The organism is Frigoribacterium sp. CG_9.8 (assembly GCF_015751965.1).
GTDB lineage: Bacteria > Actinomycetota > Actinomycetes > Actinomycetales > Microbacteriaceae > Lacisediminihabitans.
The window spans coordinates 57,672-288,357 of record NZ_JADOVH010000003.1; the positions used below are offsets into that span (position 1 = coordinate 57,672).

The following is a 230,686-nucleotide window of genomic DNA, read 5'->3' on the forward strand; positions in this document are numbered from 1 at the left end:
GCTTCGAGTTCGGTGTTGTTCGACGACCGTGGTGCGCCAGTACTCGCGCGGTTTGGTGCCGCCTCCCTCATCGGCGACTTCCCCATCGACGGCAGTGGGCCAAGCCTCACCCCAGCCGAGCTCGATGCAGAACCGCGTGCGATCGCCGATCGCACCGCACTGCAGGGCCTGCTGATGACCGTGCTCGACCGGCTGGAGCCAGGATCGCCCCGCACGCTGGATGCTCTGCGGCAGGTATTTTCCGATTCCGCGTTCGGGATGGCACGGCTCTTAGACATCATCGATCTCCTATTCGCACTCGCGCCGGCATTACCGATTCGGTTCGATGAGGCACCACTCGACTCATTGACATCGCTGTCGCTTATCCGCCCGGGCCCCGATCCGGTGTCGCCGCTGGCTGTATTCGGCCCGGGTTCCCCAACCCCGATGTCTGAGTTCTCCAGTTCAAAGTCACCCACCTCAGAGATGCGTGTGGGAACTGCCATCCGACACTTCACTCGCCTTCTGTCCACGGCTCGCATCGTTGGGGTGGCGGACACGCATCCCTTTGCGCGTTTTCGTCAACGTGTTTTCGGTTTCCTCGCACCGGTGCGGATGCCGGTATGGATCGCCGGCGGCGCCGGAATTGCCGCACTCGTCATCGCGCTCACCGTGATTCCCGCCGCACGATCCGAGACTCCAGCTGGCAGTCCGGGGGCGACGCCGACCAGCACCGCCTCGGCTCCGACGCAGGGCGCACCGTCGGGTTCACCCCGATCGTCGGGTGCCGGTGCACCCGCGCCCGGTGCGGCCCAGAATCCGGAGGCTCCGAAAGCAACCAGGGAAAGCGATGATCCGGTCGCCGCCGCCCGCGCTCTTCTTTCGATACGGTCGAAGTGTTTTTCGGCAAAGTCCACGACCTGTTTCGACTCGGTCGACCAGGTCGGTTCCGCCATGATCGAAGCTGACCGCGATTTGTTCCGCCGTCTGGTCAGCGGGGCACCGCTGCCGATCGAGGCGACACTCGACGGGTTCACGCCGCAGCTCATCCAGCAATGGGGGGACTCGGCGATCCTCCAGCTGGTGGCTGCCGACGGCAGTGCCGCGAGCATGACGAATCCGGCCCCGCTTCTCTTAGTGAGAGGCGAGACCGGATGGAGGATCAGAGACCTCTCGCTCGGCTAGGCCGAGCGGGCGGTCATGCTGTCATTTCGGATCGAGGCAGGTGCCTAATAGCCGATATTGCCGGCGAAATCGCCACCTTCGAGGCGGGTCTTCACTGCCACGAGGAATCGAGCAGCGTCAGCACCGTCAACGATGCGGTGATCGTAAGACAGGGCGAGGTAGACGGTAGAGCGGATCGCGATCGCATCCAATCCGCCGCTGGAGACGACCACCGGCTTCTTCGCAACGATTCCCGTGCCGAGAATCGCCGACTGTGGCAGGAAGACAATCGGGGTATCGAACAGGGCACCGCGGGAACCGGTATTGGTCAATGTGAAGGTGCCTCCGGCAAGCTCGTCGGGCTTCAACTTGTTGTCGCGCGTGCGTGCCGCGAGGTCAGCGATCTGAGTAGCAAGACCAGCGAGGTCTAGCGAACCGGCATCCCGGATCACCGGCGTCAGTAGCCCACGTTCGGTGTCTACCGCGATAGCCATGTTCTCTTGAGGCGGGTACACGATCGTGTCGCCGTCGATCGTCGCGTTGATGATCGGGAAGGCCTTCAGCGCCTCGGCTGCGGCGAGCGCAAAGAACGGTAGGAACGATAGCTTTTGACCGGTCTTCGAGAGGAACTTCGCTTTGACCGAGTTGCGGAAATTCGCAACCAAGGTCACATCCACTTCGACTACCGAGGTGAGCTGGGCGGATGACTGCATGGAGATGACGGCTCGTTCGGCAATCACCTTGCGGAGCCGGGACATCGGAACGCTCGTGCCGCGCAAAGGCGAGGTTTCGAGGACCGCTGCCGTGACAACAGGCACAGCGGCTGGACCGGATGCGGTGGCACTCTGGTCCGCCGCCGCGATCACGTCCTCTTTGCGGATGCGCCCGCCGACCCCGGATCCGACGATCGTGGAGAGATCGATGCCCTTCTCATTAGCGAGTTTGCGCACGAGGGGGGTGACGTAACCCGGGTTTGCATCGATCGCGTGCGTTGGCACAGTGGCGTCGACGGGAACAATGGCATCGACTGGGGCTGGGGCAGGGGCATTGGTGGGAGCGGGGGCATCGACGGAAGCAGCCGCCACCGGCGCGGGAGGCGTGACCGGCACTGCGGCCGCGGCGGGCGCATGCTCCGGAGAAGGAATCGGCGCGGGAACTTCTACCGGCGAGGGAACTGCGACCGGTGCTATGACCGGTGCAGGGGCTGCGACCGGTGCTGAAACAGGGGCGGGTGCCTGGGTGTGCACCTCGACTGCGGGTGCGGGTGCGGGTTCGGGCGCCGCCACTTCTGCGGGTTCGGGCTGCACTGCGGCTGCAGGCTGCGCGGCTTCCACCGGAACCTCGGGCGCGGCCTCGGGGGAGCTGGTGCCGTCACCGATGGTAACCAGAGGCGTGCCGACTTCAACGGTCTCGTCCTCGGCCACCAGAATAGCCTCGATTATGCCGGCAATGGGGGATGGGATTTCGGTGTCGACCTTGTCGGTGGAGACTTCGAGCAGTGGCTCATCCACCTCGACGCGGTCGCCCACGTTCTTCAACCAGCGGGTCACCGTGCCCTCGGTGACACTCTCTCCGAGTGCCGGGAGGTTGACGGATTCGCTCATCAGTGATGCTCCTTTAGACCAGTTTTGCGTAGTTAGCTTAGTTCGATGATGGCGGTGCTCCAGGGAGCTCCGCTTACATCGCGTGGAGCGGTTTTCCGGCGAGTGCCAGGAAGGCTTCGCCGAGTGCTTCGTCTTGTGTGGGATGCGCGTGCAGCAGCGGCGCGAGATCTTCCGGGTACGCTTCCCAGTTCACAATGAGCTGAGCTTCTCCGATGAGTTCCCCAACGCGCGCACCGATCATGTGCATACCGACAATCGGGCCGTCGTTCACCCGGACGACCTTGATCGATCCCGCGGTGCCGATGATATGACTCTTGCCGTTGCCGGCGAGGTTGTAGTCGTAGGTCGTGACCTTGTCGGCACCGTAGATTTCGTGTGCTTTGTTTTCTGACAGCCCGACCGACGCGACCTCAGGGTCGGAGTACGTGACCTTGGGGATGTTGAGGTCCTCGATCGCGACCGGGTTCAATCCCGCAATCTCCTCGGCGACGAAAATGCCGTGCTGGAAACCACGGTGCGCGAGCTGCAGTCCGGGCACGATATCGCCGACGGCGTAGAGATTCGGGATATTGGTGAGCAACCGTTCATTGGTGATGACGAAACCGCGATCCATCGTCACCCCGACCTCTTCGTAACCGAGGTTCGCGGTCGATGGCCCGCGGCCGACCGCCACGAGCATCAGGTCGGCCTCGAATGTCTGGCCGTCCTCGAGAGTTACGACAACACCCGTCTCGCTCTGGGTGACGCTCTGGAAGCGTGTGCCGAGGCTGAACTTGATGCCGCGCTTGCGGAATGCCCGCTCGAATTGCTTGCTGATCGACTCGTCCTCGTTGGGAACAAGGTGCGGCAGCGCTTCGATGATCTGCACGTCGGTTCCCCATGACTTCCAGATGCTGGAGAACTCGACACCGATGACTCCGCCGCCGAGCACGATGACGCTCTTGGGCTGGAAATCGAGCTCGATCGCGTGCTCGGAGGTGATGACTCGCCCGCCGATCTCGAGGCCGGGCAGCGAGCGGGAGTACGAACCCGTTGCCAGGATCACGTTCTTGCCGACGAGTGTGTGCTCCCCGACGGTGACGGTGTTGGCTGCCGTTAGATGCCCCTCACCCTCGACCATGGTGATACCGCGCGCCTTGATCAAGCCCTGCAGGCCCTTGTACTTGCTTGCCACGATTCCCGCGCGGTAGGCGTTGACCGCCGCGATATCGATGCCCTCGAAGTGGGAGGTAACACCGTATTTTGCAGATTCGCGGGTGACATCCGCTACCTCGGCGGAGTGCAACAGCGCCTTGGTCGGGATACACCCGACGTGCAGGCAGGTCCCGCCGACCTTTCCTTTTTCGACGAGGGCTACGGATAACCCCAACTGGCTTGCTCGCAGAGCAGCGGCATATCCGCCGCTTCCTGCTCCGAGGATGACGATGTCGAAATTCTGCTCAGGCACCCGGTGGCTCCCTTGGGTTTCTTTATGAAGTGTGCGTGAATCCCGCCCACGGTTGGGCTTTGGATCGCGTCGCCCGATAGTTTTCGGGCCACAAAAAGCTTACTACGCGAGCGAAATCTCCTCAGCCAGCGCGATCAGAGTCCGCACAGCGACGCCGCTTGGACCCGTACCGATGTAGCCGTAACCGCCGCCAGCGTTATGAGCCGGCCCCGCGATGTCGATGTGCGCCCAGGGGATGCGCCCGGCTGAGGCATCCACCTGATTGCCGACAAATTCCTGCAGGAAGACTCCGGCCAGAAGCATTCCCGCGGCGGTGTTACCGATCTTCGCGTTGGCAATGTCCGCGACATCCGATTTCAGCAGCACGCGAAGCTCACCGGGCAACGGCATCCCCCAGAATTGCTCTCCAACGATCCGCGCCTGCGCTGTGACTTTGCCGACGAGGGCGTCATCGCCCATGACGCCGGAATAGCGATCGCCGAGAGCCACACGCTGCGCCCCGGTGAGGGTTGCGACATCAATGATCGCGTCGGGGAACTCCTCGCTCGCGGCGACGAGTCCGTCGGCCATGACGAGTCTGCCTTCGGCATCCGTATTTAGTACCTCCACGGTCGTTCCACCGCGCATCCGGAGCACGTCGTTCGGACGCACGGCGGAACCCGACGGCATATTTTCCGCAAGGCACAACCATGCGGTCAGACGCACGTTGAGGCCGAGACGCGCCGCAGCGAAGACCACGGCCATCACGGTCGCCGCACCGGTCATGTCGTATTTCATCCCCACCATGCCTGCCGGTGGCTTGAGCGACAGCCCACCGGTGTCGAACGTGATGCCCTTGCCAACGAACGCCAGGTGCTGCGTTGCCGCCGCTGGGGAGTAGCTGAGCTTGACGAGCCGTGGCCCGCGAGCGGATCCCTGACCGACACCGAGAATTCCGCCAAAATCTCCCGCGAGTAGTTCGTCTTCCGCCATCACCTCCACCTGGACGGGAAGATCCGAGGCGAAGTCGAGAACGGCGTCGGCAAAACTCTCTGGATACAGGTCTGCGGGCGGAGCGTTGACCAGGTCGCGCACTGAATGAATGGCTGAAGCAACAATCGCTGCGCGAGAGAGGAGTTCATTTGCGGCCTCGATCCCGTTCAGATCTACAGATGTTGTGACAGTGATCTCCGTCGCGGGAACCTTTATTTTTTCCAGTGACGATGACCGATACGCGGTGTACGAGTAGGCGCCGATGGCTGCACCTTCCAGAACAGCGAGTACCTCAGCAGCCGACAGCGTCGGGAGGGCGATCACCAGCGAAGCCACACCGGTGAGGCGACGGGCGGCGGTTCCGGCGGCGTAACGCAAGGAATCCGCGCTTGGGCTGGAGCTACCGAGCCCAACCAGGGCGATGCTGCGAGCGCTGCCCGCCGATGCCGGCACGCGCACCAACTCGTCCACGCCGCCGGTCACGCCGATCATGGCAAGGTCCGCCGCGAGGTCGGAGAATGCCGAGTCTTCCGTGACCAAGCGCGGGCCGTCATCCGTCGTCCTCACCCCGAGAACCAGCACGTCGGCAGCAAGCGAGGAAGGAGATTCGGCAGAGAGCACAAGGGCGGGAACAGTCATGACGCCATCGTATCCGCGCCACGGGATCCTGCTCGCAAGCCAACCAGGGCGGGCCTGTTCGCTCTCGGCACCAACCCCAGGGCGGGCCTATGGCTGAGCTCGACCTAGACTTAATCAATGCAAAACCCCGAAGGTCTCTACGAGTTGAACCCGGGCGTCATCGACGTGCCAGAGGGACTTCACCTCGTGGCCGGCCTCACCGGCTTCGCTGACGCAGGCGCGGCCGTTACCCAGTTGAGTGAATACCTTCTCGACACGGTCACTCACCGGGAGGTCGCGACTTTCGACGCCGATATTTTGCTCGACTATCGGGCGCGCCGTCCCACCATCTACTTCGATCAGGATCACCTGGCCGACTACCGCCCGCCACGCCTCGCGCTCTCCATCGCAACCGACGAGATCGGCCAACCCTTCCTGTTTCTCACCGGCTTCGAGCCCGACTTCCAGTGGGAGCGGTTCAGCGAAGCGGTGATGCAGCTCATCGCCCGGTTCAAAGTGAAGACGACAACCTGGGTGCATGCGATCCCGATGCCGGTGCCCCACACCCGCCCAATCGGGGTCACGGTGAGTGGCAACCGTCCGGAACTCATCGAGTCGATGTCCATTTGGAAGCCGCGCACGCAGGTGCCAGCCAATGCTCTTCACCTGGTCGAGTACCGGCTACAGCAGCAGTCTCACCCCACCGCGGGATTCGTTCTGCTGATCCCGCACTACCTCGCCGACACCGAGTTTCCGGATGCTGCCGTGAAGGCGCTCGAATCGATCAGTGCGGCCACCGGGCTGATTTTTCCGACCGACGCCCTGCGCGAAGAGGGACGGGACTTCCTCACGAAGATCGATAGCCAGGTCGAGACCAACTCGGAACTCGCGCGACTGGTCGGCACTCTCGAAGAGCGTCACGACTCCTATATGGAGGGAAACCCATTGCGTTCGCCGCTCACCGACATGGACGGCGAGCTGCCAACTGCCGATGAGATCGCCGCAGAGCTGGAGAACTTTCTTGCAGCTCGCCGCACCGGCGAAGAGACCGACCCCTTCTTGCCCTGAGCTGGGTCCGCCAAGGCCCAAACGACCCCGGGCTACAGTGGAACGGTGAATTCGCGGCGATCCTGGCTCATTTGGGGAGTCGCCCTCTTCGCCTATCTCGTCGCCGTACTGCAGCGCACCTCGCTCGGTGTTTCCGGCATCGAAGCTGCCCACCGATTCGGAGTATCGGCTTCGGCCCTCTCCAGCCTCGCGGTCGTGCAGTTGGTCGTCTATGCCGCCCTGCAAATCCCGACCGGCGTACTGCTCGATCGAGTCGGACCGAAGGTGCTGATCGGGACAGGAGCCGTCCTGATGTTAGCCGGGCAAATAACTCTTGCCCTCGCGCCGTCGATCGGTATTGCGGTTCTCGGGCGCATTCTCGTCGGAGCAGGTGATGCACTGACCTTCATCTCGGTCATCCGGTTACTCGCTCTGTGGTTTCGCGGACGGATTCTGCCGCAGGTGTCGCAGTGGACTGGCAACATCGGTCAACTCGGGCAGGTCGTGTCTGCCATTCCGCTGTCACTGACCCTGCACCGCTACGGCTGGACGCCCGCTTTCCTTTCCGCTGCGGCGCTCTCGCTTGTGGCAGCGGTGCTCGTTGTCGTGTTGCTGTCCGATGGTCACCCGACGACACGACCGGGCGGTACCCCGTCAACTGACCGCCTCATCAACTGGCCGACGGCGCTGCGGCAGCTGCGAGAATCTCTCGCCCGTCCGGGCACACAGCTGGGATTCTGGTCGCATTTCGTCACCCAGTCTTCGGGCACCGTCTTCTCCTTGCTGTGGGGTTTCCCCTTGCTCACGGCCGGACTTGGCTACTCGCCAGGCACGGCATCGGGTCTACTCGCCCTGATCGTGCTCGCCGGAGTTCTGAGCGGACCGATCCTCGGCATTCTCACCGCGCGCTTCCCGATGCGGCGATCCAACCTGGTGATCGGAATAGTGGCAATGATCGGAGTCACCTGGACTGCAGTACTGATCTGGCCGGACCGTCCGCCATTCTGGCTTGTCGTTGCGCTGGTTGTGGTGTTAGGAATCGGCGGTCCCGGCTCGCTCATCGGGTTCGATTTCGCTCGAACCTTTAATCCCATGCGCAGCCTTGGCTCCGCAACCGGGGTCGTCAACGTCGGTGGTTTTCTCGCGAGTTTCGTAATGATGTACCTCATCGGGCTCATTCTCGACATCGAGAACACTGTTCGAGTGGCCGGGGGAGCGGCCAGTGATATCTACGGCTGGAATTCGTTCAGAGTCGCCTTGCTCACTCAATACGTTGTGATCGGCACAGGAGTGCTGTTCCTGATGCGGGCACGCACGAGAACTCGCCAGCTGTTGCACTCTGACGAGGGAATACAAGTGGCCCCGCTGTGGGTTTCACTAGTGAGGTTCTGGAGGCGCCGTAACGGCCGGTAACCCCCTACAGCTATCCGGTCGCATTGGCAAGGGTCATTCTGAATCCGTGCAATAATCAATCCAAGGCCCTTTCAGGTTTGCTTCATTCGAACGCAGCACCACTGCGCAAGAGTGTGGAACTTGACATGGGTCTTAGTGCTGCCCGAAAAAACCCGGCTATGCGTCGGACAAGGTCAGTGCTCCCAGTGATGGGCGTGTAACGCCTGACGATCTACTAGTGAAAGGTGACCCAATGGCCACCCGATCCAAAACCACTGCCGTCGCAGAACCGGACGCCGCTACCGAGGTCACTGTCGATCTCGCTGACGCCGTTGATCTGAAGACAGCACCAGCCAAGACAACTCCAGCCAAGACAACGGCAGCCAAGACAGCGGCGGCTGCGAAGGCAGCGCCTGCAAAAAAGGCACCACTGAAAAAGCCTGTTGTCAAGCGTGCCTCGAAGGCTGCAACCTCAGGGGATGAGCAAGGCGGCCCCTCGGATGAAGCAGAGGTCGTTGTCACAAGCCGGAAAAACGGCGTCGCCAAGGATGCTGATGGCAAGAATGCCGATGCGAAAGATGCCGACGCCAAAGACGCTGACGCTAAGGATGAGTCGTCCGAGGATTCGGACGAGGACAAGGACGAGAAAACCGCGGAGATACTGCCCTCGGGTGCGCTCGTACTGTCTCTTGTTGACGATGAGGATGAAGTCCCGGTCTACTCCTCCGCAATCACCGGCGCGACGGCCGATCCGGTCAAGGACTACCTCAAACAGATCGGGAAGGTCGCTCTTCTCAACGCTGCCGAGGAAGTCGAACTCGCCATGCGAATCGAGGCCGGTCTGTTCGCGGAGGACAAGCTGGCAGACATGACGCCCGCCGAACTCAAGTCACAGCTCGGTCGCGAGCTCAACTGGGTCGCCAAGGATGGACAGCGCGCGAAAAGCCATCTGCTCGGGGCGAACCTCCGCCTGGTCGTATCGCTCGCCAAGCGCTATACCGGGCGTGGAATGCAGTTTCTCGATCTCATTCAGGAGGGTAACCTCGGCCTTATCCGCGCTGTAGAAAAATTCGACTACACCAAAGGCTTCAAGTTCTCGACCTACGCCACGTGGTGGATCCGTCAAGCTATTACGCGCGCCATGGCCGACCAGGCCCGCACGATCCGAATCCCCGTGCATATGGTCGAGGTCATCAACAAGCTCGCGCGCGTGCAGCGACAGATGCTCCAGGACCTGGGGCGCGAACCCACGCCGGAGGAGTTGAGCCGCGAGCTCGATATGACCCCGGAAAAGGTCATCGAGGTGCAGAAGTACGGGCGCGAACCGATCTCGCTTCACACCCCGCTCGGTGAAGACGGCGACAGCGAGTTCGGTGACCTCATCGAGGACACCGAAGCTGTCGTGCCGGCTGATGCTGTGGGCTTCACGATGCTCCAGAAGCAACTGGAGTCACTGCTCGACTCGCTGTCCGAGCGAGAGGCCGGGGTAATTCGCATGCGTTTTGGCCTCGGTGATGGCATGCCGAAGACCCTCGATCAGATCGGTGACACCTTCGGTGTCACACGCGAGCGAATCCGGCAGATTGAGTCGAAGACGATGGCGAAGTTGCGTCATCCGTCGCGGTCGCAGTCGCTGCGGGACTACCTCGAGTAGACCCGGAACGACATGGTGATGGGTTCTGAAGCAAATGAAGGCAAGGCTCTCGAAACGGAGCTTGATGGTGTGCGCTACGAGCGCATCCCGATCAAGACCCGGCTCGTCGGCCCAACCGACGACATCGTGGAAATCGTGACAACATTCGCGCACTCCGTCGTGCGGCCGGGCGACATTCTGTTCGTCACCGAGAAGATTGTGGCCATCACTCAGGGCCGCGCTTATCCGGTTGACGAGATCACACCGCGACCGCTCGCGACCCGGCTGTCTCGCTACGTCACTCGCACACCCTCCGGTATCGGTCTTGGGCTGCCGGAGACCATGGAGATGGCCCTGCGCGAATGCGGCACTCCGCGCATCCTTTTCGCCGCTGCCGTTGCCGTAGTAACGAAGCCGTTTGGTCGGCGTGGCGACTTCTATCGGGTAGCGGGCCCCAAGGCACGCGGCATCGACGGCCCGACAAGTGGAACGATCCCGCCCTACAACTCACAGGTGGTGCTCGCGCCGGAACGGCCGTCAGAGGTCGCTGCTGTTCTGCGCGCCGCGCTGGGCACTCCGGTCGACGTGCTCATCGTCGACATCAATGATTTCGGTGGCAACGTGCTCGGTTCAACGCTTGACCGCACAGCAAATCGACTGATGGAACGAATCCTGGGGGATAATCCTCTCGGCCAGGGGCACCAATCGACGCCGCTCGGTGTGATCCGCCGCGTCGTCTAGGCCGGCACGCGAACGAGCATGCGGGTGCGGGTTCGCCTCTCAGAAACCAACGTACTGCTGGTAGCGCGCCCGGTTCCCAGTGCGGATCCCCGTGGCGCTTGGCTTGTTTTCGTAGACTCCGGCAGCCCAGTTGCCCTCCACGAGCACCGGTCCGTTCTCGCCGATGACCACGTCCCAGCCCACGTACTGCACCTGTGGTACGACACGGCATGCCAAATCGATGAAGATGAACAACTCGGGGGTCATTGGCAGCTGGAAGTCGACGATTGATACGCCGGATTCCGGATGGGTCGAATACACGTTCTCGTGCGAGTCGTACCCGGGACCGCGAGAATGGCCCTGCATATCGAGCATCGAGAAGAATCCCCCGTAGGTCTGCTGGTCACTCGCCTGGCCGCGGCCGAACTTCTGCGCCATTGCGAGCACGTGGGTGTTCTGACCGTCGAAGAATGTGGTGACGCGGGTGGTGTTTGCGGTGCCAGGGCACAGAGCGGCGAGTGTCGGGTGCTGCGTGATGTACTCCTCGAGGAGGTTTTGCCCCTTCGCGAGCATCGAACTGCGAAGTCCGTCCCAGTCGGTGATGAGAGCCGCCTCATAGCGTTCGACGCCGTGTCCCGAGTCGCTGAACGGAACTTTCCCCATGACGCGTTCGTGTTTTTCGACGAACGCGCGCAGCTGGGCATCCGTCGTTTCGCGCACGTCGAGCCACTCGCGGCCCAACAGGTCAGCGAAGCGGCGATTGAACTCGAGCTTGTCGTGGAACAGCCCGCGGTACTCGGGCTGGTCGTACTTCATGGCGATGTGGTTGGAGAGCGAATTAGTCATGTAGGTGACTCGCTCCCGGCGGGTCAGAATGGCGAAATCGCAGTCGACATAGTCCTGAAATGCCGTGTTGCGAAATCCCGCCGACCACAGCATGTCAACCACAATCAGAGCTACCGGCTTGTTGAACTGCACAGCTACGCCGCGGGCCCGGATCAGGACGGATGCCGCATCAAATCCACGAACCCGACGTGCGAGATACTGAATGCGATTTTTCAGGCCGAGGCTCTGTGAATTGGCGGTGGCTCTGGTGTTAGCGATTGTTCCACTCCCGTCGATGACCGATGACCGGTATACAGTCAGATCGACAATCCTAACCGGCGAGCTGCCCAGCGCCCGGCGAGCAGCGCGATGAGGCGGTATTCTCGAGGTCGTGCCAGCGTGCGCTGGTGGAGAGGGACGCATCGATGCAGGCCAATAGCTGGCGAGCCACAGCTCGAATTGATCTGGCGGCCATCCGACAAAATCTTGTCGTTCTTACTTCGCGCTACGGCACCAAAAAGTACGTTGCGGATATCGCCGCCGATGCCTACGGGCACGGTACGTCCGAGGTCGGCCGGCTTGCTCGCAAAGCGGCGGTGACAGTGTCGGAAAGCTCTAACCCGCTTGGAGGAGAGCTGTACGGACTCACCCGCGACCCGCTCTTGCATGCTGCCATGCGTGTGAGCGCCCTGGTGATCGCTACGAAAACCATCGATGCGGGAGAGGGAGTCTCCTACGGGTATACCTGGCATGCCCCGACGCGCACCAACCTTGCACTCGTCGGGATCGGTTATGCCGATGGTCTTGATCGGAGCGCAAGCAACGTGGGATCCCTTCTTCTCGGTGGGGTAGAGCATCGCATCGTGGGGCGTGTGGCGATGAATGCCCTCGTGCTCGACCTGGGTCAGCATTCCGCCGCCATCGGTGACGAGGCTGTGGTCTTCGGTGATCCGGCTGTTGGCGAGCCAGCCGTCGGGGACTGGGCCGGGCAGCTCGAGCGCCCGTGCGCAGAAATCGTCGCTGTTTTCGGTAGCCACCTGCCGCGGGAGTACCGATGGTAGTGGACCTGCCGCAGACCGCACCGACGGCTACGATCGACCTCTCCGCCTATCGTCGCAACCTCGCACGGCTGGCCGCGCGGGTTGCTCCGTGTGCGCTGATGGCTGTCGTCAAGGCGGATGCTTACGGACACGGCCTGGTCCCGGTCGCGCGCGCGGCAGTAGCGGCCGGGGTCGAGTGGATCGGCACGATCGACGTCGAAACGGGCCTCGAGCTGCGGCGAAACGGCATCCCTCGCGATGTGGCGGTGCTCACTTGGCAGCTCGCCCCGAACGAGGACTATGCCGCGGCAATCGAGGCCGAGCTGGATTTCGGGGTCTCGACCATTGGCCAGCTGGAGGAAATCGTGGCTGTCTGCGCCTCCCGCCGCGCGCGGGTACACCTCAAAATCGACACTGGCCTCCATCGCAACGGCGCGAGTGTCGAGGAGTGGCCGGCTCTCGTGGCACGCGCGCTTGCGCTGTCGCGCAGCATGGAGATCGTTGGAGTATGGACACACATCGCGGAGGCGTCGGAGAGCGAGGACTCTGCCGCGATCGATCGCTTCTCCGCTGCCCTCGCGGTCGCTGAAGAATTGGGTGCGTCACCGACTGTCCGACATCTCGGAGCCAGCGCCGCCGCATTCACCCGCGCCGATGCGCGGTTCGATCTGGTGCGGATTGGTGCGTTTTCCTACGGAATTTCCCCCGGGGACGGGGTTTCGCCCTCATCGCTCGGACTTGAGCCCGTAATGACACTGACGGCTCCGGTGACAGCCGTGAATCTCGGCATGGCGACGATTGCAATCGGCTACGGCGATGGGATCCCTAGCGCCGCGGCCGGGCGTGTACGGGTCGTGATCGACGGCCGCCCGTACATGATCGTCTCAGTGCAACTCGATCGCCTCACGATAGATATCGGAGATGCCACCGTGCGCCCGGGCGACACCGCTGCACTGTTTGGCGCCGGCGCACACGGCGAGCTGACTCTCCAGGACTGGGCCGACGCGCTCGGCACGATTGGCGAAGAAATTGTCACCCGGCTCAGTCCGCGCATCCGGCGTCGCTTTTTTTCTGAGGGTGTCGAACTTAACCGGTGACAGCAGAACAGCGCCCCGGCCGAAGCCGGAAGCGCTGTGTCAGATCGAGGACCGGGCGAGTCAGGCGCGGTTGTTTTGAAGCAGTCGGTCGGACTCGTCGTGCCAGTCGCTTGCGATGGTCGCAAGCTTTTCCTGGTACTTCTTGCCGTGGTGCGCGCAAAAGAGCAACTCACTAGTACCAATGGCCACACGAATGTAGGCCTGCGCGCCGCAGCTATCGCAGCGATCCGATGCGGTGAGCTGGTGGCTCGAGTCAATTTCGTCCGGTGCAGTCGTGTCCGGTGCAATCTGAGCCATGAGTTGCTCCTTTCAGTTTTCTATCAACAATTCGTTATTTACATACAAGCATGCGAGGGTGACATTACGGCGACAAAACCTGTGCATTTCGCTGAACGCGTACGCGCCCGGTGAAGGGGTGTCGTAGGTCGGTGGTGTGACTCCCGGTCGTTAGTGTTGAACACGGCCCCGAGAGGATCCATTCCTTGCATCAGCGATGTTGGCGGCGCCGCGAAGGAGATATGCGTGGCGAGCTCGGACTACTCCGCACGACACCTCTCGGTGCTCGAGGGGCTGGAGGCGGTGCGAAAGCGCCCGGGTATGTATATCGGCTCGACCGATTCGCGTGGGCTGATGCACTGCCTGTGGGAGATCATCGATAATTCTGTCGACGAGGCGCTCGGAGGCCACGGCGATGAGATCAGCGTTGTACTACACGCCGATAACAGCATCGAAGTTCGCGACCGCGCGCGGGGGATCCCCGTTGATATCGAGCCGAAGACCGGCCTCTCCGGAGTCGAGGTTGTCTTCACCAAGCTCCACGCTGGAGGCAAGTTCGGCAGCGGGTCCTACGCCGCCTCCGGTGGACTGCACGGCGTGGGAGCATCCGTTGTCAATGCACTGTCAGAACGTCTTGACGTCGAAGTCGATCGTGACGGCAAGACCTGGGCGATGTCATTCCACCGCGGTGAGCCCGGCAGCTTCGCTGACATTTCCGGTGGCCCGAGGGCGGATGCGGTGTTCACCCCGTTCGAGAACACGAGCGAGTTGAGGGTGACTGGCACGGTCGCTCGCGGCGTCACTGGCACCCGTATCCGTTACTGGGCAGACCCACAGATCTTTTCTCGCGGTACGACCTTCCAGAGCGATGAACTTGCGACCCGTGCGCGCCAGACTGCATTCCTCGTGCGCGGCCTCGGTATTGAAATCACCGACCAGCGAGGCGCGGATCCAACCTCTGAGCTGTACCGTTTCGACGGCGGGATCGGCGAATATGTCGACTTCCTCGCTCCCGATACCGCCCTCACCGAGACCTGGCGGATGACCGGGACTGGCACATTCTCCGAGACTGTTCCCGTGCTCGACGATTCGGGCCACATGGTGGCCACCGAGCTCGAACGGGAGTGTGAGGTCGATATCGCACTGCGCTGGGGTACCGGGTACGAGACGGTGTTCCGCAGCTTCGTGAATATCATCGCCACCCCAAAGGGCGGTACCCACCAGTCCGGCTTCGAAGCCGGAATGCTCAAGTTCCTGCGGTCGCAAGTGGAGCAGAACGCGCGCCGGCTCAAGGTTGGCACGGGGGCGAACAGCACCGAGAGGATCGAGAGGGACGACATCCTCGCCGGTCTCACGGCGGTGCTGACCGTGCGGCTGCCTGAGCCTCAGTTCGAGGGCCAGACGAAGGAGATCCTGGGGACTCCCGCCGTGCGCAACATCGTCGCTGCGGTAGTTGCGAAGACAATGGGGGAGAAGTTCGGCTCACCCAAGCGCGACGACAAGACCCAGTCGGCGCTCGTGCTCGACAAAATCGTCGCGGAGATGAAGTCTCGGGTCTCGGCCCGTGCGCACAAGGAGACACAGCGACGCAAAAATGCCCTGGAAAACTCCTCATTGCCGGCGAAGCTGGTGGACTGCCGCAGCTCTGATGTCGCCAACAGTGAACTCTTCATCGTCGAGGGTGACTCCGCGCTTGGAACAGCGAAGCTCGCACGCGACAGCGAATACCAGGCGCTTCTGCCCATCCGTGGCAAGATCCTTAACGTGCAGAAGGCGTCAGTGTCTGACATGCTCGCAAATAGCGAATGTGCCTCGATCATCCAGGTGATCGGTGCCGGCTCCGGGCGCAGCTTCGATCTCACGGCCGCGCGCTACGGCAAGGTGATTATCATGAGCGACGCCGATGTCGACGGTGCGCACATTCGCACCCTCCTGCTCACGCTTTTCTTCCGCTACATGCCCGACATGATCCGTGACGGACGCGTGTACGCCGCGGTGCCACCGCTGCACCGGGTGATCGTGATGAACCCCGGCACCAAACCCAATGAGACGATTTACACCTATTCCGAGCAGGAACTGAACGCCGTACTCACCGGTCTCAAGAGGACGAACAAGCGGTATCAGGATCCCATCCAGCGATACAAGGGACTCGGCGAGATGGATGCCGATCAGCTGGCAAACACGACGATGGATCGGCAGCACCGCACCCTGAGGCGTGTGCAGATCACGGATGCCGTGAATGCTGAACGCGTCTTCGAACTGCTCATGGGCAATGATGTTGCGCCGCGTAAGGACTTCATCATCGCGGGCTCGGATGGACTCTCCCGCGACCGCATCGACGTGTAGTCGGTCGCCGATCTGAGGATTGCGCTCAGCTGATCGGGCTGCCGATCGATCCGATGAGGCCGTCGAGTGGTGTACCGGATGCGTCGCGCCGAGCACCGGCGTCGGGAAGGGACCGCACCGCACCATCGAGGCCGACCGCGAGCGCAGGACCGATGCCTGCCCACGCCATGGTCAGCTGGTCTTCACCCCTGAGGAACGAGTGAGCACGCACCCCCGAAGTCGCGCGACCCTTGCCGGGAAACTCCGACATGGCTGACACCTTCGCGCGTCCCGTTTCCATGCCTGCAATGGTTGCGCTGCTGCTGGACACCGTTGCCACCACGACCTCGGACCCCGAATCGACCGCGCCAAAAAAGATGACCGTGGCTTTAGCGCCGAGGTTGATGCCCGCCATTCCGGCTGCAGACCGCCCCTGAGGTCGCACACTGGAGGCGGGGAAGTGCAGGAGCTGCGCGTGAGAAGTGACGAACAGCAGTTCATCGGTCTCGCTCGACTGCCGCACTCCCACAACCGAGTCTCCCGGCTTGAGGGAGATGATCTCGAACTCGGGTCGGTTCGCCCAATCCCCGGGGGTCAGCCGCTTCACTACGCCCTGTCTGGTGCCGATGGCGATTGCTTCGGCTGAGGTGAGCGACACCAGCGCGAGCACTCTCTCCTTCGTGGCATCGATTGCCAGGTAATCGGTTATCCGCACCCCGGCGGCGAGCTGGATCGAGTTCTCTGGAACGACCGGAAGATCGACGGGAGTGAGGCGGATCAGCCGCCCGAGCGAGGTTATCGCTCCGATCTCCGACCGGCGTGTTGTGACGATGGATGACAGGATCGCATCGTGCTTGGTTCGCCGGGCGGCGCGCTCTGGAAGCTCCGAAGCAGCGATAGACAGGTCGACACGGATGGAGCGTCCGGTCGTGGACAGGAACACCCGGCATGGCGTATCCGCGATCTCGAGCACGGCTGCGGCCGCCCGCGCTGCGACAGTCGTCCCGACCGGCGCACGTGCCTCGGTCAGCAGTGTGCGACGTGGTGTGCCGAAGCGCTCCGCCACCTCCTCGAGTTCGTCAGAGACCAGCTGGCGCACTCGCTCTGGCCCGGTCAGCAGTTGCTCGAGGGCGTCGATCTCGGACAGCAGTTGGTCACGTTCCGCCTCGAGTTCGATCCGGGAGAATTTGGTGAGGCGGCGCAGTCGCAACTCCAGGATGTACTCGGCCTGGATCTGGCTGAGGTCGAAGACATCCATCAACTTCGCGCGCGCCTGCTCGGTGTCATCGCTCGCCCTGATGACCTGGATCACCTCGTCGATGTCGAGAATTGCCACGAGCAATCCCTCGACGAGGTGCAGCCGCTCTTTTTTACGCGCAAGGCGGTACTGGCTGCGACGGGTGACGACAGAGATCCGGTGGTCGACGTAGACCTGCAACAGTTCCCGGAGACCCAGGGTTTTGGGCCCACCCTCGACCAGCGCGACACTGTTGATGTTGAAGGAATCCTCGAGCGGCGTGAACCGGTAGAGCTGCTCGAGCACCGCTTCCGGGCTGAAGCCGGTCTTGATTCCCACCACAAGGCGTAGGCCATGTTTGCGGTCGGTGAGATCCGTGACATCCGAGATCCCGTTGAGCTTCTTGGAGTTGACGCCATCCTTGATCTTCTCGATCACTCTCTCCGCGCCCACCATGTAGGGCAGCTCGGTGATGACGAGCCCAGCCTTACGCGCGGTGATGTTCTCGACCGAAACCCGCGCCCGAGTGCGGAAACTGCCGCGTCCTGTCTCGTACGCATCGCGGATGCCGGCGAGGCCGATGATGGTGCCGCCGGTCGGCAGGTCAGGCCCGGGGACGAACGACATGAGGTCATCGAGGGAGGCATCCGGATGCGCTATCAGATGTCGTGCCGCCCCGACGACCTCGATGAGGTTGTGCGGCGCCATATTGGTTGCCATGCCGACGGCGATGCCGGAGGCGCCATTGACCAGGAGGTTGGGAAAAGCCGAGGGCAGAACTTCCGGCTGGGTCAGCTGGTTGTCGTAGTTGGGCACGAAGTTCACGACGTCTTCGTCGAGATCCTCGGTCATCGCCATCGCGGCAGCGGTGAGGCGAGCTTCGGTGTAGCGCGGTGCTGCCGGCCCGTCATCCAGAGTGCCGAAGTTGCCATGGCCATCGATCAGGGGCACCCGAAGAATGAAACTCTGGGCGAGTCGCACCATCGCATCGTAGATCGATGCGTCGCCATGCGGATGCAGCTTGCCCATCACCTCACCGGTGACGCGGGCGGACTTCACATGCCCTCGATCGGGGCGAAGTCCCATCTCGGTCATCTGGTACAGGATGCGGCGTTGAACCGGCTTCAGTCCGTCACGGGCATCCGGCAGGGCACGGGAGTAAATCACGGAATACGCGTATTCGAGAAACGACCCCTCCATCTCGGTGGAGACGTCGACGGTATCGATGCGTTCCCCGTTGGGCTGTGACAGGGGGATTTCGGGAGTAGTCATAGGATTATCCCCATGCTACCGGCCACAAAAACGCACCGGTTTAGCCTTGCCGATGTCATGCCAAGTTGCCTCAAGGCGATTGTTCATGCTCCGAATCGGTTGTCGCTGCCGCCGGTGGAGAAGGCGATCGTGCTGCTGGTAGATGGGCTCGGGGCATCCGCGCTCAGCGCCCGGGCCGGTCACGCTCGCACTCTCGCGCCGTTGCTCAGTTCGGGATCCACAATCGGCGCGCGGTTTCCGTCGACCACGGCATCCGCGATTGCCACTCTCACCACCGGAGTGCCCCCCGGAGTTCATGGACTCGTCGGCTACAGCGTTCTCGACGCGGCTAACGACCGCGTCGTCAACCAGCTGAGCGGATGGGACGCTCGTCTCGATCCTGCGACCTGGCAGAGGGTACCGACACTGTTCGAAGAGGCACGGGATGCCGACATCCCGAGTTTCGCGATTGGGACCGAGCGTTATCGCTCCTCGGGCTACACCAGCGCGGTACTGCGCGGGGCGGAATATCGCAGTGGAGCGTCGTTGACTGAGCGCTTCGAGCAGGCGCGTTCCACACTCGATGAAATCGACAGCGGGCTGATTTATCTTTATGTGCCGGAGTTGGACCAGGCTGGTCACTCCGCTGGCTGGCAGTCTGCTGCCTGGATCAACGCGCTTGAGGAACTCGACCGGTCAGTGCGACTGTTCGCAGCGACCCTCGGCACGGGTGAGGGCATGCTGTTGACTGCCGATCATGGGATGCTCGACGTGCCCCTGCATTCCCAGGTGCTGTTCGATTCGGATTCGCGGCTCATCGACGGCATCCGATTCGTGGCGGGGGAGCCGCGCGCGCTTCAGCTGCATTTCGAGACCGACGCGTCGCCAGCGCTTCGGCAGTCAGTGTTGGCAGCGTGGCACGAAATCGAGGGGTCACGGTCGTGGATCGTGTCTCGCGCGGAAGCGATCGAATCCGGGTGGTTCGGTGCGACAGTCGACCCCGAGGTGATTCCCCGAATCGGAGACATCATCGTCGCGGCGCGTAAGGAGATCGCCTACTACGACTCGAGGGTCACCCGCAATACCGGTAGAAATATGGTGGGGCAGCACGGTTCGTGGTCATCAGAGGAGCTCGCCATCCCACTGTTGCGATTCGGAGCTTTCGCACGCTGACCGGCAGCCGGTGGTCGTGCCGTTCGCCGAGCGACCGAATCGGGACTTGCTGAGCAGGTCCTACAGGTCGTCGTCCGAACGAGCACCGAAGACGATCTCGTCCCAGCTCGGCATGGATGCTCGACCCTTGCGGGACGACGCGCGCGGCCGAAACACATTCGGCTGGGGCGCGGTATTGCCCGGTCGGTCGTCGGTGTCATCGTTGAACACGTCCAGTGGCACGTCGACGATGCGAATTCCGCCGGTAGAGGGATGTGTGGCACGGGAGTCGGAAGCCGCGGCGTCGTCCCCGAAACCCGCCCCTTCCCGCTCGCCACGCCGGCGCCGCAGCGCCTCGAGCAGGTCGGCTGTCTGGTTCGACTCGGATTCGTCGGCGGCTGGGGCGCGGTTTATCGCGGCGTCCGACACTGCGAGCGGTGCATCATCGAGCCGTCCGTAGGGCACCGCCTCGAGGCGAGCCCGTGCCGCAGCCGTTCCGGGCTCGTGCGTTGCGAGATCCTGGCTGGTGAAGGCTCCACTGTCGAACCGGGACTGGTCGGGTTGGCGTTCTACATCCCCAACGGCCCGCAAGCGGGGAACCAGCGCGCCTGTGGCCTCCCCCTGCTGCGAGAGGGTGATGGCTTCGTTATTAAGCGGGGAAAGTGCCGCCTTCTTCGGGTCGAAGCGCCAGCGGGCATCGCGCTCGATCTGTTCGGCGCTGAAGGAGAGCTTGACAATCCAGCCTCCACCGATCTCTTTCCAACTCGCCCAGCGCTCATCGATGGCGCCGAGATCGTAGAGACGCTCGCGGATGACGGTGCCAAAGGTCGAGCCACCACCGAGTGGGTCGGTCTCCATCGCGGTATGCACGGGCACTGCAAGCGCAGAGTTGACGACGAATTCGCGCTCGGCAAGCACCGGACCCTCGAACTTTTGGATGTACTCGAGCGGAACGCCGGTGATGGCCGCAACATCAAGAGCCGACATTCCGGATCTAATGTGGGCCTGGATTTCACGGGGCGCCAGTTTGCGGCCCGACCCCGGATCCGGGATTGCCTGGCGCAGTTTCGACTGCAGCACCTCGTCGATGGCGATGCGGTACTTGGTACCCTCGTCGGAAACAACGAGAAGTGCGCCGTTCTCCACTCCGATGACTCTCAGGTCTTGCATACTGAACGCCTTTCGCAACTGCCTCGTGATGACAGAGTGGCACGTCGTCTTCTTAAATAACGGGAATATCCCGGGCGTGCCGCAAGTTGCTCCGATATCGGATCCACGGTCTTTGGCCAATGGTTTGCTATTCGCAAACTAATGGTGCAAGCTATGGCCGCCGATTGAGACCAATCGATATATTCAAGAACTGGATGGGCATGGCAACCGACTACGACGCACCTCGTAAGACCGACGACGACTCCGAGTCGATCGAGGCTCTTAAAGAGCGCGTTCCGGACAAAATGTCTGGCGTCGTCGACGTGGATGATTCTGACAATCCTGGCGGCTTCGACCTGCCGGGCGCGGATCTCTCAGAGCTCGACCTCGACGTCGTCGTGCTACCCCCGCAGGCCGACGAGTTCACCTGTGTCAATTGTTTTCTCGTCAAACATCGCTCGCAGCTCGATCACGAGGAGAAGCTCGGATTGATCTGCCAGGAGTGCGCGGCCTGAGCCGGTTCGTGCGCCTTTAGCCGGCGCGCGCTGCCTCGATCGCGGCGGCCAGGGCATCCGGTGTTCGAGTCGACACGATCCAATACGGGGTCGGGTCGGTCTCGTCGGTCACTTCGATTTTGGCGACCGGCGACACCCAGCCGCGGATCAGCAGCCACGCGCGTGCGTCGAGGAGGCGGCCCCGCTGAAGGGTGGCCTCTTCGCCCCGGAACACGGTCACCGTGCCGATGAGGTGAACCGAGACCCGCGCGCGCCCGGCGATGAGTTCGCCCCGGGATACTTCAATCACGGGAGAGGTCGCAACCAAAACCAGCACAACCATCGCATAGAGAACGAGCGCAACGATCGCCCCGGCCAGAAGATTGATCGGAAGAAATACCAGCAAGCTCGCAGGCACCACCAGTGCCGTTGCCAAAAAAACCCAGTGTGATGGCCAGATGCGTTCATGGTAGAGCGTCGAAAGGATCGTCGGACCACCGGGAGGGTTCTGCGTCATTTCTCTATTCGACCAGATTTTCCTCTGCTCCGACGGCACCGTCGTTCTGCACTACCCTCGTGACGTGTCTGAAAGCGTTGAAGTCCTTATCGTGGCCGACCGGGTGCCCAGCTATTCTCATCCCGGTGACGCGGGTGCTGACCTCGCCGCCGCCGTGGCGATAACACTTGCTCCCGGCCAGCGTGCGACAGTGGCAACCGGGGTGTCGATCGCGCTTCCCGACGGTTATGTCGGGTTTGTCGTTCCTCGGAGCGGGCTCGCGGCCACGCACGGCATCACGATCGTGAACAGTCCGGGCACGGTGGATGCCGGCTACCGTGGCGAGATCAGCGTCACCCTGTTGAATACAGACAACTCAATGCCGTACTCTGTCGCGGTCGGTGATCGAATTGCCCAGCTCGTGGTGATGCCAGTGACTCGGGCGCGATTCATCCCGGTGCAAATCCTCCCGGGCAGCCAGCGTGGAGAATCCGGATTCGGGTCGACCGGCCACACGACCAACGACACTGAACCGCCCAGTACCGAAGAACAAGGAGAGTTTCTGTGAGCGACACCGCTTCGCCATCCGGCGAGCCTCAGCCGAACGAGAATGCCGACACGAGCGCCACAGACGAGCCCCTGAAATCTGCCCCGGCCGACCGGGAGACCGAGGGGCCGCTTGACGAGTCTGAGGCGAACCCGGTGCGCCCGTATGTCGATCTTGGGGGAGTCAAGATCCTCCCGCGCGAGGGCCTCCAACTGCGACTCGAGGTGGAAGAGGGCAGCCAGCGAGTCGTCGCTGTCGGCCTGGACTACGCCGGTTCCACTCTGCAGGTGCAACCATTCGCTGCGCCGCGCACCTCGGGCCTCTGGCACGAGATCCGGGAGCAGATAGCCGAACAGATCGCGAAGCAGGGCGGCACGACCCGCCTGACCGAAGGCCCATTCGGTCCAGAGCTTTTCGCGGAGATCCCGGCAACGACTCCCGGGCAGCCGGATTCGACCCGCTTAGCCCGGTTCATCGGCGTCGACGGTCCGCGATGGTTCCTGCGAGGTGTGATCGCCGGCGACGGAGCAGTCGACACCGCCGCTGCTCTCCAGATCGAAGATTTGTTCCGCAGCGTCGTCGTGGTGCGTGGCAAGACTCCCATGCCGCCGCGCGACCTTATCCCCCTCCATATGCCCAAAACCGCGGCTGCACCTGACCCGACGACACCGGGCGCCTGAGCCGGGTGACTGACGAAAGAGAGCCCGAACCAGGCTTTCGGGAAGCGTTCGCCGATGCGATGCGCAAGACCGGGCTTGGCCAGGTGGCTCCGGGCGAAGTTCCGACTGGACGGTCGTTACTGAAGGCGGTCGGCGGCCTTCGCGGCTTGGTTGAGTCCATCCTGCCCGCGCTGGCATTTCTTGTGCTCTACGCGACCACCAAGAATTTGCCGCTTTCGGTGCTGGTACCGGTGGCACTCGCGGTGGTGTTCGTGGTGGTCAGACTCGTCACCCGCACCCCGATCACTCAGGCGTTTGCGGGCATCGTTGGCATCGCTATCTCTGCGATTCTCGCCCTGGTCTCCGGTCGTCCGGAAGCGAATTTCCTTCCGGGGATCGTGGTCAACAGTGTGAGTCTGGCTGTGTTGCTTGTCAGCATTCTTGCGCGCTGGCCGCTCATCGGAGTGATCGTCGGATTCCTCACCAACGAGACAACTCAATGGCGCGAGCAGAAAGCGAAGCGGCGGGTGCTCTACCTCACCACCTGGCTCTGGGCCGGACTCTTCGCCCTTCGTCTCGCCGTCGAGGTGCCGCTCTACCTCGCTCAACAAGCCGAGTGGCTCGCCGGGGCGAAACTCCTTCTTGGCATTCCCCTTTACGCGGGAATGCTCTGGGTGACGTGGTTGCTCGTGCGTGCCGTCTATTCGGGGATCCCGCGGCCGATCAGCGAGTGATCCGCGTGCTAAAGTATCTTGATATCGAGATACTTTTACGCCGGTGTCGGCTGAACCAGTCTTAGAATTATCGTGCTGGCATTACGGCCAGTGGCGGTCGAATATGGCACCGGGTGTCTCGCCACAGATCACACCCAGCCCAGCAAGGGAGTCGCGCAATGTCGCAGGTCAACAGTTTCGGTTCGAGGGACACGCTGACGGTGGGTTCTACTGACTACGAAATCTTCCGGATCGACCACGTTCCCGGCTCTGAGAAGTTGCCGTACAGTCTCAAAGTGCTGCTCGAGAACCTGCTGCGGACCGAAGACAACGCAAACGTCACCCGATCGCAGATCGAAGCCCTCGGGTCGTGGGTCCCTACCGCCGAACCAGACACCGAGATCCAGTTCACCCCCGCCCGGGTCATCATGCAGGACTTCACCGGGGTCCCCTGCATCGTCGACCTCGCCACCATGCGGGAGGCGGTGTCCGCCCTCGGAGGCGATCCAAAGAAGATCAACCCGCTCGCTCCGGCCGAACTCGTGATCGACCACTCCGTGATCGCCGACCTTTTCGGCTCCGAGAACGCCCTCGAGCGCAACGTCGAGATCGAGTACCAGCGCAATGGTGAGCGCTACCAATTTTTGCGCTGGGGACAGACGGCTTTCGACGACTTCAAGGTCGTGCCGCCCGGAACCGGCATCGTGCACCAGGTCAACATCGAATACCTGGCACGGGTCACGACGACTCGCACGGTGAACGGTGTGCTGCAGGCCTACCCCGACACCTGCGTTGGCACCGATTCACACACCACAATGGTCAACGGCCTCGGTGTGCTGGGCTGGGGCGTCGGTGGCATCGAGGCCGAAGCGGCAATGCTCGGCCAGCCCGTCTCCATGCTCATACCAAAGGTGGTCGGTTTCAAACTCACCGGGGTCATTCCGACCGGGGTGACCGCAACAGATGTCGTCCTCACCATCACCGAGCAGTTGCGAAAGCACGGGGTCGTCGGCAAATTCGTCGAATTCTATGGGGCTGGTGTCGCAGCTGTGCCTCTGGCCAACCGCGCCACTATCGGAAACATGAGCCCCGAGTTCGGTTCCACAGCGGCGATGTTCCCGATCGATGACGTCACGCTCGACTACCTGCGCCTCACCGGTCGAAGCGACGAGCAGGTCGCACTTGTCGAGGCCTACGCGAAGCTTCAGGGGCTCTGGCACACCGCAGATTCCGAGCCTAGTTTCAGCGAATACCTCGAGCTCGACCTGTCAACGGTCGTGCCATCGATCGCCGGGCCGAAGCGGCCGCAGGATCGGGTCATCCTCTCCTCGGCCAAGGCCCAGTTTGCGAAGGATCTCACGAGTTATGCCAGTGTCGAGGACGGACTCATCGAGCACGACCTTGTCGATCTGGGTATCTCTGAGTCGTTCCCCGCATCCGATCCGCCAAGCAATCAGCCGGAGGATGAGCACAGTCACCACCGCCACACGCATGTCAGCCATGCGCCCTCCTCGGTGTCCCGGCCCACTGCGGTAACCACGAAATCCGGCGAGAGTTACACCCTCGATCACGGAGCCGTGGCCGTCGCGGCAATCACGTCCTGCACCAACACCTCGAATCCTTCGGTCATGCTCGCTGCGGGGCTCCTGGCCCGCAACGCGGTCAGGAAGGGCCTCACATCCAAGCCCTGGGTCAAGACGACCCTCGCGCCCGGCTCCAAGGTGGTCACCGATTACTACGCAAAGGCTGGCCTCACTGACGACCTCGAGGCACTCGGTTTCTACACGGTCGGCTACGGCTGCACCGTCTGCATCGGCAACACCGGACCTTTGATCGAGGAGGTCACCGACGCGATCAACAAGAACGATCTCGCCGTGACCGCCGTGCTCTCCGGCAATCGAAACTTCGAGGGCCGCATCAGCCCCGATGTGAAAATGAACTATCTGGCGAGCCCCCCGCTTGTCATCGCCTACGCCCTCGCCGGTTCGATGAACTTCGATTTCGAGACCGATTCCCTCGGCACCGGCAACGACGGCGCCGAGGTCTATCTCAAAGACATCTGGCCGGACGCTGCCGAGGTGCAGTCGACGATCGATTCGTCTATCGACACCGCAATGTTTACCAAGGAGTACGGAGAGGTCTTCGACGGTGACGAGCGCTGGCGCTCGCTTCCGACACCGGACAGTGAGGTCTTCGAGTGGGATTCTGAATCAACCTATGTGCGTAAGCCCCCGTACTTCGAAGGAATGACCCTGGAGGCCTCTCCGGTCAGCAACATCTCGGGTGCTCGAGTGCTGGCGAAGCTCGGCGATTCAGTCACTACCGACCACATCAGCCCGGCCGGCAATATCAAGGCCGACAGCCCCGCTGGGAAATACCTTGCCGACCACGGTGTGGACCGCGCTGACTTCAACTCCTACGGATCGCGGCGCGGTAACCATGAGGTGATGATTCGCGGCACCTTCGCGAACATCCGTCTTCGCAACCAGCTCCTCGACAACGTGGAGGGCGGATTCACCCGCGACTTCACTCAGGCGGATGCACCGCAGTCGTTCATCTACGATGCAAGCCAGAACTACCAGGCCGCCGGGACGCCACTCGTGATCTTCGGCGGCAAGGAGTACGGCTCCGGATCCTCCCGTGACTGGGCCGCGAAAGGCACGAGTCTTCTCGGTGTCAGAGCGGTCATTGTGGAGAGTTTCGAGCGTATCCATCGTTCAAACCTGATCGGGATGGGAGTGGTACCACTGCAATTCCCCGCCGGAGAGACTTGGGCAACCCTCGGCCTCGATGGCACCGAAGTCGTGAGCATCACTGGCCTTGAGGAGTTGAACGACGGGACCACACCGAAGACCGTGCGGGTCTCGGCAGCCCCGACGGAGCACTCCGCAGCAGGCAAGCAGAACGTCGAGTTCGACGCGGTCGTGCGCATCGACACTCCCGGTGAGGCCGACTATTACCGCAACGGGGGGATCCTCCAGTACGTTCTGAGATCGCTGGTTTAGGCTGTCGTGGTGAACCTTCTGCAAAGTATCCACGGACCACGTGATCTGGATCGGCTCACCAAGGATCAGCTCGTCGAGCTCGCCTCCGAAATCAGGGGATTCCTTGTCAGCGAGGTGTCCAAGACCGGCGGTCACCTTGGACCGAATCTCGGGGTCGTTGAGCTCACGATGGCTGTTCATCGCGTCTTCGATTCCCCGTTCGACGCGATCGTTTTCGACACCGGCCATCAGTCCTATGTGCACAAGCTGCTGACGGGGCGGCAGGATTTCAGTCGCCTTCGTGAGCGTGGCGGGCTGGCCGGTTATCCGCAGCGTTCGGAATCCGAACACGATATTGTCGAGTCCTCCCACGCCTCCAGTTCCCTGAGTTGGGCTGACGGCATCTCGCGTGCGTTCCAGATGACCGGCCAGAAGGATCGCCATGTGGTCGCGATTGTCGGTGATGGCGCTCTCACCGGGGGGATGACCTGGGAGGCGCTGAACAACATCAGCGATGACAATTCGCGCAATCTCGTCATCATCGTCAACGACAACGGGCGCTCCTACGCCCCGACCATCGGCGGTATGGCACGTTTCCTCAACGACGTACGCACCCGGCGTTCCTACCGCAGTCTCAATGTCTCGAGCCGCCGTTTCTTCGACCTCTTCGGATCTCCGGGGCAGGCTCTGTACCGCGGCATCCGTGGAGGTACGCACGGCTTCCTGAGCCGCTTCACCAACAATGAAGCGCTGTACTCGAACCTCGACATCAAGTACATCGGTCCAATTGACGGACATGACCTGCGGGCTATGGAGGAAGCCCTTACTCAGGCCAAGAACTATGGAGCCCCGGTCATCGTTCACGCGATCACCCAGAAGGGGAAGGGGTTCGAGCCAGCGGTGCTGGATGCGGCGGACCAGTTTCATGCCGTCGGTCACATTGATCCGGAGACCGGCGAGCCCATCGATCCCTCTGACAAACAGTCATGGACCTCGGTTTTCGCCGAAGAACTCGTGGTTCTCGCCGACAGCAACCCGGCCATTGTGGGCATCACCGCCGCGATGCTCCGCCCCACCGGTCTGCAGCCCCTCGCCTCCAAGTACCCAGAGCGGGTCTTCGACGTTGGAATCGCCGAGCAACACGCTGTCACCTCCGCGGCCGGGCTCGCGTTCGGCGGACTGCATCCGGTTGTTGCGCTGTACGCGACCTTCATTAACCGGGCATTCGACCAGGTGCTGATGGATGTCGCGCTACACCGGGCTGGCGTGACTTTCGTGCTCGATCGGGCCGGTGTCACTGGCCCTGATGGGCCAAGTCATCACGGAATCTGGGACCTCGCCATTTTGCAAGTCGTCCCGCACATCCGCCTCAGCGCGCCGCGCGACGCCATTCGCCTGCGTGAAGAACTGGGTGAGGCGGTAGCTGTGGCGGACGCCCCGACGGTGGTGCGATTCTCCAAGGGTAATGTCGGCAACGAGATCCCCGCAGTGCGCCGCCTCCCCGACGGCGTGGATATCCTCAGCGAAGCATCCCGTAAGGATGTTCTCATCATCACAGTCGGACCGATGGCCGAGATTGGGCTCGCGGTGGCGGCACGTCTGGCGGACCAGGGCATCGGTGCGACCGTCATCGATCCGCGCTGGGTGGTGCCGGTGCCCACAAGCGTCATCGCACTTGCGGCGGAACATCGTCTCGTCGTGACCATCGAGGACGGAATCCGGGTCGGGGGTATCGGTACGCGGATTCGTCAGGATCTGCGCGCGGCTGGTGTCGACACAGCACTGAACGAACTCGGACTGCCCGATGAGTTTCTCCAGCACGGGTCGCGCGCAGAGATCCTCGAAGAGGCTGGCCTCACCCCACAGCAGATCGCCCGCGATGTCGTCGAGCAAGTGCTCGGCAGCAAGATCCCGGTGGCGCGCCCGCTCACCGGTGAGGCCCATGAACAGAGCGCACTGGGGTCAGATCGCTCCTAGCTTCAACACCCCGAGCGCCGACAACTGCGGACGCATGCTGTCGTCGCTGCTCAGCAGTCGGGGCACGGATAGTGCGGCCCGGAACACCGACCCGCACTGCCCCTGCCCGCTATGCCCCTACTGCCCCACCACAGTGTTCGAGCTGCACGCAGCGCGCGAGGTGCCGCTAGCTGACACCGCGCAGCGCCGGGTGGTGGAAGGTGTCATTGAAGACCCGCTCCGAGGCACCGACCCGGTCGAGGTACGGCGTCACCCCGCCCATTTGGAACGGATATCCTGCGCCAAGAATGAGGCTGAGGTCGATGTCTTCCGCTGCCTCGACGACTGCCTCATCGAGCATGCGATGAACCTCATCGGCCAAGCCATCCTCGATGCGGGTTCGGAGCTCATCGGCAGTCATCGGCGTTGTGCCCCCGGCGACGATGGCACGGGCCTTCTTGTCGATGCCGGTCACCTTTCCCTTGGAGTCACGCTCGAAGATGTGACCGAGCTCGGCTAGCTTGTGCAGGTTCGCACTCTGGAAGAACCGCTCTGGGAAAGCGGCATGGTGCGTATCGAGTACATGGGCTCCGACCGTCAGGCCAACGAGTTCGAGCAGCTCGAATGGAGTCATCGGGAGACCGAAGGGCTTCGTCGATTCCTCGACGACCTCGAACGCAGTGCCGGTGTCGACCGCGTGCATCGCCTCGCCCAAGACCTTCGCAAGAATACGGTTGACCACAAATCCGGGGGTGTCGGTCGTGATCACAGCGTTCTTGAACAGCTTCGCGGCCGTGACCATTGCAGTCGAGAGCGTCGCGTCATCCGTCTGCGGAGTCTTGACCACCTCGACAAGGGGCATGACGGCCACCGGGTTGAAGAAATGAAAACCTACAAGGCGCTCCGGATGCTTCAGCTTGGCACCGATTTGCTCGACCGACAGCGACGAGGTATTCGTCGCGAGCACGGCGGTGTCGGAGAGGTACTGCTCCACGTCGGCAAAGACGTCCTGCTTGACCCCGAGCTCCTCGTACACGGCCTCGATCACCCAGTCACAGGCAGCGAAATCGGCCTTGTCGGTTGTTCCTGTGACGAGGGCCGTGAGTCGGTTTGCCTCATCCGGTGAGATGCGCTTTTTGGTGAGTAGCGCGTCGATCTCCTCGTGGATATAACTCACGCCCTTGTCGACGCGGGCCTGGTCGAGGTCGGTGATGACCACCGGCACCTTGAGTCGACGCACGAAGAGCAGCGCGAACTGGCTTGCCATCAGGCCGGCCCCGATCACGCCGACCTTGGTAACCGGTCTTGCGATGCTCTTATCCGGGGCGCCTGCCGGGTGCTTGGTGCGTTTTTGCACCAAGTTGAATGCGTAGATGCTCGCCTTGAACTGGTCACCGGAAATGAGGTCGGCGAGTGCATCGTCCTCGGCCGCAAAACCGGTCTCGCGATCGGTATTCTTGGCAGCTTTGAGCAGACCGAGGGCCGTGTAGGGGGATTGTGCCACGGTTCCGATTCGACTCTCGAGCATCTTGGTTGCGACCCCGATCGCGATGTCCCATTTGATGGCGCGCTCGATCTTGCCTGGGGCGTTGGCGCGCTTCACCGTGGTGGTGCCCGCGATCACGCCGTCTGCCCATGCGATGGAGTGCTCGAGGAACGAGACGGAATCGAAGATGGCGTCGGCGATCCCGAGGTCGAATACTTCCTGCCCGGTCAGCATCCGGTTGTTTTTCAGCGGGTTCTCGATGACGACCTTCAGCGCGTTTTCGATACCGATCAGGTTCGGTAGCAGCCACGTTCCACCCCAGCCGGGAATGATTCCGAGAAACACCTCTGGCAGTGCGACGCCGGGGGTGTTGCGATCGACCGTGCGGTAGTCGGCGTTGAGTCCGATCTCGAGTCCGCCGCCGAGCGCGAGACCGTTGATGAACACAAAGGACGGCACGCCAAGATCGCTCAGCTTACCGAGGGCATAGTGACCGAGTTGGGCCATCTGTTTGCCGATGGCCCGGCTGGAGATCGAGCCGACCTTGGAGAGGTCTGCGCCGGCGGCAAGGAAGAACGGCTTACCGGTAATGGCGACTCCGACAATCTCTCCGCGAGAAGCTCGCTCCTTCAGCGTGTCGAGGGTCACGGCAAATTCGACAAGGGTGACCGGGCCGAGCGTTGTGGGACGGGTGTGGTCCCGGCCATTGTCGAGCGTCACGAGTGCAAGTGTGCGACCTCCCGAGATTGGCAGGTCCCGCACATACGAGTGGGTGACGACCTCATCTTCGGATGCTGCAATGAGTTCCGCAAACCGGGTCTGTGTTGCGACGTCAGTCATTTCTTCTTCTTTCCGTCGAAGTACGGGTTCTCCCAGATGACAGAGCCGCCCTGGCCAAGGCCAACGCACATTGCGGTTAGGCCGTAGCGCACATGCGGCTGCTCCTTGAACTGCGCAGCAAGCTGGATCATCAGGCGAACGCCAGAGGAAGCAAGCGGATGGCCGATCGCGATTGCTCCACCCCATTGGTTGACGCGAGGGTCTTCGTCGGCGATGCCAAAATGGTCGAGAAGCGAGAGCACCTGCACGGCAAAGGCTTCGTTGAGTTCGAACAGGCCGATGTCGGTGATCGACAGGCCAGCCTTACGCAGTGCTTTTTCGGTCGAGGGCACTGGCCCAAGACCCATGATCTCGGGTTCGACACCGGCGAAAGCGAAGCTCACGAGTGTCATCTTGGCGCTGAGCCCCAATTCTTTGGCGACGGTCTCGCTTGCGAGAAGGCTGATCGTTGCACCGTCATTGAGGCCGGACGCGTTTCCTGCGGTAACCCGGCCGTGTGCACGAAACGGCGTCTTCAGCGCGGCCAGGCCCTCAAGAGTGGTCTCGGGCCGAAGAGCCTCATCGCGGGTGGCGAGGCCCCACCCGGATTCGGACCGGATCGAGACCGGAATCAGGTCGGGTTGAAGCTTGCCGTTGTCGTAGGCTGCGGCGGCTTTCTGCTGGCTTGCGAGGGCGTACCGGTCCGACCGCTCCTTGGTCAGAAGCGGGAAACGGTCGTGAATGCGCTCGGCGGTAGAGCCCATGTTGAGTGCCTCGCCGCTCACCAGCTTTTCGGAGAGGAATCGCGGGTTCGGATCCGCGCCGAAGCCCATCGGATGACGGCCCATGTGCTCGACGCCGCCCGCAAGGGCGAGATCATAAGCTCCGAATGCGATGCCTCCGGCCAGCGTGGTGACCGAGGTCATCGCTCCGGCGCACATGCGGTCGATGGCGAATCCGGGTACCGACTTCGGCAGGCCCGCGAGAAGCGCGGCGGTGCGCCCGAGGGTCAGGCCCTGGTCGCCCTGTTGGGTGGTCGCGGCAATTGCGACCTCATCAACCCGGTCCCTGGGAACATCCGGATTGCGCTCGAGCAAGCCGACCATAGCCTTGACGACCAGATCATCCGCCCGGGTGTTCCAGTACATTCCTTTTTCACCCGCGCGTCCGAAGGGAGTACGAACCCCATCGACGAACACGACTTCATGTCTCTCGGCCACAATGCCTCTTCTCATTCTTAGGTAAAAACAAGCCTAAACCGCCAAAAATCAGGGTGAGAATCGTTTGACTGTTCCTACGAGACCTGCTCGACGTCCGGTTCGATCGTTTGGCTGGCATCCACAAAGGCATCGAGGATCACCTGTGCGATAGCGTCAATTTGCCAGGGGCGTGCCCCGAGGCCGAGGAGGTCGGTGCGGATGCTCTCGACGTCGAGCGGGTGCAGGGGAGTCCACGCGAGGCGACGCAGCAAATCGGGCGTCAGGACATTTTCGGCGGGAATGTCGATCTCGGTGGAGACGACGGCGATCGCGGCGCGGGCAGCCTTGAGGCGTTTGTCTGCCTCCGGATTACGGTCGCTCCAGACCCTCGGAGGGGGAATCGCCTCACTCGCGACCCTCAGCGCCGGGAGATCATCCGTGGTGCGTCCAACCTCGATCGCAGCCCACCAGCGCGGGAGTTCCGAGCGGCTTGCGCGTCCGTTGAACTCACGGAGGGAGGCAAGCTCGTGGCGGGATTCGGGCATCGCTTTAGCGGCAGCAACGAGCGACGCATCGGGAACCAGACGTCCGGGAGCCGTGTCGATTTGGCGGGCGTAAGAATCACGCGCCTCCCACAGCTCGCGAGCTACCGCAAGATTTCGGGCGCCGCGCACGGTATGGAGGCCGGACAGCCGACGCCAGGCATCCCCGGTGGCAACTTTTGCTTCGCGCGTGAGTACGGCAGAGAATTCTTGGTTGGCGATCTGGGTCTTGCCGGCGGCCTGGAGCAGAATGACCATCGCATCTCGCAGGTCGGGGAGCAACTCGACGTCGAGTGCCGCGTACACCAACCACGCCTGGGGAAGTGGACGAGTCGACCAGTCGGCAGCAGAGTGCTCTTTGGCCAGATGAATGCCGAGCAGGTTTTCCACGACGGTGCCGAGTCCGACGCGGGGAAGACCGGCAAGCCGTGCACCGAGCTCGGTGTCGAAGATGCGGGTGGGGTCAAGTCCGACCTCCCGCAGGCAAGCGAGGTCCTGGCTGGCGGCGTGCAGGATCCATTCCTCATCTCGGATCACCGCGTCGAGCTCCGCAAATGAGCCGATAGCCGGCGGGTCGAACAGAAAGACACCTGAGCCTCTGCGGTAAATCTGAATCAGGTAAGCCCGCTGGGAAAAGCGGAAGCCGGAGGCACGCTCGGCGTCGATTGCAATCGGACCGTGTCCGGCCGCGATGGCCGCGACGGCGTCAAGATACTCTTCTCGGGTCTCGATGACATGCACCTCAACATGAGGAGCCTGTTGCTGCCCCACATCGGGTACTGGCTGCGGCGCACTTGCGGTGACGGGCTCTGCCTCGGACGGGGACTCACTTGCGAAAGCGTCACCGTGACCGTCGAATTGGGTACCGTCAAGAAACACCGGTTCGCGTCCGGTGTCGTTCACGTCCGTTCTCTGCGGGCCGCTAGCACACTCACTCCTTCGAAAGCTGGCGGCAGTCCCGCCAGCATGCACAGCAATTCACCCCAGCCTTCCACATGTGCGGTGATGTTGTGGGCGTCGAGCGGAGTCCATGAAGCGCGAAGCTCTATTTGTGCCCCATCACCCTGCGCGGCTAGCTCGCCGAACCCGGTGGAGATGATGCGGGTGGCCGTGCCCGATTCTGCGGTGTAACGGGCGCCACGTGCCCTCAAAGCGTCGACGAGCCACGACCAGGAGACACCTGCAAGATAAGAATCGAGACCGATGTCGGTTTCAATCGGAGCCTGCGCGTAGCAGACGACACGGAAAACACCGCCCCAGGATTCAGGGGAGGACGGATCGTAGAGCAGGATGAACCGACCGGTCGCAAGTTCCGAATCCGAGTCGTGCCGCGCCGGGGTGACATCCGCGGCCAGTGCCACACTAAATGGAGCGAGGTCCCTACCCGGCGAGGGAATCTCGGAGAACACGAGTTCTGAACGCAGCGACGCACTGCGGATGGCATCGAGGGCAGCGCGGAATGCGGCCGGCTCCGGTTGTCCTGCGGCATTTTCGGGCACGAGTGAAGACTAAAGTTCCTCTGTGGCAGATTCCCGACGGCACGCCGTCAAAGCAATTCCCTCGGCTCCCGCCATCCTCGCCACGATTGCGGCTGTTGCGGCTGTTACTGCGATCACCGTCGCGGCAGTAACGCTTCAGGTTGCTCGCTCGGTTGTGACGCCGCCGAAGCGTCGCCCGGAGGACACGCGAATCCTCGCCGTCGACGGTGCGGGAGAGACGATAACGCTGATCGCGACCGCCGACGCTCGGCTCCCCGGAGAGTACGGCTTCTTTTTCGGTGAGGGAAGCGGCCATGCGCGGGTCGGTGGAATCGTCGCGCAGACCCAGCACACCGTCATCCGCCGGCTCCTCGGTGTTGACCGCGGAGTACTCACCCGAGCTCGTCGCGGCCGGTTCAGCGGATGGTTTTATACCGGCCCGGCTGACCTCGGTTTTCCATTCGAGAACGTAGAGATCGCAACAGAACTCGGACCCGCACCCGCCTGGCTCGTGCCGCCGGAAGAACCGAGCACTCGGTGGGTCATTGAGGTGCATGGCCGCGCGGTGCGCCGCGAAGAAACTGTGCGGGCGGTCCCTGTATTTCGGGCCGCCGGCTATTGCTCGCTGCTGATTTCCTATCGCAACGACGAGGATGCCCCGGCGAGTCTCGACGGGCGGTACGGGCTCGGTGATACCGAATGGCATGACGTGGATGCCGCGATTCGCTATGCCGTGGAACACGGTGCGACGGATATCGTGCTGATGGGCTGGTCGATGGGGGGAGCGACGGTACTGCAGGCCGCCACCCGCGCTGAATTCGCGGGAGTTGTGCGGGGCATCGTGCTGGATTCACCGGTGATCGACTGGGTAACCGCCCTGCGATTTCACGGAAAGCGACTGGGGCTGCCGAACCTGATTTGCTCCGCAGCGATCGCGCTCCTCAGTATGAAATGGGCTGGTTCGCTCACCGGTCAGCGTGCGCCGATCGACCTGGCACAGCTCGACTTCGTGCGTCGTTCCGCCGACTTGCAGCTGCCCATCCTGCTCATGCACAGCGACGATGACGGATTCATCCCCGCGACAGCCTCGCTCGCACTCTCCGCGGCGCGCCCCGACATCGTCACCTATGTGAAGTTCACCGTCGCTGGCCACACCAAGCTCTGGAATTACGACCGCGAACGATGGAACGATGCCATATCGTGCTGGCTTGCCACGGAGCTCGCGTAGTGGCCTCCCGAAGCTCCCCAGCCGAGAAGACCCAATCGAGAAGACCCAGCCGAGAAGTCCCGGCAGGGGAGTTCTCAGTCGAGAACTCGCCAGCGTGCGTAGAGCGTGTTGCCGTCATCCGCAAGCAACTGTGCCAGCTCAAGACGATGCGCCGAGATCGGCGAGCTTCCGAACATCGGCAGGGTCACTCCTCCGACGACGGGGCTCGTAGTCAGACAGAGCTCGTCGACGAGGCCGGCATCCAGCATTTGAGCCGCGAGCGATGGCCCGCCTTCGCAGACGATTCGACGGAGTCCTCGCGCCCGCAGCGTTTCCACGATGTCGGTGGCAGACATGCGACCCGCGGTGTCAGGTACGACGACGATTTCCGCAGACGGTAGGCCTGCGCTGGCGGTTTCGACGACCGCTGACGGACACAGAATGAGTGGGCTGAATCGACCGGGTTCGACGGTAAGGCGGTGCCCGCCGAGATCCCCGGTGCTTGTGACAATCGCGAGCGGAGCAGTACGAGGCAGCTGGTAGCCCTCAGCGCGAACGCTCGCCGCACCGACGAGCACCACGTCGCTGTCACGTCGGATCACACCGAGAATCTTGCGATCCGCACGATTGGTGAGGGTGTGTGAGGTGTCGTCCCCGCCAGCGGCACTGCCACTGAGGCTCGCGACCAGGTTGATGCGAAGGGTGTCGGCGCCAGCAAGTACGTACAACCGGCCGAGTTGATCGCGCGCATCTGCTGCCTCAAGGTCGATCGGTTGACCGGCTTCGGGAAACAGGGCTCGGACGATCACGCGGGGACTCTCTCGCGCACCTGTCGTTTGGTGCGCGCCAGCATTGCGCTCATCCCGCGGATGCGCAGCAGACTCACCGCCTGGGTCAGTCCGATGGTGTTTGGGAAATCATCGGGCACATCGAGTACCTGTTGTGCGGTGAGGCCCGAGAGGCCCTGGGCGAGGATCGATGCGAAGCCGCGGGTCGTCGGCGCCTCTCTCGGAGCGGTGGCGTGGAGATGCACGATGTGATCGTCGTCCACCTCAGTGAAGATAAACACCGGTGACTGGCACTCCACGACACGTTCGAAGAGATCAGGATGTTCCGCATAGCGCGGTGGAAGCTCGGGGAGATCATTGGCGAACTCGAGAAGGAGGATGAGCCGATCACCCTGTTCGAGTTCGAGAAACTCCTCGCGGATCTGGGCGAGGGACTCGGGAAGAGCGCTAGTGGTCATAGATCCCAATCATTCCATCCGGAGGAGCGGGGTTGGCTGTGTGAGTGTGGACAGCCGGCAGGCCACGGCCTCGAGTTTGCCTGCTCTCAGCGGATCGGTATCGCTCCCGGCTCGGCCCCCATGGCGATGGGCACCCTCACCGCGGAGCCCCACTCCGTCCAGGATCCGTCGTAGTTGCGCACGCCCTCGAAACCGAGCAGGTGAGTCAGCACGAACCAGGTGTGCGCCGAACGTTCGCCAATGCGGCAGTAGGCAATCACATCGTCGCCGGTGGTGAGGCCAGCGCCAATCCGGTAAATGGACTCGAGTTCCGGAAGGGTTCGGAACGTGCCATCCTCAGCCACGGCCTTACCCCACGGCACACTCTGTGCGCTCGGGATGTGACCGGCGCGAAGCGATCCTTCCTCGGGGTAGGCGGGCGCTGTGGTGCGTTCGCCGCTGTACTCCTCGGGGGAACGCACGTCGATGAGCGGTTTGCCGAAGTGCGCGAGCACATCATCTTTGAAGGCGCGGATCGCGGAATCATTGCGTTCAACGACCGGATAGTCGACTGCGGCCGGCCGCGATGTCGGGGTGACGTACTCTCCACCTTCGGCCTCCCACTTGGCGCGGCCACCGTCCAGCAGTCTCACGTCAGCGTGTCCGAAGAGAGTGAAGACCCACAGAGCGTAGGCCGCCCACCAGTTGTTCTTATCGCCGTAGATCACGACGGTGGTGTCACGGCTGATGCCCTTGGAACCGACCAGGGCGGCGAATCGAGCCCCGTCGATGTAATCGCGTTCGACTGGATCGTTGAGATCGGTATGCCAGTCGACCTTCACCGCCCCGGGGATGTGACCGGTCTCGTACAGGAGCACATCCTCATCGGATTCGACGACAACCAGACCGGGTGCACCGAGGTTGGCACGCAACCAGTCGGTGCTCACGAGACGGCTGGGGTGGGCGAACGCGGTGAACGAGGCTGATGGGTCGACCTCTACGGTCATGTGATACCTCCGGTTTGCGCCCGTATGGGCGGCGGTTTGCCTGCGGGCAGAGAGCTAGGCTCGAAGCTGTCGATAGTGAATCTACTCAGTCGACCTGTGCGTGACATCGATTCTGTAAGACTCCGACACATCTCCCCACAAGCGTAAGGGCCTCGAGACACGTGAGCTTCGAACAGGCGATCTCCCGAGGCAGTCTCGTCGACCGCGACTGCTCCATCACGGCTGAAGAGATGGTGCAGCATCTGGTGCCACCGCGTCAGTTCGAGACGGCAACGCTGGATTCATACCGGCCGGATCGGGACTATCCGTCGCAGGGTGGTGCCGTCGCGGCCATCCGGAACTTCGCCCGCGGGTTTTCAGCGAAAACCAACCATCTGTTTTCCCGTCGCAAGACTCCAGTGGAAATGCCAGGGGTATATTTCGACGGAGGTTTCGGCGTCGGCAAGACCCACCTTCTCGCAGCCCTCTGGCATCTTGCCCCCGGTCGCAAATACTTCGGCACCTTCATCGAGTACACGGCGCTCGTCGGGGCCCTCGGTTATGTCGGTGCAGTGGCGCAATTGCAGGGCGCAACCCTGGTCTGCATCGATGAGTTCGAACTCGACGATCCGGGGGACACCAGGCTTATGTCCCGGCTGCTCTCGGAGCTCGTCGCCTCTGGATCCCGTATTGCCGCGACGTCGAACACCCCGCCCAATGCACTCGGTGAGGGCAGGTTCGCCGCGCAGGATTTCCTCCGCGAGATTGACGCGCTGGCCGCTCGTTTCACCACTCTTCGCATTGACGGGCTTGACTACCGGCGCCGCGCGATGCAGGGTCACGCTTCGACGTCCGCCGAATCCGAGTTCGACGCCAGGCTGACAGACCTCTCGGGGGTCATCACGGTAGACAGTTTCGATACCGTGATCCAGCACCTGTCCACGGTGCATCCCTCCCGCTATGTGCGGATGATCGACGGTTTGGACGGGATCGCCCTGACCGGCGTTCATCCGCTGTCGAACCAGACCGATGCCCTGCGTCTCGTTGCCTTCGTCGATCGTCTCTACGATGCCCAGGTGCACATACTCGCTACCGGCACCCCACTGGACCGGGTTTTCGATGACGACATGCTCGCGGGCGGTTACCGCAAGAAATATCTTCGAGCGGCGTCGCGGCTGATCGCACTCACCGCCGACCGCGCCTGAACCGGCACGACCCCACCTCTCTGCAGCGAATGAGTCGGCTGTGACCGCCCGGGAGTGCGGTGTGTTCAGGCCGCGTCGATTGACCGGTAGTGACGTGCGCGGATCGCCGTGAGCGTGACGCCGATCACTGCGGCGAGCACTGACGCGATCAGAATCGCGAGTGTGCCCTCGACGGCAACCTCTTCTTGGTTCTCATAGGCAAGCTCGTTCATCAGCAGGGACACGGTGAATCCGATTCCGCCGAGGGCGGCAACGGCGAGGATGTCACCGAGCGGAAAGCGGTGTCGCTTTGAGGCAAGCCGATTGGCCACCAGTGCCCCACCGGTGATGCCGATCAGCTTTCCGATCGGCAGAGCGACGATGATCGCCCAAAACACCGGGCTGAGCTCGCTGATACCCACCGCGGGGAGCACGACAAGCGCCGCAACGAAGGCGAATACGGGCAGGATGATTCCGTTGCTCCATGGTTCGAGAGCATGCCGGGTGCGCCCAGCGCTCTTACCGACCATGATCAGCCCGAGGGCGACGCCGGCGATGGTCGCGTGGATTCCGGAAAGGTATACCAGCACCCAGGCGGTGAGGCCGAGCACGATCAGTATCACCACGGTCGGCGCCGACCGCACGCGCCTGCTCAGCCAGCCGAAAAGCAGCACGACCGGCACAGCGGCGAGCAGTGGAAGCGGTCGGAGATCGTCGGTGAAGAAGAAGGCAATGATGAGGATCGCAATGAGGTCGTCGATCACCGCGAGGGCCAGGAGTAATGCGCGGATTCGCGTGGGAAGAGCTCGGCCGACGAGAGCCAGCGCACCGAGCGCAAAAGCGATGTCTGTTGCCGTGGGAATCGGCCAACCATTGGCAAGTTCGGGGTCGGGCACCATCAGCAGGAAGATCGCGGCAGGCACGATGACGCCTCCCACCGCGGCGATGGTCGGCACGAGTGCTTTTCTCGCGCTGTTGAGCTCGCCGCTGGTGAGTTCGTGCTTCAGCTCGATTGCAGCAAGAAAGAAAAAAATGGCGAGCAAACCGTCGGTGACCCAGTGGCCGATCGAGAGATTCAACCCGAGCCAGGGCACAGGAAGTCGCTGATCCCTCAGGCCCTGGAGCGCCGGCCCGAGTGCAGAATTCGCGAGGGCAACTCCGAGAATTGCCGCCCCCAAAAGGAGAAAGGCGGCGTAGCGCTCGCTGCGGAGGAATTTCACGGTGTACTCGTTCGCATTTTGCTAAGTCTACAAGAGTGCCTCGCACGAGAGGCCTGCGCTCACCGTCCTCGCCAGCGCGGTCGTGGAAACACGATGTTTACCTGACGGCCCCGCATGTAACAACGAAGAAACACTTCAACACGCTTGCCGAAATATCCGCCGTTCAAACTACTGCCATCCCGAGACGCGGCTGCGATCCGGCGCCTGCTGCCGGGTGTCGGGCGAACCGCAACGCGGCACTCCCTTGGTTACAGAGAGGCACCCCCACCCATGGTCGAATTATCGGTCCTTGCCGACGCCACAACTGACGGCATCACGTCAAACCTGAACTCGCTCTGGCTGCTCGTAGCCGCGGCTCTCGTGCTCATCATGACCCCCGGAGTCGCGTTCTTCTATGGCGGAATGGTGCGCGCGAAGAGCGTCATCAGCATGATGATGATGAGCTTCGGCGCAATGGGCCTCATCGGCGTGCTGTGGGTGCTCTACGGGTACGGGCTAGCGTTTGGGCCGCCGCTGATCGGCGGCTGGCTCGGTAACCCCTCCGGGCTCTTTGGACTGGGCAAGCTCGTCGGAATCGGCAAAGGTGGGGCAATGACTCCAGACCTTCCCGGTCTCGCCTTCGCCGGCTTCCAAGCCACCTTCGCGATCATCACTGTTGCGCTAATTTCTGGTGCCATCGCGGACCGCGCCAAATTCGGTGCCTGGATGGTCTTCGCCGGTGTGTGGGCGACCATCGTCTACTTCCCAGTCGCATATTGGGTGTTCAACCTGGGCGACGGCTGGGCTGCGTTCGGACTCAAGGTCAACGATTTCGCCGGCGGGACGGCGGTTCACATCAACGCCGGCGCGGCCGGCCTCGCCCTCGCGCTTGTCTTGGGTAAACGGGTCGGCTTCCGCAAGGGCATATCGAAGCCACACAACGTGCCGCTGACCCTGCTCGGCGCGGCGCTGCTCTGGTTCGGCTGGTTCGGATTCAACGCCGGCTCCGAGGCTGCAGTCGACGGCGTCGCCGCCATCGCCTGGATCAACACATTGGTGGCTCCGTCCGCCGCTATTCTCGGCTGGTTGATCGTTGAACGGATCAAGGACGGTAAGCCGACTTCCATCGGTGCCGCGTCCGGGGCCGTGGCGGGACTGGTCGCGATCACCCCGGCCTGCAACATTCTGACCCCGGGTTGGGCCATTGTGCTCGGTATCCTTGCCGGCGCAGTCTGTGCCCTCGCCATTGATCTCAAGTTCAAGCTCGGCTTCGATGACTCGCTGGATGTTGTCGGCATCCACCTGGTCGGTGGTTTGCTCGGCACTCTCTACGTCGGTATTTTCGGCAGCGGAATCGGCTTCATCGACACCGGAAGCTTGAAGCAGCTGAGCGTGCAGGCGATCGCCGGATTCGGTATCGGGATCTACTCGTTCGTTCTTGCCTGGATCATCGGTATGGTCATTCAAAAGACCATGGGCTTCCGCATTACCAACGAGGATGAGGTCGCTGGTGTCGACACCATCGTGCACGGTGAAGAGGGGTACGCGCTCGAGACCGTTTAGTCTGCCGCACAGTGAGCACCACGACTTGAGATGGGGCGTCGACCTTCGGGTCAGCGCCCCATCTCTGCATCCCCCTAGTCTTGGCTGCGAAGCGTCGCAGTGGCGGCCGGAGAGGCAGGTGTGCCATGGATGCTGTGGGCCTGGGGTTCAGCGCACTGGCTACCGTGTCGATCCTTGCCGTCTCCGGCCTTCTCGCTGTCTCCGGCCTTCTCGACTCTGTGGAGAAGCATCGCCCTGCAGGAGGCTCCACCCGCGCCATTCTTACCGCCGTCCTCGGCGGGTCTGTGGTTGTGCTGGCCTACCTCCTGCGGCTGCTGGCTCTACCTGTGCTCCTTATGGGACCGGTCGTGGCTCTTGCGGCGTTATTAGCGATCCTCGCCAGCTCTGTGTCAGGCCACGAATCCACCCCACGAAGACTTGCCATCGCTGCAGCCTCGACAATTTTTGTGTTTTTGCCCGTTGCCGCAGCTGTTTTCTCCACCTCGTTCGACCCCTTCGGGACGCGAATTGGCGTGATTGATTTCGGAGGAGCAGTTCCTACCCTGGTCGTCGGTGGGGGGCTCGCGCTCGGTCTGAGCCTGATCCGCGCCCCTTCCACGGGCCCCGCCCGAAAACTTCCCGACGCACGGAGGATGCTCATCCTCGCGATCCTGGCCTGGATTGCCTGCGTGGGCTGGATGGTCGGACTCGAATTGGCCGCGGACGATATGGTGCCAATCATCGTGGCCAGCGCAGTCGTGACGCCCCCGATGGCCGCTGTCGCAGCATCTGTCGTCGAGCGCCTCCGCTTCAGCCGTACGACGGCCTCGGGGATGGTCACGGGTCTCGTCACAGGCATAGCTGCTGCAGTACCTGCCTGTGCGTTCGTCACCGCACCACTCGCCGCCGTGATCGGGCTCATCGTCGGAGCAGTCGGCGGCGTTCTCCCGCGCGGGATGCGTCGTTCGCTAGCCGGATTCATTGTGGTCGGCGCCGCCATCGGTACCGTGCTGGTAGGCGTCTTCGGCACGAACATCGGGTATCTCTACACGGGGCAGCCTGAGTTGGTCGTGAGCCAGCTGTCGATCACGCTCGTGGCTGCCGCCGGCGGGATTTCGCTTGGCGTGGCGATCGGTTGGCTGTTTCGGCGGTGGCCCCAGAAAGCCGAGGTGACCCGGTGATCGCTGGGCCTGATCGTTCAGCGCCCCGGCGGAAGCACACGATTGGGGGATAGCCCGGGTGGCTCCGAGCTAACGTTCCATCATGCTGCGGGCTATGAGAGCCCGCGCCGCAGTGCCCTCGGGAATCGGCAGGATCGGGAACACGTGGATCATCCCCGGCATCTCGTGATAATCGATCGTGAGGCCGGCGGCTCTGGCGAGACCCATGAATTTCGTCGCATCCGCGTTCAGGATGTCCCTGGTCCCGCTGAACATTGTGAGGGGGCCGAGCCCGCGGAGGTCGCCATAGAGCGGACTGACCAGGGAATTTGTTTCCGAAAGTGGGCCGCGATAGACGCCACCGGCAAAATGCGAACCGGGCACGGCGAGCCAGGGGTCACGGGGTGCGATAACCGCGAGTTGGGGATCGGTGCCGGTGATGTCGAGCCAGGGGGAAATCAGTACGGTGCGGTGCGGGGCCGCACTGCCTCGGTCGCGCAGCTGCATTGCCACGGCAAGTGCCATCCCACCTCCGGCTGAATCTCCGAGAAGACTGGTGTTTTCCGCACCGACTTCCGCGATAAGCCCGGCGGCAAGATCAGTCGCTTTCGGCACGATGGTCTCGGCCGTCTCGGCTGGGGCCAGCGGATAAATCGGTACGAGGAATCGCGTGTTTGTTTCTATGGCGAGCCTCGCCACGAACAGCCAGTGCTGCAGTGCGATCTCGAAGACGTAGCATCCGCCGTGGAGGTACAGGGCACGGCGGGCGGGGGCGGAACCCTTCGGGCTGATCTCGTAGACAGTCCAGCCCGCGATCGTGTGTTCTCGCACGTCGACCAGCCGTGAAAGCCGTGCCGGGGGGCGTGATTTCGGAGCTCGGCCGGCGGCCTGCCGTGCCAGTGTCTGCCGCATCGCCTCGGCGGAAGAGAACACGTGCTTGGATCCGCGAATGGTCATGACCGCTGGCATGAGACGGCTGGCGAGACTCTGCATCCGGCAAGCATAGGCTGGCGCTGTGGAGTCAATCTCGCAGATCGCACCAATTCTTCCCGGGCGCCCGGTTCTCCAGCAGTTTTGGGCCGATTTGACCTTTGTGCACTGGAGAGTGGATGCGTCGGTCATCGCTCCGCTTCTGCCGTCCGGAATCGTCCCCGACGTCTTCGACGGCAGCTCCTGGGTGGGACTCATTCCGTTCCGGATGGTCGGATCCGCGTTCTTCGGTGGACCAGCTGTGCCCTACTTCGGTACCTTCACCGAGGTTAATGTGCGGCTCTACGGAGTAGACGAGTTCGGTCGGCGCGGGGTCGTGTTCGCTTCCCTCGAGGCCTCGCGGCTCGCCGCGGTGATTGCGGCACGCACGGTCTTCGGGCTCCCGTACTTCTGGGCAGCCGCCGATTTCAGCCATGACGGTCTCGATTATCGCTACGTGAGTAAGCGCATCGGCGGCGGTGGACCGACCACGAAGATCGTGAGTCGGGCATCCGCAGTTGCGGTGGTCGACGACCCGCTAGCCGACTTCCTCACCGCCCGATGGAGGTTGTTCGTCGGACGCGGCGGCAAGACTGCTGTGCAGGCGAATCAGCATGGCGCGTGGCCACTGGTCACCGCCGAGCTCCTCGAACTCGACGATGAACTCCTCGCCGCAGCCGGACTACCCGGAATCGCGGATCGAGCACCGGATTCCGTGCTCTTCTCACCGGGGGTTCTCACGCAGTTCAGCGGCGCCCAGCCACTGGTTATGCCGACGAGCCGGCGACTATCGGCCCCGGGACCTGCGGCGACCTCCAGCAGTCCCTGAGCCTCTCATCAGTGCCAGGAAGTTGTGTGGGCGATACCGGACTCGAACCGATGACCTCTTCGGTGTGAACGAAGCGCGCTACCAACTGCGCCAATCGCCCTGACTCGCCAATACTGCCATATCTGGCGAGGGTCCACGTCGCCACGCCGGACCGTCATATGGTTTGGTGAGACCTCGAGCATCGGATAGAGTCAGGGACGCACACAGAAATGTGAGCAGTTGCGGATGTGGCGCAGTGGTAGCGCATCACCTTGCCAAGGTGAGGGTCGCGAGTTCGAATCTCGTCATCCGCTCGAGTGGAATTGTTTGCACTGTATTTGACACGAAAGTGTCAGGCGCGGTGGCGTGGCCGAGAGGCGAGGCAGCGGCCTGCAAAGCCGTCCACACGGGTTCAAATCCCGTCGCCACCTCAAGTAATAAAATAATTTCATACCGATTTGAGCGATTGGCGCAGCGGTAGCGCGCTTCCCTGACACGGAAGAGGTCGCTGGTTCGATCCCAGTATCGCTCACAAGAAAAGCCCCGGTCAGCCGGGGTTTTTTCTGCTCAAAAACATCGTGCGAGAGCCGAGCCACATCCATTGCCCGGTCACGCAGTCTCCGCGAAGACAGCGCTGTTGTTTGCGGGAGCCGCTGGATGCGGATCAGCGCGATCCCAATTCAGTCGCCGAGGGACGGTGCGCTGTGCTCACTTCGTTTGTCGAAACTGGGGAATTGAATGTTTGCGCTCACGGATAACCAGTAACGCCGGATGGTCGGTTGCACTTCGGGTGCCAAGAGTAAATTCGGAATCAGCTGCCACGAACCAGCAGAATCCGGCACTTCCTGAAGAACCGTTCCGCTGGTGTGGATCTCTATCGACTCCGTAGCCTCGGCGTCGTTTGGACCGCGGTGCCAGAGTCCAAATATGTGGGGCTTAGCCGATTCGCCGTTCGTGGGCGCCTGTGCCAGTTCGACCCACTTCGCAACGGTGTGCGAAATCTGATAGCTCACCGAGATGTCGTTCCCCGGCAACAGTGCGTACCGCGTTCGTGAGACCCCGGCGACGGAAAACGCCTCGTCGTTGTAGGCGTGTAAATCCGCCATGCCCGGACCGTCGCTATGGACGGAAAAGCTGACGGTCGCCGCAATGCAGTGGTTGGCGTCTCTGGGAAGCTGAAAGCTCGCCTCCGGCCAGATTTGCTCAGTATTCCGGCCAGTGAGTCGGTCAACACGTGGATTTTGAGGTTCAGCGATCACCAGTAGCCGCGGGATTGCAGAATCGATCCGAGCAAGCTGAGTCTCTTGAAGAATCGCCTGGGAGATCCCGACCGCTGCCGCCGCTGCTTCCGCACCTTGCTTGGCCGCACCGACTGACTTCTTCGTCTGAATCGACTGATAGGCAATGACGATCGCCGACGCCGTAGTGGCGACTGCGCCGAGTACCGCCCAACTGTCTGTGGTCATGAGCCGACACTACCGGCTGCATACTTTTCGGAGATCAGTTTCCAGGCCCAGGCCCACTTCTCGGCGGCCCACTTCGCCCCGCCCGCTCGACACGAATGAGCGCACGCCCGGCGACGCTAAAGTTGACACACCGCCCGGCGAGTCACGCTCTCCGGGGTCCGCCCGACCCAAGGAGCACATCCGTCGTGTCAGATCCGTCCGCCGACAACGATTCCATTCTCGAGTCGATGACCGCGACGGAAACGGCCACCGGGTTCGAGCTCTTCACCGACCGCCGCATCGTCGCAATGAGAGTCGGGGGAGAACTGCGTGACCTTGCCGCATCGGTCGCGGTCGGGCAGATCGTGGAGCCGGTGCTCATCTCCTCGCCCGACGGCCTCAGCATCCTGCGCCATTCTGCTGCCCACGTTGCAGCGCAGGCGATGCAATCGATCAACCCGCTGGCGAAGCTCGGTATCGGGCCGCCGATCACCGACGGTTTCTACTACGACTTCGACGTCGAGACCCCGCTGACGCCGGAAGATCTCAAGGCCATCGACAAATCCATGGAGCGCATTATCAAAGCCGGCCAGCGGTTCGTGCGCCGAGTCGTCACCGAGGACCAAGCCCGCGCGGAGCTTGCGGACGAACCGTACAAACTCGAACTCATCGGCCTCAAAGGTCACTCGACCGAGGTATCTGGCGGCACCGACGACAACGAATCAGTCGAGGTCGGCGGCACTGAGCTCACCATTTACGACAATGTGGATCCGCGAAGCGGTGAGACGGTCTGGAAAGACCTGTGTCGCGGACCGCACCTGCCGAACACCCGCATGATCGGAAACGGGTATTCACTCACGAGAAGTGCCGCCGCCTACTGGCGCGGCTCAGAGAAGAACACGCAGCTTCAGCGCGTATATGGCACTGCATGGTCCACCAAGGATGACCTGCGCGCCTACATCACGCGCCAAGAGGAGGCGGCCAAGCGCGACCATCGCAAGCTCGGCGCCGAACTGGACCTCTTCTCCTTCCCCGATGAGATCGGATCAGGGCTTGCCGTATTCCATCCGAAGGGCGGAATCATCCGGGCGGAGATCGAGAACTACATGCGCGAGCGGCTAGTCGCCAATGGTTACGAACAGGTCTACTCACCGCACATCACCAAGGGCGTGCTGTTCGAGACCAGCGGGCACCTGGAGTGGTACAAAGACGGCATGTTCCCGGCGATGCACCTCGACGAGGAGGTGGATGACGATGGCCATGTCACCCGCCAGGGCCAGGACTACTACCTCAAGCCCATGAACTGCCCGTTCCACAACCTGATCTTCCGGGCGAGAGGACGCAGCTATCGTGAACTCCCGCTTCGCCTGGCCGAATTCGGCACGGTGTACCGCTACGAGAAAAGTGGCACACTGTCCGGGCTCACCCGAGTGCGCGGTCTCACCCAGGACGACGCCCACATCTACGTGACACCCGAGCAGGTGAAAGCAGAGATCGCCAGCCAGCTCGACTTCGTATTCGAGACGCTGCGCGGATACGGTCTGGATGATTTCTACCTCGAGCTCTCCACGCGAAACCCGGAGAAGTCTGTCGGCACCGATGAGGCGTGGGATGAGGCCACGGAAACTCTCCGCCAGGTGGCGACCGAGTCGGGACTCGAATTCGTACTCGACGCTGGCGGCGCGGCCTTTTACGGCCCAAAGATATCGGTACAGGCGCGCGATGCAATCGGCCGAACCTGGCAGCTCTCGACCGTGCAACTCGACTTCAACCAGCCAGAGCGCTTCTCACTGGAGTACACCGCCGCAGATGGCACCCGTCAGCAGCCGGTCATGATCCACCGGGCCCTTCTCGGGTCGGTGGAACGATTCTTCGCTATTTTGCTCGAACACTACGCCGGGGCCTTCCCGGTCTGGTTGTCGCCAGTGCAGGTGGTCGGCATCCCGGTGGCGGAGCAGTACGAGGAATACCTCGGCGGCATCATTCAGCAATTGCGCGCACTCGGGGTACGAGCGGAGCTCGACGATTCGAACGACCGGATGCCGAAGAAGATCCGGAATCACACGAAGCTCAGGGTGCCGTTTCAACTCATTGCGGGCGAGGAGGACCGCGCCGCTGGCGCTGTCAGCTTTCGCTATCGTGACGGGAGCCAGGACAACGGGGTGCCGATCGCGGACGCGATCGAGCGGATCACCACAGCGATCGCCACACGGACTCAGGTATAGGAGTGCCAGACACTTACGGCCCCGATGATTTCGATGGTGTTGAGATTGAATCTTCGGTTGACTTTGCGGCAGTTCCCGATGCCTTTCAGCGGCTGTGGACTCCGCATCGCCTCGTTTACATCACCGCGGGGCCGCAGCCGCACGCCGACGAATGCCCATTCTGCGTCGCACCGTCGCTGAGTGACGAGAAGGCCCTCATCGTCGCGCGCGGCGAGACGTGCTTCGTGCTGCTAAATCTTTTTCCATACAACGCCGGTCACTTGCTGGTCTGCCCCTATCGCCACGTGGCGAGCTATGACGATGCAACGGGTGAAGAGGTGGCCGAAATGGGCGCGCTCACCCAAACGGCGATGCGGGTGTTGCGTGCGACGGCAAATTGTGACGGCTTCAATCTCGGCATGAACCAGGGCGGGATAGCCGGTGCGGGGATCGCCGAGCATCTCCACCAGCACATCGTTCCGCGTTGGGCGCAGGATTCCAACTTCTTTCCAATAATTGCGGGAACGAAGGCGATGCCGCGCCTTCTCGGCGACGTGCGCGCCGAGGTCGCGGAGAGCTGGCCGCACCCGTAACCGACCGTAATTCTCAGTCTCACCTGCTTAGAATGAATCAGCAACGCGGCACCTGCGGGGCATCAGAGAGGCGAGAAGTGAACGACATCACCACCATCGAGAACAGCAGCAGCACCGAAAACTTTGGGTCAAGCCGCGTCAAACGTGGCTTCGCCGACATGCTCAAGGGAGGCGTCATCATGGACGTCGTCACCGCGAAGCAAGCACGGATCGCCGAGGATTCCGGGGCCGTCGCGGTAATGGCTCTTGAGCGGGTTCCTGCGGACATCCGGGCACAGGGCGGTGTTGCTCGCATGAGTGACCTCGACCTGATCGAGTCGATCATCGCCGAGGTCTCGATCCCCGTGATGGCCAAGACCCGCATCGGTCACTTTGTGGAGGCGCAGATTCTGCAGACCCTCAAGGTGGACTACATCGACGAATCCGAGGTGCTGTCGCCAGCGGATTACGCGAACCACATCGACAAGTGGCCCTTTACGGTTCCCTTCATCTGTGGTGCGACGAACTTGGGTGAGGCTCTCCGCCGAATCAACGAAGGCGCAGCGATGATTCGCTCGAAGGGTGAGGCCGGCACGGGCGATGTCTCAGAGGCGACCAAGCACATCCGTACGATCACCTCGGAGATCCGCGCGCTCGCGGCCAAGTCGCACGACGAGCTGTATGTCTCGGCCAAGGAACTGCAGGCGCCCTACGAACTGGTCCTCGAGATTGCACGCACCGGCAAACTCCCGGTTGTGCTCTTCACCGCCGGGGGAGTTGCCACTCCTGCAGATGCCGCCATGCTCATGCAGCTTGGCGCGGATGGAGTCTTTGTGGGATCTGGAGTCTTCAAGTCGGGAAACCCAGAGGCCCGTGCCGCGGCCATCGTGAAGGCGACCACCTTCTACGATGACCCCTTTGTGGTCGCCTCCGCATGCCGTGGTCTCGGCGAAGCGATGGTCGGGATTAACGTGTCCGACCTGCCCGCACCGCACCGCCTGTCCGAACGTGGCTGGTAGTTCGGCACCGATAGTCGGTGTTCTTGCGCTCCAGGGCGATTTTCGCGAACACATCGCGATGCTCAAATCTTTGGGAGCGGACGCTCGTGCGGTTCGCCGTCCGGAAGAGCTCGCCCTGGTCGGCGGCCTCGTAATTCCGGGCGGCGAATCAAGTGTTATCGACAAGCTGTCTCGCATTTTCGGGTTAGCCGAACCCTTGAAGAGCGCCATTCGCGCTGGCCTTCCGGTTTATGGAACCTGCGCCGGGCTCATCATGCTCGCCGACAGAGTGCTCGATGCCATTGCCGGGCAGCAGAGCCTCGGCGGTCTCGACATCTCTGTGCGTCGAAATGCCTTCGGATCTCAGCTGGACTCCTTCGAGACCAATCTGGATATCCCCGCGGTCGGTGTGACGCCGATGCACGCGGTATTCATTCGCGCGCCTGTGGTCGAGCAAATCGGAGCGGGAGTCACCCCGCTCGCAACGCTCGCGGACGGTCGTGTTGTGGCCGTTGAACAGGGAAACCTTCTCGGGACAGCATTTCACCCCGAGATGACGGGTGATACCCGCTTCCACCAGTACTTTCTCGATCGGGTGCGCTCGATGGCCTGAGCCCGGCAGCACGTAGGTCGGGTGCGCTGCGGCATCCGACCGAGTGCCGCCGCTGTGCTGGCTAGAATGTTGAGCATGTCAGGCCACTCCAAATGGGCAACCACCAAGCACCAAAAGGCGATCAAAGATTCACGCCGTGCCAAGTCGTTCGCCAAACTCATCAAGAACATCGAAGTCGCGGCAAAGTTGGGTGGTGCGGACCTCGCGGGTAACCCGACGCTCGTCGACGCTATCCAAAAAGCCAAGAAGACCTCGGTGCCGAACTCGAACATCGACTCGGCGGTCAAGCGTGGATCCGGCCAACTCGGCGAAGCGGTCGACTACCAGACGATCATTTACGAGGGCTACGCCGCGGGCGGCGTCGCGCTGCTGATCGAATGCCTCACCGACAATAAGAACCGCGCCGCGGCGGACGTGCGCACCGTAATGACCCGCAACGGCGGCACCATGGGGGATCCGGGCAGCGTCGCCTACAACTTCAGCCGCAAGGGCGTGGTCTCGGTGACCAAGACCGACGGTCTCACAGAAGACGACATCCTCGGTGCAGTGCTTGATGCCGGTGCGGAAGAGGTCAATGACCGCGGCGCCGGTTACGAGATCATCACCGAACCGCACGACATGGTGGCGGCCCGCGCCGCTCTGCAGAGTGCAGGCATTGAATACGACTCGGCGGATGTCGAGTTCGTGCCCGGTGTGACGATCGAGGTTGACGCGGAGACCGCGCGCAAGATCTATCTACTCATCGATGCGCTGGATGACAACGACGACGTGCAAAACGTATACGGCAACTTCGATGTGCCCGCCGACGTGCAGGCCGAGCTCGACGACGAGGAGTAATACCCCGGTGGTCGCACCATTAGGGACCATCATCCGGGTGCTCGGCATTGATCCGGGGCTCACCCGGTGTGGCGTGGGAATCGTGGATGTCACCCCAACGCGCAGGGCAACGCTCGTGGACGTTGTCGTGATCCGCAGCGGCACAGAGTTGCCACTCGAACAGCGGCTTCTGCTTGTCGGGAACGAGATTGAACGTCTTCTCGACCTGCACAATCCCCACGCGGTGGCGATCGAACGTGTTTTTGCGCAGCAGAACCTCAGGACGGTGATGGGTGTGGCCCAGATCAGCGGAGTTGCGCTCCACCTCGCAGCCAAACGGGGTCTCCCCGTCGGGCTGCACACGCCGAGTGAGGTGAAATCTGCGATCACCGGGTACGGTTCCGCCGACAAGAGGCAGGTCGCGACGATGGTGGCGAAAGTGCTCGGCCTGGCCGAATTGCCGAAACCAGCGGATGCTTCGGACGCTCTTGCCATCGCGATCTGCCACGCCTGGAAGCGCGGCGCAACCGTCGCAGCTCCCGGGGCTGCTCGCACGACGGCACAGGAGACATGGCTCGCCGCGGAGCGGTCCGCTGCGAAGTCGTCCCCCAAACGTAGGCTGGGGTCATGATCTCCTCGGTGCGCGGAATAGTGCTCGGCGTCGCTGGCACCAGCGCCGTGATTGAGGTCGGAGGCGTGGGTCTCGCGATAACCGTGACTCCGCAACACGCACGCGCACTGCGCATCGGTGCGGAAGCGACAGTGAGAACAGCCCTCATCGTGCGCGAGGATGACCTTGCACTGTTCGGCTTTGTCGATTCTGACGAACTCGCGGTGTTTGATTTACTTCGCGGGGTCACCGGTGTCGGGCCGAAGTCCGCCATGGGAGTGCTCGCGGCGCTGACACCCGGACAGGTGGCATCGGCCGTAGCCACCGAGGATGATGCGGTCTTTCGCAAGGTCACGGGCATCGGTCCGAAGACGGCCAAGCTCATCGTTCTTTCGCTGGCCGGCAAGATGCAGGTGACGTCGATACCGGCCAACACGCGTGTCGTCGCGACTGTGTCGACCAGCGAGAGTGTGCTGGTTGCCCTTGTGGGGCTCGGCTGGTCGGAGCGCGCCGCAGCCCTTGCAGTGGAAGACGCCCTTTCCGGCGCATCAGCACCAGAATCGCTGACCGTGGCCTCACTCCTGCGGCTCGCGCTGACGCAGCTCGGTCCGCAGCAGGTGAGTACTCGGTGACGGATGACCCCTACGTGTCGTCGCACGGTGCGGCAGCCATCGTGAGGCCGGCGCCGGAATCGGATGCCGAGCTCGCGTTCGAGGGAGCATTGCGCCCCAAGACCCTCGCGGAGTTCGTTGGCCAAGCTAAAGTGCGGGCACAACTGCAGCTGCTGCTGCAGGCGGCAAAGCTGCAAAAGCGCACCCCCGACCACATCCTGCTTGCCGGCCCCCCAGGTCTCGGCAAGACGACTCTCGCGATGATCGTGGCAGAGGAAAGTGGTCGTCCATTACGAATGTCGAGCGGGCCAGCCATCCAGCACGCCGGTGACCTCGCTGCTGTGCTCTCCTCGCTTGTGCCGGGAGAGATCCTCTTCATCGACGAGATCCATCGCATGGCTCGCTCGGCGGAGGAGATGCTATACCTCGCAATGGAGGATTTCCGCATCGACATCATGGTGGGCAAGGGAGCGGGTGCCACATCCATTCCCCTCGATCTTGCGCCATTCACTCTCGTCGGTGCGACGACGAGATCGGGGATGCTCCCGAACCCGTTGCGTGATCGGTTCGGGTTCACCGCTCATCTCGAGTTCTACTCCGATGCCGAGCTCGAGCAGGTTCTCGTGCGCGCTGCCTCTCTTCTCGGGCTCGATATGCACCGCGGTGCCCTTGCCGAAATCGCGGGGCGATGCCGGGGCACCCCGAGAATTGCGAACAGGTTGCTTCGCCGGGTGCGGGACTACTCACTTGTGCACGAGACCGACGGTCTCGAGGCCGTGCACGCCGCACTCGACCTCTACGAAGTCGACGCGCTCGGTCTTGATCGGCTCGACCGCGCGGTGATGGATATTCTCCTTACCCGCTTCGACGGCGGACCGGTGGGGCTCAACACGCTCGCTGTCTCGGTGGGGGAGGAGGCGGAGACCATCGAATCGGTGGTCGAACCGTTCCTCGTGCGCATTGGGCTGGTGATCCGCACCCCCCGCGGACGCGTCGCGACAAAGCAGGCATGGACCCACTTCGGCATCCCGAGGGCGGAGTCTGCGCTCTGTGCGGATGGCCTATAATTCAAGCTGGTCACAGTGCGCGGGGTGAGACTCCCGGTGTTCTTTACACGTCCCTGAAAGGCTTTTTCTCCATGGATCCCACACTTATTCTCATCGCTGTTGCACTCGCGGTGTTCGTCTTCTTCCAGTTCCGTTCGTCGCGCAAGCGCAACAAAGAGACCGCGGCGCGTCAGGCTGCGATTGCACCCGGCGTCGAAATCATGACCAACTTCGGCCTGTACGGTACCGTGCTGTCGATCGACGAAGACACGAACATGGCGCTCGTCGAAACCACACCGGGAACCGTGATCAGGATCCACCGCCAGACGATCCTCAAGGCAGTCGAGGATGAGGTGCCGGAGGTTTCAGCCACTGAAGACGACGAGTCAGTCGCCCCGGTCGCCGAGCTCAATCAGGACAGCGCTATCGAGGCTGGGGATCCCCAATTCGGTGAGCGGATCGAGCCGACCTCCAGCAAGCCGGCGCGCAAGGCCGCACCGAAGACCGCGCCCAAGAAAACTGACGACTGACCATTAGCCCGGTGCAGGTCGCGCTCCAGTGTGCGATCTTCCTGTGTGCCCGCCTCCAGTGCGCTTCGGTCGATGACCAGAGAGCACGCGTAGAAAGCTGAGTCCCTGTGGCAAGAACGACCTCGGTCAAGAAGGCCCTGAGGTCGCTGACCTGGCTGCTGATCATCGTGGCAGGACTTGCGGGACTCAATGGGTACGCAGCCGCTTTCGCGGGAGGCTCCTGGCTTCCGAAACTGGCACTCGACCTCGAGGGTGGAACGCAGATCATCCTGACTCCCCAAGTGGCGAGCGGCGCGGCAAACCCCACCGCTGAGCAACTCGACCAGGCGGTTGCGATCATCCGCCAGCGCATCGACGCGAGTGGAGTGTCAGAGGCGGAGATCAACACGCAGGGAGCGTCCAATGTCGTGGTCTCGATTCCGGGCACCCCTGACCGGGCCACCATCAACCGCATCGAGTCCTCGGCCAAGCTCGAGTTCCGTGCGGTGCTCGTATCCGATGCCGCCGCCACGAGCGCGGTAGGTAGCGCGAGTCCAACGCCGAGCCCGAGCGCCTCGGATGCTCCGCTCCAGTCGACGCCGAGCACCACGCCGACGGACGGAAGTGACCAGGCGTACGTCACCCCCGCACTGCAGAAACAGTTCGCCGATTTCAGCTGCGACCAGGTCGAGGCCGCGAAGACCAACGTGGCCCCGGCCGACCAGCCGCTCATCACCTGCGACGTCAAGGAACAAGGTCGGCAGCAGTTCAAGTACATTCTTGGCCCGGTCGAGGTTGCTGGCGAGACCATTGCGGACGCCACTAGCGGCCAAAACGCGAACAGCCAGGGAATCAGCACCGGAGTGTGGGCGGTCAACATCGTCTTCAACGCCAAGGGTTCGGACGAGTTCGGCAAGGTGACGACCCGGCTGAATGCACTCACCGGCGTGCGTAACCAGTTTGCGATCGTGCTGGACGGTCGAATCATCTCCGCTCCGACCACCAACACCGTGATCACCAACGGCAAACCGCAGATCACCGGGTCATTCACCCAGGCATCGTCCAAGGCACTCGCAGACCAGCTGAAGTTCGGTGCCCTTCCCATCGGATTCAAGGTACAGAGCAACGACAGTATCTCGGCGACACTCGGTGCGAGCCAGCTGCAGAGCGGGTTGCTTGCCGGTCTCATCGGACTGGTTCTTGTCGTTTTGTATTCTCTGGTGCAGTACCGAACCCTCGGGCTGGTAACGGTCGCCTCCCTTGTCGTCGCGGCGACGATTACCTTCCTCATCGTCAATCTGCTCTCCTGGCGGCAGGGCTACCGGCTTTCCCTCGCCGGTGTTGCCGGTCTGATCGTCGCGATCGGTATCACCGCAGATTCGTTCATCGTCTACTTCGAACGGATACGCGACGAGCTGCGAGACGGGCGGGCGCTCGAGTCGGCGGTCGAAGCGGGCTGGAAACGTGCAGTGCGCACAATCATCGCCTCGGATACCGTCAACTTCCTCGCGGCCGCAATCCTCTTCATTCTCGCGGTGGGAAACGTAAAGGGCTTCGCGCTCACACTGGGGCTGACAACACTCGTTGACCTGGTGGTGGTCGCCCTATTCACGCACCCGGTGTTGCAGCTGATCTCGCGGCATAAGTACTTCAGAGAGGGCCACCGCTTCAGTGGACTCGATCCGCGCGCGCTCGGTGCGGTCTATCGCGGACGCGCCACCTTCCGGGAGCCGTCGGCAGTGTCCGGCACTAAGCGCGCGCCGGCGCACAACGAGGCCAAGAAGCGCCAGACTATCGCCGAGCGCAAAGCAGCAGAGCTCGAGGCGACCACACCGGGAAATAAGAAGCTCGCGTCCTCTACGAAAACCGACGGGAAGGACTCCTGATGGCCAGCTTCGCACAATTCGGCAACGATCTGTATACGGGCAAACGCTCGTACGATATCGTCGGCAAGCGCAAGGTCTGGTACGGCATCTCCGCTCTGCTGATCCTCATTGTGATCGTGGTGCCGATCCTGCGTGGTGGGTTCCTCTTTGGGATCGAGTTTCTCGGCGGTTCCCAATTTCAGATCGCAAGCACAGCCGGCCTCGACTCGACGAGAGCTCAGACCCTCGCCCAGGAAACCGTTCTTGCGGTGGAGCCAGGGTCGAACCCTCGCGTGACACTGGTAGGCACTGACTCCTCGGTACGGGTGCAGACCGACCAGCTGACCAGTGAGCAGAGTGTCGCCATCCAGCAGGCACTGGCGGAGGCATACAAGATAAAAGATTCGGATGTCACGACGTCTTTCATCGGTGCAACCTGGGGTCAGGACATCACGAAACAGGCGCTCACCGGGCTGATCGTGTTCGTGATTCTCGCGTCGATTGTGATGGCACTCTACTTCCGCACGTGGAAGATGTCTCTTGCGGCCATCACGGCGCTGATGCACGACCTCATCATCACAGCCGGGGTATACGGGGTGTTCCGCATCGAGGTCACCCCCGCGGCTGTCATCGGCTTCCTGACCATCCTCGGCTACTCGCTGTATGACACCGTCGTGGTCTTCGACAAGATCCGTGAAAACACCGACGAGGACGGCGGAGCATCACGGCGCACCTTCGGGGAGTCAGTGAACCTCGCGGTGAACCAGACACTCGTTCGGTCGATCAACACATCGGTGGTTGCCATTTTGCCGGTTGGGTCGATCCTCTTTATTGGGGCATTTGCGCTCGGTGCCGGCACCCTGAGAGACATTTCGCTCGCACTCTTTATCGGCATTATCGTGGGAACCTACTCGACGATCTTCATCGCTGCCCCCTTCTATGCCCAGTTGCGTAGCACCGAGGATGTGAATAAGAAGCGCGATAAGCGTGCCCGTGCTGTGCGCGAGGCCAGCTTTGTCGCATCCGTCGAATAGTCACCCTCCGGGAAAGGACCGACCATGGCCGTGTCATCCATCACTGCCCGCGAAGCAATAACCCTCACTGGCAACGGCACCTGGTTACTCGACGTGCGAGACCAGGATGAATGGGACCGTGGCCACGCGCCATCCGCCCACCTGGTGCCACTATCAGAACTCCCGGCACGGCTCGCCGAGATCCCGACCGACCAGCAAGTGCTTGTGGTCTGCCTTGCAGGCAGCCGATCGCTGCGCGCTGCCACCGCGCTTGCCGAATCCGGAGTGGATGCGGTAACGGTTTCCGGGGGGATGCTCGCCTGGTCCACGGCCAACGGTCCATTGGTTTCTGCTGGAGCGGACGCAGCCCGCATCGAGTGAGGTCGCTGGTGCGAGACGCTCATCCAGCCATCAGCGAACGGGCGAAGAGCACCACTCGCGCAGTGATAGTTTTGCACGAGGAGGAATGCTGATGGTTGATACGACGACGTCCAAGCCAAGTCTGCCCTCCGCCGGGCCACCGGCCCAGGGTACGAATGCCCCCACGACCGGATCTCTGCGCACGCTTCTGCCACGAATCTTCTCAAAGGCCCAGCCCGTCGGCGCGGTCGATCGCCTCATCAAGACGGCGCGGATGCATCATCCGAAGGCCGATGTCAGCATCATCGAGCGCGCCTATTCGACCGCAGAAATCGCCCATCGCAGCCAGAAACGCCGCAGTGGTGAGCCCTACATCACCCATCCAGTGGCAGTGGCGCAAATCTTGGCCGACCTGGGGATCGGACCGAAGACTCTCGCCGCTGCGCTGCTCCACGACACGGTTGAAGACACCGAATACTCGCTGGATCTTCTGCGCCGTGACTTCGGTGACGAAATCGCGATGCTGGTCGACGGTGTCACCAAACTCGACAAGCTCAAGTACGGGGACAGCGCGCAGGCCGAGACGGTACGCAAAATGGTCGTCGCGATGTCTAAGGACATCCGGGTGCTGGTGATCAAACTGGCCGATCGTCTGCACAACGCGCGCACCTGGGGATTCGTGCCGGCCGAGACGGCTACCCGCAAAGCGCAGGAAACGCTTGAGATCTACGCCCCGCTCGCGCACCGGCTCGGAATCCAGACCATCAAGTGGGAGCTCGAAGACCTCTCATTCGCGGTGCTCTACCCGAAGCTCTATATCGAGATCGAAAACCTGGTCAAGCAGCGCACGCCCCAGCGTGAAGAATTTGTGCAGCAGGTCATCGACTCGGTAAAGGACGACCTCAAGGCATCCAAGATCAAGGGCAAGGTTGTCGGGCGCCCCAAGCAGTACTACTCGATATACCAAAAAATGATCCTGCGAGGGCGGGAATTCGACGAGATCTACGATCTGGTTGGAATCCGGGTGCTGGTCGGATCGGTGCGAGACTGTTACGCCGTTCTCGGGTCTATCCACGCGCGCTGGAACCCGATCCCCGGTCGTTTTAAGGACTACATCGCCACCCCCAAGTTCAACCTGTACCAGTCGCTGCACACCACAGTGATAGGTCCAAAGGGGCGTGCGGTGGAGCTCCAGATCCGCACCGACGAGATGCATCAGCGCGCCGAATTCGGGGTGGCGGCGCACTGGAAGTACAAGGACCGGGTCAACGGAAAAGGGTCGTCGAGCGAGGCGGGCGACGGCGATATGGCCTGGCTTGCTCACATCACCGACTGGCAGGCCGAGACAGCCGACCCCAACGAGTTTCTCGACTCATTGCGGTTCGAGATCGGCGCAAAAGAGGTTTACGTCTTCACCCCTCAGGGCAAGGTCATCGGCCTACCAGCGGGAGCGACACCGGTCGACTTCGCGTATGCGGTGCACACCGAGGTTGGTCACCGCACCATGGGCTCCAAGGTCAACGGGCGACTGGTGCCGCTGGAGAGTGGATTGAACTCCGGCGACGTCGTCGAGATATTCACATCGAAGAATCCGGACGCCGGGCCGAGCCAGGGCTGGCTCAACTTCGTCAAAAGCCCCCGGGCCCGCAACAAGATCAAGCAATGGTTCACGAAGGAACGGCGCGACGAGGCGATCGAGCAGGGTAAGGATGCTATCGCGCGGGCCATGCGCAAGCAGAATCTCCCGCTGCAGAAGCTGATGAACCAGGATTCCTTCAACGAGGTCGCAGCTCAGATGCGATACGAGGATATCTCCTCTCTCTATGCCGCAGTGGGGGAAGGTCACGTTTCCACCCAGTCGGTGATCGAGAAGGTGCTTGGCACCCTGCACGCCGAGGCGGAAGCGGAAGACGCCGAGGTTTCTTTCCCCACCAAGGGGCGCAGTAAGCAGTTGCGCAACAGCGACTCCGGTGTGCTCGTGCGTGGCGCTCCGGACATCCTGGTGAAGCTGGCAAAGTGTTGCACACCCGTGCCCGGCGATGAGATCATCGGATTTGTCACCCGCGGTTCGGGTGTCTCGGTGCACAAGAGTGATTGCAACAATGTTGTGTCACTGCTGAACGAGCCAGAGCGAATGGTGGACGTCGAGTGGGCACCGACCTCATCGAGTATTTTCCTGGTGCAGATCCAGGTCGAAGCGCTTGACCGTGCCGGCCTGCTCTCGGATGTGACGAGGGTGCTCTCCGAGAGCCATGTCAACATCCTGTCGGCCTCCGTCTCCACCTCGAGTGATCGACTTGCACTCAGCCGCTTCGTCTTCGAGATGGGTGACACCACGCACCTCGACGCTGTGCTCAACGCCGTGCGGCGCATCGATGCTGTCTACGACGTCTATCGGGTCAACGGCGGTTGATCGGTTGATCGGTTGGCCCGTGCAGGTGCCGCGCACGGGGGTCTGAATCACGGGTGGGTTGGTGCACCACTTCGATTCGCCGAATGGCTTCTTCAATCCGTCTGAGGGCCAGAGCCTTATGGGGCAGGTTACGGTGGCGATCGAGTACGGCGCGACAATCAGCGAATCCCAACCCGCCAATCCGGAGGAGTCCGCCGACCATCCGGAACTCGTCATCTTCGAAAACGGGGCTATGGCGAGCCAGATCCACCACGGTACGAAGTGGTGTGGTCACCGATAGCCCAGCAATGCTGACCTGGTCACCGGCGGCAATCACGACCTCGCGAACCTTCAGTTTGACGAGAGTCGCAGTTGCCGCGCGTGCGCGGATAGCGGTACAGAACTGGTGAGTGCTCGGCAGCGTGGTCGCACCGTAGATCCATGCCGCGCTGCGCTGTTCCACGATGAGCCGGGAGGGAATCGTGAGCAGGAGGGCGCGGGCGCGCAATTCAGAGGTTTCGATCTCATCCACTGGACTGAAGCACTGGTCGACCCGGTACAGCTCACCGTCCAGTTTCGCAGCGTGCAGCTCCGCCTCAGGCAGATCCGGATGGGACAGCACTGACGGAAGGCGGGACATACCAGCAATCGTCGTGGAGGCCATCGGCAACCATCGGGTAGTGAGCGCAATCTGTGGAGAACACTCCAGACCGAACAGCGGGGAAGGACCTGTTGCTAGCCGATCGCCTTGAGCCAGGCCTGGCGAGCTTCGAGCGCCTCCGTCGCATCCGCGACCCGCTGGGCATTGCCCCCAGCTTTTGCCTCGGCGAGCTCTGTCTCGAGCTTGGCAATAGCGTCCTGCAGCTGACCGGCTAGTCCCTCGGCGCGCGCGATCCGTTCCGGATTCACCGTGTGCCAATGGTCCTCATCGAGCTTGCGCACTGCGGTCTCGACTGCGCGGAGGCGGTCTTCGACCGGCTTCACCCGTTCACGCGGCACTTTTCCGATCGCATCCCATCGACCCTGGATGGACAGCAGGGCCACCTTTGCTTTTGCTCGATCGGTCTCGGTGACGAGAGGTTCAGCTTCGGTGAGGAGGGCGAGTTTAAGCTCGAGGTTAGCGGTGAATTCCTCATTGTCTTTCGCGTCCACTTCGGACTTCGCCGAGTACAGTGCGTCTCCAGCCGACTTGAATCTCAGCCAGAGAGCATCATCAAATTTTTTGCCGGCACGGCCAGCCGACTTCCAGTCGTCAAGAAGAGTGCGGTAGACCGAAATGCCGCCCAGTCCCTGGGAAATAAGGGCTTCCGCCTTTTCCGCAAGCTCCTGCTTCTTATGACGGGCGTCCTTGTGGGTGGAGTCGAGCTCGGCAAAAAACGCTTTGCGATGCGTTTCGATAGTGGTGCGAGCAGCGCGGAATCGCTTCCACAGTTCGTTGCTCTCGTTCTTGGGAAGTCGGGGTCCGTCGGCCTGGTGCTTTTGCCAGCGCGCAAAAATGTCGTCGAGGGTCGCGCTGACTTGCTTCCACTGGGCTTTTGCCGGGTCCTGTGCCGCAAGCTTCTCGGCTTCGAGCACGAATGTTTCCCGTTCGGCAAGGGCTGCGGTTGTCGCAGCCTTCGTTTCGGCTGTCTGCTTCTGGGTGAGTTCGCCAACCACTTCATCGAGGGAACCGAGTCGTTTGGCGAGGGAGGGCAGATCTCCGACGGCGTTAGCCGAGGCGACGGTCACCTTGAGTGCCGAGATGGTCTTCGCGACATCCGCAGCCGCCGTGCCGCGCTTGATCCGCTGCTCAAGCAGGGTGACCTGGCCGGCCAATTCGACGTACTTACGCTGGAAGTAGCCCAAAGCCTCTTCGGCCGTGCCATCGGGATACTGCCCGACCGCGCGTTCACCTTCGCCGTCACGCACGAAAACAGTGCCCGTCTCGTCCACACGGCCCCATGGAGCCTGTTCGTCTGTCGCCAAAAGTCTCACCTTTGCTTGTCGGCCATGCTGTGGAATGGCCGACCTTCAGCCTATTGCACGGTCAGTTGCGTGATCTTCGTCGGTATGACCGGCGCGCCATCACCCGCACTGGTGGTGGACGGTGTGACACCGCCATCGGCGATCTTGCTCACAAAGTCCGCGAGGCCGCTTGTGATTGTGCCGAAGACGGTGTAGCCGCCTGTTGAGGGGTCCAATTTCGTCTCGGCGTAGGTGATGAAGAACTGACTGCTCTGCGAGTACGGGTTGGCGCCGCGGGCCATGGCAATGGTTCCCGCGGGGTAGACGCCGTCGGCGGGCACGTTTTCGAGTGGGCCGAAGCTGAAGCCAATATCCCCTGATCCTTTTCCATCGACGGAACCGCATTGGATGAGCTTGGCTGTGGCGCTGGTAGTCAGTCGATGACAGGTGCTGCCCGTGCTGGTATAAAAATTTTTCTCGGCGAGATCAATGAAGACCGACGTTGCCTGGGGTGCCTTTGCGCCGTCGAGCGAGATTCCCAACTTGACCGCGTTGAGCGTGAGCTCTCCGGTCCAGGTGCGGCCGCCGGCAATGGTCTTGGCCGGAACGGCACCGACATTTTTCCCCGCAGCAACGCTGTTGGAGGGGGAAGGCGAGGCCGAAGCGGCGGGCATCCCGGGACCGGCAGCAAAATAGAAAATCTGGGTGAGCGTTGCGAGAGTGGCGATCACGATTACTCCAGCGACGGCAACCAGGTTGTCGCGGCGGCGACGGGTCACCTGCAGGCTGTGTACCGACTGTCTTGCGTTGAAGCGGCGCAGTCGGTCACGGGCTTCTCGCGCATCTCGCTCGGTGTTCTTGCTTGCTGCCACGGCTAGTCCCTTAGAGCTCAGTGCCGCGCTGACGGCAGGGGATGTCCCACTGCACTGTATCTGACCGGCGCATGCTGACCGGCGCACGCTGACCGGCGCGCGGCGGCGGATCTCTCCTGTCAGTGGCGCGAACTACCATTGTGTTCATGGTGGATGCCCAGATCGGACTGCGAGCCGGAGCAACACCGCTGGCCGTGCGGATGCGACCGCGCAGCCTCGACGAGGTCGCGGGGCAGCGGCATCTGCTCGCCCCCGGCTCACCGCTGGTGAGTCTTGCATCGGACAAGACGGGCGAGCAAGGGGCGACCTCGGTTATCCTGTGGGGGCCTCCCGGCACGGGAAAGACCACGCTCGCCCAGGCCATTGCGCATTCTTCCGGTCGTAAGTTCGTAGAACTCTCGGCCGTCAACGCAGGCGTCAAAGACGTGCGCGAGGTGATGGAGCAGGCGATGTCCTCGCGGGATCTCTACGGCGTCTCGACGGTGCTCTTTCTCGATGAAATACATCGGTTCAGCAAAGCCCAGCAGGATGCATTGCTGCCGGGGGTAGAAAACGGCTGGATCATCCTGGTGGCAGCCACCACCGAGAACCCATCCTTCTCGGTGATCTCGCCGCTGCTGTCCCGGTCGCTTCTGCTGACCCTCGAGGTGCTTGGTGACGAAGACCTCGGAACGCTCGTCGACCGGGCCGTGGTGGACCCGCGTGGTCTCGCCGACAAAGTCGTACTGGAGCAAGACGCTCGGGCTCTCATCATCCGACTCGCTTCCGGTGACGCCCGGCGTGCACTCACAGCCCTCGAGGCCGCGGCGCTGTCGGCGACTTCCACGACTGAGGCGGATGAGAAGCCGGTCGTCACCGCAGATATCGTCGCGATGGCCGTTGACCGGGCACTGCTGCGCTACGACCGCAACGGCGATGAGCACTACGACGTGATCAGCGCGTTCATCAAGTCGATCCGTGGCTCCGATGTGGATGCCGCACTCCACTATCTCGCCCGCATGATCGAGGCGGGTGAAGATCCGCGTTTCATCTCGCGTCGGGTGATGATCAGCGCGGCAGAAGACATCGGCATCGCTGATCCGCAGGCGCTCCTGATCGCCGTCGCCGCAGCTGACGCCGTGCAGTACGTCGGACTGCCGGAGGGGCGCATCCCGCTGGCCGAGGCGGTGGTCTACCTCGCGACGGCGCCCAAGTCCAACGCCGCGTACCTGGCACTGGATGCCGCGATAGCGGATGTGCGCTCTGGCAAAATCGGGCGGGTCCCGAAGCACCTGCGAGACGCCCATTACGCCGGGGCCAAGAAGCTGGGACACGGCAAGGGCTATCGCTACTCCCACGATTCTGAGCTCGGGGTGGTGCCACAGCAATACCTGCCCGACGAGTTGCGCGACACTCGCTACTACCTGCCAACCGAGCACGGCAACGAGCGCGATGTGAAGGCGCGGCTGGAAAAATTGCGGAAGATCATTCGCGGGGAATAGCAGGAGTTGGCAGGAAGTGGGTTTCACCACCGTCGCGAGCGCAAGCTGCTCGACCACCGGGTCTTCTGTTAGAATTCACGACGGTCCTGTGGAACGCTCTCAGGCCGACACCCTCTTCCCAATCTGTCTGCGCTCGCGCGCGGGCCTCCGCGGCGCACATCCGTTTCGTGGGGGCGAAGAGAATCGAAAGGAAACTCGTGTCTACCCAGTCACGTACCCGTAGCAAGACGCGCCTGTCGCGTGCGTTGGGCATTCCGCTCACGCCGAAGGCCGCCAAATACCTCGAGAAGCGCCCGTACCCCCCGGGGGAGCATGGACGCACCAAGCGCAAGACCGACAGCGACTACGCCGTGCGTCTTCGCGAGAAGCAGCGACTGCGCGCCCAGTACGGCATCCGCGAGGCTCAGCTGAAGATCCAGTTCGAAGAGGCACGTCGTGCCGCTGGTCTGACCGGTGAAAACCTGGTCGAGCAGCTCGAGATGCGTCTCGATGCGCTGATCGTTCGTGCCGCCATCGCGCGCACCACGGCGCAGGCTCGCCAGATGATCGTGCACCGTCATATCCTCGTCGATGGGCAGCGTGTCGACCGACCCTCTTTCCGCGTGAAGCCGGGCCAGCTCATCCACGTGCACCCCAAGAGTGAGGGCATGGAGCCATTCCAGGTTGCCGCCGCTGGCGGTCACGTGGATGTTCTTCCGAAACTCCCGCCCTACCTCGAGGTCGAGATCGACAAGCTGCAGGCCCGCCTCGTGCGGCGCCCGAAGCGGGCCGAGGTTCCCGTGACCTGTGAAGTACAGCTCGTCGTCGAGTACTACGCGGCTCGCTAGTTCCGATCTGGGCGCTGGGCGCCCTGCTTGACCACCGGTATTGTGGGAGCGGATCATCTTCGGATGGTCCGCTCCTTCTGGTTAGGACCGATCGATTGGTGGAGATCATGAGCGGTGCCGATATTGCCGGACTGATTGCTGCGGGTGTATTTGCGGTGCTAGTGGGGCTTCTGGCGATTCCCCTGATCAAGCTCGGCCGCGTCTTCGATGAGGCGAGCGCGGCGATCCGTGACCTCGGCACGAACGTCACCCCACTGCTCGAGGAGGCGACCAACACGATCTCCGAAACGAACAAGCAGATCGCCCGGGTGGACACCATCACGAGGGGAGTCGCCGATGCGACCGGCAATGTCTCCTCCCTCATCGCACTCACCGCTGCCACGGTCGGCGGTCCGTTGATCAAACTCGCCGGCTTCTCGGCCGCGGTCAAGGTGGCGCTCGGAGCACTGAAGCCGAAACCGCGCACAAAGTAAGCTTGATACACCCGAAGCGCCCGAAGCATCCGCAATTCATCTAGGGAGCAACCATGAAGAACATCCTCTGGCTCATCGTCGGTGTGGGGTTGGGATTCGTCGCCGCCCACCAGATCAACAAGACCCCCGAGGGCAAGCGTTTCTTCGAGGACGTGGATAGTCGCGCCCACGAGTTCTCGAACGCTGTCGTAGACGGCTATAAGGAGCGCGAAGCCGAGCTCCGGGCGGCGGTGGCTGATTCGCCGGACGTGCTCTCCAACATCTCCGCACGCTGATCACTATCCCCGTACCATCCGGCTGCCCTCACGGGCATGCCCTGACCTCAGGACACCATGCAGACCGCTGATATCCGGGGCCGCTGGCTCGACTTCTTTGCCGAGCGCGGTCACACCGTAGTTCCCTCCGCTTCACTGGTGAGCGACGATCCGACCCTCCTGTTCACGGTTGCCGGCATGGTGCCGTTCGTGCCGTACCTCGCTGGGCTGGTACCGGCGCCGTACCCGCGTGCCACGAGTGTGCAGAAGTGTATCCGTACCCTCGATATCGAAGAGGTCGGCAAAACTCCGCGGCACGGCACCTTTTTTCAGATGAACGGTAATTTTTCCTTTGGCGACTACTTCAAGGAACAGGCGATCACTTATGCCTGGGATCTGTTGACCACGTCGGAAGCCGACGGCGGGTACGGCTTCGCCGAGAAAGATCTCTGGGTCACGGTCTACAAAGACGACGACGAAGCGTTCGACCTGTGGAAGAAGATTGCAGGTCTCCCGGAAGAGCGGATCCAGCGACTGGATATGGACACCAATTACTGGTCGACCGGTCAACCCGGCCCAGCCGGTCCGTGTTCCGAGATTTTCTTTGACCGGGGTCCTGCCTATGGAATCGACGGCGGACCGGCGACCGATGATGACCGCTATGTGGAGATCTGGAACCTGGTCTTCATGCAGTACCTTCGTGGCCCGGGATCGGGAAAAAATTTCCAGATCCTTGGCGACCTGCCGAAGAAAAATATCGACACCGGTATGGGCCTCGAGCGAGTCGCTTTCTTGAAGCAGGGGGTCGAGAACATGTACGAGATCGACCAGGTGCGCCCGGTACTCGATCTCGCATCCGCACTGTCGGGTCGTCAGTATGGTGCCAGCCACGACGACGACGTGCGCATGCGCATCGTTGCTGATCATGTGCGCTCAGCGCTCATGCTCATGTCTGATGGCATCACGCCATCGAACGAGGGACGCGGCTACATCCTGCGCCGCCTGATGCGTCGCACGATACGCTCCATGCGCCTGCTCGGCGTAGACACTCCGACTTTCACGGAGCTTTTTGCCGCATCGAAGGACGCCATGAAGGCGGCGTACCCCGAGGTCGATAGCGACTATGACCGCATCCGCAATCTTGCGACGGCGGAAGAAGAGACCTTCCTCCGCACCCTGGCGAGCGGCACGAACATCCTCGATCTGGCGGTGACGAAGACAAAGGGCGTTGGAGTAAAGCAACTCGCCGGTGACACCGCCTTCCTGCTGCATGACACTTTTGGGTTTCCGATCGACTTGACGCTCGAGATGGCTGGGGAGGCGGGCCTCAGCGTCGACCGCGACGCCTTTGATGCACTGATGCTTGAGCAGCGAACCATGGCGAAGGCCGATGCCAAGGCGAAGAAGACGCTGCTGGCCGATCTCTCCGTCTACAGTGCATTCCGCGCTGTGGGCGAGACCGTGTTCACGGGGTACGACCACCTCGATACCGACACCACCGTCCTCGGCCTGATCGTCGATGGCGTGTCGGTGTCGAAGGCAGTTGCGGGGGATATCGCCGAGGTGATCCTGGCTGAGACGTCCCTTTATGCCGAGTCCGGTGGTCAGGAGGCGGATTCCGGGAGCATTGTCGGAAGCGGGTTCGACCTCGAGGTGCTCGATGTGCAGCGGCCGGTGAAGGGCCTCGTGAGTCACCGCGTGCAGGTGCGTACCGGAGAAGTGGGAGTGGGGGATTCGGCCACGAGCGAAGTCGACCGCGATTATCGGCGAGGTGCCACCCAGGCGCACTCGGCGACCCATCTCATCCACGCGGCACTCCGCGAGGTGCTCGGACCGGATGCACACCAGGCCGGTTCCGATAATCGGGCCGGCTATATGCGCCTTGACTTCAACTGGAGCAAGCCCCTTTCGCTCGAGACACGCAGTGAGATCGAAGACATCGCGAATAACGCCGTGCGAGAGAATCTGGAGGTCTCGACACGGATCATGCCCCTCGATGCGGCCCGCGCCCTCGGCGCCATGGCCTTGTTCGGCGAAAAGTATGGCGAGGAGGTGCGTGTGGTCGAGATCGGTGGACCCTGGTCACTCGAGCTGTGCGCTGGTATCCACGTGGGTCGGAGTTCGGAAATCGGGCTGATCAACGTGATCAGCGAGGCCTCAATCGGGTCGAGTAATCGACGAATCGAGTCCCTGGTCGGGCGAGAGGCGTTCCGCGATCTTGCGACTGAACGCTCGATCGTCAACGAGTTGACATCGACGCTAAAGACGCCGCGAGACCAGGTGACGAGTCGCATTGCCGAGTTGCTTGTCAACCTGAAGAACGCCGAGAGGCGCATCACCGAGTTCGAGCAGGCCCAACTCACCGAACGTGTTCCCGCCATTCTTGCCGAGGCGAGCCGGATAGGAAAGATGACTGCCGTCATCGCCAATGTCGGAGTGCTGTCATCGTCCGATGACCTGCGCCTGCTCGCCATCACTGTGCGCACCCGACTCGGCAGCGACGCGGCCGTCGTGGCTCTCGCTGCGGATGTTGCTGGCAAGCCCGCGGTCATCGTCGCGACCAACGAGGCTGCACGCACCGTCGGGGCGAAGGCTGGCACGTTAGCGAAGGTGGCCGCGGGCATCCTCGGAGGAGGGGGTGGCGGCAAAGACGACCTGGCACAGGGTGGCGGTTCGAACCTCGCAGCAATCCCGACCGCCCTCGAGGCCATCGCCGCCGGGCTCCCGAGGTAACGGTGCGATCGGGTTCCCGACTCGGCATCGATGTCGGTACGGTGCGGATCGGTGTTGCTTCAAGCGACCCGCACGGAATGCTTGCATTTCCGGTGAGTACGGTGAACCGTGGTGACGGGGATGTCGCGGCCATATTGCTCGAAGTACACGAGCGAGACGTGGTGGAAATTGTGATAGGGCTGCCCCTTTCGCTCTCGGGCCGCGATTCCGCCTCCACCCAGGACGCCCGCGACTTCGCACAGCGAGTGGCGCAGGCTTCAGCGATCCCCGTGCGAATGGTGGACGAGCGGCTGTCCACTGTCTCGGCGACGCGTGCTCTGCAGGCGTCGGGACGCAACGCGCGCTCGTCGCGGTCTGTGGTCGACCAGGTTGCCGCCGTGATAATTTTGCAACATGCCCTCGACGCCGAGCGCACCGGTGGACATCTGCCGGGAGCGGTCGTCGTCCCGCTCGAAGGACGATAAACGTGGCCGATGAGCCAAGCTGGGATGACATCTTCACGACTCAACCTCCACCAGCGGGAGGGGCCGGCTCGCGAGCCGCCGGCGATTCACCAGGCGCCGGTGATTCACGAGGCGCAAGTGGTTTACCGCACGCAGGGGCTCCACAGAGCCGCAGGGAAGCCCGCCGACTCACCTGGCTCTGGGTTCTCCTGTCCATCGTGGTGGTGCTCGGGGTCGTGTCGACCGCGGTGTGGGTCAATTTCAGACCTCAGATTCAGCGGGTATTCGGGATCGAGGCTCCGATCGACTACACCGGCAACGGCACTGGCACAGTCGTGGTGACCATCGAAAATAAACAGATCGGTGAGGATGTCGCACGGACCCTTGCTGCCAGGGGTGTGGTTAAGACCTCGACCGCGTTCTACAAACTCCTGCTCGTGCAAAACCCGCAGGTCACTTTCCACCCGGGCAGCTACCAACTGAAGAGTCGGATGAGCGCCAAGGCGGCACTCGCCGCGCTCCAGGATCCGGCCAACCAGGTGTCGACCCGGGTCTCATTTCCCGAGGGCAGCACGCTCAAGAGCATCATCGCCAAGCTCGCGAATCTGAGCGAGAGCACGGGAGTAAGCCAGGCGCAACTCGAAGCTGCGGCAGCCGATCACGCCTCATTCGGACTTCCGGCGGAAGCTCCGAGTCTTGAGGGCTATCTATTTCCGGCCACTTATTCGCTGGAACCCGGCCGAACGGCCCACCAGATCCTGCAGGTCTTCGTGACCGAGATGTTCTCCCGACTGGATGCTGCCGGCGTCGCCCCGGCAGAGAGACACCGCGTGCTCACCCTCGCTGCGCTCACGCAGAAAGAAGGCGGACCTGTCGCCGACTATCCAAAGGTGGCGCGGGTGTGGGATAACCGAATCGCGAAGGGCATGAACCTGCAGTCCGATGCCACGGTCGCCTACGGTGCGGGGTCGACTCGCATCGAGACCACACCAGCGCAGCGCGCCGATACAGGTAACCGCTACAACACCTATGCAAACCCCGGACTGCCCATCGGACCGATCTCGAACCCGGGCGACAAGGCGATCACGGCCACGCTGAATCCCACAGCGGGCACCTGGCTGTATTTCGTTGTGGTGAATTGCTCAACCGGCGAAACGGCGTTTTCCGACACTTTCACCCAGCAGCAGGCTGCGAATGCGCAACTCGGAGCCTGGCTGAAGGCAAATCCGGGCGGTTGCGATTGACACAACTCGGCGTTCTTGGATCCCCGATCGGGCATTCCCAATCTCCGGCTCTTCACCGCGCCGCCTATCGGGTGCTCCGTCTCGACTGGCAGTATGAGGCGATCGAAGTGGATGCGGCCGGGCTTGCCGGATTCATCGGCAGTCGCGGCCCGGACTGGCGCGGACTGTCTCTCACCATGCCGCTCAAACATGAGGTGATGGCGCTCTTGGATGTCGCAGACCCGTTGGCGAAACTGACCGGGGCTGCGAACACCCTGCTTTTTCACCACGAGAAGGGCGACTGGAGCCTTCGAGGTTTCAACACCGATGTTCCCGGGATCGTCGAGGCGTTCCGTGGCGCGGGCATCTCGCACCTCGGCACGGTGCGGATACTCGGCGCCGGCGCGACCGCCGCATCCGCTCTCGTTGCTGTCGCTGAGCTCGGGGCCCGTCTCGCTGTTGTCTCTGCCCGCTCGGCACACGCGCTTAGTGCGCTGCTCGAGCTTGGTAATCGTCTTGGTATCGACGTGCAGGCCAGTAGAGACGACGACTCTGTCGACGCTCGTGTGCCAGACGCGGTGATCAGCACCCTTCCGGGCGGGGCGGATCACCACTACCATTTCGACTCCGCCACGCGGGCTTCAGCAGTACTTTTCGACGTGGCCTACGATCCATGGCCTTCGCCTCTCGCAGCACGCTGGCTCGACGCTGGCGGTCGGGTTATTCCTGGCATCGAGATGCTTGTGAACCAGGCGCTTTTCCAGGTGCGGATCTTCGTGGGTGGCGGGCTGGATCGCATCCTCCCGCGCGAATCGGCTGTGCTCGCGGCGATGCGGGAGTCAGTCGGACTCTGACCGAAGGGCCGTCCCGCCTGTGGAATAATTCTCTTATGCTTCGATGGTTGACCGCAGGGGAATCGCACGGACCCGAATTGATCGCGATCCTCGAGGGCCTCCCGGCCGGAGTCCCGGTCTCTTTGGGCGCCATCCAGGAAGATTTGCATCGTCGTACGCTCGGGTACGGCCGCGGAGCGCGCCAGAAATTCGAGCAGGATGCACTGACGATCAGTGGCGGAATTCGCTTCGGATACTCCATGGGAAGCCCGGTAGCGCTGCGGATTGGCAACACTGAGTGGCCCCGCTGGGTTGACGTGATGAGCGCGGAGCCAGTCGATCTCGATTCTCTGCCCAAGGGTCGCGGAGCGCCGCTCACCCGCCCGAGACCCGGTCATGCGGATCTGGTCGGCATGCAAAAGTACGGCTTCGACGAGTCCCGCAATGTACTCGAACGGGCAAGCGCCCGCGAGACGGCAGCCCGGGTGGCGCTCGGAGCTGTGGCCAGGTCCTTTCTCGGTGAGCTCGGAATCCACTTGCTCTCCCACACGCTCTCTATCGGTCCGGTGCGGGTCCCAGAAGGCTCCGCCCTTCCCGGCAGTACGGATGTCGCGGCCCTCGACGCCGATCCACTGCGCTGTTTCGATGCGGCGACCTCCGCGCTCATGGTGGCAGAGGTCGATGCGGCACACGAAGACGGCGACACCCTCGGTGGTGTTGTGGAGGTGCTCGCCTACGGGCTCCCACCCGGGCTGGGTTCCTACACGCACTGGGATCGACGGCTCGATTCGCAACTCGCGGCTGCCCTCATGGGAATTCAGGCGATCAAGGGCGTCGAACTCGGTGACGGATTCCTCACGGCAGCGCGTCGCGGGTCCGAAGCGCATGACGAACTGTTCCAGACCGCGGAGGGGATCACCCGGTCGAGTGATCGTGCTGGCGGCACCGAGGGCGGGATGAGCACGGGGACTGTCCTGCGAGTTCGGGCGGCGATGAAACCGATCTCGACTGTTCCGCACGCGCTACGCACGGTCGATATCGTCACCTCGGTTGCGGGCGAAGCGCATCACCAGCGCTCGGATGTCTGCGCAGTACCCGCCGCTGGCGTTATCGCTGAGGCGATGGTGGCCCTCGTGCTGGCGAACGCGGTGCTGGAGAAGTTCGGCGGTGACTCGGTGGTCGAGACGAAGCGCAACCTCGATGGTTATCTCGCGGCGATTCCCGCGAATCTTGCCACCGCCTCCGAATCTGATCTGCTGCTCGGCTCGTGATCGATCGCACGCCTGAGGCGGGTCGGCCACACCTGGTTTTGATCGGACCCCCGGCGGCAGGCAAGACTCGGCTCGGTAAACGAATCGCCCGTATTCTTGGCGCACCATTCGTCGATACTGACCGACGGATCGTTGCCGGACACGGGCCGATTGCACAGATTTTCAGCGAATACGGCGAAAAGTATTACCGTGCGCTCGAACGTGCAGAGGTGATGCAGGCACTGGGTGAACGGGCTGTTGTCGCCCTCGGTGGGGGTGCAATCATCGATCCGGGGACCCAGGGTGATCTCCTCGCCCACCGGGTCGCGCTCATCACCGTGAGTCCGGATGCGGTCGCTGCCCGGATCCTCGGCACCGATCGTCCGCTGATCAGCGGAATCGACACCTGGTCAGAGCTGGTTGCCTCACGCCGCGAGATCTACGAACGGCTCGCCACCCGAAGCTGGGACACGTCCCATCGACCAATCGACCAGATTGCGGCCGAAATTGCGACCTGGATCATTGACGGCGCCCCCAATGGCACCGAAGGCGGCACCCCGAATAGCGTCACGGAAGAGAAGGCACCATGAGCTCCACCACCATCACCGTTCCCGGTGTCGACCCGTACGACATCGTCATCGGCCGAGACATCCTCTCGACTCTCCCAGCGCTGATCGGCTCCAATGCACGCAAGGTGCTCATCGTGCATCCGGCCACCCTCGGTGCACGGGCCGAGCGCATGCGTGAGGCGCTGAGCGCAGATTTCGAGGTGCTGCTTGCGGAGATTCCGGATGCCGAGACCGGAAAGCGCGTAGAGGTCGCGGCCTTCTGCTGGCAGGTAATGGGGCAGTCCGACTTCACCCGCACCGACGTGGTAATCGGATTCGGCGGGGGAGCGGCCACCGATCTCGCCGGGTTCGTCGCGGCGACCTGGCTTCGCGGCATCCGCCTGATCAATGTGCCAACGACTCTGCTCGGAATGGTGGATGCCTCGATCGGCGGGAAGACCGGCATCAACACCAACGAGGGCAAGAACCTGGTGGGGGTGTTCCATGCGCCAGCCGGAGTCATCGTGGACCTTGACACTCTCGATGGTCTCAGCCAGATGGAGATACTGGCCGGCTTCGGCGAAGTGGTGAAGTGCGGCTTCATTGGTGAGCCCGAGATTCTCGACATCATCGAACGGGACGTGGATGTCGCGACGAACTCCTCCTCGGATGAGTTCCGCAGAATGGTGGAGCTCTCGGTCGGGCTCAAGGCCCGTGTCGTCGGGCAGGACTTCACGGAGACCGGTCTGCGCGAGATCCTCAACTACGGTCACACTCTGGGCCACGCGGTGGAATATGCGGAGCGATTCCAGTGGCGCCACGGGGCGGCCGTCGCAATCGGCATGGTCTATGCCGCAGAGCTTGCCAGGCTCACCGGACCGCTGCCGGATGCCGTGGTCGACCGGCACCGGAGCATCCTCACCTCACTGCAACTCCCGATTTCCTACCCTGCGGGACGCTGGCAAACACTACTTGCGGTGATGAAGCGCGACAAGAAGGCTCGGGGTTCGCTGCTGCGCTTCATCGTGCTCGACGACATCGCCAAGCCGACAGTTCTGACCGGGCCCGACGAGAGCCTGCTGTTTGCGGCGTACCAGGAGATCGGGTCGTAGGTGCTCCCGCCCCAATCCGGGCCAATGCGGACATACCAGGTCGGCGTGCCGGCCCGAGTTGACCGCACTGGCCCGCCTGTGGCCGATGTGTGGAACGGCTCGTGGCTGAGGGCAACTCCCGAACGCTAGGCTCGCTGCATGGTCAGTATCCTCGTGCTCAACGGTCCGAATCTCGGCCGTCTCGGTAGTCGAGAACCGGATGTCTATGGCAGCGGCACCCTCGACGACCTGCGCATCGCGCTGGAGGGAGAAGCTCCCGCCGGTCGAGCGATCGATCTGCGGCAGACCAACGACGAAGCCGAGCTGATTGGCTGGCTTTACGAGGCCGTGGACACGGCGAGCCCGGTGATCCTCAATCCGGCTGCCTTCACCCACTACTCCTATGCGCTGCGGGACGCTGCTGCCCTGGTAACGCAGGCTGGACTGATCCTCGTGGAGGTGCACATCTCCAACCCTCACGCGCGGGAGCAATTCCGACACACCAGCGTTATCTCAGCGGTGGCAACCGGAGTGATCGCCGGATTCGGATTCGACTCCTACCTGCTCGCACTCGACGCCATCAACCGCAAACTCGGCTGAACCGGTAGACTCAGCAGCCGGTTTCCCCTCGCGGAATCGCTAATACTCTTCATCCACAGATCGAACGGATTTACCGTCATGGCCTCAACCGCTGACATCAGGAACGGTGTCGTTCTCAACATGGACGGCCAGCTCTGGACTGTGATCGACTTCCAGCATGTGAAGCCGGGCAAGGGTGGAGCTTTCGTGCGCACCAAGGTGAAGAACGTGATGAGCGGCAAGGTCGTCGATCGCACGTTCAACGCCGGTGCAAAGATCGAGACCGAAACGGTGGATCGCTCCGAGTTCCAGTACCTCTACGCCGATGGCGAGCTTTACGTGTTCATGGATGTCGGCAACTACGACCAGATCACGCTCACCGCCGCGCAGGTTGGTGACGCTTCGAACTTCATGCTCGAGAACCAGAACGTGACGATCGCGCTCCACAATGGTGATCCGCTCTATGTCGAACTTCCGGCATCCGTCACGCTGGAAATCACCTACACGGAGCCGGGGCTGCAGGGCGACCGCTCAACCGGGGGCACCAAGCCGGCGACGGTCGAGACCGGATATCAGATTCAGGTTCCGCTGTTTCTGGAACAGGGCACCAAGGTGAAAGTCGACACCCGCGACGGCAGCTACCTCGGTCGCGTCAACTAGTGGGTGCGCGAACAAAAGCACGCAAGCGCGCGATCGACCTGTTGTATGGCGCCGACCTGCGGGAGATCTCGCTGAATGCGGCAATCGCTCTCGAGGCCGATCGGGCGAAGAGCGAACCCGACCGCTGGAACTCCTGGGTCTACGCCCGCACAATCGTCGAGGGAATCGGCGAGCATGGCGATGAGATCGACGAGCTCATCGAGACCTACGCGCAGGGCTGGACCATCAACCGGATGCCCGTCACAGACCGCGCGATCGTGCGTATCGGCATTTGGGAGTTGCTCTTCAACGACGAGATCCCCGACGGGGTGGCGATCTCCGAGGCAGTCGAAGCCGCGAAGCTGCTCAGCACCGAGGACTCCGCCGGCTTTGTGAACGGCCTGCTTGGACGGATCGCACAAACTCGCGCCTGACATTCAGGTTTCCCGTGATGGGTCCGGCGTCCGCGCGGTCACGGGCGTGTCTTTCAATGTTTCGCTTCGTTACTACTCGATTCGATTCGTCATGATCGGAGCCGTACGTTCATTGGGTGCCGCCTTCATCCTTCGCCCCGTCAGCGCTCCTGCGCTATCGGTGTCGCTGCGCGGAGTTAGTCGGTCTTTTGCGGCATCCGAACGCGGTGTTCCTGCTCGGCGGGTTCTCAGCGATGTGACGCTCGAAATCTCTCCCGGCGAGATTGTGGCGCTGATCGGTCCCTCGGGTTGCGGCAAGTCGACCTTGCTTCGACAGATCATCGGACTGGACGCGCCCAGTTCCGGCGAGGTACGCATCGACGGCAGCGCACTCGTTGGTATCGACCAACGTTGCGCCATTGCATTTCAGGAGCCGCGGCTCCTCCCGTGGCGTTCGATCGTGCGGAACGTCGAAATTGGTTTGCCCAGAGGTACGGATCGCGGCATCGGACATTCCAGAGTCGCAGAGCTGCTTCAGCTCGTGCAGCTCGAGGAGTCGAGTCAACTTCGCCCTCGCGAGGTATCCGGGGGAATGGCGCAGCGTGCGGCTCTTGCCAGAGCCCTCGCTCGCGGTCCCGGCGTGCTCGTGCTCGATGAACCTTTTGGTGCTCTCGATGCGCTGACTCGGCTCACCATGCAGGATCTGCTCCTCGACATTCATCGCGCTGAACCGGCGACGATCATTCTGGTGACCCACGATGTCGACGAAGCGCTCTACCTGTCTGACCGGGTTGTGCTGCTCGGCCGCGCCCCGGGGACCGCTGAAGGCAGCGGATCCGGCATCGTCCGAATCGTTGACGTGCCTGGCGCCCGACCGCGGGATCGCGCGGATACGCAGCTCGCGCGCATCCGCTCTGAACTTTTCGAAGGCTTGGGCGTCGAGCGTCATCATCAGGTCACCCCGCAGCTCAGCTCAGCCCAAACACCCTGATTCTCCCCGCTCGATTACAGAGGAAAAAAGCATGCGTAAAAAAGTCATTGGTTTCGCGGCCCTCGTCGCTATGGTCGGCCTGCTACTGGCCGGGTGTGCCGGGGAGGGGTCTGCCGTCGTGCCGAAATCGACAGCGGCCTCTACCGTCGAAAAGTGGAGTGCCCCTGTGCTCAACATCGACTTCGCGACATACAACCCACTGAGCCTGATCATCAAGGACAAGGGCTGGCTCGAGGCCACGCTCGGCGACAAGGTGAAGGTCAACTGGGTTCAGTCTGCTGGTTCAAGCGCGGCGAACCTTGCGTTGCGTTCCGGCGCAATCGATATCGGCTCGACCGCTGGATCGGCTGCCCTTCTCGCTCGCTCAAATGGTTCGCCGATCAAAACGATCGACATCTACTCCCAGCCAAACTGGGCTGCCATCGCCGTCCCCAAGGGGTCATCGATCAAGTCGGTCGCCGACCTCACAGGCAAGACGATTGCGGTAGCCAAAGGCACCGATCCGTATTTCTTCCTCCTTCAGTCGCTCGAGAAGTTCGCAGTGCCATTGAACTCGGTCACGATCGTGAATCTCGCTCACGCTGACGGCAAGGCGGCTCTGGAAAGTGGCCGGGTCGATGCCTGGTCCGGCCTTGACCCGCTCCTGTCCGCCAGTGTCGTGAGCGCGGGATCCACAGTGATTTACGACAACCCGTCCTTCAACAGTTACGGCTTCCTGAACGCCACCGAGTCGTTCCTCTCCCGTTCTCCTGATTTGGCGCAGCTGGTCGTCAACGCTTACGAAAAGGCCCGTGCGTTCGCGGTCAAGGATCCGTTGGCCACCGCGACGATCCTCTCCACCGTTGCCGGCATCAGTCCCGCTGTCGCCACGAATGTCATCGAGAACCGCAGCAAATTCGACGTCTCCCCGATCCCGGGTGCCCGCCAGACCGCGGTGCTCAAGGTCATCGCACCGGTATTCGTGCAGTCGGGGGATGTCGCCAACCAGGGGCTTGCAGACGCTGCCCTGAAAAGCCTGTACGAGACCTCCTTCGCGAAGAAGGCCGACCCGTCGGCCCTGAAATAGCGGTGGCCAGCCGGTCGAACAGCGAAGTGGACGGCTCGGTAAACGAGCCCGCTACGCTGGTGCACTATGCCTCCGGGCACGGACACTCGGCGGCGGGTACGTCCCTCGCTGCTCCCGTCCGCCGCTCTCAGAAACGGCCACGCGGGTTCGCATTACTGATCGGCGCGATCGTACCGGTTGCCCTCGTCGTGTTCTGGCAGTTGCTGTCAACATCCGGCGTTATTCCGGCCTACCGTCTTCCCACCCCGATCTCGGTGTGGGATGCGGGAGTCGACCTGTCCTCGCGCGGATTGCTTGTGCAGGACGTTGCGATCTCGACGCAACGGGTACTTCTGGGTTTCTTCTTCGGATCAATCTGCGGACTTGCTGTCGGCGCAATCATCGGCCTGTCGCGATGGGCGAGTCTGCTGTTCGCCCCGACCGTGGGCGCGTTCCGGGCGGTGCCATCACTCGCCTGGGTACCGCTGCTCATCCTGTATCTCAGCATCAACGAGGACTCCAAAGTCTTACTGATCACGATCGGAGCGTTTTTTCCGGTCTACACAACGGTCTCGGGGGCGCTTCGCCACGTCGATCATCAGCTGGTCGAGGTGGGACGGGCGTTCGGCCGCAGCCGAATGAACCTGCTGCTGCTGGTGCAACTCCCCGCGATCGTGCCGACGGTCGTGTCGGGTCTCCGGCTTGCCCTGGCACAATCGTGGCTCTTCCTGGTCGCGGCCGAGTTGATCGCGTCATCCATCGGTCTCGGCTTCCTGCTCAAGGATTCTCAGGACAACGGGCGCATCGACCGATTGTTCCTCGCGATAATCCTTCTCGCGGTTCTCGGTAAGTTGACGGATGCCCTTGTCGGTCTGCTCGAGCGGTTCCTGCTCCGCCGATGGAGCTGACATCGTCGGTGAAACTGATGGGTTTCGGTGGAGTTGGTGGCATGCGGGGTGCTCAGTGATTGGCTGCGTTAGCTCGGTCTCGCAGCGAACCGAAGCATCCGCCCTGCCGCGCATTGCCATCGGCGACCCGCTAAGATCATGCGCGACAGACATCCTTAAATTCCGTCCTGTGAGGCGGGGAAGGAGGTCAGATTGCCCGCACGCACTGTGCTGCAGCAAGCTGATATCACCCGGGCGTTGACTCGGATCTCCCACGAGATCCTTGAGTCCAATCGGGGTCCGGATAATCTCGTCGTCCTCGGCATTCCGACTCGAGGGGTGGTGTTGGCCTCGCGTATCTCCGAGATGCTCGCGGGGATTTCCGGCACACCGGTGCCGACTGGCGCTCTCGACGTGACGATGTTCCGCGACGACCTCGGTCGCAACCCCACCCGCGTTCCCTCGCCCACCCAGATGCCCGCCGGCGGTATCGACGGAAAGACCGTGGTGCTCGTCGACGATGTGCTCTACTCCGGCCGCACCATCCGTGCCGCTCTCGACGCCATCGGCAGCATCGGGAGGCCGGCGATCGTGCGTCTCGCCACCCTCATCGACCGCGGCCATCGCGAGTTGCCGATCCGCCCGGACTTTGTCGGCAAAAATCTACCGTCGGCCCAGAATGAGCGCATCAACGTGCACCTCCTGGAGATCGATGGCGATGAATTTGTCACCATTGAGGAGGCGTCTGCATGAGGCACCTGTTGAGCACTCGCGATCTCTCACGGGGTGAGGGGATCACCATCCTCGACGTTGCAGAGGGCATGGCGGAGGTCGCCGACCGCGAGGTGCGCAAGCTCCCGGCACTGCGGGGCAAGACAGTTGTGAACCTGTTCTTCGAGGATTCCACCCGAACGAGGATCTCTTTCGAAGCCGCAGCCAAGCGGCTCTCGGCGGATGTCATCAATTTCAGTGCGAAGGGATCGAGCGTATCGAAGGGTGAAAGCCTCAAAGACACCGCGCAGACCCTTGCCGCGATCGGAGCGGATGCGGTGGTCATCAGGCACGGGGCATCCGGCGCCCCGCGGGTGCTCGCGGACTCCGGCTGGATCGACGCTCCGGTGATCAATGCTGGCGACGGCACGCACGAGCATCCGACCCAGGCACTGCTCGACGCCTTCACGATCCGCCGCCGACTCCACGGCAACACCGCGCGGGGCCGGGATCTAGAGGGGGTATCGGTCACGATCGTCGGCGACATCCTGCACTCCCGGGTCGCCCGGTCGAATGCCTGGCTGCTCACCACTCTTGGTGCGAGCGTCACCTTCGTGGCCCCGGCCACTCTTCTGCCGATCGGCATCGAGAACTGGCCGGTGACGGTACTTTACGACCTCGAGGCGGCGCTGGGCGCCCACCCAGACGTGGTGATGATGCTCCGCATCCAGGGCGAGCGGATGCACGCTGCGTACTTTCCGAATGCCAGGGAGTATTCCCGCATCTGGGGACTCGATGACGCGCGGCTGGCACTGCTGGCCGCCGATACGATGGTGATGCATCCCGGACCGATGAATCGCGGTCTCGAGATTTCGGCCGGTGCCGCCGACTCGCCACGGTCAACTGTGCTCGAGCAGGTCGCTAACGGCGTGTCGATCAGGATGGCTGTGCTGTATCTGATGCTGTCCGGCGAGGGAGGAAAGTAATGAGCGAGACCATCCTCGTGCGGGCGGTGACCCTGCCTGACGGCACAAGTACCGACATTCTGGTGCGTGACGGCCGCATTGCCGAGCTCGGTCGGGCAATTTTCGCCTCCGCTGATCGCCTCATCGATGGTGCCGGGCTGATGGTCCTGCCCGGCCTCGTCGACTTGCACACCCACTTGCGTGAGCCGGGTTTCGAACAGAGCGAGACGGTGTTGAGCGGCTCTCGAGCCGCGGCGATCGGTGGTTTTACTGCGGTGCACGCGATGGCGAACACGTCACCGGTCGCTGATACCGCCGGGGTGGTCGAGCAGGTGATGTCTCTCGGCGACCGCCACGGCTACGTGACCGTGCGGCCAATCGGAGCCGTCACCCGCGGACTCGAAGGTCAGCAGCTCAGCGAGATCGGAGCCATGGCGAATAGCCGCGCCAGGGTGAGGGTGTTCTCGGACGACGGCACGTGCGTATCCGATCCCCTCCTGATGCGGCGCGCCCTCGAATACGTGAAGACGTTTGGGGGAGTAATCGCCCAGCATTCGCAGGAGCCCCGCCTCACCGAGGGTGCGCAGATGAATGAGGGCACCCTCTCTGGAGAGCTCGGCCTTGCCGGCTGGCCGGCCGTTGCCGAGGAGGCCATCATCGCCCGCGATGTTCTGCTCGCCGAGCATGTCGGAGCACGCCTGCACGTCTGTCACCTCTCCACGGCAGGTTCGGTCGATGTCGTGCGTTGGGCCAAGGCCCGTGGAATCAACGTCACTGCCGAAGTGACCCCGCATCACCTGCTGCTCACCGAACAGCTCGCGGCGAACTACGACTCGCGATACAAGGTGAACCCTCCGTTACGACGGGACGAGGACGTGCGCGCCGTGCGTGAAGGACTCGCCGACGGCACGATCGACATCATCGCGACCGACCATGCACCCCATCCGGTCGAGGCTAAGGAGTGCGAATGGGCCGCGGCCGCCTTCGGGATGGTCGGACTCGAGTCTGCGCTCAGCGTTGTGCAGGCCTCTGTCGTTGACACCGGCATGCTGGACTGGGCCGATGTCGCCCGCGTGTTCTCGAAAGCCCCGGCGGCGATCGCCCAGCTCGACGGCTATGAGAATGGCATCGCGGTGGGTGCACCGGCATCCTTCACGCTCTACGACCCGAGCGTGAGTCGCGTGTTCGAGGCAGCCCAGCTTCGGGGGAAGTCCGCTAATTCGCCCTATTTGTCAACCGTTCTCCCCGGGCGGGTCATGACAACGGTTCATCGCGGTTACCCCACGGTGCTGGACGGCGAACTTGTGGATTCCGAGACCGTTGCAGCCTCAGCCCGGAGTCACGACCACACCCACAACCGGTCGGGAGCCAGTCATGGATAGGGCCACCTCGACGACGATCGTGATCGCGGTCATCCTGATCGCACTCACGAGCATGTTTCTGGGCTGGCGCAAGCGGCAGAAGCGTCAGGCCTACCTGAGTACCCCGGATACCGTTCCCACCGACCCGGGCCCTGAACTGTTCAGCGCCGAAGGCTTCTATGTCGCCACGACGATGGCCGACGACGAACTGAACCGAGTCGCGGTTGCCGGGCTTGGATTCCGCGCCCGCGCCACGGTGACGGTGACCGATGCCGGAGTAATCCTGAACCTCGCCGGCACGCCCGAGGTCTTCATCTCGCGTGCTGCGCTTGAGGCGGTCGACCGCGCAACGTACACGATCGACCGTGTCGTCGAGACGGGTGGTCTCGTGCGACTGTCGTGGTCGCTCGGTGAGACACCGGTCGACAGCTACCTCAGACTCACCGATCCGGCTGATGCGGTCGCGCTGATCGACGCGGTGACACTGCTTCTTCCCACACCCATTCCACTGGAAGGCGACGCTACATGACGCGTTTCGACCCCGCCGTGCTCGTACTCGAAGACGGCACCCGCTATCCGGGAAACGCCTACGGTGCGCGCGGAACCACCCTCGGCGAAGCGGTCTTTGCTACCGGAATGACCGGCTACCAGGAGACGATCACCGATCCGTCCTACGCCGGGCAGATCGTGCTGATGACGGCACCCCACATCGGCAACACCGGCGTGAATGCCGAGGATGCCGAATCTCGCCGCATCTGGGTGGCCGGTTTTGCGGTGCGCGACCCCTCCCGCATCGTGTCCAACTACCGAGCGAACGGAAGTCTCGACGATCAACTCGTCTCCGAGGGCATCATCGGCATCAGCGGCATTGACACTCGCGCCGCAACACTGCACCTGCGCGATTCCGGTGCCATGCGCTCGGGAATATTCTCCGGAGCGGATGCCTCCCTCGACGCCGCCGAACAACTGGCAATCGTGCGTGGGGGAGCAGGGATGTCGGGGCTGAACCTGTCGGCTCAGGTCTCGGTCACTGATCGGGTCACGATCCCCGCCGAAGGGGAACGGATCGGTGTTGTGGCTGTGCTTGACCTCGGGGTGAAGAATGCGACCCTCGGGTACCTCTCTGCGCGCGGGCTCGAGGTGCACGTGCTCCCCCAGGACGTGACGATCGAGGAAGTGCTCGCCCTCCAGCCGAACGCGGTGTTCTATTCCAATGGACCCGGTGACCCCGCCGCATCCGAGATCCATGTGACATTGCTTCAGGCGGTGCTGCGTGCGGGGCTTCCGTTCTTCGGCATCTGCTTTGGCAACCAGCTCCTTGGCCGCGCCCTCGGCTTGAGCACCTACAAGCTGCCGTTCGGGCACCGAGGAATCAACCAGCCGGTCGTTGATCGCGCGACCGGTCGGGTCGAAATCACCTCGCACAACCATGGATTCGCGGTCGATGCTCCGCTCGACGGGCCATTCGAGTCGCCCGCTGGTTTTGGCCGGGTCGAGGTGAGTCATGTCAACCTGAACGACAACGTGGTCGAGGGGCTGAACGCCCTCGACATTCCTGCCTTCTCGGTGCAATACCACCCCGAGGCCGCCGCCGGTCCGCACGATGCAAACTATCTCTTCGACCGGTTCCGTGATCTTGTCGTTGACCACCTGCACCAGAGCGTCCGCCCCGCTCCAGACCAGTCGGAAGGTTCTTAATGCCCAAGCGCGACGATATCAATTCGGTGCTCGTGATCGGCTCAGGCCCGATCGTGATCGGTCAGGCCTGCGAATTCGATTATTCGGGCACCCAGGCCTGCCGGGTGCTGCGCGAGGAGGGGGTGCGGGTCATCCTGATCAACTCCAACCCCGCGACGATCATGACCGACCCGGACTTCGCCGACGCCACCTACATCGAACCAATCACCTGGCAGGTCATCGAGACGATCATCGCCAAGGAGCGTCCGGATGCCATCCTCCCAACCCTCGGCGGCCAGACCGCCCTCAATGCCGCCATCGACCTGCACCACCACGGCATCCTCGAGAAGTACAACGTGGAGTTGATCGGCGCGAACTTCGAAGCGATAAACAAGGGCGAAGACCGCCAGATCTTCAAGGAGCTCGTGTTGGAGTGCGGAGCGGATGTCGCACGTTCCTATATTGCGCACACGGTGGCCGAGGCGTGTGAGTTCGCGAAGGACCTCGGCTATCCGCTCGTCGTACGACCCTCTTTCACCATGGGGGGACTCGGATCGGGATTCGCCTACACCGAGAAGGAACTCGTGCGCATCGTCGCTGACGGACTGCACCAGAGCCCGACAACCGAGGTGCTGCTCGAGGAGTCAATTCTCGGCTGGAAGGAATATGAGCTCGAGCTGATGCGGGATACGGCCGATAACACTGTGGTCGTCTGCTCCATCGAGAACGTCGACCCGGTCGGAGTGCATACCGGGGACTCGATCACCGTTGCGCCCGCCCTCACCCTCACCGACCGCGAATACCAGAATCTGCGCGACATCGGTATCGACATCATCCGTGCGGTCGGAGTCGATACCGGCGGATGCAACATCCAGTTCGCTATCGATCCGGCAGACGGACGGGTCATCGTCATCGAGATGAATCCGCGTGTCTCCCGGTCGAGTGCGCTTGCATCGAAGGCAACCGGGTTCCCGATTGCGAAGATCGCGGCCAAGCTCGCGATCGGCTATCGGCTGGACGAGATCCCCAACGACATCACGAGAGTGACCCCGGCGTCGTTCGAGCCGACTCTCGACTATGTCGTCGTGAAGGTGCCGCGGTTCGCGTTCGAGAAGTTTCCCGGCGCGGATGCCACCCTGACCACCACCATGAAGTCGGTTGGCGAAGCCATGGCCATCGGCCGCAACTACTCGACGGCGCTGCAAAAGGCCCTTCGTTCCCTCGAGAAGCGCGGATCAAGTTTTCACTGGGACGGCGAGCCAGGTGACCGGGATGCGCTCCTGGCAATCGCCGCGGTACCGACCGACGGCCGGATCGTCACGGTGCAGCAGGCGCTGCGGGCCGGAGCCACAATCGAGCAGGTTTTCCAGTCGACGAAGATCGATCCGTGGTTTATCGACCAGATCGTGCTCATCAACGAGGTCGCTGACGAGATCGGCTCCCTCCGACCCCTGGACGCCGCACTGCTGAAACTCGCGAAGGACCACGGCTTCAGCGACATCCAGATCGCTGCCCTGCGCGGGATGACCGAAGACGAGGTGCGCACGATCCGCCATCGGTTCGGGGTGCGTCCCGTCTTCAAGACGGTTGACACCTGTGCCGGCGAGTTCCCGGCCCTCACTCCGTACCACTACTCCAGCTACGACCAGGAGACCGAGGTGCGGCCAAGCGAGCGGCGCAAGGTGGTGATTCTCGGCTCTGGACCCAACCGCATCGGCCAGGGTGTCGAGTTCGACTACTCCTGTGTGCACGCCTCCTTCGCCCTGTCGGAGGCCGGCTACGAGACCATCATGATCAACTGCAACCCGGAGACGGTCTCGACCGACTATGACACGAGCGACCGGCTCTACTTCGAGCCGCTCACGCTCGAGGACGTGCTCGAGGTGATCCACGCCGAGAGCCAGAGCGGTGAACTCGTCGGAGTGGTTGTGCAACTCGGTGGGCAGACCGCCCTTGGACTCGCCAAGGGGCTCAAGGCAAACGGGGTGACCATTCTCGGCACGACACCGGAGGCGATCGATCTGGCCGAGGAACGCGGGCTGTTCCAGGGGATCCTGGATGCCGCGGGGCTCGTCTCTCCGCGCAACGGCACCGCACACGACTATCGAGGGGCCGTCGCTGTTGCCGAGGAAATCGGCTATCCGGTGCTGGTTCGGCCGTCCTATGTGCTCGGCGGCCGCGGTATGGAGATCGTCTACGACAGCCCGTCGCTCGCCAACTATTTCGAGCGCGTCGCCGGCCAGGGAATCGTCGGGCCGGATCACCCACTGCTCGTCGACCGGTTCCTGGATGACGCGGTCGAGATTGATATCGATGCTCTGTACGACGGCGTCGAACTCTATGTCGGCGGCGTCATGGAGCACATCGAAGAGGCCGGTATTCACTCTGGCGACTCGAGTTGCACGCTGCCCCCGGTCACTCTCGGGCGCGATCAGATCCAGCGAGTCGTGGATGCCACGCACGCAATCGCCCGCGGCATCGGTGTTCGCGGGCTCATCAACGTGCAGTTCGCGATCGGTGCCGGGGTACTGTACGTGCTCGAGGCGAATCCGCGCGCGAGCCGCACCGTGCCCTTCGTCGCCAAAGCGCTCGGTCTGCCGATCGCGAAGGCCGCCTCGCTGATCATGGTGGGGCAGAGCATCCGCTCCCTCGTCGAATCGGGGATGCTTCCACCGGTCGATGGGTCGGTCGTGCCGATGGACTCGCCGGTCGCTGTGAAGGAAGCTGTGCTGCCGTTCAAGCGGTTCCGTACCACCGAAGGGCTTATCGTCGACTCGGTTCTCGGCCCGGAGATGCGCTCCACCGGAGAGGTGATGGGCATCGACTCCAACTTCCCCAAGGCCTTCGCGAAGAGTCAGGAGGCGGCCTACGGCGGCTTGCCGACAAGCGGCAGCGTCTTCGTCTCGGTGGCGGATCGCGATAAGCGCGCGATCATCCTCCCGGTGCTTCGACTGCAGCAGCTCGGCTTCACCATTCTCGCGACGATCGGTACCGCGGAGATTCTCGCCCGCAACGGCATCACCGCTCGGGTCGTGCGCAAGTACGACCAGGGCGATGCGACGCTCGAAGGGGAGCCATCCATTGTCGACCTGATCAACCTGTCGCAGGTCGATATCGTGATCAACACCCCGAGTGGCCGGAGCGCACGCGTTGACGGGTACGAGATCCGGGCGGCCGCCGTCGCGGCAGACCTGCCTCTCTTCACGACGATCGCCCAACTCGGAGCTGCGGTGGCGTCGATCGAATCGATCCGCGACGGATTCGAGGTCAAGTCGCTGCAGGATTATGCGAGGACACGGGCCGAGCGACTGGCCGCCCGTGTCTGATCAGTCATCAGCCACGATGCGATCGCAGGCTTCGTTCGGCGATCGGCTGGTTGAGGCATTCGATCGCTTCGGGCAGCTGTGTGTCGGAATAGACCCACACCCCTACCTTCTGCAGCGGTGGGATCTTCCCGACGATGCTTCGGGTCTTCGACAGTTCGGCTTGCGTGTCATCGACGCCGCTGCAGGTCAGGTTGGCATCGTGAAGCCCCAGATTGCGTTCTTTGAAAGGCACGGATCAGCGGGATATGCGGCCCTCGAAAGTATCCTCGACTCCGCTCGTCAGGCTGGTCTTCTCGTCATCGCTGACGCGAAACGTGGTGATCTTGGAACCAGCGTCGAGGCCTATGCTCAGGCCTGGTTTGCAGCGGGCAGTCCGTTGGAGGTCGATGCTCTGACCATCAGCGCCTATATGGGACTCGGGTCGATCGAGGCGCCGATGACCCTCGCCGAGAAATTGGGGAAGGGGCTGTTTGTGCTTGCCGCGACGTCGAATCCCGAAGCCCTCTCCCTGCAGACAGCGCGGATTTCTTCCGGGTTGCATGCAGGTCAGTCGGTGGCGTCCAGTATCGTCTCAGGGGTGGGTGAGTGGAATTTTTCTGTGGGGGCGGGCTCGGTGGAGTTCGCACCAACGCTGCGCCCAGTCGGTTCGATCGGCCTGGTACTTGGTGCCACCGTCGATTTCACCGCGTTCGGCCTCGATCTGTCGTCCATTGCGTCCGCGCCGTCGTCTCCGGTGCTCGCACCCGGGTTCGGACATCAGGGTGCCCAGTTTGCCGACCTGCACCGGTTGTACGGCCCGGCCGCACCGGTCACGATTGTGGCAGCGTCGCGCAGTATTCTAAACGCCGGTCCGGACGGTATCTCCGATGCGATCCGGATGCAGGCGTCAGAGGTTTTTTCATGCCGCGCGTAGCCCCTCCGGAGGTCGACCGGGTGGCTGCCGCCCACGCGGCGGTCGCAGCGAGGCGAGCGCGAGCATCCGTGAAGCTCGCCATCCACGATCGGTCCCGCAGCGCCGTCGATGTCGTGGAGGCAGCCTGGGCCGATCCGCTTGCCACCGCTGAGGCGAGTCTTCGGGTGCGTGAACTGCTCACCAGCATCCCGACCCTCGGTCCGACTCGCACTGCGAAGGCAATGGGGGAGTTGGGTATCGCCGACTCCAAGCGCGTTGGTGGGCTCGGTGTGCGCCAGCGGCGCAAACTCGTGGAGTGGCTGGTTCACCGCGAACATCGGGATACCCCGCAGCGGGCAAGACTGGTCGTGCTCGCCGGGCCGACGGCCGTCGGCAAGGGTACTGTCTCGACCTACATCCGCGAGCACTACCCCGATGTTCATGTCTCGGTCTCCGCAACGACTCGCCTCCCTCGTGTGGGCGAGGTGCATGGCGTCAACTATTACTTCGTCAGTGACGACGATTTCGACCGGCTCATCGAGACCGATCAAATGCTGGAGACCGCGACGGTGCACAATGCGTTCCGCTATGGCACACCGCGGGCTCCGATTGACGAGGCTTTGAGCGCCGGGAAGAGTGTGCTGCTCGAGATCGACCTGCAGGGAGCGCGTTCCGTGCGCAAGGTACTACCGGATGCCCTTCTCGTCTTCCTGCTGCCACCCACCTGGGAGGAACTGGTGCGACGGCTCATCGGCCGTAATACGGAAGATTCAGCAGAACAGCAGCGTCGACTGGAAACGGCCAAAGTCGAACTTGCTGCTCAAGATGAGTTCGATCACCGTGTCGTCAACTCCACCGTGAGCACTGCCGCCCGCGAAGTCGTAGACTTAATGCTTGTCCCCAAATACAACAGGAGTTTTACCCATGGTTGAACGCGCCAAAGGAATCATCGATCCGCCCATCGACGAACTGCTGTCGAAGGTGGACTCGAAGTATGCCCTGGTGATCTTCGCCTCAAAGCGTGCTCGTCAGATCAACGATTACTACGCCGATCTGCACGAAGGCAGCCTATTCGACAACGTCGGCCCGCTCGTCGACTCCACCATCGACGACAAGCCCCTCTCGGTCGCGATGCACGAGATCAGCGAGAACAAGCTCGTTGTCAAGGCCATCGCCGAGCCGGCCGAGTAACTTTCCCTCAGGCTCCTGAGATGGGTCGCCGACTGAACATCGTCGTCGGGGTCACCGGTGGCATTGCCGCATACAAGGCCGTGAATGTCATCCGCGGCCTTGTACTTGCCGGACACGATGTACATGTTGTCGCGACGGATGCCGCGCTGCGGTTCGTGGGGACCCCGACCCTCGAGGCAATCAGCCGCAATACGGTGCACACCAGCCTCTACGAGGGTGTCGCCGAGGTACGCCACGTTGCGATCGGTCAGGCGGCGGATCTCATCGTGATCGCTCCGGCCACGGCCAACACGATCGCGAAGCTCGCCGCGGGACTGGCCGATGACCTGCTCGGCAATACGGTGCTCGCGAGTCGCGCACCGGTGGTGATCGCTCCTGCAATGCACACCGAGATGTGGCAGCACCCGGCGACGGTGAACAACATCGCTGTGCTTGTATCGCGCGGGGTCACCGTGGTTGGGCCCGCCGTGGGGCAGCTGACCGGGACTGACTCCGGGCCCGGTCGACTCGAGGAACCAGAGGAGATTATTCGCGCAGCTCTTGCCGTGCTGCAACCGAAGGATCTCGACGGTCGGCGAATCCTGATCACAGCGGGGGGTACGCGCGAGGCGCTCGATCCCGTGCGTTACCTTGGCAACCGCTCGAGCGGTAAGCAGGGAGTCGCGCTCGCCGTCGCTGCTGCCGCGCGGGGTGCAGACGTCACACTGATCGCGGCAAATCTGGAGGTGGCGGCGCCCTCATCCATTCGGGTGGTGCCGGTAATTTCGACACTCGAACTCGCCGCGGCGGTGCAGGATGCCGCCCGCGATGTCGATGCGGTGATCATGGCGGTGGCGGTGGCGGATTATCGTCCCGAGTTTGTGGCCGATGAGAAGCTGAAAAAAGAAGCCGTCGGTGATCGGGTAATGCTTGCGCTGGTGAAGAATCCAGACATATTGGCCGGGCTCGCCGAGACCCGAAGGCCCGGGCAGCTGATTATCGGATTTGCTGCGGAGACCGAGCCGGATCGGGACGCGATGCTGGAGCTGGGGCGCGCAAAAATTGCCCGAAAGAACAGCGATCTTCTTGTCCTCAATAGGGTGGGCTGGAGTGAGGGGTTCGGTACCGACCAGAACACTATCGTCATGATCGATAGCCTCGGAGCTATAGTGATGGAGGCTTCCGGGAGCAAGCAGACGGTGGCCGATCGCATCTTCGACGCTGTTGTCGCGCGCCTCGCCTGACCGGAGTCGGATGCGGTCAGCCGCGCCCCGATTCACCTTTACGCTGGGAACCCTATGAGCGCAGCATCCACAACACCCCTCCGCCTATTCACCTCAGAGTCGGTCACCGAGGGGCATCCCGACAAAATTTGTGACCAGATATCCGACAGCATTCTGGATGCGCTGCTCACGGTTGATCCGCACAGCCGGGTCGCGGTCGAGACACTCGTCACCACGGGCCTGGTACACGTGGCCGGGGAGGTCAGCACGACGGGTTATGTCGATATTCCCGCCATCGTGCGCGACCGCATCTGGAACATCGGCTACAACTCATCGGACGTCTGGTTCGACGGCCGGTCCTGCGGCGTGTCCGTGTCGATCGGAGGGCAGTCGCCGGACATCGCTCAGGGCGTCGACGATGCCTTCGAGAGCCGGGAAGAGTCGAGCATCGATGACCTCGACCGACAGGGTGCGGGCGATCAGGGCATCATGTTCGGCTATGCCACCACCGAGACCCCCCAGTACATGCCAGTGCCGATCTGGCTTGCGCACCGCTTGGCCGAACGGCTCGCTGAGGTGCGCAAATCCGGCCTGGTGGACTATCTGCGCCCGGACGGCAAGACGCAGGTGACTGTCGGCTACGACGGCATCATTCCCCGCTCGGTCGAAACCGTTGTGCTCTCAACGCAGCACTCGCCGAAGGTCAGCACGGAGATGTTGCGTGCGGAGATCGAAGAGCTCGTCATCCGCCCGGTGCTCGATCGAGTTGATCTCGAGACGAACAATCCTCGCGTGCTGATCAATCCCACCGGTCGATTTGAGATCGGTGGCCCGCAGGGCGATGCCGGTCTCACTGGCCGAAAAATTATCGTCGATACCTACGGGGGATCGAGCCGGCACGGCGGGGGAGCATTCAGCGGCAAGGATCCATCAAAGGTCGACCGCTCAGCGGCCTATGCGATGCGGTGGGTGGCGAAGAACGCCGTTGCCGCCGGTCTCGCGGACCGCCTCGAAGTGCAGGTTGCCTACGCCATCGGCAAGGCAGCACCGGTGGGACTCTACGTCGAGACCTTCGGCACCGCCCACGTCGACGAGGCCACGATCATCGACGCGATTCGCGAGGTTTTCGACCTGCGCCCGGCGGCAATTATCCGGGATCTCGACCTGCTCCGACCGATCTACGCCGCGACCTCCACGTACGGTCACTTCGGTCGCGACCTTCCGGAATTCACCTGGGAGCGGATCGACCGGGTCGACGCGCTACGCAGCCTGGCCGGCCTCTAGACCCGGGTACCGACCTCGCCATGAACGCAGAGTTGCGGTGAACACGGGGGTTCCTGTGACTACTCAGGCGGTTGCACGCGTGATGATCGACTCGCCGCTTCCGCAACTCGACCGGCTGTTCGACTACGCAATCCCCGATTCGCTGGCGGCGGCGGCGCTGCCAGGGGTGCGGGTGCGGGTTCCGCTGCGGTCGATCGGTCGTATCGCGGACGGGTACATCGTGGAGGTGACTCGCGTGGGCGGCTTCGCGGGTGCGCTCAGCGAGCTCGACTCGGTAGTGTCGAGCGCCCGGGTGCTCGCGCCGGAGATCTGGACTCTGTGTCGGCGTCTCGCCGACCGTGCCGCAGGCAACGCGAGTGACATTGTGAGACTGGCAGTGCCCAAGCGGCAGGTGCGCGTGGAAAAAGCCTGGCTGCTGGAATCCGCAGCCGAATCATCCGCTCAGGTGGTGCCGATCGCAGTTGCCGGATTCGACACCGATCGAATCGATCTCGCCCTGGCAACCGGTGGGCGTCTCGCCGTGGATGCCGTACCGCGTGTGGTCGAAGTGCGTTCGACTGCCGATGCTCCGTCGCAGTGGGTCGGGCACTGGGCGATCACCATGGCAGCGTGTGCAACCCGTGCTCTCGCGGCAGGCGGATCCGCCATTCTCGCCGTGCCCGACTATCGAGACCAGGAGCAACTGGTAACCGCTCTTCGGGCGGTTCTGCCGGCGGACCGGATCGTGCATCTGGACGCGCGGCAACCCAATCCCGACCGTTACCACGCGCTGCTCGCCTGTCTTGGCGACACCCCGCTCGCGATAGTCGGCAATCGGTCGGTGCTCTACGCACCGGCGAAGACGCCCGCGCTCATCGCGGTGTGGGACGAGGGTGATCCGCTCCACAACGAGCCGCTCGGTCCCTATGTTCACGCTCGTGATATCGCGCTGGTGCGTCAGGAACTGCAGGGTCCCGCGCTTTTTTTCCTCTCGCACACGCGCAGCACCGAGGTGGAGCGATTGGTCGGGCTTGGCTGGCTCGACGAACTCGCCGCCGTGCGCCCGGTCGCTCCGAAAGTACTACCCACAGCCCAGCAACAGTCCCAGGATCGTCTTGCCGCACAGGCCCGCATTCCGTCCTCCGCGTGGCGCGAGGCCCGCGCAGCGCTCGAACACGGTCCCGTGCTTGTGCAGGTGGCCCGGCCCGGTTATGCGCCGCGCCTGGCCTGTGCAGGCTGTGGAAATACCGCCCGGTGCCAGCGCTGTGAGGGTCCGCTGCGACTGAAGACGGCCCGATCGACGCCGTCGTGTTCCTGGTGCGGGAAGCTCGCCACGCAGTGGAGTTGTTCCCAGTGCGCTGGCACCGACTTTCGGATGGTCGGGCAGGGCACTGGCCGCACCGCCGAAGATTTGGGGCGCGCCTTTCCTGGAGTGCGCATCATCATCGCGGACGGTGATCGACCCATCCTCGCTGTCGGCGCCGCGCCCGCTCTCGTCATCGCAACTCGGGGAGCGGAACCGATCGCTGCCGGCGGCTACCGGGCGGTACTGCTCCTGGACGGTGAGCGGATGCTCGCCCGCGAGAGCCTGCGGGTGGGGGAGGATTGCCTCCGCTGGTGGTCGAACGCCATCGCCCTCGCGGCCCCGGGGGCGACGACCGTGCTCGTCGGGGTGGGGGGTGCCCTGGCATCCGCTCTCGCGACCTGGCAGCGTTTCGACTATCTGCGGTCTGAGCTCGCCGATCGCCGGGCGCTTCGTTTCCCGCCCGCAGTTCGTGTCGCCACTGTCACCGGCACGCCGGAGACGGTTCAGGCTGCGGTCAGTGCCATCCGGGCCATCGACCGTGTCGATGTTCTTGGCCCGGTGGAAGCCGTGGAGGGTGGCGTGAGAGCCATCGTGAGATTCGATTATGCGGAGGGTGCTGCCGTTGCAACCGGGTTGCGTGCCGAGGTGATCCGCGCTGCAACCGCTCGGCGCAGCAGGGCCGGCGGTGCGAACGGGCGGATGGCGCTGCCTACACTGAGAGTGCGTTTCGACGACGCGCTGTCGCTCGACAGCACCGAGTAACGCTCCCATCCCACAACGAACGAGTGTGCCAATGTCCGACCTGGTCATCGTCTTCGCCGGAAGCCCGGCTGCCGCTGTGCCGAGCCTGCACGCGCTCAGGGCGAGTCGCCATCACGTCGCTGCGGCACTGACTCGCGAAGACTCGCCACAGGGGCGACGCCGTTCGCTCACCCCGACCGCCGTCGCCGCTGCGGCGCTGCAGTCGGGTGTGCCGATCATCCGAGCCAATCGTCTTGCGGATGCCGCTACAGAGGCTGTCACTGCGCTTCGCCCCGACCTCGGCGTTATCGTTGCCTACGGGGGACTCGTGCGCGTGCCACTGCTCACCATCCCGCGGCTCGGCTGGATCAATTTGCACTTCTCGCTGCTGCCGCGATGGCGCGGTGCAGCCCCGGTGCAACACGCGATCATCGCCGGTGACGAGGTGACCGGGGCATCCGTGTTCCAGCTGGTACCGGAGCTTGATGCCGGCGTCGTTTTCGGGCAGGTCACCCAGGCCATCGGTTCCACGGAGACGGCGGGTCACCTGCTCGACTCCCTCGCGGTGAGCGGCGCAGAACTGCTGGTGCGCGTGGTGGATGCGATTGCCGACGGAGTCGCGCGCGGGGAGCCCCAGCATGGTGACGTGACCCTCGCCCCGAAACTTCACCTGCCGGATGCACGACTCGACTTTTCGGAACACGCGACCACCGTGCTCAATCGACTGCGCGGGGTGACGCCTGAGCCCGGCGCATTCACTAGCGTAGACAGTGTGCGGATCAAGATCCTCGAGGCGCGTATCGCGGACGATGAGGCGGAACTCGGCGTCGGGCAACTCGTGTTGCGGGCCGGTGAAGTTCTGGTGGGCACGGCCAGCCACCCGCTCGAACTGGTCACCGTGCATCCGGACGGGAAGAAGGCCATGAGAGCTGCCGACTGGTGGCGTGGTCGCCCGGCCGATGCCGGGACGGTGGCGCGATGAGTAACCGTCGCACCACCCGTGACACTCGGGATTCCGAGCCCCCGTCTCGGGTGCAGCCCGCCCGCCGCATCGCCCTCGAAGTGATAATGGCAGTGCGGGAGACGGATGCGTACGCCAACCTCCTCCTGCCGGTGAAACTGGAGCGGGCTCGGCTCGCGCCCCAGGATGCCGCTCTGGCGACGGAACTGACCTACGGCACACTGCGCCAGCAGGGCTACTACGACGCAGTGATCGAACTCGCGGCCGGGCGATCGACCGACGAGATCGACTCACCGATCCTCGACGTGCTGAGACTCGGCACGCACCAGCTGCTCTCAATGCGCGTTGCGCAACATGCCGCCGTCGACGAGGCCGTCTCTCTCGCACGAGAGGTCGGGTCACGCTCCGCGACCGGTTTCGTCAACGGTGTGTTGCGCACCATCACGCGCAGCGAGCCAGGCACCTGGCACGACCGGGTGATGACACAGCCCCGCACCGACGACGAACTACTATCGCTGGAGCATTCGCATCCGCTGTGGATCGTGCGGGCTTTCCGCCAGGCGCTGGCGGCTGAGGGCCGCGAACACGAGCTGGAAGACCTGTTGGTCGCCGACAACTTCGCCCCGCGGGTGAGCCTCGTCGCTCTGCCCGGCTGTTCTACCATCTCCGAGATCCGTGGCACCCAGAAGGCAAAATACTCGCCGATCGCTGCCGTGAGCGACGGGGGAGACCCGGCACTCTGGCCGGCCGTGCACGAGGGGCGCGCCCGAGTGCAGGACGAGGGATCCCAGCTCGCCGCGCTCGCCCTCAGTCGCGCGCGGCCCGTTATCTCCGGGGAACGCTGGCTCGATCTCTGTGCGGGACCCGGAGGCAAGGCCGCTCTACTCGCCGCAGAGGCGCGTCAGAGCGGGGCGATACTCGTCGCCAACGAGATCACACCGGTGCGGGCTGAACTCGTGCGGAAGGCGCTGGCGGTGTTCGTCGACCCACCCCAGGTGCTTGTGCAGGATGGCACGCTGTTCGGTGAGCGGATGCCGCAGCAGTTTGATCGCATCCTGATCGATGCGCCATGCACAGGGCTCGGGGCACTCCGCCGACGCCCGGAGGCGCGCTGGCGAAAGCAGCCGAGTGATGTTGCCGAGCTCACCGGGCTGCAAATTGCGCTTCTCGAGTCCGGGCTCGCGGCGTTGAAGCCCGGCGGCATCCTCGCCTACGTCACCTGCTCCCCGCATCTGGCCGAGACAAAGGTTGTGGTTGAGACGGTGCTGAAACACACACTGGGGGTTTCCCGGCTTGACACTCCGGCCGTGCTGGCAGCGGTGACCAAGCGCGAACTCCCACTCGGCGAGTCTGCCGGTGATGGCCATGTTCAACTGTGGCCACACCGGCATGGCACCGACGCGATGTTCATCTGCCTGCTGACGAAGTCCCTCTAGGCTGGCGCAGGTGACCGTAAGAATAGCCCCGAGCATCCTCACCGCCGATTTCGCAAATCTCGAGCATGAGCTCGGGCGTATCGCGACCGCCGACCTGGTTCACGTGGACGTGATGGACAACCATTTCGTTCCCAACCTCACGTTCGGCCAGCGCATGGTGGAGTCACTGCAGCGGGTGTCGCCGCTGCCACTCGACATCCACCTCATGATCGACGATCCGGACCGCTGGGCACCCGGCTACGCCGAAGCCGGTGCGTACTCGGTCACTTTTCACGCCGAAGCGGTCGCGGATGCGGTGTCTCTCGCCCGCCGACTACGGGACATCGGCGCACGCGCAGGAATCGCAGTGAAGCCTGGCACTCCGATCGAGCCGTACCTCGAATTGCTCCACGAGTTCGACCAGGTGCTCGTGATGACCGTCGAACCCGGCTTCGGCGGACAGTCCTTCATCGAGTCGACCATGCCGAAGCTCGTGGCCCTTCGCGCGGCCGTTGCGGCGACCGGGCTCGACATCTGGCTTCAGGTAGATGGCGGGATCACCGAGCGCAGCATCGCGATCGCCGCCGAGGCCGGCGCCGATACTTTTGTCGCGGGCTCCAGTGTTTTCAACGTGGGGGAGCCGCACATGCAGATCGCGTTATTGCGGGCGGCAGCATCCGCACACGTCCACTGAACTGGCGCGTGCACTGAACTGGCGCACCCGCTGACTCTGCTTGAATTAGACCATGACCGACTTCAACAAGACCAAGCCAGAGATCGAGTTCTACGAGGGCGACGCACCCGCCGGATTGGTATCGATCGATATCGAGATCGGCACCGGTGACGAGGCCAAGACCGGCGACAAGGTCGACGTGCATTATCTCGGCGTCGACTTCGAATCCGGCGAGGAGTTCGACTCATCCTGGGGCCGCGGACAGTCTGTCGACTTCCCACTGCGCTCCCTCATCGCGGGCTGGCAAGAGGGCATCCCCGGCATGAAGGTCGGCGGACGCCGCCAGCTGATCGTGCCGCCGGCCCTCGCCTACGGAGCAGCAGGCTCCGGCCACCAGCTCTCCGGCCGCACCCTGATCTTCGTGATCGATCTGCTCGGCGTCAGCTAACGCCACCGCACGTCCGGCGTCCCCCTCGCGTTTTCGCGACCACCTCCGTGTCTGCACACGGAGGTGGTTGGAAAAACGGGAGATGGTTGCTCCGACCTTGAAGTGGAATCAGCTCCAGGGCAGGGGCAGGGACTCGACCGGTTCGCCGGCTCGGGCACCCTCCGGAGGGATCACCAGTACGCCAGCGGCATCCGCGAGCCCCCGCATCATGCCGGAACCGAGCCACCCGTTAGCCACTGCCCGGCCCTGCTCCAGTCGATAGGGCACGAGGATGCGTGAGCCGGTCCTGCCCTCGATCGCTGCAGCTGAGACAACGTAGCCCACAGCAGTGGTGCGGCCCTGAAAGCCAGCCAGAAGCGGGGCAACAAGAGTCAGAAGTCCCATCATTGAGGCGAGTGGGTTGCCTGGCAGTCCGAGCACCAGTGGCCCGCCGGGCAGCCGGGCGAGCATCGTCGGGGCTCCGGGGCGCATCGCGATTCGGGTGACCAGGAACTGGGCGTTGAGTGAGTGCAGCGCGGCCCGCAGGTGATCCGCCGCAGAGTCGCCTGTGCCGCCGGTGGTCACGAGCAGCTCTGACGAGCTGGCAGATTCGCGAATAGCCTCGACCGTCGCGGCGAAGTCGTCGCGGATGCGCCGCTGCGAGAGGACATCGGCTCCCAGCATCCGGAGTACGGTCGGCAGCTGCGGACCGAAACTGTCCCGCACCCGTCCCGGACCGGGAATTCCGCTCTCGTCGACCTCGTCACCGGTGAGCAGCACCCGCACCCGCGCCCTGCGGATCACGCCAAGGTCATCCCAGCCACACCCCGCGGCGAGGGCGATGTGGGCTGGGTTGAGCAGCGTTCCCGCGTGCACGACGACGTCCCCGGAGCGCGCTTCCTGCCCCGAGGCGCGGATGTGCTGCGCGGGGTGCGGTTCAGTGTTCGCCGAGACCGACTCGAGCAGTCCCGCGCGCACGGAACCACCCTCGCTGCGCAGCACCGCGTCCGCACCGGCCGGAATCAGCCCGCCGGTCACAATGGGGGTGGCGAGCCCAGCATCGAGCACCGGTCTGTCGACCAGCCGCCACGGCCCCTGCCCGCTGATTGCCCAGCCATCCATCGCAGAGGAGGCGTAATGCGGCACGTCCGACAGGGCGAGCAGATCGGTCGCCAGAATGCGCCCGATGGCCTGGTCGAGAGACACCGCCTCCGAGCCGAGGGTGGATGCCGCGCCCGCGGCCACGGCGCGCGCCTCATGCCAGTCCACCGGCCTGCTGAGTCGATCGGAGCTCACCGGGTGTCGGATTTCGCGAGAGCCGTTGCGATCGCTGATGCATGGTCGAAGGCAGCGTTTTCGAGCCCCGGCTCCCGGGCAGCGGCCGCGACCCCGGCTGCGTACCCCACCAGGTAGGTGGTGAGCGGCGCTGCGGGCCGCATGACCGCGTGTGCTGCGGTGCCGGCAAGGGCGAGCACGGCCTCGATGTCAACAGGCACCCCCTCGATACCGAGGGCCGCAGTGAGCCGGTCACTCCACTGTCTGAGAACACGCAATGTTGCATCGTCATCCCGGTCGTCCATGGACTTTCCTTTCGTCGCTGCATCTCGCACCGGCAGATCAGGCGGCAGATCGGGCGGCATGATGCCGTAGCTGGCAGCATCCGCCCACGTATCGATGTCGTCGGTAGACCCGGAAGGCACGCTGATCTCAGTTAGGTCGAGGGGGGAGAGCAGCGCCCGAACCGGCAGGTTTTGGATGTCGGTTTGTCGGCCGCTCACCGCCTCTGCGAGCGGCCCGGTGCGATACAGGCCGAGCAGGGGTTGGCGGCGGCCCCCTTCATCGATCGCGAGCACGCCGTCCGCACCCACGCCGTGCGCACTCCCGCCGTCCGCACGCACGCCCTCTGTCATCCATGCGAGAAGCGCAGCAACTGCAGCGGCGCCGTTGGGAACGTCACACGCGAGCACCAGCACGAAATCGGCCGGGTGTACCGTTGCCGGTGCATCGTGCAGTACATCGAGTCCGGCCGAAATAGCCGCGGCCGGTCCGCTGAAGGCCGGCACTTCTCGCGTCACCAAAACCCCGGCTGGGATGACGGCTGGTTCTCCGACAATGACGACTTGCCTGGCTCTGGCCGTGGCATCGATGGTGCGGGACAGCAGTGATCGACCGTTGACCACCAGGTCGGCTTTCGAGACGCCGCCGAGGCGGGATGACCGCCCTCCGGCGAGCACGATGGCGTCGAAGATCATGTGTTCAACTCTAGATTGCCCGCGCGATCGTGCTGCGGTGGTGTCCTCCGGCGTCGGCCCTCGCGACCCGAAAACAAAAGGGGCAGCGCACATGTGCCAGAGCAACCGAGGCAGTGCACTGGACCGGAGCACTGTCACCGACAGAGCCGATTGGAAAATCCTGTGCATGCCCACGTGCGGGCCGTACCCGGGTGGATACTGAAAGATATGGGCAGAATCACAGTCAGGCGCAAAGTGACGCGGATCACGGTCGGAACAGTGGCGGTGCAGCGTGAAGATACGCTCGCGGTTGAGGAACCACTGGAGATCCGCGTCGGGGGCACGCCCCTCGCGATCACGATGCGCACGCCAGGTCATGATTTCGAACTCGCCGCCGGTTTCCTGGTGTCGGAGGGCGTCATCTCACGCGGGGACCAGTTCGCTGCCGCCCGCTACTGTGCGGGGGCGACCGTCGACGGCGAGAACACCTACAACGTGCTCGATGTCACGCTCGGCGAGGGCGTCGCACCACCAGATCCGAGCCTCGAACGCAACTTCTACACCACCAGTTCATGCGGCCTGTGCGGCAAGGCGAGCATCGATGCGGTACGCACGCTGTCCGCCTATGCGGTCGCCGAGGATCCCCTCCGGTTGAATGCCGAGCTGCTCGCGACATTTCCCGATCGGTTGCGCGCCAGCCAGGATATTTTCGAGAAGACTGGCGGGCTGCATGCCGCCGCACTGTTCGACGGCACGACCGGCGAGATGCTCGTACTTCGCGAAGATGTCGGACGGCACAATGCGGTGGACAAGGTGGTGGGCTGGGCACTCACTGAAAATCTGCTGCCGCTGCGCGGGATGGTGTTGATGGTTTCGGGACGTGCCAGCTTCGAACTCACCCAGAAGGCCTCGATGGCCGGTATCCCCCTCCTTGCCGCAGTGTCGGCGCCATCCTCGCTCGCGGTCGAGCTTGCCACAGAGCTGGGGATGACCGTGGTTGGCTTTCTTCGCGGACCGTCGATGGTGGTGTACAGCGGTGAGCACCGCCTGCACACCGAAACGCAGCCGATGAACCTCGCAGAGACAGTGCGAATGAAATGACGAGATGCACGAGATGACGGTGGGAATAAAATGACGAAGAAACCCGTGAACCCTGGCCACGAGTATCCCGATCTTGAGGTGTCACCGCCCGAGAGCTGGGCCGTCGGACTCCCCGCGATTTACCACTCGATGGAGCCGGCGATCGCTCAACTCGGACTGGTGCGCACCGCGAAGCTGATGACGTCGATGAACCAGAAGGACGGCTTCGACTGTATGAGCTGTGCCTGGCCGGATCCGGAACACCGGTCGGTCGCGGAGTTCTGCGAGAACGGCGCAAAGGCTGTGACCTGGGAGGCAACCCCGATCACCGTGCCGACGAGTTTCTGGGCGGAGCATTCGATTGCTGACCTGCTGTCGCGGTCGGAGTACTGGCTCGGCATGCAGGGCAGACTCACCGAGCCGGTCTATCGTCCTGCCGGCGCAGACCACTACGAACCGGTGACCTGGGAACGGGCATTCGACATCATCGCGACGAAGCTCAATGGCCTTGCCTCGCCGAACGAAGCCGCGTTTTATACGAGCGGCCGAACCGCCAACGAGACGGCCTTCGTCTACCAACTTTTCGTGCGGGCCTTCGGCACCAATAACCTGCCGGACTGCTCGAACATGTGCCATGAGTCCACCGGCACCGCCCTCGGCGAGACCATCGGAATCGGCAAGTCGACAATCGCCTACGACGATTTTGAGAAGTCTGACCTGGTGATCATCATGGGGCAGAACCCGGGCACCAATCATCCGCGCATGCTCACCGCGCTCGAAGCGGCGAAGCGCAACGGCGCGAGCATCGTTGCGGTGAATCCGCTGCCAGAGGCGGGTCTGATGCGGTACAAGAATCCGCAGAAGGTGCGGGGGATCATCGGATCTGGTACGCCGCTCGCCGACCAGTTTCTACAGATCCGCTCCGGTGGGGACATGGCTCTGCTGCAGGCCGTCTCGAAGCGAGTGCTCGACGCGGAGGCGGCGAAGCCCGGCACGGTACTCGACCATGCTTTTCTGGACGAATTCACCCTCGGTCTCGATGCCCTCACCGAGCACCTCGGCCACCTCGATGAAGCGACCGTGCTGCTGGCTACCGGCCTCACCTCGGCCGAAATTGATGAGCTTGCCGAGCGCTACATTGCCGCCGATCGGGTGATCATCACCTGGGCAATGGGCCTGACCCAGCACAAGAAGTCGGTCGACACCCTCAAAGATCTGATCAACCTGCTGCTGCTTCGCGGCAATATCGGCAAGCCCGGGGCCGGAGCATCCCCGATCCGTGGTCACAGCAATGTGCAGGGTGACCGCACCATGGGCGTGTGGGAGCAGATGGATGATGAGTTCCTCGACGCCATCGAGAAGGAATTCTCGTTCGCACCACCCCGGGCCCATGGAACAGATGCCCTCAAGGCGATCGAGGGGATGCAACGCGGCGAGGTGAAGGTCTGGTTCGCGCTCGGAGGTAACCTGGTCGCCGCCGTCTCCGACACGGTTGCGGCCGAGAAGGCAATGCACGGCACGGAGATGACGGTGCAGATATCGACCAAGCTCAATCGCTCGCATGCCGTTATCGGCACCGAGGCGCTGATCTTGCCGACAATGGGTCGCACGGAGGTCGACCTCCAGGCCAGCGGACCGCAGTTCGTTTCCGTGGAGGATTCCGTCTGCGCCGTGCACGGATCCCATGGCCGAATCCCGCCGGTTGCCGCTGGCCTCCTGTCTGAGATCTCGATCATTACGCGCCTCGCACGGGCCGTCCTCGGAAATTCTGTGCCAGTGGACTGGGCCGGATTCGAGGGCAACTACGACCTCATCCGCGATCACATCAGTCGTGTTGTTCCCGGTTTCGAGAAGTTCAACGTCCAGGTGCGCCAGAAGGGCGGCTTCATCCTGCCGAACGGTCCGCGTGACAGCCGCACCTTCGCTACCGCAACCGGCAAGGCAATGCTCACCGTGAATGAGCTCGAGGCGCTCGAGCGGCCCGCCGGTCGGTTGATCCTGCAGACTATGCGCTCACACGACCAGTTCAACACCACCATCTACAGCCTCAACGATCGCTACCGTGGCATCAAGAACGGTCGGGATGTGATCTTCGTGAATCCCGATGATCTGACCGAGCTCAACCTGAAAGACGGCCAACGCGTCGACATCTTCAGCGAATGGAAAGATGAGCCGGACCGCGTGCTGCGCGGCTACCGTATTGTTTCCTATCCGACGGCTCGGGGATGCGCGGCCGCCTATTACCCGGAGGCCAACGTTCTTGTTCCGCTGTCGAGCGCCGCTGTGGGGAGCAACACCCCGGTGTCCAAGGCTGTCATCGTGCGGCTCGAGCCCGTGGCATCCGCCGACACCCGGTAACCTTGCAGATGTGAAATCGTTTGACGATCTGTTTGCTGAGCTCAGCGCCAAGGCGGTCTCGCGCCCGGAGGGTTCTGGCACCGTTGCAGAGCTCGACGCTGGCGTGCATGCCATCGGCAAGAAGATTGTCGAAGAGGCTGCCGAGGTGTGGATGGCAGCCGAGTTCCAGTCGCTCGATGAGACGGCTGAAGAGATTTCCCAGCTGATCTACCACCTGCAGGTGCTCATGATCTCGAAGGGCCTGAGCACGGCGGATGTCTACCGACATCTCTGAGTGCGGCCCCCCTCAACCACCCCCACCTGAAGAGACCTGAATGTTGCGAATCGCAGTGCCCAACAAGGGATCCCTCAGCGAAACCGCTGCCGAGATGCTGTCCGAGGCCGGCTACGCCGGTCGTCGTGATCCGCGCGCGCTCAACCTGTCCGATCCGCGCAACGATGTGGAGTTTTTCTTCCTGCGCCCGCGGGACATCGCCACCTACGTGGGATCCGGCGCCCTCGATGTCGGGATCACCGGGCGGGACCTGCTGCTCGACTCCGGCTCGAATGCGGTCGAGATTGCGAGCCTCGACTTCGGGGCATCCACCTTTCGGTTCGCCGGTGTAGCCGGACGCTTCTCGAACCTCACGGAACTTGAGGGTGTGCGCGTTGCGACCAGCTATCCCGGTCTTGTCGGGGATTTTCTTGCCCGCAACGGGGTGAACGCCAGCCTCGTGAAGCTCGATGGGGCGGTCGAATCCGCGGTCAAACTCGGTGTCGCGGATGCCGTCGCTGACGTGGTGTCCACCGGTTCTACGCTGCGCGCCCAGGGTCTCGAGATCTTCGGTCCCGTAATCCTCGAATCCTCCGCCGTGCTGATCAGCGCGAAGCCCGGGATTCCCGGGATCACGACGCTTCAGCGCCGCCTGCAGGGAGTTCTCGTAGCCAGGCAGTACGTGCTGATGGATTACGACCTGCCGATCGCGCTGATCGAAGCTGCCTCCGCGATCACGCCGGGGCTCGAGTCGCCGACAGTCTCACCGCTGCGAGACCGCGAGTGGGTGGCAGTGCGTGTGATGGTGCGCTCGCACGACACCAACCAGGTCATGGACCAGCTGTACGAACTTGGCGCACGCGCCATTCTCGTCAGCCCGATCCATGCGGCTCGGATTTAACCGTGCCGGTCGCCGTGCGCGTAATTGCCTGCCTGGATGTCGCTGCCGGGCGGGTGGTCAAGGGCGTAAATTTTCTTGACCTGCGAGACGCGGGGAATCCGGTCGAGCTCGCGCGGCGATATTATGAGCAGGGTGCCGACGAGATCACCTTCCTCGACGTCACCGCAACGGTCGACGACCGGGCCACGATGTACGACGTGGTGCAGGCCACCGCCGAGCAGGTGTTCATTCCCCTCACCGTCGGCGGCGGGGTGCGCACCACGGAGGATGTCGCGAGGCTCCAGGGCCACGGGGCAGATAAGATCGGCGTCAACAGTGCTGCGATCGCGCGGCCGGCTCTGCTCGGCGAGATCGCCGACCGCTTTGGCGCTCAGGCGCTTGTTCTATCGCTTGACGTGAAGCGGTCGCACCGTGCAGCGAGCGGCTGGATTGTGACCACCCACGGCGGTCGCACCGAGACCGACATCGACGCGCTCGCCTGGGCCATTGAGGCAATCGAACGGGGCGCCGGTGAACTGCTCGTGAACTCCATCGACGCGGATGGCACGAAAAATGGTTTCGACCTGCCGCTGATCACCGCTATGCGGGAAATCAGCAGGGTACCGGTTATCGCGAGCGGGGGAGCCGGGTCGATCGACCATTTCGCTCCGGCGATTGCGGCGGGTGCGGATGCCGTGCTCGCGGCATCCGTATTCCACAGCGGTCAGATGACCGTCGGCGATGTGAAGCACGGCCTGAAAGTGGCCGGAGTCTCGGTGAGGACCTGATATTCATGGATGGTGTGATGGACCCGTCGATCGATGGAGTACTCGCGCGGGCCGCCTTCGATGCCGACGGATTGCTGCCCGCGATCATCCAGCAGTGGGACAGCCGCGAAGTGCTGATGCTCGGCTACATGAACGCCGAGGCGCTGCGTCGCACGCTGACCGAGGGGCGCGTGACATTCTGGTCGCGTTCGCGCCAGGAGTTCTGGCGAAAGGGCGACACCTCCGGGCATCGGCAGTATGTGAGAGGTGCCGCACTCGACTGCGATTCCGACACGCTACTCGTCCAGGTGGATCAGATCGGTGCGGCCTGTCACACCGGCGCGCACGCCTGCTTCGATGTCGACCCGCTCACCCCGACAATCCTCGATTCAACGAACGGTGATGCAGATGAGTGAGACTACAAGCCGGGAGCAGTTCGAGGCGCTACTCGACGGCCATCGTGTCGTACCGGTCATCCGGGAGCTCTTCGCCGACGGCGAGACGCCGGTAGGCATCTACCGCAAACTCGCTAAGGGAGAGCCCGGCAGCTTCCTGCTCGAATCGGCAGAGCAGGGAGGCATCTGGTCGCGCTACTCCTTCATCGGGGTCTCCAGCTTCGGCGTGCTCACCCAGAGAACCGACGAGGCGGGTGCGGAGGTTGCGGTCTGGCTCGATTACGGACTCTCGGCTGAGCGCGCGCTCGGTCCGGAATGCCCGGACGGTCCGCTCGCGGCCCTTGGCCACCTCTATGAGCGCTGGGGAACGCCGCATGTTCCCGGGCATCCGCCCCTCACCGGAGGACTGGTCGGCTTCATCGGCTGGGAGGCGATCCGCCAGATTGAGCACCTGCCCAACCGGCCACCGGCCGACTTCGACTTTCCCGGACAGGCCCTGAGCTTTGTCTCAGAGCTAGTGGTGGTCGACCACCGAACCGGAACCGTGCTCCTCATCGCGACCGTGCTGAACGACGGCGTTGTGAATGATCAAGTGGACATAGCGGAAGAGCTGTGGTCGGTCGCGATGTCGCGGCTGGACTCGATGCAAGCCGCCCTCGCCCAGCCGGCTGAGGCCTGGCTTGCCGAGGTTGACCTGTCCATTGCGGCAACTCCGATCCCGCGAATTGCGGCGCCGGTTTTCCATGAGGCCATCGACCGGTCGAAGGAGTTCATTCGCGACGGTGATGTCTTCCAGGTCGTGATTTCGCAGCGTTTCGACCACGAGATCACGGCGGACCCGATTGATGTCTATCGGGTGCTTCGCACGCTTAATCCCAGTCCGTACATGTACCTGCTGTCATTGGTCACAGCGGAGGGCGAACCATATTCGATCGTCGGTTCCTCGCCGGAAGCTCTCGTGAAGGTCGAGAACGCCCGGGTGTACATGCATCCGATCGCCGGATCCCGCCCTCGCGGTGTCGGCCCGGAGGAAGACATCGCTCTCGCCGACGAGCTCCTCGGTGATCCCAAGGAGCGGGCCGAGCATCTCATGCTGGTCGATCTGGCCCGCAATGATCTGCTGAAGGTGTGCATCCCCGGCACCGTCGAGGTGAGTGAGTTCATGCAGGTCGAACGGTTCAGCCATATCATGCACCTCGTGTCGTCTGTCGAGGGCGACATTCGGCCAACCGCCAATTCGATCGATGTGTTTCGTGCCACCTTCCCCGCTGGCACCCTCTCCGGCGCGCCGAAGCCGCGGGCTCTCGAGATCATCGATGAGCTGGAGGTTGCTCAGCGCGGTCTCTACGGGGGAGTCGTGGGCTATTTCGGATTCGCTGGCGATCTCGATCTTGCCATCGCCATCCGCACGACCACGATTTCGGGAGGGATGGCTCGGGTGCAGGCCGGGGCCGGCCTCGTCGCCGATTCCGACCCGCAGAGCGAGTACCTCGAGTCCCAGAACAAGGCTGCCGCACCTCTTCGAGCGGTCGCTGTAGCCAACGCAATGCGGCGGGTGCAGTAACCCGTGTCACCCCGTCGGCTGAAGGGTGTCACGCTTCTTGCTGCTATCGTGCTGAGCGGTCTCATGTTGTTGACCTGGACCGGTGAGTGGTTCTCGCTCACTCTCCGCGAGTCGGCAACCGGCAATCGCACGCTCGGTGTTACCGGTGAGGTCGCAGCGCCAGCGCTCGTCGCTCTCGCTCTCGCCAGCCTCGCCCTCGTCGCCGCACTTGCCCTGTCCGGCCCGTTTTTCCGGGTGGTGCTCGGTGTCCTCGAGGTGGTGCTCGGTTTCACCGTCAGTGTTTCGGCGGTCATCGCGGTGTCAAATCCGGTTCGCGCCTCGGAGTCGGCGATCTCGGCGGTGACCGGAGTCGGCGGATCGGTATCGGTCGCCGCTCTGGTGACCTCCGTTTCGCAGACGGCGTTTCCCATCCTCGCCATTGTGGTCGGCATTCTCACCATGGTGCTCGGTGTTTTCGTGCTTGCGACCTTTCGGCGGTGGCCCGGTTCGACCGGTCGTTATCGCCAGCCGGTCGTTCTCGAGGATCCCGACGCCCCGGCAGCACACAGGGATGATCCCGACGCTGCCACTGTCGATCCCGGCTCCGAGGATGCCGCTGCGGATGCCATCTCAGACTGGGACACACTGAGCGGTGGCAGCGACCCGACCTCGCGGCGGGCCGATCCCCCCTCGCGATAGACTGATCAACGAAAACCCCACGAAGGAGACCTGTGAGCGACGAATACCCGGAGCCCGGAGAAGGCAATTCCCCAGCCGCCTGGACTGCCGTGATCATCATGCTGATCGCGTTCAGCATCGGTACTGTCGCATTCTTCTTCAATTTGCAGCTTCTGGTGTGGGCTTCGGTCGGACTGCTCGTCGTCGGTATCGTCGTCGGTTTTTTGCTCAAGTACATGGGGTACGGCGTCTATGGCGCTAAGTACACCCCGAAAGGCCACTGACTCAGGTGCTCGCTGATCTTGTTTCCGGGGCAATCCAGGATGCCTCGCTGCGTCGAGCCATCCGCTCTCTTGCCGAGGTCGAAGCCGCGGCCCTCGCGCGACCCGCCGCTGTGGATGCCCTTGCGGCACTGGCTCCGGCAGCGCGCGTGCGAATCATCGCCGAGGTGAAGCGGGCAAGCCCGTCTCGCGGTGTCCTTGCCGAAATCCGTGACCCTGCTGCCCTGGCGGTGTCGTACCAGACCGGTGGTGCGAGCGCCATCAGCGTGCTCACCGAGGGTCGGAAGTTCGGCGGTACGCTCGCTGACCTCGAGGCCGTGTGTGAGGCCGTGTCGGTGCCCGTGCTGCGCAAGGACTTCATCGCTGAGCCCTACCAGGTGTTCGAAGCTCGGGCGGCGGGTGCGGACCTGGTCCTGCTCATCGTCGCGGCCCTCGACCAGGCAACACTCGCGACCCTTTTCGATCTCACCAGCCAGCTCGGCATGGCCGTACTGGTAGAGACGCACAGTGCAGATGAGGTGTCGCGCGCGCTCGACCTGGGTGCGGGGCTGGTCGGGGTCAACGCTCGTGACCTCACCACTTTCGAGCTCGACCAGGATCTGTTCGGGAGCCTTGCCGGGCAGATTCCGTCCGGTGTGATCAGGGTTGCCGAATCGGCGGTGATGTCACCGGCAGATGTGCAGCATTACCGGGAAGCCGGAGCGGATGTCGTCCTGGTCGGCGAGGCCTTAGTCACAGGAAATCCAGTGGAGACGCTGGCACAATTCCTAGGTAACTAGTCACTTATCAGCAAGGGTAGAAAATCCATGGCACTGCGCGACGAACTTGGTCCGTACTTCGGCGAATACGGTGGGCGCTTTGTGCCGGAATCCCTCATTGCGGCACTGGACGAGTTGGACGCTGCCTACACGGCCGCGAAGACCGACCCGGTGTTTCAGGAGGAGCTTGCCGAACTGCACCGAACCTATACCGGCCGCCCCTCACTCATTACCGAGGTGCCGCGCTTTGCCGCACATGCCGGCGGTGCGCGAATCTTGCTCAAGCGGGAAGATCTCAACCACACCGGTTCGCACAAGATCAACAACGTTCTCGGCCAGGCGTTACTCGCGCGACGGCTCGGTAAGACCCGACTGATCGCGGAGACCGGAGCGGGCCAGCACGGAGTAGCGACGGCGACGGCAGCGGCACTGTTCGGCATGGAGTGTGTGGTCTACATGGGAGAGGTCGACACCGAACGCCAGGCCCTCAACGTGGCCAGGATGCGCCTGCTCGGTGCCGAGGTCGTGCCGGTGACTGCCGGTTCCCGCACGCTCAAGGACGCCATCAATGAGGCGCTGAGGGACTGGGTCGCGAATGTGGACAACACCCACTATCTGCTCGGCACCGTCGCGGGCCCCCATCCATTTCCGGTCATGGTGCGCGACTTCCACCGGATCATCGGCGAAGAAGCACGCGCCCAGGTGCTCGAGCTGACGGGAAAGCTTCCCGACGCCGTCACAGCCTGCGTTGGGGGAGGCTCGAATGCGATGGGTATTTTCCACGCCTTCCTCGACGACCCCGAAGTTGCGCTGTATGGCTATGAAGCGGCGGGCGACGGACACCTCACCGAGCGTCATGCCGCGACGATCACGCGCGGTCGCCCCGGAGTACTGCACGGCACCCGCACCTATCTTCTGCAGAATGAAGATGGGCAGACCGCCGAATCCCACTCGATTTCTGCCGGTCTCGACTACCCCGGCGTCGGACCGGAGCACTCCTGGCTCAACGACATCGGGCGGGCGACCTACCTTCCGATCACTGACGATGAGGCGATGGCGGCGATGCGGCTGCTGTCGATGACCGAGGGCATCATCCCGGCCATCGAAACCGCGCACGCCCTCGCTGGAACCATGAAACTCGGTCTGGAGCTGGGCCCCGACGCGGTGATCCTGGTCAATCTCAGCGGCCGTGGCGACAAAGACATGGAAACCGCGGGCAAATACTTCGACATACTCGACACGGCGGCGCTGACCGCTGAAGCCGAAGAGGAGTTCGCCATGCGGGCAAGCGAGACCGGGAACCACGCATGAGCACCTCACCCGTCAGTGCTGTCGAATCGGTCATCGCCGCGCGAAAAGCGGCCGGTAGCGGCGCCCTCGTCGGGTACCTGCCCGTGGGCTTTCCCGACCTGCGCACCAGTATTGAGGCCGCGGTCGCCCTTGCCGAAAACGGGGTGGATGTCATCGAGCTCGGACTCCCGTACTCCGACCCGGTGATGGATGGTCCCGTCATCCAGGCGGCAACACTCACGGCCCTCAATGCGGGGTTCAGACTGCAACACGGGTTCGAGGCGATTGCCGAGATCACGGCCCGCACGGATGTCCCGGTCCTTCTGATGACGTACTGGAACCCGGTCGTGCAGTACGGGGTCGACCGCTTTGCCGACGATCTGGTCGCTGCGGGGGGTGCCGGGCTGATCACCCCCGATCTGATTCCCGACGAGGCCCGCGAATGGCTCGATGCGTCGAGCCGTACCGATCTCGACCGGGTATTCCTGGCCGCGCCGTCTTCGAATCATGCCAGGCTCGAGCAGGCCATCGAGCTGAGTCGTGGCTTCGTTTATGCCGTGTCGACCATGGGCATCACCGGCACGAGAAAAGATGTGGATAGTGCGGCGAAGACGCTCGTTGCACGCCTGCGTGAGGCCGGTGCGACATCGGCATGCGTCGGGCTGGGTATTTCGTCACCGGAGCAGGTCCGTGAAGTCCTCCAGTATGCCGACGGTGCCATTGTGGGTTCCGTGCTGGTCGAGGCGCTTGCCACAGGGGGCGTGGCCGCCGTCGCCGCGACCGCCGCGCGTCTTGCGGCCGGTACGATTCACTGAGTAGTGCCGGGCATCCGGTACCGGAGACTTCCGCACTGTTATGTACGCAGCACACAAGCGTCAGCACGAAAGGCATCCTGAAAAGTGGTTCTTCCCTCGAGTATCCCCAGCCCGAGCGATGCGTGGCAGGCGATCCGCCTCGGTGAATGGCTCAACAGCATCGGGGTAACTTTCGTGTCGCCGAATCTCAGTATCCGCACCTATGCGATCTGCATCCTGGTCGGAATCGTCGCCGCGACGATCCTCACCAATGAGCGTCTCAAGGCGCGGGGTGCGGAGTCGGGTGTTGTGCTCGATATCGCGCTGTGGGCTGTGCCGCTCGGAATCGTCGGCGCGCGCATCTTTCATGTGGTCACCCATCCGGACGACTATTTTGGCTCTGCTGAGAAAATGCTGCATATCCTCTACATCTGGGAGGGTGGCATTGCTATCTTCGGCGCCCTCATCGGCGGGGCGATCGGCGTCTACATCGGCTGCCGGATGACCGGAGTGCGGTTCTGGACCTTCGCTGATGCTCTCGCACCCGGCCTCCTGCTCGCTCAGGCGTTCGGTCGGTTCGGAAATTATTTCAATCATGAGCTGTTCGGTATTCCGACGAACGCGTGGTGGGGCCTGGAGATTGAGAAGTCGAACCCGGCTTTCCCGGCGGGACTCCCCGCCGGAACACTGTTCCAGCCCACCTTCGCCTTCGAAGTGATCTGGAATATCGCCGGTGTCGTAGCCATAATTTACCTGTCAAAGAAGTTCACCCTCCAATGGGGCAAGACACTGTCGGTCTATCTGGTGTGGTACGGCCTGGGGCGCAGCTACTTCGAGTCAATCCGCATCGACCCGAGCCTTATCTTCCTCGGTGTGCGCACCAACATCTGGGCCGCATGGGTTGCGATTCTCATCGGCGTGATCATCTTCATCGTCCAGTCGCGCCGACACCCCGGTTTGGAGCCGAGTGCGTATGTGCCTGGCCGACAGTGGTCTCCTACGCCTGCAGTAGTCTTAGACGACACCTACTCGGAGTACGACGAGACCGACAATGATGCCGATCCCGACACCAACTCGCAGTCCGGAGCGGCGTCGACATCTGCTGCTCACGGCGGAGTCGCATCACGTGGGAAGTCCGTCACAAGCGGGACTCGCCTGAAGTCGTAACATCCTGAAGCCTCCCCACAACGGTGCCAGCTGGTATCGAAGGTACGGCACTGAATACCAGTGACCACCGCAGATTGGGCTTCATCCCCTCGGGCCATCGCCGTCCCACTTGTCGACGTATCTCAGGACGGTTCCACCATGGCGCTCACGCCAACATTTTCCCGCTTCAGCAGCACACCCGTCGCGACCGGCCTGTATGACCCGCGACGCGAGAAGGATGCCTGTGGACTCGCCATGGTTGCGACTCTTCGTGGCACCGCAGGGCACGACATCATCGATCTGGCGCTGAACGCGCTTCGCAACCTCGAACACCGCGGCGCCATCGGGTCGGACGCCGGCACTGGCGATGGTGCGGGCATCGTCACGCAGATTCCCGATGCTTTTTTCCGAGCGGTCACGGGCATCACACTGCCGCCCCTCGGCCAGTACGTCGCCGGTATGGCCTTCCTGCCGCTGGACGAGAGTGAACGCGCCTCCGTCAAAGAGGCATTTGCCGCCCTCGCTGAGCAAGAGCACCTCACCGTTCTCGGCTGGCGAGAGGTGCCTGTCCGTCCCGTCGTGCTCGGCAACCTTGCCCGTGAGGCAATGCCATTTTTCGAGCAGGTCTTTCTTGGCACCACCAGCACACCCGGCGAAGACGGCGCGCCGGTGCACGGCATCGCGCTTGATCGTCGGTCGTACCGGCTGCGCAAGCGCGCTGAGCGTGAGCTGTCGGCGTATTTCCCCTCGCTGAGCTGCCGCACCATTGTGTACAAGGGCATGGTGACTACCCTCCAGCTCGAGCCCTTCTACCCCGATCTCTCCGACGAGCGCTTCATGTCGAAGCTTGCCCTGGTGCACTCCCGGTACTCCACGAACACCTTCCCGTCCTGGCCGCTCGCCCAGCCATTTCGCATGATCGCCCACAATGGGGAAATCAACACCGTGCAGGGCAACCGCAATTGGATGCGTGCGCGCCAGTCCCAGTTGGAGTCCCCGCTCCTCGGGGATCTCGCCCCGCTGTTCCCGATCGTGACACCCGGGGGAAGCGACTCTGCATCCCTCGACGAGGTCGTCGAGCTACTGCACCTCGGCGGTCGATCCCTGCCGCACGCCATGATGATGCTCGTGCCGGAGGCCTACGAGAACCAGCTCGACATCGACCCGACCCGCCGCGACTTCTACGAGTACCACTCCATGCTGATGGAGCCGTGGGATGGCCCCGCTGCGCTGGTGTTCACCGACGGATCCCTCGTGGGTGCCACCCTCGACCGCAACGGCTTGCGCCCCGGCCGCTATCTCGTCACCGATGATGGCCTTGTCGTGCTCGCGAGCGAAATCGGCGTGCTCGATATCGCCCCCGAGCGGATCGTTCGCAAGGGCCGCCTACGCCCTGGCAAAATGTTCCTGGTTGACACGGAGGCCGGCCGCCTCATCGAGGACGACGAGATCAAGGGCGAACTCGCGGCATCCGAGCCCTGGGGCGACTGGCTCGATGGAAGTCGGATCAACCTCAAGGACTTGCCGGAACGCGAGCACATCGTGCACACACCGGCCTCGGTAACTCGTCGTCAGCGCACCTTCGGGTACACCGAAGAAGAGGTGCGCATGCTGCTGAAGCCCATGGCGCAGAACGGCGCAGAGCCCCTGGGTGCGATGGGATCCGATACGCCGATTGCGGTACTGTCGAAGCGTCCCCGCCTGCTGTTCGACTACTTCACCCAGCAGTTTGCCCAGGTGACGAACCCTCCGCTCGACAGCATCCGCGAAGAGGTCGTTACCTCGTTGAAGCTGGGTCTGGGCCCGGAGCGCAATCTGCTTGACGCGACTCCCGAACATGCCAGGCAGGTCATCCTCGACTTCCCGGTGATCGATAATGACGAGCTGGCGAAGATTCAGCACATCGCTCCACCGTCGACTCGCCGTGCTTTTAATCCCACTCGCACGATCAGGGGTCTCTACCGCGTCGACCAAGGTCCCAACGCCATGGAGCAGCGGATCTCGGCTATGTGCGAGGAAGTGGATCGCGCGCTCGACGAGGGTGCACTGTTCATCGTGCTTTCGGACCGAGATTCAAATCGGGATCTCGCGCCGGTACCCTCGCTGCTGATGCTCGCGGCGGTGCATCATCACCTGATCCGTGCGCAGAACCGCATGAAGGTGGGGATCATCGTCGAGGCCGGGGACGTGCGCGAGGTTCATCACGTCGCTCTGCTGCTCGGATACGGCGCTTCGGCGGTCAACCCCTACCTGGCGATGGAGTCGGTGGAGGAACTGGTTCGCAGCGGCATGATTTCGAGCATCGATGCCGAGAAGGCCGTCAAGAACCTGATCAAGTCGCTCGGCAAGGGCGTGCTGAAGATCATGTCGAAGATGGGTATCTCTGTGGTCGGTTCGTATGCCGGCGCCCAGGCTTTCGAGGCAGTCGGACTCGACCAGAAATTCGTCGACACCTACTTCACCGGCACTTCGAGCTTGCTCGGGGGTGTCGGCATCGAGGTAATCGCCGCGGAGAGCGCGTCGAGGCACACCGCGGCCTACCCGGAAGACGGAGCAACAAACGCTCACGAGCGCCTTGCGGTCGGCGGCGAATACCAGTGGCGTCGCGAAGGTGCGCCGCACCTCTTCAACCCGGACACCGTGTTCAAGCTGCAGCACGCGACCAGGTCACGGCGCTATGACATCTTCCGCGACTACACGAAGCTCGTCGACGAGCAGGCGACCAACCTGATGACCCTGCGCGGTCTGTTCTCGCTGCGTGAGGGTGTGCGGCCGGCGGTGCCAATCGATGAGGTCGAATCGGTGGCGTCCATCGTCACTCGCTTTTCGACGGGCGCAATGAGCTATGGATCGATCAGCAGCGAAGCACACGAGACCCTCGCGATCGCCATGAACCAACTCGGTGCGAGAAGCAACACGGGTGAGGGTGGAGAAGACACCGACCGTCTTCTCGACCCCGAGCGCCGCAGTGCCATCAAGCAGGTGGCGTCCGGCCGCTTCGGCGTCACCAGCATGTATCTGACCCACGCCACAGATATTCAGATCAAAATGGCGCAGGGCGCAAAGCCGGGCGAGGGCGGCCAACTACCGGCCAATAAGGTCTACCCGTGGATCGCAAAAGTGCGTCACGCCACCACCGGAGTCGGCCTGATCAGCCCCCCGCCGCATCACGATATCTATTCAATTGAAGACCTCAAGCAGCTCATCTTCGATCTCAAGCGAGCGAACCCGGATGCCAGGGTCCACGTCAAGCTGGTCAGCCAGTCCGGTATTGGCGCAGTCGCCACCGGCGTGACAAAGGCTCTTGCCGATGTGGTGCTGGTCTCCGGCCACGATGGCGGCACCGGGGCGAGCCCGCTCAACTCGCTCAAGCACGCTGGTACTCCGTGGGAGCTCGGCCTGGCTGAAACCCAGCAGACGTTGATGCTCAACGGCATGCGTGGACGTGTCGTCGTGCAGGTCGATGGTCAGATGAAGACCGGTCGAGACGTCATCGTCGCCGCGCTTCTCGGCGCCGAGGAGTACGGCTTCGCAACTGCCCCTCTTGTCGTCTCCGGCTGTATCCTCATGCGCGTCTGTCACCTCGACACCTGCCCGGTGGGCGTCGCAAGCCAAAACCCCGAGTTGCGGAAGCGATTCACCGGAAAGCCGGAATTCGTCGTCAATTTCTTCGAGTTCCTGGCGCAGGAAGTGCGAGAGTACCTGGCACAGCTCGGCTTCCGGTCGATCGAAGAGGCCGTTGGCCGATCAGACCTACTCGACGTCAACCGTGCCATCGAGCATTGGAAGGCGGATGGTCTCGACCTCTCGCCGATCCTCGAGGGGCCAGTATTCGGTCCCGATGAACCGAGGTTCAATGTCTCGAAACAGGATCACGAACTCGATACTCACTTCGATGTCGAGCTGATTCGGCAGAGTGCTGGGGCGCTCAAGACGGGCGAGCCTGTCTCGATCACGCTTCCGGTGCGTAACACCGAGCGTGCTGTCGGAACGATGCTCGGGCACGAGGTGACGCTTCGATACGGGGAGAATGGCCTCCCCACCGGCACGATCGACATCACCCTGCGAGGCACGGCCGGGCAGTCGTTCGGTGCATTCATGCCGAATGGCATCACCCTCCGCCTCGAGGGGGACAGCAATGACTACGTCGGCAAGGGGCTGTGTGGCGGACACATCATCGTGCGTCCCGATCGAAACAGTGTGTTCCCGGCCGAACGCAACGTGATCGCAGGAAATGTGATCGGGTATGGCGCGACGGCAGGCAGTATGTTTCTTCGCGGTACCGTCGGTGAACGATTCCTCGTGCGCAACTCTGGCGCCACTGCGGTCGTCGAGGGTGTCGGTGATCACGCCCTCGAATACATGACCGGCGGCCTCGCCGTAATTCTCGGTGGAACGGGACGCAACCTCGGAGCCGGAATGTCCGGGGGTACGGCCTACATCTACGACCTCGCTCCGGAACGGGTGAATCGTGAGGCTCTCGCGACCGGCGAACTCACGCTGCTCCCGCTCGGCTCGGGTGACATCGAGATCGTCACTGACCTGCTCGAGCAGCATGTGGCGCAGACCGAATCTGCTGTTGCGGTGCGGATGCTTGCCAACCTCGATGAAACGATGGCCCGGTTCGTGAAGGTGCTGCCTCGGGACTACGCCGCCGTTCTTGCCACGCGCGAGGCAGCAGTCGAAGAAGGGCTAGATCCAGACGGCGACGTTGTCTGGTCTCGCATTATGGAGGTAATCGGTGGCTGATCCCAAGGGGTTTCTGAAGACGCGTGATCGAGAGCTGCCTGCTCGGCGGCCGGTCGCGCTTCGACTCATGGATTGGAAAGAGGTCTATGAGCAGCGTGACAACGCATCGGTACGCACGCAGGCTGGCCGCTGTATGGACTGCGGGATCCCGTTTTGTCATCACGGGTGCCCCCTCGGCAATCTGATCCCGGAGTGGAACGACCTCACAATGCGGGACGAAGGCCGACAGGCCATCGAGCGGCTGCATGCGACCAACAACTTTCCGGAGTTCACCGGTCGGCTCTGTCCCGCGCCCTGTGAGTCGTCCTGCGTGCTCGCCATCAACCAGCCCGCCGTGACTATCAAAAACGTCGAAGTTGCCATTATCGATCAGGCCTACGCCAACGATTGGGTGGAGCCGCATCCGCCCGAGCGGCTCACGGGAAAGACGGTTGCGATCGTGGGATCCGGGCCCGCCGGACTCGCCGCAGCCCAGCAGCTCACCCGAGCCGGTCATACCGTCGCCGTTTTCGAGCGGGATGACCGCATCGGTGGGCTCCTGCGCTACGGCATCCCGGACTTCAAGATGGAGAAGCGGCACATCGAACTCCGGCTGAAGCAGATGACGGCCGAGGGCACCCGATTCCGTGCGGGAGTGAACATCGGTGTCGACATTCCCTGGGACGAGTTGCGCGCCCGGTACGACGCGGTCGTCGTTGCAACCGGTGCACTGCACCCGCGTGACCTGCCAATCCCCGGGCGCGATCTCTCCGGGGTGCACTTCGCCATGGACTACCTTGTGCAGCAGAATCGTGTGGGAGCCGGAGACTCAATGGTCGACCAGCTCACCGCTGACGGAAAGCATGTCGTGGTGCTCGGAGGCGGCGATACCGGAGCCGACTGCATCGGGACCGCGCATCGCCAGCAGGCACTATCCGTCACCAACCTCGCCATTGGACTCCAGCCGCCGGACGAGCGCCCCGAGCACCAGCCCTGGCCGATGTCGCCGACCCTCTTCGAAGTGACAAGTGCACATGAAGAGGGGGGCGAGCGGGTGTATCTCGCCTCCACTGTGGAGTTCTTGTCCAACGAAGCAGGAGAAGTACGAGCTATCCGTGTCGCGGAAACCGAGTACATCGATGGCCGTCGCGTTCCCAAGACGGGTACCGAGCGGGAGATCCCCGCGGATCTCGTGCTCCTGGCGCTCGGCTTCACCGGAACGGATGGAGACGCGTTGGAAAGCCAGTTGCGTCTACCCCTCGATCGAGGAAACGTTGAACGGGATGCCGATTACCAAACAGGCGAACCCGGCGTGTTCGTTGCCGGCGACGCCGGTCGTGGACAGTCACTCATCGTCTGGGCCATTGCCGAGGGGCGCGCTGCCGCCGCCGCTGTAGACCGGTTCCTCGAGGGGGAGACTTCGCTGCCATCACCGGTTAAGCCGACCGACCGTGCCATCGCAATCTAAAACTGCGAGTAACCTTCCTCTGGATTCTTTACAAATTTTTCCACAATAGAAAGAAGCAGATGAGACGCGCAAAAATCGTCGCAACCCTCGGACCGGCAACAGCCAGTTATGAGAACATCCGAGCAATCGTTGATGCCGGGGTAGACGTCGCCCGCATGAATCTCAGCCACGGAAGCTATGACGTGCATGAAGAGGTGTACGCCAATGTGCGCAGAGCCAGCGCTGACTCCGGGCGTGCTGTGGCCGTGCTCGTCGATCTGCAGGGCCCGAAGATTCGCCTGGGCAAGTTCGAAAATGGGCCCTACGACCTCGCTGTCGGCGATATCTTCAAGATCACCATCGAAGACGTGCTTGGCACCAAAGAGCTCTCGGGAACCACCTTCAAGGGCCTCCCCAACGATGTGAAGCCGGGCGACCCCCTTCTCATCGACGATGGCAAGGTCAAGCTGAAGGTGATTTCGACCGATGGCACCGTGGTGACCACGGAAGTCGTCGTCGGTGGAGCGGTGTCGAACAATAAGGGAATCAACCTCCCGGGTGTCGCTGTGAACGTGCCAGCGCTATCGGACAAGGACGAAGCCGACCTGCGCTGGGGCCTCAATCTCGGAGCAGATCTGATCGCACTGTCATTCGTGCGCAATGCCGAGGACATCATCCGTGTGCACGAGATCATGGCCGAGGAGGGGATCAAAGTTCCTGTGATCGCCAAGATCGAGAAGCCACAGGCTGTCGACAACCTCGAGGCCATCATCGATGCATTCGACGGCATCATGGTCGCGCGCGGTGACCTCGGCGTCGAACTCCCCCTGGAAGCCGTTCCGATCGTGCAAAAGCGCGCTGTCGAGCTGTCCCGGCGCATGGCGAAGCCGGTCATCGTCGCCACCCAGATGCTCGAATCCATGATCTCCAGCCCCATCCCCACTCGCGCCGAGACTTCGGATGTTGCTAATGCCGTGCTTGACGGAGCGGATGCCGTGATGCTGAGTGGTGAGACCAGCGTCGGGGAGTACCCCGTGATCACCGTGCAGACAATGGCGCGGATTATCACGTCGACCGAAGAGCACGGTTTGGAGCGTATCGCCGAACTCGGCACCAAGCCGCGGACCCAGGGCGGAGCAATCACTCTTGCCGCGGCCGAGGTCGCCGAGTTCGTGGAGGCAAAATTCCTCTGCGTCTTCACGGAGTCGGGAGACTCCGTGCGTCGGATGTCACGTTTGCGGCATCGCATTCCGATCATCGCCTTCACTCCGGAGGAGAGCATCCGTAACCGCCTCGCGTGGGTGTGGGGTACAGAGACCTACTGTGTCGAGCGAAAGACGCACACCGATGAGTTGTTCGGTCAGGTCGATGACATTCTTCTCGGCCACAATCGTGCTGTCGTCGGCGAGAAGGTCGTCGTCATCGCCGGTTCCCCTCCCGGAATCTCCGGTGGTACGAACGACATGCGGGTGCACCGGGTCGGCGACGCGCACAATGCGGTTGCGCCGGCCTATGCCGCGGAATGACCTCGCCACTCTGTCGCAAATCGACCGGTCGGTCCGAGTTTCGGCTGTAAAGTCGCCACTGGGCGTTCGATCGCTTGCTAGGGTAAAAATACCACTTTGGAAGGAATGAATCATGACTGATTCACAGCAGATTACGGATTCAGAAGACAGCTTTTCGGGGCCAGACGCTCGCAACATCAGCGATTGGACCGACCTCGGGCGGGAAATGTGGTCGTATCTCACCGGTCGAGGGGCTGCCGTCAACTACAGCTTCATCGACATGATCGTCGAGGTGCCCCGGGACATCGGACCCGACGCCCCGCGCGCCACCTGGCGGATCGACGGCACTCTTCGCGTCACGACAAGTGACGACCAGGACGCCGGCGCAGACCAACACCGCAACTAGCGATGGTTGCGATGCCGAGGCTTGACATCGACCTCACTTTCTCGCTCGATGAGCCGGGGTCGACAGCGGGCACAGCGCTCGAAGGCACGATCACGGCGGCGGGGACCGATGTCAAGATATTTGCCAGCAACCCCGCGTTACTGGCTCAGGGTCAAAATGTGAAGCTCGCCGACATCCGCAGCATTGCTCAGGAGATCGCTAGTTTTGGACTGTCCATCACACTGGCTGGTCCCGATGGTGTCATCGCCCGAATCGGCAACGTCAATGCCCCGATCCTCCAGCGCGTCGTCACCGGCTCGCCCAACATCAGGCTGGGAAGCCCAGCAGCACTAGCTCCGTTACTTCGTCGGCGTGGCGCCTCGGCGGCAATCATTGCACTGCCACCGATGACCCTGTTTCCGATCGTTCCCACCGTGAGCCGGCGTATTCGGCGCACCGCGACGACAACGCACAACGCTCCGGGTTCCGGTCGTCCGCGTCTCATCTTCGTCGTGGGATCTAAAAACTGGGACGGGAGGATGCCACGGGAGTTCAACCTCCTGCCCGACGGCACGACTATCGGGTCGGGTGCCGAGGCGGACCTGCAACTTGAGGACTTGAATCCCATCCATGCTGAGATTCGTCACACCGCAGACGACGAATACGTGCTCTACCCGATCGGGGAGCTGACGGGCAGCTCGCGCCTTGCCGGGGCGGGTGGACGCAGGGACGGTGGACAGGTGCTTCGCACGGGAACCCGGATCGAGTTTGGCAAGTGGAAGATGGCCTATTTTCGCGAAGAGTTTGCCGATCATGGTCGTCCCCACGGTGGCCGTGTCGGCGGGGAATTCGCCCGTCAGAAACCCCAGGACGACACCCGGCCCGGGCATACCGAACGTAGCTAGCGGGGCGAAACGTGACGGTAGATGCCCGGGCAAGCATGTTCCAATCGGATTCGATTGCGGAGAATTATCGCCGCTACCTCTCGCCGACAGTATTCGACCCCTGGGCGCGACTGCTGGTGGAAACGGTTATCCCTGCGCCGGGTGACACTGTCTTGGATGTTGCCTCCGGCACGGGTGCCGTTGCTCGGGCGGCAGCACTCGCGGCAGGGCCGACCGGACGGGTGATCGCGAGCGATCTCAGCGCCGGGATGCTCGCCGAGGTCTCCTCCAATGCCGGTCTGAAAAGTGCACCGATAGAGACCCTGGAAGCTGCGGCAACCGCCATCCCGCTCGAAGACGAATCAGTTGATGTTGTCTACTGCCAGCATGGGCTCCCCTTCGTTCGCGACCAGCGAACTGCTCTTACTGAGATGAAGCGGGTGCTTCGACCCGGCGGCAGCTTGGGGATCATTACTTGGGTTGCGGGTATGCGACTCGAACCATTCGACAGCTATGGGGATGTCTTGCGCGAGGAAGGTCCAACAGAGCCATTCCCGCGTGCCTGGGATTTTGATTCGGTCAAGATGACCCGCGCACAGCTCCTGAAGCACCTTGCCGGGTTCGAGGATGTGACGGTGAATACCGTTTCGATCCGACTCGACTGGCCGAGCGTCGACGATGCGGTCGCTGGCATACTCGGGACGCCGTACGGACCGGTGTTCTCCTCGCTCCTGCCGGAGCGGCACGATCATGCACTGTCAGTACTGCGGGACTGGATGACCGCCTCGCCGCATCCGCTCGTCACCGCGTTCGTGGCGACCGCCCGAGCCTGACCGCCAAGGCAGCCCCGAGCCGTCGTGGTGCTGTGCTGTGCCGTACCGTGCCGGTGGTGGGACTCGAACCCACACGCCCTTGCGAGCAAAGCATTTTGAGTGCTCCGCGTCTGCCATTCCGCCACACCGGCGCACGATACCGATCTCCAGAATACCGTAGGGTTATTGTCGTGCCAGACCAGGAAAACACCGCCCAAACCCCCCGTCGTGTGGTGGTGGCCGAGGATGAGTCACTCATCCGCCTCGACATCGTAGAAACTCTTCGAGACAACGGGTTTGAGGTGGTCGGTGAGGCTGGAGACGGCGAGACTGCGGTCGCGCTTGCGACGGAGCTGCGTCCCGATCTGGTGATCATGGACGTGAAGATGCCGCTCCTCGATGGAATCTCCGCCGCGGAACGCCTCACCAAAAATCACATTGCGCCTGTCGTCCTGCTCACCGCGTTCAGCCAGAAGGAACTCGTCGAGCGGGCGACCGAAGCGGGAGCCCTTGCCTACGTGGTTAAGCCGTTCACGCCCAATGACCTACTGCCGGCAATCGAGATTGCCCTTGCGCGCTACGCCCAGATCATCACGCTCGAGGCAGAGGTGACCGACCTCGTCGAACGTTTCGAGACCCGCAAGCTCGTCGATCGAGCCAAGGGATTGCTCAACGAGAAAATGGGGCTCACCGAGCCGGAGGCATTCCGATGGATTCAGAAGGCTTCCATGGACCGTCGTCTCACCATGCACGATGTTGCCCAAGCGATCATCGAACAGCTCTCCGCTAAAAAATAGGCGGTCTGCACCTGCGAAGCCGCACGTGCGAGGCAGCACGTTCAAGCTCGTCCGCGCTACTCGTTGTACGGGCCGTCAGGCGTCACGCAGAAAGTTGGTCATCCTCACGGTTGACAAGCGACGGCCCTGCTCATCGCGCATCACGATTTCGTGAGTCGCAAGCGTTCGGCCGAGGCTGAGTGCCGTGCAGGTGCCGGTGACAAACCCTGAGGTGATCGAGCGACTGTGGGTTGCGTTGATTTCGATGCCGACGGCGATGCGACCGGGGCCGGCATGGATTGCGGCTGATACGGACCCGAGGGTTTCTCCCAGCACTACGTGCGCGCCGCCGTGAAGCAGCCCGACAACCTGGGTATTGCCCTCGACCGGCATCGTCGCAACCGAGCGTTCGGCCGAGAGTTCCAGAAATTCGAAACCCATTTTCTGAGCAAGGGGACCGCCACCGGAGTTCACGAGCCGCTCCATCAATTCCGGGTCGAGATCGTCGGGAATGATGGTCATCGTCTTCTTCCTGGCGGGCTGCGGGGTGTCGGCGGCCGCGGATAAGCTGGCCTCGTGCCGGACAAAGAAAAGCCTACCCTCCTCGTTATCGACGGGCATTCGCTTGCCTTCCGGGCGTTTTACGCCCTGCCGGTCGACAGTTTTCAGAATCGGGAGGGTCAGCACACCAACGCGATCCACGGGTTCATCTCAATGATGCTCAACCTGTTGCAGAAGGAGAAACCTACGCACCTCGCCGTGGCTTTCGATATCTCTCGGTACTCCTTCCGCACCCGCGAGTACCCCGAATACAAGGGCACCCGCGGCGAGACCCCGGCCGAGTTCATCGGCCAGATCCCCCTCCTCGAAGAGGCGCTCCATGCCATGGGCATCACGACCATCTCCAAGGAGGATTACGAGGCGGATGACATCCTCGCGACGCTTGCGATGAAGGGCGCACAGGAGGGATTCCGGGTGCTCATCGTCTCTGGCGACCGCGATGCGATCCAGATGGTCAACGATGACGTGACGCTGCTCTACCCGAATGCTCGGGGGGTGTCCGAGCTCAAGCGTTACGACCGCGATGCGGTGTTTGAACGGTACGGCATCGAACCGCACCAGTATCCGGATGTCGCGGCGCTGGTCGGGGAGGCAAGCGACAATCTCATCGGCATCGACAAGGTGGGGGAGAAGACCGCCGTCAAGTGGATCACCAAGTACGGGGGCCTCGACGAGGTGCTCGCCCACGCAGACGAGATCACCGGTGTGGTCGGCGAAAAACTTCGCGAACAGCGGGACCGCGCCATCCGCAACCGCAAACTAAACCACCTGCTCACCGATGTCGAGCTGCCGGTCGGCCCTCACGATCTCGATCGGCGCCCGATCGACGAGGCTGCCGTTCGCGAAGTATTCGACAAGCTACAGTTTCGCACCCTGCTCGACCGGGTGCTGAAGATCGCTGCGGCGGCGGGGGATCCGGTCTCCGTCGAGTCGACCGGTGAGGGTTCGACTGCACCCGGATCGACCATCCCGGGCGTGCGCACGATGATCGACGAAGAGCTCGGCCACTGGATCACGACGGTCACTGCGAATGGCATCCGAGCGCTCGGGCTGCACCTCGACCTCGGTGCGGAGGGGATCATCGGCTTTGGCCTGGCGACGGCGGATGACTCGGCCTATGTACCGTGGGCCGCGGACCGCCCGGACTATGACGCGCTTTCTGCCTGGCTTGCCTCCCCGGCTCCCAAGTACCTGTTCGACTACAAGCCAGCACTCAAACGGCTGCAGAAGGTCGGACTCGCCCTCGATGGCGTCGTATTCGATACGACTCTCGCCGCGTGGCTGCTGAAGCCCGGCGGCCACGACCAACCCCTCGCCGATCAGGTCTACAGCCACCTCGGTGAGCACCTGGCCGAACCGGATCCCAATCAGCTCGTTCCGGAGACGGATGCGGTGAGCGCGGCAACGCAGGCCTGGTACGTGCTGCGCCTGTCTGAGTACCTCATCGAGCGCCTTGATGAGGGTTCACTTCGAGTGCTTCGCGAGATCGAGTTGCCCCTCGTACCGGTGATCTCGGCAATGGAGACCATGGGAATCACTGTGAATCCGGGCATCCTCGAGCGTCTCAATCGTGAGCTCGGTGAGACCGCGGCAGATCTCGCTACCCGGGCCTATGCCGAGATCGGTGGACGGGAGATCAACCTCGGGTCGCCCAAGCAGCTGCAACAAGTGCTGTTCGAAGACCTGCAGATGCCCAAGACCCGCGCCAACAAGACCGGGTACTCGACGGATGCTGCCTCCCTCGCCGATCTGCAGGAGCAGAACCCGCACCCCTTCCTCGATCTGTTGCTGCAGCACAGAGACGCAACGAAGCTGCGCCAGATCGTCGACACCCTGGAGCGGTCTATCGCGAATGATCACCGGGTGCATACCCGCTACGACCAGACCGGTACGAGCACGGGTCGCATCTCGTCGACAGACCCCAACCTGCAGAATATTCCGGTGCGCACCTCGGTGGGCCGCGAGATCCGCACCGCCTTCGAGAGTGGGCCCGGGTTTGTCACACTGCTGACTGCCGACTACTCGCAGATCGAAATGCGGATCATGGCGCACCTGTCCGGCGATGTTGGGCTTATCGAGGCCTTCAACTCGGGGGAGGACCTGCACCGGTTCGTCGGCTCGCGGATCTTCGGAGTCGACCCGGTTGACGTGAGTCCCGCGATGCGGACGAAGGTGAAAGCAATGTCTTACGGACTGGCCTACGGGCTCAGCGCGTTCGGACTGAGCAAACAGCTACGCATCGAAAACTCCGAGGCCAAACAGTTGATGACCGACTACTTCGAGCGCTTCGGTGCCGTACGCGACTATCTGCGCAGCGTCGTCGAGAAGGCACGAGAAGATGGCTACACCGAGACGATCTTCGGACGTCGCCGTCCCTTCCCTGACTTGGCCTCCAACAATCGGGTGCTGAAGCAGAATGCGGAGCGGGCCGCGCTCAACGCACCGATTCAGGGTTCGGCCGCCGACATCCTCAAGATTGCGATGCTCGGTGTGGCTGCTGATCTGCGCGAGCGCGGGCTGTCATCCCAGCTCCTGCTTCAGGTGCACGACGAGCTGGTCTTCGAGGTGACGGAGGGTGAACTCGACGAGCTCACTGCCGTCGTCACCGACCGCATGGGTAATGCCGCTTCGCTCGCGGTACCCCTTGAAGTGCAGATCGGTCTCGGAGCGAACTGGGACACCGCCGCACACTGAACGGCCCGCTGGATGCGGTGTCGACGGGTACGCCGCATCCGCGTGACCCGTTTATGTGGGTTCAGTTGACAACCGGACACAAACGGACTTATATAAGCACAGAACAACATTTCTGTTGTCCTGATGCCGACGAAGAGGTCCGATGTACGCTCCCGAGCGACACGAGCAGATCCTGGAGACTGCGCGGTCCTTCGGCCGTGTCGAGGTCGCCAGTCTCGCCCACGATCTCGCGGTGACACCGGAGACCGTGCGTCGGGATCTGACCGCACTTGAGCGCCGCGGGGTGCTGCGCCGGGTGCACGGCGGTGCGATTCCGGTCGAACGATTCGGTAATGAGCCGGATGTCGCGGACCGCGAAGGCCACTCGGCCGAACAGAAAGAACGCATCGCCCTCGCCGCTCTTGAGGAGCTTCCCGATGGCGGATCGATCATTCTCGACGCTGGCACCACGACAGTGCGTCTCGCGCGCCTGCTGCCGACCGATCGTGAACTGACCGTCGTTACGCACTCGATTCCGGTCGCGTCGATCCTCACCGGTCGACCCAACATCAGCCTCCACCTACTCGGCGGGGTTGTGCGCCCGCGCACACTCGCCGCAGTGGGGGAGTGGACCAAGGCACAGATCGCGGACGTGTTTGCGGATGTCGCATTCATGGGGATCAATGGAATCAGTATCGAGCGCGGACTCACCACTCCCGATATCGCCGAGGCGACGATCAAACGGGCGCTGATCGAGGCATCCCGTCGCGTCATTGTCCTGGCCGATCACACCAAGTTCGGCCGCGAGGATTTTGCCCGCGTCGCTGGGTTGGGGGTCGTCGACACGATCATCACCGACAGCGGCCTCGATCTGGAGTTCGTCGAAGACATCGAGAATGCCGGCCCGACGGTGGTGGTCGTGTGATCGTCTCGGTAACCCTCAATCCCAGCCTCGATCGCACGATCCAAGTCGATCGACTCGAGCGCGGTGCCGTGCTGCGCACCTCGGCACCCATGTTGGAGCCCGGCGGAAAAGGCGTCAATCTCACCCGGGCACTGACGCGAAATGGTATCGAGAGTGTCGCACTGCTGCCGGTCGGCGGGCCGGAGGGTGCCGAACTCAGCACGCTGCTTGATATTGCCGGAGTGGCGACGCGATTCGTGCCGGTGGAGGGGCGCACCCGGTCCAATCTCACGGTGTCAGAGCCGGATGGCACGATCACCAAGTTCAATGAGCCCGGCTTCCCGCTGTCGGAGGATGATTTCTCGGTGCTCGCAACGACGCTGGCCGGACTCGTTTCGGCCCGCGATTGGGTGGTTTTCTCCGGCAGCATGCCCCCGGAGTGCTCGGAGAAACAGCTGGTCGAATTGATGACCTCGGTGACCGACCTCGGCGCCTTTCTCGCGGTCGACACCAGCGGAACGGCTCTCACCGCATCCATCGCTGCCCATCCACGGGTGATCAAACCCAATCGAGCGGAGCTTGCAGAGGCGGTCGGGCGAGAGCTCGACTCCATCTCAGATGTCATCGCGGCAGCCCAAGAACTCCGTGCACTCGGCGTGGAACGGGTTCTCGTCAGCCTGGGTGCTGATGGCGCGGTGCTGGTCGGAGAACACGGGGTGCTCGTCGGTGAATCCACCGTGCTCGAGCGGCGCAGCACGGTTGGGGCGGGCGATTGTTTCCTCGCGGGCTACCTGTCGAAATTCTCCCTCGATGAATCCGACGAGAATGCCGCACTCATCGAGGCGCTCGCATGGGGTGCCGCCGCAGTAAGTCTTCCCGGAACTTCCGTTCCCGGTCCCGGCGATATCGCCTCCACACACGTCCAGCTGGTATGGCAACCAGATTTGGATCGGCCATTCGTGGCCACATGAACGTCCGCCATATCCCTCCCGCCCCATCCGTTTCAGTCCTGACTCGTACAAAGGAGTACCACTAAATGTCCGATTACACTCCCGTGGCCGCCGGTACCGGCGCTCGCGCACGCATCCAGAGGGGTGGTGCATTCCTTGCCGGAATGATCATGCCGAACCTCGGGGCTTTCATCGCCTGGGGCCTGGTCACGGCCCTGTTCATCCCCAACGGTTGGGTCAACGAGATCGCCCGGGCGACCGGTGCGGTGGCGAAGGACGGCGTAGTTCCCTTCGCGGGACAAGCGTCGAGCATCGTTGGCCCGATCATCGTGTTCCTGCTCCCGATCCTCATCGGATACACCGGTGGTCGCACGGTTCATGGTCAGCGTGGTGCTGTTGTCGGTGCGATCGCCACAATCGGTGTCATCGTGTCGCCGCTCGCACTCGGTCTCGCCGCTTCCGGCGGCACACCGCCGAAGTCGATCGCCGAGCTCGGTCCGCAGTTCCTCGGCGCCCTCATCATCGGCCCGCTCGCAGCACTCCTGCTCAAGTGGATCGACAGCATGATCGATGGAAAGCTTCGCGGCGGTTTCGAAATGCTGGTGGATAACTTCACCTCCGGCATAGTTGGTGGCTTCGCGGCTCTCGTCGGTGTGTTCGCTCTCGGACCTGCAGTCTTCTGGCTCACCACCGTGTTCGCGAACTTTGTGGATGCGCTGATCAATGCAAAGCTACTTCCTCTCGCGTCGATCATCATCGAACCGGCGAAGATCCTGTTCCTCAACAACGCGATCGGAAACGGCGTTCTCGTTCCACTCGCCGCAAAGCAGGCAGCGGGACCGGACGGCAAGTCGATCCTCTTCATGCTCGAGTCGAACCCCGGCCCCGGCCTCGGCATCCTCGTTGCGATGATGCTCTTTGGACCGATCGCCATCCGCGCGACCGTGCCCGCCGCGATCGTCGTGCAGTTCCTCGGAGGAATCCACGAAATCTACTTCCCCTATGTGCTCATGAAGCCGATCCTGCTCATTGGCGCCATCGCCGGTGGAGCATCCGGTGTCCTCATGTTCAGCCTGTTCAACGACGGACTGCTTGCACCCGCGTCTCCGGGGAGTATTTTTGCGTACATCCTCGTGGCGTACCCGGGTGATCTGCCGACAATCCTGCTCGGGATCCTGGTCTCCGCAGGCGTAGCGTTCATCGTGAGTGCCCTCCTCCTGGGCTTCGGTCGCAATCAGAACAGCGGCCTCGACCTCGAAGCCGCACGGGAGCAGAGCGCACGCAACAAAAACAAGCCGGCGACCGCACCCGTCGCCTGACCCGCTGCACAACAATCAAGGAGAATCTGAAATGGCAACCATCGACGGATCCAGCATCAAAAAGCTGATCGTTGCGTGTGACGCGGGAATGGGCAGCAGTGTGATGCTGGCCTCGACGCTCAAGAAGCAACTCGCCAAGAACGGGGTGACGGTGGAGCATTCCCCCGTTGCCTCGATCCCGAGCGACGCCGACCTGGTGTTCACCCACACGGGACTGGCTGACCGCGCACGGCACACCGTGCCTGACGTCCCGGTTGTGCCATTCCAGCTCTTCCTCGGTGATCCCGCCGTTGCCAAGATCGTCAAAGCCATTCAAAATGGCGAGACTTTCGAGGCGTAGAAAGAGGTAGTGAGAATGAGTAATGAAACCGACCCGACACCCGCGTCCCTGTCAGCCTTACTGGCTGAAACATCTATCAGGCTCGATCTCACAGCGAGCAACAAGGAAGATGCGATCAGGCAGACCGGAGCGGCTCTGTTGGAGGCTGGCGCGATAGATGCGTCGTACACTAACGCGATGCTGGAGCGGGAGCGGTCGGTTTCAACCTTCGTCGGGGAGGGTGTCGCGATTCCGCACGGCACCCTCTCGGGCAAGGATTCGGTCATCAATGATGCCCTTGTCGTTCTCCGCTTCCCGGATGGTGTGGATTGGGATGGCAACGATGTGCGCGTGTGCGTCGGGATCGCGGCGCGCGGCAACGGGCATATCGCTCTTCTGTCCCAGCTCGCCACTGTGCTCCTCGATCCGGACAGGGCGGCGGCGCTTCGTGCTGCAACGACCAGTTCACTGGTCTACGAGCTCCTCACTCCCGATCCGGAAGACGAGTAGAGGCGCGTGAAGGTGGCACGGTTCTATGCGCCAGGCGACATCCGACTCGAAGAGATTGCTGAACCGCAGGCCTCTGCGGGGGAAGTCAAGATCCGAGTGCGCAACTGTTCCACCTGCGGAACAGATGTCAAGATCTCCCGGTCTGGTCATCCGAATATGACTCCGCCCCAAGTGATGGGCCATGAGATCGCCGGCGAAATCGTCGATGTTGGTCACGGTGTCGAGGGATGGATGGTGGGGGATCGGGTACAGGTCATCGCCGCGATTCCCGATGGCACCTGTGCCGACTGCCTGGCTGATCGTCCGACGGTCTGCGCTCATCAGCTTTCTCTGGGCTATCAGTTCCCCGGTGGATTCGCCGAGTTCATGATCGTGCCGCGTGAGGTCTTGAAAGTGGGTGGCCTCAACCGCATTCCGGATGGGCTCGGATTTGCCGAAGCGAGTCTTGCGGAACCACTCGCCTGCGTGCTCAATGGCCAGGAACTCGCGCGGGTCGGTGACGGAGATGTGGTCGTGGTCGTCGGATCCGGCCCCATTGGCTGCCTTCATGTGCGTCTGGCCAGGGCTCGAGGTGCGGCGATGATCATCCTCGTCGATCTCAACGCCGAGCGGCTGAAGAAGGCCGCCGACCTCGTGCTGCCAGACCTCGCCATCGCGTCCGAAACTAGCGATCCCGTCGCGGCAGTGCTCGAGGCCACAGGCGGGCGGGGAGCGGATGTCGTGATCACCGCCGCAGCGTCCGGAGCGGCCCAGGAACAGGGGCTTCTGATGCTTGCCCGACGCGGTCGACTCAGCCTGTTCGGCGGACTGCCAAAGGACCACCCCACCATCACTGTCGACTCGAATCTTGTGCATTACCGCGAACTCACGATCGTGGGAGTGAACGGTTCAAGCCCTGTACAGAACAAGATGGCACTCGAGCTGATCGCATCCGGTGCCGTGCCGGTGGGGGATCTCATCACCCATCGATTACCCCTCGACGACGTGCTTGAAGCGATCGAGATTGTCGCCCGCGGCGATGGCATCAAGGTCACGATCGAACCCTGAACCGTTACCCACCGTTCCACTCAACAACCAAATATCTAGGAGTCACCAATGTCTGAACGTACCGTCGCCGTCGCCTCGAGCGTCGGACTTCACGCCCGGCCTGCATCACTGTTCAGCCAGGCTGCCGCGAAGGTCGGAGTGCCGGTAACACTCACGAGTGCGGCGGGAAAAACAGTGAATGCGGCAAGCATCCTCGGCGTGCTCTCTCTCGGAATCGGTCACGGTGACGTCGTCACCCTCGCGGCGGATGGGGATGAGGCCGACACCGCCCTCGACGCACTCGCTGAGCTCCTGAATACCGATTTGGATAAGGACTGACCCTACGCTGAGCCTCATGGTTCGAGCGGGTGAGTGATTCCTCCGCGCGGCGACCGACTGTTCTAGGCTCGGGTAATGACTGACACCGACCAGGCCCACGAGGCCCGTCCCACCACCGCCATCGACGCAATCGCCGAGACCTGGGTGGATACCGAACTAGATCTCTTCCCCGAATACCGCGTGTATCTCGGGCGGGTGGGACACGAGGGGGAGTATTCCGACTACTCGCCAGAGGGTTCCGAGCGGGTGATCTCGGAGGTAAGGAAGACCCTCGCGAATATCCACGCGGCCACGCCTGTGGACGCGGTGGACGAAGTGACCAAAATGGACCTGAGCCGTGAACTTCAGCTTCAGATCGACAAACATGAGGCCGGATTCGATCAGCGGGATCTCAACGTCATTGCCTCCGCACCCCAGAGCATGCGTGATATTTTCGACCTGATGCCGACGGATTCCGAGGAGGATTGGTCGCACGTTGCCACGCGAATGCGTAACCTTCCGGCGGCGATGGATGGCTACATCCGCACCCTGCGCACCGGTATCGCTGCCGGTAACGTACCGGCCATCCGTCAGATTCGAGAAGTCATCGCGCAGGCGGGAAAGCACGTAGCCGACACCGGCTTCTTCTATCGGCTGGCCGAGGGTGCCAGGGCCGGCACGAGCGACCTGCCCACGTCGTTGCGTGTTGACCTCGCAGCCGCAGCGCGCGACTCTGCCGGGGCATACGCGGTACTGTCCGAATTCCTCGAGAACGAACTCGCTCCGCACGCCACGCAGAGGGATGCCGTTGGCCGTGAGATCTACACTCTCGCCTCCCGCGATTTCCTCGGCGCAGTGGTCGACCTCGACGAGACCTACGAGTGGGGTATCGAAGAACTGGCGCGGATGACCGCAGAGCAGGAGTCGATCGCGCGTGAGATCAAGCCCGGGGCATCCGTGCTGGAGGCCATTGCCTTCCTCGACGAGGACGCGAGCCGCAAGCTCCACGGGACTGACGCCCTGCAGAGGTGGATGCAGGAAACGAGTGACCGCGCCGTCGAGGAGCTTTCGAAAGTGCATTTCGACATCCCGGCTGAGGTGCGTCGGCTCGAGTGCATGATCGCTCCGACCCAGGAGGGCGGTATCTACTACACGTCCCCCACCGACGATTTCTCGCGTGCCGGCCGCATGTGGTGGAGCGTACCGGAGGGTGTCACCGAGTTCGACACCTGGCGTGAGCTCACCACGGTGTACCATGAGGGTGTTCCCGGACATCATCTCCAGATCGGCCAGGCCGTCTACAACAAGGCACTCCTCAATACCTGGCGTCGCAATGCCGGCACCTCGGGTCACGCCGAGGGCTGGGCCCTCTATGCGGAACGCCTGATGGAGCAGCTCGGCTATCTGGACGACCCGGCCGATCGACTCGGCATGCTCGACGGCCAGCGGATGCGTGCCGCCAGGGTTGTTCTGGACATCGGAGTGCACTTGGAGAAGCAGCTCCCCGACGGATCCGGTCCGTGGACGGGAGAGTATGCATTCGGATTCCTCGGAGCCAACGTCAACATGAGCCCGGAGTTCGTGCGCTTTGAGGTAAATCGTTACCTCGGTTGGCCGGGACAGGCACCCTCCTACAAGATCGGCCAGCGCATCTGGGAGCAGCTCCGTGACGAGTTCGCGCGGCGCGAAGGTGCTGACTTCGACATCCGCGCATTCCACAAGAAGGCGCTGGACATCGGTGGAGTCGGACTCGACACCCTGAAAGCGGCCATGCTCACCTAGTTCTCACCTGTCCGGATGGCGAGAACTGATAGCGTGCGCGGATGAGCGTTCCCTTGCTTTTCAATCTCTTCGAGATGAACACCGTCGGGCATATCTCGCACGGTCTCTGGACCCATCCGCACAATAATCGTCACCGTTATACCGACCTCGACTTTTGGACGGCCGAAGCGAAGCTTCTTGAAGAGGGGCTGTTCGACGCCGTTTTTCTCGCCGATGTCATCGGGGCATACGACGGTTATCGTGACGGGCCGGAGACCGCTTTGCGGGAGGCGGTGCAGATTCCCAATAATGATCCGCTGCTGCTCATCCCGGCAATGGCTGCGGTGACGAAACATCTCGGATTCGTCGCCACATTTTCGACGACCTATGAACCACCGTTCGCGTTTGCCCGTCGCGCCTCGACCCTCGACCATCTCACCAAGGGACGATTCGGATGGAACGTGGTCACCTCTTACCTCCCGAACGCCGCGCGAAACTTCGGTCTCGATGACGAACTTGACCATGCGGAGCGATACGACCGCGCCCATGAATATCTCGATGTGCTTTACAAGCTCTGGGAGGGATCGTGGGACGACGACGCGGTCGTCCGCGATGTGGCGAACCGCGTCTATACCGACTCATCCAAAGTGCGTCCAATCGATCACGCGGGCAAGTATTTCCGGGTGGCTGGCCCTCATCTGTCGGAACCGTCGCTGCAACGCACACCGGTGATCTACCAGGCGGGAAGCTCGACGACCGGTCGCGACTTCGCAGCCACGCACGCCGAAGCCGTGTTCGTCGGGGGATCCTCTCTCGAGGACTTCCGCAATACGATCGACGATATTCATCGGCGCGGCGAAGTAGTCGGGCGCCCGCGCGGGTCGATCAAGACCCTCGCCAGCGCAGTGCTGATAGCCGGTCGCACGAGAGAGGCGGCCCAGGAGAAAGCGAAAGAATTCGAGAGGATGTCCAGTGCCGAGGGCTACCTCGCCCATGCCGGTGGAGGCAGCGGAATCGACCTCGCGGCTTACCCACCGGAAACGCGTATCAGCGACATCCGCTCGACCGGCGGCCGGGATGCGGCAACAACGAGCCGCTATGCGCCTGGCGTAACCGTCGGCGACGCGCTTCGCGACGTGACCCGTTTCGATCGCGGTCCGTTTTACGCGGTCGGTACCGGAACCGACATCGCGGACGCGATTGAGAGCTGGGTAGAAAAAACGGGCATCGACGGTTTCAACCTCCGCCAGTTCACGTCACCGGGAACGGTTGAGGACTTCGTCGAATACGTCGTTCCGGAGTTGCAGACGCGCGGGCTGTATCGGCTGGCTTACGAGCCGGGAACCCTCCGGGAACGCCTGTTCGGTGCGGGCATCCCCCGCCTTCAAAGCACCCATCCGGGGGCACGCTATCGAGGTGGCGCCGCTCTTTTCTGAGCGTTAGACTGAAGAGTCGCTTTTTTGGCGACATTCCATCCGCTGCCTTTCGCGGGATACCAATAGACGAACGCTCACTCGGGCTGCGTCCACTGCGTTAGGCCCAACACAATGTCCATCCTGGAGCAACTACTACATGACAATCGTAACGACCGACAAGGCGCCCAAGCAGGTCGCAATCAACGACATCGGATCTGCTGAAGACTTTCTCGCCGCGGTCGAAAAGACTCTCAAGTTTTTCAACGACGGAGACCTCATCGAGGGAACCGTCGTCAAGATCGATCGTGACGAGGTCCTCCTCGACGTCGGTTACAAGACCGAGGGTGTCATCCCCTCCCGCGAACTTTCCATCAAGCATGACGTGGACCCCACCGAGGTTGTCCAGGTCGGCGATGTGGTCGAAGCCCTCGTCCTCCAGAAGGAAGACAAAGAAGGCCGCCTCATCCTCTCCAAGAAGCGCGCTCAGTACGAGCGTGCGTGGGGTGATGTCGAGAAGATCAAGGAAGCCGACGGCGTCGTCACCGGTTCCGTCATCGAGGTCGTCAAGGGCGGGCTCATCGTCGACATTGGACTCCGTGGATTCCTGCCGGCCTCGCTCATCGAGCTTCGCCGTGTTCGCGATCTCACTCCGTACCTCGGCCAGGAGATCGAGGCCAAGATCCTCGAGCTCGACAAGAACCGCAACAATGTTGTGCTCTCTCGCCGCGCGCTCCTCGAGCAGACCCAGAGCGAGAGCCGCACGACTTTCCTGAACAACCTCGCCAAGGGCCAGGTTCGCAAGGGTGTCGTTTCGTCCATCGTCAACTTCGGTGCATTCGTCGACCTTGGAGGCGTTGACGGTCTCGTTCACGTTTCCGAGCTCAGCTGGAAGCACATCGAGCACGCCTCAGAGGTTGTCGAGGTTGGCCAGGAGGTCACCGTCGAGATCCTCGAGGTCGACCTCGAGCGCGAGCGCGTCTCCCTGTCGCTCAAAGCGACTCAGGAAGACCCGTGGCAGGTATTCGCCCGCACCCACGCCATCGGCCAGGTTGCACCGGGCAGGGTCACGAAGCTCGTTCCGTTTGGCGCCTTCGTGCGCGTTGCGGAGGGCATCGAGGGCCTTGTGCACATCTCGGAGCTGTCGGGCAAGCACGTTGAGCTCGCTGAGCAGGTCGTCTCGGTCGGCGATGAGGTGTTTGTCAAGGTCATCGACATCGACCTCGAGCGCCGTCGCATCTCCCTCTCGCTGAAGCAGGCGAACGAGGGTGTCGACCCCGATGGCACCGAATTCGACCCGGCGCTCTACGGAATGCTCACCGAGTACGACGATGCCGGAAACTACAAGTACCCGGATGGATTCGACCCGGAAACGAACGAGTGGAAAGAGGGCTTCGAGTCTCAGCGCGAAAAGTGGGAGCAGGATTACGCTGCAGCCCAGGCTCGCTGGGAAGCCCACAAGAAGCAGGTGTCGACGGCCGACGAGATCAGCGACGCACCCGTTGCCGGCGGATCCTCGTTCTCCAACGACGCCGACTCCGCTGGAACGCTGGCGGACGATGAGGCACTCGCGGCACTTCGCGAGAAGCTGAGCTCCAACTCCTAAGCAGTTTCTTCGAAACGGCCGGACCCCCTCACGGGTCCGGCCGTTTCGTCGTTCCGTGGGCGAAACCATCGTCTCCGGGCGTATTCGGACAAAGTGGGCCAGCACGCTGGCCCGTCTTGTCCGAATACGCCCGGAAGTGCGGGGCGCGCGTGGGCTAGCATTATCTGTGTGTACCTCATCGGCCTCACTGGTGGCATCGCTTCGGGAAAGTCCGTGGTCGCTAAGAGACTGGCCGAACTCGGAGCGACGGTGGTGGATGCCGACCAGGTAGCCAGGGATGTGGTCGCTCCCGGAACCCCGGGCCTTGCCGCAATTGCCAGGCGATTCGGCTCCAGAGTCGTCGCGGCTGACGGGTCGCTCGATCGCACGTCGCTCGGAAAACTGATCTTCACGGACCCGGATGCCCGGCTCGCGCTGAACGCGATCACCCACCCAGCCATTCGACGCCGCAGTGCCGAACTGTTTGTTGACGCCGAATGCGCTGACCCGCACGCGGTCGTAATCTACGACGTGCCACTTCTCATCGAGGCATCCGCTGAGCCCGGATATCACAAGTTCGATCTTGTCGTTGTGGTTGATGCGAGCTCCGAAACGCGGTTGGTGCGCCTCGTGCAGCTGCGCGGTCACACTCGGGAAGAAGCGCAGCAACGGCTCAATTCCCAGGCCACCGACTCAGAACGCCTCGCCATCGCTGACGTTGTAATCGACAGCAACGGCACGGTCGAGGAAACGATCGCGCAGGCCGAGGCGCTCTGGAACGGGCTCCCGGGGAGCACCCGACCGGGGGCGTAGGGTCTGCGAAAACTCTCAGACGGTCGTGGACGACGGAAGAGGGTGAAGAGGTTAGATTTAGCCGGTGACTACACACCGGGGACGATGGGGCGCACTAGCGCTGGCACTGTCCGTGTTCGTAGTTCTCGGATCATCCCTGAGCTTCGGAGCTATCGAAGCATCGTCCACTCTGCCAAAACCTGATCGTCAAAGCACTTCGCTTATCTCCTTCCGACTTGATCCTCCGGCGGGTCAGATTCTCTTTCCTAACCGAAACAATTACGCCCAGCACGCCGCGTCTCCCGGCGCGCTTCTTCTCTTCTTGCCGGCCACTGGTGCGCAGCCCTCGGACTACCGGATGTTTCTGCGCACCGCAGTCGCGTCGGGTTACAACGTCCTCGGCCTCGACTACTGGAACCGTGGCAAGTCTGTTGTCAACACCTGTGGCGGCGATCCCGAGTGCTACACCGCGGTGCAGCGCAATCGGTTCGACGGAACTGTTCCCAGTGCGGTGAGCAACGTCGAGCCGGCCAATTCGATCCTCAATCGCCTCACGCTCGCACTCACACAGCTGGAGACCGTCGACCCGGCAGGTCAGTGGGGACGCTATCTGGATCACGGTCAGGTGGACTGGTCACGCATCGTGCTCGCCGGACACTCGCAGGGCGGCGGCGAATCCGCCTACATCGCTCACCTCCATCTTGTTCACGGCGTTCTGATGTTCTCATCTCCGGTGCTGACCGACGACGGTGCGCCGGCGGCATGGATGCGCGAGCCGGGGATGACACCGGCAAGTCGGATGTATGGATTTGTCAACCAGAACGACATGTACTTCAGCAAAATTGCCGGATCATGGTCGGTTTTGCAGTTGCAGCAGGCTGGCTCCCCGGCGCTGGTGGACGTGCCACGCGGCTCACACCAGCTGGTCAGCACACTTGATATGGGAACTCCGGCCGAGGCGCACGGGCGCACCGTCACTGACGGAACCGCACAGTCACCAGACGGTGTGCCGCTGTATCAGCCCACCTGGGAGTGGATGCTCGACCAGACGAAATGACACTGGTGGAGTGGCGTATTCCCCGCCGCCATCGGCCGAGTAACGCCGTAACCGATTAGCCTTGATCCGTGACTGCGGACCCCATTGCTGCCCCGACGCCCACGCCATCGCTCCGGGAACTCATCCTCAACCGCAGTGTGAGCCACCCGAGTAGCCGTTACCTCGAGGATGCGCGGTCCGACCGTTTCGTCGACTACGACGACCTGGCGACACTGGTCCGGACCTGGTGGGACGAGTTCAATACACGAGCCGTCGCTCGGGGTTCGCTCGTATTCATCGACCTCGCCGATCCGCTGTCCTTTGCTGTCGTGTTTCTATCCGTCGTGAGCTCCGGCCGCATCGCGGTGCCAATCGACCCCGGTGCTACGGTCGCGGACGTCGAGCGCATTGCGTCGATCGTCGACGTCGTCAGTGCTCAGGTCAGCGACCGGGAGCAGCCAGCGACTTTGGGGGGTGCAGTGCTGATGCGGCTGGTTGAACAGACCGGTACGCCCGAGCAGTCCGATATGCGTGAGCAGACGGGCCTTGCTGAGCTGGCGGGTCCTCCCGCGCTCGGGAAGCACCGCGTGATGCCCGACCGTTCGGACGGTGGGGGTGGCGTGCTGCTCTTCACTTCCGGCTCTACCGGCACGCCGAAGGGCGTCGAGTTGGACGAGCAACACCTGCTGTTCGTGGCAGGCGCGGTTGCCGAGCACAACGCGCTACGCCGCTCGGATCGCGGCTACAGTCCCCTCCCGCTTTTCCACGTCAATGCGGAGGTCGTCGGACTGCTTTCCACCCTTGTCGCCGGTTCGGCGCTTGTTCTTGACCGCCGCTTCCACCGCACTGGTTTCTGGAAGTTGATGGGCAACCGGCGAATCACCTGGATCAACGCGGTCCCGGCCATCCTCGCCGTGCTTGCGAGGGACGAGGAGCTCCGGGTGCCCGAGCACATTAGATTCATCCGTTCTGCTTCGGCACCTCTTCCCGATGCCGTCCGCGACGCCTTCTCCTGCACTTCTCTTGTGATCAGCTGGGGCATGACGGAGGGCGCCAGCCAGATCGCCGCGACCCCCCTCGGGCAGCCGCTGCGCGCCGGATCCGTAGGACCGCCGATCGGCGGCGAAGTGTCTGTGCGGGATGAGAGTGGACGAGAGTGCGCGGTCGGGGAGGTCGGATCGCTCTGGGTGCGTGGGCAGGGAATCGTCCGCTCCTATTTCAGCGGACGGGCAGCGGATCGGTTCGATGCGAACGGATGGCTTCTCACTGGCGATCTCGGCCGTGTCGATGACGACGGGTGGGTCTATCTTTCCGGTCGTTCTGACGACGTGATCAACCGGGGCGGGGAGAAGGTCTACCCGGCCGAGGTCGAGGACGTGCTGCTTGAGGATAAGCGTGTACGGGAGGTGGTCGTGGTGGCCCGTCCCGACGCGATTCTCGGCCAGGTGCCGGTTGCCTATGTGATCCCGGTTGTGGACACAGTGTCCGATGCAGTGTCGGATGACTCGCTTGTCGCCGACCTTGCGGCACTCTGCGAGGCTCGTTTGCCGCGATTCAAGAGGCCCGTCGAGATCAGCATTGTGGAGGATGTCCCGCGGACACCCACCGGCAAGGTGCAACGCCGTCGAGTGCGCGAATTTGATGCGGCCAACGAAGGGGAATCGGAGTGACCGATCCGTTGGCCGCTGCCACACCGCCACCGGCGAAGCGGATGACGTCTCCGCACCTGTACGAGGTGGACGTCGTTCGCATCCTCACCTTCGCCTCCGTCATCGCCGTACACACCACCAGTCAAACGGTCGCGGACGATGACCTCGTGCTCTACGGGTTTCTTGCCCTGGTGCATTTCACCCGTGAGGTGTTTTTTGCCCTGACAGCGTTCGTGCTGATCTACAGCTATCTCAACCGTCCCCAGCCGATGAAGACGTTCCTTCCCCGTCGATTCCTACTCGTCGGGGTGCCCTATCTTCTGTGGTCGGTCATCTACTTCGTGGTGGGCATAATCCGCACGCCCGGTGGCACATTCGGGGAGATGCTCCTGCGGCTCGGCGGCGACATCCTCACTGGAACCGCCTTCTACCACCTCTACTTCCTGCTCGTGACAATGCAGGTGTACCTGCTGGTACCGGTGATGCTGTGGCTGGTGCGTCGAACCCGGGGTAAACATCCGCTACTTCTCGGCAGCAGTCTCGCCATCCAGTTGGTGCTCACCGGGCTTTACATGTACTTTCCCGATGTCACCTCCGGCATCAACGATTTCAATAAGCAACTCTTTTTCAGTTACCAGTTCTTCATCATCGCCGGTGCCGTTGCCGCCGACCATTCGGCGGCGTTCCTCGCCTGGATCAGATGCCACCGCCGCGCCATCGGATTCGTCGTCGTAGCCACCGCGGCGTGCACTCTCGGCGTCTATATCGTCAATATGCTGACAGGCCGCAGCCCGTATCGGGCGGGGACCCCACTGCAGCCGATCGAGATGCTCTGGTCGATCGCGGTGGCCCTCGGTTTCCTCGCCGTCGGCACGTGGTGGGCCGACCGGCGTGACCCACGCAGTGTCGTAGCGAAGAGCCTCGATCTGGGATCGGACCGATCGTTTGGCATCTTTCTATCGCATCCGCTCTTTATCTGGCTGCTGCTGTGGGCAGGCGATGACTGGCTGGAACGCAGCGTGCCAAAGCCCTGGTTGACGCTCGTGACCTATGTGCTCGTGGTGCTGCTCTCACTCGGCCTCACCGAACTGTCTCGGCGTTCATGGTTCAGCCTCGGCCTCACCGGCCGGAGGTTCAGTTCGAGGAAGTCTGTTCGCGCTAGCTGATGCTGTACGGCAGTACTTGCTACGGCAGTACTCGCTGCGGTTTCATCACGGCCGCGACGACTGCCGCTGCGGCGAGAAGTGCAATGGATGCGGCGAACGGCCATTGCCACCCTGCTGCGCCAACCAGGTAGCCGAAGAGAATCGGCGAGAAAATTCCCGCAAGGCCGAAGCCGGTGTTCATCATGCCGCTCGCGGTGCCCGACCATTCCGGCGCCACATCCATCGGGATCGCCCAGAGGGTGGCATTGCAGAGTTCGAGGAAGAAAAATGACAGGGAAAGCGAAAGTATTGCGAGGGGGAGATCGTTGCCGAACAGTAGTGGCGTGAGACAGACGAGCGACCCGATCAGGCCGATCAGAAGGATGAACCGGCGGGCATTGCGCAGATTGCCGGTGCGACGGAGGATTCGATCGCTGAAAATGCCACCAACGGTATCGCCGACGACACCGGCGAGCAACACGACAGCAGTGAACACCGCATAGTCGACAAGGGCGAGGCCGTAGCGGTCCGCGAGGAAGGAGGGGATCCAGGTGAGGAAGACCCAGAGGGTCCAGCCGTAGCCGAAGTCCACAAAGGTCACCGGCAGGATCGTGCGGATCAGTCGCTTCCACGGCACGGGCGGCCGCGCAGCTTTCTCCAACGCCCGGGGGAGCTCGCTGAGTTCCTGTTCAGTGATGCGGGGATAGTCCTGCGGCCGATCCCGGAAGAGAGTGACCCAGAGCACCGCCCAGAGCGCGCTGAGCGCACCGATGATGATGAATGACACCTGCCACCCGGCGATTGGGCCGCCGAGCGAGTCGCCCCAGATGATCAGTCCGCCGACGATCAAGGGTGCCGCAGCATTTCCGAGCCGGGATGCCGAATGCACGATTCCCTGGACAAAGCCGTTTCGATCGATCGGCACCCATTTCGCCATTGCGAAGGTCGCGGTGGGAAACGCTGCCGATTCTGTGAGCCCGAGCAAGAGACGCGCACCGACAAGCGAGGCGAGTCCGACGGAGAAACCGGTGGCAATGGTTGCAACACACCAGAGAATGCCAATCCAGAACAGTGCTTTTCGCGGTCCGATCCGCTCTCCGAGATTGCCACCGATGATCTGGAAGAGCGCATAGGGAAGCGAAAAGGCTGCGACGGCAACGCCAAATTCCGCGGTCGTGAGATCGAGAGCCGTGATGATCGTCGGCCCTGCGGTCGAAATATTGGTGCGATCGATGTAGGAGATTGCGTACATGATGCACAGCAGAATCACGACACGACCACGCATGCGACCGAAGATCGGGCTCGCTTTCGCCGGACTCGGGCGGGACTGTGTGACGGTCATCGTGTTTCTTTCTGCCGTCGTAGTGAGGTGGTGGTGAAAAAACGGGATCCGTGTCGCTTCGGTGTCTCGGTTGCCATGAAAATTCACCGGTTATCTCTATGCAACGCCTGATGGGGCACTCGCACAATGACTAGAGGCGAGTGCAGTGCAGGTCATGAATTCTGCCATAGGAGATATCCAGCAGTGGTGTCGGTGGCGCTGCCTAAGCTTGAAACATGGAGCCAACACGCGCCGTACGACCGTTCGAGGTCATCAGCGAATACACACCAAGCGGGGATCAGCCCACAGCGATCGCCGAACTGACCGCGCGGGTAAACGCGGGGGAGACCGACATCGTGTTGCTCGGTGCGACCGGTACTGGCAAGTCGGCCACTACGGCCTGGCTGATTGAAGCGGTGCAGCGCCCGACCCTCGTGCTTGCACACAACAAGACGCTTGCTGCGCAGTTGGCCACCGAGTTCCGCGAGCTCATGCCGAATAACGCGGTCGAATACTTTGTCTCCTACTACGACTACTACCAGCCGGAGGCGTATGTGCCACAGACCGATACCTTCATCGAGAAGGACTCCTCGGTCAACGCCGAGGTTGAGCGGTTGCGGCACTCCACGACCAATGCGCTGCTCAGCCGTCGGGACGTAATTGTCGTCTCGACAGTGTCCTGCATCTATGGACTCGGTTCCTCGGAGGAGTACCTCGAGGCGATGATGGCGCTCCAGGTCGGCATGACGATCAATCGCGAGACGCTGATCCGCAAGTTCGTTTCGATGCAGTACCAGCGCAATGACGTGGACTTCTCCCGTGGCAATTTTCGCGTGCGGGGCGACACGATAGAGATTATTCCGATGTATGAGGAGCTGGCGATCCGCATCGAGATGTTCGGTGACGAGGTCGAGGGTCTGTATAGCCTGCATCCGCTCACTGGCGATGTGGTGAAGAAGCTCGACGCGGTTTCGGTATTTCCCGGCTCACACTATGTCGCAGGCCAAGACCGCATGCACGCGGCAATCAAGACCATCAAGGTAGAGCTCGAAGAGCGGCTCGCACAGCTCGAGAAAGAGGGCAAACTTCTCGAGGCACAGCGGCTGCGCATGCGCACGACCTTCGATATCGAGATGATGGAGCAGATCGGGTTCTGCAGCGGAATCGAGAACTATTCTCGCCACATCGACCAGCGCCAACCTGGCGAAGCTCCGCACTGTCTGATCGACTATTTTCCCGATGACCTCCTTGTCGTCATCGATGAGTCTCATGTCACTGTGCCGCAAATCGGTGCGATGTATGAGGGGGATGCGTCGCGCAAGCGCACTCTCGTCGAACACGGCTTCCGACTCCCGAGCGCCCTCGACAACCGTCCTCTCAAGTTCAATGAGTTTCTCGATCGAGTCGGCCAGAAGGTATATCTCTCGGCGACACCGGGCAAGTATGAGATGGGGATCACCGACAGCGTGGTGCAGCAAATCATCCGCCCAACCGGGTTGATCGATCCCGAGATCGTCGTCAAGCCCTCCAAGGGCCAGATCGACGATCTGCTCGAGGAAATCCGCAAACGCACCGCGCTCAACGAACGAGTACTTGTGACCACACTCACCAAGAAGATGGCGGAGGAGCTCACCGAGTTTCTTGGTGAAGCGGGGGTTCGAGTTCGCTACCTGCATTCGGATGTCGATACCCTTCGCCGCGTCGAGCTGCTCACGGAACTGCGACAGGGCGTCTATGACGTACTGGTCGGCATCAACCTGCTGCGGGAGGGCCTCGACCTCCCGGAAGTTTCCCTCGTGGCGATCCTCGATGCTGATAAGGAGGGTTTCCTGCGCTCGTCGACTTCGCTCATCCAGACCATCGGTCGCGCAGCGCGTAACGTTTCCGGCGCGGTCCACATGTATGCCGACGTGATGACCGACTCGATGAAACTCGCGATTTCCGAGACGACACGTCGCCGGGAACTGCAGGTGGCCTACAACCTCGAGCGCGGCGTCGATCCGCAACCGCTGCGCAAAAAGATCGCCGACATCACCGAGTCACTCAATCGTGAGGGAGCCGACACTGCGCAGTTGCTTGCCGGCCGGAACGGGCGCACGCGCGCTCCGACACCCAACCTCAAGCGTCATGGCGGTCTTGCGGCCAGCGGTGCCAATGACCTCGAGTCGATCATCCGCGATCTCAACGACCAGATGCTTCAGGCCGCTGGGGAGCTAAAGTTCGAGCTCGCTGGTCGATTACGAGACGAGGTGTCCGACCTGAAGAAGGAGCTGCGGCAGATGGAGGCCGCCGGCCACATCTCCTGAGGCCGAGGTCCCGCAAGCACGACCGGTCCCTCTCCCTATTTCCTCCAGCGGTAGGGCGTTGTAGTCGAGACGGCAACCATTCCAGAGCGTTCAAGAATGGGTCGCGAATACTCGGTCGAGTCGCTGTGAATCAGCGTCTTTCCCAGTGCGATTGCTGCACGAGCCCGAGCGGCTGTCATCGCACGGTAAATCCCTCGACCGCGCCACTCGTGGCGAGTTGCACCACCCCAGATTCCGGCAAAGTCAGAATCCTTGATCGGATCGAGCCGCCCAGCAGTCACGATCTCACCACCGGTCTCACCGATCCACAGTTGCATTCCGTCCGCCACTGACAGCCTCCGCAGGATGTCGTTCGCCGTCTGGTCGGAAACGGGATCGCCGAATACCTCATCCTGCATCGCACTCATTGCACGAACATCCGCCTCCGAGGTCACCTGTCGCACCGTCACACCCTCCGGAACTGGCGCGTCACCGGCAAGAGCCATGGCATCACCGATCACGATCGATTCCGCCTCATCCGGCGTAAAACCGTACTCCGTTAGTGCCTCGGAGAGCCCCGGGGCATCATCGTGTCCGCGCGTCTTCCATTCGACCTGCTCGATGGCGGGGTCAGACCGGTAATAACCCAGAGCCTCCGGGATGAGCAGTCGGATAGCCTCTGCAGTTGCGTTGCCGAGATCACGGTAGGTGATGAACCCGCGTCCGCCGATGAAGGTCGCCAGGCGCAGCGGGCCGAGGCTGGTCACGGTCATGGCGCTCGTGGTCTCAGCGTCGGTGCGCAGCTGGGCGTCGTACGCGGCTAACAGTCGATCGCGAGTGTTCGTTTCGTTGGTTGTCATCTGAGCATTCTCCATGAACGCGTGTGCCTGCCGCACGGCGGCACAAACCGCTCCGCGCTGAGCGAATCCCGAGGTTCACTGTCGGTGGCCTGCATAGAATCTATAGAGTGTCTATTTCTCGCGTCGAGTCCGGTTCGAAGCTCTCTGTTCACGGTGCGCGAGTGCACAACCTCAAGGGCGTCGACCTCGAGATTCCGAGGGATTCGCTTGTGGTCTTCACCGGGCTTTCCGGCTCGGGCAAGTCCTCTCTTGCCTTCGACACGATCTTCGCTGAGGGGCAGCGCCGCTATGTGGAGTCGCTCTCGGCCTATGCCCGCCAATTCCTCGGGCAGGTGGATCGGCCCGATGTCGATTTCATCGACGGGCTGAGTCCCGCGGTCTCGATCGACCAGAAGTCGACGAACCGAAACCCCAGATCGACGGTCGGTACGATCACCGAGATTTACGACTACATGCGCTTGCTCTGGGCGCGCATCGGGGTGCCGCACTGCGCGATTTGCGGCGAGAAGATCGAGCGCCAGAGCGTGCAGCAGATTGCCGACCAGCTCATGACTCTCGAGACTGGGGTGCGATACCAGATTGTGAGCCCCGTAATTTCGCAGAAGAAGGGTGAGTTCGTCGATCTCTTCAAGGAGCTGGCCGCCAGCGGCTACTCGCGAGCAATCGTGGATGGCGAGCAAATCCAGCTGAGCGAGCCTCCGATCCTCAAAAAGCAGTACAAACACGATATCTCGGTGGTCGTGGATCGTCTCGTTGCTGCCGATGACATCCTCACCCGGCTCACGGACTCGCTCGAGACTGCTCTTCGGCTCACCGACGGACTGGTGAGTGTGAACTATGTCGACCAGACAGGCCCGGGGGCATGGCGCAACTTCAGCGAGAAGCTGTCCTGCCCCAACGCTCACCCGGTGCAGCTCACTGAGATCGAGCCGCGCACGTTCTCCTTCAACGCGCCATTCGGCGCCTGCCCAGAGTGCTCCGGGCTTGGCACGAAGATGTCTGTCGACTCAGAGCTGCTGCTGGGAGACCCCGCACTCAGCCTCGCCGAGGGAGTGATCCTGCCCTGGACACAGAGCGGCAAGGGCCTATTCAACTACTTCCAGCGCCTCCTCGAGGGGCTTGCGGCCGACCTCGATTTCTCGCTCAAGACACCGTGGCGGGATCTCGGGGCCGATATCCAAACCGCGATCCTCAAGGGAAATGACTTCGAGGTCACGGTCAGATGGAAGAACCGCTTCGGCCGGGAAATGAAGTATTCCACCGGCTTCGAAGGTGTGATGCCCTATATCGAACGCAAGTTCCTCGAGGCCGAGACCGACGCGGCACGCCAGCGCTACTCCGCCTATCTGCGCGAAATCAACTGCCCGGTGTGCGACGGCAAGCGACTGAGACCGGAGGTGCTCGCCGTTACCGTTGACGATCACAACATCGCGGATATCGCGGAGCTCAGCCTGCTCGACGCGTTCGACTTCATGCAGCAACTCGAACTGTCGGCCCGGGATGCCAAGATCGCCGCTCAGGTGCTGCGGGAGATCCGTCTCCGTCTCGAATTCTTGATCGAGGTTGGCCTGAGCTATCTCAATCTCGCACGGTCGGCAGGATCGCTTTCCGGCGGTGAGGCCCAGCGCATCCGGCTCGCTACCCAGATCGGCTCTGGACTCACCGGAGTGCTTTACGTGCTCGATGAACCGAGCATCGGTCTGCACCAGCGTGATAACCGTCGGCTCATCGAGACACTCGTCAAACTCAAGAACCTCGGCAACACCCTGATCGTGGTCGAGCATGACGAAGACACGATCCGCACCGCTGACTGGATCGTCGACATCGGGCCAGGGGCTGGCGAGCACGGGGGAGAGGTTGTTCACTCCGGATCCTATGAAGCTTTGCTCGCCAACACGAATTCGATGACCGGGGACTATCTCTCCGGCCGTCGGTCGATCGAAACTCCCAGCTCCCGCCGCCCGGTCGATAAGAAGCGGATGCTCACAGTCGAGGGCGCGCGCGCCAACAACCTGCGAAACGTCACGGTCGAGTTCCCGCTCGGCACCTTCACCGCTGTCACGGGGGTCAGTGGATCGGGCAAGTCCAGCCTGATCAACGACATCCTCTATAAAGTGCTCGCGAATGTGCTTAACGGTGCCAGGCAGATCCCCGGAAAGCACACGCGGGTGACCGGTCTCGACAACCTGGACAAGGTCGTGCACGTCGACCAAGCGCCGATTGGGCGCACACCCCGATCGAACCCGGCCACCTACACCGGTGTGTTCGACAAGATCCGCACCCTCTTCAGCGAGACCCAGGACGCTAAGGCCCGCGGCTATCTGCCCGGTCGTTTCAGCTTCAACGTGAAGGGCGGTCGCTGCGAGAACTGTTCGGGTGACGGAACGATCAAGATCGAGATGAACTTCCTGCCCGATGTCTACGTGGTGTGCGAGGTCTGCAACGGGGCCCGGTATAACCGGGAGACTCTTGCGGTGCATTACAAGGGGAAAAGCATTGCCGAGGTACTTGACCTGCCGATCAGCGAGGCTGCGGACTTCTTCGAAGCGATCTCATCGATCAGCCGGTTCCTGAAGACACTTGTCGATGTTGGGCTCGGCTATGTGCGGCTCGGACAGAGCGCGACGACGCTTTCCGGCGGTGAGGCGCAGCGGGTTAAGCTGGCGACAGAGCTGCAGAAACGGTCGATGGGACGCAGTATCTACGTGCTGGATGAGCCCACTACCGGTCTGCATTTCGAAGACGTGCGTAAACTTCTTCTGGTGCTCAACAGCCTCGTTGACAAAGGAAACACTGTCATCGTGATCGAACACAATCTGGATGTGATCAAGTCCGCTGACTGGCTGATCGATCTCGGTCCCGAGGGTGGTGCCGGCGGGGGGCAAGTTCTTGCGGTCGGCACTCCTGAACATCTGGCGACAGTGGCGACGAGCTTCACCGGTACCTTCCTCCGGGAGATTCTTCCCGAGGTCGTGACTCCGGTGAGGCGCAAGAAACCCGCATCCCGCGCCACAGCCCTCGCGGCTACCTAGCTGCCAACCATGTCCGAGACTGTAGCCTGGCGTCCACGGGCGGGCGAGATCCCCCAGCAACCAGGGGTCTACTGCTTCCGTGACGTCGCCCAGCGGGTGCTGTATGTCGGAAAGGCAAAAAACCTCCGCGCCCGGCTGAGCAACTACTTTGCGCCGCTGGCAAGCCTGCACGAGCGCACCCGGCGGATGGTGCTGAGTGCGGCATCCGTCGAGTGGACCGTTGTCGGCACGGAATTCGAAGCGCTCCAGCTCGAGTTCACCTGGATAAAGGAATTCGACCCACCATTCAACGTGCAGTTCCGCGACGACAAGTCCTACCCCTACCTCGCGATCACTCTCGGGGAAGATGTGCCGCGAGTGCTGGTGACCCGCAATCGTAATCTCAAGGGAGCCCGCTATTTCGGGCCGTATACGAAGGCGTGGGCGATTCGCGAAACGGTGGATCTCATGCTCAAGGCGTTCCCGATGCGCAGCTGCTCGGAATCCACCTACAAGCGTGCGGAACAGACGGGCCGACCGTGCCTGCTCGGCGACATCGGCAAGTGTGCGGCGCCCTGCGTCGGTCGGGTGACCAAGGGGGAGCACAAGTCGATCGCGCTCGACTTCGCCTCGTTCATGGCTGGCAACGACTCCAAATACGTTGGCGAAGTCTCCAAGAAGATGAAGGCGGCATCAGCGGAGCAGGACTACGAGTCGGCGGCCAAGTTCCGCGATCAACTTGGTGCACTCACGACTGCACTGTCGAAGAACACGGTGGTGCTTTCTGACGACGTGGATGCCGACATCTTTGGTATTGCGCATGACGAGCTCGCTGCAGCGGTGCAGCAGTTCACCGTGCGCGGTGGACGCATCCGGGGGGTGCGCAGCTGGGTGGTAGACAAGGAGCTCGACCTGGAATTGGACGAGCTGGTGGAGACCGTCGTGCACAACGCCTACGACGAGCTCGATCCGCCGCGGCTCGTCGTGGTGCCCAAGCTGCCAGACGACGCGGCCGAGCTCGAGACCTGGCTCACCGAATTGCGCCTCGAGCGAGGTGTGGGCAACGGCCGTGTTGTGATGCGTGTTGCCCAGCGCGGTGAGCTCGCCGCGCTGGCTCTCACCGTGGCCACGAACGCTCGTAATTCGCTCATCCTCTACAAGACGCGCAGAAGCGGTGACTTCGTGGCGCGATCGCAGGCTCTGGCTGACATTCAGGATGCCCTCGGCATGGAAGATGCACCGCTGCGTATGGAGTGTTACGACGTATCGCACCTGAGCGGAACAAACATCGTCGCGTCGATGGTCGTCTTCGAAGACGGCTTACCGCGCAAAGACCAGTACCGTCGGTTCAGCATCCCGGAGTCAACCGACGACACGGAATCGATCTACCAGACGCTCTCCCGACGGCTCGCTCATCTCGATGACGATCCGGCGGCACAGGTTGCTGCTGCACTGTCCGCGGTCCAGTCCGACTCTTCGGGTAACTCCAGCACTGTGGGTGAGACAGGCAATGTGGGCGAGCCGGATACTTCCAGCTCACCCGCGGCCCGGCCGCGTTTCGCCTATCGCCCAAGCCTGCTCATCGTCGACGGCGGCCAACCGCAGGTGGCCGCCGCTGCCCGCGCCTTGCAGGACGCGGGGATCACCGGGATAGCGCTGTGTGGGATTGCAAAACGGCTGGAGGAGATCTGGCTTCCCGGGAATGATTACCCGGTCATCCTGCCCCGCAACAGCGACGCTCTCTTCCTGATTCAACGTATCCGCGATGAGGCTCACCGGTTCGCCATTACCTACCAGCGACAGCGGCGCAAGCGCGATCTGGGGTCGGTACTCTCCGAGATTCCCGGCCTCGGTCCGGCCCGGGTGAAGGAACTGCTGCGTCACTTTGGCTCGGTCACCCAGCTTCGAGCGGCTGAGCCGACGGCCATTGCTGAGGTAAAGGGTGTTGGCACCGTGATCGCACAGACCATCTTTGAGAAACTTCGGGAGTGAGTTGGTCGGTAGGCTTGAATCTCAGACAACCGCACAGGAGTGAAGGTGTGACCACGTGATGACCGGTAACAGCTACCGCGAGGCGGACCAGCATCAGGAGGTACTCATCGTCACCGGTATGTCCGGTGCCGGGCGATCCACAGTCGGTAACGCCCTCGAGGACCTCGGCTGGTATGTCGTAGACAATTTGCCGCCTCAAATGCTGCGTCCCCTTGTCGAACTGGCCGGCAGGGCCGGAACCAACCTGCCGAAGGTGGCTGCGGTAGTGGATGTGCGCGGCGGCAAGCTTTTCGCTGACTTCGAAGAGACGGTCGAGGCACTGCGCGAGGCGACTCCCGTGCGCGTGCTCTTCCTCGAAGCGACAGACGCGGCCCTCGTCCGCCGGTTCGAACAGGTTCGGCGCCCGCATCCACTGCAGAGTGACGGCACGCTCCTCGACGGAATCGGCGCCGAACGACAGCGGATGCTCGGGCTGCGCGAGTCGAGTGACATCATCGTCGACACCTCCGACCTCAACATCCACCAACTCGCAACGAAGATCTCAGAAACTTTTTCCAGTGCCGACACACCGGGGTTGCAACTCACCGTGATGAGCTTCGGTTACAAGTACGGGCTACCAGCAGATGCCGACCTCGTAGCCGACATGCGGTTTTTGCCGAATCCGTTCTGGGTGCCTTCACTGCGCACGCTTAGCGGACTCGATGCAGAAGTAAGTGATTACGTGCTCGCCCAGGAGGGTGCAAGCGAATTCGTGGATCGATACGTGCTCGCCCTCACCCCGGTACTCGCCGGCTTCCAGCGCGAAAACAAGAGACACGCTACGATCGCCATTGGGTGCACGGGGGGGAAGCACCGGTCGGTAGCGATCGTGCAACGCCTTGCCGCTCTTCTACGTGAGCAACCCGGTGTTGCCGTCAGTATCAAACACCGCGATCTCGGCCGAGAGTAGGAACGACGAACCGCGCTGCTCATCACGCCGGTGTTCGCACCGTGCGGTCGGACCCCAGACGCGGTCTGACCGTGTGATCTAAAACAACTCAAAGTAAGGAATACGGATTGGCTCTCACCGCCGACGTTAAAGACGAACTCGCGCGCATTGATGTGAGTAAGACCACAGTGCGAGCAGCGGAATTGGCCACCATTCTTCGATTTTCCGGGGGGATCCACCTCATTTCCGGGCGTATCGCCGTCGAGTCGGAGCTCGATACTGCGCAACTCGCTCGACGTGTGCGCAGGGATCTCGCGGAACTATATGGAGTGAAAAGCGAGATCTCGGTGATCGCCGCCTCAGGTTTGCGGCGCACAAGCCACTACCTGGTGCGAGTTCTCGACGGTGGAGAGACCCTGGCACGCCAAACCGGATTACTGGACGCCCGTCGCCGGCCGATCCGCGGACTCCCGAACAAACTCACTACCGGTAGCCGTGAAGAACTCGCTGCCGTGTGGCGCGGTGCTTTTCTGGCCCACGGTACGCTCACCGATCCCGGACGTTCGGCGGCACTCGAAATCACCTGCCCGGGCAACGAGTCAGCCATGGCGCTCGTCGGCGCTGCTGGTCGCCTCACAATTGCTGCGAAGGCGCGCGAGGTGCGTGGTGTTCACCGTGTCGTCATCCGCGATGGTGAGGCGATCAGCGCGATGCTTGTGCACATGGGCGCTCATACGACTGTGCTGAATTGGGAAGAACTGCGGCAGCGGCGGGAGGTGCGCGCCACGGCCAATCGTCTGGTGAACTTCGACGACGCGAACTTGCGTCGATCCGCTCAGGCTGCGGTTGCTGCGTGCGCGAGAGTCGATCGAGCGTTGGAGATCCTCGACGGGGATGTACCGGCTCATTTGCAGTACGCCGGCGATCTGCGCCTGCGCTTCCGGGACTCAAGCCTCGACGAGCTCGGTCATCATGCGGAACCGCCGATGACAAAGGACGCGGTGGCCGGTCGCATCCGCCGCCTTCTCGCGATGGCCGATAAACGTGCCGTTGATCTCGGCATCCCGGGCACCGACGCGAATCTACCTCCGGACTACGACGACGCCTGAGAGTGCCCCAGCCGTGCCGAGTAGACTGGGAACAGGCTCGAAGCGTCGCACGAATGCCACGTCAGCGGGTCAAAAAATCTAAGGAGATCGCACTATGGCCGATTACACTCTGCCCGAACTGGGATACGACTACGGAGCACTCGCTCCGAGCATCAGCGGTACGATCATGGAACTTCACCACTCCAAGCATCATCAGGCGTATGTGACCGGGGCCAATGCGGCCGTCGCGGCTCTCGCAGCAGCTCGAGACTCTGGTGACTTGGCCAACGTCAACAAGCTCGAAAAGGATCTTGCCTTCAACCTCGGCGGACATGTCAACCACTCCATTTTCTGGACTAACCTGTCAGCGGATGGCGGCGACAAGCCCGTCGGCGAACTCGCATCGGCAATTGACGATAATTTCGGATCGTTCGACAAGTTCACTGCGCACTTCACCGCAGCAGCGCTCGGTGTACAGGGCTCCGGTTGGGCGGCGCTGGTCTGGGACTCAATCGGTGAGAAACTGCTTATCAGCCAGTTCTTCGACCAGCAGTCAAACTTTGCCGCAGGTACCGTCCCGGTGCTGATGCTCGACGTCTGGGAGCACGCGTATTACCTGGACTACAAGAACGTGCGCGCGGACTACGTCAAGGCATTCTGGAACATCGCCAACTGGGCGAATGTCCAAGAGCGTTTTAGCGTCGCTCGCGAAAAGACGAACGGCCTGCTGGTACTGTCGTAGCGACTCAGCTCGACCGAACGTCAGGGCGGTGCCGCCGGGTTCGTCCCGGCCGCACCCCTGACCTCATCCGTACTGCAGCACACCCCCAATAAAGTCGCGCTCACCGCGCCTCATCAACAGGAGTTCTCTTGACTGTGAAGATCGGAATCAACGGCTTCGGCCGAATTGGTCGCAACTACCTTCGTGCGGCTCTCGCGCAGGGTGCTGACCTCGAAGTCGTCGCTGTCAATGACCTCACCGACCCCAAATCACTCGCACATTTACTCAAGTACGACTCCGTCGCCGGCCGGCTGTCCGAAGACGTCTCCGTCGAAGGCGAATTCATCGTCGTGGGCGGCAAGCGCATCAGGGTGCTCGCCGAGCGCGACCCTGCGAATCTCGGTTGGGGTGACCTCGGGGTGGACATCGTCATCGAGTCGACCGGGCGCTTCACCAACGCACAGGACGCAGCCAAGCACATTGAAGCCGGTGCAAAAAAGGTCATCATCTCCGCGCCAGCGACCGACGACGACGGTACCTTCGTCATGGGTGTTAACGAGCACCTGTACGACGCTGCAACCCAGCACATCCTCTCCAACGCGTCCTGCACCACGAACTGTCTCGCACCGCTTGCCAAGGTTTTCATGGAGGCGTTCGGCATCGAGCGTGGCCTGATGACCACAGTTCACGCCTATACCGCCGACCAGAACCTGCAGGACGGTCCACACAGTGACCTCCGTCGAGCCCGTGCTGCAGCCCTCAACATCATTCCCACCTCGACCGGTGCCGCGAAGGCTCTTGGACTGGTCGTTCCCGAGCTCGTCGGCAAGCTCGATGGCTATGCGCTCCGCGTGCCAGTACCCACCGGTTCAATCACTGACCTCACGGTCGAGGCCAGCCGCAACGTCACCGTCGCCGAGGTCAATGCGGCGTATAAGGCGGCAGCCGAAAGCGGTCCACTCAAGGGCTTCCTCAGCTACACCGAAGACCCGATCGTCTCAAGCGATATCCAGGGCGATCCGCATTCCTGCGTCTTCGATGCCGGCCTCACCAAGGTAATCGGCAACCAGGTGAAGATCGCCGGTTGGTACGACAACGAGTGGGGCTACTCCAACCGTCTTGTCGATTTCACCAAGTACGTCGCAGACCGCCTGTAAGGCAGCCGGATGACGCTCCGCACGATCGACACTCTCGGTTCGCTTGCGGGCAGGACGGTCATCGTCCGCTGTGACCTGAACGTGCCCCTGAAGGGCGACCAGATCACGGACGATGGCCGTATCCGCGCCTCGCTTCCGACGCTCAACCGGCTCATTCACGCCGGGGCGCGGGTGGTCGTGGTGTCGCATCTCGGGCGCCCCGACGGCGCCCGGGACGCGAATTACAGCCTCGTCCCGGTGGCCCAACGGCTCAGTGAGCTTCTCGGTAAGAACGTGACCTTCGCGGTAGACACCGTCGGGCCCTCGGCAGTCGAGGCCGTGACCGACCTGCGCGACGGAGATGTCGTCGTGCTCGAGAATCTCCGCTTCAACCCGGGTGAGACCGCGAAGAATGCGGATGAGCGCCGTGAGTTCGCGAGCAAGCTCGCCGCTTTCGGCGATGCGTTCGTGTCCGACGGATTCGGCGTCGTCCATCGCAAGCAGGCGAGCGTCTACGAACTCGCCGAGCTCCTGCCGAGTGCCGCCGGAACCCTGATCGCGACCGAACTCGAGGTTCTCGACCGCCTCACCGAATCTCCGACGAGGCCCTACTCCGTGGTCCTCGGCGGCTCGAAGGTCTCGGACAAGCTCGGCGTGATCGCGCACCTGCTCCCACGGGTCGATTCACTGCTCATCGGCGGCGGTATGCTCTTCACCTTCCTGGCGGCCCAGGGCCACACGGTCGGCGCGAGCCTGCTCGAGATCGACCAGCTGGATGTCGTGCGGGGCTACCTGGCGAAGGCAAAAGAGCTCGGAGTGGCTATCGTGCTCCCGACCGATGTCGTGGTGGCCTCGAAGTTCGGCGCCGACGCGGAGCACCAGGTGCGGTCCGCCGAGGACATCGAAGGCTCTCCCTGGGGTAGATCCGGTCTCGGACTGGACATCGGACCGGAGACGGCTGACCGCTTCGCGGAGATCATCCGTGGCTCGAAAACCGTGTTCTGGAACGGTCCGATGGGTGTCTTCGAGCTCGCGCCCTTCGCCGCGGGCACCAAAACCGTCGCGCAGTCGTTGACCGAGGTCGCCGGCCTCTCGGTGGTCGGCGGAGGGGACTCCGCCGCCGCGGTGCGGGCACTCGGGTTCACCGATGACCAGTTCGGCCACATCTCCACCGGCGGTGGCGCGAGTCTCGAATTCCTGGAGGGCAAGAGCCTTCCGGGCCTTGAAGTACTGGGATGGACAGCAGCATGACCACACGTACCCCGTTCATCGCCGGCAACTGGAAGATGAACCTCGACCACTTGCAGTCCATCGCCTTCGTGCAAAAGCTTGCCTGGAGCCTCAAGGATGCCCGGCTCGACTTTGGCACAGTGGAGGTGGCGATCTTTCCGCCGTTCACCGATCTGCGCTCGGTTCAGACCTTGATTTCAGCAGACAAGCTTTCGGTGAAATTCGGTGCGCAGGATGTCTCGGCCCATGTCTCCGGCGCGTATACGGGGGAGATCTCCGGCGCGTTCCTGGCAGCACTCGATTGCAAGTACGTGATCGTCGGACACTCAGAGCGCCGAACGCTTCACAACGAAACCGATGAGATCGTGGCGGCAAAGGTCGCAGCGGCGATCACGCACGGGCTGGTGCCGGTGCTCTGCGTTGGCGAGACCGCTGCCGACCTCGAACAGCACGGTCCGAGTGCGGTTCCCGTTGCGCAGCTGCGCGCGGCGCTTGCCTCTGTCACACCCGGGGCAAATATCATCGTCGCCTACGAGCCGGTCTGGGCGATCGGCTCTGGCCAGGCGGCCACCCCCGCGCAGGCTGAGCAGGTCGCGGGCCAGTTGCGAGTCACTCTCGCCGAGATGATCGGCGATGATGCTGCATCCGCTACCAGAATCCTGTACGGCGGCTCGGTGAAGGCGTCGAACATTGCGAGCTTCATGCGCGAATCCAATGTCGACGGCGCGCTGGTCGGCGGAGCAAGCCTGGACCTCGCGGAGTTCTCCAGCATCGCGCAATTCCAAAAACACGTCGGCACCTGAGTCCGTCCCTACCCGGCGGTTTCACAGGGAACCACAACGCAAGTTATACTTAGCCGCGCCCGATAGAGAATGTCGTCGCGCCCCAGAAAGGCTGTTCGTGGAAATTCTTCAGGTTGTCCTGCAGGTCGTGCTCGGTATCACGAGCCTCCTGCTGACCCTCCTCATCCTGCTGCATCGCGGTCGCGGCGGCGGATTGTCCGACATGTTCGGCGGGGGAGTGACGAGTAATCTCGGAGCATCCGGGGTTGCCGAACGCAACCTCAACCGCATCACGCTCATTCTCGCGTTGATCTGGGTGTCATCGATCATCGTGCTCGGTCTGATCACCAAGTTCGACGTAACCGGCTAGGAGACGTACCCATGGCTTCAGGTGGCAGTGCTATTCGTGGTTCCCGCGTGGGAGCCGGCCCGATGGGCGAACAGGACCGTGGATTCCACGCCGAGCGCGTGCAGGTCTTTTACTGGTGCGCCAGGGGCCATGAGCAGAGCCCGCACTTCTTAGCCACGATCGATCCTGATGACATTCCCGAGATTCTTGACTGCCCGAACTGCGGCCATCCCGCCGGCCGCGACAAAGAAAATCCTCCGTCCGTCGTGAAGGTCGAGCCGTACAAGACCCATCTCGCCTACGTTAAAGAGCGGCGTACCGAAGAAGAAGCGGCGACGCTGCTCGACGAAGCGCTGGATCAGTTGCGTGCGCGCCGCGGTCGCCTGACTCCGCAATAGCGCATTCACCCGGCGCGCCCGGTCACGCTCCCGACACGTGTGTCCCGTGTTGTGTGGCTGTGGGTGCAGCGCCTGCTGGCTGCACGCCTGGCGTCAGTACTCCGTGGCGATGAGGTCGTGCGGAACTTCGGCAGCAGCCTCTTTATCGACGAAGAACACCGTGCGTAACCGGCCCTCAACACCCGCCACCGGAACCTCCCAAGTGCTCGCGCCGGCGAGGGCGAGCCCGAGGGCCGACGCCTTGTCCGGGCCGGAAAGTGCCAGCCAGACGCGGTCCGCGCTGTTGATCGTCGACAGGGTGAGGCTGAGCCGCTCGGGCGGGGGCTTGGGGGAGTTGCGTACGGCAATCACCGTGCCATCGGTCACCCGGATGCCAGGCGCATCCGGGAACAGAGACGCGACGTGTCCGTCCGGGCCGACCCCGAGAAAAAGGATGTCGAAACGCGGTGCGTCCAGCCCGTCGCCCGCAGCATCCGCAAGTTGCGAGGCGTAATCCACAACTGCGTCATCAAGGCTCATTCCGGAATCCGACGCGGCGCACCAGTGAATGTTCCCGGCACGGAGCTCAACATGATCGAGTAGCGCGGCGCGCGCCTGGGTATCGTTGCGCTCGGCGTCACCGCGTGGCAGCCACCGCTCGTCACTCCACCACAGCACCACACGAGACCAGTCGATGCTGTCCCGCGCGGGAGAGTCGTTGATCGCCTCGAGAACCGCACTTCCGGCAGTGCCACCGGTCAGGGCGATGTTCACGCGCGGCTGTTGGTCAAGCAGGTCCACCATCTTCGTGATGAAGCGGGCAGCAACCGAACCCGCAAGAGCCTTCTTATCAGCGTGAACGAGCACTCGCCGCGCAGTGCTCATGGCACGGGTACCGTGATGGATCCGGTCACCGTCGGCGCATCCAGCTCGGCGAGCCCGTGCTGGATCACCTCGCCGAAGAGATCGTCAGGATCGAGGCGACGCAGTTCCTCGGCCAGGCAGTCGCGCAGGTTGCGCCGGATGAGCGAGATGTCGTGCACCGGCTGGTTGGGCTGCACGAGAGTCACCGTGTTGGTGTTCGTGCGTTCGAGCTCGATCACTCCGGATGCCCGGTGCAGCCGGACCCCCTGAATCCCACTCGATCCGTGTGCGGGCGTGACAAGCTCGTGACGGGCCGGCACCTTGAGTTGCATCTGTAACCACGCGGCGAGCAGTCCGGTCGAGGGTGAATCCGGCGCCCCATGCACCTCGACGGCTGTGATGGTTTCGTAGGGTGGCTGATCGAGCACTGCGGCAAGCTGTGCCCGCCACAGCGTGAGACGCGTCCAGGAGAAGTCGGTATCTCCCGGGCTGTAGGTTCGTGAGAGATGATTCAGAAATCCACGCGGGTCACTCTGCGCCGCAGCATCGGTGATCCGGCGCTGGGCGATCCGACCAAGCGGGGATATTGAGACGACCTCCGGGGCGTCTCCCGGCCACCACGCGACAACCGGCGCGTCGGGCAGCAGCAGTCCGGTGACGAGCCCGTCTTCGTCCGAGGCGGTATCGCCATACGCCTTGAGCACGATGACCTCGCTTGCGCCGGCATCACCGCCGACCCGAATCTGCGCATCGAGCCGCGCCGTGTCCGCCTCGTGATGGCCGTCGAGGCTGGTCGAGATCACGATCACGCGCATTGGATGCTCGCGCGAGGCGTCATTCGCAGCCTCGATGGCCTCCTCCTCATGACCGAGGTTGGTTGAGATGACGAGGGTAAGCACGCGCCCAAGCGCTACTGCCCCACCCTCTTCGCGGATTTTGACGAGAGTCTTCGAGATCTGGCTCGTGGTGGTGTTGGGAAGATCGACGATCATGAATGGCTCCAGGCTGTGATGGTCACGGACGCCGCCAGACACGGCCGTCGCGGGCGAGCAGATCGTCGGCGGACTGCGGACCCCAGGTGCCCGGCGGGTATTGCTCCGGTTGCCCCTGGGTGGCCCAGTATGCTTCGATCGGGTCGAGGATTTGCCAGCTCAGCTCCACCTCCTGGTGACGGGGAAACAGCGGCGGGTCACCAAGAAGTACATCGAGGATCAGCCGCTCATAGGCCTCGGGGCTCGCTTCTGTAAAGGCGTGGCCGTAGCCGAAGTCCATTGTGACGTCACGCACCTGCACTCCGGCACCCGGCACTTTCGATCCGAAGCGAATCGTGACTCCCTCATCCGGCTGTACGCGGATGACAAGTGCGTTCTGGCCGAGTGCAGAGGTCTGGCTTTCCGCAAACAGGGATTGCGGAGCCCGTTTGAACACCACAGCGATCTCGGTGACCCGACGCCCGAGGCGCTTGCCCGCGCGCAGGTAGAACGGCACTCCCGCCCAGCGGCGAGTGCCGATATCCAGCCTGATCGCAGCGAACGTCTCGGTGAGCGACTCGGTATTCATGCCATCCTCTTCGAGGAACCCGACAACCTTCTCTCCACCCTGCCAGCCACTCGCATACTGGCCGCGGGCGGTCGAGTGGGACAGATCCTTCGGCAGCGTGACTGCCGAAAGCACCTTTTCTTTCTCGGCTCGCAGATCTTTCGCCTCGAACGACACCGGCTCTTCCATCGCAGTGAGAGCGAACAGCTGCAAGAGATGATTCTGGATGACATCGCGGGCAGCACCGATCCCGTCGTAGTATCCGGCTCGTCCGCCGACGCCGATGTCTTCGGCCATCGTGATTTGCACGTGATCGACGTAATTGGCGTTCCAGATGGGCTCGTACAGCTGATTGGCGAAGCGCAAGGCCAGGATGTTTTGCACCGTCTCCTTGCCAAGATAGTGGTCGATGCGGAACACGGAGTCCGGGGGGAACACCGACTCGACGACGTCGTTGAGCTCGCGGGCGGTCGTGAGGTCGCTGCCGAATGGCTTCTCGATCACGACACGGCGCCACGCGCCTTCCACTTCGTCCGCAAGCCCGGAGCGGCGGAGTTGTTCTGTCACCTGGGGGAACGACTTCGGGGGGATCGAGAGGTAGAACGCATGGTTGCCCATTGTTCCGCGCGTCCTGTCGAGCTCATCGAGCGTCTCTTTGAGCTCGGTGAATGCCGCGTCATCGTCGAACTCTCCCTGGATGAAGCGGATGCCTTCGGCGAGTTGCTTCCAGACGTTCTCGTCGAACGGTGTGCGGGCATACTGCTCAACGGCGTCATGGACCTCCCGCGCGAAGTCCTGGTCGGCCCAGTCCCGGCGGGCGAACCCGACGAGTGCGAACCCCGGGGGGAGCAGGCCGCGGTTAGCCAGATCGTAGACTGCCGGCATCAGTTTCTTCCGGGCGAGGTCGCCGGTAACGCCGAAGATGATCAGGGCACTTGGCCCGGCGATTCTGTTCAGACGGCGGTCAGAGGGCAACCTCAGCGGGTTGAACTCCGGCGTAATTTCCACCGGGGACATGCGGCTCCTAGCGAGTGGTTAAGGGTTGGGCGAGGCGCGGATCAGGCGATGGCGCTGAACAGCGCTGCGAGATCCTGTGCAGGGTCGGTAAGGGTGAGTGTCAACACCGGGCGACCGTGGTCGGCGAGCACGCTCGCGTCACCTGCCGCCTGTGCCTGTATGAGATAACCATAGGAAAACGGGCTGTCCGGGATCTCGAGGTCAGTCGCGGCCGTCGCCGTGATCTGCAGGAAAACGCCGGTCGCGGGTCCGCCCTTGTGATACTGGCCGGTCGAGTGGAGAAAACGAGGTCCCCAGCCGAAGGTCACTGGCCGACCGGTCTTCTCGGCGAGAAGGTCACGCAGCTTCGAGAGCTCACGGTTCGCGTGACGGTCGACGTAGGCCTGCACAGCCAGATAGTTATCGGGTCCGATGTGCACCAGAAGCGCGTCGATCGCAGCGGACACGGACTGTGCATCACCGAGAAGCCCGGCTGATCCGCGAACCTCAATACCGCCCTCGGTAAACACCGGGGCAACGGGCTCGGGACGCTTCTCGAGCAGAGCGCGAGTCGCGATCTTGGCCGACTCGACATCAGGCTGGTCGAACGGATCGATGCCGAGCAGTCGGCCTGCAACCGCGACGGCGAACTCCCACACCAGCATTTGCGCACCGAGCGTGCCACTGATCTCGATTTCGCCCGGGAGCACCTCCTGGGTTGCGCGAGCACTCTCGACCAGGCGCACGATCTGCATGTCGGGGAGGTCCTCGGTGAGCTCGGGGGAGTGCAGGTCAAGCACCACCGGCAGCAGGCCTCTGCCGTTCTTCCCGGTGGATTCGGCGATGAGCTGCTCCACCCAGTCACCGAAACCGACGATGTACGAGCCATCCGCGACAATTCCGACCTTGTCTTTCAGCGGAACAGTGCCGGCAATCGCTGCTCCGAGGATGAGGCCGGGATTGGACGCCTGGTCCACCATCAGTTGGCCGGTAACGGCGGATGCTTCGGCAAGCAGAGCACCGATATCGACGCCGGCCAGCCCCGACGGTACGAGACCGAAGGCGGTGAGGGCGGAATAGCGTCCGCCCACGTTGGGGTCGGCGTTGAAGACGCGGTACCCGGCGGCGCGAGCGGAAAGATCAAGTGGGGAGTCGGGATCGGTCACCACGACGATGCGCTCGGCCGGATCGATCCCGATGCCGTGGAAGGCCTCCTCGTAGGATTTACGCTGGCTCGCGGTCTCAAGTGTCGAGCCCGACTTCGAGGAGATGACAATCGCCGTCGTCTCGAGTCGATCGGCAAGGGCGGCGAGGATCTGGCCGGGATCCGTCGAGTCGAGAATGGTGAGTTCAACCCCGGCGGTGCGTGTGATGACCTCGGGGGCGAGTGACGAGCCACCCATGCCACCGAGGACGATGTGATTGACACCGGAGGCGTGCAGCCGGTCACGCAACGCGATGATGTCATCGATCAATGGCTCGGAGGTCACGACCGCTTCGATCCAGCCGAGACGCTGCGCTGCCCCGGCCTCAGCATCCGGTCCCCAGAGGGAGGGATCCTGGGTTGCGATTCGGGACGCGACGAGATCGCTGACCAGTTGCGGCACGATGCGGTCGACGGCTTCGGCTGCGGCACCACTCACGGTGATATCAAAACTCACTGTGACACCTCGGAGTTCGCCGACGCGAGAGCGGCGGTAACCGTGTCGAGCAGTTCATTCCACGAGACGATGAATTTCTCGACGCCCTCTTTCTCGAGCAGCGCGGTCACCTCTTCGTACGAGATTCCCATCGCGTCCAGTGCGTCGAGAACGGCATTGGCGTCGTCGTAGTTGCCGGTGACTTGGTCACCGTCGATCACACCATGGTCGAAAGTGGCCTCGAGGGTCTTCTCGGGCATGGTGTTGACGACGTTTGCGACGGCAAGTTCGGTGACATAGAGAGTGTCGGCAAGGGTGGGATCCTTGACTCCGGTAGATGCCCACAGCGGACGCTGAACGCGAGCTCCTGCAGCAAGCAGCCCCTTGGCCCGCTCGCTGTCGAAGGCCTGCGTAAAGACCTGGTAGGCGAGGCGCGCATTGGCGATGCCGGCTTTGCTCTTCAGCGCAATCGCCTCCGGTGTTCCGATGGAATCGAGGCGGTTATTGATCTCGGTGTCAACACGGGAGACGAAGAACGATGCGACCGAGCGGATGGTCGACAGGTCGTGCCCTGCGGCCCTGGCCTGTTCGAGGCCGGTGAGGTAGGCGTTGATCACTTGGCGGTGGCGTTCGAGGCTGAAAATCAGCGTCACATTGACGCTGATACCCGATCCGATCGTCTCTGTGATCGCTTCGAGGCCCTCGAGAGTCGCGGGGATCTTGATCATCGCGTTCGCACGGTTGACCTTGGCCCAGAGCTGCTTGGCCTGGGCGGATGTCGCTGCCGCATCGTGAGCAAAGCCTGGCTCTACCTCGATTGAGACGCAGCCATCCTGGCCGCCGGTCCGGTCGTAAACCGCGCGGAAAATGTCGCACGCGTTCGCGACATCCTCGGTGGTGATCTCGAAAACAGCCTCCGTGACGGTCTTGCCAGCCGCGGCCAGCTCAGCAACCTGGGCATCGTAGGCCTCACCCTTGGCAAGGGCGCTCGCGAAGATCGTCGGATTGGTGGTGACCCCCACCACATTACGATCGGCGATCAGCCCATGCAGGCCCCCGGAGGTGATCCTGTCTCGGGAGAGATCGTCAAGCCAGATGCTGGTGCCAAGAGCGGAGAGTACGGCAGTTGCGGTGTTCGCGGTCATTTTCGTTTCCCTTTTCCTTCGACGCCTAAACGGCGGCGATCGAGTCCTTAGCTGCAGAAATGGCGTGCTCAGTGGTCATTCCAAACTCACGAAACAGCGTCTTGTAGTCGGCGGATGCCCCGAAATGTTCGATCGAGACACTGCGACCGGCGTCACCGACAATGCCACGCCAGGTGAGGTCGCAGCCGGCTTCGATCGAGACCCGCGCCTTGACGTTCTTCGGAAGCACGGATTCGCGGTACTCGGCCGACTGCTCCTCGAACCACTCGAGGCACGGAGCCGAGACGACCCGGGCGTTGATACCCTCGGCCTTCAGCCGCTCGCGGGCGTCCACTGCGATCTGCACCTCAGAGCCAGTGGCGATGAGGATCACATCGGGGATGCCATTCGGCGCCTCCGCGAGCACATACGCGCCCTTGGCGACGTGCTTCGCCGAGGCGAAGGTCTCGCCACTGGCGATATCCGCTCCGCGCTCGAACACCGGGATGTTCTGGCGGGTCAGCGCGATACCCGCGGGCCCGTTGCGTCGCTTCAGGATGGTCTTCCACGCCCAGGCTGTCTCGTTCGCGTCGCCGGGGCGCACGATGTCGAGGCCCGGGATGGCACGGAGGGCGGCGAGCTGCTCGATGGGCTGATGGGTCGGACCGTCTTCGCCGAGCGCCACGGAGTCGTGGGTCCAGACGTAGATCGCCGGCGCCTTCATCAGCGCGGCGAGGCGCACGGCCGGCCGCATGTAATCGCTGAAGATCAGGAAGGTTCCGCCGAAAGGCCGAGTGTTTCCGTGCAGAACGATGCCGTTGAGGATGGCCCCCATTGCATGTTCGCGAATACCGAAGTGCAAGACGCGACCGTATTTGTTTCCGGTCCATTCGTGGGTCGAGTGCTCGGCCGGCACGAAGGACTGCGCGCCCTCGATGGTGGTGTTGTTGGACTCGGCTAGGTCAGCCGAGCCACCCCACAATTCGGGGATGACCGCACCGAGTGCGCTCAGCACCTTGCCCGATGCCGCACGCGTCGAGACCTCGGTGCCTGCCGCAAAGACCGGAAGGGCTTCTTCCACACCCTCGGGCAGCTCGCCCGAGATGATGCGGTCAAGCAGTACTTTGCGGTCGGGGTTGGCGGTGGCCCAGGCAGCGAACTGGGTGTCCCACTCGACATGAGCGGCGTGGCCTCGATCGACGGCCTTTCGGGTATGCGCGAGAACGGCAGGATCGACCACGAAGGTCTTCCCCGGATCGAAGCCAAGAACCTGCTTGACCGCGGCCAATTCTTCGGCGCCGAGTGCAGATCCGTGGATCTTGCCCGTGTTCTGCTTCTTCGGGCTCGGCCAGCCGATGATCGTCTTGAGAATGATCAGCGACGGCTTCGAAGTCTCGCTCTTCGCCGCCTCAATGGCATCGTTGAGCGCCGCGATGTCTTCGACGTACTGTCCGGTCTTCTTCCAGTCGACCACCTGCACGTGCCAGTGGTAGGCCTCGTAGCGGGCCTTGACGTCTTCGGTGAAGGCGATATTGGTATCGTCTTCGATCGAGATCTGGTTGCTGTCGTAGATCGCGATGAGGTTGCCGAGCTCCTGGTGGCCGGCGAGAGAGGATGCCTCGCTCGTCACGCCCTCCTGCAGGTCGCCATCGCCGGCGATCGTGTAGATGTAGTGGTCGAAGGGGCTCGTGCCTTCCGTTGCATCCGGGTCGAACAGTCCTCGCTCGAAGCGGGATGCGTAGGCGAAGCCCACGGCCGAGGAGATCCCCTGGCCGAGCGGCCCGGTGGTGATCTCGACGCCGTCGGTGTGGCCATATTCGGGGTGCCCCGGCGTCAGGGAGCCCCAGGTGCGCAGCGCCTTCAGGTCGTCGAGCTCGAGGCCGTAGCCGCTGAGATAAAACTGCACATACTGGGTGAGTGAGGAGTGCCCCACTGAGAGGATGAAGCGGTCGCGCCCGATCCAGGAGCTGTCGCTCGGGTCCCGGCGCATCACTTTCTGAAAGAGCAGGTATGCGGCGGGAGCCAGGCTCATGGCGGTGCCCGGGTGCCCGTTTCCGACCTTCTCGACGGCATCCGCTGCCAAAATGCGAGCGGTGTCTACTGCGGTGTTGTCAATGGGATCCCATTGGAGAGCTGCCACGAGAGTTCGACCCTTCTATTTTCTACGATGTCTGTCCCGGGTGGGTCACACCGCCTGAGGTAAGTACACATGCTCGCCTGACGACATCGGCAGTGCTGTGAGCAGACCGGAGCACCAATCGGGGTTGGCGTGGGCTGCATCACGGCGTGCGAGCACCTTCAAGTATAGAGAAACCCCTGCGTCAGCGCGTTGCGCAGCGGCCGAGCAGCGGAGAGGGTGTGGGGAGCAGCGGTCCACCCGGTGCTCCCAGCCGGGGAGCTTAGAATGGGCCTGTGCAACCGGGTGTTAGAGGAGTAATGGACGTAGCGATAGAGACTCGCCAACCGAAAACGCGGATCGGTATCGCCCGCAAATCGAAGGCCTACTTCGCACTGACCAAACCCCGAGTTATCGAGCTTCTTCTGGTCACGACTGCCCCGGTCATGATCCTGGCGCAGGGGGGCATCCCGAATCTCTGGCTGATGCTGTGGACCCTCGTCGGAGGTGCACTCAGTGCTGGATCGGCTGGGGCATTCAATTGCTATATCGATCGCGACATGGATCGCGTCATGAAGCGCACGAGCAAACGTCCGCTTGTCACCGGGGAGCTCACTGACCGCGAGGCCTTCATCTTCGCGTGGATCGTTGGAGTGGCGTCGATCCTGGTGCTCGGGCTGCTCGTCAACTGGCTCGCCGCTGCGCTGTCCCTCGTCGCCATCATGTTCTACGTCTTGGTCTACACGCTCCTGCTCAAGCGCCGCACGCCCCAAAACATCGTGTGGGGTGGCGCCGCGGGCTGTATGCCAGTACTCATCGGTTGGACGGCTGTCACGGGTTCGCTCAGCTGGACTCCGGTCATCCTGTTCGGGATCGTGTTTCTGTGGACACCGCCTCACTACTGGCCCCTCTCAATGCGTTACCGTGCCGACTATGCGTCTGTAAACGTGCCGATGCTCGCCGTCGTGCGAGGTCGAACCGTGGTGGGCCTGCAGGTCGTTCTCTACGCCTGGGCCACCGTCGCCTGCTCGCTGCTGCTGATTCCGGTGGCGAACATGGGCATCCTCTACTCCGTCGTTGCGGTCCTGGCGGGTGGATGGTTCGTGTTCGAGTCTCACCGGCTCTACTCCATGGCGCTTCGCCACAAAACGGTGAAGCCGATGCGGGTGTTCCACAGTTCCATCAGCTACCTCACCCTGCTCTTCATGGCCGTGGGCATCGACCCGCTGCTCGCCCTCCTGCGCTGACCACAGCGCTGATCCACGATCTCGAAAAGGACCGACTCATCGTCACCCCACTTGGCTGGCTGGCCAGCCGCTTCACCCTCGGAGCTCGCGCACTGCGCTGGGGCACCACCGCCGCCCTCGTGGTGAGCATCTTCATCGTGCTCACCGGTGGCGTCGTTCGCGTCACCGGATCGGGGCTTGGCTGCCCCACCTGGCCCGCGTGCGAAGCCGGTTCGTTCACGAGCACCCCCGAGCTCGGAATCCACGGCTTCATCGAGTTTGCAAATCGTGCCCTGACCGGCGTACTGATCGTCGCGGTCGGCTGGGCCATTGTGGCCGCCAGGCTACAGAAGCCGCGCAATCGCACCCTCACCCGGCTGGCCTGGTCTCAGTTCTGGCTCGTCATCGCGAACTCCATCGCCGGAGGCATTTCCGTGCTCACCGGTTTGAACCCCTACGTGGTTGCCATGCATTTCGTGCTTGCCATCGCATTGCTTACCACCACGACCCTCACCTGGCACCGTGCGCGGCAGGCTCTTTCGGCGGAGACGTCACCAGTGTCTGCGATCCCGCGTTTGGCTGGCCCGCTGAGCTGGGCACTCGTGGTGACCACCTTCGTTCTCATCGTCATTGGAACGCTCGTGACCGGTTCCGGGCAACACGCGGGGGACTCAGCCGACGTGCCGCGCATGGGTTTCGTGTGGCAGCACGTGGCCGTCGTCCATGGGGTGCTTGGCACAGCGGTGATCCTGCTCGCCCTTGCGCTCTACGGCTCCCTGCGCAGTCATCCGAACGCCTCCCTTGCACGCTTGAGAGTGGTGTTATTTCTGGGTGTGACCATTGCGCAGGCTGCCCTCGGACTGCTGCAGTCGGTCATCGGAGTGCCGGCCGCGCTCGTCGCCATTCATGTGCTCGGCTCAGCTCTCGTCTGGGTTGGCGCGCTGCGGGTATTACTCGACGTCAATCCGCAGCTGTACCGAACAGCGGGACCACGCGAACCCGTGATATCGGGCGCGGTGGCCGAGGCTGCGACTCTGCGCTGATTCGCAACCCGCTCCCATAGAATCAGCAATGGCGGAGCGGGCGGTGTGGCCAAGTCGAGAGCGACGTAGGTGGCTGGGGCGCGGTAGCCGCGCCGTTATCAGACCGAAGCGACTGGGCAGGCGAAGCGAGAGCATCGCGGCAGTTCAAGTCTCAGTTCAAGTCTCAGTCCGAGTCTCGAACAGGTGTGCAGCGGGCCAATACGGGTTTTTGATGTGTAGGGTAATTAGGGCAGTGATTTGTATGCAAAAAGAAAGAGGGAAAATATGTCGGACATCCTGATCGACCGTCCCGAACTTGAAAGCCTCGGCATCTACGAGTTTGGCTGGTCCGACTCGGACGTTGCCGGAGCATCCGCTAGACGCGGAATCTCTCCCGAGGTGGTTGCCGACATCTCGGCGCTGAAGAGCGAACCGGAATGGATGCTCAAGAACCGTCTCAAGGCGCTCGCCCTCTTCTACAAGAAGCCGATGCCAGCCTGGGGCGCGGACCTCTCCGGCATTGATTTTGACAACATCAAATACTTCGTTCGCTCCACTGAGAAGCAAGCGCAGACCTGGGATGACCTCCCGGATGACATCAAGAGCACATACGAGAAGCTCGGCATTCCCGAGGCCGAGCGCCAGCGCCTCGTGTCCGGCGTCGCCGCCCAGTACGAGTCCGAGGTGGTGTACCACACCATCAACAAGGATCTCGAAGACCAGGGTGTCATCTTCATGGACACCGACACGGCGCTCAAGGAGCATCCTGAGCTCTTCAAGGAATATTTCGGCACGGTGATCCCGGCCGGCGACAACAAGTTTGCGGCATTGAACACCTCCGTGTGGTCGGGCGGGTCATTCGTCTACGTGCCAAAGGGCGTGCACGTGCAGATCCCACTGCAGGCCTACTTCCGCATCAACACCGAGAACATGGGCCAGTTCGAGCGCACGCTGATCATCGCCGATGAAGGTTCCTACGTGCACTACATCGAGGGATGCACCGCACCGATTTACAAGTCGGACTCCCTCCACTCGGCGGTCGTCGAGATCATTGTGAAGAAGAACGCTCGCGTTCGGTACACGACAATCCAGAACTGGTCGAATAACGTCTACAACCTCGTGACCAAGCGGGCAATCGCCCATGAGGGTGCCACCATGGAGTGGATCGACGGCAACATCGGTTCGAAGGTCACCATGAAGTACCCCTCGATCTATCTCGTCGGGGAGCACGCGAAAGGCGAAACTCTTTCGGTCGCCTTCGCCGGGCCGGGACAGCATCAGGACGCCGGAGCCAAAATGATTCATATGGCTCCGTACACGCAGTCATCCATCGTGTCGAAGTCGATTGCACGGGGCGGTGGCCGAACCGGCTATCGCGGTGAAGTGCGCATCGCCGAGGGTGCTCACCACTCCGCAAACACGGTGCGCTGTGACGCGCTTCTCGTTGACGCGATCTCACGTTCCGACACGTACCCCACGACGGATGTTCGCGAGGACGACGTGCAGATGGGCCATGAGGCCACGGTCTCGAGGGTGAGTGCGGAGCAGCTGTTCTACCTGCAATCACGCGGAATGCCCGAAGATGAGGCAATGGCCATGATCGTGCGCGGCTTCATCGAACCCATCGCTCGCGAGCTCCCGATGGAGTACGCACTCGAACTCAACAAGCTCATCGAGATGGGCATGGAAGGCAGCGTCGGCTAGGTGTCTGTTCCCACTCAAACCGCGCCCGCAACGGTCTCAACGGGTGCATCGACAGCGCCCGATCATTCTCGCCTCGGGTCCAAGCAACACAGCGATGGTGGCTGGGGTCTCGTACCTCTCCAGGTGCGTTCCGCACGCTTCGCGTCGTTCGACGTTACCGACTTCGAGACCGTCACCGGTCATGAAGCCGAGTGGAAGCACACTCCGGTTGCACGGGTGCAGCCGCTGATCGACGGCACCCTCGACCCGGATATCCGACCCGTCACCGCGACAGCGTCGTCTGACGATTCGGTGACCGTCGAATGGATCGACCGCAACGACAGTCGCATCGGTAGTGCCGGCAAACCGGAGGAACGGGCATCCGCTAACGCCTGGAGTGCTTTCGAGTCGGCGCTGATGGTCACCATCACCGGTGAGCAGCCCTCCGAGATCTCGGTGACCCGATCCGCGCTGGGAACGGGCGCCCGTGCTGCGCACACTGTCATCCACGCAACGCATCACAGTGTCGGAACTGTCGTGCTCCAGAACAGCGGCGACGCGCTGCTCAGCGAGAATGTCGAAATCATCCTCGATGAGGGTGCCCACCTCACGGTCGTGACAGTACAGCAGTGGAATGCCTCGGCTGTGCACCTGGCAAGCCACTTCTCGGAAATCGGGCGCGATGCCCGACTGAAGCACGTCGTGGTCTCACTCGGCGGTTCGGTAGTGCGGGTGAATCCCTCCGCTCATCTCTCGCGTGAGGGTGGAGAAGTCGAGTTGTACGGCGTGTACTTCGCCGACACCGGCCAGCACCTCGAACAACAGGTCTTCGTCAACCACGATGCCCCCAACACGAAATCGCGCGTGAGCTATAAAGGGGCGCTGCAGGGTGTCGGCGCACACACAGTGTGGGTAGGCGACGTGCTCATCCGCCCCACCGCCTCCGGAACCGACAGCTACGAGCAAAATCGCAACCTGCTCCTGACGGATGGCGCGCGCGCCGACTCGATCCCGAACCTCGAAATCGAGACCGGTGAAATCGCCGGTGCCGGCCACGCGAGTGCTTCCGGCCGATTCGACGATGAGCAGCTGTTCTACCTGCAGGCGCGCGGCATTGGTGAAGACGAAGCGCGACGACTGGTCGTGCGCGGTTTTCTCTCGGAGATCGTGCAGAAGATCGGATCACCGGCGCTTGAAGAGCGACTGCAGAACGCCATCGAAGCCGAACTCGCCCTGAGCACAGCCTCATAATGGCAACAATCGTTGCCTAAGCAGAGTCCCAGCCTGAGCAGAGTCTTTGCCCAAACACCGTCTGTGCCCAAACACCGTCTGTGCAACAACACCGTCTCACCCGGAATGAAAGAAGCGTCAGTGACCATCAAGATCTGTGCCGAAAGTGACATCGAACCCGGATCGGCCGTGCGTGTGGTCGTCGACGGCACCCCCATCGCTGTTGTGCGGGACTCGACGGGAACCGTGCACGCCATCGGTGACACCTGCACGCACGGTGACATCTCGCTTGCCGAAGGTTTCGTCGAAGACGACACCCTCGAGTGCTGGGCGCACGGCTCCAGATTTTCACTCGTGACCGGTAAACCGATCACCCTTCCGGCCTACGATGCGGTTCCCGTCTTCGCGGTATCCATCGTGGACGGTGACGTCTTCATCGACCCGACCCCCGTGGTCATTCCCTAATACACAAGGAGTTCGCACCATGTCAGTACTCGAAGTCATCGACCTCCACGTGAGTGTCGAAACCGAACAGGGCACCAAGCAGATTCTCAACGGTGTCGACCTCATCGTGAACGAGGGCGAGATCCATGCGATCATGGGCCCCAACGGCTCCGGCAAGTCGACCCTCGCGTACACCATCGCCGGGCATCCCAAGTATCACGTGGAGAGTGGATCGGTCACTCTCGACGGCCAGGACTTGCTCGCTATGCCCGTGGACGCCCGCGCCCGCGCCGGTCTCTTTCTCGCGATGCAGTATCCGGTGGAAATCCCCGGGGTTGCGGTGACGAACTTCCTGCGCACGGCCAAGACCGCGATCGACGGTGCGCAGCCCCCCATTCGCACCTGGACTAAAGAGGTCACAGAAGCGATGAAGAACCTGCGGATGGATGCGTCGTTCAAGGACCGTAATGTGAACGAGGGGTTCTCCGGTGGCGAGAAGAAACGCCACGAGATTCTGCAGCTCGAGCTTCTCAAACCGAAGTTTGCGATCCTCGACGAGACCGACTCTGGACTGGATGTCGACGCGCTCAAGATCGTCTCCGAGGGTGTGAATCGAGCCAAGGAGAACACCGGGCTCGGTCTGCTACTGATTACCCACTACACGCGTATCCTCCGTTACATCACGCCCGACTATGTGCATGTCTTCGTGGACGGCCGTGTGGCAGAAGAGGGCGGTGCCGAGCTGGCCGATCGTCTCGAAAACGAAGGCTACGATCGCTTCCTGGCCCCCGCGAGCCTAGGCTAGGGCCATGGCTGTTGCACTTGCTCCGGCGCTCTTCGACCAGGTTGAAGAGGCGCTCAAGGATGTTATGGACCCCGAGCTCGGGATCAATATCGTCGATCTCGGACTCATTTACGATCTCACCTGGGATGACGACAACGATGCACTCATCATCAGCATGACGTTGACCAGCGCTGGGTGTCCGCTCACCGATGTGATCGAGGAGCAGACTGCGCAGTCTCTCGATGGGGTGGTTGATCAGTTCCGGATCAACTGGATCTGGATGCCGCCGTGGGGACCGGAAAAAATTACCGACGACGGCCGCGACATGATGAGGGCACTCGGCTTCTCGATGTAGCGACCGCGCACCGGTCAGTCCGCGAAGTACAGCTGCCGGTGCAGACGGCATCCGTCGTTGAATGGAGCTGAGCAGGTCGGACAGGCGCTGAGGTCGAAGTAGGCAGCGATCGTCAATTCTGTGGAGCAGACTCCACAGAGGAGTGCCCGCTGGTCATGCAGTGACTTTGGCCATTGCTCCGCCTGGTGCCCCGCAGACATTTCGTGGCAGAGGTGGCACGGGTAGTAGAGACGACAGCAGTAGAACTTGATCGCGATGACGTCGGTCACCGTCGCGTAATGCACGCAGCGGGTCTGGTTGTCGATGGTCGCGCCGTGCACCGCCGTGCCACCCTCGGTGGGGCGGTTGGTGAGGCGATCGGCGCTCATTCGATTCCCCGTGCCGTGAGCGCATCGGCGAGTTCGTCCGAATGTTTCAGTGACATCACCAGCAGTGGCACGACGAATCTCTGCGGGCGCACCGGGACCCCTCGTGCGCGCTGTGCCTCGCGTATCTGGGAAGCGAAACCGCTAATCACGGGTATCGCCGTCATGGTCAGTGCAAGCAGCAGGCCGATGGCAGCCGTGTTGACACGCAATCTTCGCAGCGGTGCCAGCGCATGATCCGTGGCATCGAGCAGTGCGGGGATGCGCGTGGTGAGCGTGATCAGTGCGGCAAGTACGATCACGACGAGAACCCGACTCGTGTTGGTAATCGCGTCCATCAGCGGCAGAAAAATCACTTGACTGACGAGCATCACCAGCACGATCCAGCGCGAAGTGTAGAGCTGGCGCAGCAGCGTGAGGATTCCGAGCCCTGAACACATATAGAGCGCGACAGTGATCACTCCGGCGAGGGGGAGGCTCCACACGGTGCCTGTGGTCACGGTGATCGCGAGTGCCAACGCCGCAAATACGAGCACCTTCGCGCCTGCCGGCATGCGGTGGAGCACACTGGTGCCCGGGTGATATAGCGCGATCATGGGTGGTCTCTCTCGTAACGTGCGATGACGGATCGCGGGTCACCGTGCTCCAGTAGCATCCCCTCTTTGAATCTCAGTACAACATCGCACCGTGCAGCTAATCGAAGATCATGCGTGACAAGAACGAGTTGCTGGGGGATCTCATCCAGGAGGCGATTACCGATCTTTCTGCTGTTCGACGCATCGAGCATGGCGGTGGGCTCGTCGGCAACCACCAGATCAGGCTCACCGATGAGGATCGCACCGAGGGCGAGAAGCTGCTTCTGGCCACTGGACAAACCGTGGGTCGACGCCTCCGCATGAGCTCCGAGATCGACGGCGGCGATGGTCGATGTCACCCTCCCATCCACCTCGGCACGAGTGAGCCCCCGGCCGCGCAGCGAGAAGGCAAGATCCTCGGTGACCGTCGGCATCACAATCTGCGCATCCGGATTACTGAAGATGAAACCGACCCGCTGCCGCAGCCGTCTGCCGTCACGCAGCGGGTCGAGACCGTGAATCATCACCCTGCCTCTGGTGGGGGAGACCAAGCCGTTGAACAGCCGGGCGAAGGTCGACTTTCCCGACCCATTCGAGCCGATCACCCCGATCCGCTTCTCATTGAGCGTGATTGACACCTCCCGCAGAGCGGCCCGGCCGGCGAATTCGACGCAGACGTCCTCGAACCGAATCTCCTGCTGTCCACTCATCGCACAACCTCGAACAGAGCGGCGACGCCCATCCCGCCACCAACCGCTGCGGTGGCGATTCCAAAACTGCCCGCCGGAGCATTTTCGTGGACCAGGCGGGTGAACAGGCGCACCACGCTCACTGCACCGCTGGCACCCCACGGATGGCCGAGCGCGAGCGCCCCGCCCCCGGTGCAGACCCGTGGATCGACCCAGTCCCCGCCGGCGAGGCCGAGCCGGTCGAGCACAGCGAGGGTCTGAGCCGCGAACGCCTCGACTATTTCGAACGCGGCGACATCGTCGAGACGGAGGCCAGCCAGTTCACACACCCGGTTCACCGCGGCCACCGGACCGATGCCCGGTAGCGCCGGATCGCATCCGATCGTCGCGTGGGCCACGAGGGCGAGGCCCGGGGCATTCCCACGCACGCTGTTCGCAACAACGGCGACGACTGCGGCGCCATCGGAGATGCGACAGGAGTTGCCCGCCGTCACAGTGCCGCTGGACAGTCCACGGGCCGGCGGGTAGAGAGGGGCGAGGCGGGGGAGAAGCGCCAGAATCTGCCGGCGCGGGCTGTCATCATGTTCGAGCGCCTCGAGTGCGACGATCTCATCGTCAAATCCACCGTCGCGCGCCTGATCGAGTGCACGTCGGTGGCTGCGCGCGGCATAGGCATCCTGGCGACAGCGATCGATGCCGGATGCTGCCGCGAGGTCTTGGGCGGCCGGCCCCATCTCTGGATCGGGGAATCCGGGCGGGGTGAACGCCGCACGCGCATAGGGCACGCCATTGGCGATTCGCAGTGGGGCGGTGGAAGCGCTCTCTGCGCCGCCGGCCAAGATGAGCCGCGGACCTGAGCCGTGGGAGAAATTGCCACGGGTGGAATCGGCCCGAATCGAATCTGTCGCGGAGATGATCGCCGAGAGCCCACTGCCGCACTGCGTGTCGATAGTTACTCCTGGCACACTCACGTCGAAACCGGCGCCGAGAGCTGCCCGCCGAGCGATGTTCCCACCCGGGCCCATGCAGTTGCCGAGCACAACATCCGCGATCACGACCGGTGATCCGATGGCTCGTTCCGCGTCCGCACGGCACGCCCGCAGCACCGGGGCAGCGAGTTGCTCAACACCCAGGCGCGCGAGGCGCATCCCCCTGGTCGAGATCGCAGTTCGACGGGCGGCAATCACGACCGCGCTGTACTGGTCGACCCGTAGTTCAGTCAAGTCTGGTCACCTCACCATTATCGATGGCTCGCCGCACCGCATCGCGGTCTGGTTTACCGGAGAGCGTTCGCGGGAGGTGGTCGGTGCGGTACCAGCGTCGCGGGAGATGGGAGGGAATAAATCGGCTGCGTGCGTGTGTGCGGAGATCACGCGCCGTCGGCGTTGCGCCACCGGGAGTCGTCTCGATCAGCACAGCCACCAGGGCACCGAGGCTCGCGTTGGGGATACCGAGCACCACAGCATCCTCGATTCCGTCAATGGATCGCAATGCCATTTCGACGTCCTCCGGCACCACAGTGGCAGAGCCGGTGAGGATGGCACCATCCAGACGCCCACGAAAGTGCAGACGGTGCGTGCTGTCCACCTCCACCAGGTCGCCAACTGAGGCCCACCCACCAGGCGCATGCCGCAGTGCGCCATCACTGGCGTTGTATCCAGAGGCGTGAGATCCAGAGGCGTGAGATCCAGAGGCGTGAGATCCAGAGGCGTGATATCCCGAGGCGAGATATGGCGATCGCACCCACAGTTCGCCCAGAGTGAGTCTGCCTGCATCACCAGTGCCTGCATCACCAGCGCTTGGATTTATGCGGACCTCAACCCCCGGGAACGCCAGATAACCGAGACCATCCGTATCGACCGCCACGAAGGAGAGTTCGGCGGCACCGTAGTACGAGACCACCCTCATGCCCAGGGCTTCTGCCCGACGGCGCAGGGCGATATCGAGGTGCGCACCCCCCACGAATGCCAGGCGCACCCGGTGCGGGGTCTGGCCGTTCTCGAGTGACTCGACGATTGTGCGCAGCGCATGGGGTGTCCCGTGTACAACCGTCGCGTGCGTGAGGTCGGCCGGGTCGAACCCGTGGGATATCGGAAGCACGATCGCCGCGCCGACCGCCCTCGCGTGCGCCACCGAGAACAGCGAAAGGGAGGACGATAGCGGTGCGGGCAGGTACACGGCATCCGTGCTCTGCAGTTGCATCAGCTCGGTGACCGCGGCGAATGACGATGACCACGAGGCCTCCGATCGCAGTATTAGCCGGGGGGATCCGGTGCTGCCCGAGCTGAAAGCCGCCCACCCGGTGTCGGAACGTATGGTGTCCTGTCCCGCGTGCATCCGCAGTTGTGCCCAGACGTGTGCATCCCACCGTTCGTCGCCGAGAAGGGGGATCGAGCCGGCTGTCCGGACCGCAAGGGCCCTCACCAGCCCAGCGACAGGATCATTGGTGCTGATCGGCACGAGTCTGTTCGCCGGGAATTGCCCCTCGACCGCGGCCAGGCGGATCCGCTCGGTGAATTGCGCCTCGGTCAGCCCGACCTCGCCGCACCACAGAGCGATCCTCTCGATGATCACCTGATTCCTACTGATCTCACCGCGGCCCACTCCAGAGACCGCAGCATATTTTTCGCAGCACGTCGCGGTCTATTCGGGGTCGGATGATTTGTTGTACGCAGCGACGCGCAACTCGGGAGTGGAGCGCACTGTCTGTTCGAATGCGCGCGGGTAGGCCCGCCAGAGTGCCTGGGTCACCAGGGTAGCCACGATGACCTTCGCGATATCACCCGGTAAGAATGCCGTGCTGAACAACGCGGTCTGTGCCAGCGGGAGCCCGGTGATGAGGGATTGAAACGGAATTCCGATGGCGTACACGACGACGATGCCTCCGATCGCGCAGCCGAGTGCTGTGCGCCACCAGCGGGGCTCCCGATTACCGGAGCGGGCAATAAGGCCGATGACGAAGGCGCCGACGATCCATCCGATCAGGTACCCCACTGAGGGCCCGGCGAAGACAGCGATACCGCCTCGGCCTCCCGACAGAAGGGGAAGCCCAACCAGGACCAGCACCTCGAAGACCAGGATCGCAGCCGCCGCGCGCCACGGCCCGAGGATCGCACCGGCGAGCATCACGCCGAGTGTTTGGGCTGTGATGGGAACCGCTCCACCAAAGACCGTGATGGCCCCCGGTAGGCCGAGAACAGCCAGAATGGCCGCAAATACGGCAATGCGGGTGATATCGCGGATGCTGAAGGTGGGTCGGATTCCCATCGGGGTGTGCTCGTTTCGTCGCTGTGCGGGGAATGGGGCGGCGCCAGTCGGCGCGGTCCTGAACGGTGTTCACCTGAACGCTGTTCTAGATGTCGTTAGACTACCCACACAATGACCCAGCCCGGAACCGGTGCCGCGAAGGCGGCGCGCCACACTCGCGAAGATGTCGTCGTCGCAGCCCTCGGCATTCTCGACCAGTACGGACTGGCCGACCTGACGATGCGACGTCTCGGTGCAGTTCTTGACGTGCAACCGAGTGCCCTGTACTGGCATTTCGCGAACAAACAGACTCTTCTCGCATCAATCGCCGACCGGATTGTGGAACGGGCGCGTTTCGTGCCGCAGACCGACGATGCGTTCGCCGCAGCTTCAGTCACCGGTGGCCAGTGGCGGGGTGCAACCCGCGACGAGGCGTACGCCCTTCGCGACGCACTGCTGGCGTTCCGGGATGGTGCAGAGCTGGTGTCGAGCACACTCGCGCTCGGCCTCGGGGCTGGCCTGCCGATAACGCGGCTCACCGCGTCGATCCGGCGCGGGGGCTTCGACCGCAGGACAAGCGGCATCGCCGCGGCAGCCATCGTCCATTTTGTGCTCGGCCACGTCTCGCATGAACAGCAGAGGCTGCAAGCGGACAGTCTCGGAGTGGTCGCCGAGGCTGCGTCTGCCCACCCAGCGTCTGCCCACCCAGCATCTGCCCACCCAGCATCTGCCCACCCCACGTCTGCGCACCCCACAACGGCCGGGTCTGTTCCGCAGGCGATCGAATCGTTCGAGTTCGGCATTTCGCTTCTTGTTGCAGGTCTCGATGTTCAGCATCGGCAGGCAAGCCAGCCCACCACGAAGCCGGTGTGACTGCGAGGAAATATACTGGAGGACAACCCCACCCTCCTGTCGTCGCAAGATGACTCAAACAATTGGACTCTGCCTGTGCTCAGCGTGCACGACCTCGAACTGCGTGTTGGCGCGCGCATGCTCATGGAGGACGTCACCTTCAGAGTCGAACGCGGAGACAAGATCGGCCTGGTCGGCCGAAACGGGGCGGGGAAGACGACCCTGACGAAGGTGCTCGCTGGTGAAGAACTCGCCACCGGCGGAACGATCGACTCGACCGGTGAGATCGGGTACCTGCCGCAGGATCCTCGTTCTGGTAACCCGGAGGATCTCGCGCGCACCCGCATCCTCGACGCCCGCGGTCTCGGACAGATCGTGATCGGCATGGAGAAGACTGCCCTGGATATGGGGGACCCCGACGAGAAGGTCGCCGCCAAAGCGATGAAGCAGTATGGCGAGCTTCAGGATCGTTTCATGGCCCTTGGTGGTTACGCGGCCGAAGCCGAGGCTGCGTCGATCGCAAGCAATCTCAGCCTGCCCGACCGCATCCTCGACCAGCCGCTTTCGACGCTCTCTGGTGGCCAGCGTCGGCGTATCGAGCTCGCCCGAATTTTGTTCTCCGGAGCGGACACCATGCTGCTCGATGAGCCAACTAACCACCTCGATGCTGACTCGGTCACCTGGCTCCGCGAGTTTCTCAAGAACTTCCAGGGCGGTCTGATCGTGATCAGTCACGATGTCGAGCTCGTCGAAGACACCGTGAATCGAGTGTTCTACCTCGATGCGAACCGCCAGGTCATCGATATCTACAACATGAGCTGGAAGAACTACCAGCGCCAGCGCGCCGCCGACGAGGAACGTCGCAAAAAAGAACGAGTGAACGTCGAGAAAAAAGCCGGCGTCCTGCAGCTCCAGGCCGCCAAGTTCGGCGCTAAAGCCTCCAAAGCCGCGGCTGCTCACCAGATGGTGCGGCGTGCGGAAAAGATGCTCTCCGGGCTGGACGCTGTGCGGGCTGTCGACCGGGTAGCCAAGCTGAGATTCCCCGATCCCGCGCCCTGCGGACGCACACCGTTGATGGCATCCAACCTCTCAAAGAGCTATGGATCGCTCGAGATTTTCACCGCGGTCGACCTGGCCATCGACCGAGGGTCGAAAGTGGTGATCCTCGGTTTCAACGGGGCAGGCAAGACCACCCTGCTCCGCATCCTCGCGAGTGTCGATCAGCCGGACACCGGCCAGCTCGAGCCCGGCCATGGACTGCGGATCGGCTATTACGCACAAGAACACGAGACCATTGACGTGAAACGTTCGGTGCTTCAAAACATGGTGTCATCCTCACCGAATATCACCGAGACGGAGGCGCGCCGAGTTCTCGGTTCGTTCCTGTTCTCGGGGGACGATGCCACCAAGCTTGCGGGCGTGCTGTCCGGCGGTGAGAAGACCAGGCTCGCTCTTGCGATGATCGTCGTATCGGGCGCGAACGTACTGCTCCTCGATGAGCCGACCAACAACCTCGACCCGGCAAGTCGACTCGAGATCCTCGACGCCCTGGCGAATTATTCCGGGGCCGTGGTGCTGGTCAGCCACGACGAGGGTGCCGTGGAGGCGCTCAACCCCGAGCGCGTGCTGATCCTGCCCGATGGCACCGAAGACCTCTGGAACCGCGACTACGCCGACCTGGTGGCGCTGGCGTAAGAAGTTTCGAGGATCTCATCCTCGACGTCATTGTCACTGCGCGGCTTGGTCAGCCTCTTGCGCTCTCGCACCTCGACGCGCTGCTGCTCGTCGGGGTCATCGGCGTTTCGCATCCGATATTCCTGCCGGACCGCATACCAGAGCCCGAAGAATGCCATGATGCCAAAAATGATCCACTGGATCGCATAGGAGATATGCAAGCCCTCATCGAGTTGCGGTTGGGGGGTCGCCGCAGGTCGGGTCTCCGCAGCCGGGCTCTCCGACACCATCAGCCCGTAGGCACCGGTGTAGGTTGGCGCGCCGACAAGCCGTGCGACATCCGGAAGATGGATCGTGGCGAGTTCCCTTTGTGTATCCGATCGACCGGAAAGGGTGGGTTCACCGGCTTGGAGCCTGACAATCACCGTCACAGTTCCAGTGCGCGGTGAGGGGATGCTGTCGGGCCGGTCCTGCTTATTTCCGATCGGTAGATAACCACGGTTTACGACGAACACGCTGCCATCTGCGAGCTGTAGCGGATCGAGCACCTCGAACCCCGGCTGCCCGTTCAGCGGTCGATTGCGCACAAGCACCTGCGCGTCGGCTAGATAGGTGCCGGACATGGTCACTTGCTTCCAGCGCTGCTGCGGCGAGTACGAAGACAGAGTGGGGAGGGCAGCATTGAGGAGGACAGGGTCGCTGTGGTAGTTGCGATCGACGAGTTCGTTGGCGGTTCGGGTCTCAGTGAGCCGCGCGACCTGCCACTGGGACAGCCCGATACAGACGGTCGCGAATACCACGGCGAGGGCGAGATACCCGAGCCACCGCCGACTGAACGCAAATTTCCATCGGTTCACGGCAAACGGGTCTCCGCGGTGAGGGGGCCGGGGAGCCGGTCGAGCGGCCGTGACAACGGGGAGACGACCACCGGGAAATCACGAGCCTCGAGATAATCATGAAGGTAGTCGCGGTGCTCATCGCACGCTAGCCAGATCTTGACCCGCTCCACACCGTGAATTCGTGGGTTACGCCAATTTACATTCCACCCGGCGAGCAGTGTGCAGCCGGCTCGTGAGCAGACCTGTTCCGTGAGCTCATCATCGAATCCGATCACGGGGAGCCCCATCACTGCGAGTCGGGCCTGGAACCACCGGGAGGACGGCGAACAAGCCCACCCGGTCGCAACACCGTGGTGGCGGGCTTGGGGGTGCCTGCATTGGCCAGCACGACCGCGATGTACGGAAGCACAACCGCGCCGATGGCGGGGATCAAAAGCCACCAGCCAGGCACGACGAGGCACAGCAGGATGCAGACCGTTCGGATGCTCATTGCCACCGTGTAATTGATCATGCGACTGCGCCGATCATCCTTGGGAGACCGGGGAAGCGAGGTAATCGACTGCTGTAGTTTTGCCATGGGTAGTTCAAGCCTACGGCTAAGGTTGGGGGGAATTTGTTAGTGCCCGGCATACGCTCAGGGGACGTCATTGCACGCGCCGAAGCACACAGACACGACGAGAGTGAGAGAGCGATGACCAGCTCGGAATTCGTTTGCCGGACCGTGCTGGTAACCGGAGGAAATCGGGGAATCGGATTTGCCATCGCGGCGGAGTTCGTCGCTCTCGGACATCGGGTCGCGGTAACGGCCCGCTCGGGAGCTGGCCCGGTTGGCAGCCTCACGGTTCGCGCCGACGTTACCGACCCACTATCCATCGATGCAGCCTTCACCGAAGTCGAGGCCGCCATCGGACCGGTCGAAATCCTCGTGGCGAACGCCGGAATCACGAAAGACACTCTTTTGCTCCGGATGTCCGACGACGACTTCACCTCGGTGATCGACACCAATCTGTCAGGCGCTTTTCGCGTGGTGAAGCGAGCATCCAAGGGCATGCTGAAGGCGCGGTATGGGCGCATCGTTCTCGTATCGAGCGTGGTGGGGCTCCTCGGGTCCGCCGGCCAGATCAACTACTCGGCATCGAAGAGCGGGCTGATCGGGCTCGCCCGCTCAGTGACCCGCGAGTTGGGTGCACGCGGCATAACCGCGAACGTGATCGCCCCCGGTTTCGTCGAGACGGATATGACGGCAGAGCTTCCCGAGGCTCAGCAGGCGGCCTACAAAAAATCCATCCCGGCCGGCCGGTTCGCGAGTTCCGAGGAAGTCGCCAAAGTCGTGGCCTGGCTGGCGGGGGATGACGCAGGGTACATCTCTGGCGCGGTCATACCGGTTGACGGTGGTCTCGGCATGGGGCACTGACCCACCACTGACCCACCACCGACCCATCCTCTTATCGTCGCCCAGCCCTGCCGTTCTCGCTGCGCTGGTCAGCGATCAGCCGCGCAATCCGAGCAACGGCAACAGCTGACTGAGATCACGGACGTCCATCAGCACATCCGCCTCGTCACGGACCGGCGCCTTGGCGTCGAAACCGACGGCGAGCCCGGTGATCGCCATCATCGGCAGGTCGTTTGCTCCGTCACCCACCGCGACCGTGTGCGCAAGTGGCACGCCGAAGTCAGCGGCCCATTCCGTGAGGGTGTCTGCCTTCGCCTTGGCATCGATGACAGGACCTACCAGTCTTCCGGTCAGCACTCCGTTGAAGACTTCGAGACGATTCGCCCTCCAGTAGTCCAGGCGGAGCTGCGTGGCAATGGGGTCAATGATCTCGTGAAATCCGCCCGAGACGACGGCCACTCGACCACCCGCAGCGCGCACACCGGCGATCATCGCCTGCGCTCCGCGAGTGATACTGACCCGTCGACTGACTTCGCCGAAAACCGTCTCTGGCAGTCCGGCGAGCGTCGCGACCCGTGCCCTCAGGCTCTCCTCGAAGTCGACCTCACCGTTCATGGCACGTGCGGTGATCTGCGCCACCGCGACACCCGAGCCTGCGGCATCCGCCAGCAGCTCGATCACCTCATTTTCGATGAGGGTGGAATCGACATCGAGAACTATGAGAAAGCGGGGCATCGGGTACAGACCGTTCGTTCGGCACAGGGAAATCGACGTGCTGAGATGACGCTAGCTGACTGTGACACCCTTGCCGACAATGGTGATCCCCGATTCGGTGACCGTGAATCCGCGTGCCCGGTCTTCTTCGGTATCCACCCCGACGCTCGCGCCCGGGTTTACGACGACCTCTTTGTCGAGGATGGCACGACGCACCACGGCATCCGGTCCGATTCGCACCCGGTCGAACACAATCGAGTCGACCACCTGCGCACCGGACTCGATGATCGCCCAGGGTCCAAGTACGCTGCGCTCGATGTGGGCTCCGGAGAGGAGCGATCCGAGCGACACGATCGAGTCGATGGTGGTTCCGAGGTTGCCCTTGGAGTCACGCACGAACTTGGCCGGAGGAGAGTTGAGCTGCTGGCTGAAGATCGGCCAGTCGCTGTTGTAGAGATTGAAGATCGGCAGCGCAGAGATCAGGTCCTGGTGAGCGTCGAAGAACGACTCGATTGTTCCGACATCCCGCCAGTAGTAGCGGTCGCGGTCGGTCGCGCCGGGCACTTCGTTGCGGTTCAGGTCGTAGACGGCGGCATCCCCCCGCGATACGAAGTCGGGCACGATGTCTCCTCCCATGTCGTGATTGGATGTCGTGAGCTCCCCATCACGCAGCACCGCATCAATGAGGATGTCGGCGTCGAAGACATAGTTGCCCATAGAGACAAGCACCTCATCCGGGGAGTCCGCGAGTCCAACCGCGTTCTTCGGCTTCTCGAGAAACTGCGCGATGCGGGTTGGGTCATCCGGATCGAGTTCGATAACCCCGAACTGGTCGGCGAGTGCGATCGGCTGGCGAATCGCAGCGACGGTCACTCCGGCACCCGATGCGATGTGTGCCTCGATCATCTGGCTGAAGTCCATGCGGTACACGTGGTCTGCTCCGACAACAACGACAATGTCGGGCTTCTCATCGCGCAGGAGGTTGAGACTCTGCAGGATGGCATCGGCAGATCCCGCAAACCAGCGCTTGCCGAGCCGCTGCTGCGCGGGCACAGATGCCACGTACGAAGCCGTTATTCCATCGAGCCGCCACGTCTGTGACACATGCCGATCGAGGCTGTGCGACTTGTACTGAGTCAGCACGACAATCTGCCGAAGCCCGGAATTGATGAGATTCGACAGGGCGAAATCGATCAGACGGTAATTACCACCAAACGGCACGGCCGGTTTTGCGCGGTCTGCGGTGAGTGGCATGAGGCGCTTGCCTTCTCCACCGGCGAGAACAATGCCAAAGATCTTCTTCGATGCCATGGCCTAACAGTAGGCGACGGGTGGCGCCGTGTTAGCCCACGAACCGCGCTAGCGTGTGAGCTGTGAGAGTCGATCTGATTACCAGGGAGTACCCGCCAGAGGTCTATGGTGGAGCCGGCGTGCACGTGAGTGAGTTGGTCAGGGCACTGCGGCTCGACATTGATGTCGTAGTGCGCGCCTTCGGCAAGCAACGCAATGAAGCGCAGGTCTTCTCCTACGAAGTGCCACCGGGGCTCGCCAAGGCCAATCCGACGCTCGCAACTCTTGGGGTCGATCTCGAGATCGCCCAAGATGTTGCCGGTGCCGATCTTGTGCACTCTCACACCTGGTACGCCAACGCTGCAGGTCATCTCGCCCAGCTCCTCCATGGCATCCCGCACGTGGTCACCGCCCACAGTCTTGAGCCGCTGCGTCCCTGGAAAACCGAGCAGCTCGGTGGCGGCTATCGGATTTCGAGTTGGATCGAGCGCGGCGCCTTCACCGCGGCCGATGCCGTCATCGCCGTGAGTCACGGAATGCGACATGACATCCTGCGTTCCTATCCGGCTCTCGATGAAGCCAAAGTCTTCGTTGTGCACAACGGTATTGATCTCGAGTCGTGGCATCCGGTCGAGGATGATGCGCTGCTCCGTGTCCTCGGGATTGACCCTGACCGCCCGACAGTCGTCTTCGTCGGTCGGATCACCCGCCAGAAGGGCCTGCCGTACCTCCTGCGTGCGGCGGCGCTGCTGCCGGAGGAGGTGCAGCTCGTGCTCTGCGCTGGCGCACCGGATACGGCGGAAATTATGGCCGAGGTGCGCACTGGGGTCGCCGAACTGCAACGCACCCGCACCGGTGTGGTCTGGATTGAGGAGATGTTGAGCCGGCATGACCTTTCGGCCGTTCTCACCGCGGCGACCACCTTCGTCTGCCCGTCGATCTATGAGCCACTCGGCATCGTCAACCTCGAAGCAATGGCCTGCGGAGCCGCCGTCGTCGGTACTGCGACCGGAGGTATCCCCGAAGTCATCGACGATGGGGTGACCGGCCGACTGGTCCCGATCGCCCAGGCGCAAGATGGCACAGGCACACCGCTCGACCCGGAACGATTCATCGCCGATCTTGCGTGGACCCTCACTGAGGTCGTCAGCGATCCGCAATCAGCCCGTCGCATGGGTGAAGCTGGTCGGATTCGAGCCGCGCGAGACTTTGGCTGGGATCGCATCTCCAAACGCACTCAGGAGATCTACCGTTCGCTGCTCTGAAACGCGCGAGGGCGGTACGCAGGCAGCGGCGCGCAGCAGGTGCGGGGGCGTGCGCAGGATCTGCAGCAGTGGCGGTCGAATGAATCGTATGGCGACGAAGGTAGGGTGGAGTCATGGCCAGCGTTCTCCAGCTTTCCGACGTCTCTGTCGTCCGAGAAGGCAACCACATCCTTGATTCCGTCACCTGGACCGTGGAAGACGACCAGCGTTGGGTCATCCTCGGACCAAACGGTGCCGGTAAGACCACTCTGTTGCAGCTCGCGTCCGCGATGATCCACCCGAGCTCCGGAAGCGTGAAAATCCTCGATGCCACACTCGGGCGCACCGACGTGTTCGATCTTCGGCCGCGCATCGGCTTCGCCTCAACAGCGATGGCTCGACGTATTCCGGCTACTGAGCGGGTGCTGGATGTCGTGCTGACGGCCGCATATTCCATCGCCGGACGATGGAATGAAGCCTATGAGGACATCGACGAGCGCCGTGCCAGGCGGGTTCTTGCCGAGTGGAAACTCGACCACCTCGAGGATCGCCAATTCGGGCGGTTGAGTGATGGTGAGCAGAAGCGGGTGCAGATCGCCCGCGCGGTGATGACCGATCCCGAGCTTCTGCTTCTGGACGAACCGGCGGCGAGTCTCGATCTCGGTGCGCGCGAGGAACTGCTGCAATTGCTCGGCGGGTACGCGCGGGCCGAGCAGGCTCCGGCGATCGTCATGGTCACCCATCACGTTGAAGAGATTCCGCGAGGCTTCGGTCACGCGCTCCTGTTGTCGCGAGGCCACATCACCGCTGCCGGACCGATCAATGAAGTAATCACGCCGGAGAAGCTCACCGAGGCCTTTGAACTGGATCTGCTGGTGGAAGAACACGACGGACGATTCACGGCGCGCGCCGCACAGTCGAACTAGCGCGCATCAGTTCTGGTAGTGTCGATAGCTGGCTTAGAGCCCCATTTTTATCCCACACCTCCAACACCAAGGAAACTACGATGAAGACTGCAATCCACCCCGACTACAGCGCGGTTGTCTTTCGCGATCTGGCGAGCGGCGAGACCTTCCTCACACGTTCCACTGTCAAAAGCGACAAGACCATCGATCTCGACGGCGTGACTTACCCGGTGATCGACGTGGAAATCTCCTCTGCTTCACACCCCTTCTACACGGGCAAGCAGCGCATCCTCGACAGCGCTGGCCGGGTCGAGAAGTTCAACTCCCGCTATAAAGGCTTTGGCGCATAACCCAGCGATAAATTCTTCGAAGACAGGCGATCGGCTCCGGCCGGTCGTCTTCTTTTTTCCCGAATGCTGGCCGACTGCTGCCCAACTGCCGCCGGACTGCCGCCCATCTACCGCTCTGGCCATGCCCCGTCGGCGACGAAGGTGGGATCTTTGGAGCGACGCATGTACTCCTGGAAGCTCGCGGCACTCTCTGCGGCCCAGGTGACCTGGTTGGAGTGCACGAGGGCGACATCGTCGCCGAGAAGGTTCGCATACTTGCGAGCGACCGCTTGCGCCACTCGGCCGGCTGCGACGGCATCCGCTTCTGCATCATGGGCATCCATGAGTTCGACACCGTAGTGCTGCGCTGCCGCCTCGAGAGTGCGTTTGCCCTTGCGGAACCGATCCATCGCGCGGTCGATCACCAGGGGGTCGATGATGGGCAGCGGATTGTCAAGAGGCTCGATACCGTGTCGACGACACTCCCGATTGAGCAGCGTGAGGTCATAAGACGCGTTATAGACCACGATGGGAACACCCTGATCGAGCAACGCCCGCAGCACAGCGACGATCTCGGCAACGACTTCCGCGGCGTCCCGACCCTCTGCGCGCGCTCTCTGGGTCGTGATCCCGTGCACTGCGGACGCCTGCAACGGGATCTCAATACCCGGGTCAGCAAGCCAAGAGACACCCTTCGGCTGCCCTGTGACATCCAGCACTCCCACGTACGCTGAGACGATTCGACTGGTGTCGGTGTCTATCCCAGTGGTCTCGAGGTCGAAGACCCCGAGCCGGTCAGACCAGGAGTCTGCCTCGCTGCCTGTCTCTGTGCTGATCATCATCGTCGTGTCGTCACCATTCACCCTCTGAGGCTAGGGCCGACCACCGTCAGCGCCCGACGACCCGACGTGAAGCCAGTAAAAACTCTGGGTTCCGAGGGTGAGTGTGATCGTGCCATCGTCGGTGAATGAGGGGAACTCGCCCCCACCGAACAGGTCGTAGAGGGTGGAACCCGAGAACTGCTCCGCGGTGATGGTGACGGAGATCGGGTTGTGCGCGAAGCTGAACACGCAGAGCACGTTCTCAGCGGAATCACCGAACTGGGTGCCGGATCCCGCGTACGAGCGCACGAAAGCCAGTACCGATTCGTGGTTGGTTTTTAGCACGGTGAGAGTGCCGAGCCCGAAGGTCGGGTGTGCCTTGCGCACATGGATCACATTGCGCACCCAGTGCAGGAGCGAGCGGGACTGAGCGAGCTGCGACTCGACATTTGCCAGGGTGTAGTTATAGACAAGCGAGTGCACGACGGGGAGGTACAACTTGCCAGGGTCGGCGGCTGAGAACCCCGCGTTGCGATCCGGAGTCCACTGCATCGGGGTACGCGAAGAATCCCGGTCGGGAAGCCAGATGTTGTCGCCCATTCCGATCTCGTCCCCGTAGTACAGGAATGGGCTGCCCGCGAGGCTGAACAGCAGGGCATGGGCGAGTTCGAGTTCTGCGCGAGAGTTGTCGAGGAGAGGGGCGAGGCGTCGGCGGATGCCCACATTCGAGCGCATCCGCGGGTCGTACGCGTACCAGCCGTACATGGCCTGACGATATTCCTCCGAGACCATTTCCAGGCTGAGTTCGTCGTGGTTACGGAGGAACACTCCCCACCCCGCTCCATCCGGAATGTCCGTGGTTTCGGCGAGAATTCGGGTGAGTTCGGCTGCATTCTGCGAGCGCAGAGAGTAGAAGATTCTCGGCATGACCGGGAAGTCGAAGGCCATATGGCACTCCGGCTCCTCCTGGGTGCCGAAAAACGCGGCGACTTCACGCGGCCACTGGTTCGCCTCGGCGATCATGATCCGACCCGGATACTCCTCGTCGAACATTTCCCTTACGCGCTTGATGTAGTCGTGGGTCGCAGCCTCGCCCTCACCGTTACCCTCCTCGGATTCGAACAGGTACGGAATGGCATCAAGGCGCATGCCGTCCACTCCGAGGTCGAGCCAAAACCGCATGACATCCAATACGGCATCCTGTACGGCGGGATTCTCAAAGTTGAGGTCGGGCTGGTGCGAGAAGAAGCGGTGGAAGAAGAACTGGCGACGCACGGGATCGAAGGTCCAGTTGGACTCCTCGGTGTCGACAAAGATGACCCGGATGTTCGGATAGGTCTCGTCCGAATCGCTCCACACGTAGTAATCGCCGTATGGCCCCTCCGGGTCGGAGCGAGACTGCTGGAACCACTCATGCTGATCGGACGTGTGGTTGAGCGGATAGTCGATAACGATGCGCATGTTGCGCTCGTGCGCTTTGGTCACAAGGTCGACAAACTCGTCGAGCGTGCCGAACTCCGGAAGGATCGCGCGGAAGTCGGACACGTCATACCCGCCGTCGCGCAGCGGTGACTGGTAAAACGGGGGGAGCCAGAGCGCATCGATGCCGAGCCATTGCAGATAGTCGAGCTTGGACAGCAACCCCTGGAGATCGCCTGAGCCGTCCCCGTTGCTGTCCACAAAGGACCGGACCATCACCTCGTAGAAGACCGAGCGCCGGTACCACTGCGGATCGAGGGCCAAACCCGGCAGTTGGATGGGTGCGGTAAAGCTCACAGTGCTCCTCTCGAGAGCAGGGTAGGCATTGGTAAGGGCATCGACGGTTATCGAGCCGGTCAAGTCTAGGCGCGTGTGCCAAACGCCCGCGTGACGTCGGATTACGTACAATCGACATAATGTCTGTTCACTCGCCCTACGCCGAATTGCTCAACCGGATGCCCATTGAGCGACACGAAATCGTGATCCTCGGGAGCACCACTCGGTACTGGGTGTACGGACCGGATGATGCCCCACTGACAATCGTCATCGCTCACGGGTATCGCGGGGAACATCACGGTCTCGAACCGGTGATCGCCCAGATGCCTGGGATTCGCTGGATCGGTCCGGATATGCCCGGCTTCGGAGAATCGACGCCACTCACCGAGGTGCCACATTCGATCGACGGATTTGCCAAATGGCTCACCGCGTTCATCGATGCCCTTGGTCTGACGGGCACCGCAATACCACTCGGGCACTCATTCGGCTCGATCATCTCGTCAAAGGCCGTCGCCGATGGGCTGCAAGCGCCTGCGCTCATCCTGATCAATCCGATTTCTAATTCCGGGCTGGAGGGGCCGAGCAGGGTGGCGACGATGTTCACAGTGGTGTTCTACCGCTTAGCCGGTCGCCTCTCCGCCCGGGCCGGTGATTTTCTGCTCAAGCAATGGATCGTGGTGCAGTTCATGAGCTCGGTACTCGCCAAATCCAAGAACCGCCAGTTGCGCCGCTGGATCCATTACCAGCACCACACCTACTTCAACAGGTTCGCCAGTCGTGACTCGGTGGTCGAAGCGTTCGAAGCGTCAATCAGTGCGAATGTGTCTACCTACTCGGACGCCATCGGTGTTGCGACTCTGCTCGTCGCGGCCGAACTCGACGACATTACCCCGGTGCAGGCTCACCGCGATCTTGTCGCGACAATGACCGATGCAAAGCTCGAGCTGCTCATGGGTGTCGGACACCTCATCCACTACGAGGTGCCGGAACTTGCCGCCGCAGCGATCCACACCTTCCTACTCGAGCAGGGGCTGTTCGGTGACCTGCCGCCGGAGGCGCGAAGCGGTAGGCACAGCAGTCCGGCAGCCCACAGTGAGCCGAGCGCGGAATCCGGAATAGAGTCCAGCCGGCCGTGAAGGTGATCTTCGACTGTCGCTATACCCGGTTCACGAGCCATGATGGCATCAGCCGGCATACCACAGGGTTGGTCGAGGCATTCTCCCGACTGCATCCGGTGACCATGCTGATCAGCGATACGCGCCAGCTCGCGCTGCTCCCCGACCTGCCCTGGGTGACGGGGCGTCCAGGCACCAGTGCACTCGAGCCGTTCATCGGGCTGCTCTTGATCAACAGGCACAGGCCAGATGTTGTTTTTTCTCCGATGCAGACCATGGGTGCCACCGGTCGGCGCTATCGGCTCGTGCTGACCGTGCACGACCTGGTGTTTTATCGAATCACCAAAATACCGGCCGGTTACAGCTGGTTTGTGCGACTCATCTGGCGTGCCTTTTACCTCACTTACTGGCCGCAGCGTGCCGTGCTCAGTCGGGCGGATGCCGTAGTCACCGGCTCATACAACTGCGAGCGAGAAATGATCGAGGCGCGTCTCACGCGACGCCCTCTGACCGTGATCAGGCCGGGCGCCAGTGACTCCGGCTGCACGCAGCTGGCCGGTCCGCGCTCGAAGACGCTGGTCTACATGGGCACTTTCCAGCCGAATAAGAATGTCGAGACGCTGGCCCGCGGCATGCACCACCTGCCCGGTTACGCTCTCCGGCTGCTGTCGCGAATCAACGCCGAGGATCGCGATCGTATCGCAGCACTCGCCCCCCACGGATCTGTACGTTTCGATGACGGCGTGAGTGACGAGCACTACCTCGACGCCCTTGTGGATGCCACGGCAATGGTCACGGCCTGTTGGGACGAGGGATTCGGCATCCCGCTGATCGAGGGCGAGGCTGTCGGCGTACCGCTTGTGTTCAGCGATATTCCTCTGTTCCACGAGGTCGGAGGCGATGCCGCCATCTACTTTGACCACAGTGACGGCGCCGCATTCGCCAACGCCGTACTTTCACTCGAGACGCCGGGAGAGTGGCGACGGCGCAGCGAGGCGTCCCGCGCGCGGTCTGCCGAGTTCAGCTGGGACTAATCGGCTCGACGGTTGCTCGCACTCTTATCTAGCCTGATGCCAACCGGGCACGCGGTCGACCCTTAGGAGCGAGGCTCCACGCCCATCTCGCGCTGCTCGACGGCATTCTGCTCATCGAAGTCGTCGCACCCAACGGTCACCGATTCGATATCGATCGGATCATTGAACAGTACAAGTTCAATCGCGCCGTCGACGTGGCGAAAACTGTGCACCGATCCGTTTGTGATCAGGATGCCGCGGTGGCGTTCCGTCTGCAGCGAGACATGATTCAGCACCGAGCGAATCACGCCTCCATGCGTGGTCACGATCAGACGCGCATCCGGTGACCCGGGGGAGCGATCCTGCTCATACCGCTCGGCGAGGGCAACGAGCGCCGGGATGACCCTCGCCGCGACATCCTGACGACGCTCGCGCCCGGGAACGGGCGTGGCCCCGGGGAATAGTCGCAGGAGCTCACGATCGTCGAGACCTTCGGCCTCCCCATAGCGGCGCTCGACGAGATCATCGAGCACCTCGATCTTGGTTCGATTGATCCCCACCGCGGTTGCGATGATCTCGCCCGTCTCAAATGCCCGAGACAGGGGGCTGGAGGCGATCCCGTCCCACGGCTGTCGCGCCAGAAGGCGCCCGGAGCGCGCTGCCTGGTCGCGTCCCGTGTCATTGAGGGGAATGTCGGTACTTCCCTGGATGCGACGCGCGCGATTCCAGTCGGTCTCGCCGTGGCGCACCAGGTAGATCAGGGTCATACGGTTACGGTCCTTCGACAGTCAGCGGGCCGGGTGGGTCGCCCCGTGCCGACCGGTAGCTGTTCAGTTGGTGAGGCGGATCGCAAGTTCGGCGAGAGTCTCCGAAATGCCTGCATCAATCTTAACGGTGGCACGTGGATCACCCTTGGTGACACCGCGGTTCACGATGACCACGGGGAGTCGGCGCTTTGACGCCTGGTCGAGCAAGCGGATACCGGAATTGACCACCAGCGAGGATCCGGCGATGAGCAGGGCCTCGGCCGACTGCATGAGGGCGCTCGCCTCTGAGAACTTCTCGGTCGGAATGAACTCTCCGAAGAACACGATATCCGGCTTGAGGATGCCGCCGCAGACGGTGCACTCGGGGGTGACAAAGTCCGCAATCTGGTTGAATTCGACATCTCCGTCGGGACCGAGTTCACCGGAGTCGGGCTGGTCGAGCCACTCGTTTGCGCTGGTGATCCGCTTGGCAACATCGGAGCGGGAGAAGGTTTGACCGCAGGTGAGACAGCGCACGCGGTCCATGGTGCCGTGCAGGTCAACGACCCGCTGCGATCCGGCTCTCAGGTGTAATCCATCCACGTTTTGCGTGATGATTCCGTTGACGATGCCGCCGGTCTCGAGTTCGGCAAGTGTGCGGTGTCCGTCATTGGGCGAGGCACCATCGAAGCGCTTCCAGCCCAGATGACTTCCCGCCCAGTAGCGTTTGCGATACTCGGCATCTTTCATAAATTGCTGGAAGGTCATGGGATTACGCACGGGTGCGCCGTCGCCGCGGTAATCCGGGATGCCGGAGTCGGTGCTCATCCCCGCACCGGTGAGCACGGCGAGCGTGCGCCCGCGGAGAGCTTCAGCGGCGGCATCCAACTCGGCGGAGGTGGCCATTGGCCAATTACGAAGTGACACACCGGCCATGATCACTGTCCCTCCCACTGTCGACATGGCACGTCAGCACCTGCTTTAGAGTAAACAATCGAGTTTGCGGTTATGTTTCCGAATGCTGACAGTGTGAGCCGGCCAGGCTAAGAATTCAATCCGGCACCAAATGGATGCGCGGCAGAGAGAGACCCATGCACACTGTGCGAATCGACGACCTCGACCACGCGGGCCTTGCCGATTACTGCGGCTTGACCGACGCGGCTCTGCGGCGCATGAGCGAACCCGCCGGAGGGCTGTATATCGCCGAGTCGTCGAAGGTAATCACGCGGGCGATCGCGGCGGGTCATCGGCCACGTTCGGTTCTCGTTCAGGAGCAGTGGCTCGCCGAGATGGAGCTGCTTCTAGCGGACTGGGATATTCCGATTTACGTCGGCACCCCCGGTTTACTCGAGAGTCTGACGGGTTTCAACCTGCATCGCGGCGCCCTCGCGGCAATGCATCGGCCGCCCCTTCGACCGGTTGCGGAGGTGGTTGCTGGCGCGCGCCGTGTCGTTGTGATCGAAGATGTCGTGGACCATACCAATGTCGGCGCTATTTTCCGGGCGGCTGCGGGCCTGGGGGCGGATGCCGTGCTCGTGACCCCGCGCTGCGCCGATCCGCTGTACCGCCGGAGCGTGCGAGTGAGCATGGGAACAGTGCTGCAGGTGCCCTGGACGCGCTTACCGGAGTGGCCGGAGGGAGCGCTCATGCTCAAGAGCGCAGGTTTTCACCTGGCTGCCCTCGCTCTCTCGGATTCCGCCATCGATCTCGACGTGCTTGCCGCGAATCCGCCAGAGAAGCTCGCGCTGCTGCTCGGGACCGAAGGAGACGGGCTGAGCCGGAACGCCATCAGCCACGCCGACACCGTGATCACCATCCCGATGCTGCACGGTGTCGACTCACTCAATGTCGCATCAGCGAGCGCCGTGGCCCTGTGGGCGCTCCGGGTGCGATGATCACGGCGACCCGGGAGGCGAAAAGTATTATTGCCCCATGACGGTGACTGAGGTATTCGAGCCTGCGGTGCCGCGAGATCCAGGGCGGCGCAGGCGGCCGACCCGGCGGCAACTGATCCGCCGGCGTCTGATTGTGTTCTCCGCAGCCGCCATGGTGATCGGGCTGGGGATCTATCTCCCGGTGACATTGCTCGCCCCGCTCGGTGCCACGGCGGGCGAGCTTGTGCAATTCACCGATGCAGCCCGCGGTGCAGCGACGCCAACGCTACCGGATTACGGAGCCAGTGCAGTGAGAGTGATCGGATATCCCGAGGCATCAGCGTCAGCCGGGAGCACGGCACCGCTGCCGATCGCGAGCATCAGCAAGATCATCACCACTCTCGTCGTGTTGGAGGCAAAGCCGCTCTCCCCGGGAGATTCTGGCCCGACGATCACGTTCACAGCCGCAGACGCCTCTCTGCGTGCCACCTACGTCGCGCAAAACGGTGAGACCAAACCGCTCACTGCGGGGTCGACCATCAGTCAACTCGACCTCATGCGAGTCACCCTTGTCGCTTCAGCGAACAACTATGCGGATGCTCTCGCCAACTGGGCTTTTGGTGCTGGAGCTGGCTTCGACATCGCGGTGTCAGCGTGGCTGGGTGCACACGGGCTCAACCACACCACGATCGTCGAGCCCACCGGCATCAACCCGAACAACCGGAGCACCGTCGCGGATCTCCTCGAGATAGGGACGCTCGCACTTGCCAATCCGGTGATTGCTCAGATCGTCTCGATCCGGTCGATGGCACTTGACGGTGTCGGCACCTTCGGAAACACCAACACTCTCCTGGGCAGTGCGGGAGTCGAGGGGATCAAGACGGGCACGCTGAACGGATCGTCAAATCTGCTCTTCGCCGCCAGGTACAGCTATGGGAGCCACCGGGTCACCGTCGTCGGTGTGGTGGTCGGGGCGACCGACCACAGGGCTGTGGATGCCGCGGTGTCCACTCTCCTCGCCGGCGTGCAGGCTGGATTCCATGAGGTAATCCTCGCTAAGAAGGGTCAGACCTTCGCGTATTTCACGACGGCGTGGTCGCAGAAAGTGCGTGCCATATCCACGAAAACGGCCTCGGTTCTTCTCTGGAGCAATACCCCGGTGACCGCAGTGACCAGTGCTCTGTCCCTGCGAGTCGGACAGGGCACGGGGTCGGTTGGTACCGGGTCGATCGGCACGGGGTCGATCGGCACGGGGTCGATCGGCACAGGGTCGGTTGGCACAGTGACTTTCACCGCCGGTACCCGCACGGTGCGGCTTGCACTTGCCCTCGATCATCCCCTTGTCGACCCGGGGCCATGGTGGCGCCTGAGTAACCCGGCGCTGCTCTTCAAATAGAGCTGCTCCACTCACCCAGAAGACACGCCGAGTATGCCTAAACAGGCATAAATGCATACCTCTCTCAGGGTTTGCGCTTAGGGTCGGAATATCCGATTGAGCACCTGCTCGCCTACCCTGACTGGGAAGTCATTTCGAATCGAGGTATCGTGAGCGATGCAGTCATGTCACCGGTTGTGACCTTCACCAAGACCAAACCGGGTGGCTCGCGGGAGAACCCCACGACGGAGTACTCGTCTCTCCTACGCACTGTGCGCGACGCCGGGCTCCTACACCGCCGAACCGGCTTCTATGTGATGGTGTTTTCCATCATCACAGTCGCTCTCGGCGGAGCTATTACCGGATTCATCCTGCTTGGAGATTCCTGGTTCCAACTTCTCATCGCTGGTGCTCTTGGCATCATCTTCACGCAATATGCGTTTCTCGCCCACGAAGCTTCTCACCGCCAGGTCTTTGAATCGGGCCGCGCAAACGACGTCGCCGGGCGCATTCTTGCGAACCTTTTCGTCGGCATCAGCTACTCCTGGTGGATGACCAAGCACAGCCGCCATCACGCGAACCCTAACGTCATCGGCAAAGACACTGACATCGAGCGAGACTTCGTCTCCTTCACTCCGGAAGACGCAGCCCGTGCGAAGGGGCTGTACGCCTGGGCCACCCGTCGTCAGGGTTACCTATTCTTCCCAGCACTCCTCCTTGAGGGCATCAACTTGCACATCCTCGGATTCAAGACGGTATTCGGGCGCGGCCGCGTCGACCGCAGAGGCCTCGAAATCGGCATGCTCGTCCCTCGCATCCTGCTGTACGTCGCGGTGATTTTTGCATTCCTACCCCTCGGAATGGCATTCGCATTCCTCGGCGTCCAGGCTGGAATCTTTGGGCTGTACATGGGGGCATCCTTCGCCCCGAACCACAAGGGCATGCCCCTGCTGGCCCACGACAGCAATGTCGACTTCTTACGTCGCCAGGTGCTCACCTCCCGCAACATCACCGGCCTCGGAACAACCACCTTCATGGGCGGCCTAAACTATCAAATCGAGCACCACCTCTTCCCGAACATGCCACGCCCACACTTGGCCAAGGCGCGCGCGATCGCGAAAGAATACTGCGACTCGCACAACATCCTGTATACGGAAACCACTCTCACCCAGTCGTACGGCATTGTGATCGCCTACCTCAACCGGGTGGGTCTCTCCGCCGGCGGCGATCCCTTTGACTGCCCCGCAGCCACACAATTCGGCCGTTAGGCCGTTCGTATCGCGTCAGGTTTAGAGCAGAAAATTCACCGGCTGCTCCGCTCGATGGGCAGCCGGTGAATTGTTTGTCCGTTTCGATGGCTATTCGGTGCGTGCATGGCTGAGGTACGGACCAGCCAGCGGGCGCTTGGGAGCGATGCCATCTCCGGATGATTGATGGCGGATCCGACGCAACACCCAGGGCACCAGGTACTCCCGTGCCCAGCCCATGTCCTCAACGCGGGCTTGTCGCCAGGGAACCCGTGCCAGAGCGACGGGGTTGTACGACTCGAGATTGTTTTCCACGTTGAGGGCCTCGAGCACCATCCGCGCGATCGCAGTATGGCCGACCGGTGAGAAGTGCAGGCGGTCAGGAGCCCACATCCTCGGATCTTTTAGTTCTCGGAGCGCCCACATGTCCGCGACGACAAGGTCGTGGCGCAGGGCGATTGCATGCAGGTTCTCGTTGTAGATCGCGACCTTGCCCCGTGACCGGTTGAGTACAGGTGTCATTCCGATGTCCGGTCCGTTGAACAGCACAACGGTGGCACCATCTTTCCGAAGCCGAGCTACCCCGGCCTCAAGAATCGTCGCAAGCCGGTCGGGATCAGTGTTGGGCCGGATGATGTCATTGCCCCCCGCCGAGATGGAGATGAGGTCCGGGCGGAGGGCGAGCGCGACATCTACCTGCTCGTCGAGGATTTGTCGGAGCAGTCGACCGCGAATGGCAAGATTCGCATAGGCGAAATCATCCGTCTGCTCGCTGAGTTCCTCCGCCACGCGGTCAGCCCACCCACGATTACCCCCGGGGCTCTTGGGTTGAGGATCGCCAATACCCTCGGTGAACGAGTCCCCGAGCGCGACGTATCGGGACCACGGATGCTGCTGAGTCATGGTTACAGCCTGCATCACGCGGGCCCGGCGCACCACTTTCTCGGCTCGGCGTTTTTTTCCTGTTTGATTTCACTCGGCCGCGTCGGCGTGATCGCGGTGTCAGCCGCCGCAGTTAAACTTCACTGATGAACAGTGCGCTGCCCTTTGGCTCCCAGGTGGGCACCTCGGCGGCAGAACATCTCTCCCCGTCTTTCCCCGAGCGAGCGGCCCGCGGTACCGCCGACAAGCTGAGGGCCTGGCAACAGGAGGCGATTGCTGAATACTTCTTGCGAGAGCCGAAGGATTTTCTTGTTGCAGCCACCCCCGGCGCCGGCAAGACCACGTTCGCACTTCGGCTCGTCACCGAATTGCTTGCCCAACGCAAGATCGACCGGGTCACGGTCGTAGCACCGACAGAGCATCTGAAGCGTCAGTGGGCCGATGCCGCCCACCGCGTCGGGGTGCGACTCGATCCGAGTTTCACAAACGCGCAGGGCTGGGCAGGGAAACACTTCCACGGGGTCGCAGTCACCTATGCGCAGGTCGCCACTCGAGCGGCTCTTCATCGTTCGATGACCGAGGGTGGGCGCACCCTGGTAATCCTCGATGAAGTTCATCACGGAGGTGATGCACTGAGCTGGGGGGATGCCATCCGAGAGGCGTTCGAACCAGCGACCCGACGGCTCTCACTGACCGGCACGCCGTTTCGATCGGACACTTCGCCGATTCCCTTCGTCACCTACTACCCGGACGAGCACGGCATCCGCACCTCCCAGGCGAATTACGCCTACGGCTATGGACGTGCTCTTGCCGATGGTGTGGTTCGCCCGGTGATCTTCCTGGCCTACGCGGGACGCATGCGCTGGCGCACCCGCACCGGCGATGAAATGGAAGCCAGGCTGGGTGAGGGCGATACGAAGGACATCACGGCCCAGGCCTGGCGTACTGCCCTCGATCCAGAGGGCGAATGGGTTCCCGCAGTGCTCAAGGCTGCTAATCGACGGCTCACTGAGGTGCGCCGTAGCATCCCCGATGCCGGGGGCCTGGTGATCGCCACAGATCATTACGCCGCGCGTGCCTACGCCGATATTCTCGAAAGGGTGAGCGGCGAGACACCGACCATCGTGCTCTCCGACGAAAAGGCGGCGAGCGGCCGGATCGCCGAGTTCGCTGTCTCGGACTCGCGCTGGATGGTGGCGGTGCGCATGGTGTCGGAGGGTGTTGACATTCCTCGCCTCGGAGTGGGTGTTTACGCGACATCCGCCGCAACTCCGCTGTACTTCGCCCAGGCAATCGGACGCTTCGTGCGTACGAGACGCCGCGGTGAGACGGCGTCGATCTTCCTGCCGAGTGTGCCCTCACTTCTCGGGCTGGCCGCAGCGATGGAGCTGCAACGCGATCACGCTCTCGATCGGGATCCCGGCGAAGGACTCGAAGAAATTCTGCTCGACGACGATGCAGCAGACGACGCGAACCGGGTGGAATCGGCATCTGGAGATGCACTGTTATTCGATTTCGCCGCGCTCGGCTCCGAGGCTGCATTCGACCGGGTGTTATTCGACGGAGATGAATTCGGTGCGGGAGCTGCACCCGATAGCGCCGAGGAACTCGATTTCATCGGCATCCCCGGCCTTCTCGAGCCCGACCAGGTGAAGGAACTGCTGCGTCACCGTCACCAGCGCCAGGCTCGGCGGATCGGCGACCGCCAGCGACAGGTCGACGAGTCGGGCGTTGCCGCCGAGATCGTGCCGCTCTATCGCACGCTCAAGGAGCAGCGCGCACTTCTGAACAGCCTCGTGGGTATGCGGGCAAAGGGCAGTGGAGAGCCACACGGCATCATCCATGCCGAGCTGCGCCGGATGGCGGGAGGTCCAGCGGTGCCGCACGCAAGCGTCTCCCAGCTGCAGGCCCGCATCGATTTGCTCCGGCGGGGGTTGCGCAGCTAATACCAGCGCCGCTGGTCGGGTCAGCGCCGCTGGTCGGGTCAGCGCCGCTGGTCGGGTCAGCGGAAGTCGCGGGATGCCGAGCGGGTGGACATCGGCAGCGCCTCGAGACGATCGGCGAGCAGGTTCGTCACCCCCTCTGGGGAGCGTTCGAGGATGCCACGCACGATGAGCGCGGGGGAGTCGCGGGCGATGCGACGGTAGCGGTTCCACACGCCGACGCTGCAGATCACGTTGACGAGTCCGCTCTCGTCCTCGAGGTTCATGAAAGTGATGCCGCTTGCCGTGGCTGGCCGCTGTCGATGGGTCACGACCCCGCCCACTTCGATACGGCGGCCGGATTCCGCCGTTTTCAAGTCATCGGAGCGAAGGGCACCTCGCTGCCGAAGAGCCTCACGCAGGTGGCGGATCGGATGGTCGTCGGGGGAGATGCCAGTGGCCCAGAGGTCGGACGCAAGGATCTCCGAGGTACTGGGCATTGAAAATAGCGGCGGTTGCACAGTGACCATGCTTCCGGCGAGAAACTCCTCCCGATCCCGGGCTGCATCACCCGCAGCCCAGAGCGCTTCACGAACGCTGAGACCGAGGGATTCGAACGCCCCGGCAGCGGCGAGAGCCTCGAGCTGCGGGGTGCTGAGCCCGACCCGGCGCACGAGGTTCGCAAGATCACTGAAGTCGCCGCCCTCCTCACGATCGGCCACGATCTTCTTGGCAAGGATCTCTCCGACGCCGGTGACCGCGGCAAGACCGAGGCGCACTGCGAGGGCTCCGTCGCGACGGTGGTCGTCGGTGTCGAAAGGGGCGGTTCGGTCATACCTGCCGACCGGTGGCTGGTGAGGATCGAGGCAGGAGTGGTTACCTGTTGGTTGGGTCTCGAGACTCCCGCTGGCGTTCGCTCCTCGGCCGGCCGGATGCGAGGCCTCGAGACCTTCGAGCCCGGGCTGCCAGCCGGAGCGCAGAATGTCGGGACGCCGCACTTCGACGCCGTGTCGCCGGGCATCCGCCACCAGGGAGAGCGGCGAATAAAAACCCATCGGCTGGGCGCGCAACAGCGACGCGAGAAAGGCCCCCGGGTAGTGCAGCCGCAGCCAGGAGCTGGCATAGACGAGCAAGCCGAAGCTGAGGCTGTGACTCTCGGCGAACCCGAAGTTGGCGAAGGCCTCGATTTTGGCGTAGATGTCGTCGGCGACCTCACCACCAATTCCGTTGCTCGCCATGCCCGTGTAGAGAGTGGCCCTCAGCGAGGCGATCTTCTCCTGTCCGCGCTTTGACCCCATGGCGCGACGCAGCAGGTCCGCGTCATCCGCGCTGCAGCCCCCGACCGCCATGGCCATCTGCATCAGCTGTTCCTGGAACACCGGAATGCCGAGCGTGCGTTCGAGCGGCTCTTTAAGCTTCGGATGCTGGTAGGTGATCGCCTCCTCGCCGAGCTTGCGCCGCACGAACGGATGCACCGCCCCGCCCTGGATCGGACCGGGGCGCACCATCGCGATCTGTACCACGAGATCGTAAAACCGGCGGGGCTGCAGCCGGGGGAGCAATCCCATCTGCGCCCGACTCTCCACCTGGAAGACACCGATCGAATCGGCGCGACAGAGTTGGTCGTAGACACCCTGCTCCTCTTTTGGGATCGTGGCGAGCTCCCATTCCTCGCCGAGATGCTTTTTTACGAGATCGAAGGTGTGCTGGATGGCGTTGAGTATGCCGAGGCCAAGCAGATCGAACTTGACCAGCCCCATCCAGGCGCAGTCGTCCTTGTCCCACTGCAATACCGTTCGGCCATCCATGCGCCCGTGCTCGATCGGACAGACCTCGCCGACCGGGCGGTCGGTGAGCACCATGCCGCCCGAGTGAATGCCGAGGTGTCTCGGGAGCGCCAACGCTTCGAGCGCGAGGCGTGACACGGCATCCGGGATATCGTGGTCGACACTCGACAGCACGGCTCCGTTACGCTCCACCTGCTTCGACCACGCGTCCTGCTGCCCCGGGCTCGCGCCGAGCGCCTTGGCCATATCCCGCACTGCGAACTTGGGCCGGTACTGGATCACATTGGCCACCTGCGCTGCGTTCTGCCGACCGTACTTCTCATAGACGTACTGGATCGCCTCCTCGCGCCGGTTGGAGTCGAAATCGACGTCGATGTCCGGCGCCTCCTCTCGCATGCTCGAGAGGAAGCGTTCAAACGGCAGTTTGTACCCGATCGGGTCGACAGCGGTGATACCCAGCAGATAGCAGACCGCAGAGTTCGCAGCCGATCCGCGACCCTGACAGAGGATCCCGCGGTCTCTAGCGAACTTCACGATGTCCCAGACAATGAGGAAGTAGCCGGGAAAGTCCTTCGCCTCGATGACATCGAGTTCGTGGGCGATGCGGTCACGATCGCTCTGTGCGAGCTGCGGATAGCGCACCGGCACAGCATCCCAGACCAACTGGCGGAGGTAGCTCATCGGGGTGTAGCCCTCGGGGACCTGCTGCTGTGGCAGCTTCGGTCGAGCGCGGCGCAACTGGAACGAGAGGTCGTCGGCGACTACGGTGGTGTGCTCGACGGCCCCGGGATAGCGGGCAAAGCGCGCCGCCATCTCAGCGCCGGAGCGCAGGTGGGCGGCCCCGGATGCTGGCAGCCAGCCGTCCATGTCGTCGAGGGTGCGGCGGGCGCGCACCGCCGCAAGCGCCGCAGCCAGCCGGTACTGCTCTGGCTTGGCATAGTGCACATTGCCGGTCGCGACCACCGGCAGCCCGCGCCGATCCGCGATCTCGAACAGCGCGTCATTGTGGTCGCTGGCGAGCGGGGTGCCGTGATCGAAGAGCTCGACGATCACATTGCTGTGACCGAACAGGTCAACCAGCCGGTCGATCTCGCGGGTGGCGGCCGCGGGTGACTGCTCCAGCCCCTGTCGCACGGCACCCTTGCGGCATCCGGTGAGAATAGTCCAGTGCCCCTCTGTGCCGTGCGCCTGCGCCTGCGCAGCAAGCTCATCGAGGTCGTAGACCGGGCGCCCCTTCTCAAGACCGGCGAGCTGGGCTGCGGTGAGCGCACCGGCCAACCGGTGGTAACCCTCCTCTCGGCGGGCGAGCACGAGCAGGTGGCTCCCCTCGGGATCGGCGGCACCGTTCTGGGGTCGGCTGAGGCCGAGAGAGAGCTCAGCACCGAAGACCGTGGCGATACGCGGATGCTGCTCCGCCGCTTCCGCGAGGCGCACGATCCCGTAGAAGCCGTCATGATCCGTTATCGCGAGAGCGTGCAGCCCGAGACGGGAGGACTCCTCGAGCAGCTGCTCGGGGGAGGATGCCCCGTCGAGAAAGCTGAAGCTGGAGTGAGCGTGCAGCTCGGCGTATGGCACGAGGTCGCCTGCCGGTGCGCCATCGGCTGCAGCGTTGCCGGCTGCAGCGTTGCCGGCTGCAGCGTTGTTGCCTGCAGCGTTGCCGGCCCGCACCGCCTGGACGTGTTCGGACGGCAGCTCGTAGGCGCCGCGCTTGTGCGACCAGCCGGGGCTATCCCCGCCGTCCGCTCCGACTGGCGCGTTTCGGGGACGACGAACATCTGACAGCGCCTTCTCGAACTCGGACCAGGGGATCGGTGGGTTGTTCCAGCCCATCAGCACACCCCCGGTATCCCGGCCGCCGCCGCGTGTCGCGCGTGTGACCGCGTGTTGGGTTGGGCGGTTGGTTGAGTGTGGGGTCGGGTGTGGGGTCGAGCGAGAGTCTCTAACGGGCGAGTACGGACAATCGGGGCCAGCGTGCCAGCCCGGATTGTCCGAATTCGCCCGGAATTCGGGTGGCACAGGTGGTTTGGGTGGCACAGTTGGTTCGGGGCGCACAGGTAGTTCGGGTGGCAGCCCATCAGTCGTACCTCGCTTCGGCCCACCACACGCGACGCTCGAGCACGAGCAGCCAGGCCGCGCCGGCATCGTCGACGACCTGAAAGCGGCTCGCCCGGTGAAAAGTCTCGGCATCCCACCAGCGTTCGTCGATCGTCCAGGGGCCGGCCCAGGCGGTGATCGGGTGCAGGGTACGACCGTCGGTAGAAAACCGGGCCGGGATGCCCGAGAGCACCCCACGTTCATCCAGATCGACGGCACGGCCCGCAGAGTCGATCACCATCGCCGGCTGTGGCGCCTCGAATACCGTACCCGGTGTCGGAGTAGGTAGTTGCCCGGGCCAGGGCAACGCATCGGGTCGTGCCCTCTCTGTTCTGGCTTTCTCGGTGCGGTCGCCCCAGGCTACGAGGCTCTGCCTATCGAGCAGAGTGCGCCCGCCACCGACCGCGGCGGTGACGACTGCGCCGTGCCCCAGCATGCTCTGCACCCGGGACAGCCCGTGGTGGATGCGCTCGTCATGCCCGGTGCCCCAGAGTCCCTGCTCGTGGTTGCCGATGGCGTCGACACTTTCGGGTACGACTCGCACCCGGGTGATCCCCGAACTGAGGCCACTGCCAAACGGGTTACCGGCGATGGTGCCGCTGCCCTGCAGTTGCCAGCGCACCCGATCTACGACATCCGCCGCCGTGAAGGAGCGCGGATGCAGCCAGGTGCGTTCCGACAGCTCTCCCGCCTCGGAATCCACCTCGATACGGATCGACGTGCAGACGAGCCTCGCCCGCACCAGCTGTTCGATGAAGTGGTCTGCGGATGCCCGGAAGCCGAAGGTCACCTGGTCGATGCGGTCGAGCGGTGGCTCGAATCCCATGGAGCTGTCGAGTTCCTCCGGCACGACGCGGGGAACAACGGGGCGACTATCGAGGCCGCAGGCGAGGGCGTGCACCCGAGCGCCGGTGTCTCCGAAGCGCGCCTCGACATCCCGTGGTTCCAACTGGGCAAAATCGCCGAGTGTGCGGATGCCTAGCCGCCGCAGGAGAGTTGCGAGGGCTTCCTCGCCGAGCAACCCCACCGGCATACCGGCAAGAAAATCGGCGGATCCTCCCTCTGGCACGATACAGATGCGCTGCCGCTGCGGACTGCGAGCCGCATGCTCAGCGGTGAACGGCCCATCGGCGATGCCCACCCGTGAACCGTGGATGCCGAGCGCATCGAGCGCATCGAGCAGCCACAGCGCGGCCTCCTCTTCACTGCCGTAATAGCGGGCGGGTCCGCGTGCCCGCACCGCACAGGTGCCCGGGCGCAGCACTTGCGCTCCGGGCATCGTCTCCTCGATCGCCTCAAGCACCGGTTCGAAGGCTCGGATGTCGAGTGCAGGATCGTAGTCGAGCACCTGGAGCCGCGGACAGCGAGCCTGGGCCTCGCGGAGGCGAATGCCACGTCTCACCCCCTCGCTGCGAGCCGATGCCGAACAGGCAAAAACCTGGCCGGCGTCAATCAAGGCGAGGGGGGCATCCGTTACGGCCAGATCACGCGTGGTTCCGGCGCCACGTTTGGATGCGAGAGCACCGGTACCCAGAAGGCGTAGGGCTGCCGTGATGGGCCAGTCGGGGCACCACAGCACGATGGTGCGGGTGGGAGCGCTGGGCGGGGAGAGTGATGTGGCGCGGCGCATCATCCGGCTGCCTCGCGCAGCCCCGCCTCTTCCCGGAAGCCTGCCTCTTCCCGGAAGCCTGCCTCTTCCCGGAAACCTGCGGCTTCACGCAGCCGGGCCACCTCGGGCTGCGTGAACCTGTCGACCTCGCAGAACTGCTCGTGGAGGTCTGGTAGCCAGAGACGTGCACTGCGCGGTCGTGCCGCTCGACTGGTGACCGTGACCGTAGCCTGCCGGGCGCTGAGATGCCCGTTGCCTTGGCCGATACCGCTCCAGTGGCTGTCCGATAGGCTCAGCATCGCCTCGCTCTGCGGCCACGGCCCCACCACGATGAGAGTTGCCCCACGTTGTCGCAGCCGGGCACTCAGACGCGCGACGCTCGAATCGCTTGCGCGTTTGGGAGGCCGAGTGACAACCACTCCGAGCACATCGGCGATCGCTGCGGTGACACCCAGCCACTGCTCCCCGGGATGCGGCACCAACACGAGCCGCTCCAGGTCGATACCGAAGTGCGCAGCGGCCTCCACTCCAAACTCGGGAACCCCGATGACGCCGCACCACGAGCCGGCCGCAGAAGGACCGGCGAGCAGTGCCATCAGCAGGGTTGCAGAGTTGTCTACCGAATAGGTTGCACCCTCTTTGAGCCCTCCGCCGGGCAGCAGCCGCGCAATCGCCGGGTGGGTGGGGATCGTGCGAGTATCGAGGGTAGTGACCTGCATCGAGCGGATGCGCGCCTGAAGCTCTTCGACGGTGGCTCGCGTGGGCGAGTCGTCGAGAACTGCTGCTGCGGAGGCCATTCCCTTATATTCGAACATACATTCGAATATGTCAATTGCCACCGACATTCGTACGGCGTGTCGGCAGATCCGCGCTGCGGCTCGTCAGCCAAGCGCCCAAAGATTCGAGCGCATGGCTGACTTTCGGGCGCATGGTCAGAATGCGCGACGCCCAGAAGAAGCGCCGCCGAAGAGCTACGGCGCGAGCACCCCACTGCGCGAAGGCACCGGATCGGTGACGGCAACAGCACCCCGACGGCGACCGGAGAAGACCCAGAACCGGTACAGGCCGAACCGGAAGGCCGTGCCGAGCGCGAGACCAACCACGTTGGTGGCAATATTGTCGTCGAGCACAGAGGTGAGACCGAGTCCGTAATGTGAGATCCAGAGACAGCCGAGCGCGATTGCGGCGCCACCGAGGCTCACCGTGGCGAACTCGACACCCTCCCGCAGCACAGCTGCGCGGGTCTCCGTTCGACGTTCGGTGCGGAAGGTCCAGAGGCGGTTGCCGATCCAGTTGACCACGATCGCGATCGAGGTGGAGATCGCCTTCGCGATGATCGGGCCGCCATGAACGAGGTGGGGTTCGAGCACCGTCGTGCGTAACGCGTTGAACACGACTATGTCGATGACCAGTCCTACTGCGCCGACAAGCCCGAAGCTGACCAGCTGGCGCACTAGGGCGGCTCCGGGCTTACGGGACACGGTTGTGCTCCCCGTCAAAGTTGCCACGCAACACACGCAGACCCGCATCCGGTGCGCCAGCACCCACCACTCCAGCACCCGGCACTCCCGCACCCCCGACTCCGCCCGATTCGCGAGCAAGTCGCACAGCGGATGCCGCAGCCACGGCCGCCCGGTGGTCACCGCGCAGGCGCGCCGGCAGCGACTGCAGCCCCCACAGTGTCACTCGAAGAATGGCTTCCTTGACGATGCCAGAGCTCATCTTGGATTCACCGTGCACCCGATCGACAAAGGTGATCGGCACCTCCGAAATTCGCAGGCCAGCGTTATATGCCTTCCAGAGCATGTCAATCTGGAAACAATAACCCTGGCTCACGACTTCCTCGTAACCGATCTCCCACAGTGCATCAGCGGTAAAGGCACGGTAGCCGCCGGTGACATCACGCACCGGGAGCCCGAGTGCGACGCGGGCATAGAGGCTGCCAGCCTGCGACAGCAACCTGCGTCGCAGCGGCCAGTTCACAACGGAACCATCGTGCACCCAGCGGGATCCGAGCACTACATCCGCATCGTCGAGCGCGGTGAGAAGACGTTCGAGCTGCTCCGGCTGGTGGGAACCATCGGCATCCATCTCGACCAATCGCTGGTACCCGCGCTCGAGGCCCCAGGCGAATCCGGCGCGATAGGCCGCCCCGAGTCCCTCCTTGCCGACCCGGTGCAGCACGTTGATGCGGTCATGGCCCGAGGCGAGCGCCGAGGCGAGTGCTCCGGTGCCGTCGGGGGAGTTGTCGTCGACGACGAGCACGTCGATCCCCGGCGCACTTCGCAGCACTCGAGCGATGATCTCCGCGATGTTTGCCCGCTCGTTATAAGTTGGCACGACCACGAGTGTGCGGTTGCCAGTCTGGTTCATGGTGTCTCCCGGGTGAGTTCGTAGACGACGGTGCGATGGACGGGTAGCTGGCGGGAAATCGTGTAACCCAATCTTTCGAGCGCGACGATGTTCGCTGGGGTGACGGTATTTCCGGGGGTCGTGAGCTCGAGGTCCCACACGGTCACCGACGCCTGCAACGACGCCTGCAACGACGGTGCGACCTCGGCGATCGGCCACACCGAATCCCAGATGCCTGGGCGCTGCGTGTAGACAGTGCGCAGCGTGACATCCGAGCGCCCACTGAAGTACTGCGGGTAGAGACGCAGAGCTAGGCGCGGTCTCCGGGAGGCTCGAGACGTCTCGTCGAAGACCACGGCGTCTCCCGCCTTGGCGTGGGTTCCGATCACCTGGGCCACCTGGCGCAGATCGCTTCCGTCGTCTTTAGCGAATTCGGTGCGCTGGAAGATATCGGTGGGGAGGGCGAGCCCGATGAGGGCGAGCACAGCGGCCGCACGGACCCAGCCCGCTGCTGCTCCGCGAGAAGCGAGCGCGTACACCCCAACAGCGATGAGGATTGCAACCGCTGGCGTGCAGAAGGACAGATAGCGGATCGTGTACATCGGAGCGATGAACTCGTTTCCCAAGATCAAGATCCCCGTCGGCAGGACCAACCAGCTGACCAGGAGCGTCGTGGAGCGCGCGCGCGACCGGATGAGCGCAACCACGCCGACCACGGTCAGCACCCAACACGTGATGGCAAGCGCCGGGTTGCCGAACCACTGAATCACGAAGAGCCGCGTGAATGTGAGGTAACCGCGGTGAGCGATAATCGTGATTTGTCCGCGCTCACCCAGCGCATAGACGATCAACGGTGCCGCAAGCACAACTCCGCCTGCAATCGAAGCGAGCCACCGAGAGATGAATGCACGGCCGGGGCGGGCAACGAGCACGGTAACGCCATAGACCACCGCAAGGAGCGCCAGGTAGAGGAAAACATAAATTGCGACCGCGAACAGCACCGCGAAGAGCAGCCACGGCAGCAGACGGGTCACCCTGCGTTGCAGCAGCGCCACGAAGAAGACCGTCAGCCAGGTGGCGAGTGCGGTGCCGAGTGCGTAGGAGCGACCTTCGGCAGCCATGTAATCGACCCGCGGCAGCAGGATCATGACGATGCCAGCGAGTGCCGCGATCGAGCGGGCGGAGGCATGGCGGGCAAACAGCTGATGCGCCAGTACGACTGTGCCCGTGATCGCGACACCGACGGCGATGACACTCGGCAACCGCACTGACAGTTCGGATGCCCCGAATGCGGCGATCCACACGTGCAGGAACACGTAATAGGCCCCGTGCACCGCATCGACCCGTCCGAGTTCACCCCAGATCGTTGTGAGCGGACGCTCGGCTGACATGATGCTTGCAGCTTCATCGCCCCAGAAAGCGGGGATCCAGGATCCGATGAAGTGGGTCACCAGCCCGATTGCTCCAAGTAGCGCAGCCACCGAGCCGATACTGGCGTCTCTCCCGAACCAGCGAGTGCGCGACCGTGAAGGCGGCTCGGCACCTAGGATCGGTGGGCCGACGCTGATTTCGGTGGTGCTCACTCGCCGTTCCCCCCGGGAAGATGATTCCCGACTTCGGTCAGGCAGTTCCCATATTGGTCAGCGGGACTTGGCGTTCTAGACGGATCCGGCCCTGTCGGCGTGAGAGTTCATACAGGTTGGACTAGACCGTTCCTGCCACGGCGTCAGTTGATAAAGGCACGGTGGGGAGCGACACCGTGACGGTGAACCCGTCTGCATTCGAGAGGGTCACCGAGCCGCGGGCGGCCTGCACGATGGCGTGCACGATGGCCAGACCGAGGCCGCTGCCGGCGTCGTGGGCTGCGCGCGCGGCATCCGGTCGGCTGAACCGGTCGAAGGCAACGGGCAGAAAGCTCTCCGGCATGCCCGGTCCGGAGTCGACGACGGTGAGCAGCAACTCTGAGGTGGAGTGCCGCAGCGCAATTCGCACCGATCCACCGGTGGGTACTGCCGCGATCGCGTTGTTTGTCAGGTTATTGACAACACGACCGAAGTTTTCCACTGCGATTCGGTAGGTCGACGACGTCGGCGTGCCAGCCACGTCAAAGTCGATAGTTACCCGAGAGGCCACGGCAAGCATCCGCGCACGGTCGACGGATGCGGCAAGCTCAGCACCCAATTGCGTCCAACTGCTCTGGATGTCCGGCGCGCCCGAATCGAGCTGCGACAGTTCGAGAAGACCGGTCGCCAGCCCGGACAACCGTGCGACGGACTGCTGGGCAATAACGATCTGTGCCTCGAGCGCCGGAGCGTCGCCGCGGGAGAGATGAGCGAGTTCGAGCTGCGCCATGAGGATGGCTAGCGGGGTACGCAACTCGTGGCTGGCATCCGAAACCAGTTGGCGCTCACGATCGACAGACTGCCGCACGTCACTGATGAACAGGTTGAGAGTCGTCGCCAGCGCGGAGAGTTCATCGGTCGCGGAGCCGATCGGCAACGGCTCGGTCGATCCCTCTGCAGCGATCGCCTCGGCCTGCTTGCGCATGCGTGTCACCGGCCGAAGCGCAGCACCGGTGAGAAGCCAGGAGGCGACACCGAACCCGAGCACGATCACGAGAGTGCTCACGATGAGAGCCTGGGTGATGCGGTCAAGGGAAAGCACCGACGAATCTTCGTTGCGCACGGTGATGACCTTCCACTCGCCCGTATTGGTGATCACGCTTGCGCGGTAGAGCCGATAGGACTCATCACCCTGCACGAGGGTCTCCACGTTCACCGGGAGAAGTGCGATCTCGGCGAGTTGGTTGTCAAAGCTCCGTGGAAGGCTCGACACCACGACTTTTCCGGTGGGGTCGATGACAGCGGCAAGTTGCCCTCGCGCTGGACGTTCAAAACTCGGGCTGCCGCTGGAGGTGAGATCGTTCACGTAGGGAGCAGCATCGTAGCGAAGCAGCGTTGTAGTCGTGGTGTTCAGGATGCGCTCGACCTGGGAGCGGAAGAGCACCACCGCGGCAGTGGACAGCACGATTGCCACGACGAGTGTGCCGATAGTGATGCGCCACCGGATGGTGACCCGGCGCAGAATTCTCACTGGAGAGTCTTCATCGAGCGGTCTCGAGCAGATAGCCCGAGCCGCGTTTGGTCACGATCCGGACCCCGGCGTTTACCGGCTCGAGTTTGCGCCGAAGGTAGCTCACATACTGGTCGACGATATTCGGATCGATATTCTGGGTCGACCCCCACACCTCTTCGAGGATGTTCGTGCGACTCACCACAGAGCCGGCGGCTCCGGCGAGCAGGCGAAGCAGCGCGAACTCTTTGGGACTCATCGACAGCGGATGCCCGGCTACGGTAACCGCCACGGCCAGCGAGTCGATGCGCAGCCCGCCGACGGTGAGTACGAGCTTGTCTGCGTTGGCGTCCCGCCGCAGCAGCGCCCGCACGCGCGCGCTGAGTTCGACGAAAGCGAAGGGCTTGGTGAGATAGTCGTCGGCCCCCGCGTCGAGTCCGAACACGCGGTCCTCCACGGCGGTGCGGGCGGTGAGCAACAGCAACGGCATCGAACTGCCCGACTGGCGGATGCGACGACAGATCTCGAACCCCGACATCTGCGGCAGCATCACGTCGATAGCGGCGAGAGCGAACTCTTCGCTGGAAACGGCGATCAGGGCGTCCACTCCGTTGTCCACCACACGAGTTTCGTAGCCTTCCGCGGTGAGGCCGCGGTCGATAAGCTCACCCATCTGCGGATCATCCTCCACGATCAGGATCTTCACCGGTTCTCACCCCTTCGATTCGCTCACGCTCGAGCGGTGCAATGTTTGCATCTTTTCATGGGGACTGCGTCGTCGGGCAAGTTCTTGCGCCGGCATCGGCTGCAGTGTTTCGGATGTCACCGGCATTCGTTAGCGTATTGACGTGGCTTTTATCGAGGCGTCAGGCCTGACCAAGACCTATACCCCCAGGGGTGCGGGGCCCGTGCACGCGCTTGACGGGCTCGAGCTTGGCGTCGCTCAGGGCACGGTCACAGCCCTTCTGGGCCCGAACGGGGCGGGAAAGACAACCGCAGTGAAGGTGTTCACCACCCTCATCCGCCCGACGGCGGGCATCGCACGCATTGACGGCATCGACGTACTCACTCAGCCCGAACGCATCCGTCCGATCATCGGCGTTTCCGGCCAGTACGCCGCCGTGGACGAGAACCTCACCGGTTTCGAAAACCTCGATATGGTTGGGCGTCTCTACCACCTCGGAGCCGTGCAGTCCCGGATCCGGGCGCAGGAGCTCATCACCCTGTTCGATCTGGAAGAGGCGAAGAACCGCCCAGTGAAGGGGTTTTCCGGTGGAATGCGACGGCGCATTGACCTCGCGGGCGCACTGGTCACCCGGCCGAAAGTGCTGTTCCTCGACGAACCGACAACCGGGCTCGATCCGCGGAGTCGCTTGGGTATGTGGGACATCATCAACACCCTCGTTGGGCAGGGCACGACGGTGCTCCTGACCACGCAATACCTCGAAGAGGCCGACCAGCTGGCTGACAGTATCTCGGTGATCGATTACGGCAAGGTCATCGCGAAAGGCACTTCGGACGAACTGAAGGCATCGATCGGTGGTCAGCGCGTGGAGATCACCCTTGTCGACCCGGCCGACAGCGCAGCGACAGTCGAGGTGCTGCGACGTTTCGGAGATTCCGAGCCGACGACCACGGCGGAGGGCCGCGAACTCACCGTAAACGCATCCGATGCGCCTCGGGCTCTGCAGTCGATCCTGGCGGAACTTGGCGACCGCGGCATCCGCCTGTTCGATGCCGGTATGCGACGCCCGACCCTCGACGACGTCTTCCTGCGCCTCACCGGCCATTCCGCGACCGCTGAGGCTGCAGATGCGGCGTCGGCGGAAGCGTCGTCGGCTAGTGCGGCGCCGGCTAAGGCGGCGTCGGCTAAAAGAGAACGCACCACGAAAAAAGAGCGGAGCCGATCATGACACCGGGGCCGGGTACGACTGTCTCCCACTGGTTCTCCGACGGCTGGATCACCACGCGCCGCAACCTCATCAAGATCAAACGCGTGCCCGACATCCTCGTGTTCACGACGCTTCAGCCCATCATGTTCGTGCTGCTTTTCACCTACGTCTACGCGGGCGTGATCAATATTCCGGGCAGCAGCTACAAGGAATTCATCATGGCGGGCATCTTTGCCCAGACGATCGTGTTCGGATCGACCTACTCTGGCTCTGCCATGGCGCAAGATCTCAAGGACGGGATCATCGACAGGTTCCGAACGTTGCCGATGAGCCCGTCGGCCGTGCTGATCGGGCGCACGAACGGTGACCTGTTCATCAATGCGGTATCTCTCGTGGTGATGATGACGACCGGGTTCATCGTCGGCTGGCGCATCCGCTCGAGCTTTCTCGAGGCACTCGGAGCAATCGCGCTGCTCCTGCTGTTCGCCTATGCCTTCTCCTGGGTGATGGCGTTTATTGGGATGAGCGTGCGCAGCCCCGAGGTCATCAACAATGTCTCGTTCCTTATTCTGTTCCCCCTCACCTTCGTCTCCAACGCATTCGTTCCCAGCGCCACACTGCCGACCCCGTTGCGAGTGTTCGCAGAGTTCAATCCGGTGTCTGCGCTCGTCTCTGCGGTGCGTAATCTCTTCGGAAACACTCCACCGAATTCCCCGATCGCTGATAATTGGGCCCAGCAAAACCCCGAGGTGGCCGTGTTGATTGGCATTCTCGTGCTGCTCGTGGTGTTCGTTCCGCTGGCGATACGTAAGTTCGCGAGTGTGAGCAGCCGCTGAGGGAACACCGAGGTTACTCCCACATTTGCTGGCTAATGTTAGGGACATGGATGTCGTTGCGATCACCGGTTCCACCGGGCACATTGGCCGATTGGTCGCCGACAAGCTCGCCGACCTCTCACCCACCCTTGTCGTGCGCGATCCCGCTCGGGCTCCGGCTATTTCAGGTTCGCACGTTGTCGTGGCGGACTACACGGATGCCTCCAATTCGGTCTACGCCCTCGACGGTGTCGACGTGTTGTTCATGGTCTCGGCGTCGGAAAACAAATTCCGCCGAGTTCAACACCGCACCTTCATCGAGGCGGCAGCCACCGCGGGGGTGCGCCACATCGTCTACACGTCGTTCTTCGGGGCCGACCCTAACGCCGTCTTCACCCTCGGACGGGATCACGCCGACGCCGAAGCCGCGATACGCGGAAGCGGAATGCAGTTCACCCTGCTGCAAAACAATTTCTACTCCGATCTAATCCCCTTCTTCGCCGACGAGTCCGGCGTTATCCGCGGTCCAGCCGGCGACGGAAGGGTCTCCGCATTGGCGCGAGCGGATGTCGCCGACGTCGCAGCCCAAATTCTGCGCGATCCCGCCTCCCATGCCGGGGCCACCTATGAGCTCACCGGTCCCGAAGCGCTCTCGCTCGATGAAATCTCAACGCGTGCCGGTGCCGTGATCGGGCAACACCTCAGCTACACCCGTGAAACCGTCGAAGAAGCCTTCGCATCGCGCGCCCACTATGGAGCCGAACAGTGGCAGCTCGGTGCCTGGGTGAGCACCTATACGGCCATCGCCCAGGGAAAGACCGAACGGGTGACAGACCACGTTGCACTCGTCACCGGGCATCCTGCGCGCACTATCGAAGAGTCTCTTACTGCGACGCTGCACCCGGTACGCAGCTAACCGGTACTTCCGTCTGTTGAACGCAGTTGCGCACAAGCGCTGTGCGGAGGAACTGGGATTGCGGTTGGGCACCGAGGTCGCTGTCACACCACCATTCGCGACGTCGGCTTCGGGCCGACGGTCGCGGTGCGTCAGCGTCCGGCCGCGTAGCCCTGTGAACCGCGCGGATTCGCCGCGGCGCTGAGCAGCCCAGTGCTGACGTCCCGGCCAACCGCGGAGAGCCTCCCGAGACTCCAGTCACCAGCCACGGTGACCCGGTGGCCACGACTTCGCAACTCGGCGATGACGTCCGCCCCCAGCCGCCCTTCGACTAGCGCAGCACCCGGCTGCCAGTTTCGCGGCCAGAAGGACTCGGGAAATGAGGTCGTGTGAAATGCCGGTGCGTCGATCGCTTCCTGCGGCGAATAGCCGCCGACCAGCGTGCGGAGAAGGTAGAGCAATTGCCACTGGTCCTGCTGGTCGCCACCGGGCGTGCCGAGGGCGGCGATCGGATGTCCGTCGCGCAACAGCATCGTCGGCGTGAGGGTGGTGCGTGGCCGCCGACCGGGAGCAAGAGCCGACGGGGCTATCGGGTCGAGCCACATCATCTGGAGTCGGCTGCCCAGACAGAACCCGAGCTCGGGGATTGTGGGGGAGGACTGCAGCCACCCTCCTGAGGGAGTCACCGAGATCATGTTGCCCCAGACGTCGACCACATCAATGTGACAGGTGTCTCCGGCGGTGACCCCGGCGGGGGACACAGTCGGCTCACCGCTCCCGGCGAAACCCGTGTCGTCTGGCGCTGTGCCGGAGGGTTCGACTGCGACTCGCAGTGGCGGTCGGTACCCCTCCACGCCCGGCACCGAACCTGGCCGGAATTCACTCGACGCACGCTCGGTGACGAGGGCACGCCGTTGGTTCGCGTAGCCGGCAGAGAGCAAGTGCTGCAGCGGCACGTCCACGTCACCGTAGTAGGCCTCCCGATCTGCAAAGCTCAATTTCTGCACCTCGAGGATGGTGTGTGCACCCAGCGCTGTCGATGGATCGAGCTGGGCGTCATCGAAGCCGTCAAGAACGGCGAGGGATTGCAGCAGCGCCGGGCCCTGGCCCCACGCACCGGACTTCGCGACGGTGACACCACGAAAATCCAGCGTGGTGGCCGGCTCATAGCTCGCCTGGAAATTCGCAAAGTCCTGCACGTCAATCACTCCCGCGTGATCGGTACCCGAGGAGTGACGGTGCTTCTCGCGCACGAACGTGGCCGCAGCATCCGCGACGAATCCGGTTCTCCAGGCCACGCGGGCGGCATCAATGCGGCCCTGGCGCGAGGTGGAGTCGCGCCCGGCAGCCACGAGCCGGTCGAGGGTGTCGGCATAGGCGGGGTTCATGAAGAGCTCGCCCGCGCGAGGAACCCTGCCCTGCGGCATCCACAGGGCGGCAGAGGTCGGCCAGTGTGTCGTGAAGAGTGCGGAGACACTGACAATTGTGGATCTCACCCGGTCGAGCAGTGGATGCCCGTGCCTGGCGTAGTCGCGGGCGAAGGCGAGTACCTCCTCGAGCTCCCAGCTACCATGATCTCTCAGCAGTAGCAGCCAGGCATCGACCGCACCGGGCACCGCAGCCGCCAGTGCACCGGCTCCCGGCACAAGATCCAGACCCTCGGCGAGATAGTGCTCGATCGTTGCATTTCGCGGCGCCGGTCCCTGCCCCATGAGCACTACCGGCTCCGACGGGTTGCCAGCCGTGGCGAAGATACCGACGAGGTCACCACCGGCACCGTTGAGGTGCGGCTCGACCACGTGGAGCACGAACGCCCCCGCAGTTGCAGCATCGAAGGCGTTCCCTCCGCGCTCCAACACCGCCTGGGCGGATGCCGTTGCGATCCAGTGGGTCGAGGCGACCATCCCGAAACTGCCACGGAGGGTCGGTCGGGTGGTCTGAGGATCGGCTGGGGTGAAGGGGGGCGCAGGAGTCACGGTCTGCAAGTGTAGGCGCGTGTCGTGTGGGTGGCCGGGGTGCGATTCGCTCGATTGCACGCATCATAGGAAAATGACTACTCCTGACGCATCCCCGAATACCCGCACACCCGGCTCGCTCTCCCGGCACTGGACCCCACTGGCCACCACCTATCTCGTGCTCGCCGTCGGTGGGCTGATCGGCACCTGGACGTTCAACATCTCCGCGATCGTGCAGATGCGCGATTTCATCGGTGACGTCGTGAACAGCGGTCCGGCAGTGTCATCCCTCACGGTCGACCTGCTCGTCGTCGCGGTGGCCGGCAGCATCCTGATCATTGTTGAATCCCGACGGCTCGGTCTTCGGGGCGGCTGGATCTACGTGCTGCTCGCCGGGCTCACGGCGTTCGCCTTCGTGTTCCCGTTGTTCCTGGCAATGCGCGAGCGAGCCATCACGAAGCGACTGGCTGATGCTGCGGCGCTAACCTGACGCCATGAGCTTCACCCTGCTCGCGCTCGTAGTGCTCGTCGGCCTCCTCGGTCCACTCCTTGCGGGCCGCCAGTCATGACACCTGCCCGCCGTGGTGGGGGAGTTGCTCGCGGGGCTACTGGTCGGAGCATCCGGTCTTCGGCTACTCGACTCGAGTGAACCGACCTTCACCGTGCTCGCGGATGTCGGTTTTGCGCTCGTGATGTTTGTGGTCGGCTCGCATGTGCCGGTGCGCGACATGTCGGTGTGGAGGTCGCTTCGCCGGGGAATCGTGGGTGCGGCGCTGGTGGGAGTGCTCGCCGCTTTCGCGGGGATCGGTCTCGCGGATCTATTCGCAACGGGGCATGGAGCGCTGTACGCGGTGGTGATCGCCTCGTCATCCGCAGCTCTTGTCCTGCCGATTGTCGGCTCGCTGAAACTCGGCAACACGGCTCAACTGATCACACAAGTGGCGATAGCGGATGCGGTCTGCATCGTCGCTCTTCCGCTCGCGATCGACCCGGCGCGGGGGGCGACGACGGCTCTCGGTGCCTGTGCGGTGATCGCCAGTGCGGCGTTCCTATTCCTGGCATTGCGGCGGCTCGATCGCAGCGGCCTGCGCAAGCGGGTGCACCACCTGTCTGAGCGGCGCAAATTCGCCCTGGAAATGCGACTCAACCTTCTTGTGCTGTTTGGCCTCGCCGCACTCGCGCAATTCGCGCATGTCTCCGTACTCCCCGCCGGATTTTGCCTCGGACTCGTCGTGGCGGCGATCGGCGAGCCGCGGCGGCTCGCCCGTCAACTCTTCGGAATCACCGAAGGATTCTTCAGACCGCTGTTCTTCGTCTGGCTCGGCGCATCGATCAGTCTCTCCGAGCTCGGCAGAAACCCGGGAATGATCCTGCTCGGACTCTGTCTGGGGGCAGCCGCGATTCTCAGTCATCTGGTCGCCAGGATCGTCGGCCAGCCGCTGCTTCTTGCTGTGGTGGCTAGCGGACAGCTCGGGGTACCGATCGCAGCAGCGGCGCTCGGTACCCAGCTCCACCTGCTTCAGCCAGGAGAGGATGCCGCGCTTCTGATCGGGGCACTGCTCACGATTGCGACGACAACCGTGGCCGCGAGTGTGCGCGCACGCCGCGAGTGCGCCGCGCTGGCGGCATGACCTGCGGCCTCGCCATCCGCTTCGGTTTTGATCCCTGTTTGCGTGTTGTCTACTTCCTGCCTGCTTGCTGCCTGCTTTCCGTCCGCACTGCGCCGCGAGCCGTCACAGCGGCCCTTCGGACTGCGCTGCCAGCGGTCGGGGCGCGCAGATTTCGTAGACTTCCATGTGCGGTCGAGTCCCGAACCCTATGACACCGCAGCGGAGGTGGACAGCACGGTGAAGTTACGGGTGACCTTTGGCGCCCTCCGGCTGCTGATGGCAGTTGTCTGCCTCCTGGCACTCATCTCCCGTTTTCTGTGGGGACTCGGCTCGGCAACCTTCACCCCGGGCAACTTCTTCGCCTATCTCACGATCCAGAGCAGCATTCTGTTCCTGGTCGTCACTGTCATTGCTGCAATTGTCACGCTTCGAGGGATGGATGATCCGCCCTGGTTGGATCTGGCGCGAGCGACGGTGCTCAGTTGCACCGTCTCCTGCGGCGTGATCTTCGCCCTCATCGTCGAGCAGTCGGGCGAGCGCGGCTTTCGCATCGACGTGCCCTGGTCCGATGTCGTGCTGCATTTTGTGCTCCCAACCGTCGCAGTGCTCGACTGGATCATCGGGCCGGGCCGAGGTGTTGCCCCCTGGCGCAGCATCGCACTAGTTCTCGTGTTCATGATCGGTTGGGGATTTGTCACGCTGGTGCGTGGGCCGATCGTCGGCTGGTACCCGTATTTTTTCCTCGACCCGGCCCAGCTGGCGAATACGGGCCAGTTCTTGACCTACTCCACGATCGCTGTGCTGCTGTTCGGGGGAATTTCGGCCGCGCTGGTGGCCGCGAGTCGCTCCACGCCACTCGCCGAGCGCTGGGCAACGCGCTGGGCGGTGCGCGCGGTACTCAGTACGCCACGAACGGAGCAAGCGCAGTCATTACGGACTGGAGCAGGTCGTCGTCGCTGAGTTTGGCCACGCGCCGCGCTGCCTTCCCCCCGACGATTCCCACCAGTACCGGTTCGCCGGTAATTGCCTGGAGGTTAACCCAGTCGGTGATATCGCTATCGGTTCCGACGAGACTCCAAATCGCCGCATCCGTCGACCAGAATGGCGTGTCGAAGCGCAACCAGACCGTTTCGATTGATCCCATACCCAGTGCGCTAATCGCACTGCGATGGGTGAATGGGAGCAGCGGATCGAAGGCAATCGCGTTCTTTTTCAGCACCCCGAGAGGCACGGTGATCACGACACGGTCTACGGTCAGCGATTCACCGGTGCCGAGCTTGAGGCTCACGGCGGAGCCGCCATGCGACACGCCGAGCACCGCGGTCGACAGTGACACCCGTACCCCCTTAAGGGCATCAGCGATCACTCCTGAGAAGCCGCCGGTGACGATCCTGTCTCGCGCGGGCAGATCCGCCAGCCCGTACCAGGCGGATAGTTGCGACGCGTTGGCCCCGGTATTGCCGGCGAGCGAGGAGAGAGCCGCAGTGAGCAGATCGGCACCGGCAAGGCCACCAACAGAAGCCCCGGCTGCCTTCGCCACCGCTCCCGACCCGTCGAGGGCCGCAGTGAGTGAAGAATCCGCGGGTTGCGCTTCGGCCCAGGTCGATGCAGTCGCGACAGCAGATGAGCCGATGGCGTTGCTGGCGCTTCGCCCAGTCGCTCCCACTGCGAGCAGGTCGGTGAGTGAATTAGTTTCGGTGCCGAGATTCGCCAGGCGCGTAAGGAGCGACTGATCCTCCACCGCTGAGAGTCGCCACGCTCCCAGCTCAACGTCGAGTGGCCAAGACTGCGGTGTCCGGGTGTGAATGCGACCGCCCACTCGGTCCCGGGCCTCAAGCACAATCACGTCAAAACCCTGCAGCACGAGCGCGCGCGCCGCTTCGGCCCCCGCTGCTCCTGCTCCGACGACCGCGATCTTCTCGCCGGACGATGCCACCCCAAGCACTTCGGTTGCAACCCGGGCGCCGGATTGCTGGGCACCGAGCACCGTTCCCGCGAGATCGGCAGAGGTCGCCTCGCCCGCGAAGAACACCCGGCCGCCCACCGGCCGGGACAGGTCATCACGATGCTGGGGGGTGGATCCAGGGGCGAGGAAACTCTGGGACCCGCGCGCGAACGGATCACTCGACCACGAGCTCCGCTCGATTCCCGAGGGTGCAGGCACCGCCGATGACGGGGTGGGGGAGGGAATGGCCGACGTGGTTGGGACAGGAGATTTCTCGGTGCACGCCGTCACGACGAGCAGGGAAAGACCTGACCCTGCCCCGAGGAGGAAACTGCGGCGGCTGAACGACATCTCAGCGCCACTGTACCCGCAAAGAGCATCAGACCGGGGCCGTACGACTCAGGATGCGGTGTGCTCACGCCGTGCGGTGATATGCGCGAACCCGATTGCGACCGCCGCTACCACCACGATGAAGGCCGCTATCCCGACGATGTAAATCAGAAGGCTCGGGATACCTCCCGGCCCTGCCGGCTGCAGAAATGGGTACGGATACCAGCCGGTGATGGCGCCTCGGATCATTGTGAATGCCAGCCAGGCGAGAGGGAATGACACGACAAGCCACAGCCTCTTGAACGGCACCCGAACACGACCGGGTGCCAAGAACCAATCGAGCACGATGAAGATCGGCACCCATACATGCATGACCTCGTTGCACCAGCGCGGGGGTTCGTAACTCCCGTCGCCCGGCAGGTTGCGCAACAGCACGTTGTAGACGACTCCCGTGATCACCGCATAGGAGAGGATGGCGACCCGCACGCTGGTGAAAAGTTCAGTATCCCTCGGCAGACGAAGGGCCAAAAAAGCCCCGACGAGCAATACGACCACGTTCATCATGCTGGATTCGATGGTGAAGTAGCTGAAGTATTCCCCGGGCGTAAAGGCGTTGTTGAGGATCTTTGCCACCACCTGGGTGATGAGCGCGGCGAGAACCAGCAGCCCCATCATCAGTCGCGCGATCGCGAACACCCGACGCAGGGTGGGCACTCCGGTGTGCGCAGGGGCATCCACTGTCGTCAGGATCGTCATCTCCCCACGATAATGTGCCCCACTAGCGGTATTAACCAGTGCGAATGACACCCAGCTTTTCCCCAGCAACCATGGGGCGCCTGCGTGAGCACCGACATCCTCCCTCCAGAACACACGAGTTTCTCGCGATCTGTTTAGGCTGGCCGGATGCCACTGCCGCAAGTTTGCGTCTGTTACCTGCTCCAGCCGGGTCCCGATGGTGAGCGCGTGCTGCTCGGGCGGAAGAAGCTCGGACTCGGTGAGGGCAATCTCGTGGGGCCCGGCGGGAAAATCGAACCGGGTGAGACACCCGAACTGGCAATCCGGCGGGAGGTCATGGAGGAGGTCTCTCTGCTGCCCGGCCGCGTCGAGCTAATGGGCGATCTCACATATGAGTTCCCCTTCCGACCGGCGTGGAGCCAAAGGTCGTGGGTGTTTCTGTGTCGCGACTGGCAGGGCGAACCGCGCGAGTCAAATGAACTGAGTCCCGAATGGTATCCGGTAGCCGACATGCCGACCGCGAGGATGTGGGATGACGCCCAGTACTGGGTGCGTGATGCCCTGGCCGGTCGGTTCGTGAGAGCGACATTTCGGTTCGGCGCTGATCTGCGCACCGTGTCGGCTTCGGATCATCCAGCATTCGCACCGGGGTCCGCAGGAAACACGCGCTTGTAGGAGCGGCCATCCTCGAGCGTCACGGTGGTAGCCCGCAGTGTTCCGCGGCTGATGCGCAAATACACCGCTTGCGCCGTCAACCCGAGTGCACGCGCGGTGTCGGCCACCGACTGACCGGGGAGATCGGCGGGCACGCTGCTGGGGCGGGAAGAACGTTTGCGGCCGGCTGCCTGGCGGTCAGCGATCTGGTCATCGGTGCCCTGCCACCGCCATTTCGCGGCGGCGACTCCGAGGCCAGCCGCATCCGCTACCGTCTCCCAGGTCGCGTCGGCCGCGAGAGATTCGCGCACCGCCGCGAGCAGTGCGGGTTCTCGTTCGAGGGCGGCGGAAGCGTGCCGCACCGCCGCGACGCGCTCCAGCGGGTCGATGGCTTCCGCCAGGGCAGCAATGGCACGCCGGGATGCACCCGACAGGTACGTCATCGACCGGCGGAAGCCGCATCCGACAGGCGCGCCTGTACAGTCGCGAGCGAGGGGTTGGTGGCAGAGGAGCCGTCGGGAAAAATGAGGGTCGGAACAGTTTGGTTGCCGCCGTTGACTTCGGCAACCAACTCGGCTGTGCCCTCTACCTCCTCGATGTTGACCTCGGTGTAGGCAATACCGGCGCGATCGAGCTGACCCTTCAGGTTGCGACAGTAGCCGCACCAGGTAGTAGAGAACATCAGTACGGAACCGGCGGGTGGAGTGAATTCGGCAACAGTAGGCATAGCTCGAGCCTACGACGGGACGCTGGTGGTTATCGCAGGCTTCGGCCCGTGCCTCTCGATGCCCGTAACTCTCGATGCCCATATCTATCGATACCCGATCTGACACCGCGAAACAGAGCATGTGACGTGACTTGGTGTAATGATGCACTTTCTGCGCAAAACGTCCGTAAAATTAGGAGGGACCCTGTTACCAACGGGGGCCGTAAATGAAGGGTTGTGCAGTGGTCGAATGTATTCATGGACTCGAGGCGGGCCTGTGTGACCAGTGCTTCCCCAAAGCCGCCCCGGTGCTTGAAATTGTCACCGCAGCCGGTCAGCGAAATGCACGAGCTAAGGCTGCCGTCACCAGACGGGCCGCATCTGCTGCGACGAAGACCGTGGAGAGCGTCGGCGACCAGCGCATCTATCACCTGACCCACATTCGTAACCTCGCCAGCATCCTTGCCTCGGGTGCGATCCTCGCCGACGGCAATGAAACCTGGGCCACAGACCCGTTGGTGAATCTCTCGTCCGCCGAGAACAGGGAGTCACGACGCAGCACCGCCGTGTCGGGGCTCGGCAGCTCAAATGTGGCCGAGTTCGTGCCCTTCTTTCTTGTACCCAACTCGACCATGTGGGAGGACATCCGCTCGGATTCCCTCGATCCCCGCCTGTCAGCCCACTCCCGTCACGTTAACGTGGCCGACTTCGTCATCCTGGTGAGCACACTCACGAAAGCGACCGAGCACACCGAGGACGGCGCGATTGTGGTCGCGGATGGCGACGCTGCTCATGTGCTGACGCGCTTCGCCGCCTCCACCGAGTCGAGCGAGCGGATGCTGCGCCGCCTCCGAGCCGACGACAACGCCGAAATCATCGTCGAGGCCGAACTGCTCGTCAAGCACAGCCTGCCGTTCGAATTGGTGACCCTGATCGGTGTTGCCAACGATCGTGTGCGCGATGAAGTGCGTTCACTGCTCAAGTCCTCGGCCCACAGCACAAAGGTTTCGGTCTATCCGCCCTGGTTCCAAAAGCCAGGGTCCTGACCGGCATCGGCAGCTCCACGACGGCAATTGCGTGTCGGTGATCAGGTGCTGACCGCAGGGGTAGATCTGGCGGCAGAGCCTCGCGGAACCGCGTTGGCCGTTATCGACTGGTCGGGAACGACTGCCCGCGTTGTCGAACTGGAAGCCGGAGTGAGCGATGTGCGAATCGCATCCCTCGCACCGGACGTCGCATCTCTCGGCATCGACTGTGCTTTCGGTTGGCCGGACGACTTCGTGGCATTTGTCACCCGCCATGCTGCGGGCGATCCGCCGCACCGTTCCGAGGGCGAGCTGACCGGATCGGGCATGGAGTGGAGACGGCGACTCGCCTACCGCGAGACTGATCGCGCGACGCGCATGCAGACCGGGCGCTGGCCGCTGAGCGTCGCAACCGATCGGCTCGGCCTCACCGCCATGCACTGCGCCGCGCTGCTCCACTCCCTGTCCACAGTGATCGGAGCCATCGACCGGTCGGGCGGTGGTGTTGCGGCGGAGGTATATCCGTCGGCAACTCTTCGGCTGTGGGGCTTCTCCACCGTCGGATACAAAGCGGATCCCGCAATCAGGGCAACACTTCTCGGTGCGATCCAGCAGCGAGCGCCATGGCTCGAGCTCACGCGAGTGGCGGATCTCATGACGGCGTCGGATGACGCCTTCGATGCGGTTATCGCCGCTCTCGCCGCCCGGGCACATGCGCTCGGAAAATGGCACCGACCACCGCCCGAATCGCTTGAGCGGGCCGGCCGGGAGGGCTGGATTGTCCTGCCTGCGGTGGATCTTGCCGAGCTAAAGCCCAGCTCTTGGCCGGGCGCGGCGTAAACGGCCCACGCGGCGTAAACGGCCCGAGCGGTCTAAACGGCCCGCCCTGTTCTCACCAGCTCGGGCGACCGCCTCTCAGAACCAGATGCTGAGCCAGGGGGTGACCGGCGATCGGAACGATGCTTCGAGGGATGCGGCCGAGCCCGGACGCAGTTCGGTGACGCGACCGGCCCGGACCAGGGTGATCGGCGAGACACCGCCGAGGTACAGCGCTCCGAGATCGTCGACTGTGAGTGCGATCGCGGCCGCGTCATCCGGCGCCTCACCCGTAAGCAGCTCGACGCTCGCGCTGCCATCCGCCACGACAGTGAGCAGGAACAGGCCATCAGCGAACCCGAGGTCGTCGCTTACATCGAGCACGAAAATGCCTGGCGCGCTGTAGCGGCGAGCAGTCAGCGCGACCGGAACATCCAGGATGCGCGTCCACAGGTGTTCCCGCACACCGGTTCGCCGAACGGCGCGTTGATCGGAGAGCTGCCAGAGCAGAGGCTCATCGATCGTGCGCAACGGTGCAGAGATCGTGGAGACGAGATCTATTTCCAGCAGAAAATGCCAGAGACCGGCATACGCCTCATCGGTGGCTGACACGAGATAGGCTAGGTCGAGACGGTGACTGGTGAAGTCCTCGCCGATCTCGACGACCCGGTAGGCGGCGAATCCCTGCAGCTCGCCCTCATCGTCGTCGTAGCGCACGACTCGCAGGCTCTTGGTTGACTCCGGGTCGCCGTTCACGCCAAGAAGCCGCTCCCACAGGATGCCGGTGAACTTGACCTGCCCGGGACTCTGCAGCCGCACTCGCTGCACCAGGTCATACCCGTCCGAGAGCATCGTCTCTGGCTCGACGAAGCTCAGGGTTCCGGATGCCTCGGGGCCGATCCAGCGCGCCCGTGTGGTGTCGATAGTCCAGTCGGCGCTCATTACCGAGGGTCCGAATCCGTAACGGCCGTAGATTGTGGCCTCGGTGACGGTGAGAACCGCAACGGGCACGTTCAGAGAGGCTGCCGTTCGCAGTTCGGCCTCGAGCAGTGCACGGCCGATACCCCGGCGGCGATGAGTGGGGGAGACCGAGACGGCGGTGACAGCCCAGGCCGGGATGCTCCTCTCGCCCGGAACGGTGAGGTCCATCACCCAGGTGCTCACGGTGGCTACCGGGGAGGCGGCATCCGCAGAGTCGGGATCCCAGACCCCGGTAGTGCGACGGTGCGCAATGTGGGGGAGCTGCACCTCGAGCTTCGACTGTGGCAGCCGCGCTCCGTGGAATCCGCGATTCTCGGCCTGGAGCCAGGTGGCCAGCGCTTCGCTGTCTGAGGTGTCGACCAGGGCGAGGTCGAGACCCTGGGTGGCGAGGCGTTCGGCTGAGACGGCATCGAGAGGAGCTGCGGCATATTCGTATTTCACTCCTCGAGGCTAGCGCGGTGCAGACGGGACTGCGGAGTCGGGCGCACCCGCATGCTTGAATGAGCAGATGACCGACTCGCCTGTTTCCCCGTCTCCGGCGGTGGGTTCATCCACCGGTTCGCGCGTACCCCACCTCGTCGACCTCGCCGCATTCGTGCAGTCGTCCCCGTCGTCATTCCACGCCGTGGGGGAGGCCGCCCTGCGCCTTACGGTCGCCGGGTTCTCAGCGCTTGAGGAGTCGGAAAAGTGGCCGACAGATGCCGGAAAATACTTCGCGGTGCGGGATGGCGCAATCGTCGCCTGGATCACACCCCGGGGGGCGGAAGCGACGACACCGTTTCGAATCATCGGTGCACACACCGATTCGCCGGGATTCGCCCTCAAACCGAAGCCGACCACCGGGTCCAACGGTTGGCTGCAGGCCGGGGTCGAGATCTATGGCGGCCCGCTCTACAACTCCTGGCTCGATCGAGAGCTCGAATTCGCCGGTCGGCTCGTATTCGACGACGGCACGACCGCCCTCGTGCGCACCGGTCCGTTTCTGCGCTTTCCACAGCTCGCCGTGCACCTCGACCGCGGGGTCAACAGCGACGGGCTCACCCTCAATCCACAGCAGCACCTGAACCCGGTAATCGGCGTCGGCACACTCGCGGATGCGGATATCGTCTCTCACCTTGCGGGACTGGCCGGCCGCGCCGGCAGCCACGTCATCGGCTACGACATTGTCACGACAGACACTGCCGCCCCGCAGGTCTTCGGCCTCGGTGGCACGCTCTTCGCCTCCGGCAGGCTGGACAACCTGTCGTCGGTGCACGCCGGATTGGTTGCGTTGCTCGCTGTCGCGGGGGAAGCCGACTCATCCTCGATCACCGTTTTCGCCGCCTTCGACCACGAAGAGGTGGGAAGCGAAACCCGCTCCGGAGCCGGTGGGCCATTTCTCGAAAACGTCCTGGCCCGGATCGGTGCTGCCACCGGGGCATCCGCCTCGGATCGCGCCCGTGCTTTCGCCGGCTCGTGGTGCCTCTCCGCGGATGCCGGCCACGCCGTGCACCCGAACTATCCGGAGCGCCATGACCCGGTCAATCGTCCCCTCGTCAATCGAGGACCCCTGCTGAAAATCAATGCGAACAAGCGGTACGCCACGGATGGACTGGGCGCGGCCGAGTGGGCACGCAGCTGTGGTCAAGCCGGTGTCGAGTACCAGGAGTTCGTGTCAAACAACTCCGTGCCGTGCGGCTCGACGATCGGCCCGATCACAGCCGCGCGCCTCGGCATCCGCACCGTGGATGTGGGTATCGCCCTGCTCTCCATGCACTCGGCGCGTGAGCTGTGCGGCGTCGATGATCCCGCCGCGCTCGCCTCGGCGATGCAGGCGTTCCTCGCCCCGGCCTGACGTGGCGCGACCTGGTGTGATGTGTGAGTCTCGTCGGTTCGTCGGGACTACTCCAGAAGCCCCCGAATGTCGTCGGCTGTGAGCGCGGTGCTGAAGATCGCGTCGTCATCCATCACCGCGTCGAACAGTTTGGCCTTGCGGTCCCGCAGCGCCATCACCTTCTCTTCGATCGTGCCGGTCGCGACCAGTCGATAGACGTTCACCGGACGGGTCTGGCCGATGCGGTGCGTTCGGTCGACGGCCTGGGTCTCGGTCGCAGGATTCCACCAGGGGTCGAGCAGGAAAACGTAATCGGCCTCGGTGAGGTTGAGTCCGAATCCTCCAGCCTTGAGGCTGATCAGGAATACCGGTGCATCGCCGGACTTGAAGCGGGCGATGACGTCCGCGCGATGCAGCGTCGATCCGTCGAGGTACTCATAGGCGATCCCGGCGGCATCCAACCGGCCTGCGGCCTTGCGCAGGAACGACGTGAACTGGCTGAAAATAAGCGCGCGGTGCCCCTCGGCCACGACGTCATCCAGTTGCTCGAACAGGGCGTCGAGCTTCGACGATGGGATGTCTGCGTGCGCCTCATCGACGAGCGAGGCATCCAGGCTCAGCATCCGCAGTAGCGTGAGCGAGCGAAACACGATGAAGCGGTTGCGATCGAGATCATCGATCAGGCCGAGGAGCTTCTGGCGCTCTTTCTGCAGCACGATGTCATAGAGCTTGCGGTGCCGCGGAGCAAGCTCCACCCGCAGTATCTGCTCCTGTTTTGCAGGCAATTCAGAGGCGACGAGGTCCTTCGTGCGGCGCATCATGAGTGGGCGGATGCGACGGCGCAACTTCCCGATCAGAGCCGCCGCGTTCTGCGCTGAATCTGCCGCCGCGCCCCCGGCCGAAATCGGGCGCGCATATTCCTCGGCGAACCTGCGACCCGACGCAAACAGGCCGGGTGCCGTGATCGCGAACAGTGCCCACAGGTCGGTGAGACTGTTCTCCATCGGCGTGCCCGTGATGGCCAGCTTGAACGGGGCAGTGAGAGCGACGGCGGCTCCGTGTGCCTTCGACGCGGGATTCTTCACGAACTGCGCTTCGTCGAGCACCAGCCCCGACCATCCGATGCTCTGGTACTTCTCAAAGCCGAGGCGGAACAGCGCGTAGGAGGTCACGACGATGTCGGCGCCGTCGGCCAGTGTCGCAAGCGACTGTTTGGTGGTGGTGACGCAGCGCACGGTGAGCGACGGTGTGAACCGCGTGGCCTCGGCGAGCCAGTTGGACACGACGGAGGTGGGGGCGACGATCAGGAATGGGGCGCTCGCTCCTCCCGCTTGAGCATGGGCGATCAGGGCGAGGGCCTGCAGCGTCTTGCCGAGACCCATGTCGTCGGCCAGAATGCCGCCGAGCTTCTGACTCCAGAGAAAGGCGAGCCAGTCGAAGCCCTCCTTCTGGTAGGGCCGCAGTGTGGCGTCGACGGTGACGGGCAGTTCGGTCGGCTCAATCGATTCGATGGCGAGAAGCCCCTTCGCCGCCTCTCGCCACGCCTGCGCTTCGAGCGTCTCGTCGGCGAGATCCTCGAACTCCGACCAGAGACTGGCCTGGTAGCGGCTGATGCGCACCCCGGTCTCCCACTCGGCCAGGGTGGAGGCCTCATCGATGAGCCGCTTCAGTTCTTCGAACACCGGCTGGTTAAGCGACAAATACGAGTTGTCGACCAGCAACACCTTCGTCATGCCCTTCGACAGGGCGGTGAACACCTTCGTGAAGGGCACGTCCCGTCCGTCGATGCGGATGTACACGCCGAGATCGAACCAGTCGCTGGTGTCTGTTGCGACGGTCGTAAAGGTCAGTTTTGGGATACCGGTGAGCTCCCGGTAGTCCGGTCTTGTTCCCACGGACTCGACCCGCAGTCCGTCAACGCGCTCGAGTGTCGGCAGTACTTTGGTGACGAACTCGGCGGCATCGAGACCGCGCAACGTGTCATCCGTGACCGGGTCGAGAAGCCGCGTGACGGCGGCCAGCACCCGATGCTCGGTGCTGAAATCCCGATCGTCAGCTCCGCGGAGCGACTTACGCTGGCCTGAATAGTCCCAGTCCCAGGCGATCTTCACTGCCTGTTTCGGCTGGTAGCCGACCGTGAGCACGAGCACGGGGGGAGTGTGCTCTGGCAGCACCACCGAGGCATCCGCACTGGTCACCGTGATCACGCGACTCAGTCGCGGATAGAAGTCCCGCAGGAATTCATCGACGTCACTGGCGGGTATCACCACCGGTTGAGCCGCACCGAGCAAAGCGCGCTGCTCATCGGCGAGGGGTGCGGATGTCGCGGCAAGGGTGAACCGTGGCCGCGGGTCGAACTCCCACGCGTAGATCCCGTGGTCACCGATTGCCGCGGCGGTGGCGGCCGGATGTGGCTCCCCGTCTACCTGCAGGTTCGGCGACAGCCGCAACTCGCCCTCCAGTTGCGCATCGATGCTGATCGCGGCGACACTGCCGATTGTGACGCGCGTTTCTTTCTTACCCGTGACCAGCGCGATGCCCTGCGCCTGGGCATCCGCCAACAACTGCCAGAGCAACGGGCTATGGAAGTCGTCGAGGTAGAGCCAGTCGGGTTCCTGTCCCGAATAGACCTCTCGTGTGGAACGGTGCAGTGCGGCGAATTGCGCGAACCAACGCTGCTGATCGGTCGCGAGATCGAGGCGATTGGCCTGGTAGCCGAGCGAATTCCAGCTGATGTTGCCGCGAATCCAGTTGCCGGTGGCGCTCAGCAGCACCGGACGGACGCCGAGGCGAAGCGTGCCACGGCTCGTTGCTGTGGCTGGCTTCGCAATCGGACCGTTCCACTGGCTGCGCGAGCGCGGGATCAGCTCCCGCAGTTCCAGCAGCAGCCCGATGCGTGCGCTCCGGCTGCGGGATGCCTCTGGCCGCTCCGTGAGGGCGATGACGGCGCTCTTCCAGTCGGCCTGCTTCTGCACCACGACAGTTTTTGGCAGCGTGAGTCCGGAGAGTTGCGTCAGCGTGGTGGTGTTGCTTCGCAGGAGCAGGGCGGCAACGTGCTTGCAGTCGAACCCGACCGGGCAGGAACACAGCCCGCCAGTCGGCTTGCCTGTGGTGGCCGAGATGAGTGCGCTGCACCGATAGGGCAATGGACCCGTACCGCTCACGCAGCCGCTCACAATCCGGCTCTCCGAGTCCCACCTCACCAGTGTGACGAAACCTGCCCTGGCATAGGTCAGGCCGCGCTGGAAAGAGGCGGGACCGACCAGTCGCTGGAGGTCGGTGATGTCGACCATCGGGGCGGCGTCGGGCATTCGACTATGGTCTCACGCGGGGGGCTGCGCAGGCTGGGGTGCCATTACCGCCGGAAAACCCCGCGTCGGGCAGACCGGGCTAGCCGTCCGGCATCCCGGCTCAGACTGATTCCCACGATCGCTCCGAGCGCGATCGACAGCACCGAGATACCCGCTGTTGCCAGCGTTTGGATGCCAGCCACGCCGCCCTCGGCCACGCCGCTCAACCCGATGAAGCCGAGTGCTCCCGGCACCAGAAGCCACAAGCACGCGAGCGACATGACGGATGCCGGCGGCGACGTGCGAAAGTGGCTCGCGAACCGCGTAAACGGGGCAACGACAACGGCCCCGACGAACCCACTGAGACCGGCCCCGATGGCGACAGCGCCGAGCGCCTGGGCTCCGTACGTGACGGCGAGACTCAGGAAGATCCAGAGAAGCGCTCCCCTCGGAGCGGACATGAACAGGGTGAATCCCACAGCGACCAGTGCCACACCGAGAAGGCCGGCCCACGGGCCGAGAAGCGGTTGCGGCGAGGCTGTCGGCAGGCCGCCGACCAGCGTCGTTGCTGCGAAGACTCCGAAGGTGAGAAGCAGAAGCTGCGAGCCACCGTAGACGAGACGACTCGCCCCGGCGATGACCTGATTATTCGTCAGCTCGATTGCTGCGATGGTCAGTGTGAGGCCGGGCAAGAACGAGACAAGGGGTGGTGCGATGATGCGAAGCGGTTCGTCGCCGACCACATGCACCAGCAGCGCTGTCACCAGGGTCACGAGAAATGCCGCGATCACCGGCACCGTCGAAGCAAGCTCGGTGAACTTGCGCGCGAGAAGAACCAATAGGCCGACGCCGAACCCGAGCACCGCATAGACCCAGATCGCGCCAAAGGTCGGGTTGATCACCATCCCGAATCCCACGGTGAGAATCACATGGCCGAGCAGTGAGACGCGCGGACCGAACCGGGGTGACGCGGTGCGAATGCGCGCGACCTCGGTAATCGCCTCCTGCGACGAGACCTCCGCTCTCAGCGCCCGCCCGACGAGTGTCTCGACGGCTCCGGTCTGATCCAGGCGACCACCGCCCGGACGCGCGGACTCGACCCGCACCTCCCCGCCCGCTGTGGACGATTGCAGCATCACGTAGGTGGGCAGAACTACCGTGCGCACGTCGTCGAGGCGATAGGCCTTGGCTACCGCGCGAAGGGTCTCTTCTACATCGTTGGTGGCTTGCCCGGTTTCAATCATGGCGAGTCCGAGGCCTTCGAGCATGCTGAGGATGCCGCGGGCATCCGTCTCCTCGCTCGAGATCGGAGCTCCCTGCACAGACTGCTTGAGGAGGCGCGAGGCCTGTCGTTGAAACCATCCGAATGCCATGCCACGATCATCCCCCATGCCCGCCCACCCCGCTGAGCACGCCGGTCGGGCTGAGCACGCCGGTCGAGCGGGACGCTCTCGCGCCCGTGTCGTGACTCAGTGCCCGATAGCCTCGCCGGTCGGATCGCTCGCAGTGTCATCGACCAGATCCGGTCCGCCGATCGGGGCACCGGCCCACGACACCAGTGTCCACCCATCCGCGGAGGACCCCGAAAGCTCGACCACACCCGTATTGTCGAGCTCGTTATTGCCGGCGAAGATCGCGGGAATATTAGTGGCGCGCGCGGCTGTCCAGACGCGAATTGCTGCGCCGTGGCTGAACACTACGGCAGAGTCCAGGTGAGAGACAGCGGCGATTGCGCTGTCGAAGCGTCGGAAGAACGTGTGACCATCGCTCGCGCCAGGCATCGTGACATCCAGATCTCCGGATCCCCAAGCGAACGCGGTCTTCAGATAGCGGCGAACGGATGCCCGATCGGTTTGCCCTTCCAGATCACCCGCTTCGATCTCGTGTAGGCCGTCGATCACGGTAGCGTTTCCGAAGGGCAAGGCCGTGAGCTGCGTGCGCACCAGCGTCGAGGCAAAAATCCCGCCGACATTCTGATGGCGCAGTGCCTCGGCCACGGCGATAGCCTGGCTGGTGCCGAGGGCGGTGAGTCCGGGACCGGGGTGTGCCGTATCGATCTGGCCGAGCACGTTGGCTGGGGTCTGTCCGTGACGGATGAGCAAGAGACGCATGGTGCTCTCCAGCATACGGAGGGCAAACAGGGAGGCTCCCTGCTCACCGCTCGAGGGAACGAATCCGACGATGACACGGTTAGTGTCCATGTGCGCCGGATTGCGCACACCAGAAAGGCGCTCACGATGACCATCCCAATTTCGATACTCGACCTCGCACCAATCGCCCCGGGGCAGACCGTGGGAAAGAGTTTTGTGAACAGTGTGCGCCTCGCGCAGGTGGCGGAGTCGAGCGGGTACACCCGGGTCTGGTACGCCGAGCATCACAACATGAGCTCTATCGCATCATCCGCTACCAGCGTGCTGATCGGCCATGTCGCGGATCACACCTCCACTATTCGCCTGGGCTCCGGTGGCGTGATGCTGCCGAACCACTCGCCACTGGCCATCGCAGAGCAATTCGGAACTCTTGCCGAACTCCACCCCGGACGCATCGACCTCGGACTCGGACGTGCCCCAGGAAGCGACCAGAACACCGCTCGGGCGATGCGACGCGACCCCCGATCGTCTGATCAATTCCCCAAGGATGTCCTGGAACTGCAGGCCTTTCTGCGCGGCGAATCGACTGTACCCGGTGTCCAAGCGGTGCCCGGCAGTGGCACCAACGTGCCGCTGTACATCCTCGGATCGTCCCTGTTCGGCGCCCAACTCGCCGCCGCATTCGGCCTGCCATATGCATTCGCGTCGCACTTCGCCCCTGGTGCGCTCCACGAAGCAATGGCGCTCTACCGCAGCGAGTTCCGCCCCTCTCGCCAACTAGCCGAGCCCTACGCGATCGCCGCGGTCAACGTGATCGCAGCGGACGACGAAGCGGATGCTCGGGTCCAGTTCGAAGCGACCCGCCGCGCGCGAGTTCGCAGCCTGATTACCCGCAGCCCCTCACCAACCGGAGAAGCGCTCATCGAATACACCGACGACCAGATCGACGCCTGCCTCACCACGCCAGAGGGGCGCAACATCGCGAACATGATGCGCTACTCGGCGGTCGGCACACCATCGCAAGTTCGC

Annotated in this window: 207 protein-coding genes and 5 tRNA genes (2 of these 212 only partly in view); 145 read left to right on the forward strand and 67 right to left on the reverse strand. The window is 63.0% G+C overall.

All coding sequences use genetic code 11. The features are described 5' to 3' along the window. Window positions 1-1,164: the 3' portion of a protein kinase gene (locus IWX88_RS07995; RefSeq protein WP_196829097.1), read on the forward strand. 396 nt of this gene lie to the left of the window's left edge; only the last 1,164 of its 1,560 coding nucleotides appear in the window; its start codon lies off the left edge, out of view; the stop codon is at window positions 1,162-1,164. A gap of 44 nt (window positions 1,165-1,208) precedes the next feature. Here the strand turns inward: IWX88_RS07995 and IWX88_RS08000 are convergent, their stop codons facing one another. From IWX88_RS08000 to IWX88_RS08010, 3 genes are all read right to left on the reverse strand, one after another. Continuing rightward, window positions 1,209-2,747, reverse strand: coding sequence for a 2-oxo acid dehydrogenase subunit E2 (locus tag IWX88_RS08000; protein WP_196829099.1), 1,539 nt, complete (start codon window positions 2,745-2,747; stop codon window positions 1,209-1,211). A 73-nt stretch (window positions 2,748-2,820) separates the two neighbouring features. After that, window positions 2,821-4,194 (reverse strand): dihydrolipoyl dehydrogenase, encoded by a 1,374-nt coding sequence (gene lpdA, locus IWX88_RS08005; protein WP_196829101.1) that lies wholly within the window; start codon window positions 4,192-4,194, stop codon window positions 2,821-2,823. A 102-nt stretch (window positions 4,195-4,296) separates the two neighbouring features. Continuing rightward, the gene (locus IWX88_RS08010; RefSeq protein WP_196829104.1) at window positions 4,297-5,805 is read right to left on the reverse strand and encodes a leucyl aminopeptidase; all 1,509 of its coding nucleotides are present in this window, start codon (window positions 5,803-5,805) and stop codon (window positions 4,297-4,299) included. 117 nt (window positions 5,806-5,922) lie between these two features. Between IWX88_RS08010 and IWX88_RS08015 the strand changes: the two genes are divergently transcribed. The 4 genes from IWX88_RS08015 to IWX88_RS08030 all read left to right on the forward strand — a co-directional run bounded on the left by IWX88_RS08015 (window position 5,923) and on the right by IWX88_RS08030 (window position 10,597). After that, window positions 5,923-6,852, forward strand: a complete 930-nt coding sequence (locus IWX88_RS08015) for a proteasome assembly chaperone family protein (RefSeq protein WP_196829106.1) — start codon at window positions 5,923-5,925, stop codon at window positions 6,850-6,852. A gap of 45 nt (window positions 6,853-6,897) precedes the next feature. After that, the gene (locus IWX88_RS08020; protein ID WP_196829108.1) at window positions 6,898-8,244 is read left to right on the forward strand and encodes an MFS transporter; all 1,347 of its coding nucleotides are present in this window, start codon (window positions 6,898-6,900) and stop codon (window positions 8,242-8,244) included. Between the two features lie 232 nt (window positions 8,245-8,476). Beyond that, window positions 8,477-9,877, forward strand: a complete 1,401-nt coding sequence (locus IWX88_RS08025; RefSeq protein ID WP_196829110.1) for an RNA polymerase sigma factor — start codon at window positions 8,477-8,479, stop codon at window positions 9,875-9,877. A gap of 18 nt (window positions 9,878-9,895) precedes the next feature. Further along, complete coding sequence (locus tag IWX88_RS08030; protein WP_196829112.1) at window positions 9,896-10,597, forward strand: coenzyme F420-0:L-glutamate ligase; 702 nt, start codon at window positions 9,896-9,898, stop codon at window positions 10,595-10,597. A 39-nt stretch (window positions 10,598-10,636) separates the two neighbouring features. On the opposite strand, the gene IWX88_RS08035 is transcribed toward IWX88_RS08030, so the two are convergent. Continuing rightward, entirely contained in the window at window positions 10,637-11,554 is a 918-nt protein-coding gene (locus IWX88_RS08035; RefSeq protein ID WP_370568253.1) for a sugar-transfer associated ATP-grasp domain-containing protein, read from the reverse strand. Between the two features lie 254 nt (window positions 11,555-11,808). Here IWX88_RS08035 and IWX88_RS14235 point away from each other — a divergent pair, with 254 nt between their 5' ends. Then, complete coding sequence (locus tag IWX88_RS14235; RefSeq protein WP_196829116.1) at window positions 11,809-12,462, forward strand: alanine racemase C-terminal domain-containing protein; 654 nt, start codon at window positions 11,809-11,811, stop codon at window positions 12,460-12,462. After that, a complete protein-coding gene (locus IWX88_RS08045; RefSeq protein WP_196829118.1) occupies window positions 12,456-13,538 on the forward strand; it encodes an alanine racemase in 1,083 nt (360 codons plus the stop codon). The genes IWX88_RS14235 and IWX88_RS08045 overlap by 7 nt, the downstream gene beginning before the upstream one ends. A gap of 60 nt (window positions 13,539-13,598) precedes the next feature. Here the strand turns inward: IWX88_RS08045 and IWX88_RS08050 are convergent, their stop codons facing one another. Next, window positions 13,599-13,835, reverse strand: coding sequence for a hypothetical protein (locus tag IWX88_RS08050; protein WP_196829120.1), 237 nt, complete (start codon window positions 13,833-13,835; stop codon window positions 13,599-13,601). 225 nt (window positions 13,836-14,060) lie between these two features. Between IWX88_RS08050 and IWX88_RS08055 the strand changes: the two genes are divergently transcribed. Then, on the forward strand, window positions 14,061-16,160 hold the full coding sequence (locus tag IWX88_RS08055; protein ID WP_196829122.1) for a DNA topoisomerase IV subunit B: 2,100 nt from the start codon (window positions 14,061-14,063) through the stop codon (window positions 16,158-16,160). Between the two features lie 25 nt (window positions 16,161-16,185). Here IWX88_RS08055 and IWX88_RS08060 read toward each other — a convergent pair whose 3' ends face one another. After that, on the reverse strand, window positions 16,186-18,648 hold the full coding sequence (locus IWX88_RS08060) for a DNA topoisomerase (ATP-hydrolyzing) subunit A (protein ID WP_196829124.1): 2,463 nt from the start codon (window positions 18,646-18,648) through the stop codon (window positions 16,186-16,188). Window positions 18,649-18,705: 57 nt separating this feature from the next. On the opposite strand from IWX88_RS08060, the gene IWX88_RS08065 reads away from it, so the two are divergent. Next, on the forward strand, window positions 18,706-19,800 hold the full coding sequence (locus tag IWX88_RS08065; protein ID WP_231369042.1) for an alkaline phosphatase family protein: 1,095 nt from the start codon (window positions 18,706-18,708) through the stop codon (window positions 19,798-19,800). Between the two features lie 60 nt (window positions 19,801-19,860). On the opposite strand, the gene sepH is transcribed toward IWX88_RS08065, so the two are convergent. After that, window positions 19,861-20,949, reverse strand: a complete 1,089-nt coding sequence (sepH, locus tag IWX88_RS08070; RefSeq protein ID WP_196829129.1) for a septation protein SepH — start codon at window positions 20,947-20,949, stop codon at window positions 19,861-19,863. 200 nt (window positions 20,950-21,149) lie between these two features. Here sepH and IWX88_RS08075 point away from each other — a divergent pair, with 200 nt between their 5' ends. Further along, window positions 21,150-21,443 (forward strand): DUF4193 domain-containing protein, encoded by a 294-nt coding sequence (locus tag IWX88_RS08075; RefSeq protein WP_196829131.1) that lies wholly within the window; start codon window positions 21,150-21,152, stop codon window positions 21,441-21,443. Between the two features lie 16 nt (window positions 21,444-21,459). Here IWX88_RS08075 and IWX88_RS08080 read toward each other — a convergent pair whose 3' ends face one another. Beyond that, entirely contained in the window at window positions 21,460-21,939 is a 480-nt protein-coding gene (locus IWX88_RS08080; RefSeq protein WP_231369043.1) for a DUF3093 domain-containing protein, read from the reverse strand. 64 nt (window positions 21,940-22,003) lie between these two features. Here IWX88_RS08080 and dut point away from each other — a divergent pair, with 64 nt between their 5' ends. The 5 genes from dut to dxs all read left to right on the forward strand — a co-directional run bounded on the left by dut (window position 22,004) and on the right by dxs (window position 28,798). Beyond that, window positions 22,004-22,486, forward strand: coding sequence for a dUTP diphosphatase (gene dut / locus IWX88_RS08085; protein WP_196829133.1), 483 nt, complete (start codon window positions 22,004-22,006; stop codon window positions 22,484-22,486). Next, window positions 22,483-23,145 (forward strand): DUF3710 domain-containing protein, encoded by a 663-nt coding sequence (locus IWX88_RS08090; protein WP_196829135.1) that lies wholly within the window; start codon window positions 22,483-22,485, stop codon window positions 23,143-23,145. The genes dut and IWX88_RS08090 overlap by 4 nt, the downstream gene beginning before the upstream one ends. 5 nt (window positions 23,146-23,150) lie before the next feature. Beyond that, complete coding sequence (locus tag IWX88_RS08095) at window positions 23,151-23,858, forward strand: DUF3159 domain-containing protein (RefSeq protein ID WP_370568254.1); 708 nt, start codon at window positions 23,151-23,153, stop codon at window positions 23,856-23,858. Between the two features lie 158 nt (window positions 23,859-24,016). Beyond that, window positions 24,017-26,842, forward strand: coding sequence for an aconitate hydratase (locus tag IWX88_RS08100; protein WP_196829137.1), 2,826 nt, complete (start codon window positions 24,017-24,019; stop codon window positions 26,840-26,842). Window positions 26,843-26,851: 9 nt separating this feature from the next. Next, complete coding sequence (gene dxs, locus IWX88_RS08105; protein WP_196829139.1) at window positions 26,852-28,798, forward strand: 1-deoxy-D-xylulose-5-phosphate synthase; 1,947 nt, start codon at window positions 26,852-26,854, stop codon at window positions 28,796-28,798. A 166-nt stretch (window positions 28,799-28,964) separates the two neighbouring features. On the opposite strand, the gene IWX88_RS08110 is transcribed toward dxs, so the two are convergent. The 4 genes from IWX88_RS08110 to IWX88_RS08125 all read right to left on the reverse strand — a co-directional run bounded on the left by IWX88_RS08110 (window position 28,965) and on the right by IWX88_RS08125 (window position 34,322). Next, on the reverse strand, window positions 28,965-31,103 hold the full coding sequence (locus IWX88_RS08110) for a 3-hydroxyacyl-CoA dehydrogenase NAD-binding domain-containing protein (RefSeq protein WP_196829141.1): 2,139 nt from the start codon (window positions 31,101-31,103) through the stop codon (window positions 28,965-28,967). Continuing rightward, a complete protein-coding gene (locus IWX88_RS08115) occupies window positions 31,100-32,302 on the reverse strand; it encodes a thiolase family protein (protein ID WP_196829143.1) in 1,203 nt (400 codons plus the stop codon). Before IWX88_RS08115 ends, IWX88_RS08110 begins: the two co-directional genes overlap by 4 nt. 74 nt (window positions 32,303-32,376) lie before the next feature. Beyond that, window positions 32,377-33,594, reverse strand: coding sequence for a ribonuclease D (locus IWX88_RS08120; RefSeq protein ID WP_196829572.1), 1,218 nt, complete (start codon window positions 33,592-33,594; stop codon window positions 32,377-32,379). Window positions 33,595-33,722: 128 nt separating this feature from the next. After that, complete coding sequence (locus IWX88_RS08125; RefSeq protein ID WP_196829145.1) at window positions 33,723-34,322, reverse strand: DUF3000 domain-containing protein; 600 nt, start codon at window positions 34,320-34,322, stop codon at window positions 33,723-33,725. Between the two features lie 22 nt (window positions 34,323-34,344). Here IWX88_RS08125 and IWX88_RS14040 point away from each other — a divergent pair, with 22 nt between their 5' ends. Further along, on the forward strand, window positions 34,345-35,529 hold the full coding sequence (locus IWX88_RS14040; protein ID WP_196829147.1) for an alpha/beta fold hydrolase: 1,185 nt from the start codon (window positions 34,345-34,347) through the stop codon (window positions 35,527-35,529). 74 nt (window positions 35,530-35,603) lie between these two features. On the opposite strand, the gene IWX88_RS08135 is transcribed toward IWX88_RS14040, so the two are convergent. The 3 genes from IWX88_RS08135 to IWX88_RS08145 form a co-directional block, all read right to left on the reverse strand. Next, window positions 35,604-36,317 carry a dihydrofolate reductase family protein gene (locus tag IWX88_RS08135; protein ID WP_196829149.1) on the reverse strand — a complete coding sequence of 238 codons (714 nt, stop codon included), beginning with the start codon at window positions 36,315-36,317 and terminating at the stop codon, window positions 35,604-35,606. Next, a complete protein-coding gene (locus IWX88_RS08140) occupies window positions 36,314-36,754 on the reverse strand; it encodes a SufE family protein (protein ID WP_196829151.1) in 441 nt (146 codons plus the stop codon). The genes IWX88_RS08135 and IWX88_RS08140 overlap by 4 nt, the downstream gene beginning before the upstream one ends. 86 nt (window positions 36,755-36,840) lie before the next feature. Then, window positions 36,841-37,740: a sulfurtransferase gene (locus IWX88_RS08145; protein ID WP_196829153.1), complete on the reverse strand. Its 900-nt coding sequence runs from the start codon at window positions 37,738-37,740 to the stop codon at window positions 36,841-36,843. 161 nt (window positions 37,741-37,901) lie between these two features. Here IWX88_RS08145 and zapE point away from each other — a divergent pair, with 161 nt between their 5' ends. After that, window positions 37,902-38,924, forward strand: a complete 1,023-nt coding sequence (gene zapE, locus IWX88_RS08150) for a cell division protein ZapE (protein ID WP_370568256.1) — start codon at window positions 37,902-37,904, stop codon at window positions 38,922-38,924. Between the two features lie 65 nt (window positions 38,925-38,989). On the opposite strand, the gene nhaA is transcribed toward zapE, so the two are convergent. Then, window positions 38,990-40,123: a Na+/H+ antiporter NhaA gene (gene nhaA / locus IWX88_RS08155; protein ID WP_196829156.1), complete on the reverse strand. Its 1,134-nt coding sequence runs from the start codon at window positions 40,121-40,123 to the stop codon at window positions 38,990-38,992. Between the two features lie 270 nt (window positions 40,124-40,393). On the opposite strand from nhaA, the gene IWX88_RS08160 reads away from it, so the two are divergent. Both IWX88_RS08160 and IWX88_RS08165 read left to right on the forward strand, forming a co-directional pair. Then, a complete protein-coding gene (locus tag IWX88_RS08160; RefSeq protein WP_196829158.1) occupies window positions 40,394-41,665 on the forward strand; it encodes an ammonium transporter in 1,272 nt (423 codons plus the stop codon). Window positions 41,666-41,790: 125 nt separating this feature from the next. Beyond that, on the forward strand, window positions 41,791-42,825 hold the full coding sequence (locus tag IWX88_RS08165; RefSeq protein WP_196829160.1) for an ammonium transporter: 1,035 nt from the start codon (window positions 41,791-41,793) through the stop codon (window positions 42,823-42,825). A 69-nt stretch (window positions 42,826-42,894) separates the two neighbouring features. On the opposite strand, the gene IWX88_RS08170 is transcribed toward IWX88_RS08165, so the two are convergent. Next, window positions 42,895-43,797, reverse strand: coding sequence for an alpha/beta hydrolase fold domain-containing protein (locus IWX88_RS08170; protein WP_196829162.1), 903 nt, complete (start codon window positions 43,795-43,797; stop codon window positions 42,895-42,897). 22 nt (window positions 43,798-43,819) lie between these two features. Between IWX88_RS08170 and IWX88_RS08175 the strand changes: the two genes are divergently transcribed. Beyond that, a complete protein-coding gene (locus IWX88_RS08175) occupies window positions 43,820-44,602 on the forward strand; it encodes a YqjF family protein (RefSeq protein WP_370568257.1) in 783 nt (260 codons plus the stop codon). Window positions 44,603-44,629: 27 nt separating this feature from the next. Here the strand turns inward: IWX88_RS08175 and IWX88_RS08180 are convergent. Next, a tRNA-Val gene (locus tag IWX88_RS08180) sits at window positions 44,630-44,702 on the reverse strand. Between the two features lie 121 nt (window positions 44,703-44,823). Here IWX88_RS08180 and IWX88_RS08185 point away from each other — a divergent pair. The 3 genes from IWX88_RS08185 (at window position 44,824) to IWX88_RS08195 (ending at window position 45,113) form a co-directional block, all read left to right on the forward strand. Continuing rightward, a tRNA-Gly gene (locus IWX88_RS08185) sits at window positions 44,824-44,895 on the forward strand. 46 nt (window positions 44,896-44,941) lie between these two features. Continuing rightward, window positions 44,942-45,012 (forward strand) — tRNA-Cys (locus IWX88_RS08190). Between the two features lie 29 nt (window positions 45,013-45,041). After that, window positions 45,042-45,113, forward strand: a tRNA-Val gene (locus IWX88_RS08195). A gap of 148 nt (window positions 45,114-45,261) precedes the next feature. Here IWX88_RS08195 and IWX88_RS08200 read toward each other — a convergent pair. After that, entirely contained in the window at window positions 45,262-46,047 is a 786-nt protein-coding gene (locus tag IWX88_RS08200) for a hypothetical protein (RefSeq protein WP_196829164.1), read from the reverse strand. Window positions 46,048-46,274: 227 nt separating this feature from the next. Here IWX88_RS08200 and thrS point away from each other — a divergent pair, with 227 nt between their 5' ends. The 13 genes from thrS (at window position 46,275) to IWX88_RS08265 (ending at window position 59,656) form a co-directional block, all read left to right on the forward strand. Then, window positions 46,275-48,251 carry a threonine--tRNA ligase gene (thrS, locus tag IWX88_RS08205; protein ID WP_231369075.1) on the forward strand — a complete coding sequence of 659 codons (1,977 nt, stop codon included), beginning with the start codon at window positions 46,275-46,277 and terminating at the stop codon, window positions 48,249-48,251. 44 nt (window positions 48,252-48,295) lie between these two features. Beyond that, window positions 48,296-48,823, forward strand: coding sequence for an HIT domain-containing protein (locus tag IWX88_RS08210; protein WP_370568281.1), 528 nt, complete (start codon window positions 48,296-48,298; stop codon window positions 48,821-48,823). Window positions 48,824-48,900: 77 nt separating this feature from the next. Continuing rightward, window positions 48,901-49,821, forward strand: a complete 921-nt coding sequence (gene pdxS, locus IWX88_RS08215; RefSeq protein ID WP_370568258.1) for a pyridoxal 5'-phosphate synthase lyase subunit PdxS — start codon at window positions 48,901-48,903, stop codon at window positions 49,819-49,821. Further along, the gene (gene pdxT, locus IWX88_RS08220; protein ID WP_196829172.1) at window positions 49,811-50,413 is read left to right on the forward strand and encodes a pyridoxal 5'-phosphate synthase glutaminase subunit PdxT; all 603 of its coding nucleotides are present in this window, start codon (window positions 49,811-49,813) and stop codon (window positions 50,411-50,413) included. Before pdxS ends, pdxT begins: the two co-directional genes overlap by 11 nt. A 75-nt stretch (window positions 50,414-50,488) precedes the next feature. Beyond that, on the forward strand, window positions 50,489-51,250 hold the full coding sequence (locus IWX88_RS08225) for a YebC/PmpR family DNA-binding transcriptional regulator (protein WP_196829175.1): 762 nt from the start codon (window positions 50,489-50,491) through the stop codon (window positions 51,248-51,250). 31 nt (window positions 51,251-51,281) lie between these two features. Beyond that, window positions 51,282-51,860: a crossover junction endodeoxyribonuclease RuvC gene (ruvC, locus tag IWX88_RS08230; RefSeq protein ID WP_196829578.1), complete on the forward strand. Its 579-nt coding sequence runs from the start codon at window positions 51,282-51,284 to the stop codon at window positions 51,858-51,860. Continuing rightward, window positions 51,857-52,471, forward strand: coding sequence for a Holliday junction branch migration protein RuvA (gene ruvA, locus IWX88_RS08235; protein WP_196829177.1), 615 nt, complete (start codon window positions 51,857-51,859; stop codon window positions 52,469-52,471). Before ruvC ends, ruvA begins: the two co-directional genes overlap by 4 nt. Continuing rightward, complete coding sequence (ruvB, locus tag IWX88_RS08240; protein ID WP_370568259.1) at window positions 52,468-53,517, forward strand: Holliday junction branch migration DNA helicase RuvB; 1,050 nt, start codon at window positions 52,468-52,470, stop codon at window positions 53,515-53,517. The genes ruvA and ruvB overlap by 4 nt, the downstream gene beginning before the upstream one ends. A 71-nt stretch (window positions 53,518-53,588) precedes the next feature. Beyond that, entirely contained in the window at window positions 53,589-54,026 is a 438-nt protein-coding gene (gene yajC, locus IWX88_RS08245; RefSeq protein WP_196829179.1) for a preprotein translocase subunit YajC, read from the forward strand. 107 nt (window positions 54,027-54,133) lie between these two features. Further along, window positions 54,134-55,891: a protein translocase subunit SecD gene (gene secD / locus IWX88_RS08250; RefSeq protein WP_196829181.1), complete on the forward strand. Its 1,758-nt coding sequence runs from the start codon at window positions 54,134-54,136 to the stop codon at window positions 55,889-55,891. Continuing rightward, window positions 55,891-56,904, forward strand: coding sequence for a protein translocase subunit SecF (gene secF, locus IWX88_RS08255; RefSeq protein ID WP_196829183.1), 1,014 nt, complete (start codon window positions 55,891-55,893; stop codon window positions 56,902-56,904). Before secD ends, secF begins: the two co-directional genes overlap by 1 nt. A gap of 24 nt (window positions 56,905-56,928) precedes the next feature. Then, on the forward strand, window positions 56,929-57,264 hold the full coding sequence (locus IWX88_RS08260) for a rhodanese-like domain-containing protein (protein ID WP_196829185.1): 336 nt from the start codon (window positions 56,929-56,931) through the stop codon (window positions 57,262-57,264). Between the two features lie 91 nt (window positions 57,265-57,355). Further along, entirely contained in the window at window positions 57,356-59,656 is a 2,301-nt protein-coding gene (locus tag IWX88_RS08265) for a bifunctional (p)ppGpp synthetase/guanosine-3',5'-bis(diphosphate) 3'-pyrophosphohydrolase (RefSeq protein ID WP_196829187.1), read from the forward strand. Here IWX88_RS08265 and IWX88_RS08270 read toward each other — a convergent pair. The 3 genes from IWX88_RS08270 to IWX88_RS08280 all read right to left on the reverse strand — a co-directional run bounded on the left by IWX88_RS08270 (window position 59,643) and on the right by IWX88_RS08280 (window position 62,451). Beyond that, a complete protein-coding gene (locus IWX88_RS08270) occupies window positions 59,643-60,299 on the reverse strand; it encodes a hypothetical protein (protein WP_196829189.1) in 657 nt (218 codons plus the stop codon). The two genes, IWX88_RS08265 and IWX88_RS08270, sit on opposite strands and share 14 nt — an antisense overlap. 71 nt (window positions 60,300-60,370) lie before the next feature. Beyond that, on the reverse strand, window positions 60,371-61,600 hold the full coding sequence (locus IWX88_RS08275; protein WP_196829191.1) for a DUF349 domain-containing protein: 1,230 nt from the start codon (window positions 61,598-61,600) through the stop codon (window positions 60,371-60,373). 50 nt (window positions 61,601-61,650) lie between these two features. Further along, window positions 61,651-62,451, reverse strand: coding sequence for a peptidylprolyl isomerase (locus tag IWX88_RS08280; protein WP_196829193.1), 801 nt, complete (start codon window positions 62,449-62,451; stop codon window positions 61,651-61,653). 146 nt (window positions 62,452-62,597) lie between these two features. Here IWX88_RS08280 and IWX88_RS08285 point away from each other — a divergent pair, with 146 nt between their 5' ends. The 33 genes from IWX88_RS08285 to IWX88_RS08445 all read left to right on the forward strand — a co-directional run bounded on the left by IWX88_RS08285 (window position 62,598) and on the right by IWX88_RS08445 (window position 96,293). After that, the gene (locus IWX88_RS08285; protein ID WP_196829582.1) at window positions 62,598-63,932 is read left to right on the forward strand and encodes a replication-associated recombination protein A; all 1,335 of its coding nucleotides are present in this window, start codon (window positions 62,598-62,600) and stop codon (window positions 63,930-63,932) included. Window positions 63,933-64,129: 197 nt separating this feature from the next. After that, entirely contained in the window at window positions 64,130-64,759 is a 630-nt protein-coding gene (gene rpsD / locus IWX88_RS08290; RefSeq protein WP_196829195.1) for a 30S ribosomal protein S4, read from the forward strand. A gap of 107 nt (window positions 64,760-64,866) precedes the next feature. Then, window positions 64,867-65,232, forward strand: coding sequence for a DUF948 domain-containing protein (locus tag IWX88_RS08295; RefSeq protein WP_196829197.1), 366 nt, complete (start codon window positions 64,867-64,869; stop codon window positions 65,230-65,232). Window positions 65,233-65,285: 53 nt separating this feature from the next. Further along, a complete protein-coding gene (locus IWX88_RS08300; protein ID WP_196829199.1) occupies window positions 65,286-65,507 on the forward strand; it encodes a hypothetical protein in 222 nt (73 codons plus the stop codon). A 57-nt stretch (window positions 65,508-65,564) separates the two neighbouring features. Beyond that, window positions 65,565-68,219 (forward strand): alanine--tRNA ligase, encoded by a 2,655-nt coding sequence (alaS, locus tag IWX88_RS08305; RefSeq protein ID WP_196829201.1) that lies wholly within the window; start codon window positions 65,565-65,567, stop codon window positions 68,217-68,219. Between the two features lie 2 nt (window positions 68,220-68,221). Next, window positions 68,222-68,683 carry a Holliday junction resolvase RuvX gene (ruvX, locus tag IWX88_RS08310; RefSeq protein ID WP_196829203.1) on the forward strand — a complete coding sequence of 154 codons (462 nt, stop codon included), beginning with the start codon at window positions 68,222-68,224 and terminating at the stop codon, window positions 68,681-68,683. Window positions 68,684-68,880: 197 nt separating this feature from the next. Continuing rightward, window positions 68,881-69,906 carry an endolytic transglycosylase MltG gene (gene mltG / locus IWX88_RS08315; protein WP_370568261.1) on the forward strand — a complete coding sequence of 342 codons (1,026 nt, stop codon included), beginning with the start codon at window positions 68,881-68,883 and terminating at the stop codon, window positions 69,904-69,906. Then, the gene (locus tag IWX88_RS08320; protein ID WP_231369046.1) at window positions 69,903-70,739 is read left to right on the forward strand and encodes a shikimate dehydrogenase; all 837 of its coding nucleotides are present in this window, start codon (window positions 69,903-69,905) and stop codon (window positions 70,737-70,739) included. The genes mltG and IWX88_RS08320 overlap by 4 nt, the downstream gene beginning before the upstream one ends. A 35-nt stretch (window positions 70,740-70,774) precedes the next feature. Further along, window positions 70,775-71,989: a chorismate synthase gene (gene aroC / locus IWX88_RS08325; RefSeq protein ID WP_196829205.1), complete on the forward strand. Its 1,215-nt coding sequence runs from the start codon at window positions 70,775-70,777 to the stop codon at window positions 71,987-71,989. Beyond that, window positions 71,986-72,558, forward strand: coding sequence for a shikimate kinase (locus IWX88_RS08330; RefSeq protein WP_370568262.1), 573 nt, complete (start codon window positions 71,986-71,988; stop codon window positions 72,556-72,558). The genes aroC and IWX88_RS08330 overlap by 4 nt, the downstream gene beginning before the upstream one ends. Then, entirely contained in the window at window positions 72,555-73,628 is a 1,074-nt protein-coding gene (gene aroB, locus IWX88_RS08335; protein WP_196829207.1) for a 3-dehydroquinate synthase, read from the forward strand. Before IWX88_RS08330 ends, aroB begins: the two co-directional genes overlap by 4 nt. A gap of 138 nt (window positions 73,629-73,766) precedes the next feature. Beyond that, window positions 73,767-74,207 (forward strand): type II 3-dehydroquinate dehydratase, encoded by a 441-nt coding sequence (locus IWX88_RS08340; RefSeq protein ID WP_196829209.1) that lies wholly within the window; start codon window positions 73,767-73,769, stop codon window positions 74,205-74,207. 78 nt (window positions 74,208-74,285) lie between these two features. Then, a complete protein-coding gene (gene efp / locus IWX88_RS08345; protein ID WP_196829211.1) occupies window positions 74,286-74,846 on the forward strand; it encodes an elongation factor P in 561 nt (186 codons plus the stop codon). Continuing rightward, window positions 74,846-75,259, forward strand: a complete 414-nt coding sequence (gene nusB / locus IWX88_RS08350; RefSeq protein WP_196829213.1) for a transcription antitermination factor NusB — start codon at window positions 74,846-74,848, stop codon at window positions 75,257-75,259. The genes efp and nusB overlap by 1 nt, the downstream gene beginning before the upstream one ends. A 91-nt stretch (window positions 75,260-75,350) precedes the next feature. Further along, window positions 75,351-76,229: an ABC transporter ATP-binding protein gene (locus tag IWX88_RS08355; RefSeq protein WP_196829590.1), complete on the forward strand. Its 879-nt coding sequence runs from the start codon at window positions 75,351-75,353 to the stop codon at window positions 76,227-76,229. A 31-nt stretch (window positions 76,230-76,260) separates the two neighbouring features. Next, entirely contained in the window at window positions 76,261-77,295 is a 1,035-nt protein-coding gene (locus tag IWX88_RS08360) for an aliphatic sulfonate ABC transporter substrate-binding protein (RefSeq protein ID WP_196829215.1), read from the forward strand. A gap of 26 nt (window positions 77,296-77,321) precedes the next feature. Further along, window positions 77,322-78,182, forward strand: a complete 861-nt coding sequence (locus tag IWX88_RS08365; RefSeq protein WP_370568263.1) for an ABC transporter permease — start codon at window positions 77,322-77,324, stop codon at window positions 78,180-78,182. A gap of 192 nt (window positions 78,183-78,374) precedes the next feature. Continuing rightward, complete coding sequence (pyrR, locus tag IWX88_RS08370) at window positions 78,375-78,914, forward strand: bifunctional pyr operon transcriptional regulator/uracil phosphoribosyltransferase PyrR (protein ID WP_196829217.1); 540 nt, start codon at window positions 78,375-78,377, stop codon at window positions 78,912-78,914. After that, window positions 78,911-79,858: an aspartate carbamoyltransferase catalytic subunit gene (locus IWX88_RS08375; RefSeq protein ID WP_196829219.1), complete on the forward strand. Its 948-nt coding sequence runs from the start codon at window positions 78,911-78,913 to the stop codon at window positions 79,856-79,858. Before pyrR ends, IWX88_RS08375 begins: the two co-directional genes overlap by 4 nt. Beyond that, on the forward strand, window positions 79,858-81,219 hold the full coding sequence (locus IWX88_RS08380; protein WP_196829221.1) for a dihydroorotase: 1,362 nt from the start codon (window positions 79,858-79,860) through the stop codon (window positions 81,217-81,219). The genes IWX88_RS08375 and IWX88_RS08380 overlap by 1 nt, the downstream gene beginning before the upstream one ends. Next, on the forward strand, window positions 81,212-81,727 hold the full coding sequence (locus tag IWX88_RS08385) for a hypothetical protein (protein WP_196829223.1): 516 nt from the start codon (window positions 81,212-81,214) through the stop codon (window positions 81,725-81,727). The genes IWX88_RS08380 and IWX88_RS08385 overlap by 8 nt, the downstream gene beginning before the upstream one ends. Beyond that, window positions 81,724-82,896: a glutamine-hydrolyzing carbamoyl-phosphate synthase small subunit gene (carA, locus tag IWX88_RS08390; protein WP_196829225.1), complete on the forward strand. Its 1,173-nt coding sequence runs from the start codon at window positions 81,724-81,726 to the stop codon at window positions 82,894-82,896. Before IWX88_RS08385 ends, carA begins: the two co-directional genes overlap by 4 nt. Further along, window positions 82,896-86,201, forward strand: a complete 3,306-nt coding sequence (gene carB / locus IWX88_RS08395; protein ID WP_196829227.1) for a carbamoyl-phosphate synthase large subunit — start codon at window positions 82,896-82,898, stop codon at window positions 86,199-86,201. Before carA ends, carB begins: the two co-directional genes overlap by 1 nt. 16 nt (window positions 86,202-86,217) lie before the next feature. Continuing rightward, window positions 86,218-87,114, forward strand: coding sequence for an orotidine-5'-phosphate decarboxylase (gene pyrF / locus IWX88_RS08400; RefSeq protein WP_196829594.1), 897 nt, complete (start codon window positions 86,218-86,220; stop codon window positions 87,112-87,114). After that, window positions 87,102-88,025, forward strand: coding sequence for a guanylate kinase (gene gmk / locus IWX88_RS08405; protein WP_196829229.1), 924 nt, complete (start codon window positions 87,102-87,104; stop codon window positions 88,023-88,025). The genes pyrF and gmk overlap by 13 nt, the downstream gene beginning before the upstream one ends. After that, on the forward strand, window positions 88,018-88,284 hold the full coding sequence (gene rpoZ / locus IWX88_RS08410; RefSeq protein WP_196829231.1) for a DNA-directed RNA polymerase subunit omega: 267 nt from the start codon (window positions 88,018-88,020) through the stop codon (window positions 88,282-88,284). The genes gmk and rpoZ overlap by 8 nt, the downstream gene beginning before the upstream one ends. Before the next feature lie 20 nt (window positions 88,285-88,304). Next, on the forward strand, window positions 88,305-89,507 hold the full coding sequence (gene coaBC, locus IWX88_RS08415) for a bifunctional phosphopantothenoylcysteine decarboxylase/phosphopantothenate--cysteine ligase CoaBC (RefSeq protein WP_231369047.1): 1,203 nt from the start codon (window positions 88,305-88,307) through the stop codon (window positions 89,505-89,507). A 54-nt stretch (window positions 89,508-89,561) separates the two neighbouring features. Continuing rightward, window positions 89,562-90,770 carry a methionine adenosyltransferase gene (gene metK / locus IWX88_RS08420; protein ID WP_196829233.1) on the forward strand — a complete coding sequence of 403 codons (1,209 nt, stop codon included), beginning with the start codon at window positions 89,562-89,564 and terminating at the stop codon, window positions 90,768-90,770. An 82-nt stretch (window positions 90,771-90,852) separates the two neighbouring features. Beyond that, window positions 90,853-92,817: a primosomal protein N' gene (locus tag IWX88_RS08425; protein ID WP_196829598.1), complete on the forward strand. Its 1,965-nt coding sequence runs from the start codon at window positions 90,853-90,855 to the stop codon at window positions 92,815-92,817. Between the two features lie 40 nt (window positions 92,818-92,857). Beyond that, complete coding sequence (gene fmt / locus IWX88_RS08430) at window positions 92,858-93,778, forward strand: methionyl-tRNA formyltransferase (protein WP_196829600.1); 921 nt, start codon at window positions 92,858-92,860, stop codon at window positions 93,776-93,778. Then, a complete protein-coding gene (locus tag IWX88_RS08435; protein ID WP_196829235.1) occupies window positions 93,775-95,193 on the forward strand; it encodes an RsmB/NOP family class I SAM-dependent RNA methyltransferase in 1,419 nt (472 codons plus the stop codon). Before fmt ends, IWX88_RS08435 begins: the two co-directional genes overlap by 4 nt. Window positions 95,194-95,203: 10 nt before the next feature. Then, window positions 95,204-95,866 (forward strand): ribulose-phosphate 3-epimerase, encoded by a 663-nt coding sequence (gene rpe / locus IWX88_RS08440; RefSeq protein ID WP_196829237.1) that lies wholly within the window; start codon window positions 95,204-95,206, stop codon window positions 95,864-95,866. Between the two features lie 52 nt (window positions 95,867-95,918). After that, window positions 95,919-96,293 (forward strand): FKBP-type peptidyl-prolyl cis-trans isomerase, encoded by a 375-nt coding sequence (locus IWX88_RS08445; RefSeq protein ID WP_196829239.1) that lies wholly within the window; start codon window positions 95,919-95,921, stop codon window positions 96,291-96,293. Between the two features lie 108 nt (window positions 96,294-96,401). Here IWX88_RS08445 and IWX88_RS14240 read toward each other — a convergent pair whose 3' ends face one another. Next, window positions 96,402-97,568 (reverse strand): molybdopterin molybdotransferase MoeA, encoded by a 1,167-nt coding sequence (locus tag IWX88_RS14240; RefSeq protein WP_196829241.1) that lies wholly within the window; start codon window positions 97,566-97,568, stop codon window positions 96,402-96,404. Continuing rightward, complete coding sequence (locus IWX88_RS08455) at window positions 97,565-98,524, reverse strand: DUF6457 domain-containing protein (protein WP_196829243.1); 960 nt, start codon at window positions 98,522-98,524, stop codon at window positions 97,565-97,567. Before IWX88_RS08455 ends, IWX88_RS14240 begins: the two co-directional genes overlap by 4 nt. A gap of 207 nt (window positions 98,525-98,731) precedes the next feature. On the opposite strand from IWX88_RS08455, the gene fdhD reads away from it, so the two are divergent. From fdhD to IWX88_RS08550, 19 genes are all read left to right on the forward strand, one after another. Further along, complete coding sequence (fdhD, locus tag IWX88_RS08460; protein ID WP_196829245.1) at window positions 98,732-99,604, forward strand: formate dehydrogenase accessory sulfurtransferase FdhD; 873 nt, start codon at window positions 98,732-98,734, stop codon at window positions 99,602-99,604. A 30-nt stretch (window positions 99,605-99,634) separates the two neighbouring features. After that, window positions 99,635-101,941, forward strand: a complete 2,307-nt coding sequence (locus tag IWX88_RS08465) for an FdhF/YdeP family oxidoreductase (RefSeq protein WP_196829247.1) — start codon at window positions 99,635-99,637, stop codon at window positions 101,939-101,941. Between the two features lie 10 nt (window positions 101,942-101,951). Then, the gene (locus IWX88_RS08470) at window positions 101,952-102,215 is read left to right on the forward strand and encodes a phosphoribosyl-ATP diphosphatase (RefSeq protein ID WP_196829250.1); all 264 of its coding nucleotides are present in this window, start codon (window positions 101,952-101,954) and stop codon (window positions 102,213-102,215) included. Window positions 102,216-102,255: 40 nt separating this feature from the next. Continuing rightward, the gene (gene hisG, locus IWX88_RS08475; protein WP_196829252.1) at window positions 102,256-103,095 is read left to right on the forward strand and encodes an ATP phosphoribosyltransferase; all 840 of its coding nucleotides are present in this window, start codon (window positions 102,256-102,258) and stop codon (window positions 103,093-103,095) included. 2 nt (window positions 103,096-103,097) lie between these two features. Then, a complete protein-coding gene (gene hisF / locus IWX88_RS08480) occupies window positions 103,098-103,862 on the forward strand; it encodes an imidazole glycerol phosphate synthase subunit HisF (protein WP_196829254.1) in 765 nt (254 codons plus the stop codon). A gap of 17 nt (window positions 103,863-103,879) precedes the next feature. Further along, a complete protein-coding gene (hisI, locus tag IWX88_RS08485) occupies window positions 103,880-104,257 on the forward strand; it encodes a phosphoribosyl-AMP cyclohydrolase (RefSeq protein WP_196829256.1) in 378 nt (125 codons plus the stop codon). After that, window positions 104,250-105,800, forward strand: coding sequence for an anthranilate synthase component I (locus tag IWX88_RS08490; RefSeq protein ID WP_196829258.1), 1,551 nt, complete (start codon window positions 104,250-104,252; stop codon window positions 105,798-105,800). The genes hisI and IWX88_RS08490 overlap by 8 nt, the downstream gene beginning before the upstream one ends. 3 nt (window positions 105,801-105,803) lie before the next feature. Then, window positions 105,804-106,478: a Trp biosynthesis-associated membrane protein gene (locus IWX88_RS08495; protein ID WP_196829260.1), complete on the forward strand. Its 675-nt coding sequence runs from the start codon at window positions 105,804-105,806 to the stop codon at window positions 106,476-106,478. A gap of 32 nt (window positions 106,479-106,510) precedes the next feature. Continuing rightward, window positions 106,511-106,741 (forward strand): DUF6704 family protein, encoded by a 231-nt coding sequence (locus IWX88_RS08500; RefSeq protein ID WP_196829262.1) that lies wholly within the window; start codon window positions 106,511-106,513, stop codon window positions 106,739-106,741. 5 nt (window positions 106,742-106,746) lie between these two features. After that, window positions 106,747-107,517 carry an indole-3-glycerol phosphate synthase TrpC gene (trpC, locus tag IWX88_RS08505; RefSeq protein ID WP_196829264.1) on the forward strand — a complete coding sequence of 257 codons (771 nt, stop codon included), beginning with the start codon at window positions 106,747-106,749 and terminating at the stop codon, window positions 107,515-107,517. Window positions 107,518-107,544: 27 nt separating this feature from the next. Next, window positions 107,545-108,807 carry a tryptophan synthase subunit beta gene (gene trpB / locus IWX88_RS08510; RefSeq protein ID WP_196829266.1) on the forward strand — a complete coding sequence of 421 codons (1,263 nt, stop codon included), beginning with the start codon at window positions 107,545-107,547 and terminating at the stop codon, window positions 108,805-108,807. Then, the gene (gene trpA / locus IWX88_RS08515) at window positions 108,804-109,601 is read left to right on the forward strand and encodes a tryptophan synthase subunit alpha (protein ID WP_196829268.1); all 798 of its coding nucleotides are present in this window, start codon (window positions 108,804-108,806) and stop codon (window positions 109,599-109,601) included. The genes trpB and trpA overlap by 4 nt, the downstream gene beginning before the upstream one ends. 84 nt (window positions 109,602-109,685) lie before the next feature. Beyond that, the gene (gene lgt / locus IWX88_RS08520; protein ID WP_370568265.1) at window positions 109,686-110,747 is read left to right on the forward strand and encodes a prolipoprotein diacylglyceryl transferase; all 1,062 of its coding nucleotides are present in this window, start codon (window positions 109,686-109,688) and stop codon (window positions 110,745-110,747) included. 138 nt (window positions 110,748-110,885) lie between these two features. Next, window positions 110,886-115,475, forward strand: a complete 4,590-nt coding sequence (gene gltB / locus IWX88_RS08525; RefSeq protein WP_196829605.1) for a glutamate synthase large subunit — start codon at window positions 110,886-110,888, stop codon at window positions 115,473-115,475. After that, a complete protein-coding gene (locus IWX88_RS08530) occupies window positions 115,468-116,922 on the forward strand; it encodes a glutamate synthase subunit beta (RefSeq protein ID WP_196829270.1) in 1,455 nt (484 codons plus the stop codon). Before gltB ends, IWX88_RS08530 begins: the two co-directional genes overlap by 8 nt. A 59-nt stretch (window positions 116,923-116,981) precedes the next feature. Then, complete coding sequence (pyk, locus tag IWX88_RS08535) at window positions 116,982-118,427, forward strand: pyruvate kinase (protein ID WP_196829273.1); 1,446 nt, start codon at window positions 116,982-116,984, stop codon at window positions 118,425-118,427. A gap of 112 nt (window positions 118,428-118,539) precedes the next feature. Continuing rightward, the gene (locus IWX88_RS08540; protein ID WP_196829275.1) at window positions 118,540-118,812 is read left to right on the forward strand and encodes a hypothetical protein; all 273 of its coding nucleotides are present in this window, start codon (window positions 118,540-118,542) and stop codon (window positions 118,810-118,812) included. An 11-nt stretch (window positions 118,813-118,823) separates the two neighbouring features. Beyond that, window positions 118,824-119,696: an FHA domain-containing protein gene (locus IWX88_RS08545; protein ID WP_196829277.1), complete on the forward strand. Its 873-nt coding sequence runs from the start codon at window positions 118,824-118,826 to the stop codon at window positions 119,694-119,696. Between the two features lie 11 nt (window positions 119,697-119,707). Next, window positions 119,708-120,508 (forward strand): methyltransferase domain-containing protein, encoded by an 801-nt coding sequence (locus tag IWX88_RS08550; protein ID WP_196829279.1) that lies wholly within the window; start codon window positions 119,708-119,710, stop codon window positions 120,506-120,508. Window positions 120,509-120,556: 48 nt separating this feature from the next. On the opposite strand, the gene IWX88_RS08555 is transcribed toward IWX88_RS08550, so the two are convergent. After that, window positions 120,557-120,639: transfer RNA gene (locus IWX88_RS08555), tRNA-Leu, on the reverse strand. 39 nt (window positions 120,640-120,678) lie between these two features. Here IWX88_RS08555 and IWX88_RS08560 point away from each other — a divergent pair. Next, entirely contained in the window at window positions 120,679-121,284 is a 606-nt protein-coding gene (locus tag IWX88_RS08560) for a response regulator (protein WP_196829281.1), read from the forward strand. Between the two features lie 75 nt (window positions 121,285-121,359). Here the strand turns inward: IWX88_RS08560 and IWX88_RS08565 are convergent, their stop codons facing one another. Next, entirely contained in the window at window positions 121,360-121,785 is a 426-nt protein-coding gene (locus IWX88_RS08565; RefSeq protein WP_196829283.1) for a hotdog fold thioesterase, read from the reverse strand. Window positions 121,786-121,839: 54 nt separating this feature from the next. On the opposite strand from IWX88_RS08565, the gene polA reads away from it, so the two are divergent. The 15 genes from polA to IWX88_RS08640 all read left to right on the forward strand — a co-directional run bounded on the left by polA (window position 121,840) and on the right by IWX88_RS08640 (window position 139,244). Next, window positions 121,840-124,518, forward strand: a complete 2,679-nt coding sequence (polA, locus tag IWX88_RS08570; RefSeq protein WP_196829289.1) for a DNA polymerase I — start codon at window positions 121,840-121,842, stop codon at window positions 124,516-124,518. A gap of 142 nt (window positions 124,519-124,660) precedes the next feature. Next, window positions 124,661-125,422: a DeoR/GlpR family DNA-binding transcription regulator gene (locus IWX88_RS08575; RefSeq protein ID WP_196829291.1), complete on the forward strand. Its 762-nt coding sequence runs from the start codon at window positions 124,661-124,663 to the stop codon at window positions 125,420-125,422. Further along, the gene (gene pfkB / locus IWX88_RS08580) at window positions 125,419-126,372 is read left to right on the forward strand and encodes a 1-phosphofructokinase (protein WP_196829293.1); all 954 of its coding nucleotides are present in this window, start codon (window positions 125,419-125,421) and stop codon (window positions 126,370-126,372) included. Before IWX88_RS08575 ends, pfkB begins: the two co-directional genes overlap by 4 nt. Window positions 126,373-126,437: 65 nt before the next feature. Beyond that, window positions 126,438-127,670, forward strand: a complete 1,233-nt coding sequence (locus IWX88_RS08585) for a PTS transporter subunit EIIC (protein WP_196829295.1) — start codon at window positions 126,438-126,440, stop codon at window positions 127,668-127,670. A 31-nt stretch (window positions 127,671-127,701) separates the two neighbouring features. Then, complete coding sequence (locus IWX88_RS08590; protein ID WP_185203871.1) at window positions 127,702-128,010, forward strand: PTS lactose transporter subunit IIB; 309 nt, start codon at window positions 127,702-127,704, stop codon at window positions 128,008-128,010. 15 nt (window positions 128,011-128,025) lie between these two features. Next, window positions 128,026-128,499, forward strand: a complete 474-nt coding sequence (locus IWX88_RS08595; RefSeq protein ID WP_196829297.1) for a PTS sugar transporter subunit IIA — start codon at window positions 128,026-128,028, stop codon at window positions 128,497-128,499. 12 nt (window positions 128,500-128,511) lie between these two features. Continuing rightward, on the forward strand, window positions 128,512-129,546 hold the full coding sequence (locus IWX88_RS13890) for a zinc-dependent dehydrogenase (RefSeq protein WP_370568267.1): 1,035 nt from the start codon (window positions 128,512-128,514) through the stop codon (window positions 129,544-129,546). Between the two features lie 48 nt (window positions 129,547-129,594). Continuing rightward, the gene (locus IWX88_RS08605) at window positions 129,595-129,864 is read left to right on the forward strand and encodes an HPr family phosphocarrier protein (RefSeq protein WP_196829301.1); all 270 of its coding nucleotides are present in this window, start codon (window positions 129,595-129,597) and stop codon (window positions 129,862-129,864) included. Between the two features lie 75 nt (window positions 129,865-129,939). Then, window positions 129,940-131,625: a DUF885 domain-containing protein gene (locus IWX88_RS08610; protein ID WP_196829303.1), complete on the forward strand. Its 1,686-nt coding sequence runs from the start codon at window positions 129,940-129,942 to the stop codon at window positions 131,623-131,625. A gap of 41 nt (window positions 131,626-131,666) precedes the next feature. Continuing rightward, window positions 131,667-133,040, forward strand: a complete 1,374-nt coding sequence (locus tag IWX88_RS08615) for an LLM class flavin-dependent oxidoreductase (RefSeq protein WP_196829305.1) — start codon at window positions 131,667-131,669, stop codon at window positions 133,038-133,040. 136 nt (window positions 133,041-133,176) lie between these two features. Further along, window positions 133,177-134,622 (forward strand): 30S ribosomal protein S1, encoded by a 1,446-nt coding sequence (rpsA, locus tag IWX88_RS08620; RefSeq protein ID WP_196829307.1) that lies wholly within the window; start codon window positions 133,177-133,179, stop codon window positions 134,620-134,622. Window positions 134,623-134,790: 168 nt separating this feature from the next. Beyond that, window positions 134,791-135,414 (forward strand): dephospho-CoA kinase, encoded by a 624-nt coding sequence (gene coaE / locus IWX88_RS08625; protein WP_196829309.1) that lies wholly within the window; start codon window positions 134,791-134,793, stop codon window positions 135,412-135,414. Between the two features lie 64 nt (window positions 135,415-135,478). After that, entirely contained in the window at window positions 135,479-136,450 is a 972-nt protein-coding gene (locus tag IWX88_RS08630; RefSeq protein ID WP_196829311.1) for an alpha/beta fold hydrolase, read from the forward strand. 68 nt (window positions 136,451-136,518) lie between these two features. Then, window positions 136,519-138,099 (forward strand): AMP-binding protein, encoded by a 1,581-nt coding sequence (locus IWX88_RS08635; protein WP_196829313.1) that lies wholly within the window; start codon window positions 136,519-136,521, stop codon window positions 138,097-138,099. Next, window positions 138,096-139,244 (forward strand): acyltransferase, encoded by a 1,149-nt coding sequence (locus IWX88_RS08640; protein WP_196829315.1) that lies wholly within the window; start codon window positions 138,096-138,098, stop codon window positions 139,242-139,244. Before IWX88_RS08635 ends, IWX88_RS08640 begins: the two co-directional genes overlap by 4 nt. Before the next feature lie 19 nt (window positions 139,245-139,263). Here IWX88_RS08640 and IWX88_RS08645 read toward each other — a convergent pair whose 3' ends face one another. After that, the gene (locus IWX88_RS08645) at window positions 139,264-140,565 is read right to left on the reverse strand and encodes an MFS transporter (protein ID WP_196829317.1); all 1,302 of its coding nucleotides are present in this window, start codon (window positions 140,563-140,565) and stop codon (window positions 139,264-139,266) included. Window positions 140,566-140,780: 215 nt separating this feature from the next. On the opposite strand from IWX88_RS08645, the gene uvrB reads away from it, so the two are divergent. Further along, the gene (uvrB, locus tag IWX88_RS08650; protein WP_196829319.1) at window positions 140,781-142,850 is read left to right on the forward strand and encodes an excinuclease ABC subunit UvrB; all 2,070 of its coding nucleotides are present in this window, start codon (window positions 140,781-140,783) and stop codon (window positions 142,848-142,850) included. 35 nt (window positions 142,851-142,885) lie between these two features. Here the strand turns inward: uvrB and IWX88_RS08655 are convergent, their stop codons facing one another. Next, the gene (locus IWX88_RS08655) at window positions 142,886-143,689 is read right to left on the reverse strand and encodes a GNAT family N-acetyltransferase (RefSeq protein WP_196829321.1); all 804 of its coding nucleotides are present in this window, start codon (window positions 143,687-143,689) and stop codon (window positions 142,886-142,888) included. Window positions 143,690-143,796: 107 nt separating this feature from the next. Between IWX88_RS08655 and uvrA the strand changes: the two genes are divergently transcribed. From uvrA to IWX88_RS08705, 10 genes are all read left to right on the forward strand, one after another. Further along, a complete protein-coding gene (uvrA, locus tag IWX88_RS08660) occupies window positions 143,797-146,721 on the forward strand; it encodes an excinuclease ABC subunit UvrA (RefSeq protein ID WP_196829323.1) in 2,925 nt (974 codons plus the stop codon). A 9-nt stretch (window positions 146,722-146,730) separates the two neighbouring features. Further along, on the forward strand, window positions 146,731-148,692 hold the full coding sequence (gene uvrC, locus IWX88_RS08665) for an excinuclease ABC subunit UvrC (protein WP_196829325.1): 1,962 nt from the start codon (window positions 146,731-146,733) through the stop codon (window positions 148,690-148,692). A gap of 58 nt (window positions 148,693-148,750) precedes the next feature. After that, window positions 148,751-149,641, forward strand: a complete 891-nt coding sequence (gene rapZ, locus IWX88_RS08670; RefSeq protein ID WP_196829327.1) for an RNase adapter RapZ — start codon at window positions 148,751-148,753, stop codon at window positions 149,639-149,641. A gap of 107 nt (window positions 149,642-149,748) precedes the next feature. Beyond that, window positions 149,749-150,729 carry a DNA-binding protein WhiA gene (whiA, locus tag IWX88_RS08675; protein ID WP_196829329.1) on the forward strand — a complete coding sequence of 327 codons (981 nt, stop codon included), beginning with the start codon at window positions 149,749-149,751 and terminating at the stop codon, window positions 150,727-150,729. A 94-nt stretch (window positions 150,730-150,823) separates the two neighbouring features. Then, on the forward strand, window positions 150,824-151,450 hold the full coding sequence (locus IWX88_RS08680) for a superoxide dismutase (protein WP_196829331.1): 627 nt from the start codon (window positions 150,824-150,826) through the stop codon (window positions 151,448-151,450). Window positions 151,451-151,578: 128 nt separating this feature from the next. After that, window positions 151,579-152,586 (forward strand): type I glyceraldehyde-3-phosphate dehydrogenase, encoded by a 1,008-nt coding sequence (gap, locus tag IWX88_RS08685; protein WP_196829333.1) that lies wholly within the window; start codon window positions 151,579-151,581, stop codon window positions 152,584-152,586. A gap of 9 nt (window positions 152,587-152,595) precedes the next feature. Then, window positions 152,596-153,816, forward strand: a complete 1,221-nt coding sequence (gene pgk, locus IWX88_RS08690) for a phosphoglycerate kinase (protein WP_196829335.1) — start codon at window positions 152,596-152,598, stop codon at window positions 153,814-153,816. Further along, on the forward strand, window positions 153,813-154,598 hold the full coding sequence (gene tpiA, locus IWX88_RS08695) for a triose-phosphate isomerase (protein WP_231369048.1): 786 nt from the start codon (window positions 153,813-153,815) through the stop codon (window positions 154,596-154,598). Before pgk ends, tpiA begins: the two co-directional genes overlap by 4 nt. Window positions 154,599-154,695: 97 nt before the next feature. After that, window positions 154,696-154,947, forward strand: a complete 252-nt coding sequence (gene secG / locus IWX88_RS08700; RefSeq protein WP_196829339.1) for a preprotein translocase subunit SecG — start codon at window positions 154,696-154,698, stop codon at window positions 154,945-154,947. Window positions 154,948-154,958: 11 nt separating this feature from the next. Next, complete coding sequence (locus IWX88_RS08705; RefSeq protein ID WP_196829341.1) at window positions 154,959-155,324, forward strand: RNA polymerase-binding protein RbpA; 366 nt, start codon at window positions 154,959-154,961, stop codon at window positions 155,322-155,324. Window positions 155,325-155,417: 93 nt separating this feature from the next. Here the strand turns inward: IWX88_RS08705 and pgl are convergent, their stop codons facing one another. Genes pgl through tkt form a run of 6 tightly spaced genes read right to left on the reverse strand, consistent with a single transcriptional unit; the run spans window position 155,418 to window position 163,606 of the window. Then, on the reverse strand, window positions 155,418-156,188 hold the full coding sequence (gene pgl / locus IWX88_RS08710; protein ID WP_196829343.1) for a 6-phosphogluconolactonase: 771 nt from the start codon (window positions 156,186-156,188) through the stop codon (window positions 155,418-155,420). Continuing rightward, window positions 156,185-157,159, reverse strand: a complete 975-nt coding sequence (locus IWX88_RS08715) for a glucose-6-phosphate dehydrogenase assembly protein OpcA (RefSeq protein ID WP_196829345.1) — start codon at window positions 157,157-157,159, stop codon at window positions 156,185-156,187. Before IWX88_RS08715 ends, pgl begins: the two co-directional genes overlap by 4 nt. A 22-nt stretch (window positions 157,160-157,181) precedes the next feature. Continuing rightward, complete coding sequence (zwf, locus tag IWX88_RS08720) at window positions 157,182-158,723, reverse strand: glucose-6-phosphate dehydrogenase (RefSeq protein WP_196829347.1); 1,542 nt, start codon at window positions 158,721-158,723, stop codon at window positions 157,182-157,184. Window positions 158,724-158,764: 41 nt separating this feature from the next. Then, the gene (locus IWX88_RS08725; protein ID WP_196829349.1) at window positions 158,765-160,363 is read right to left on the reverse strand and encodes a glucose-6-phosphate isomerase; all 1,599 of its coding nucleotides are present in this window, start codon (window positions 160,361-160,363) and stop codon (window positions 158,765-158,767) included. Then, window positions 160,360-161,487, reverse strand: coding sequence for a transaldolase (gene tal, locus IWX88_RS08730; protein ID WP_196829351.1), 1,128 nt, complete (start codon window positions 161,485-161,487; stop codon window positions 160,360-160,362). The genes IWX88_RS08725 and tal overlap by 4 nt, the downstream gene beginning before the upstream one ends. A gap of 25 nt (window positions 161,488-161,512) precedes the next feature. Next, window positions 161,513-163,606, reverse strand: coding sequence for a transketolase (tkt, locus tag IWX88_RS08735; RefSeq protein ID WP_196829354.1), 2,094 nt, complete (start codon window positions 163,604-163,606; stop codon window positions 161,513-161,515). Between the two features lie 296 nt (window positions 163,607-163,902). Between tkt and IWX88_RS08740 the strand changes: the two genes are divergently transcribed. From IWX88_RS08740 to IWX88_RS08770, 7 genes are all read left to right on the forward strand, one after another. Next, window positions 163,903-164,829: a heme o synthase gene (locus IWX88_RS08740; protein WP_196829356.1), complete on the forward strand. Its 927-nt coding sequence runs from the start codon at window positions 163,903-163,905 to the stop codon at window positions 164,827-164,829. A gap of 122 nt (window positions 164,830-164,951) precedes the next feature. Continuing rightward, window positions 164,952-165,851 carry a COX15/CtaA family protein gene (locus tag IWX88_RS08745; RefSeq protein ID WP_196829358.1) on the forward strand — a complete coding sequence of 300 codons (900 nt, stop codon included), beginning with the start codon at window positions 164,952-164,954 and terminating at the stop codon, window positions 165,849-165,851. A gap of 264 nt (window positions 165,852-166,115) precedes the next feature. Further along, window positions 166,116-167,534 (forward strand): Fe-S cluster assembly protein SufB, encoded by a 1,419-nt coding sequence (gene sufB, locus IWX88_RS08750; RefSeq protein ID WP_196829360.1) that lies wholly within the window; start codon window positions 166,116-166,118, stop codon window positions 167,532-167,534. Then, the gene (gene sufD / locus IWX88_RS08755; protein ID WP_196829362.1) at window positions 167,535-168,764 is read left to right on the forward strand and encodes a Fe-S cluster assembly protein SufD; all 1,230 of its coding nucleotides are present in this window, start codon (window positions 167,535-167,537) and stop codon (window positions 168,762-168,764) included. It begins immediately after the preceding gene. A 126-nt stretch (window positions 168,765-168,890) separates the two neighbouring features. Continuing rightward, a complete protein-coding gene (locus tag IWX88_RS08760) occupies window positions 168,891-169,208 on the forward strand; it encodes a non-heme iron oxygenase ferredoxin subunit (RefSeq protein WP_370568282.1) in 318 nt (105 codons plus the stop codon). A gap of 19 nt (window positions 169,209-169,227) precedes the next feature. Beyond that, window positions 169,228-169,992 (forward strand): Fe-S cluster assembly ATPase SufC, encoded by a 765-nt coding sequence (gene sufC / locus IWX88_RS08765; RefSeq protein ID WP_196829366.1) that lies wholly within the window; start codon window positions 169,228-169,230, stop codon window positions 169,990-169,992. Between the two features lie 4 nt (window positions 169,993-169,996). After that, the gene (locus tag IWX88_RS08770; RefSeq protein ID WP_196829368.1) at window positions 169,997-170,326 is read left to right on the forward strand and encodes a metal-sulfur cluster assembly factor; all 330 of its coding nucleotides are present in this window, start codon (window positions 169,997-169,999) and stop codon (window positions 170,324-170,326) included. Between the two features lie 14 nt (window positions 170,327-170,340). Here IWX88_RS08770 and IWX88_RS08775 read toward each other — a convergent pair whose 3' ends face one another. From IWX88_RS08775 to IWX88_RS08800, 6 genes are all read right to left on the reverse strand, one after another. Then, the gene (locus IWX88_RS08775; RefSeq protein ID WP_196829370.1) at window positions 170,341-170,694 is read right to left on the reverse strand and encodes a CHY zinc finger protein; all 354 of its coding nucleotides are present in this window, start codon (window positions 170,692-170,694) and stop codon (window positions 170,341-170,343) included. Beyond that, window positions 170,691-171,287 carry an energy-coupling factor transporter transmembrane protein EcfT gene (locus tag IWX88_RS08780; protein WP_196829372.1) on the reverse strand — a complete coding sequence of 199 codons (597 nt, stop codon included), beginning with the start codon at window positions 171,285-171,287 and terminating at the stop codon, window positions 170,691-170,693. The genes IWX88_RS08775 and IWX88_RS08780 overlap by 4 nt, the downstream gene beginning before the upstream one ends. Beyond that, a complete protein-coding gene (locus tag IWX88_RS08785; protein WP_196829374.1) occupies window positions 171,284-171,976 on the reverse strand; it encodes an energy-coupling factor ABC transporter ATP-binding protein in 693 nt (230 codons plus the stop codon). The genes IWX88_RS08780 and IWX88_RS08785 overlap by 4 nt, the downstream gene beginning before the upstream one ends. Then, window positions 171,973-173,178, reverse strand: coding sequence for a thiolase family protein (locus IWX88_RS08790; RefSeq protein ID WP_196829376.1), 1,206 nt, complete (start codon window positions 173,176-173,178; stop codon window positions 171,973-171,975). The genes IWX88_RS08785 and IWX88_RS08790 overlap by 4 nt, the downstream gene beginning before the upstream one ends. Beyond that, entirely contained in the window at window positions 173,171-174,529 is a 1,359-nt protein-coding gene (locus IWX88_RS08795) for an AMP-binding protein (RefSeq protein WP_370568268.1), read from the reverse strand. The genes IWX88_RS08790 and IWX88_RS08795 overlap by 8 nt, the downstream gene beginning before the upstream one ends. A gap of 69 nt (window positions 174,530-174,598) precedes the next feature. Continuing rightward, window positions 174,599-175,222, reverse strand: a complete 624-nt coding sequence (locus IWX88_RS08800; protein WP_196829378.1) for a biotin transporter BioY — start codon at window positions 175,220-175,222, stop codon at window positions 174,599-174,601. Between the two features lie 111 nt (window positions 175,223-175,333). Between IWX88_RS08800 and IWX88_RS08805 the strand changes: the two genes are divergently transcribed. Together IWX88_RS08805 and IWX88_RS08810 are read left to right on the forward strand one after the other, a co-directional pair. Further along, entirely contained in the window at window positions 175,334-176,074 is a 741-nt protein-coding gene (locus IWX88_RS08805) for a TetR/AcrR family transcriptional regulator C-terminal domain-containing protein (RefSeq protein ID WP_196829380.1), read from the forward strand. Between the two features lie 75 nt (window positions 176,075-176,149). Continuing rightward, complete coding sequence (locus tag IWX88_RS08810) at window positions 176,150-177,748, forward strand: ABC-F family ATP-binding cassette domain-containing protein (protein ID WP_196829382.1); 1,599 nt, start codon at window positions 176,150-176,152, stop codon at window positions 177,746-177,748. Here the strand turns inward: IWX88_RS08810 and IWX88_RS08815 are convergent. The 3 genes from IWX88_RS08815 to IWX88_RS08825 are packed head-to-tail and all read right to left on the reverse strand — an operon-like array spanning window position 177,721 to window position 179,143. After that, complete coding sequence (locus IWX88_RS08815) at window positions 177,721-178,584, reverse strand: SURF1 family protein (protein ID WP_196829384.1); 864 nt, start codon at window positions 178,582-178,584, stop codon at window positions 177,721-177,723. The two genes, IWX88_RS08810 and IWX88_RS08815, sit on opposite strands and share 28 nt — an antisense overlap. Then, complete coding sequence (locus IWX88_RS08820) at window positions 178,581-178,853, reverse strand: hypothetical protein (RefSeq protein WP_196829386.1); 273 nt, start codon at window positions 178,851-178,853, stop codon at window positions 178,581-178,583. The genes IWX88_RS08815 and IWX88_RS08820 overlap by 4 nt, the downstream gene beginning before the upstream one ends. Next, window positions 178,853-179,143: a DUF3099 domain-containing protein gene (locus IWX88_RS08825; RefSeq protein WP_196829388.1), complete on the reverse strand. Its 291-nt coding sequence runs from the start codon at window positions 179,141-179,143 to the stop codon at window positions 178,853-178,855. Before IWX88_RS08825 ends, IWX88_RS08820 begins: the two co-directional genes overlap by 1 nt. Before the next feature lie 114 nt (window positions 179,144-179,257). Between IWX88_RS08825 and fabG the strand changes: the two genes are divergently transcribed. After that, on the forward strand, window positions 179,258-179,980 hold the full coding sequence (gene fabG, locus IWX88_RS08830; RefSeq protein WP_196829390.1) for a 3-oxoacyl-ACP reductase FabG: 723 nt from the start codon (window positions 179,258-179,260) through the stop codon (window positions 179,978-179,980). Between the two features lie 75 nt (window positions 179,981-180,055). Here fabG and serB read toward each other — a convergent pair whose 3' ends face one another. Then, a complete protein-coding gene (gene serB, locus IWX88_RS08835) occupies window positions 180,056-180,694 on the reverse strand; it encodes a phosphoserine phosphatase SerB (protein WP_196829392.1) in 639 nt (212 codons plus the stop codon). A 51-nt stretch (window positions 180,695-180,745) separates the two neighbouring features. Further along, window positions 180,746-181,984 (reverse strand): glucose-1-phosphate adenylyltransferase, encoded by a 1,239-nt coding sequence (locus IWX88_RS08840; protein ID WP_196829394.1) that lies wholly within the window; start codon window positions 181,982-181,984, stop codon window positions 180,746-180,748. Window positions 181,985-182,046: 62 nt separating this feature from the next. Here IWX88_RS08840 and glgA point away from each other — a divergent pair, with 62 nt between their 5' ends. The 3 genes from glgA to IWX88_RS08855 all read left to right on the forward strand — a co-directional run bounded on the left by glgA (window position 182,047) and on the right by IWX88_RS08855 (window position 184,462). Further along, window positions 182,047-183,228 (forward strand): glycogen synthase, encoded by a 1,182-nt coding sequence (gene glgA, locus IWX88_RS08845; protein ID WP_196829396.1) that lies wholly within the window; start codon window positions 182,047-182,049, stop codon window positions 183,226-183,228. A gap of 113 nt (window positions 183,229-183,341) precedes the next feature. Beyond that, window positions 183,342-184,133, forward strand: a complete 792-nt coding sequence (locus tag IWX88_RS08850) for an ABC transporter ATP-binding protein (protein ID WP_196829398.1) — start codon at window positions 183,342-183,344, stop codon at window positions 184,131-184,133. 80 nt (window positions 184,134-184,213) lie between these two features. Beyond that, on the forward strand, window positions 184,214-184,462 hold the full coding sequence (locus IWX88_RS08855; protein ID WP_196829400.1) for a type B 50S ribosomal protein L31: 249 nt from the start codon (window positions 184,214-184,216) through the stop codon (window positions 184,460-184,462). Between the two features lie 107 nt (window positions 184,463-184,569). Here IWX88_RS08855 and IWX88_RS08860 read toward each other — a convergent pair whose 3' ends face one another. Next, on the reverse strand, window positions 184,570-185,280 hold the full coding sequence (locus IWX88_RS08860; RefSeq protein ID WP_196829609.1) for a 3'-5' exonuclease: 711 nt from the start codon (window positions 185,278-185,280) through the stop codon (window positions 184,570-184,572). Window positions 185,281-185,313: 33 nt separating this feature from the next. Next, entirely contained in the window at window positions 185,314-187,038 is a 1,725-nt protein-coding gene (treS, locus tag IWX88_RS08865; protein WP_196829402.1) for a maltose alpha-D-glucosyltransferase, read from the reverse strand. A gap of 119 nt (window positions 187,039-187,157) precedes the next feature. Between treS and IWX88_RS08870 the strand changes: the two genes are divergently transcribed. Both IWX88_RS08870 and IWX88_RS14245 read left to right on the forward strand, forming a co-directional pair. Further along, window positions 187,158-188,153: an alpha/beta fold hydrolase gene (locus IWX88_RS08870; RefSeq protein WP_196829404.1), complete on the forward strand. Its 996-nt coding sequence runs from the start codon at window positions 187,158-187,160 to the stop codon at window positions 188,151-188,153. Beyond that, window positions 188,150-189,166, forward strand: a complete 1,017-nt coding sequence (locus tag IWX88_RS14245; protein ID WP_196829407.1) for a glycosyltransferase — start codon at window positions 188,150-188,152, stop codon at window positions 189,164-189,166. The genes IWX88_RS08870 and IWX88_RS14245 overlap by 4 nt, the downstream gene beginning before the upstream one ends. 62 nt (window positions 189,167-189,228) lie before the next feature. Here IWX88_RS14245 and IWX88_RS08880 read toward each other — a convergent pair whose 3' ends face one another. Beyond that, complete coding sequence (locus tag IWX88_RS08880) at window positions 189,229-189,912, reverse strand: histidine phosphatase family protein (RefSeq protein ID WP_196829409.1); 684 nt, start codon at window positions 189,910-189,912, stop codon at window positions 189,229-189,231. 63 nt (window positions 189,913-189,975) lie between these two features. Continuing rightward, window positions 189,976-190,797: a Sir2 family NAD-dependent protein deacetylase gene (locus IWX88_RS08885; protein ID WP_196829411.1), complete on the reverse strand. Its 822-nt coding sequence runs from the start codon at window positions 190,795-190,797 to the stop codon at window positions 189,976-189,978. A 185-nt stretch (window positions 190,798-190,982) separates the two neighbouring features. Here IWX88_RS08885 and IWX88_RS08890 point away from each other — a divergent pair, with 185 nt between their 5' ends. The 3 genes from IWX88_RS08890 (at window position 190,983) to IWX88_RS08900 (ending at window position 194,408) form a co-directional block, all read left to right on the forward strand. Next, entirely contained in the window at window positions 190,983-191,786 is an 804-nt protein-coding gene (locus tag IWX88_RS08890; RefSeq protein WP_196829413.1) for an RNA methyltransferase, read from the forward strand. A gap of 37 nt (window positions 191,787-191,823) precedes the next feature. After that, complete coding sequence (locus IWX88_RS08895; RefSeq protein ID WP_196829415.1) at window positions 191,824-193,161, forward strand: D-alanyl-D-alanine carboxypeptidase family protein; 1,338 nt, start codon at window positions 191,824-191,826, stop codon at window positions 193,159-193,161. Window positions 193,162-193,325: 164 nt separating this feature from the next. Then, entirely contained in the window at window positions 193,326-194,408 is a 1,083-nt protein-coding gene (locus IWX88_RS08900) for an acyl-CoA desaturase (protein ID WP_196829611.1), read from the forward strand. Between the two features lie 90 nt (window positions 194,409-194,498). Here the strand turns inward: IWX88_RS08900 and IWX88_RS08905 are convergent, their stop codons facing one another. Beyond that, complete coding sequence (locus IWX88_RS08905) at window positions 194,499-195,290, reverse strand: SGNH/GDSL hydrolase family protein (RefSeq protein ID WP_196829417.1); 792 nt, start codon at window positions 195,288-195,290, stop codon at window positions 194,499-194,501. A 125-nt stretch (window positions 195,291-195,415) separates the two neighbouring features. Here IWX88_RS08905 and IWX88_RS08910 point away from each other — a divergent pair, with 125 nt between their 5' ends. After that, window positions 195,416-197,215 (forward strand): DEAD/DEAH box helicase, encoded by a 1,800-nt coding sequence (locus IWX88_RS08910; RefSeq protein WP_196829419.1) that lies wholly within the window; start codon window positions 195,416-195,418, stop codon window positions 197,213-197,215. Window positions 197,216-197,271: 56 nt separating this feature from the next. Here IWX88_RS08910 and IWX88_RS08915 read toward each other — a convergent pair whose 3' ends face one another. The 8 genes from IWX88_RS08915 to IWX88_RS08950 form a co-directional block, all read right to left on the reverse strand. Beyond that, window positions 197,272-200,808, reverse strand: a complete 3,537-nt coding sequence (locus tag IWX88_RS08915; RefSeq protein ID WP_196829421.1) for an error-prone DNA polymerase — start codon at window positions 200,806-200,808, stop codon at window positions 197,272-197,274. 244 nt (window positions 200,809-201,052) lie between these two features. Beyond that, window positions 201,053-202,705 (reverse strand): DNA polymerase Y family protein, encoded by a 1,653-nt coding sequence (locus IWX88_RS08920; RefSeq protein WP_231369049.1) that lies wholly within the window; start codon window positions 202,703-202,705, stop codon window positions 201,053-201,055. Further along, window positions 202,702-203,496 carry a hypothetical protein gene (locus IWX88_RS08925; RefSeq protein WP_231369050.1) on the reverse strand — a complete coding sequence of 265 codons (795 nt, stop codon included), beginning with the start codon at window positions 203,494-203,496 and terminating at the stop codon, window positions 202,702-202,704. Before IWX88_RS08925 ends, IWX88_RS08920 begins: the two co-directional genes overlap by 4 nt. A 156-nt stretch (window positions 203,497-203,652) precedes the next feature. Then, window positions 203,653-204,162: a GtrA family protein gene (locus IWX88_RS08930; RefSeq protein WP_370568270.1), complete on the reverse strand. Its 510-nt coding sequence runs from the start codon at window positions 204,160-204,162 to the stop codon at window positions 203,653-203,655. Continuing rightward, on the reverse strand, window positions 204,152-205,054 hold the full coding sequence (locus IWX88_RS08935) for a polyprenol monophosphomannose synthase (protein WP_370568271.1): 903 nt from the start codon (window positions 205,052-205,054) through the stop codon (window positions 204,152-204,154). The genes IWX88_RS08930 and IWX88_RS08935 overlap by 11 nt, the downstream gene beginning before the upstream one ends. After that, the gene (locus tag IWX88_RS08940) at window positions 205,051-206,514 is read right to left on the reverse strand and encodes a glycosyltransferase family 39 protein (RefSeq protein WP_196829425.1); all 1,464 of its coding nucleotides are present in this window, start codon (window positions 206,512-206,514) and stop codon (window positions 205,051-205,053) included. Before IWX88_RS08940 ends, IWX88_RS08935 begins: the two co-directional genes overlap by 4 nt. Window positions 206,515-206,737: 223 nt before the next feature. Next, on the reverse strand, window positions 206,738-208,126 hold the full coding sequence (locus IWX88_RS08945) for an ATP-binding protein (RefSeq protein WP_196829427.1): 1,389 nt from the start codon (window positions 208,124-208,126) through the stop codon (window positions 206,738-206,740). Window positions 208,127-208,136: 10 nt separating this feature from the next. Next, a complete protein-coding gene (locus tag IWX88_RS08950) occupies window positions 208,137-208,811 on the reverse strand; it encodes a response regulator transcription factor (protein ID WP_196829429.1) in 675 nt (224 codons plus the stop codon). Window positions 208,812-208,953: 142 nt separating this feature from the next. Here IWX88_RS08950 and IWX88_RS08955 point away from each other — a divergent pair, with 142 nt between their 5' ends. The 3 genes from IWX88_RS08955 to IWX88_RS08965 are packed head-to-tail and all read left to right on the forward strand — an operon-like array spanning window position 208,954 to window position 211,728. Beyond that, on the forward strand, window positions 208,954-210,018 hold the full coding sequence (locus tag IWX88_RS08955; protein WP_196829431.1) for an ATP-binding cassette domain-containing protein: 1,065 nt from the start codon (window positions 208,954-208,956) through the stop codon (window positions 210,016-210,018). Beyond that, window positions 210,015-210,833: an ABC transporter permease gene (locus IWX88_RS08960; protein ID WP_196829433.1), complete on the forward strand. Its 819-nt coding sequence runs from the start codon at window positions 210,015-210,017 to the stop codon at window positions 210,831-210,833. Before IWX88_RS08955 ends, IWX88_RS08960 begins: the two co-directional genes overlap by 4 nt. Before the next feature lie 46 nt (window positions 210,834-210,879). Continuing rightward, entirely contained in the window at window positions 210,880-211,728 is an 849-nt protein-coding gene (locus IWX88_RS08965; protein ID WP_196829435.1) for an NAD(P)H-binding protein, read from the forward strand. Between the two features lie 131 nt (window positions 211,729-211,859). Here the strand turns inward: IWX88_RS08965 and IWX88_RS08970 are convergent, their stop codons facing one another. Further along, window positions 211,860-213,611 carry a gamma-glutamyltransferase family protein gene (locus IWX88_RS08970; protein ID WP_196829617.1) on the reverse strand — a complete coding sequence of 584 codons (1,752 nt, stop codon included), beginning with the start codon at window positions 213,609-213,611 and terminating at the stop codon, window positions 211,860-211,862. Window positions 213,612-213,756: 145 nt separating this feature from the next. Here IWX88_RS08970 and IWX88_RS08975 point away from each other — a divergent pair, with 145 nt between their 5' ends. The 3 genes from IWX88_RS08975 (at window position 213,757) to IWX88_RS08985 (ending at window position 216,232) form a co-directional block, all read left to right on the forward strand. After that, window positions 213,757-214,152: a DUF2834 domain-containing protein gene (locus tag IWX88_RS08975; protein ID WP_196829437.1), complete on the forward strand. Its 396-nt coding sequence runs from the start codon at window positions 213,757-213,759 to the stop codon at window positions 214,150-214,152. 91 nt (window positions 214,153-214,243) lie between these two features. Continuing rightward, window positions 214,244-215,293, forward strand: coding sequence for a cation:proton antiporter (locus IWX88_RS08980; protein ID WP_370568272.1), 1,050 nt, complete (start codon window positions 214,244-214,246; stop codon window positions 215,291-215,293). Between the two features lie 165 nt (window positions 215,294-215,458). Then, entirely contained in the window at window positions 215,459-216,232 is a 774-nt protein-coding gene (locus tag IWX88_RS08985; RefSeq protein WP_196829439.1) for a Pr6Pr family membrane protein, read from the forward strand. On the opposite strand, the gene IWX88_RS08990 is transcribed toward IWX88_RS08985, so the two are convergent. Together IWX88_RS08990 and IWX88_RS08995 are read right to left on the reverse strand one after the other, a co-directional pair. Next, a complete protein-coding gene (locus IWX88_RS08990) occupies window positions 216,171-217,568 on the reverse strand; it encodes an NAD(P)/FAD-dependent oxidoreductase (RefSeq protein WP_196829441.1) in 1,398 nt (465 codons plus the stop codon). The two genes, IWX88_RS08985 and IWX88_RS08990, sit on opposite strands and share 62 nt — an antisense overlap. Window positions 217,569-217,616: 48 nt before the next feature. Then, on the reverse strand, window positions 217,617-218,303 hold the full coding sequence (locus IWX88_RS08995; protein WP_196829443.1) for a Pr6Pr family membrane protein: 687 nt from the start codon (window positions 218,301-218,303) through the stop codon (window positions 217,617-217,619). A 147-nt stretch (window positions 218,304-218,450) separates the two neighbouring features. On the opposite strand from IWX88_RS08995, the gene IWX88_RS09000 reads away from it, so the two are divergent. Continuing rightward, entirely contained in the window at window positions 218,451-218,957 is a 507-nt protein-coding gene (locus IWX88_RS09000; RefSeq protein ID WP_196829445.1) for an 8-oxo-dGTP diphosphatase, read from the forward strand. On the opposite strand, the gene IWX88_RS09005 is transcribed toward IWX88_RS09000, so the two are convergent. Continuing rightward, window positions 218,912-219,379 (reverse strand): hypothetical protein, encoded by a 468-nt coding sequence (locus tag IWX88_RS09005; RefSeq protein WP_196829447.1) that lies wholly within the window; start codon window positions 219,377-219,379, stop codon window positions 218,912-218,914. The genes IWX88_RS09000 and IWX88_RS09005 overlap by 46 nt on opposite strands. After that, window positions 219,376-219,663 carry a mycoredoxin gene (locus IWX88_RS09010; RefSeq protein ID WP_196829449.1) on the reverse strand — a complete coding sequence of 96 codons (288 nt, stop codon included), beginning with the start codon at window positions 219,661-219,663 and terminating at the stop codon, window positions 219,376-219,378. The genes IWX88_RS09005 and IWX88_RS09010 overlap by 4 nt, the downstream gene beginning before the upstream one ends. A 221-nt stretch (window positions 219,664-219,884) precedes the next feature. Here IWX88_RS09010 and IWX88_RS09015 point away from each other — a divergent pair, with 221 nt between their 5' ends. Both IWX88_RS09015 and IWX88_RS09020 read left to right on the forward strand, forming a co-directional pair. After that, a complete protein-coding gene (locus tag IWX88_RS09015) occupies window positions 219,885-220,688 on the forward strand; it encodes a DUF4433 domain-containing protein (RefSeq protein ID WP_196829451.1) in 804 nt (267 codons plus the stop codon). A gap of 45 nt (window positions 220,689-220,733) precedes the next feature. Then, window positions 220,734-221,507, forward strand: a complete 774-nt coding sequence (locus IWX88_RS09020) for a DUF429 domain-containing protein (protein ID WP_196829453.1) — start codon at window positions 220,734-220,736, stop codon at window positions 221,505-221,507. A gap of 75 nt (window positions 221,508-221,582) precedes the next feature. Here the strand turns inward: IWX88_RS09020 and IWX88_RS09025 are convergent, their stop codons facing one another. After that, on the reverse strand, window positions 221,583-222,905 hold the full coding sequence (locus IWX88_RS09025) for a GNAT family N-acetyltransferase (RefSeq protein ID WP_196829455.1): 1,323 nt from the start codon (window positions 222,903-222,905) through the stop codon (window positions 221,583-221,585). Window positions 222,906-222,972: 67 nt separating this feature from the next. Here IWX88_RS09025 and IWX88_RS09030 point away from each other — a divergent pair, with 67 nt between their 5' ends. Continuing rightward, a complete protein-coding gene (locus tag IWX88_RS09030) occupies window positions 222,973-224,298 on the forward strand; it encodes a M18 family aminopeptidase (protein WP_196829457.1) in 1,326 nt (441 codons plus the stop codon). 47 nt (window positions 224,299-224,345) lie between these two features. Here the strand turns inward: IWX88_RS09030 and IWX88_RS09035 are convergent, their stop codons facing one another. The 3 genes from IWX88_RS09035 to IWX88_RS09045 form a co-directional block, all read right to left on the reverse strand. Further along, on the reverse strand, window positions 224,346-227,588 hold the full coding sequence (locus IWX88_RS09035; RefSeq protein ID WP_231369052.1) for a DEAD/DEAH box helicase: 3,243 nt from the start codon (window positions 227,586-227,588) through the stop codon (window positions 224,346-224,348). A 44-nt stretch (window positions 227,589-227,632) separates the two neighbouring features. After that, window positions 227,633-228,940, reverse strand: coding sequence for a threonine/serine exporter ThrE family protein (locus tag IWX88_RS09040; protein ID WP_231369053.1), 1,308 nt, complete (start codon window positions 228,938-228,940; stop codon window positions 227,633-227,635). Window positions 228,941-229,036: 96 nt separating this feature from the next. Beyond that, entirely contained in the window at window positions 229,037-229,768 is a 732-nt protein-coding gene (locus IWX88_RS09045; RefSeq protein WP_370568273.1) for a histidine phosphatase family protein, read from the reverse strand. 36 nt (window positions 229,769-229,804) lie between these two features. Between IWX88_RS09045 and IWX88_RS09050 the strand changes: the two genes are divergently transcribed. Then, window positions 229,805-230,686: the 5' portion of an LLM class flavin-dependent oxidoreductase gene (locus IWX88_RS09050; protein ID WP_196829461.1), read on the forward strand. Its footprint extends 138 nt past the window's final position; the window shows 882 of its 1,020 coding nt (coding positions 1-882); its start codon is at window positions 229,805-229,807; its stop codon lies off the right edge, out of view.

Excerpts from the sequence above, each read along its gene's own strand:
- IWX88_RS08000 (WP_196829099.1), bottom strand. The coding sequence starts at position 2,747 with ATGAGCGAATCCGTCAACCTCCCGGCACTCGGAGAGAGTGTCACCGAG.
- IWX88_RS08010 (WP_196829104.1), bottom strand. The coding sequence starts at position 5,805 with ATGACTGTTCCCGCCCTTGTGCTCTCTGCCGAATCTCCTTCCTCGCTT.
- IWX88_RS08015 (WP_196829106.1), top strand. The coding sequence starts at position 5,923 with ATGCAAAACCCCGAAGGTCTCTACGAGTTGAACCCGGGCGTCATCGAC.
- IWX88_RS08025 (WP_196829110.1), top strand. The coding sequence starts at position 8,477 with ATGGCCACCCGATCCAAAACCACTGCCGTCGCAGAACCGGACGCCGCT.
- IWX88_RS08030 (WP_196829112.1), top strand. The coding sequence starts at position 9,896 with ATGGGTTCTGAAGCAAATGAAGGCAAGGCTCTCGAAACGGAGCTTGAT.
- IWX88_RS08045 (WP_196829118.1), top strand. The coding sequence starts at position 12,456 with ATGGTAGTGGACCTGCCGCAGACCGCACCGACGGCTACGATCGACCTC.
- IWX88_RS08050 (WP_196829120.1), bottom strand. The coding sequence starts at position 13,835 with ATGGCTCAGATTGCACCGGACACGACTGCACCGGACGAAATTGACTCG.
- IWX88_RS08060 (WP_196829124.1), bottom strand. The coding sequence starts at position 18,648 with ATGACTACTCCCGAAATCCCCCTGTCACAGCCCAACGGGGAACGCATC.
- IWX88_RS08065 (WP_231369042.1), top strand. The coding sequence starts at position 18,706 with ATGCCAAGTTGCCTCAAGGCGATTGTTCATGCTCCGAATCGGTTGTCG.
- sepH (WP_196829129.1), bottom strand. The coding sequence starts at position 20,949 with ATGCAAGACCTGAGAGTCATCGGAGTGGAGAACGGCGCACTTCTCGTT.
- IWX88_RS08075 (WP_196829131.1), top strand. The coding sequence starts at position 21,150 with ATGGCAACCGACTACGACGCACCTCGTAAGACCGACGACGACTCCGAG.
- IWX88_RS08080 (WP_231369043.1), bottom strand. The coding sequence starts at position 21,939 with ATGACGCAGAACCCTCCCGGTGGTCCGACGATCCTTTCGACGCTCTAC.
- IWX88_RS08100 (WP_196829137.1), top strand. The coding sequence starts at position 24,017 with ATGTCGCAGGTCAACAGTTTCGGTTCGAGGGACACGCTGACGGTGGGT.
- IWX88_RS08110 (WP_196829141.1), bottom strand. The coding sequence starts at position 31,103 with ATGACTGACGTCGCAACACAGACCCGGTTTGCGGAACTCATTGCAGCA.
- IWX88_RS08140 (WP_196829151.1), bottom strand. The coding sequence starts at position 36,754 with ATGACCACTAGCGCTCTTCCCGAGTCCCTCGCCCAGATCCGCGAGGAG.
- IWX88_RS08145 (WP_196829153.1), bottom strand. The coding sequence starts at position 37,740 with ATGACCGTAGAGGTCGACCCATCAGCCTCGTTCACCGCGTTCGCCCAC.
- IWX88_RS08160 (WP_196829158.1), top strand. The coding sequence starts at position 40,394 with ATGGTCGAATTATCGGTCCTTGCCGACGCCACAACTGACGGCATCACG.
- IWX88_RS08165 (WP_196829160.1), top strand. The coding sequence starts at position 41,791 with ATGGATGCTGTGGGCCTGGGGTTCAGCGCACTGGCTACCGTGTCGATC.
- IWX88_RS08170 (WP_196829162.1), bottom strand. The coding sequence starts at position 43,797 with ATGCAGAGTCTCGCCAGCCGTCTCATGCCAGCGGTCATGACCATTCGC.
- IWX88_RS08200 (WP_196829164.1), bottom strand. The coding sequence starts at position 46,047 with ATGACCACAGACAGTTGGGCGGTACTCGGCGCAGTCGCCACTACGGCG.
- thrS (WP_231369075.1), top strand. The coding sequence starts at position 46,275 with ATGACCGCGACGGAAACGGCCACCGGGTTCGAGCTCTTCACCGACCGC.
- IWX88_RS08225 (WP_196829175.1), top strand. The coding sequence starts at position 50,489 with ATGTCAGGCCACTCCAAATGGGCAACCACCAAGCACCAAAAGGCGATC.
- ruvA (WP_196829177.1), top strand. The coding sequence starts at position 51,857 with ATGATCTCCTCGGTGCGCGGAATAGTGCTCGGCGTCGCTGGCACCAGC.
- yajC (WP_196829179.1), top strand. The coding sequence starts at position 53,589 with ATGGATCCCACACTTATTCTCATCGCTGTTGCACTCGCGGTGTTCGTC.
- secF (WP_196829183.1), top strand. The coding sequence starts at position 55,891 with ATGGCCAGCTTCGCACAATTCGGCAACGATCTGTATACGGGCAAACGC.
- IWX88_RS08260 (WP_196829185.1), top strand. The coding sequence starts at position 56,929 with ATGGCCGTGTCATCCATCACTGCCCGCGAAGCAATAACCCTCACTGGC.
- IWX88_RS08265 (WP_196829187.1), top strand. The coding sequence starts at position 57,356 with ATGGTTGATACGACGACGTCCAAGCCAAGTCTGCCCTCCGCCGGGCCA.
- IWX88_RS08270 (WP_196829189.1), bottom strand. The coding sequence starts at position 60,299 with ATGGCCTCCACGACGATTGCTGGTATGTCCCGCCTTCCGTCAGTGCTG.
- IWX88_RS08285 (WP_196829582.1), top strand. The coding sequence starts at position 62,598 with ATGGTGGATGCCCAGATCGGACTGCGAGCCGGAGCAACACCGCTGGCC.
- IWX88_RS08295 (WP_196829197.1), top strand. The coding sequence starts at position 64,867 with ATGAGCGGTGCCGATATTGCCGGACTGATTGCTGCGGGTGTATTTGCG.
- IWX88_RS08300 (WP_196829199.1), top strand. The coding sequence starts at position 65,286 with ATGAAGAACATCCTCTGGCTCATCGTCGGTGTGGGGTTGGGATTCGTC.
- alaS (WP_196829201.1), top strand. The coding sequence starts at position 65,565 with ATGCAGACCGCTGATATCCGGGGCCGCTGGCTCGACTTCTTTGCCGAG.
- aroC (WP_196829205.1), top strand. The coding sequence starts at position 70,775 with ATGCTTCGATGGTTGACCGCAGGGGAATCGCACGGACCCGAATTGATC.
- aroB (WP_196829207.1), top strand. The coding sequence starts at position 72,555 with ATGAGCTCCACCACCATCACCGTTCCCGGTGTCGACCCGTACGACATC.
- IWX88_RS08340 (WP_196829209.1), top strand. The coding sequence starts at position 73,767 with ATGGTCAGTATCCTCGTGCTCAACGGTCCGAATCTCGGCCGTCTCGGT.
- efp (WP_196829211.1), top strand. The coding sequence starts at position 74,286 with ATGGCCTCAACCGCTGACATCAGGAACGGTGTCGTTCTCAACATGGAC.
- IWX88_RS08355 (WP_196829590.1), top strand. The coding sequence starts at position 75,351 with ATGATCGGAGCCGTACGTTCATTGGGTGCCGCCTTCATCCTTCGCCCC.
- IWX88_RS08360 (WP_196829215.1), top strand. The coding sequence starts at position 76,261 with ATGCGTAAAAAAGTCATTGGTTTCGCGGCCCTCGTCGCTATGGTCGGC.
- IWX88_RS08375 (WP_196829219.1), top strand. The coding sequence starts at position 78,911 with ATGAGGCACCTGTTGAGCACTCGCGATCTCTCACGGGGTGAGGGGATC.
- IWX88_RS08380 (WP_196829221.1), top strand. The coding sequence starts at position 79,858 with ATGAGCGAGACCATCCTCGTGCGGGCGGTGACCCTGCCTGACGGCACA.
- IWX88_RS08385 (WP_196829223.1), top strand. The coding sequence starts at position 81,212 with ATGGATAGGGCCACCTCGACGACGATCGTGATCGCGGTCATCCTGATC.
- carA (WP_196829225.1), top strand. The coding sequence starts at position 81,724 with ATGACGCGTTTCGACCCCGCCGTGCTCGTACTCGAAGACGGCACCCGC.
- carB (WP_196829227.1), top strand. The coding sequence starts at position 82,896 with ATGCCCAAGCGCGACGATATCAATTCGGTGCTCGTGATCGGCTCAGGC.
- pyrF (WP_196829594.1), top strand. The coding sequence starts at position 86,218 with ATGCGATCGCAGGCTTCGTTCGGCGATCGGCTGGTTGAGGCATTCGAT.
- gmk (WP_196829229.1), top strand. The coding sequence starts at position 87,102 with ATGCCGCGCGTAGCCCCTCCGGAGGTCGACCGGGTGGCTGCCGCCCAC.
- rpoZ (WP_196829231.1), top strand. The coding sequence starts at position 88,018 with ATGGTTGAACGCGCCAAAGGAATCATCGATCCGCCCATCGACGAACTG.
- coaBC (WP_231369047.1), top strand. The coding sequence starts at position 88,305 with ATGGGTCGCCGACTGAACATCGTCGTCGGGGTCACCGGTGGCATTGCC.
- metK (WP_196829233.1), top strand. The coding sequence starts at position 89,562 with ATGAGCGCAGCATCCACAACACCCCTCCGCCTATTCACCTCAGAGTCG.
- IWX88_RS08425 (WP_196829598.1), top strand. The coding sequence starts at position 90,853 with ATGATCGACTCGCCGCTTCCGCAACTCGACCGGCTGTTCGACTACGCA.
- IWX88_RS08435 (WP_196829235.1), top strand. The coding sequence starts at position 93,775 with ATGAGTAACCGTCGCACCACCCGTGACACTCGGGATTCCGAGCCCCCG.
- IWX88_RS08445 (WP_196829239.1), top strand. The coding sequence starts at position 95,919 with ATGACCGACTTCAACAAGACCAAGCCAGAGATCGAGTTCTACGAGGGC.
- IWX88_RS08455 (WP_196829243.1), bottom strand. The coding sequence starts at position 98,524 with ATGATCTTCGACGCCATCGTGCTCGCCGGAGGGCGGTCATCCCGCCTC.
- fdhD (WP_196829245.1), top strand. The coding sequence starts at position 98,732 with ATGGGCAGAATCACAGTCAGGCGCAAAGTGACGCGGATCACGGTCGGA.
- IWX88_RS08465 (WP_196829247.1), top strand. The coding sequence starts at position 99,635 with ATGACGAAGAAACCCGTGAACCCTGGCCACGAGTATCCCGATCTTGAG.
- hisG (WP_196829252.1), top strand. The coding sequence starts at position 102,256 with ATGTTGCGAATCGCAGTGCCCAACAAGGGATCCCTCAGCGAAACCGCT.
- hisI (WP_196829256.1), top strand. The coding sequence starts at position 103,880 with ATGGACCCGTCGATCGATGGAGTACTCGCGCGGGCCGCCTTCGATGCC.
- IWX88_RS08490 (WP_196829258.1), top strand. The coding sequence starts at position 104,250 with ATGAGTGAGACTACAAGCCGGGAGCAGTTCGAGGCGCTACTCGACGGC.
- trpB (WP_196829266.1), top strand. The coding sequence starts at position 107,545 with ATGGCACTGCGCGACGAACTTGGTCCGTACTTCGGCGAATACGGTGGG.
- trpA (WP_196829268.1), top strand. The coding sequence starts at position 108,804 with ATGAGCACCTCACCCGTCAGTGCTGTCGAATCGGTCATCGCCGCGCGA.
- gltB (WP_196829605.1), top strand. The coding sequence starts at position 110,886 with ATGGCGCTCACGCCAACATTTTCCCGCTTCAGCAGCACACCCGTCGCG.
- pyk (WP_196829273.1), top strand. The coding sequence starts at position 116,982 with ATGAGACGCGCAAAAATCGTCGCAACCCTCGGACCGGCAACAGCCAGT.
- IWX88_RS08540 (WP_196829275.1), top strand. The coding sequence starts at position 118,540 with ATGACTGATTCACAGCAGATTACGGATTCAGAAGACAGCTTTTCGGGG.
- IWX88_RS08545 (WP_196829277.1), top strand. The coding sequence starts at position 118,824 with ATGCCGAGGCTTGACATCGACCTCACTTTCTCGCTCGATGAGCCGGGG.
- IWX88_RS08565 (WP_196829283.1), bottom strand. The coding sequence starts at position 121,785 with ATGACCATCATTCCCGACGATCTCGACCCGGAATTGATGGAGCGGCTC.
- IWX88_RS08575 (WP_196829291.1), top strand. The coding sequence starts at position 124,661 with ATGTACGCTCCCGAGCGACACGAGCAGATCCTGGAGACTGCGCGGTCC.
- IWX88_RS08585 (WP_196829295.1), top strand. The coding sequence starts at position 126,438 with ATGTCCGATTACACTCCCGTGGCCGCCGGTACCGGCGCTCGCGCACGC.
- IWX88_RS08590 (WP_185203871.1), top strand. The coding sequence starts at position 127,702 with ATGGCAACCATCGACGGATCCAGCATCAAAAAGCTGATCGTTGCGTGT.
- IWX88_RS08595 (WP_196829297.1), top strand. The coding sequence starts at position 128,026 with ATGAGTAATGAAACCGACCCGACACCCGCGTCCCTGTCAGCCTTACTG.
- IWX88_RS08605 (WP_196829301.1), top strand. The coding sequence starts at position 129,595 with ATGTCTGAACGTACCGTCGCCGTCGCCTCGAGCGTCGGACTTCACGCC.
- IWX88_RS08610 (WP_196829303.1), top strand. The coding sequence starts at position 129,940 with ATGACTGACACCGACCAGGCCCACGAGGCCCGTCCCACCACCGCCATC.
- IWX88_RS08615 (WP_196829305.1), top strand. The coding sequence starts at position 131,667 with ATGAGCGTTCCCTTGCTTTTCAATCTCTTCGAGATGAACACCGTCGGG.
- rpsA (WP_196829307.1), top strand. The coding sequence starts at position 133,177 with ATGACAATCGTAACGACCGACAAGGCGCCCAAGCAGGTCGCAATCAAC.
- IWX88_RS08645 (WP_196829317.1), bottom strand. The coding sequence starts at position 140,565 with ATGACCGTCACACAGTCCCGCCCGAGTCCGGCGAAAGCGAGCCCGATC.
- uvrB (WP_196829319.1), top strand. The coding sequence starts at position 140,781 with ATGGAGCCAACACGCGCCGTACGACCGTTCGAGGTCATCAGCGAATAC.
- IWX88_RS08655 (WP_196829321.1), bottom strand. The coding sequence starts at position 143,689 with ATGACAACCAACGAAACGAACACTCGCGATCGACTGTTAGCCGCGTAC.
- uvrC (WP_196829325.1), top strand. The coding sequence starts at position 146,731 with ATGTCCGAGACTGTAGCCTGGCGTCCACGGGCGGGCGAGATCCCCCAG.
- rapZ (WP_196829327.1), top strand. The coding sequence starts at position 148,751 with ATGACCGGTAACAGCTACCGCGAGGCGGACCAGCATCAGGAGGTACTC.
- IWX88_RS08680 (WP_196829331.1), top strand. The coding sequence starts at position 150,824 with ATGGCCGATTACACTCTGCCCGAACTGGGATACGACTACGGAGCACTC.
- pgk (WP_196829335.1), top strand. The coding sequence starts at position 152,596 with ATGACGCTCCGCACGATCGACACTCTCGGTTCGCTTGCGGGCAGGACG.
- tpiA (WP_231369048.1), top strand. The coding sequence starts at position 153,813 with ATGACCACACGTACCCCGTTCATCGCCGGCAACTGGAAGATGAACCTC.
- IWX88_RS08705 (WP_196829341.1), top strand. The coding sequence starts at position 154,959 with ATGGCTTCAGGTGGCAGTGCTATTCGTGGTTCCCGCGTGGGAGCCGGC.
- pgl (WP_196829343.1), bottom strand. The coding sequence starts at position 156,188 with ATGAGCACTGCGCGGCGAGTGCTCGTTCACGCTGATAAGAAGGCTCTT.
- IWX88_RS08715 (WP_196829345.1), bottom strand. The coding sequence starts at position 157,159 with ATGATCGTCGATCTTCCCAACACCACCACGAGCCAGATCTCGAAGACT.
- zwf (WP_196829347.1), bottom strand. The coding sequence starts at position 158,723 with ATGTCCCCGGTGGAAATTACGCCGGAGTTCAACCCGCTGAGGTTGCCC.
- tal (WP_196829351.1), bottom strand. The coding sequence starts at position 161,487 with ATGACCGCGAACACCGCAACTGCCGTACTCTCCGCTCTTGGCACCAGC.
- IWX88_RS08740 (WP_196829356.1), top strand. The coding sequence starts at position 163,903 with ATGGACGTAGCGATAGAGACTCGCCAACCGAAAACGCGGATCGGTATC.
- sufB (WP_196829360.1), top strand. The coding sequence starts at position 166,116 with ATGTCGGACATCCTGATCGACCGTCCCGAACTTGAAAGCCTCGGCATC.
- sufC (WP_196829366.1), top strand. The coding sequence starts at position 169,228 with ATGTCAGTACTCGAAGTCATCGACCTCCACGTGAGTGTCGAAACCGAA.
- IWX88_RS08770 (WP_196829368.1), top strand. The coding sequence starts at position 169,997 with ATGGCTGTTGCACTTGCTCCGGCGCTCTTCGACCAGGTTGAAGAGGCG.
- IWX88_RS08775 (WP_196829370.1), bottom strand. The coding sequence starts at position 170,694 with ATGAGCGCCGATCGCCTCACCAACCGCCCCACCGAGGGTGGCACGGCG.
- IWX88_RS08780 (WP_196829372.1), bottom strand. The coding sequence starts at position 171,287 with ATGATCGCGCTATATCACCCGGGCACCAGTGTGCTCCACCGCATGCCG.
- IWX88_RS08785 (WP_196829374.1), bottom strand. The coding sequence starts at position 171,976 with ATGAGTGGACAGCAGGAGATTCGGTTCGAGGACGTCTGCGTCGAATTC.
- IWX88_RS08800 (WP_196829378.1), bottom strand. The coding sequence starts at position 175,222 with ATGGGAATCCGACCCACCTTCAGCATCCGCGATATCACCCGCATTGCC.
- IWX88_RS08805 (WP_196829380.1), top strand. The coding sequence starts at position 175,334 with ATGACCCAGCCCGGAACCGGTGCCGCGAAGGCGGCGCGCCACACTCGC.
- IWX88_RS08820 (WP_196829386.1), bottom strand. The coding sequence starts at position 178,853 with ATGGGGCTCCCCGTGATCGGATTCGATGATGAGCTCACGGAACAGGTC.
- IWX88_RS08825 (WP_196829388.1), bottom strand. The coding sequence starts at position 179,143 with ATGGCAAAACTACAGCAGTCGATTACCTCGCTTCCCCGGTCTCCCAAG.
- fabG (WP_196829390.1), top strand. The coding sequence starts at position 179,258 with ATGACCAGCTCGGAATTCGTTTGCCGGACCGTGCTGGTAACCGGAGGA.
- serB (WP_196829392.1), bottom strand. The coding sequence starts at position 180,694 with ATGCCCCGCTTTCTCATAGTTCTCGATGTCGATTCCACCCTCATCGAA.
- IWX88_RS08840 (WP_196829394.1), bottom strand. The coding sequence starts at position 181,984 with ATGGCATCGAAGAAGATCTTTGGCATTGTTCTCGCCGGTGGAGAAGGC.
- IWX88_RS08850 (WP_196829398.1), top strand. The coding sequence starts at position 183,342 with ATGGCCAGCGTTCTCCAGCTTTCCGACGTCTCTGTCGTCCGAGAAGGC.
- IWX88_RS08855 (WP_196829400.1), top strand. The coding sequence starts at position 184,214 with ATGAAGACTGCAATCCACCCCGACTACAGCGCGGTTGTCTTTCGCGAT.
- IWX88_RS08860 (WP_196829609.1), bottom strand. The coding sequence starts at position 185,280 with ATGATCAGCACAGAGACAGGCAGCGAGGCAGACTCCTGGTCTGACCGG.
- IWX88_RS08870 (WP_196829404.1), top strand. The coding sequence starts at position 187,158 with ATGTCTGTTCACTCGCCCTACGCCGAATTGCTCAACCGGATGCCCATT.
- IWX88_RS08880 (WP_196829409.1), bottom strand. The coding sequence starts at position 189,912 with ATGACCCTGATCTACCTGGTGCGCCACGGCGAGACCGACTGGAATCGC.
- IWX88_RS08885 (WP_196829411.1), bottom strand. The coding sequence starts at position 190,797 with ATGGCCACCTCCGCCGAGTTGGATGCCGCCGCTGAAGCTCTCCGCGGG.
- IWX88_RS08890 (WP_196829413.1), top strand. The coding sequence starts at position 190,983 with ATGCACACTGTGCGAATCGACGACCTCGACCACGCGGGCCTTGCCGAT.
- IWX88_RS08895 (WP_196829415.1), top strand. The coding sequence starts at position 191,824 with ATGACGGTGACTGAGGTATTCGAGCCTGCGGTGCCGCGAGATCCAGGG.
- IWX88_RS08900 (WP_196829611.1), top strand. The coding sequence starts at position 193,326 with ATGTCACCGGTTGTGACCTTCACCAAGACCAAACCGGGTGGCTCGCGG.
- IWX88_RS08905 (WP_196829417.1), bottom strand. The coding sequence starts at position 195,290 with ATGACTCAGCAGCATCCGTGGTCCCGATACGTCGCGCTCGGGGACTCG.
- IWX88_RS08910 (WP_196829419.1), top strand. The coding sequence starts at position 195,416 with ATGAACAGTGCGCTGCCCTTTGGCTCCCAGGTGGGCACCTCGGCGGCA.
- IWX88_RS08915 (WP_196829421.1), bottom strand. The coding sequence starts at position 200,808 with ATGGGCTGGAACAACCCACCGATCCCCTGGTCCGAGTTCGAGAAGGCG.
- IWX88_RS08920 (WP_231369049.1), bottom strand. The coding sequence starts at position 202,705 with ATGATGCGCCGCGCCACATCACTCTCCCCGCCCAGCGCTCCCACCCGC.
- IWX88_RS08925 (WP_231369050.1), bottom strand. The coding sequence starts at position 203,496 with ATGTTCGAATATAAGGGAATGGCCTCCGCAGCAGCAGTTCTCGACGAC.
- IWX88_RS08935 (WP_370568271.1), bottom strand. The coding sequence starts at position 205,054 with ATGAACCAGACTGGCAACCGCACACTCGTGGTCGTGCCAACTTATAAC.
- IWX88_RS08960 (WP_196829433.1), top strand. The coding sequence starts at position 210,015 with ATGACACCGGGGCCGGGTACGACTGTCTCCCACTGGTTCTCCGACGGC.
- IWX88_RS08965 (WP_196829435.1), top strand. The coding sequence starts at position 210,880 with ATGGATGTCGTTGCGATCACCGGTTCCACCGGGCACATTGGCCGATTG.
- IWX88_RS08970 (WP_196829617.1), bottom strand. The coding sequence starts at position 213,611 with ATGGTCGCCTCGACCCACTGGATCGCAACGGCATCCGCCCAGGCGGTG.
- IWX88_RS08975 (WP_196829437.1), top strand. The coding sequence starts at position 213,757 with ATGACTACTCCTGACGCATCCCCGAATACCCGCACACCCGGCTCGCTC.
- IWX88_RS08990 (WP_196829441.1), bottom strand. The coding sequence starts at position 217,568 with ATGTCGTTCAGCCGCCGCAGTTTCCTCCTCGGGGCAGGGTCAGGTCTT.
- IWX88_RS08995 (WP_196829443.1), bottom strand. The coding sequence starts at position 218,303 with ATGACGATCCTGACGACAGTGGATGCCCCTGCGCACACCGGAGTGCCC.
- IWX88_RS09000 (WP_196829445.1), top strand. The coding sequence starts at position 218,451 with ATGCCACTGCCGCAAGTTTGCGTCTGTTACCTGCTCCAGCCGGGTCCC.
- IWX88_RS09005 (WP_196829447.1), bottom strand. The coding sequence starts at position 219,379 with ATGACGTACCTGTCGGGTGCATCCCGGCGTGCCATTGCTGCCCTGGCG.
- IWX88_RS09010 (WP_196829449.1), bottom strand. The coding sequence starts at position 219,663 with ATGCCTACTGTTGCCGAATTCACTCCACCCGCCGGTTCCGTACTGATG.
- IWX88_RS09030 (WP_196829457.1), top strand. The coding sequence starts at position 222,973 with ATGACCGACTCGCCTGTTTCCCCGTCTCCGGCGGTGGGTTCATCCACC.
- IWX88_RS09035 (WP_231369052.1), bottom strand. The coding sequence starts at position 227,588 with ATGCCCGACGCCGCCCCGATGGTCGACATCACCGACCTCCAGCGACTG.
- IWX88_RS09040 (WP_231369053.1), bottom strand. The coding sequence starts at position 228,940 with ATGGCATTCGGATGGTTTCAACGACAGGCCTCGCGCCTCCTCAAGCAG.
- IWX88_RS09045 (WP_370568273.1), bottom strand. The coding sequence starts at position 229,768 with ATGGACACTAACCGTGTCATCGTCGGATTCGTTCCCTCGAGCGGTGAG.